This window comes from Pseudoruegeria sp. SHC-113 (assembly GCF_025376885.1).
GTDB lineage: Bacteria > Pseudomonadota > Alphaproteobacteria > Rhodobacterales > Rhodobacteraceae > Pseudoruegeria.
Window position 1 is genome coordinate 2,001,502 of sequence record NZ_JAHUBR010000001.1, and the last position, 225,584, is coordinate 2,227,085.

A 225,584-nucleotide genomic window follows, 5' to 3' on the forward strand; every position below is an offset into this window, starting at 1 on the left:
CGGCCGTGAAGGCAAGGTTTGCATGGGAACCCGTCCGCGCACGGGCCTCGGCCACGAAGCCTTCGGAAGGTTCATAACCCGTGACCTCCGCTTGCGGAAACCGCGCCGCGATCCGACGGGTGACGGCACCAGCCCCCGCGCCGATCTCTATGAGCCGCTCGCCGGGAGCAACAGTGCCGAGGCGGTCCAGATAGGCGGCCACCACGGCCTCCATCACCGGATCGGCCTGCCGCACCTCCATGGAGTCGGCAAAGACGCGGATGAACTCCGGCCCCGCGGCGTCAACGTCTTGAAATGGGTCTGCCATGAAATGCCCTTCCTTCTCAAATGCCGCAAAAGCCTAACACGGCTTGCCCGCAGCACAAAAAAAGGCCGGGTACAAAGACCCGGCCCAGGAAGAGTCTGTCATGCGGACGGGGAGTTACGCACGCCAGAATTCGCGCTTGGCCTCAGTCCAGGCCTGCTCGCGGGTGAGCCCGATGTCTTTGAGTTCATGGGCTGTCAGCCGGGAGAGCGCACGGCGGGTGCGGGCACGGTCCTGCCACTTCGCCAGCACCACGGCCACGGTCAGCGCGATCTGGCTGAGCGGCGGCAGGGGATGACGGGTCTCCAGGAAGTGGATGTTCCGTGCGTGCTGAGAAAGGGGGCGAACCATGATACTCTCCTTTGTGAATTGTGTTGATGCAATGTAGAATGTTCGCTACAAGTGTATGCATACACATCTCGAATGTACCGGTCCAATGAAAGATTGTAATGAATACAATTTGGTTCCCTGATCTCTCAAGCGGCGATGCGCCCAAGTATCAGGCGCTCTGCGATGCCATCGCGGCCGCCATCGCCAGTGGTCAGCTCGCCGAAGGGGAGAAACTGCCACCGGTGCGCGAGTTGGCCTGGCAGCTGAAGGTCACCCCCGGCACCGTGGCGCGCGCGTATAAGGAGCTGGTGGATGCGGGGGATTTACGCGCCGAAGTGGGGCGCGGCACTTTCGTGGGTGGGGTGGTCAAGCCGCAAACGCCCGCGCCACGGCCCATCGAAGCGCCGAAGCCCGGCGCGCTGGACTGGCCGGATGTCGTGGACCTGCGCAGCCCCAAGCTGCCCGATTGCGGCCAGCGCGTTTTGCTGGTCGACGCGATGCGCGGCTTGGCCAACGCGGATCTGCCGGAACGCTATGCCCGCTACCCGAGCGAGCAGTCCGAAGCGCCTGCGCGCGCGGCGGTGCAGGGCTGGCTCTCCACCGCCGACATCGGTGCCTTCACCCCGGACGACATCGTGCTGTGCCATGGCGGCCAGAACGCCATCACCCTGATCTTCCAAACCGTGCTCCGGGGGGACGCGCCGGTCGTCTTCGCCGAGGAGCTTTCCTACGCCGGCTTCCGCCACGCCGCCCGGCTGGCACGCGCCCGCATCGTGAGCGTGGCAAGCGATGAGGCCGGCATCATCCCCGAAGCCTTGCACGAAGCGATCCACACCCACGGCGGGCAGCTGCTCTGCACCTCGCCCGAGGTGCATAACCCGACGCTGGTGCAAACGACGCTGGAGCGCCGCCAGCAACTGGCGCGCGTGATCAGCCACCACAAGCTGCATGTGATCGAAGACGATTGCTACCGGATGGGGCAGGGGCGCTTGCCCGGCTACCGCGCGCTGATCCCGGAATGGGCGTGGTATGTGTCGTCCTTCTCCAAGGAACTCACCCCGGCGCTGCGCTTTGGCTATGCCGTCGCACCCAAGGGCTGGGCGGATCGCCTGCGCCGTGCCCTTCAGCATTCCTCCTTCGGCATGGCGGTGCCGGTGGCCGATCTCGCCTGCGCCATGATCTCGGATCCCCGCGCGCGGGGCGTGGCGCGTGCGGTGGAGGCGCGTGTGGATGATTACGTGCGCCGAGCGGTCAACATTCTCGGCGGCTTCGATCTGAGCTGGCGGCAGGACGTGCCGCTGATCTGGCTGCGCCTGCCGCGCGGCTGGCGCGCCTCGGCCTTCTGCGTCGAGGCCGAACGGGCGGGGGTGCTGGTGCGCTCGGCCGATGATTTTGCGCTGATCGACGGCAAGGCCCCCCACGCGATTCGCATCGCGATCAACGGCCAGATCGCGCCGGAACGCTTCGAGGAGGGGCTCGAAGGGCTCGCCCGGCTGCTGGCAGACCCGCCAGACGCCATCGCGGTGTGAAAATCGCCCTCAAAATTTGGGGTAAAATGATACCATAATTGTAAGCCATTGTTTTGCAATAATTAATCCGCGCTTGTTGCGCTTGACTGCGCGCCGGAAACCTTTAGAACCCCGCCATCAGTTCTGCCGCTGGCCTGAATGCCTTTTTCGGGCCTCGCGGCGCAGTCCCAAACCAGGGTTACGACCATGAAAACCTTTACCGCTACTCCGGCGGATATCGAAAAGAAATGGATCCTGATCGACGCCGAGGGCGTTGTTCTGGGCCGTCTCGCTTCGATCGTCGCCATGCGCCTGCGCGGCAAGCACAAGGCCTCTTTCACTCCGCATATGGACATGGGTGACAACGTCATCGTGATCAACGCGGACAAGATCCAGCTGACCGGCAACAAGCGCGCAGACAAGATCTACTACCGCCACACCGGCCACCCGGGCGGCCTCAAAGAGCGCACCGCCGGCCAGATCCTCGAGGGGGCCTACCCCGAGCGCGTGGTGACCAAAGCCGTTCAGCGCATGCTGCCCGGCAACCGCCTGTCCCGTCAGCTGATGACGAACCTGCGCGTCTACGCCGGTGCTGAGCACCCGCATGAAGCGCAATCCCCCGAAGTTCTGGACGTGAAGTCCATGAACAAGAAAAACACCCGGAGCTGATCATGGCTGACGATATCAACACTCTGGAAGATCTCTCCGCCATCGCAACTGGCGCCGAGACCGTGACCGAAACCGCCATCGTGCGTGAGCCCGTCCGCGACGAGCTGGGCCGCTCCTACGCCACCGGCAAGCGTAAAGATGCGGTTGCCCGCGTCTGGATCAAGCCGGGCTCCGGCAAGGTCACCGTGAACGGCAAGGACCAGTCGGTCTACTTCGCCCGCCCGGTGCTGCAGATGATCCTGCGCCAGCCCTTCACCATCGCCGGTGTAGAAGACCAGTTCGACGTGGTCGCCACCGTCAAGGGCGGTGGTCTCTCCGGTCAGGCCGGTGCCGTGAAGCACGGGATCTCCAAAGCGCTGCAGCTTTACGATCCCTCCCTGCGCGGCGCCCTGAAAGCCGCCGGCTTCCTGACGCGCGACAGCCGCGTGGTGGAACGGAAGAAATACGGTAAGGCCAAAGCCCGCCGCTCCTTCCAGTTCTCCAAGCGTTAAGCTTCAGAGAAACATCTTTCGATCAGGGCCTGCGTTTCGCGGGCCCTTTTCCTTTGCGTAGGGTAGCTCCAAAGAACTTTATGCCTCCGGCGGGGATATTTTTGGCCAGAAGATGCAAGGATTTCTTAACCAAGGCGCGCCAAGGTAGATGAGCGGTACAGGCGGGGCGGATCAACTGTCGGCTGTGATCAACCCGAGGCCGCGCAGGTAGATTCCGATGCCGCTTTCCAGCAGGTCTTCGGGCGGGTAGGGCGATTTGGTGCCTGGGGCGCCGCGGGCAAAGAGCTCGACCACGCCGTGGCTCATGGCCCAGATATGGGCGGCGACCATGGTGGCAGGCGGGCGTTTGGCGGCCGGGATATGGGCGGTAAGCTTTTCGGCGGCGCGTTCCAGCACGCCGAGCGCGCGTTTGGAGGCGCGGGCGAGGTCCGGGTTGGCGTTGATCGAGATGCCGCTTTCAAACATCGCCACGTAATGCCCCGGATGGCGGCGCGCGAAGGCGAGGTAGGCGCGGCCTGTGGCCTCGAAACTGGCCAGATCGGAGGGCTGGCCGGTTTCATAGGCGTATTCCAGCAGGTCGGCAAACATCTCGAACCCCTGCAGCGCGGCTTCGGCGATCAGATCCTCGCGACCCTGATAGTGGCGGTAGACGGCAGCTGGCGTGACACCGGCGTTCTTGGCGGCTTCGGACAGCGTAAAGCCGTTCGGCCCCTTCTCCTCGATCAGGGTGAGCGCTGCATCCATGAGCGCGGCACGCAGGTTGCCGTGATGATAGCCGCGTTTAGGCATCCCAGAGGTCGGGGCCTCCGCAGATCAGGGGATCGGCCTGCCCGAGTGCCTCGGCGTCTTTGCGGGCGTAATCCACGGCGCAGAGCACGCGTTGAATGGCGGCGATGCGGGCGCGTTTCTTGTCGTCGGAGCGGACCACCGTCCAGGGCGCGGCCTCTGTGTGGCTGCGCTCGAAGGTCTCTTGGATGGCATCGGTATAGGCGTCCCAGCGGGCAAGGCCCTCCACGTCGATCCGGCTCAGCTTCCACTGTTTCAGGGGGTCGCTCTCACGATCCAGAAAGCGGCGCAGCTGTTCGGCGCGGCCGACGTTGAGCCAGATCTTGAAGAGGTGGAAGCCTTCGTTCACCAGACCGGCCTCAAAGCCGGGAAGCTGGCTGAAGAAATGGGTGCGCTGCGCGGGCGTGCAGAAGCCGAAGACATGTTCCACCACGCCGCGATTGTACCAGCTGCGATCAAAGAGCGCCACTTCACCTTCGGCGGGCAGGTGATTGATATAGCGCTGGAAATACCATTGTGCCGCTTCGCGATCACTCGGCTTTGGCAACGCCACGGTGCGCGCCTGCCTTGGATTCAGGTTCTGCTTGAAGCGCGCGATGGTGCCGCCCTTGCCGGCCGCATCACGCCCTTCGAAGATCACGATCACACGCTTGCCCGTTTCGCGCACGTCGGTCTGGAACTTCACCAGTTCGAGCTGCAGCTGGTCCATGCGGGCTTCGTAGTCTTTCTTGCCCATCATCTTCGGGTAGGGGTAGCTTTCGGTCACGATGGATTTGCGGCCCGCCCCCTCAAGGCTTGCCCGCACCTCTGCTGGTGCTTCTGTCTCGGCAAAGGCGCTGATCGCGCCATCGAATGGAAGCTCCATGGGCCATCTCCCTGTTTTTGCTTATGTAACCATGACGGCGCGCGGCTTCCAGCGCAAGCTGTTGGGTTTGGTCGCAACAGGCGGGCAAAATCCGCCCCAGCCGCGCGCGGCCCGTTGCCCGCTGGGGGCGGCTTCGTGCTAGGCCTAGAGCCAACCCGAGGCCCAACACATGGGAAATGCCGATGCAGCCGTCCGACAATGCCCTCTTGCTTTCGATCATGAAGAACGAGGGCCCTTACCTGCTGGAGTGGGTCGCCCATCACCGGGCTGTCGGTTTCGGGCGGATTATGGTGTTTACCAATGATTGCGATGATCTGACGGACCGCATCCTCGACAGGCTCGACGCCAAGGGCTGGCTGCGCCATTCGCCCAACCCGCGGTCGATCATGCACAAGAGGGCCTCCATCCAGGTGGCGGCGCTGCGCTATGCGACGCTGTTCAACTATTACCGCGATGCCGAGTGGATCTGCTTTCTGGATGCCGATGAGTTTCTCGACATCACGCCCGGCGCGCACCGCCTGCCGGACATGTTTGACGCGATGGATCCTTTCGACGTGATCAGCTTCACCGTGCTCGGCCATAACTCGGACGGGCAGCGCGAGATCGGCGATGGCAGCGTGCAGGGCCGGTTCACCCGCACCATCGCCCCGCGCGACGTGCTGAACGATCCCGCCAAGAAGCGGCGCGGGGCGGTCAAATCCATGATGCGCAATCCGATGCCGGGGGCAATGTTTCGCAACCACCGGCCTAAGATCGACGGGTTCAGCCAGATGGGCAAACGCTGGAGCGACGGCTCGGGGCGCGACTTTTCCCCGGCGTTCACCGATGTGAAGGTCAATGAGATCGAGGTGGCCGGGACGATGGAGATCGCTCATGTGAACCACTACTCGATCCGTTCCGCCGAGAGCTACCTGGTGAAGGTGGATCGCGGCGACATCATCTACGAAAACCACCTCAACCTTGATGCGGAGAAGATCCAGGGCGCGCTGGCCTATTGGAAGAAGCGCAATGTGGGCCTCGATAATCCGCAGCATGTGCCGCCCAAGCCGGAAGGCTACAGCGAAATCCTTGCCGAGCTACAGGGCGATGCGCTTCTGGCGGAAATGCACGAGGAATCGCTGGCCCGCCACCGCGCAAAGGCGCAGCGGGTGCTGGAAACAGAGGGCGGGCAGATCCTCGCCAAGGAAATGGGCTACCTCTAACGCAAGCCGGCGCGTGTCGCGGCGCGGTCCACGGCATCCACCACGGCCTCAGGCGCCACGTGATGGGGCATATGGCCGATGCCCTCCAGCGTCGTCATGTTTGCGCTCGTCAGTCGCTCGGTAAGCCCTTCGGCGTGCAAGGCGTAGGGCACGATCTCATCGGCGGTGCCATGCACGGCCTCGATCGGGGCGCTGATTTGCGGATAGAAGGGCTGGATGCCCTTGATGTGGCCAAGCAGATCGTTGACCTGTTCGGCATTGGCCACGAGCGAGCCCCGGCGCAGGGTAAGCCCGACACCGACGAACTCCTGATAGCCCTCCGGCGCGTCCTGCGGCGCGAAGATGTTGCCCAGCACCGTGCCGGCGTTCTCCTCGCGGGCGAAGGCAGTGACGACGGGGGCGACAACGGATTTCCCGAGGCCGCTGTCCATCAGACCGTACCAGCCGCCAAGCTCTGTTTCCCACGGGGTGGTGACAGCCGACACCAGCACCACGCCCTGCACGGTTTCGGGCCGCTCCACCGCCCAGGCCAGCGCCACGGCCCCGCCGTAGCTTTGGCCAAGGATCAGCGCCTCGCGGATGCCCAGCTCGCGGGCGGCGCGGTCAAGGAAGATGGCCTGTTCAGAGGGGCTTTCGGCGTCGCCGCCAGTGGCACCGGGCAGGCGTTCGGTGTAGCCGAGGCCGGGGCGGTCAAACACGGTGACGCGGTAGCGGTCTTTCAGCCGGTCCACCAGATCGAAGGTGAAATCGCGCACATTGCCCGAGGCCCCGTGAATCAGGATCAGATCCGTCCCGCGGCCTGTGGTGACGGCGTGTACCTGCGTGCCGTCGACCTCAATCAACCGGCCAACGGGCGGATAGGCAGCCTCGGCGGCGGCTTCACGGGTGGTGGCGCGCTGATCGATATAGGCCCCACAGCCGACAAGGGCCGCGAGGGTGAGGGGAAGCAGGATCTTAAGAGCCGATTTCATTCAGGTCGAAGGGCGTCGTCTGATAAATTTCGTTGATCCAGTTTCCATATAGAAGATGCGCGTGGCTGCGCCAGCGGTTCTGCGGCGGGTTCGCGGGATTGTCATCCGGGTAGTAGTTCATCGGAACGTTGATGGGCGTGCCATTGGCCACGTCGCGATCGTATTCCTGTTTCAGCGTGTCGCTGTCGTATTCGAAATGGTTGAAGATGTAGATCGCGCGGTGGGCGGGATCTTCCACGAGGCAGGGGCCGGTTTCCGGGTTGCCCAGCAGCACGCGCAGGCCCTCCTTGCTCTCGATTTCCGCCTGTTTCATCTCCGTCCAGCGCGAGACGGGGATGACGCAATCGTCGGAAAACCCGCGCAGGAAGGGCGAGGCGGGGGCGAGGTTTTGCTGGCGGAAACAGCCGAAGGCCTTTTCCGGCAGGATATGCTTCTGCACGCCGTGGAAATGGTTGATCATCGCCATCCCGCCCCAGCAGACACCGAAGGTGGAATGCACATTGGTCTGCGTCCAGTCCATCACCTCGCGCAGTTCTTCCCAATAGGTGACCTCCTCGAAGGGCAGGTGTTCGATGGGCGCGCCGGTGATGATGAGACCGTCGAACTTGCGGTCGCGGATCTCCTGGAAGGGGTGGTAGAAGGCCTCCATATGGGCGGGCGCGGTGTGGCGGCTCTGATGCTCCGTCATGCGGATCAGGGTCAGCTCGATCTGCAGCGGCGTTGCGCCGATCAGGCGGGCGAACTGCGTCTCCGTCTGGATCTTCTTGGGCATCAGGTTCAACAGGCCGATCTTGAGCGGGCGGATGTCCTGATGGGAGGCGCGGCCCTCGTCCATCACCATCACGCCTTCCTCCGAGAGAACCTCGTAGGCGGGCAGGGCGGTGGGGATGGTGATGGGCATGGGATTGGCTCCGGGTTGCGTTGGAACGGCTCAGATAATCAGAAACTCAGCGGGCCTCAAGGGTTTCAGCGATGAGGGCCTCAAAAGCCTCGGCGGTGGAGGCCTGCGCCACCTGCTCTGCCGTCACCTTGATGCCCCAGTGCTTGGCCATCGCCGCGTAGCGCGGTTGGCGATGTGCCAAGGCCCGGGCATAGGCGGAACGCACGAAGTGGTTTGGATCAACATCCTCTTCCTGAACGTTGTTTTCGCTCAGGTATTCGCTCCAGACCTGATGCAGGAACTCGGGCTGGTAGTACATCGGCTTAGGTGCGCGGTCGAAGCGGCGGATCAGCTCTTCGGTGTGGGCCTCGCTGCCTTCGATCCAGATCATAAGGGTGTTTTGCTTGAGAGCGGTGAGAACCTCGTCCTCGGGATCTTCCGGGTTCACCACTTCGCAGATCGAGCCGCCGGAATCGCAGATGAAATTATCATAGCCGTAAAGCGCCTTGGCGCGCTCGATGAAATGGCCGGTGTCCAGCAGCGCGTTGATCTCGGCGTGGCGGTGCAGGCTCTGGCGGCGCATGTATTCAAGGAAAGGCAGGCCGCCCTTGTCGGGGTTGCCGGGCTTGCCGAGATAGGTGGAGAGCGGCGCGAGGTTGTTGAAGGTGATGTTGGAGGCGATATAGATCGAATCCGTGCGCAGCAGGTCGGCGAGGAAGGGGTTGCGCATCGCCTCGGCCTTGAAGTTGTCGACGATGTGCTCGCCCATGTAGCGGGTGCCGATGCGGTAATCCACGGAGTAGTGGAACCAATCGCCCGCGCCGCGCAGCATGTTGGAAACATGGGTTTTTCCAAGGCCGGACATGCCAAACAGCAGGATGCGTTTCTGCTTTGCGTTCAGCCAGTCGCGCGCGGTTTCGTAGATCATCTGGTGCCTCATGCCTGCTCGCCTTGTGCCTAGCGGGCTGCGCGGCTTTGGTCAAATGGGCAATAGGGCTGGGGGCAAGCGCCCATGAAAAAGCCCCGCCGAAGCGGGGCTTTTCCGTCGCACAATGATCGTGAGTGGATCAGAAGCGGTAGCCGATGCGGATACCGGCCGCGATGGCGGAGTTGTCGTTGAACTCCAGATCCGGGGCAGCACCACCGGCAACCTGCACGCGCTGATCGCCCGGAACCACGTATTCCAGACCACCGGACAGCACCCAGTTCTCGGGCGAGGTGTAGGTGGCGGCGATACCGATGCTCTTGGAGCCGGTCGTCGGGGCCAGAGCGGTGGTGGAGGGACGGGAGCCCGAGCTTTCGTAGCCAGCGACCAGCGCCACGGACCATTCGTCGGTCAGACGGCGGCCAACGCCGAGACGGTAGGTCACGGTGTCGTCGTCGAAGTTCACCCACTCGATGTCCCCGGCAAGGCCCGGAGTCGTCAGGTTGAAGCCACCCCAGCCGACCCAGCGCACAGAGCCGAACAGAAGCGTGTCTTCGGCGATGCCGGTCTGGAAGTCGAGGTTCACGCTCTCCGGGAACTCGACCTTGAAGCTTGTCGGCATGGCACCGAAGAGCGTGCCGGGCGCGACGAGCTGGTTCATGGAACCGTCGAAATCCACGTCGATGGCGGAGGCGTAGGTCAGGGCCACGCGCAGGGCAATGTCCGGGCGCTCGTAAGCCACACCGATCACGCCACCCCAGTTGTAATCACTGTCGGCATCGAGGATGCCGTCACCGGACTGGATGATGCCGTTAACGGAGAGGCCACGGATACCACCGTGGACGCTGAAACCGTTGCCGAAGTCATACTGGCCAAGGAATGTCAGCGCGCGGCTGTCGATGTCGGCCTCTGCGTCATAGGGCAGGGCACCGCCGGAGCCAATGTTGCTGAACGGGCCATCGGCGTAGAGCACATGCGCGCCGTAGGGCTGATCGGCGATCAGGGCAACGGCCCATTGATCATTGATCTGGTGCTTATAGCCGAAGGACAGCTGGTTGTAGCTTTGGGCCACGTTGTTGGCGTTGCCAAACGCACCCGCAACGGCAGGCTCGCCGTCCACGTCCGGGTTGATCCGGGCGAAGGTGAACTGCGCGTAGTTGCCCTCTTCGAAGAGGATGTTGACGCCCTGGCCGGAGCGGTCAATGCCGCCGGCTTGCGCCAGCGAGGTGGTTGCCAGCAGTGCGGCAGCCGTGAAGGAAACACGTCTCATAAACTCTCATCCCTACCGTGTTTTTATTGGTGTGCGGCAACACTACGCAGGCCGCGAAATTTCCGTCAATTTGTGACGCCACGTCATGCCGAATATTGCGCGGCCGCGTGACATATCGCCCGCAGATTTGCAGCAAAACCTTAAGAATTAACGAGTTTCTTTGAGAATGTTCAGGTAATTCGCCCCGAAAATCAGGGCCGCCCCCGTAATTACCCACACGTCAACTTGTTCGCCGTAGAGCGCCATGCCGATCAGCGCGACGACGGGAAGGCGTGCGAAGTCCACCGGCATGACAACAGCCGCCGGGGCGAGACTCAGGGCTTTCGTCAGGCAGAAGTGCGCGCACAGGCCGGTGGCGCCCACCAGCATGACCCAGGGCAGCATGTCGCCGGTGAGGGGCGCGATGTCGCCGTCAAAGCCGGCGCAGAGCAGGCCGAAGATCGTCTGGGTCAGGGTGAGGTAGAACAGGATGCAGGTGATGCGTTCGGTGCGGGTCAGGATCTTGGTGAAGATCGCGGAGCCGGCAAAGCCGATGGCCGATCCGGCGGCGCAGATCACGCCGATGCTGACCTCGTTCACGCCGGGGCGCGCCACGAGCAGGATGCCCATGAAGCCCACGAGCGCCGCCGTCGCCCGGCTGCGGGTGAGGGCTTCGCCCAGCACCAGCGGGGCCAGCAGGATGACCCAGAGCGGCGTGGTGAACTCCAGTGCCACGACCTGCGCCAGCGGCGCGACGCCGATGGCGTAGAACCAGAGGTTCTGCCCGGTGAAATGGCTGATGTTACGCGCGATCTGCAGGTGCAGCTTGCGGGTGGTGATGTGATGCAGCGTTCCGGCGAAGAAGGCGATTGTCAGCACGGTGACCAGGCCGAAGATGCTGCGGTAGAGCATCAGCTCAAACGTATCGAGATGGCCAACCACTTCGCGCCCGCCGATGGCCATGGTCGAGAACGACAGGATCGCCCCCACCATCCAGAGCGCACCCTTGACGGGCTGGGCCTCTTGCATCACCGCGGTGCTCATTCCGCCACCGTACAGCAGCCTGTTGTCAGCGTTCCGGTGGTGGGGTCAAAAAGCTCCAGCCGCAGCGGGAAGCTGCCGCCGTTGGTCTCGCAGGCGGCTTCGTCCACGCGCGCCACGCGGGTCGCGGCTTCGGAGGCCAATGCCTGATAGGCAGGCCAGCCGTCGGGGCCGGTGGCCAGTTGGGATGTAACGAATTCCGTCAGTTCGGGGCTGCGCAGCTGCGCGACGGGTCCGTAAAGGCCCAGCATCCAACTGCCGTCCGAGGCCTCGCAGGCCAAGGGCGGCAGGGATTTGGCGGTGGCTGGAACGGTGGCCAGCCCGGCCAAGGCGCAAGCGGCGGAAAGCCAGAAGCGACGCATGACGTGCCTTCTCCCTACAGCGGCGGGCTTATTCCCACTCGATCGTGCCCGGAGGCTTGGAGGTGATGTCGTAGGTGCAGCGGTTGATGCCCTTCACCTCGTTGATGATCCGCGTGGCGGTCTCGCCGAGGAACTCATGGCTGAAGGGATAATAATCCGCCGTCATGCCGTCCACCGAGGTGACCGCGCGCAGGGCGCAGGCGTAGTCATAGGTGCGGCCATCGCCCATCACGCCCACGGTGCGCACCGGCAGGATCGCCACGAAGGCTTGCCAGATGTCATCGTAAAGCCCGTGGCGGCGGATCTGGTCGATGTAGATCGCATCGGCCTCGCGCAGGATCGCGAGCTTTTCGCGGGTGATCTCGCCGGGGCAGCGGATCGCAAGGCCGGGGCCGGGGAAGGGGTGGCGGCCGATGAAGCTTTGCGGCAGGCCCAGCTCGTGGCCCAGCGCGCGCACTTCGTCCTTGAACAGCTCGCGCAGCGGCTCAACGAGTTTCAACCCCATCTTCTCAGGCAGCCCGCCCACATTGTGGTGGCTCTTGATCGTCACCGAAGGCCCGCCGGAGAAGGACACGCTTTCGATCACGTCCGGGTAAAGCGTGCCCTGCGCAAGGAATTCCGCACCCTCGATGGTGTCGGCGTGTTTCTGGAACACGTCGATGAAGAGCTTACCGATGATCTTGCGCTTGGTTTCCGGGTCCGACTGGCCTTCCAGCTCGCCAAGGAACAGCTCGCTCTCATCGGCGTGGATCAGGCGGATGTTGTAATTGTCGCGGAACATGGCGACGACTTCTTCCGCCTCATTCTTGCGCAACAGGCCGTGGTCCACGAAGACGCAGGTCAACTGATCGCCGATCGCCTCGTGGATCAGGATCGCGGCCACGGAGGAATCGACGCCGCCGGAGAGGCCGCAGATCACCTGCTTGTCGCCCACCTGCGCGCGGATCGCTTCGATCATCTGCTCGCGATAAGCGCCCATCGTCCAGTCGCCGGAGAAGCCGGCAAGGCGGACGAAGTTCTCATAGAGCGTCTTGCCATTGGGCGTGTGGTGCACTTCGGGGTGGAACTGCACCGCGTAGAAGTTGCGCGAAAGATCCGCCGTGATCGCATAGGGCGCGTTGGGGGAGGTGCCATAGACCTCGAACCCCGGCGCAAGCTGGCTCACGTGATCGCCGTGGCTCATCCAGACCTGCTCCTTGCCTTCAAGGAACCAGCCGTTGAGCAGCGGAATGCGGGCCTCGGACGGCGTGACATAGGCGCGGCCGAACTCGGCGGTGCCATGGCCGCTTTCCACCTTGCCGCCCAGCTGGTGCATCATCACCTGCTGGCCGTAGCAAATGCCGAGGATCGGCACGCCCAGCTCGAAAATCCCTTCCGGCGCGCGGGGGCTTCCCTCGCGGGTGACGCTGTCGGGGCCACCGGAAAAGATCACCGCCTTGGGCGCCAGCGCGCGGACCATCTCCATGGTCACACTCTGGTAGGGGTGGATTTCGCAATAGACATTCAGCTCCCGCAGACGGCGCGCGATCAGCTGCGTCACCTGGGAGCCGAAATCGATGATCAGGAGGGTCTCGTGGGATGTGCTCGTCATGCCTGTGGCAATAGGCTTGGGGGGCGTTTCTTGCAAGCCCGTTTCGCTGCGGCAAGCGGCCTAAAGCGATGGGGCGATGTCGTTTCTTTTTCCCAGAGGACGCAAAACCGAGGGGCAGGGGGCGCGGCAGGCAGTAGATAGGCTGGGAATAGTCCCAAGACAGATGCCCAAGGAGGTATGGAGATGGCCGAAGCAGCAACCCGTCGGCGTGGTGGTGGCGGAGCCGCCCGACGTGCCGAGCGCACGGCGGTGCGGATCGAAACCGCGCGCTTCATCGAGCGCAACATCCCCAACCTTGAGCTGCTGAACGAAGAGGCGCTGCAGATCATCGAGGCCAATGCCGAGACGGTGCTGGAGGAGATCGGCGTCAACTTCCCGGAAAACCCGGAGGCGCTGGAGCTATGGCGCAACGCTGGGGCCATTGTCGAGGGCGAGCGCGTGCGCCTGCCCAAGGGGCTGGCTCGCAAGCTCTGCGCCACCGCGCCCGCGCGTTTCACCCAGCACGCCCGCAACCCGGAGCGCAACGTGGAGATCGGCGGCAAGAGCCTTGTGCTCGCGCCCGTCTACGGCCCGCCCTTCGTGCGCGATGAAGGTGGCCGCCGCTACGCCACGATGGAAGATTTCCGCAAGTTCGTGAAGCTGGGCTACATGTCCAAATGGCTGCATCACTCCGGCGGCACGGTCTGTGAGCCCACCGATGTGCCGGTCAACAAGCGCCACCTTGATATGCTCCACGCCCATATGACTCTCTCGGACAAACCCTTCATGGGTTCCGTCACCGAGCCGAGCCGGGCGCAGGACAGCGTTGAGATGTGCGAGATCCTCTTTGGCAAGGAGTTCGTCGCCGAGAACACGGTGATGACCTCGTTGATCAACATCAACTCGCCGCTCACCTTTGACGACGTGATGATGGGCGCGCTGGAAGTTTACGCCCGCGCCAATCAGGCCTGCATCATCTCCCCCTTCATCGTGGGCGGCGCGATGGCCCCGGTCTCGGTGGCCGGCACGCTCACGCAGGTGCTGGCCGAGGTGCTTGCGGGTGTGGCCTACAGCCAGCTCGTGCGCCCCGGCGCGCCAGTGATCTTCGGCGCCTTTGTGACCTCGATCGACATGAACTCCGGCGCGCCCACCTTCGGCACGCCCGAAGCGAGCCAGATCCTTTACGGCGCGGGCCAGCTGGCCCGGCGGCTTGGCCTGCCGTTCCGTTCCGGCGGCGGGCTTTGTGGCTCCAAACTGCCGGACGCGCAGGCGGCCTATGAAAGTGCCAATACGCTGAACGCGGCGCTGCTGGGCGGGGTGAATTTCATGCTTCACGCCTGCGGCTGGCTGGAAGGCGGGCTCGTGGCCTCGTTTGAGAAATTCGTGCTCGACGCCGACCAGCTCGGCGCGCTGCACAAGATGGCCGCCGGCGTGGCCATCGATGAGAACGGGCAGGCGATGGACGCCCTGCGCGAGGTCGGCCCCGGCGGGCATTTCCTGGGCTGCGCGCACACGCAGGCCAATTTCAAGGATGCCTTCTGGCGCACCGAGGTGCTCGATTACAAACCGTTCGAGACCTGGGACGAAGAAGGCGCGCGCGACAGCCGCACGCTGGCCAGCCTGCGGGTGCAGAAGATGCTCGACACCTACCAGCAGCCCGCGCTGGATCCGGCCATCGCAGAGGCACTCGCGGCTTATATCCGCCAGAAGAAGGAAAGCATGGCCGACGCCTTCATGTAGGCCATCGCGGGCTCAACTGCCCTGCGCTGCATTGGTGAGGCGGACCTCGCTGATCAGCGCCGCCAGAAGCTGGATATGACGGGTGATGCTATAGGTGGCATCGCCCGTTTTTCGTTTGTCTTCCATGGTTTGCTCCGCGCCGATCAACAGCTCCAGCCCCTCGGCCATGGCCAGCGGGGCCAGAAGGCCCAGAAGGCGCGGCAGATCGCGGGTGCGGTTGTAGCTGAGGCATCCGTGCTGCGCGGCCGAGAGCAGCAGGCGCGGGCGGCGGATGGCGGCGGTGAGGGATACAGGCTTGTCCATGGGGAACTCCTTTCACGGCAGAACACACAGTCACGAAAGGAGTGAAGCACAACTGTAGCGGGTGTTGCGTGCCAAGGGCTCGCTGCGACCGCTGCCCTTCGGCCTTGTTCATGTTTTCGCAACAAAACTGTCAAAAGAGGCAGTTTTTAATAAAAGAGTAACCAATCGGAAAAAACACTTAGCGCCGAAAGTCGCGTTAAATTAACGACTTATGAAGCGAAGGGAATGTGGATAACATGAGGACGGGTGATATTAGCCCCCCAAGCCGCGGTCTGCCCGACTGGGTGCCGCTCGATGCCCAGCATTACCTGGCCCACACTGAGGACGGATGCTCCATCCGGTCTCTGGCACGGGATGCGGGCTGCCATGCCTCCACCGTCCTGCGCCAGATCCGCAAGTACGAAGCCCGGCGCGAAGATCCTCTCGTCGACCGCGCGCTTCACCGATTGAGCCACAGGCACCTGACATCGAGACAGTCTCAACCCCCACAGGAGACGATCAAGATGACCCACGCCAATGAAACCCCCGCCGCCCCCTTCCGCTCCGAAGCCCAGCGTGTTCTGTCGCGGCTCACCCAGCCGGGCAGCTTCCTTGCGGTGGCCCCGCAGATGGAAAACGCACTGGTGATGCGGGCCGACGAGGCCGGCGAGCCGCAGCGCATTGCCGTCGTGGGCCGCGACGTGGCCGAAGGGCTGGCACTGAAGGAATGGATCAACGCGGAAGGAGAAGGGCGCGTGCGCCGCTACCGGATCACCCCTGCAGGGCGCAGCTGGCTCAAGGCCCAGCGCAGCCCGGCGCGCGGCGGCGGCATGGAAGAGGCGGCCATGGGCTTTGATTACGAAAGCCCCGTCGGGCCGGGCCGCCCGGTGGTGGCGGAATCGCCGCTGGCCATCCTTGCGCGCCGGAAGGACCGCAACGGAAAGCCCTTCCTCGCCCCCGAGTTGGTGGCCGCGGGCGAGCAACTGCGGGAGGATTTCGAACTGGCCCAAGCCGGGGAGCGCACCTGCCAGAACTGGGATCACTTCCTGACGGGCCGCGCCAGCTTCGGCCCGCAGGTGGGCGATCTGGCGGCGGCAGGCCCGGCAGCGGCGCGGGCGCGCGTCACCTCGGCCCTGCGCGATCTTGGCCCCGGCCTTGGCGATGTGGTGCTGCGCTGCTGTTGTTACCTGGAAGGGATGGAACGGGCGGAGCGGCGCATGGGCTGGTCGGCGCGCTCCGGCAAGATCGTGCTGCGCATCGCCCTGCAACGCCTGCGCCGCCACTATGACGAGATGGTCGGCCCCCACGGCCCGCTGATCGGATAGGGCAGCGCAGCCCGCCTCACAGCGCCACCACAGCCAGCGCAATAGCCAACATCACGCTCGTGATGGGCCCCCAGAGCCTGCGTTCGGGGGCCGATGGTGTGATCCAGTTCAGAAGAGCAACCAGCGCGGCCATGGCAACGGCCACCCAACCCGTCCATACCGGCCAGTGTGGCCAGCGACCGTCAGCGGAGAGGATCGCCAGCGCCATCGCCGCAAGGATCAGGGTTGAAACAGCCGCCGCAATGCGCCCTCGCAGGGGCAGCGGACCCTCAACCTGCCCGCCTTGGGTGATCCTGCCCCACGGCGCGCCGAAGATCAGGGCGATCTGAAACCCGATGACCCCAAGGATCATTCCGCAGTATAGAATGGACATGCAAAAACCCGGTCTGAAAACAGCGCTAGTCTAGAGCGGCAGGCAAGGCGGTAAAGTGCGATATTTGCCTCTGTCCGGGCTGGCACGGCAAAGCAGCAAAGCAAAAGAGCGCCGTGGGGCGCGGCGCTCTTTCATTGGTTCTGATAGGGCGAGGGCTCAGGCGGCCTTGGAGGCGGCTTCTTTCAGCCAGGCGAGAACCGTCTCCGGCGAGGATTCGCCGTAGGGGTCTTCGCCGTGGTTGTCAGCAAGGCCCGGCTCTTCGAACCAGCCTTCGATCACGCCGTCATTCACCACGGCGGCGTAGCGCCAGGAGCGCGCGCCGAAGCCGAGGTTGTCTTTCGCCACGAGCATGCCCATGCGGCGGGAGAACTCGCCGGAGCCATCGGGGATCACGCCGACGTTCTTCAGGCCCTGTGCCTCGGCCCATTTGTTCATCACGAAGCTGTCGTTCACCGAGAGGCAGTAGATCGCGTCGATGCCTTCGGCGGCGAAATCGGCGAAACCGTTTTCAAAGCCGGGCAGCTGGTAGGTGGAGCAGGTGGGCGTGAAAGCGCCGGGCAGGGCGAAGAGCACCACGCGCTTTCCGGCGAAGTAGTCGGCAGTGGTTTTGTCTTCCCATTTGAACGGGTTGGGGCCTTCGATCGAGTCATCACGCACGCGGGTGTGGAAGGTGACATCGGGAAGGCGCAGGCCGGTTTTCATCGCTCGGATCCTCTTCGGTTGAGACAGGTGTCGCGCGGGGGCTAACGCGAATCCGGGGCGGGGGCAAACCGGTTTTTCTGCATGTGCAGCGTGGTTTGCTGCGGCTGCAAGGCAGGGCTGCATGTTCCGAAAGAAGAAGCGCCGGGGCAGGCCCGGCGCTTGAGTTTTTGGCTGGAACTGGTGGGGTCAGGCGTCGTCATCCGCGGCAGTGAGGCCCGAGGCAAAGACGATCCCCGCCAGAGCGCCGCCTGCGAGCGGGGCCACGATGAAGACCCAGAGCTGGCTCAGCGCCGCGCCGCCTGCGAAAAGCGCCGGCCCAATGGAGCGCGCCGGGTTCACCGAAACGCCGGTGACGTTGATCCCGACAAGGTGGATGCCGGTGAGCGTCAGGCCGATGGCCAGCCCCGCCATCGCCGCCGGGGCGGCGGCCTGGGTTGCGCCAAGGATCACCGTGACGAAGAGGAAGGTCGCAATGAACTCGAACAGAAGCGCGGCCATCAGGCTGTATTCGCCGTTGTTGCCCGGCCCGAAGCCGTTCTGGCCAAGGCCGTTGGTCGCGATGCTGTAATCGGCCTTGCCCGACGCGATCACATAGATTGCCAGCGCGCCCAGCGTGGCACCGATCACCTGGCTGACGGCATAGGCGATGAACTCACCCGCGCTCATCTTGCCCGCCATCATCACACCAAGTGAAACAGCCGGGTTCAGATGCGCGCCGGAGATCGCCCCGATCGAATAGGCCGCCGCCACGATCGACAGGCCGAAGGCCACCGCGATGCCGTGAAAGCCGATGAAATCGCCCATCAAAACGGCCGAGCCGCAGCCAAAGAAAACGAGGATGAAGGTGCCCAGCACCTCTGCGATGTTCTTTTTCACAAGTCCCTCCCTGATTGTGCGCCCCTGTAGGGGTCGCAACTCCAAGATACACAATATCTGGTGGTGCGGGGAGAAAAATGCATAGCTGCTATGCGTCGGCATGCCGTATCTGGTTTCCGTTGCGAAACCGCTTATGATGCGCCGCCAAGGAGAGGATGTTTCCATGCGTGATCTCAAGATCCCCGATCAGCGCCACCCCGAGAAGGCGCACCGCCCCGACAACGCCCAGCCGCGCAAGCCGGACTGGATTCGCGTCAAGGCGCCCACCTCCTCGGGCTACAAGGAAACGCGCAACATCATGCGCGAGCACAAGCTCGTGACGGTCTGCGAAGAGGCCGGCTGCCCCAACGTGGGCGAATGCTGGAGCCAGGGCCACGCCACCATGATGATCATGGGCGAGATCTGCACGCGCGGCTGCACCTTCTGCAACGTCGCCACGGGGCGCCCCGATGCGCTGGACGTGTTCGAGCCGGGCCGGGTGGCCGATGCGGTGAAGAAGCTGGGGCTGAACCACGTGGTGATCACCTCGGTGGACCGCGACGACGTGGAAGACGGCGGGGCGGAGCATTTCGCCCAGACGATCCGCGCCGTGCGCCGCCAGTCGCCCACCACCACCATCGAGATTCTCACGCCGGATTTCCTGAAGTGTAAGCCCGAGGTGCTAGAGGTCGTCGTGGCCGCCAAGCCCGATGTGTTCAACCACAACCTCGAAACGGTGCCGGGGCTCTACCCGGAAGTGCGCCCCGGCGCGCGCTACTTCCATTCGCTGCGGCTGTTGCAGCGGGTGAAGGAGCTGGATCCGTCGATGTTCACCAAATCCGGCATCATGGTCGGCCTTGGCGAGGATCGTCAGGCCGTGCTGCAGGTGATGGACGACATGCGCGCGGCGGACATCGATTTCCTGACCATCGGCCAGTATCTGCAGCCCACGCCCAAGCACCACCGCGTGGATCGCTTCGTGACACCGGAGGAGTTTGCCTCCTACGAAAAAGCCGCCTACGGCAAGGGCTTCCTCATGGTCTCGGCCACGCCGCTGACGCGGTCGAGCTACCACGCGGGCGACGATTTCGCGCGTCTGCGGGAAGCACGGCTGAAGAAGCTGGGGCAGGCGTAAAAAGAATATTTCTTCTATCGCCCAACAGGCACTGTTGGGCCGCGCCGACCCGCCCCCACGGGTCGGCGCTCGCGTTGTTTAAGAAACTGGGGCGGGTATAACTTCCTTTCGCCCGGCGGCATGCCGGGCAGCTCCCGACCCGCCCCATGGGCGGGCTTTGCCCTCTGTGTTCAGCTATTCCTTCGCCACCTCCGGCACCGCCTTCACATAGGCCGCAATCGCATCGCGATCCTCCTGCGACAGCTGCGCGGTGTTCTCCACCACCGCCGCCATATGGCCGCCCACGCTGTCAAAATCCGGCGTGAAGCCCGAAGACAGATACTCGGCGATCTCCCCGGCACTCCAGCTCAAGGCCCCCGGCGTGATGTTGGGCGTGCGGCCCTTGCCGTCCGGGTTGGGCGCGCCGCCGAACCAATCCGTCGTCTGCAACCCGCCCAGCGCGTTGCGTGGCGTGTGGCATTCGCCGCAATGGCCCAGCGCTTCGGCCAGATACCGCCCGCGCTCAAGTTGCGGCCCTTCCACATCTTCGATCACCCAGCCGTCTTTCAGGAACAGCAGCTTCCAGCCGCCAAGGCTGCGGCGGATGTTGAAGGGAAAGCCCACGTCGTGGGGTTTGGACGGCGTCGCGTCGCCGGGCAGCGTTTGCAGATAGGCGTGCAGATCCACGATGTCCTGCACCTCGGCACGGATGTAGGAGGTGTAGGGGAAGGCCGGGTAATAGTGCTGCCCCTCCGGCGAGGTGCCGTGGCGCATGGCGTTCACCAGATCCAGCGCGCTCCAGTTGCCGATCCCGGCCTCCGTATTGCTGGAAATGTTGGGCGCGTAGAAGGTGCCGAAGGCCGAAGGAAACCCCATGCCGCCCGCGAGAACCAGCTTCGCCTCGCCACTGGCCCCTTCCGCCGCATGGCAAGAGGCGCAGCCGCCGGCATGGAAGATCACTTCACCCCGCGTAGCATCGCCCGTGAGACCTGTAAGGTCCTCCTCAGGCTCGGTGCCGGGGATCGTCAACACCCAAAAAGCCGCGCCACCAATGAGCGCCAGAAGAACGAGCAAACGAAGAAAGCGGTACATGAAACGGGCCTCGTGATCGAAATATCCAAGCCCAGTCTGCCCGCTGCACGGTGTTCAGACAAGCGCGGCTAGCGCACCACGCGCCCGTTCATCCGGTTCACCGTGGCCCAATCCGGCCAGCCCACCAGCCGTTCCACCGCGAAAAGCGCAAGGCAGACCCCGATGATGCCGAAAACGAAGAGCACCTTTTTCAGGGGCGGCGGGTTGCGCGCCCAGAGGCTCATCTTCATCAGCCAGCGCGGGCCCAGCATGTTTAATCTTCCCCGGTAAACCGCACCTTGCCGATGAAGGGCAGGTTGCGGTTGCGTTGGGCGAAATCGATGCCGTAGCCCACCACGAATTCATCCGGGATCTCGAAACCCGTCCAATCGGCCTTCACATCCACCTCGCGGCGGCTGGGCTTGTCCAGCAGCGCGATGGTGCGCATGGTGCGCGGCTCGCGCGATTGCAGCAGGCGGATCACGTGGGAGAGCGTGAAGCCGGTGTCCACGATGTCTTCCACCACCAGCACGTCGCGGCCCGCGATCTCACCGCGCAGATCCTTCAGGATCCGCACTTCGCGGCTGCTTTCCATGCCGTCGCCGTAGGAAGAGGCCTCAAGAAAATCCACCTCCACCGGCAGATCCAGCTCGCGCACCAGATCGGCGATGAACACGAAGGAGCCGCGCAGCAGGCCGACGACAACCAACTTGTTCGTGCCGTCGAAACAGTCGTGAATCTCGCGCGCAAGATCTTCGATCCGGGCGGCAATCGCCTTGGCCGAGATCATTTCATCGATGACATATGGCCGCGTTGGCACCGGCTCCCCCTTGATTTTTCAGGCTGGGTGATGACATCACCCGCCACGACAGACAGGAATACGATATGCCGAGCCACGCCGAAAAACGCAAGCTGCCCTACAGTGCGGCCCAAATGTACGATCTGGTGGCCGACGTGGCCCAATACCCGAAATTCCTGCCGTGGTGCGCGGCAGCGCGCATCCGCTCGCGCGCTGGCGGGCCGGAGGGCGAGGTGATGCTGGCGGACCTCGTGATTTCCTTCAAGGTCTTCCGGGAACGCTTCGGCTCCCGCGTGACGCTGTTTCCCGGCGAAAGCCGCATCCAGACGGAATATCTGGACGGCCCCTTCCGCTACCTGAAATCCAACTGGCATTTCACCGATCTGCCCGAGGGCGGCTGCGAGATCTATTTCGACGTGGATTTCGAGTTCAAGAACGCGATCCTGCAGCGCGTGATCGGGGTGGTGTTCAACGAGGCGATGCAGCGGATCGTGCGCGCGTTCGAGGATCGCGCGCATGATCTTTATGGGGGCAAGGCCTAAGCCTACTCGGCGGCGTAGATCACCTCGCCATCCTTGATCGTGGCGCGCACGCGGATCTGATCCAGCGTTTCCGGATCCACCGCCGTGGGATCTGAGGAAAGCACCACGAAATCGGCGCGTTTGCCGGGGGCGATGCTGCCTTTCTGATCCTCTTCAAAATGCTGATAAGCGGGCCAGATCGTCATGGCTTTCAATGCGGTGATCACATCCACGCGTTGGGTAGGGCCGATGATGTCGCCCGAGCGGGAGCGCCGCGTGACGGTAGCATCCAGAATCCGCATCGAATCCGGCAGGGCGACGGGCGCGTCGTGGTGGCTGCCGAAGATCATGTCGCGCTGCCGCAACCAGCCGGTGGGGGAGATGTTGTCGGCCAGTTTCGGGCCCACGGTGAAATCGCGGTGCCAATCGCCCCAGTAAAACGTGTGCATGGGAAAGAGCGAGGGGAAGACATCCAGCGCCTTGATCTTGTCCACCTGATCCTCGCGCAGGAACTGGCCGTGCACGAGCACCGTGCGGCGGTCGGCGGGTCCGTGTTTGGCCTCGGCGTTGGCGATGGCTGAAAGCAGCATGTCAGAGGCGCGCTCGCCGTTGGAATGGGTCAGGATCTGGATGTTGTTAGCAAAGGCCCAGTCCATGCTGTCCACCACCTGCTCCATCGTCACCGCCGAATAGCCGATCCAGCCCGGAGGGTAGTCGCCGATCGGATCGTAGTAGGGCTGGTCGCGGTAGGCGGTGAAGCCCTGCGGGGAGCCGTCGATGGTCAGTTTTGCGCCACCCACCCGCAGGTTGTTTTCATATTCGCGCGAGGCGCTTTGCAGGATCGCGTCCTTGTCCAGAAGCACGTCGGGGTAAAGCACCACGTCGTTGAGCAGAAGCCCGCGGGCAGCCGCTTCCTGCGCAATCTGGATGAAGGCCGGGGCCGCGCGGCCCTCTTGTGCGGTGGTGTAGCCAAAGCTCGCCCACATCCGGCTGCCCGCTTCGGCAAAACCGATGAAGCCTTCCGCGTCCACCTTGGAGAGCAAGGCGCCGAGGGCCACGAAATGCGCGTTTTCCTCCAGCACGCCCGTGGGTTCGCCTGTGGCCTGCGCCTTGCGGATGATGCCGCCGGGCGGGTTCTCGCTGTCTGCCGTGATCCCGGCGCGCTCCAAGCCAAGGCTGTTGGCCACGCCGAAATGGCCGGACTGGTGGATGATGTAAACCGGCACCTCGGTGGAGACGGCATCAAGCTCTTCCCGCGTGGGCGGGCGCAATTCGGCAAGGCGGGACTGATCGTAGCCAAAGCCGATGATCACGTCATAGGCCTCGATGAAATCGCCATTCTCTCCTACCCAGCGGGTGAGTTCCGCCTGCAGCGCCGGGATGTCGCCAACCTCGCCGTCTGGCTCTGAGAGCAGGTTCGCCGCCAGCGCCTGCAGCCCGCCCATGACAACATGGCCGTGGCTATCAACAAAACCGGGCAGCAGTGTCTGGCCGGCCAGATCGTAGCGCTCGGTCTCAGGCCCGGCGAAGGCCTCCACCTCGGCAATACTGCCCACCGCCAGGATGCGCCCATCGGCAATGGCCACGGCCTCGGCGCGCATGGCATCATCTTTCATCGTCAGGATCGGACCGCCGGAATAGAGGATCTCGGCGGTGGTCTGAGCTTGCACGGCGAAGGGCAGGGCGCAGGCAAGGGTGAGGGGCAGGGCGCGACTCAGGCGGGGAATAGGCATAACGGATCCAGTTTTGACACTACAACTTTCACGGGAACCTTAGCGCTCGAATCGACCATGCCCAAAAGAAAAACGGGCCCCGAAAGGCCCGCCTTCACATTCAATCTACGCCTGCCTCAGGTCAGGTGGTAAGCGCGCTCGCCGTGGACTTCCAGATCGAGCCCGTTCGTCTCGGTCTCTGCACTCACGCGCAGCGGTGTGATCAGGCCCACGAGCTTGATCAGCACGAAGGTGACAACCAGCGTGTAGACGCCGACGATCACGAGGCCCCCCAGCTGCGCCGCCCAGGCGCCCGCGCCAAAGACGGCGATCATAATGGTGCCGAAGATGCCGCCCACGCCGTGCACGGCGAAAACGTCCAGCGTGTCGTCGATCCCCAGCGTGTTGCGCACGAGGTTCACAGCCTCCTGACACAGCACACCGGCCACCGCGCCGATCACCAGCGCTTCCACCGGGCCGACGAAGCCCGAAGCCGGGGTGATCGAGGCCAGCCCTGCGATGGTGCCGGTGACGATGCCCACGAGCGAGGCCTTGCCGAACTTGATCCGCTCCCACAGCGCCCAGGTGAGCGAGGCGGTGGCGGCGGAGATATGGGTCACCGTCAGCGCCATGGCCGCTCCGCCATCGGCGGCCAGCTGCGAGCCGCCGTTGAAGCCGAACCAGCCGACCCAGAGCATGGCCGCGCCGATCATCACGAAGCCCGGCGAATGCGGCGGCTTGGTGCGATCCCGCCGCGCGCCCAGCATCACCGCGAGCAGCAGCGCGGCAAGGCCAGCCGTTTCATGCACCACGATGCCGCCGGCGAAATCGCGCACGCCCGTTTCACCGAAGATGCCGCCATCTGCCAGCATCCCGCCGCCCCAGATCCAATGCACCACCGGCGCGTAGCACAGCAGCATCCAGAGGCCCGAGAACAGCAGCACGAAGCCGAAGCCGATGCGCTCCACATAAGCGCCCACGATCAGCGCCGGCGTGATGATGGCGAATGTCATCTGGAAGGCGAAGAACAGCACCTCGGGCAGGGTGCCCGACAGGCTCTCTGCCGTCACACCGGCGAGGAACATCTTGCCCAGCCCGCCCCAGATCGCGTTTCCGTCCCCGAAAGCGATGGAATAGCCGAAAGCCAGCCAGAGCACGCTCATCAGGCAGGCGATGGCATAGCAATGCATGAAAACACTCAGCACGTTGCGCGCGCGCACGAGCCCGCCGTAGAAAAGTGCCAGCCCCGGCAATGTCATGAACAGCACCAGTGCTGTTGCCACGATGATCCAGGCGGTATCTGCCCCGTTCATTGTCCCCTCCAAATTTTGGTCGTTTGCATGTTTTTCACGCGATGAAGCGGACGCGGGGCGCGAAGGAAACAGGCAAGTGGGGCGAGAGGTGCTGAAAAATGCGCCAAATGGCGTAACGCCCAATAATTGATCGCTGAGAAGAGCGGTTGATGGAAAAGGGGGCGGTTAGGAAAGAGCTGCGATCAGCAGCGAAAGCGCGTAATCCACGGTGGCACGGCGCACCTCCGCCCGGCCCAAAGCGCCAAACTCAACGGTCTCCACATGGGTCGTGCCACCCGCCTTGGCGAGGCCGAAACAGACGCGCCCTTCGGGTTTGAACTCACTCCCGCCCGGCCCAGCGATGCCGGTGACGGAGACAGCAATCGTCGCGCCCGAGCGCGACAGAGCGCCCTCTGCCATCTCTTGGGCCACCTGTTCGGAGACAGCGCCGAATGCCTCGAGGCTGGCTTTCTTGACGCCAAGCATCTCCTGTTTGGCGGCGTTGGAGTAGGTGATGAAGGCGCGATCAAAGATGGCCGAGGATCCCGCCACATCGGTGATCGCGGCGGAAATCCCGCCCCCGGTGCAGCTTTCCGCCGTAGCGATCACCGCTCCTACCGCCTTGGCGCGGGCGAAGAGATCCTCCTGCAGGCTCACAGCCCAAGCATCCCGTGGGAGGCATAAGCCGCGACGCCCACGCAGAGCGCGGCCAAAACGCCGGCCACGGCATCGTCAAACATCACGGTGAAAGCGCTGTTGCCACGGTCGAAATAGCCCACCGGGCCGGGCTTCCAGATGTCGAACAGGCGGAAGGCCAGAAAAGCGCCGATCCAGCCCGGATAGGGGAAGATCCACGGGTCAACGCCCGCGTGCCAGAGGCCTGCCGACAGCGGCCAGAGCGCGATCCACTGGCCGATCACCTCATCCACCACCACCTCGCTTGGGTCATGCGTCTCCATGCCCCGCGTCATCTGCGCGGTGGCCCACCAGCCGATCAGGAAAACCACAAACGTGGCCGCCACCAGCAGCGGGAAGCCGCCAAGCGCATGCAGCACCCAAGCCATGGGGATCGCCGCGAAGGAGCCCCATGTGCCAGGGGCGGGCTTGAGATAGCCGACGTAGAAAACGGTTGCGATCAAACGGCTCACGGTCTGGGTCATGGTTTCACCAAAGTGGCTGTGGCCAGCGCGGCGATGCCCTCTTCGCGGCCTGTGAAGCCGAGCCGTTCCGAGGTCGTGGCCTTGATGCTGACGCGGGAGGCGTCCATCCCCATGATCGCCGCCATGGCCGCCTGCATTGCAGCTGCATAGGGGCCGATCTTGGGGCGCTCGCAGATCAGCGTGCAATCCACGTTGGAGATCGTGAAGCCTTTCTCGCCGGCAAGTTTCACGGCGTGACGCAAAAAGATGTCGCTCGCCGCGCCCTTCCATTGCGGGTCCGACGGCGGGAAATGACGGCCGATGTCGCCTTCTGCCAGCGCGCCGTAGATCGCATCCGTCACCGCATGCATCCCAACGTCCGCATCCGAATGGCCGAGCAGCGCCCGGCTGTGGGGCACAGATACGCCACAGAGGATCACCGCATCGCCTTCGGTGAAGCGGTGCACGTCAAAGCCGTTGCCGAGGCGAATGTCCATCTGGGGCCTGCTTTCCTTGCTGGTAAGAAACTTTGCGGCGCGGAGGAAATCCGGCGGCGTGGTGAGTTTAAGGTTGCTCTCTTCGCCCTCCACGATCACCACGTCAAGCCCGGCGGCGCGGGCCACTTCCACGTCATCGGCGGCGCTGCCGGCGTGGGCTTCGTGGGCTGCGCGGATCGCCTGCAGGTCAAAGCCCTGCGGGGTCTGGGCGCGGTAGAGCCCCTCGCGGGAGGTCGCGCTGAGCACCTTGCCATCTTCCCCGCGCCAGAGCGCATCGGTGACGGCGAGCGCAGGGGCCGCGCCGGGGGCATCCTCCAGCGCGTCAATGACGCGGGAAATCAGCGAAGCACTCACCAGAGGCCGCGCCGCATCATGGATCAGCACGCGCGTCGTGCCGTCGGCCACCGCCGCCAACCCGGCGCGCACCGAGGCGTCGCGGCTCTCGCCCCCGGCCACCCAGCGCGTGGGCTGCACGGTTTGCGTGCAGGCACGGAAGAGATCGGCATCAGACGGGTTCAGCACCACGAACACATCGTCGATCTGGCTGTGGCCCTGAAAGCGCGCCAGCGTGCGGGCGATCACAGGGATGCCGTCCAAATCCATGAACTGCTTGGGAATCTCGCCCCCCATCCGGCGCCCGCGCCCGGCTGCAACGATGATGGCGGTTGTTGTCATCTGGCCCCCGAAACCTGTTGCCCCTGTTTATGGTTCCGCCCCTCTGATGACAATGGGGCGGCGCGAGCGTGGGGTAACGTGATGAAAAAATGGGCAAAGCCTGTTTTTGAGGATTTTCCGCTTGCGGGGCGTTTGCCTTTTTCCGAAGCACTGGCTACCTAAAAGGCAGTGCACAAGGATTAGGCAATTGACCATCCGTCTGGCAGATAAGACGCTCACACCCCCGGTTTTCCTCGCCCCGCTGGCCGGAATCACGGACCTGCCGTTCCGTGATCTCGTTTCGCGTTTCGGGGCGGGCCTCGTTGTGAGCGAGATGGTCGCGAGTCAGGAGATGGTGCAGGCCAAGCCCGGTGTGCGGGAGCGGGCGGAGCTTGGGTTTGAGGCCGCCAATACGTCTGTGCAGATCGCGGGCCGCGAAGCCCATTGGATGGCCGAAGCCGCGCGGATCGTGGAGGCCAATGGCGCGGCGCTGATCGACATCAACATGGGCTGCCCGGCAAAGAAGGTCACTAATGGCTATTCGGGCTCGGCATTGATGAAGGATCTGGATCACGCGCTGACGCTGATCGAGGCGGTGGTGGAGGCGGTGGACATCCCGGTGACGCTGAAAACGCGGCTTGGCTGGGATGACGATCTGCTCAATGCGCCCGAGCTGGCCCGCCGCGCCGAAGCGGCCGGGATCAGGATGATCACGATCCACGGGCGCACCCGCTGCCAGTTCTACAAGGGCCGCGCCGATTGGGCCGCGATTGCAGCCGTGAAAGAGGCCGTGGCGATCCCGGTGATCGCCAATGGCGACATCACGAGCCCGGAGACGGCCAAACAGGCGCTCGCGCTTTCTGGCGCGGACGGCGTGATGATCGGGCGCGGTGCGCAGGGGCGGCCGTGGATCCTCGCAGAAGTTGCCGCCGCGCTCTACGGCACTGAAGCGCCCACGCGCCCCACCGGGGCGGCGTTTATTTCGATGGTTCAGGAACATTACGACAGCATGATCGCATTCTATGGCCCCGAGCTGGGCAATCGCGTCGCCCGCAAGCATCTGGGTTGGTACATGGACGAGGCCGGCACGCCGCCGGGCCTGCGCAAGGCGGTGCTGACAGAGCGGAAACCTGAACGTGTTCAATCGCTTCTGTCGGATGCTTTAAGTGATCAAGGGGTGCTCGTGGCATGAAGATTCCCGGCACCGAACTCTGGACGTCGCTCCCCATCCCCGGCCTCATTCTGGATGCCAATGACATCATTTCGGCCGTGAACCCCGCTGCCGAAGGCTTCCTGAACCTGTCCGGCCGCAGCCTGATCGGCACGCCGGTGTGGGACAAGGTGATGATCGACGCGCCGCTGGAGGAAAGCTTCGCCCGCGTGCGCCGCGATCAATCCGGCCTGCTGATCAACGATGTGGACGTGGGCTCCGGCGAGCGCAAACCCATGCAATGCAACATCCAGATCGCGCCGCTGGGCGAGAGCGACACCGATGTGCTGATGCTGATTTCGCCGCGTGAACTGGCCGGGCGGCTGGGGCGCTCGCATTCGGTGCATACCTCGGCCAAAAGCGCGATCGGCATGGCCGAAATGCTGGCCCATGAGATCAAGAACCCGCTCGCGGGCATCACCGGCGCGGCGCAGCTTCTGTCGATGAATCTGTCGAGCGAAGATCAGGAGATGACGGATCTGATCGTCGGCGAAGCCCGGCGCATCCTGAAGCTTTTGGAGCAGGTGGAGCAGTTCGGCAATGTGCGCCCGCCCGATCGCAAACCCGTCAACATCCACGACGTGCTAGACCGCGCCCGCAAATCCGCCATGGTCGGCTTTGCCGCGCATATGCAGTTCGTGGAGGATTACGATCCCTCGCTGCCGCCAACCTGGGCGGATGGGGATCAGCTCACCCAGATCTTCCTGAACCTCTTCAAGAACGCCGCGCAAGCAGCTGAACGTGAAGGGAAATCCGGCAAGATCGTGATCCGTACCTTCTACGACACCAGCCTGCGCCTGCGCCGCACAAGCGGCGCGGCCCGCGTGCCGATCCAGATCGAAGTAATCGACGACGGCCCGGGCCTGCCGCCCGAGATTGCCTCTGATATTTTCGAGCCCTTCGTCTCGGGCCGCGAAAACGGCACAGGCCTTGGCCTCGCGCTGGTGAGTAAGATCATTTCCGAACATGAGGGGTGGATTGCCGTGGATTCCGTGCCCGGGCGCACCGTTTTCCGCGTTTCCCTCCCCGTCGCCCCGAAAGAAAGCATGGAGCAGCCCTGATGGATGGCACCGTTCTCGTCGCCGATGACGACCGTACAATTCGCACCGTTCTGACGCAGGCGCTCACGCGCGCCGGCTGCAAAGTCCACGCGACCTCCTCGCTCACCACGCTGATGCGCTGGGTGGAAGAGGGCAAGGGCGATCTGGTGATCTCCGATGTGATGATGCCCGACGGAAACGGGCTGGAGATGCTGCCCAAAATCTCCGAGGAGCGCCCCGGCCTGCCGGTGATCGTGATCTCGGCGCAGAACACGATCATGACGGCGATTCAGGCCGCCGAGGCCGAGGCCTATGATTACCTCCCCAAGCCTTTTGATTTGCCGGATCTGATGAAACGCGCCGGCCGCGCGCTTGAAGTAAAGCGCCGCGCGCCCTCCAAGCGTGTGGTGGATGATGGCCCTTCGGATGATCTGCCGCTGGTGGGGCGCACCACGCAGATGCAGGCGCTCTATCGCCTGGTGGCGCGGGTGATGAACACCGATCTTCCGGTGATGATCACTGGCGAAAGCGGCACCGGTAAATCCCTGATCGCAAAGGCCATTCACGATTTCTCGGATCGCCGCACGCTGCCCTTCGTGGTGGCTGGCGCGGCCGATCTGGCCGGGATGGAAGGGCCTGCGACTGTGCTGTCGCGCGCCCGTGGTGGCTCCATTCTGTTTGACGAGGTGGGCGATCTGGACGACGAGGCGCAGGCGCGCATCGTGCGGATGCTCGACAGTTTCACCGACAACGCGCCCCGCATCATGGCCACGAGCCAGGCCGATCTGGCCGCCAAGATGGAGCGCGGCGCGTTCCGGCAGGATCTGTTCTACCGGCTCTCCGGCGTTACGATCAACGTGCCCTCGCTGCGCGAGCGGGTGGACGACATCCCGCTTCTAGCCGAGCATTTCCTCGCCAAGATGGAGCGCGACGGCGCACCTGCGCGCAAGTTCTCAGGCGATGCGATGGAGCTGATCCGCGCCTACAGCTGGCCCGGCAATGTGCGCCAGCTGGAAAACGCGGTGCGCCGCCTCGTGGTGACAAGCCCGGAAGAAGAAATCACCAAGCCCGAGGTGCAAATGATCCTCGGCAACCAGCCGACGATGGAGCCGCTGGCCGGTGGTGGGGAGGGCGACAAGCTCTCGGCCTCAGTGGCCAAACACCTGCGCCGCTATTTCGATCTGCATGGCGGCGTGCTGCCGCCGCCGGGCCTGTATCAGCGTGTGCTGCGCGAGCTGGAGATGCCCCTGATCGAGATCGCGCTCGATGCCACCGGCGGCAATCAGGCCAAATGCGCCGATTTGCTGGGCATCAACCGCAATACGCTGAGAAAGAAGATCACCGACCTTGATATTCACGTGACACGCCGCCGCAAGTTGATGTAAAACCGCAACAGAAGCGTGGCCCAAAGGTGTCAGTCACCGGGAAGAGCCACGACATATGGCGGTTTGCCGCGATTGCGGCGCAACAGATATGAGGGCGCGTGGCTCGCCTCGGGCAAAAATCGGCTTTGGACCGGCTCAACCGTTTGCGGCTGCAAAAGCGGGTGCAGACCTTTGCGACCTTCGCCCTCGTGGCGTTGGGGCCAGTGCTTGCGTTGGCGACGATCCTTATCCTTGGGCCGATGGGGCAGGGTGGTTCCTCCAACACGCTGCGGCTGATCCTGCTGACCGATCTTGTCTATGTGCTGCTGGTGGCGGCGCTGGTGATTCAGCGCGTGGCGCAGATGATTGCGGCGCGGCGGGCGAAATCGGCCGGCTCGCGGCTGCACCTGCGGCTCACCGGCGTTTTTGGCCTGCTCGCGCTTATTCCCACGGTTCTGGTGGCGGTTTTTGCCGTTCTGACGGTGAATGTCGGCCTTGAAGGGTGGTTTTCGGAGCGCGTGCGCAACGTGGTGGGCAACTCGCTCGCTGCCGCGCAGGCCTATGAAAGCGAACACCGCGAGGATCTGATTGCCGATGCGCGCTCGCTGGCCGGGTTCATCGAACTCAATCGTCAGGCCGATCCGGTGGTCACCGATGGCGAGTTGCGCGAGGTGCTCACGCAGGGGCAGGCGCTGGTGCAGCGGGGGTTGCGCGAGGCGTTCCTTATTGATGGCACCGGGGAAATCCGCGCGCGCGGCGAACGCTCCTACCTGTTTGATTTCGATGCCCCCACGGCGGAGGAAATCGCGCGCGCTTCCCAAGGTGAAGTTGTCGTCATAAGAGATTGGGACAACAACGAATTCCGCGTTCTGATCCGGCTGCCCAGTTTTCTGGACCGCTATCTCTTCGTCTCCCGCGCGGTGGATGGCGACATTCTGAACCTGCTCGATGAAACGCAGGAAACCGTGTTGCTCTACCAGCAGCAGGAGGCCGAGCGCGGCCGCATCCTGTTTGATTTCGGCCTGCTCTACCTCGGCTTCGCGGTGATCCTGATCCTTGCGGCTGTCTGGTTGGGGCTGTGGTTTGCCGAGCGGCTTTCGCGCCCCGTGGGGCGGCTTGCAGGTGCGGCGCAGCGTGTGGGCGCGGGGGATCTGGATGTGCAGGTCGTGGAGGAAAGTGGCGATGACGAGATCGCCATGCTCGGGCGCTACTTCAACCAGATGACGCGGCAGTTGAAGCTGCAGCGCGAGAACCTGCTGGACTCCAACCGCCAGATCGAGCGCCGCCGACGGTTGTTTGACTCGGTGCTGTCCTCCGTCACGGCAGGCGTTGTGGGGCTGGATTCCAAAGGCTGCGTGACGCTGGTCAACCGGGCTGCCATGCGGCTGCTGGATCTGCCCGAGGATGAGGACGCGCCGCGCGAACTGGCGCTGCAGGTGCCGGAGTTTGCCGATCTTTTCAACGCCTTGCGCGATGAGGGCCGCGAGGTGGCGCAGGAGGAAATCAAACTTCTGCGCGACGGCAAGCAGGAGAACCTGCTCGTGCGCATGGCCACGCGCCGCACCGATGCGGGCAAGCTTGAAGGCTACGTGGTGACCTTTGACGACGTGACCGATCTTGTCGCCGCCCAGCGCATGGCCGCCTGGGGGGACGTGGCCCGCCGCATCGCCCATGAGATCAAGAACCCGCTCACCCCGATCCAGCTGTCCGCCGAACGCATCCGGCGCAAGTTCACCCCCAAGGTGGGCGAGGATGCCGAGGCGCTGGAGCAGATGACGGAAGTCATCGTGCGCCAGACCAACGATCTGCGCCGCATCGTGGATGAGTTCTCCAAGTTTGCCCGGATGCCCGAGCCTGAGCGCCGCCTCACCGATGTGGGCGCTTTGGTCAAAGGCGCGGTCCTGTTGCAGGATGAAGCCGTGGAGGGCGTGAGCGTTGCCTTGGAGGCTCCGGACCACCCGATCTGGATGCAGGTCGATGGCACGATGATCTCGCAGGCGCTGACGAACCTCATCAAGAACGCCGCGGAAGCCACGGAATCCTATCAGGAAAAACACGATGAACCGGGCTATGTGGGCGCGGTGCAGGTGATGGCCGCGCTGGAAGGCGACGGGCTGCGGATCGAGATCGCGGACAATGGCGTCGGCCTGCCAGCAGATCGCGCCAAGCTCTTTGAACCCTATGTGACAACCCGCGAGAAGGGCACAGGCCTTGGCCTGCCCATCGTAAAGAAAATCATCGAGGAACATGGCGGCAGCCTTCAACTGCTGGACGCCGATATTTTCGAAGGCTGCAGTCACAGGGGCGCCCGTGCGGTGATCCTGTTGCCGGGGCCGATCGAGCAGAACGACAAGGAAGAAAACGTGAGCATGTATGAGGTGAGCAATGGGTGACATTCTGATTGTCGATGACGAACGGGACATTCGGGAGCTGATCTCCGATATCCTGAAAGACGACGGCTACACGACGCGGCTCGCGGCCAATGCCGATGAGTGCATCGCGCAACTTGGGGCGGAGCTTCCGTCGATGATGATCCTCGATATCTGGCTGAAGGACAGCCACATGGACGGGATCGACATTCTGAAGAAGGTGAAGCGCGAAAACCCGGAGATCCCGATTGTGATCATCTCCGGGCATGGCAACATCGAGATCGCCGTGGCCGCGATCAAGCAGGGGGCTTACGATTTCATCGAAAAGCCTTTCAACATCGATCAGCTCATGGTGGTGATCGGCCGGGCGATGGAAACCGCCCGCCTTCGGCAGGAAAATCAGGCCCTGAAACGGCAGGATGGCACCGTGGCCGAGATGATCGGCACTTCGGCGGCCTTCCGCACGCTGAAAGGCAGCCTTGAGAAGGTCACCAAATCCAACGGGCGGATCATGCTCACCGGGCCGGCGGGCTCGGGCAAGGAAGTGGCCGCGCGCTTCATCCACGCTCATTCCAACCGCGCCGATGCGCCTTTCGTGACAGTCAGCTCCGCCACGATTGAGCCGGACCGGATGGAGGATGTGCTGTTCGGGCGCGAGTCTGCCGAACGCGGCATCGAGCCGGGCTTGCTGGAGCAGGCCAACGGCGGGGTGATCTTCTTTGACGAAGTGGCCGATATGCCCCTTGGCACGCAGTCCAAGATCCTGCGCGTGCTGGTGGATCAACAGTTCCAGCGCGTGGGCGGGGCCGCACCGATCAATGTGGATGTGCGGGTGATTTCCTCCACCACGCGCAATCTTGAGGAAGAGATCGAGCTGGGCCGCTTCCGCCGTGAACTCTATCATCGCCTGAACGTGGTGCCGATTGCCGTGCCCGCGCTGGAGGACCGCCGCGAGGACGTGCCGCTGCTGGTGGAGCATTTCATCGGCCATTTCCACAAGACCCAAGGCCTGCCGTTGCGCCGGTTGAGCGAAGAGGCCGAAGCGCTGCTGCAGACCATGACTTGGCCGGGCAACGTGCGCCAGCTGCGCAACATCATCGAACGCGTGCTGATCTTGGGCTCGGATGCCGAGGAGATCGACGTGCGCGAGCTGCCCAGCCAGGATGCGGTGCCCGAGGAAGAGGGCCGGGTGGTGCTTTCGGGCGGGTTGGCCACGCTGCCCCTGCGCGAGGCGCGCGAGCTGTTTGAGCGCGAATACCTGATGACGCAGATCAACCGCTTCGGCGGCAACATCTCCCGCACGGCGACCTTCGTGGGCATGGAGCGCTCCGCCCTGCACCGCAAGCTGAAATCGCTGGGCGTGGTGACCTCCAACAAATCCGGCGCGCGGATCGCGGAACATGTGGATGAGCCGGAAGAAGAAGCTTCAGAGGCCTGAGGCCTTGCGCCCCGGCGGTGCGATTGACCGCATCGCCGGCTTCTGCGATGGAAAGGGCCTCTGGGCCATGAAGGGTTTCCAATGAAAGTGATCATTTGCGGGGCCGGGCAGGTCGGCTGGCAGATCGCGCGCCACCTCTCCGGGGAGCGCAACGACGTGACGGTGGTGGACAACAACCCCGATCTCGTGCACCGCGCCACCGACACGCTGGACGTGCAGGGCATCGCGGGCTTCGCCTCTTACCCCGATGTGCTGGAGCGCGCCGGCGCGCGGGATGCGGATATGATCATCGCGGCGACCCATTCGGACGAGGTGAACATGGTCACCTGTCAGGTGGCGCATTCGGTGTTCTCGATCCCGCAAAAGATCGCCCGCCTGCGCTCCAACAGCTATCTGGAGGCGATCTACGCCGATCTCTACCGCCGCGATCACTTGCCGATCGACGTGGTGATTAGCCCGGAAAAGGAAGTGGCCGAAGCCGCGTTGCAGCGGCTCTCCGCGCCCTCCGCTTTCGATACCGAGAGCTTCCTGAACGGTAAGACCCAGCTTCTGGGCATCAGCCTTGATCATGATTGCCCGGTGGTGAACACGCCCCTGCGCCAACTCACCGATCTGTTCTCCACGCTCTCGGCCATTGTTGTGGGCGTGCGGCGAGAGGGCGCGTTGTTTGCGCCGGAATCCAACGATCAACTGTTCATCGGCGATCAGGTTTACGTGTTCACCAACACCGAAGATGTGCCGCGCACGCTGGAGGTCTTCGGCAAGGCCACCAAGAAACAGGATCGCGTGGTGATCATCGGCGGCGGCAACGTGGGCCTCGCGGTGGCCAAGGCGCTGGAAGAACGCACCCACCGGGTGCGCGCCAAGGTGATCGAGCGGGACCGCAAGCGCGCCGAGGTGGCCGCCGACAGCCTTGAGCGCACCATCGTGCTCCATGGCGACGGGCTGAACGCCGATCTGCTGGAAGAGGCCAATATCTCTCGCGCGGATGCGGTGCTGGCACTGACCGATGACGACAAGACAAACATCCTCGCCTCGGTGCGGGCCAAATCGCAAGGTTGCGCCATGGCGATCTGCCTTGTGAACGATCCGACGATGGTGCCGCTGATGGATCCGCTGCACATCGACGCCTATATCAACCCGCGCTCCACCACCGTATCTTCGATCCTGCGCCACATCCGCCACGGTCGGGTGAAGGACGTATATTCCATCGGTGATGCCGAGGCCGAGGTGATCGAGGCGCAGGTGCTGTCCACTTCGCCCATCGCCGGGCGCCTGCTGCGGGAGATCGAATTTCCCGAAGGCGTGCTGGTGGGGGCAGTGCAGAAGGCCGGCAAGCTGGCGCGGCCCGCGGGCAGCCTGCGGATCGACGAGGGCGACGTGCTCGTGATCTTTGCCCTAGCGGCGGATGTGCCGGCGGTGGAGCAATTGCTCCAGGTCAGCATCGATTTCTTCTAGGCCATGCTCGCGCGGCTCCTGTCCCTTCCGCTGTTCGTGATCCTGATGGGCGCGGGCGCGCTGGCGATGTTCCTGCCCGCGCTGCACGCCTATATTGAGGCCGACATGGAAACCGCGCGGGTGTTCTTCCTGAGCGGCGGGCTGTTTCTGCTGCTCACGCTGATGGTAGGCATCGCCACGGCCACCTATTCCCCGGCTTCGACCGCCCTGAGCCACATGATCGCGCTGGTGGCGGCCTTCACGGTGCTGCCCGCGATGCTGGCCGTGCCCTTCATGGAGTCCGTGACGGGGGCGGATTTCGGCGATGGCTATTTCGAGATGGTCTCCGCCCTCACCACCACGGGCGCGACGCTTTATGACGATCCCGCCACACTGCCGCGTGCGGTGCATTACTGGCGCGCGCTGGTGGGCTGGCTCGGCGGCTTCCTGATCTGGGTCGCGGCTTTCGCCATCCTCGCCCCTTTGAGCCTTGGCGGTTTCGAGGTGACGACGGCTTCGGAGGCCGGGCAACGGGCGCGCGGGGAATACGGCTTCATCCGCGTGGCGCGCCCCGGTGAGCGGCTGATCAAATACGCAGGCAAGCTGTTTCCCGTTTACACCGGGCTTACGGTGTTGCTGTGGCTCGGGCTCACGATCTCAGGCGAGGAGGCCTTCGTGGCCGTCTGCCATGCGATGTCCACGCTGGCGACAAGCGGGATTTCCCCGGTTGGCGGACTGGCGAACGGGCAGGCGGGGCTGGGCGGTGAGATCCTTGTGTTTCTCTTCATGTTCTTCGCCATCTCGCATCTGACCTTCGCGCCGGATCCCGGGCGGCGGCGGATCATGGCCTTCCTCACAGATCCTGAGTTCCGATTTGCGCTGGTGATCATCACGGTGGTGCCGGCGCTTTTGTTCCTGCGCCACTGGACGGGCGCGCTGGATCAAAGCCCGGAGAACGCCCCGCTCACCGCCCTGCGCGCGGCCTGGGGCAGCTTGTTTACGGTGATGTCTTTCCTCACGACCACGGGGTTTGACTCCGCCGCCTGGGCGGATTCGGCGGCCTGGTCGGGGCTGCAGACGCCGGGGCTGATCCTGATTGGGCTGTGCCTGATCGGCGGCGGCGTGGCCACCACGGCCGGAGGCGTGAAGCTGATGCGCGTCTATGCGCTCTTCATCCACAGCCGCCGGGAAATGGACCGCCTCGTGCACCCCTCTTCCGTGGGCAACCTCGGTGTGCAGGCCCGGCGCATCCGGCGGCAGGGGGCCTATGTGTCATGGATCTTCTTCATGATGTTCACGCTGTCTGTGGCGGCGATCATGTCGGCGTTGGCGCTCACCGGGCTGTCCTTTGAAAGCTCGCTCGTGCTCACCGTCTCCACGCTCTCTACCACCGGGCCGCTGGCGGATCTGGGTGGCGAGTTCGCGGTGAAATTCGCCTTTCTGGACGATTGGGCCCGCGGCATTCTCATCACTTCGATGGTGCTGGGACGGCTTGAGACGCTCGCCTTCATCGCGCTTCTGAACCCGGAGTTCTGGCGGCGCTGAAGAGGGCCATGCTCACGCGCCTGTCAGCCGTTCATTTTTGCACTGGAAACTCCGCTTGGGCCGCATCATAATCAAAGGAATGGAAAAAGAACTGCCAGCGAGGGGCTGGAGGGCAAGAAAAAAGGCTTTGTTTTAAATGGCTGCAGACAAACAGAATTTGCAGGATGCTTTTCTGAACCACGTCCGTAAGACGAAAGTTCCGGTGACTATCTTCCTGATTAACGGTGTGAAGCTTCAGGGCGTGATCACCTGGTTTGATAATTTCTGCGTGCTGCTGCGCCGGGACGGCCAGTCGCAGCTTGTCTACAAGCACGCGATTTCCACCATTATGCCCGCACAGCCGATCAACCTGTACGACGGCGAAGAGTAACAGATGCAAGCGCACGACCGGGGCGCGACCCGCGCCTGGGTCCTGCACCCTGACATCAAATCAGACCGCGAACGCCGCCCCTCCGGCCCGGCGCTCGAAGAGGCCGTTTCGCTGGCCCATGCCTTGCCCGACCTTGAGGTTGTGGGCAGCCTTGTTGTGCCTTTGCCCAAAGCGCAGCCGGGGCAGCTTTTCGGCACCGGCAAGGTCGAGGAGCTTGGCACGCTGTTCAAAGCCAATGAGGTGGAACTGGTGCTGATCGACGGGCCGGTGACGCCTGTCCAGCAGCGCAACCTCGAAAAAGAGTGGAAGGTGAAGATCCTCGATCGCACCGGCCTGATCCTTGAGATCTTCTCCGACCGCGCGCGCACCCGTGAGGGGGTGTTGCAGGTCGAGATGGCGGCGCTCTCCTACCAGCGCACGCGGCTGGTGCGGGCCTGGACCCACCTTGAACGCCAGCGCGGTGGGCTTGGCTTCGTGGGTGGCCCCGGTGAAACCCAGATTGAGGCCGACCGCCGTGCCATCGATGAAGCCCTCACGCGCCTGCGTCGCCAGCTGGCGAAAGTGGTGAAAACCCGCGATCTCCACCGCGCCGCGCGCAAGAAGATCCCCTATCCGATCGTCGCCCTCGTGGGCTATACCAACGCCGGGAAATCGACGCTGTTCAACCGGCTCACCGGGGCCGAGGTCATGGCCAAGGACATGCTCTTCGCCACGCTCGATCCCACCATGCGCGCCGTGCGTCTGCCCTCGGGGCGCGAGGTGATCCTCTCTGATACCGTGGGGTTCATCTCCGATCTGCCAACACAGCTCGTGGCCGCCTTCCGCGCCACGCTGGAAGAGGTGCTCGATGCGGATCTGATCGTCCATGTGCGCGACATTTCCCACCACGAGACCGAGGAACAGGCCCGTGACGTGGAGGCGATTCTCACCACGCTTGGCGTGGATGAGGAGACGCCGAAGCTTGAAGCCTGGAACAAGATCGACCGTTTGGGCACTGAAGCCCGCACGCAGGTGGAAACGCTGGCCGCGCGGCGGGAGGAGGTCTTTGCCGTTTCTGCTCTCACGGGCGACGGGCTTGATTTGCTGCTGGACGAGATCTCTGACAGGCTCACCGATCCGCGCAGCGAGGAAACCCTGATGGTGCCGTTTTCGGAAGGTCGCAAGCGGGCCTGGCTGTTTGAGCAGGGCGTGGTGACGGAAGAGGAACAGCAGGACGACGGCTTTCGGCTGGAGGTCTTCTGGACGGCCCGCCAACGCGCCCGCTACATGGCGCTTTGATCCACTAAAGAATCGAGCGGTAAGCGTACGGGTGCGCGCGAGCCAGTCCAACCGTCGGAACAAAGGGAAACGGTAGCGCCGTCCCGAGGGGTGGCGCAATCGCGCCGCCCCGTGGGGGCGAGACGGCGCGGCCCAACAGTGCCTGTTGGGTAAGAAGACACCTTAGAGCGTCTGCATTAATCCACCGGCCGTAGCACCGTCACCCCTTCGGCAGCCGCGCGGGCCAGCTCTGGATCGAGCGACATCGGGATATACTCCCCCCGCCGCCACAACTCGCCCAGATCATCATAGTGCCGCGACAGCGGGTGGCCGGACTGGCCGGTGGAAATGATGAAGACCGAGGAATCCGGATCGGCGAAATCATAAACCCCGCGATAGCCTGCACCGTGCACGTTCTGGAACGGATCCGGCCCCGTGCCCTTCGTCAGCCCGCGCTGCAGCGTGTTGTCGCCACCGGAAGTGGACTGGCGAATGTTCACGAAGGCCGAGAGCACCGGGATGCTGCCCAGCACCTGATGATCATGGGTCGCCTCATGGGCATCGCCCCAGCGCAAGGAGCCAACGGCAGGGCCATAGCGTTCCTGCGTCCAGAGAAGCGCATCGTCCAGCGCAATGCGGGCGATGTCGGTACAGCTTTCCTCGCGGCTTGATTGCACCACGTTGCACCACGCGCCCGCGCCATCGGTGTTACGGAAGACGCGCTCCACGAAGACGGGATCCACATGGGTGAACTCATTGGCCAGCGGGCCAAGCTCGTCGCGGATCAGCCGGTTCTGCAGCGCACGCGCCCAGGCGGCGTAGATCAGCGGCTCTGGCAGGTGCTCGTTCATCTCGCCGTTCCACTCGGCCAGCAGATCCAACGCTTGCTTGCGCCGCTGCTCCACCGTGCCTTCCGGCGCGGCCTCGCCGGTGTACCAGAGATCTTTGGCCACCAGCGGCAGCAGCGCGCGGGCGGTGAAGCTGACGGTATCAAGCTGCGCCTCGATGAAGCTTTCGCGCGTGTGCACCTCGCGGGTCTGCATCAGGCGCTGCCAGCGGTAGATGCGCTGGCTGTCGCCCCAGACGAAGGAGAGGTGATCGGGGAAGGGACGATCGACCGTCTTGTTGTTGGTGTTGCCGAGGATGCCGCCCTCGGGATCCTTGAACACCGGGTTGCTGGCGTAGGGCATGCGCCCGTTCCAGCGGTTCGTCTGGATCCAGCCGGGCGAGGGGAAGCGGCCCTGCGACTGATGCCGCGCATCGCGGCGCGGGTTGGCGCCGATGGTTTTCATCGCCACGCGCCCCGGCTCCACCAGCGTGAGGTTCTGCGCAGGCGCGATGAAGCGCTCGCCTGCCGTGATCGCGGCCTCGATGCTGCGCGCCTGCATCAGGTCCAAAGCCGCGCCGATGGAGGTGTCGCGCGGGGTGAGGGCCGTCCAGGCCAGCGAGGTGACGTGACCAGCCGGCGTGATCGTGCCGAGGTTGAAGTGATGGCCGGGCAGCACAGGGCCGTTTTCCGTCCAGCGCAATTCGATGCTTTCCGGGGCAGCGTCCTTGATCTGGATGATCGAGGTGCGGGTGCGGAAAGGTTTGAAGCCCTCGGGCGTTTCATATTCGGATGGGTTTTCCGGGTTCAGCCGCTCGATATAGGCGTCCTGATCGTCCACATAGGCCGTCGTCACGCCCCAGCCGAGCGCATCTGAGCGGCCCGAAAGGATCACGGGGATGCCCGGTATGGTGCCGCCGATCACGCCGCCTGCGGAAAGCTCCAGCCGCGCCAGATACCAGATCGCTGGCGCGGAGAAGCCCAGATGCGGATCATTGGCGAGCAGCGCGCCACCCGCTGCCGAGCGGCTGGGCGCGGCGGCCCAGGCGTTGGAAGCGCCGGAAAAGCCGCGCGGCTTGGCCGGGGAGAGCGGATCATAGGCGGTGGTGTTCTCGGCAAAGCGTGGGGCGGAAGGGAAGAGCGCGGCGTATTCCGGCAGGCTGGCGATGGCGTCCCCCGGTACATCGGGCAGGATATCGCGCAGGCGCTCGGGCGGCAGCACCAGCGAAAGCCGGGCGCGCAGCACCTCGGCCTCAAGCTGGCCCGACAGCTGCAGCGCCATTAGCTTCAAAACGGCGATGGAGTCAGCCGGCTGCCAAGGCGCGATCTCGTTTGAGAAGAGAAACAGCTCCGGCGCGCCGCGCCCCAGCGCCTCGGTGTTGACGGTGTTGAGCCAGGCATTCACGCCCGCCGCATAGGCCTCCAGCGCCTCCATCGTGCGCGCGTCCTGCACCGCGACGGATTGCACCGAAAGAGGGTAGAGATCGAGCCGGCGCATCAACTCGTCGATCTTGAGCGTGCGCGCGCCGAACAGCTCCGACAGCCGCCCTTGCGCGGTGCGGCGCAGCATCGTCATCTGCCAGAGCCGATCCTGCGCATGGGCAAAACCAAGCCCGAAGAAGACATCCGCATCGCTTTGCCCGAAGACATGCGGCACCGAATGGGTGTCGCGCACGATTTCGACTTCCCCGTCAATGCCTTGCACGTTGTGGTTCGCGTTATAGTCGATCAGCGAGCGGCTGCCGAGATAGTAGACGGCGAAGACAACGGCTACCGACAGAAGGATCAGCCCGGAGACGATACGCAGGAGCCAGCGAAAGACGGTAGCCATGGAGTTCCCTTGGTTGACGGCGCTGTGATTGCCTTTAGGGTTCCCCTGATAAAGCGGATTTGTGGGCGACACAATCAAAGGAACACGAGGGATAAATCATGGCGAAAACAGCGTTTCTCGGGCTCGGAGTGATGGGCTATCCGATGGCCGGGCATCTGAAGGCCGCAGGCCACGAGGTGACGGTCTACAACCGCACCGCCACGAAGGCGCAAGCCTGGGTGGAGCAGCATGGCGGCGCGATGGCGCGCACCCCGCGCGAGGCTGCGCTGGGGGCGGATTTCGTCTTCTCCTGCGTGGGCAACGATGACGATCTGCGCGGTGTGTGCCTGGGTGAAAACGGTGCTTTTGCAGGCATGGCGGCGGGCAGCGTGTTCGTGGATCACACGACCGTTTCCGCTGCTGTGACCCGCGAGCTCTATGCGGCGGCCAACGAAAGGCAGGTCAGCTTCGTGGATGCGCCGATTTCCGGCGGGCAGGCGGGGGCTGAGAACGGCGCGCTTTCGGTGATGTGCGGTGGCGATGAAGGGGCGTACCTGCGGGCCGAGCCGATCATCGCGGCCTACGCCAAGATCTGCCGCCGCCTTGGCGATTGCGGCGCGGGACAGCTGACCAAGATGTGCAACCAGATCGCCATCGCCGGGCTGGTGCAGGGCCTGAGCGAAGCGCTGCATTTCGCCGAGAAGGCCGGGCTTGATGGCCGCGACGTGGTGGAGGTGATCAGCCAGGGCGCGGCCGGAAGCTGGCAGATGGCCAACCGCTATGAAACCATGCTGGATGATCATTTCGACCACGGTTTCGCGGTGGACTGGATGCGCAAGGATCTGGGGATCTGCCTGAAGACAGCCGATGAGAACGGCGCGAGTCTGCCTGTGACGGCGCTCGTGGATCAGTTCTACAAGGATGTGCAGAAAATGGGTGGTGCGCGCTGGGATACGTCTTCGCTGTTCAAGCGGCTGCGCAAGCTCGGGTAAGGAAGAGGGGGCGCTGCCCCCGCCGCGCCTTGCGGCGCGACTCCCCCGAGGTATTTTTGGCAAGAGGAAAAGGGGCGTGCGGCGGAAAGGCGGCGCGCCCTTTTCTTTGGATCAGGGGATGATGCGGGAGTATTTCGTGCCCTTGATCGAGGCCCCGGCGATGAGGCCAGCCTGACCGAAGACCAGTGCGATCACCGGTTTGCGGGTCGTGGTGGTGTCGATCTTCATGTTGCCGCCCTGATCGATGGCGGCATATTGCACGTCCGCCCCCGCGGCCCAGCCGGGCGAGCGGCGGAATTCGCTGAGCGCATCATCCGTCATGAAGAACAGCGCATGGGCGTATTGCTGTGCGCCGACCTGGAAGCCTACGGAGGCTTGCGTGGCGGAATAGTAATCCACCGTGACACCATCGATCTGCAGCGCGCCCTGGCCGTAGGCCCCGCCGACCCAGAGGCCGGCTTCCGTCATCAGCGGCATCACGAGGATACCGGAGGCCTTGGCGGCGAGATCCTGCGTGTCGGGGTAGGTGGAGAAGAGGTAGTTCATCGTCGCGTTGACGCGCGCGTCGAGTTCCATGGCCCCGGTGCTGCCGACGCCATTGCCGCAGGCGGCTGTCATGGCCATAGCGGATCCGGCTCCGAGAACGAAGCCACGGCGGGAGAAAGTGTTCATGGGTCTGCCCCTTGGTCTTGTTGCCTGACGTTTGCCGGCTTTTTCGGGCGCCGGCTTGGCGCAAAATATAGGGGAGATTCTGACGGGTGTCACCCGCACAAACGCGTGCGGCGGGAATTGGCGAGCCCTTGCCGCTTAGTTAACCGCTGATCAGCCGTCGCGCAGGGCGCGTGCGGCGCGCGGTGCGTAATAGGTGAGCACCCCGTCGCAGCCGGCGCGTTTGAAGGCCAGCAGGCTTTCCAGCATAGCCGCCTCGCCGTTGATCCAGCCATTGGCCGCCGCCGCCTCGATCATCGCGTACTCACCGGAGACCTGATAGGCGAAGGTGGGCGCGCCGAAGGTGTTTTTCACGCGGCGGCAGATGTCGAGGTAGGGCAGGCCGGGCTTGACCATGACCATATCCGCGCCCTCGCTCAGATCGCGTTCGATCAGGCGGATGGCCTCGTCGGAATTGGCTGGGTTCATCTGGTAGGTTTTCTTGTCGCCTTTCAGCGCGCCGGTGGCACCCACGGCATCGCGGAAGGGGCCGTAGAAGCAGGAGGCGTATTTGGCGGCATAGGAGAGGATCGCCACGTCCTTGTGGCCTGCGGCCTCCAGCGCGCCGCGCATCGCGCCGATGCGGCCGTCCATCATGTCTGAGGGGCCAAGGATGTCGGCCCCGGCTTCGGCCTGCGCCAGCGCCATCTTCACCAAGGCCTCGACTGTTTCATCGTTCAGGATCACGCCCTCCTGAACGATGCCATCATGGCCGTTGATGTTATAGGGATCGAGCGCCACATCCGTCATCACCGCGATCTCGGGCACCGCCGCTTTGACCGCGCGGATCGCGCGGTTGGAGAGGTTTTTGGGGTTCCAGGCCTCTTCGCAGGCTTGGGTTTTCAGGGCCGGGTCGGTGTAGGGAAAAATGCAGATCGCCGGAATGCCAAGCGCCGCGGCCTCTGCCGCCGCATCCACCAGGAAATCGATCGACAGCCGCTCCACCCCCGGCAGCGAGGCGATGGGCTGGCGCGTGGCCTCGCCCTCGACCACGAAGACAGGCCAGATCAGATCGGCCGCCGTGAGCCGGTTCTCCTGCACCAGATTGCGCAGAGCTGCGCTGGCGCGGGTGCGGCGCAGGCGGGTGGCCGGGAAGGGGGCAAGGGTAGGGCGCATGGCGGGGGCAACCTTTTAGTGTTTCCTTTTTGCGTGCCACGGATTTATTCCTGCCTCAAGGGTAGGAAAAGCCGCAGCCAGAGGCTATGGCAAACCAAGCCGCTACAGGTTGAAGCAAAATCACAAAAAAAGGGACAGGCTTCGTGGACTGGTATTCTCTTGTCTTCGAGATGATCGACATGCGCTCGTTCTCGAACCTGTGGTACTGGATCGCGCTCGCGGTGATGTGGTCCAGTGTCAGCCATTTCGTGCTGGGGGTGCCTTACGATCTCGTGACGCGCGCCGAGAAGAGCGAAGAGGCCGACGCCGATCTGACGCTGATCGTGGGCGTGAACGTGCGGCGGATCCATTATATCGTGCACAGCGCCGGGCTCTGGGTTCTGGGGTTCACCTTCTTCCTGCTCACCACGCTGGCGATCACAGGCTTCTTTTACGGGGTGGAATTCAGCCAGGCGGTGTTTCTGCTGGCCTTCCCGATGAGCGGTGTCGCGCTTCTTTCGATTTTCACCGCCGACAAGATACTTGCCGGCGAACTTGTGGGCGAAGCTTTGCGCAAGCGGCTGCGGCGGCACCGGCTTTATACCCAGATCATCGGCATGATCTCGATCTTCATCACCTCGGTCTGGGGGATGTATCAGAACCTGATGATCGGCTTGCCCGGTTGACTTTCCGCCCCGCATGGTTACCTCGGCGGCCATGACAAACCACCAGCATCTGACATGGAGCGGCGCTCCGGAAGGCCATGACGCTCAGCTTCTCCTGCGCGAGCTTGGGAGCTCGGCCACGCCCGTGGTGCATGTGGCGCGCGACGACCGCCGCCTTAACGCCATGCGCGATGCACTGCGCTTCTTTGCGCCTGATATGCCGGTGCTGGTGTTCCCGGCCTGGGATTGCCTGCCGTTTGACCGTGTTTCGCCCAACGCCGATGTTTCAGCCGCGCGCATGGCGACGCTGGCCGCGCTGGTGCATGGCGCGCCGCAGCGCTTTGTGCTGCTGACCACGCTCAACGCCGCCAGCCAGCGCATTCCGGCGCGCGAGGTGTTGAAGGATGCCGCCTTCGTGGCCGAGGTGGACAAGCGGCTGGATGAGGCCGAACTGCGCCGGTTTCTCGTGCGGATGGGCTTCACCCAGACGCCCACGGTGATGGAGCCGGGCGATTACGCCGTGCGCGGTGGCATCATCGACATCTACCCGCCGGGGGAAAGCGGGCCCGTGCGGCTCGATCTCTTCGGCGATGTGCTCGATGGCGCGCGGCGCTTTGATCCGGCCACGCAGAAGACGACCGAAAAGCTTTCCCGCGTGGAACTCGCGCCCGTGTCCGAGGTGATTCTGGACGAGGCCGCGATCACGCGTTTCCGGCAGAACTACCGCATCACCTTCGGCGCGGCGGGAACGGATGATCCGCTCTATGAGGCGGTGAGCGCAGGCCGCAAGCATCAGGGCGCGGAGCACTGGCTGCCTTTCTTCCATGAGCGGCTTGAAACGCTCTTTGATTTCCTGCCCGAGGCCTCGATCCTGCTGGATGACCAGCTTTCCGCAGCGCGCCAGAGCCGCTGGGAGGGCATCGCGGATCAATATGAAAGCCGCAAGCTCGCGATGCAGCAGAAGAACCGGATGGACACGGTCTATAAACCCTGCCCGCCGGAGCTTCTGTATCTGGACGAGGACGGCTGGGCCAACGCCGTGGCCGCGCGGCGCGTGTTGCAACTGGTGCAACTGCCGCAAAGCACCGGGGCCAAGGTGTTGGACATGGGCGGGCGCATCGGGCGCAATTTCTCGCCGGAACGCCAGCTTGAAAACGTCAGCCTTTTCGGGGCCTTGTCGGCGCATATTCAAGCCAAGCGCAAAGGCGGTCAGGTGATCGTTGCCAGCTACTCGGAAGGCGCGCGGGAGCGGCTTCAGGGGCTGATGGAAGACGAGGATCTGGCCGACACGCGCCTGATCACCGATTTCAACGATGTGCCGGAGGGCAAGGGCGGTGTGTATCTGGCCGTCTGGGCGCTGGAACATGGGTTCGAGGCCAAGGGGCTCACCGTGATCAGCGAGCAGGACGTGCTGGGGGACCGCCTGATCCGCGCGCCCAAGCGCAAGCGGCGGGCAGAGAACTTCCTGACCGAGGCGCAAAGCCTCTCGCCCGGCGATCTGATCGTCCACGTCGATCACGGCATCGGGCGCTACATGGGGCTGGAGGTCGTCACAGCGGCCGGTGCCGCCCATGAGTGCCTGTCGCTGGAATACGCAGGCGGGGATCGCCTGTTCCTGCCTGTTGAAAACATTGAGCTTCTCAGCCGCTACGGCCATGAGGAAGGGCTGCTCGACAAGCTCGGCGGCGGCGCGTGGCAGGCCAAGAAGGCCAAGCTGAAAGAGCGCATCCGCGAGATGGCGGACCGTTTGATCCGCATCGCGGCGGAGCGTGAGCTGCGCCATGCCCAGATCATGGAGCCGCCCGAGGGCATGTGGGATGCCTTCTGCGCGCGCTTTCCCTATCAGGAAACCGACGATCAGCTCACTGCCATTGCCGATGTGCTGGACGATCTGGCGCGCGGGCGTCCGATGGACAGGCTCGTTTGCGGCGATGTGGGCTTCGGCAAGACCGAAGTCGCCATGCGCGCGGCATTTGTCGCGGCAATGTCGGGCGTGCAGGTGGCGGTGATCGCCCCCACAACGCTTCTGGCCCGCCAGCACTACAAGAGCTTCGCTGAACGTTTCCGGGGTTTTCCGTTAGAAGTCAGGCAGCTATCGCGCTTTGTGACTGCGAAGGATGCCGCCGCCACCCGCGACGGGCTGGCCCGCGGCACCGTCGACATCGTGATCGGCACCCACGCGCTTCTGGCGAAATCCATCCGCTTCAAGAACCTCGGGATGCTGGTGATCGACGAGGAGCAGCATTTCGGCGTCGCCCATAAGGAGCGGCTGAAATCCATGCGCTCCGATGTGCATGTGCTCACGCTCACCGCCACGCCGATCCCGCGTACGCTGCAGATGTCGCTCTCGGGGGTGCGGGATCTTTCGATCATCGGCACGCCGCCGGTGGATCGCCTCGCCATCCGCACCTATGTGAGCGAGTTTGATGCCGTCACCCTGCGCGAAGCGCTGCTGCGTGAGCATTACCGGGGCGGGCAGAGCTTTTTCGTGGTGCCGCGCATCAAGGATCTGGCTGAAATCGAAGCATTTTTGCGCGATCAAGTGCCGGAGGTCAGCTTCATCACCGCCCACGGCCAGATGGCGGCGGGCGAGCTTGATGAGCGCATGAACGCCTTCTACGACGGCAAATACGACGTGCTGCTGGCCACCACCATCGTGGAAAGCGGGCTTGATATTCCGACGGCCAATACGATGATCGTCCATCGCGCCGATATGTTCGGCCTCGCGCAGCTTTACCAGATCCGGGGCCGCGTGGGCCGCTCCAAGACGCGCGCCTATGCCTACCTCACAACAAAGCCGCGCAAGCCGTTGACTCCGAACGCAGAAAAGCGCCTGCGCGTGCTCGGAAGCCTTGACAGCCTCGGCGCAGGCTTCACGCTTGCGAGCCAGGATCTCGACATTCGCGGTGCGGGCAACCTGCTGGGCGAAGAGCAATCCGGCCAAATGCGGGATGTGGGCTATGAGCTGTATCAGTCCATGCTGGAAGAGGCCGTCGCCAAGATCCGCTCGGGCGAGGCGGAAGGCCTGCCGGACTCCGGGGATCAATGGGCGCCGACGATCAACCTCGGCGTGCCGGTGCTGATCCCCGAAAGCTATGTGCCCGATCTCGACGTGCGCCTTGGCCTCTACCGCCGCCTCTCGGGCCTCACCACCAAGGTGGAGCTTGAAGGCTTTGCCGCCGAGATGATTGACCGCTTCGGGAAATTGCCAAAGGAAGTCAACACGCTGCTGCTCGTTGTTCGTATCAAGGCCATGTGCAAACGGGCCGGGATCGCTAAGCTTGACGCCGGGCCGAAAGGCGCGACGATTCAGTTCCACAACGACAAATTCGCCTCGCCCGCCGGGCTGGTGGAGTTCATCACCGCCCAGAAGGGGCTTGCCAAGGTGAAGGACAACAAGATCGTCGTGCGGCGTGACTGGGCGGCCGAAGCCGACAAGATCAAGGGCGCTTTCGCCATCGCACGCGATCTGGCCGAGAAAGTGGTGGCGGAAAAGAAACGGGCCAGCGCCTCCTAGCGCCAGCCCGCTTCCTAGAGAGGCCCGTCCATGCATCCCCCCACATGAACGGGCGGTGGCGAGAGAGGCATCAACGTCCGTGAGCGCCTCAGGCCTCGCCGATAACCGGGGCCGGGTGGGGCAGCCTTTTCGCTGTCTTGCGCACCCGGAGCGTGGTGGGTTCAGAGTGAGTGTACCACGCCATCACTGAGCGCCACATCTTAAACGTGTGGCATGCATCCGCTTTCCCTGGTTTGAGGTCTTGGTTCTTTTCCCCCTTCGTCCCGGCATGAACGGCTGGTGTTTTGTCGGGCCAAACGGCCGCCGCCTTATCGATCCTGCGTCTCCCCGGCCAAGCGTTGCGCAGCCATCCCCGAGCCATTCCACCCGCCTGCGCTTGCTTTTCGTGCCGGGAATGCGCCCCGGTGTCCCCATCGAATTTGACAAGCAACGTATCGGATGGGCAATCTAAGGATGTCCAAAAAATCCGACTGAGGGTCCAGCATGGCGCTTGATCGACTTTCCTCCTTTTTGTCCGGCCTCACGGTTTCGGAAGTTTCGGCCCATACGACTGCAGGGCATAATTTCTTCGTGCATCCGGCAGCCAGAGGCAGCGGGTTTCTGCTGTGCAGCCCGGATCCTTTGGAGGGTGCAGGCCCGCCGGTGGCTTGTGCGAGGCTGTCCTGGGGGGTGAAATCCGATCTGTTTCGGGGCGCGCATGGCGGATTCCAGATGGCGATCCCGCCGGAAGACTCGCTTCATCCCATGATTGTGCTGCTGGAGCAGGAGCTGCGCGCCCCCCGTTGCGGCGCGCCTTTGCTGCTAGCGGGCTACGTGGAGGTGCTTCTGGTGCATTTCCTGCGCAGCGCCCTGCAGCGCGGGCTGGCGGAGTTCGGGCTGATGGCGGGCCTTGCCGATCCGCGCCTCGCGCGCACGCTGGTGGCGATGCACGACATGCCGGAAAAGCCCTGGACAGCAGAAGATCTGGCCGTGCTGGCGGGCATGTCGCGCTCGGGCTACATGGACCGCTTCCAGAAGGTGATGGGCGAGGGGCCGATGGGCTACCTGCGGCGCTGGCGGCTGGCCCGCGCGCGGGAAGCTCTGGAAGCGGGCGAGCGCGTGGCGCTGGTGGCGCGGCGCTTTGGCTACAGTTCGACCGACGCCTTCACCCGTGCCTTCCGCAAGGCCGAGGGTCAGCTGCCGTCGGATTTGCGGCGGGCGCGTTCCAGCGTTTCCTCGACCTCTTCGCCGAACTTGGAGAGCTTCTGAGCCAGCGCCTCTTCCGGGGTCTGGATGTTGAGCCGGTGGTTCACCCGTTTCGTCAGGTTCTGCACGCCAAGAGCGAAAGCCCCGATCCCGAAGATGATCAGGATGGTGACCCCGATCTTGCCCTGCGGCGTTTGGGGGACCATGTCGCCATAGCCGACGGTGGACATGGTGACGATGGTGAAGAAATAGGCGTCAAGCCAGCCCCAGCCCTCCACATAGTGGAAGAACACCGTGCTGGCGGCCACCATGGCCACTAGCGCGCTGAAGAAGGTCTTGGCAAAGAACGACATGTGCGTGGCGGCCCCTCAGGCGGTGCGTTTGATCCGTTTCTCACCCGCTATGCTGCGCATGAGCGCCGTTGAGATCAAGCAGCAGATCAGTACGGTGGCGGCCAGTGGCGTGGCGGTGCCCGCAAAGAGCAGCCCCACGGCCCCGGCCAGAACCGCGCCGCCCACGGTGGAGATCGCCCCCATGACGGAAGCCGCGATGCCCGCGATATGGCCCAGCGGCTCCATCGCAAGCGCGTTGAGGTTTCCGAGCGTGAAGCCGACCATGTAGAAGACGGTCACGATCCAGAACAGGAAGAGCCAAAAATTCAGAAGCCCCGCGAGTGAAAGCCCCAGCGCCAGCGCGGCAAAGCCGATCTGCACCGCGTAGCCCATCGTGGCCAGCGGGCGCATGCCGTAACGCTCCACCAGCCGTGCGTTGATCACGTTGCCTGTGCCCGCCAGCAGCGCGATACAGGCAAACCAGAAGGCAAATTCCGTTTCCCGCCCGTAGGTGATCGCGAAGAGCGGCTGGATCGAGGAGATCACGCCCAGCAACATCCCGAGCGTCAGCGTCTGCACCGCGATCGACACCACCACCATCCGCACCCCCATCATCTCGCGCGTGGCCTGCGCGATGCTGGTGAAAGTGAAGGGGCGGCGGTTTTCCTGTGGCAAGGTTTCCGGCTGGCGCAGGGCGTACCAGCCGCCCGCGAACAGCGCGAAGAGCACGAAGGCCACGAAGATCGCGCGCCAGTCGAACACCGCCATGATCGCCAGCCCCACGGCAGGGGCGGCGGCGGGTACGAGCACGAAGATCATCATCATGAAGGAGACGATCTTGGCCATCTTCTCGCCTGCATAGAGATCGCGGATCATGGCTTGCGTCGCGATGCGCGGCCCGGCGACGCCGATGCCCATCAGGAAGCGCGCGATCAGCAGCACGTCGAGCGATTGCGCCTGCGCGCACAAGAGCGCCATCGCGCAATAGACGGCCGTGCCGCCGATGATGACAGGACGGCGACCGATGCTGTCAGACAGCGGCCCGGCAAAAAGCGTGCCAACACCCATGCCCAGCATGAAGATGGCGATCACGAGGGAGATGTTGCCCGGATCGTCCGGCGTCAGCTCCTCTGCGATGCGCGTCATCGCGGGCAGCATGGCGTCGATGGCGAAGGCGATCATCGCCATCAGCATGGCGCAGAGCGCGATGAACTCACCTTGTTTCAGGGGCTTGGCGTTCATTGCTCACCTTCTTGGGCGGCCTGTTGCGCCTTGATGTCGGCGATCACCTTGAGCCAGAGCTCTGCCGGTTGGGCACCGGGGACCGCATGTTGCTGGGCAACGACGAAACAGGGCACACCCGTGACCCCCATCTTGCGCGAATGGGCATCGCGCTCGCGGATCATTTCGGCATCCGCATCGCCCTGCAGCAGGCGCAACGTCACTTCGCGGTCCATTTCGATGCTTTCGGCGATATCGGCCAGCACCTCCGCATCGCCGATGTCCTTGCCCTGTTCGAAGTAGGCTTTGAACAGCGCCGAGACAGCGGCCGTTTGGCGGGCCTCAAGCCCGGCCCAGTGGATCAGCCGGTGGGCGTCCACCGTGTTGGGCGTGCGCTGGATGGCGGCGAAATCGATGTTGAGGCCGGCTTCCTGCGCGGCCTCGGCGATCTGGCCGTAGACACGCACCGCGCCTTCCTTGCCGCCGAACTTGGCCTCCAGATAGGCGCGGCGATCCATGCCGCCTTTCGGCATCTCCGGGTTCAGCTGGAAGGGGTGCCATTCAATCACGAAAGGATGGTCGGGCACTTGGGCGAGCGCTTCATCAAGGCGCGTCTTGCCGATATAGCACCAAGGGCAGATCGGATCGGAGATAATATCAAGCTTTACCATGGGTTGCCTCAAACTCTTCGCGCAGTTTCCGGCGCAGGATCTTGTTGTTTGCGCCCCGAGGGAGCGCTGCAATGCGCCGGAACAGGCGCGGGGTTTTGTAGCGGGCCAGCCGCGTTTCGCAGAAGGCGGTGAGCGCTTCCGTCTCGATCTCCTGATCGGCCACGTAGAAGGCGGCGATCACGGTGGTGTCCGCCTTTACGTGCACCTCGGCGGCGGCGGAGTCCTGCACCTCCGGGTGGCTGTTGAGCACGCGCTCGACCTCCAGAGGCGAGACGCGGAAGCCACCGGCGTTCATCATGTCATCGGCGCGGCCCAAGTAGTGGATCGCGCCGTCGGGATCCATCGAGACGGTATCCCCGGTCAGGAACCATTCGCCGGCAAAGCGGCTTTCCGTCTCGGCCTCGGCCTCCCAGTAGCCCAGCATCAAGCCCTGATCGCGGCGGGAGACGCCCAGCACACCGGGGGCGCCAAAGGGCACCGCAGCGCCGTCTTCCCCCAGCACCGCCACGCGGCGGCCCTTCTGCGGATAGCCCGAGGCCCCAGCCGGGGCCGGATGGCCGGGCGCGCCGGAGATGAAGGTGGAGCATTCCGACATGCCGTAGGCTTCATAGATTGCGCAGCCCGTGGCCGCCGTGAACGCTTCGCGCACAGCATCTGGAAGCTTTTCACCGGCGGACAACCCGTGGCGCAGTTCGGGCAGGGTGAGCGGCCCGCCTTGCTTGAGCATCTGGCGGTAAACACCCGGCGCTGCGGCGAAAATCGTAACTCTCTCTTTGGCGAGAAGCGCGGGCAACTCCGAAGCCACGACCCCTTGCGCAGGGATTACGGCGGTTGCGCCCGCCGACCACGGATCCATAAGCCCGGTGCCCAAAGTGTAGGTCCAGTTGAAGGCCCCGGCGTGGAGCAGCACATCCTGCGCAGTCAGCCCATACCAGCCCTCCCACATCATCCGCCGCGCCCAGATCGCGCGGTGGGCGTGGCAGACGGCGTGGGGCTGGCCCGAGGTGCCTGAGGTGTAGATGATGTAGCCCAGCCGCTCCGGATCAACCATCACGTAATCCGCCGGGGGCAGCGCGTGAAAGCTTTGTAACGCGGCTTCGCCGATCACCGGGATGTCACAAGGCGCGGGCAGGGCCACGCCGTCGCCCGCAACGATTAGCTTGGGGCGAATCTCGGCGGCGATCTTGCTGCATTCGGGCGCGGTGAGCATCGCGGAGGTTGGCACCGGAATGAAGCCGCCCGCGATGGCGGCAAGGAAAGTGAGCGGGAATTCCAGCGTGTTCCCGAGCCGCATGAGCACCCGGTCGCCCGGTTTGAGCCCCTGTTGCGCCAGCCCGGTGGCGATGCCGCGAACCATGCGTTCCAGTTCGCCATAGGTGTGGGTCTGCCGCGCCTGTAGCCCGGCGATCACGAGCGCGGGTTTTGCAGGGTCCGCGCCGCTGCTTGTCAGCACGTGGCGGGCCATGTTGAACGGGCTGGGGCAGGAGCTGGGCGGCCCCTGATCGAAAATGGAAACCATGCCTGACAGTTACGCGCGCAAATGCCAAGTTGCAAGGCGTGCGGCGCATCCCCTATACGGGCCTAATGAGCGACGACGAGCAAACCAAGATCATCCGCATCGCCCGCGAAAGCGGCGAGGACACCCATGTGGAACCGCTGAACCTCGGCGCGCGCGTGCGCGAGCTGCGCAAGGCGCGCGACTGGACGCTGGAGCAGGCGGCCAAACAGGCAGGGCTTGCGCGCTCTACGCTGTCCAAGATCGAGAACGGCCAGATGTCGCCCACCTATGAGGCGCTCAAGAAGCTGGCCGAGGGGCTGCAGATCTCGGTGCCGCAGCTGTTCACGCCGCCCTCGCGCAACCAGGTGAACGGGCGGATGTCGGTAACGCAGGCCGGCACCGGCACGGCCCATGTCACGACGACCTATGAGCACGAGCTGCTGGCAGGTGCGCTGACCAAGAAGCAGATGTTGCCCTACCGCGCCCGGATCCGGGCCCGCGACGTGGCGGAGTTTGACGGATGGGTGCGCCATGACGGCGAGGAGTTTCTCTACGTGCTCACCGGGATCGTGCGGCTCTACACGGAGTTCTACGAGCCGGTGGACCTGCGCCGGGGCGACAGCGCTTACTATGATGCCACGATGGGACATAACGTCATCTCCGTTTCCGAAGATGACGCGACAATTCTGTGGGTTACGTCGCTGACTTAAACAAGCGAGGCAAGACCAACAGCGCAAGCCCGACGCCAACAATCTGCATCACGATGAACATCGGCACATGGGCCGGGGTGATCCCGGCGAAGGTGTTGGAGAAGCCGCGCGCGATGGTGACGGCGGGGTTGGCGAAGCTCGTGGACGAGGTGAACCAATAAGCGCCGGTGATGTAGAAGCCCACGAGCGCCGGGATGGCCTCGGGCCGGGCGGCGAGTCCGCCGAGGATCACGAAGAGCAGCCCGAAGGTGGCGATCACTTCCGAAGCCCAGAGGTTCACGCCGCTGCGCGCGGTGGTGGAGGCCTGAAGGATCGGCAGATCGAACATGAGGTGCGCGAGCCAAACCCCTGCAATCCCGCCCAGTATCTGGATCACGATATAGGGCAGTGCCTCGGATTTCGCATGGGCCCCGGTGAAGGTGAAATAGAGCGTCACCGCCGGGTTGAAATGCGCGCCGGAGATCGGGCCGAGCGTGGTGATGATCCCATAGAGGATGCAGCCCGTCGCGACGGCATTGGCCAGCAGCGCAAGCCCGGCGTTGCCGCCCGACAGCGCCTCCGCCATGATGCCCGAGCCCACCACGCCGATCAGCAGGAAGGCGGTGCCGATGAATTCGGCCAGCAGCTTGCGGCGCATCTCCGGGGTCATGGCAGGGTTCCGATCCGGTCCAGTTCCGCTTTCAGCGTGGCCGCATCCATCGAAGCGATGTCCTGCGCCAGAAGCGCCTGCGCGCGGCGGTTCAGGATCTCGTAGGCGGTGGTGAAGGCCGTTTCCCAATCGGCTTCCTCGGCTTTGGCGGGATCTTCCACGCCCCAATGAGCGCGCACCGGGGCGCCGGGCCAAATGGGGCAGGTTTCCCCGGCAGCCGAGCCGCAGACTGTGATCACGGCGTCCATCTGCGGGGCGTCGGCTGCGCCGAATTCATCCCAGCTCTTGGAGCGCGCGCCAGAGGTGTCATGGCCTTTTTCGCCCAGCAAAACAAGCGATTGCGGGTGGACCTTGCCAGCCGGCTGGGAGCCTGCGGAATAGGCCGTGACGCGGCCTTGGGAGGCGAGGTTGAGGATGGATTCCAGAAGGATCGAGCGGGCCGAGTTACCGGTACAGAGGACGAGTATGTTCATGAGAGTGGCGCGTAATCAGTTTGTGTAACAGCCCCATGACAGGGCAGCGCAAAGGCCGGCGCTTTGGCCAGCCTTTGGGGTATTTTTTATCGGATGCGTGTCAGAGCGCATCTTCCACGGCGCGGGAGGCAGTGGAGATATCCTGCCCGATCCCGTCCACGGTGGCGCAGGCGCTCAGGGCCAGCACCAGCAGCAGCGCAGCGGCGCGGCTCATTCTTCCACCCACCAGACATCCGGTTGATACATGATCCAATCTCCATACATCGGGATGTGCTCCGGGTACTTCAGCGACGCATCATGCGCAATCCGGCTGGAGGCGAAATACCAGATCGGGATCACGTAGCGCCCGGCGGTCAGCACGCGGTCCAGCCCCTTTACAGCGGCGCGGAAATCCTCCTGGCTTTCGGCGGTGAGCATGGTGTTGATCATGGCTTCAGCTGCCGGGGAGTTCATCCCCATGTAGTTGCGGCTGCCCGGCTCGGTGACGCCTGCGCTGCCCCAATAGCCGAACTGCTCGTTGCCGGGGCTCAAGGAGAGGCCGCGACGGTAGTAGGTCATCCCGAAATCGTAGTCGTTGGTGCGCTCCTTGTATTGCGCGCTTTCAACGGTGGTGACGGTGGGCACGATGCCAGCCTTGGACAGCGCCTCGACATAGATGTCGATGATGGCCTGATGCTGGCTTGAGCCCTGCGACAGCACGATTTCAAAGGTGAAGGGCTCGCCCGCTGCGTTCTTCATCACCCCGTCCTGCACCGTCCAGCCGGCCTCCTCAAAGAGCGCCAGCGCCTTGCGGGTGTTGGTCCGGTTGCGCTCGCTGCCGTCCGAAACAGGCAGGCTGTAGCCTTCGATCGTGCCCGGCGGCAGATCGGCAGCATAAGGGGCGAGCAGCTCCGCCACGCGGCCTTCGGCGGGGCCGTGATCCATGCCCAGCACCGAGTTGGCATAGTAGGAGGAGATCCGGGGCAGGGTGCCGCCGTTGATCGTTTCGTTGATGAACTCGAAGTTGAACAGCGTGATCATCGCCTCGCGCACGCGCCAGTCCTGGAACTGCGGCAGGCGGGTGTTCATCACGAAGCCCTCGATGCCCGTGGGCCGCTGGTGCGGGATCAGCGATTTGACGATCTTGCCCGACTGCACGGCCGGGAAATCATACTGCATGTCCCATTTGGCGGCGTCGGTTTCGCGGTTGGAGGTCAGCACACCGGCCTTGAAGGCTTCAAACATCGCCGTGCCGTCGGTGAAGAACTCCATGCGGATTTCATCGACGTTGGCGCGGCCCTTGTTCACCGGCAGATCCTTGCCCCAGTAATCGGGGTTGCGCTTAAGCGAGAGGTACCGCCCGGCCTGGAAATCGTCGACGACATAGGGCGAGGAGGCGATCGGGATCTCGGTGAGCCCGCTTTCCGTGAAATCCTTGCCGTCCCACTGCGCCTTTTTCAGGATCGGGCGCATGCCGAGGATCAGCGGCAGTTCGCGATCTTCGGTGTTGAAGGTGAATTTCACCGAACGCGGCCCGGTGATCTCGGCGGTTTCCACCTTCTCCCAGGCGCCTAGGTAGCGCGGGTGGCCGATGGTGCCGAGCGTCTCGAAGGACCAGAGCACATCTTCCGCCGTCACCGGCGAGCCGTCAGAAAACCGGGCCTCTTCGCGCAGGGTGAATTCCACCCAAGTGCGGGCGTCATTCGTCTCGACCGATTCGGCCAGCAGCCCGTAAAGCGTGAAAGGTTCGTCATAATTTCGATCCATCAGGCTTTCGTAGCCATAAAATCGCAGCATCCACGGCACGCGGCCTTTCAGGATGTGCGGGTTGAGGGAATCGAAGCTGCCGGTTTCGCCCAGAACGATGCGCCCGCCCTTGGGGGCCTCCGGGTTGGCATAGGGGAAGGACACAAAATCAGGTGGTAGGGCCGGCTCCCCATACATAGCTATGCCATGTTGCGGTTCTGCGGATGCGAATCCCCCACAGGCGAGAATGGCCGTGGCGAGGCTTCCCATACGGAATGCCCGGAAAAACGATGGTCTCATTTTGGCAACAATCCTTCTGCTCCCTTTGTTCTTTGCGCCCAAAGCTACCCGTGCTTCCTTGGCTTTTCAAACTTTTAGCTTGGCGCATGGCGGGAGATTGCGTATAACAACATCACTGCTCGATAGGTTTCTTGCCTGTATGAAACCTGCCTCAATAACTTAACGCCCGCTTCGTGCGGGCGTTTTTTTTGTGCTTGCGCCAGCCAGCGGCAGGGCGCCGAAGCGGGCTTCAAAGCGTATATTTCATGTGCATTTCGCAGTCGCAGCATTTAGCCTGCGGCCAAGATTGAGGCGTTGAGGAGTAACAGGATGTCCATCAAGGGAAAAACCGCTGTCATCACCGGGTCCAACTCGGGAATCGGGCTGGGTGTGGCCACGGAACTGGCCAAGCTCGGGGTGAATGTGGTGCTCAATTCCTTCACCGACCGCGACGAAGATCACGCGCTGGCCGCCGAGATCGCGAAAACGCATGGCGTTGAGGCGCGCTACATCAAGGCCGACATGTCCTCGCCGGAGGAGTGCCGTGCGCTGGTGGAGCAGGCTGGGGCCTGCGATATTCTCGTCAACAACGCCGGGATCCAGCATGTGGAAGGGATCGACAAATTCCCGACCGACAAGTGGAACGCGATCATCGCGATCAACCTGTCTTCGGCCTTCCACACCACGGCCGCCGCGCTGCCAAAGATGCGGGCGGCAGGCTGGGGTCGCGTGGTGAACATCGCCTCCGCCCACGGGCTCACTGCCTCGCCTTATAAATCGGCCTATGTGGCGGCGAAACACGGCGTGGTCGGGCTGACGAAGGTGACGGCGCTGGAAACGGCGGAAGAGCCGATCACGGCCAATGCCGTCTGCCCCGGCTACGTGCTGACGCCGCTGGTGGAAGCACAGATCCCCGATCAGATGGCGGCCCACAACATGGACCGCGAGACGGTGATCAAACAGGTGATGCTGGAGCGTCAGCCCAGCCGCCAATTCGCCACTACTGAACAACTCGGCGGCACTGTGGCCTTCCTCTGCTCCGATGCGGCGGCCCAGATCACCGGCACCACGATCAGCGTGGACGGCGGCTGGACGGCTCTTTGAGGAAGATTCCTGTGAGCAGCAAGACCCGCATCAACCTGGCCCTGCAAGGCGGAGGCGCCCACGGCGCCTTCACCTGGGGTGTGCTGGACCGGCTGCTGCAGGAAGAGGACATCGAGATTGCCGCGATCTCGGGCACCTCGGCGGGCGCCATGAACGGCGCGGCGCTGAAAGCCGGGCTGATTTCAGGCGGGCGTGGGGGCGCGCGCGAAAACCTCGCCTGGCTCTGGCAGCAGATGGGCGCGGTGGAGGACACGCGGTTCTCCAACTGGATGACGGCGCTTTCGCCGTTCCCGTCCATGTTTTCGGCCTTCTTCGAGCATTCGATCCCCTTCCAGGTGGCGGAAGCGGCGACGAATTTCCTGAGCCCCTATGATTACGGCCCGGCCTATTTCAATCCGCTGGAGCGGATCGCGGAGCGGTTTCATTACGATCTGGTCTGTATGGATTGCGAGCCGGAGCTGTTCATTTCGGCCACCAATGTGCGCTCGGGCAAGCTGAAGGTGTTTTCCGGGGAGCAGATCAGCGCGCAGGCCATTCTGGCCTCCACCTGCCTGCCGACGCTGTTTCAGGCGGTGGAGATCGAAGACCCAGACACCGGCACCACCGAGGCCTATTGGGACGGCGGCTACATCGGCAATCCGGCGCTGTTTCCGCTGGTGGAGAAAAACCTGCCGGGCGATGTGGTGATCGTGAACATCAACCCGCTGTTTCGCGAGGAGCTGCCGCGCACGGCGTCGGAAATCCAGAACCGGATCAACGAGATCAGCTTCAACTCCTCGCTTCTGCGCGAATTGCGCGCGCTGACCTTCACCCAGCAGCTGGTCTCCACGGGGCTCTTGCAGAAGAAGAAGATGAAGGATCTGCACATTCACATGATCGCCGACAACGATCTAATGAACGAGCTATCCGTGGCCACGAAGATGATCCCCAATCCGGCCACGCTCACGCGGCTGTTTGAGGCCGGGGTTGCGGCGGCGGAAGGGTTCCTTGCGCGCGACCGCGCCAATCTGGGCGTGCGGGATTCCGTGGATCTGGCTGCGATGTTCAAAGGGTAGGGGCGGGCGGCCGTCTCGACGGTCAGCCCGTGTCACAGGGTTCGCCTCAGGCGATGTTCTCGGGCTTCTCCCGGAGCGGCTGCGTCGGATCCTTCTGGTTCGGATAGACCAGCCCCGCCGAAATCACCAGCTTCGCCGCATCTTCCACGCTCATGTCCAGCTCGATCACATCATGCTTGGGCACGAACAGCAGGAAGCCCGAGGTCGGGTTCGGCGTGGTGGGCAGAAAGACCGACACGATCTCTTCGCCCGCCGGGATCTTCTCGCGGATCTCGCCCTTGGCATTGGTGGAGATGAAGGCAATCGCCCAAAGCCCCTTGCGCGGATATTCCACGAGGCAGGCCTTGTCGAAATTCGTGTCGCGGTCGGCAAAGACGGTTTCGGCAATCTGCTTCAGGCCGGAGTAAACCGAGCGCACGATGGGCATGCGCTCCACCAGCCGTTCGCCCGCGTGCAGCAGCGAGCGCCCGATCAGCCCCTTGGCCAGCATCCCCACGAGCACCGTGAAGACGAAGAAGATGATCACTCCCAGGCCGCGCAGGTTGATGCCGATGTATTCCTCCGGCTGCCAGCGGTCCGGCACAAGCGGCAAGACCCAGCTGTCGATCCAGCCGATCACGGCCCAGAACAGCCAGATCGTCACCGCGATGGGCGCGATCACGACGATGCCGGTCAGGAAGCTGTTGCGCAGCTTGGCAAAGGGATGCAGCTTCTGGCGATCCTTGCCGTGGTCTTCGGTGTCCATAGGGCCCATTTCCGTGTGAGGTCAGCGCTATTTAGGCGCTTGGGGGGCGTTCAACAACGCCCCTGATGGGGTTTCGCCCAAATCTATGGCCTTACGCGGCCAGAGCGCCTGCAATTTGGGCAGCCAGCCGGGCGTTGTTCAGCACAAGCGCGATATTGGCCTCAAGGCTCTCGCCCTCGGTGAGCTCGAAAATGCGCTGCAGCAGGTAGGGCGTGACCTTCTTGGCCGCGATGCCATGGGCGTCCGCATCCGCGATGGCGCGGGCGATCACAGGGGCCAGCACCTCGCGCGAGATCTCGGCATCAGCCGGGATCGGGTTGGCCACGAGCTGGCCGCCCGAAAGCCCCATGGCCGCACGCATCTCCATCGCCGCGGCGATCTGGGCGGGGGTGTCCATACGCAGCGGGGCCGGGAGGCCGGACTCACGCGACCAGAAGGCCGGGAATTGATCCTGCCCGTTCACGATCACCGGCACGCCGAGCGTTTCCAGCACTTCGAGCGTTTTCGGGATGTCGAGGATGGCCTTTGCACCGGCCGCCACGACGGTAACGGGGGTGCGCGCCAGCTCCTGCAGGTCGGCGGAGATGTCAAAGCTCAGCTCCGCACCCTTGTGCACGCCGCCGATGCCGCCGGTGGCGAACACCTTGATGCCCGCCAGATGGGCGCCGATCATCGTGGCGGCCACGGTGGTGGCGCCGGTGCCGCCCTGCGCGATGCAGGCTGCAAAATCGGCGCGCGAAAGCTTGGCGACGTTCTTCGCCTGCCCAAGCGCTTCCAGTTCCTCATCCGAGAGCCCGATGTGCAGGGAGCCGTTGATCACCGCGATCGTGGCCGGCACCGCGCCATGGGCGCGCACTTCGGCCTCCACGCGGCGGGCGGTTTCCACGTTCTGCGGGTAAGGCATGCCGTGGGTTATGATGGTGCTTTCCAGCGCCACCAGCGGCGCGCCGGTTTCGCGGGCCTTGGCAACTTCGGGGGAGAAGATCAGGGGCAGGTTCATAGAGGGGTCTCTCCGGACACATAGGTGGCGGCGGCGCGCAGGGCGGTGGTGAGCGCGGTTTCACGGGATTCACCGCGCGCTTCGGCCACGATATGGGCCGCCATGAAGGTATCGCCCGCGCCGGTGACACGCGTCACCAGCACTTCGGGCGGGGTTTGGGTGATGACAGAGGTGCCATCGCATTCCGAGGCCGACCGGCCGCCGTCCGTGACCAGCGCCCGCGCGGCACCGCGCGCGATGAGCGCTTCGGCGGCGGTGGCGGATTCGGTGAAGGTGGCCTGACAGAGGTAGCCGGCTTCTTCGAGGTTCACGTAGAGCGTGCCACGCGCGTGGTTCAGGAAGGGCGCAAGCCGCTCAGCCTTGCCGGGGCTTGCCGGAGCCACGCGCAGGTCAGCCGCAGCGAAGAGCGGGCTGGCGGCGATGGTTTCCAGAAGCTCGGTTTTCAGATTGCCATCCAGCGCCACGGGCCCTGCGAAAGGCGCAGCCGCGCTTCCCAGCCGGCCATCGGCGAGCGGGGTGAGGATCTTGTCGCCCGCCGCTTCCAGCGAATGGGCATCGGCAATGGCGGCGATCAGCCCGTTTGCACCTTCCACCGCCATGTAGCGATCGGTGGGCAGATCTTCGGAGAGGTAGACGTAGCCCGTCACCATCCCCATGCGCTCGCAGGCGCGCAGCAGCTCGCGCCCCTCATCATCCTTGCCGATGGTTGTCAGCAAGGCGGGCCGCATGCCAAAACGGCGCAGCGTCATGGCGATGTTCATCGCGACACCGCCGGGCAGGCGGCTGATGCGCCCGGGCAGATCGCTGCCCACGCGCATGTGGCTGGCGGAGCGGCCGATCACGTCCCAGAGGACGGAACCGATGCACAGGATATCGGGTGTGGGTTGGGTCATAGGCGCCTTGTGACCGAAAACCCGCGCCACTGGCAAGAGAGCCCGTGCGCTGCTTGGGCGCTGGCAGCGGTTTTCCACCTGAATTCAGGTGGATTTCACCCCAAGGGCCCAAGATGCGGGGCAGGGGGTTGCACTCCGGGCAAGAGCGCTGTAAAGCCCGCCTCACTTCACAGGCGAGGTTTGGGCCTTCGGGGGAGACATCCCCGCATGGTCCGCCGGTTGGGCATCTGCCCTCAATGCTTCGCCTAGGCGCAAACCGGAAAGGAATTTGGACATGGCGCTCCCTGAATTCACCATGCGTCAGCTGCTGGAAGCTGGCGTTCACTTTGGTCACCAAACGCAACGCTGGAACCCGCGCATGGCGCCGTTCATCTACGGCTCCCGCAATGGCATCCACATCTTCGACCTGACCCAGACCGTTCCGGCTCTGGACCAGGCGCTGATCGCCATCCGCGACACCGTTGCCAAAGGCGGCCGCATTCTCTTTGTTGGCACCAAGCGTCAGGCCGCTGGCCCGATCGCCCAAGCCGCTGAGAACTCCGCTCAATACTACATGAACCACCGCTGGCTGGGCGGCACGCTCACCAACTGGAAAACCGTGTCCAACTCCATCAACCGTCTGAAAGAGATCGACGAGAAGATGGCGAACGGCGCTGAAGGCCTCACCAAGAAAGAGCGCCTCGGCATGGAGCGTGACCAGGAGAAGCTGCAAGCCTCCCTCGGCGGTATCCGCGACATGGGCGGCGTGCCGGATCTGCTTTTCGTCATCGACGTGAAGAAAGAAGCCCTTGCCATCGCCGAAGCCAACAAGCTGGGCATCCCGGTCATCGGCGTCGTGGACACCAACTGCTCCCCCGACGGCGTGGACTACGTGATTCCGGGCAACGACGACGCCTCCCGCGCCATCGCGCTCTACTGCGATCTGGCCGCCCGCGCTGCCCTTGACGGCATGTCCGCCCAACTGGGCGCTGCCGGTGTGGACCTCGGCGAGCTGGTGGAAGGCCTGGAAGAAGAAGGCCTCGTTGAAGCGGCTGCCGAAGCTTCCGACGCGTAAGCGTAACAATTCTGACATCGGGCGGGGCTAAGGCTCTGCCCGATCAATCATCCCTGTTTTTGAGGAGAGCCAACATGGCAATCACCGCAGCAATGGTGAAAGACCTGCGCGAGAAAACCGGCGCGGGCATGATGGACGCGAAAAAAGCGCTCACCGAGACCGAAGGCAACATGGACGAAGCCATCGACTGGCTGCGCACCAAAGGCCTGGCGACCGCCGCCAAGAAATCCGGCCGCACCGCCGCTGAAGGCCTCGTGGCCGTGATCGTGGACGGTGGCGAAGGCGTCGCTGTCGAAGTGAACTCCGAGACCGATTTCGTGGGCAAGAACGCCGAGTTCCAGGAAATGGTCGGCAAGATCGCCACGGCCGCCCTGGGCGTGGCCGACGTCGAAGCCCTGAAGTCTGCCGACATCGGTGGCAAGACCGTTGAAAACCTGATCACCGACAAGATCGCCACCATCGGCGAGAACATGTCCCTGCGCCGCATGGCGAAGGTTTCCGGCGATCAGGTCGTGGCCTACGTGCACAACGCCGCCACCCCCTCCATGGGCAAAATCGGCGTTCTCGTGGCCCTGAAAGGCGACAACGAAGCCTTCGGCAAGCAGGTTGCGATGCACATCGCCGCCGCGAACCCGGCCTCCCTCAGCGAAGCGGATCTGGATCAGGCCATCGTCGAGAAAGAGCGTCAGGTGCAGATCGACATCGCACGGGAATCCGGCAAGCCGGAAGCCGTTATCGAGAAGATGATCGAAGGCCGGATGAAGAAATTCCTCGCCGACGTGACGCTGCTGAGCCAAGCGTTCGTGATCAACCCGGACCTGACCGTGGCCGCCGCCGCGAAAGAAGCCGGTGTGGAAGTCGTTGGTTTCGTGCGCCTCGAAGTGGGCGAAGGCATCGAGAAGAAAGAAGAAGATTTCGCTGCAGAAGTGGCCAAAGCCGCCAAGGGCTGATCGCTCTTTCAGCAGAAATTCGGATCAAGGCGCCTTCGGGCGCCTTTTTTCGTGCGCGAGGCTTGGCGGCGGCGGGCAGGGCGCGCCTAAGTTTGGGGGTGAAACTGTCGAGCGGCAAAAAGTAAAGCGGCGTGACCTGTGCAGGGGTCACGCCGCTTGTTCAATGGAGCCCCCCTTGTTGGGGATGAGGAAGGCCCATCTGGCTGCCGATAAGGCGGTCGGACTAATTACCGCCGTCTCGGCTCCGGTAAACCGGATCGCGCGGGGAAGTTTTGCCGTGTGCGAAGCGGCTGTTTCCCGGCGCTTAAGTTCCTTGGTCTGAAGACCACCACTCACGGAACATGGTCAAATTGACATGAGGACGGGATTTCAGAAAGTCAGGAATTCCATACCTTTTGGATATTTTGTTTAAAATCAGATCTCTATGACGAAAATTTGGTTGCTGAAGGAGGCTTTGAGCACCGCTTGAGCCGTTGTTTCCACGTTCAGCGCCTCGCGGGCGAGTCGCAGATGCTTCTCCACGGTGGCCGGGGTGAGCCCCATGATCTGGGCAATATCCTGCATCGTCTTGCCTTCGCCGACCCATTCCAGCGCCTCGCGTTGCCGCTTGGTGAGCGCGGGCCGGTTGCCAGTGTGGGGCAGGGTGATCAGCTTCAGGTGAGCCACGTTGTTCAACACGCTGATTTCCTGCCCTTTTTCCTCCCACAGCTCGTCCACCTCGGCCTGTGTCACGCCGGGGCTTGCCGTAAGGGCAATTGCGCCTTTGGAACGGGAAGAATCAGAGCGGAAACTGATAGTGTATCCAGCGGTGACGCCCATCTTCTGGTTGAAACCGATCACCTGCATCTCGTGATCGGTCAGCCCGCCTTGCATGGCGACCTTTTCCATCCAGCTCCAGGAACAGGGGCCGTTGTTCTCCATCGCCCAACGCACCATCGGCGCGTGGAAATACATGCCGTTGTGCACGAATTCTTCAAGATATTCGGGCCTATGGTTGGAGAGCACCAACAGATCCTGCGGATCGCCAAAGGAATGGGCCGTGCGAAACCGGGTGTAGCCGTAGATCAGCCGGTCGAACCCGTAATTGGCCATATATTCTTGATGCAGAAGCCAGGCGTCCTCAATGGTCGCCGCGTCAAGTATGGCTTCCAGCTTCTCAAGCATCAGCCCTGACTCGCTAATTTCTGGCGCAGCGCCTCGATGGCGAGCACGTAGCCATGCGCGCCGAAGCCGCAGATCACGCCAACGCAGACCTTGGAGATATAGGAGACATGGCGAAAGCTCTCGCGCGCGTGCACGTTGGAGAGATGCATCTCGATCGTGGGCAGCTCGACGGAAGCGATCGCATCCATCAGCGCGATGGAGGTGTGGGTGTAGGCACCGGCGTTCAGGATGATGCCGTCTACGCCATCGTCCTGTGCGGCGTGAATCGCATCCACCAGCGCGCCTTCATGGTTGGACTGGAAAAACCGCAGGCCAAGCGTTTCGCTCTCATGAGCCTCGCGGCACATGGCCTCGATGTCGGCGAGCGTCGTGCGGCCGTAGACCTCGGGCTGGCGGCGGCCCAAACGATTCAGGTTGGGGCCATTCAGAATCAGAAATTCCAGTTTGTTATCCGGCATTTGCTTATCGTCGTTGTTGTGCTTTGGAGCGGAAATGCTCACCCAAGGGTTACAGAAACCTGAACCGAAAGTCACGCCATCGGGTGCCAGATTGGCACTTTAACAACAAGCAACATAATACAGATTATACGCAGGCGACTATGAGAAAGCCAACACGTGCAACGACGCCCTGCCGGATGCGAAAACGGCCCGGAACGCACCGGGCCGCTAGCAGTATCAGCCGAGCGCGTAGCCCGCGCCGCGCACCGTGCGGATCGGATCGGATCCACCATTGGCCGAGAGCGCCTTGCGCAGCCGGCCGATGTGCACATCTACCGTGCGCGTGTCGACATAGATGTCCCGGCCCCAGACACGATCCAGAAGCTGATCGCGGCTCCAGACCCGGCCCGGCTTTTCCATGAAGGTCGAGAGCAGCCGGAATTCGGTTGGCCCGAGCTTCAGGAGATGCTCATTGCGAAACACTTTATGCGTTTCGGAATCCAGTACGATGTCTTCGTATTCCAGCCGCGCGCCAACAGTTGCGGGCCGCGTACGGCGCAGCTGCGTGCGCACGCGCGCCATCAGCTCCACCACGGAATACGGTTTCACAACGTAGTCATCCGCGCCGGTTTCCAGCCCACGCACCCGGTCCACCTCCTCGGAGCGTGCCGAGAGCATGATGATCGGAATGGCGCGCGTTTCGGCGCGGGTTTTCAGACGACGGCAGATCTCGATGCCCGAGACATTGGGCAGCATCCAATCCAGCAGGATCAGATCCGGCACCTCCTCATCGACGAGCAGCAAGGCCTCTTCGCCGTTTTCGGCGCGGCTCACCTGATAGCCCTCGGCTTCCAAGTTATAGGCCAGCACCTCGCGCTGCGCGGGCTCGTCCTCCACCACCAGAACGGCGGGATGATCGACAGACATCGCCCCTTACCCCTCGGTGCGCTCGTAAGAGGTGGAATCGGCCTTCGGGCGGGCCTCTTCCGGCGTGTCGCCGGTGACGAGGTAGATCACCTGATCGGCGATCGACGTGGCGTGGTCGCCTGCCCGCTCGATGTTCTTGGCGATGAAATGCAGGTGCATGCAGGCGGTGATGTTGCGCGGATCTTCCATCATGAAGGTCAGGAATTCGCGGAACAGCGCGTTGTACATCTGGTCCACGTCGTGATCGCGGTTGCGCACGTCCAGCGCCAGATCGGCGTCGCGCTGGATATAGGCATCCAGCACGTCCTTCAGCATCAGCTCCACTTCGCGCGCCATGCGGCGGATCGCGCCGGAGGTGCCCTCGATCGGCGACAGATGCACCAGCACCGAGGTGCGTTTGGCGAGGTTCTTGGCGTAATCGCCGATGCGCTCAAGATTGCCGGCTATTTTCATCACCGTCAGCACCGTGCGCAGATCGCTTGCCGTGGGCTGGCGCAGGGCCAGAATGCTGGCGCATTCGTCCTGGATCTGCTCTTCCAGATCGTCGATCACCTTGTCGTTCCGGCGGACCTCGTCGGCCAGTTCCAGATCGCGGGTTTCCAGTGATTTCGCGGCGTTGGAGATCGCGACCTCCACCAGACCGCCCATCTTCATGATCATCGCCTGGATGGCTTCCAGATCGCGATCAAAGCCTTTTACGATATGTTCTTTCATCATCGTTTCTGCTCTCCGTCAGCCGATCCGGCCGGTGATGTAGCTTTCGGTGCGGGGATCTTTCGGATTGGTGAAAATCTGCCCCGTATCGCCGTATTCCACGAGGTTTCCGAGGTGGAAGAAGGCGGTTTTCTGCGACACGCGCGCGGCCTGCTGCATGGAGTGCGTCACGATCACCACCGAGAAGCGGCTGCGCAGTTCGTCGATCAGCTCTTCCACTTGGGCCGTGGCGATGGGATCGAGCGCCGAACAGGGCTCGTCCATCAGCAGCACTTCCGGCTCCGTGGCCACCGCGCGGGCGATGCAAAGCCGCTGCTGTTGACCGCCCGAAAGCCCGGTGCCCGGCGCATCGAGGCGATCCTTCACCTCGTCCCAGATCGCACCGCGACGCAAGGATTTCTCAACGATTTCATCGAGTTCAGCCTTGTTGCGGGCCAGCCCGTGAATGCGCGGCCCATAGGCGACGTTGTCGTAGATGCTTTTCGGGAAGGGGTTTGGCTTCTGAAACACCATGCCCACTTTCGCGCGCAGTTGCACCGGGTCCACCTTGGGGTGGTAGATGTCTTCGCCATCGAGCTGGATCTCGCCCGTCACGCGGCAGATGTCGATCGTGTCGTTCATCCGGTTCAGCGTGCGCAGGAAGGTGGATTTCCCGCAGCCGGAGGGGCCGATGAAGGCCGTCACCGTCTTGTCGAGGATGTCGATGTTCACATCCTTGATGGCATGGGTGTCACCGTAGTGAACCTGCACGTCCTTGGCGGTGATTTTCAGCTCTTTGTTGTCCACGGCGCGTTCCACCCGTCTCATATCATTCATGTCATTGCCCCCTTACCAGCGGCGTTCGAACCGGCGGCGCAGGATGATCGCCAGCGTGTTCATGGATACCAGGAAAATCAAGAGCACGATGATCGCGCCCGAGGCCCGTTCGACAAAGGCCGGGTCCGCCCGTTGTGTCCAGTTGAAGACCTGCACAGGCAGGGCCGAGGCCGGATCGAAGAAGCCTTCCGGCGGTGCCGCCGGATATTCGCGCACGAAGGCGACCATGCCGATCAGCATGAGCGGCGCGGTTTCGCCAAGCGCCTGTGCAAGGCCGATGATGGTGCCCGTCAAGATCCCCGGAGCGGCCAGCGGCAGCACGTGGTGGAAGACAGATTGCATCTTCGAGGCCCCTACCCCAAGTGCAGCATCACGGATGCTCGGCGGCACCGATTTCAGCGAGGCGCGCGTGGCGATGATGATCGTGGGAAGCGTCATCAGCGTCAGCACCAGCCCGCCCACGATGGGCGCGGATTGCGGCAAGCCCGCGAAGTTGATGAAGATCGCAAGGCCGAGGATGCCGAAGACGATGGAAGGAACAGCCGCGAGGTTGGAGATATTCACCTCGATCAGATCGGTGAACCAGTTCTTCGGCGCAAATTCCTCAAGGTAAATCGAGGCCGCCACGCCGATGGGCAGCGCCAGCACCAGTACGATGATCATCATGTAGAAAGAGCCGATGATCGCCACGCCGATCCCGGCGGCTTCGGGGCGGTTCTCCGAGGCGTCGGCCTTGGTGATGAAGCCCCAGTTGAAGGTGGTGGCCAGCGCCCCGCCTTCTTTCAGCGCATCGGCTAGCATCAGCTGCTGCGGGCTCACGTTGCTGTCGAGCTCCGCACTCTCCATCGTCACGCGGCCCTTGTAGTAGCCATCGATCCTGCCAGAGGCGAGGAACTTGAAATCCACCGTTTCGCCGATCTGGTCGGGGTTGGCGATCACGAAGCGGCGCAGATCGGCCGCCGCTTCCTTGGAGATCAGCGCGCCGGCGTCCTTGGCCGAAAGCCCTTCAATCACGATGCCAAGCCGCTCCATCTCGCCTTCCATCGCCGCCTTGATCAGCGGGTCATAGCCGAAGGTGGAAACCTTCTTGATCTCCTCGATGTCGCGGTTGCCGTTCTTGTCGAGCTTGGCCGGATCCAGATAGACCGGCAGGTCGATGAAGGTCTGCCGGAACGAGGGCAGGCCCTGCCCGAGGATCGACACCAGCAGCATGATCAGCGCCAGAAGGCCGATCAGGATCGCGGTGAGCCCATAGGCGCGGAAGCGCTTCTCGGCGGCGTTGCGTTTGCGGGTGGTGGCGTCGAGCTCGTAGAGCGACTTGCGCGGCGCGGCGGGCACCTGTGCGGTTGCGTCGGTCATTCGTACTGCTCCCGATATTTGCGCACGATATAAAGCGCCAGGACGTTCAGCCCCAGCGTGATCACGAAGAGGGTCAGGCCAAGGGCGAAGGCCACCAGCGTTTCCGGCGAGGCGAAATCGGTGTCCCCGGTGAGCTGGGAGACGATCTTCACCGTCACCGTTGTCATGGCTTCAAAGGGGTTCACCACGGCGCCAAGTCCTTGGTTGAACTGGGCGGCCGCCGCCCCTGCCCCGAGCACCACGATCATGGTTTCGCCAATGGCGCGCGAGGCGGCCAGCAGCACCGCGCCCACTACGCCCGGAAGCGCGGCGGGCAGCACCACCTGCTTGATCGTCTCGCTCTGCGTCGCGCCAAGCCCGTAAGAGCCATCGCGCATCGCCTGCGGCACGGCGTTGATGATGTCGTCCGACAGCGAAGAGACGAAGGGGATCAGCATGATCCCCATCACGAGGCCCGCCGTCATCACCGAGGAGGACGAATTGCCAAGCCCCAGCGGGCTGGCGATGGCGTCGCGCAGCAGCGGGCCGACGGTGATCAGGGCGAAAAGGCCGTAAACAATCGTCGGGATGCCAGCGAGGATCTCGATCATCGGCTTGGCCACGGCGCGCAGTTTCGGCCCGGCGTATTCCGACAGGTAGATGGCGGCGAAAAGCCCGACGGGCACCGCCACGAGCAGCGCCACCAGCGAGATATAGAGCGTGCCCCACAGGAGCGGCAGCATGCCAAGCTCGGAGTTGCCACGGAAATCCGGGGCCCAGTTCACGCCGAAGAAAAACTCGCGCCAGGAGTATTGTTCGAAGAAATTGGCCGTCTCAAAGAGCATCGACAGCACGATGCCCAGCGTCGTAAGGATCGCGATGGAGGAGGCGAGGATCAGCAGGATCTTGATGCCGTTTTCCACCACATTGCGGGCGCGGAAATCCTTGTCCGTCTTGCGCAGGGCGTAGAACAGGCCGGCCACAGCGATCAGCAGCACGATCCCGGTGAGGATCGTGCCGGAGGTTGCGGCCATGGCGCGGTAGGCCTGCGCGGCCTGAAGCACGTCAGGCGTAATGTCGCTCGTCACGATCATGCCGGCGGCTTTCAGGGTGGCGGTGACCTCGGCCGGATCGGCCTCCGGAGAAAGCGCTGTGGCGGCGTCCATCGCGCCGCTGTTCACGGCGGTGGTGATGCCGCTTGCGGTGCGGCGCACCTCGGCCATGACGAGGCTCATGTTGGAGCCCTCGGCAATCGCCGCTTCGTCAAAACTGGCAGCCACGCGGCTTTCGATCAGGTTCGGCGCCACAAGCAACCAGGCCGCCATCACCAGCAAAGCCGGGACAACCGTCATCATGACAGCGTTCCAGCCGTAGTAGTTGGGCAGCGAATGAAGCTTGCGGGTGTCGCCCTCCGCTGAGCCAAGCGCACGCGCGCGCCCGACGATATATCCGATCAGCCCCAGGCCCAGGACGATCAGGACGATCCACAGCAATGGCATCGATTTCCCCTTTGAAACAGTTTGGCACGGGCTTGGCCCTGCCGCGGGTCTGGCGCGGGATGCGCCTCGTCTTCTTTCGCGCGCCCTTTAGCAGACGCGAACGGGGAGGCAAACACTGCCCCCCCGCCTAAGTGATATTGGCAGAGGCTTACATGCCCTCGGCCATGGTTTTCTCTTCGGAGATGGCAGCCTGCGTGGCGGCCAGTTCCGGGTCAGCCACGAGGCCGTAAGCGGCCAGCGGGCCGTCCGGGCCAGCGATCTCGTCAGCCACGAAGAACTCGGCGAATTCTTTCAGGCCGGGGATCACGCCGATGTGGGCTTTCTTGATGTAGAAGAACAGCGGGCGCGACACCGGGTATTCGCCGGTGGAGATCGACTCGGTGGAAGGCACCACGCCGGACATGGTGGCGACCTTCAGCTTGTCGGTGTTGTTTTCGTAGAAAGCGAGGCCGAAGATGCCCACGCCGTTCGGGTTGGCGTCGATGCGGGCCAGCGTCTCGGTGTAGTCGCCGTCGATGTCCACGGATTTGCCGTCGGTGCGCAGGGACATGCAGGCGCTTTCGGCGTCGTCTTCGCTCATGCCACCATCGATCATGGCCTGCAGGGCGCCGGTTTCTTCACAGCCCACGAGGATCACTTTTTCCTCGAAGACTTCACGGGTGCCGTGCTTGGTGCCCGGAGGGAAAGCGATGATGTCAACGGCCGGCAGTTCGGCGTTGAAATCAGCCCACTGCTGGTAGGGGTTGTCCACGATCGCGCCGTCCACGAGCACTTTGTCGGAGAGGGCGTTGAAGATGTCGGCCGGCTCGAAAGCGGTGAACTCGGGGCCAGCGGATTGGGAGGCGAAGACGATGCCATCATAGCCGATGCGGACTTCGATGATGTCGGTCACGCCGGCTTCGGCACAGGCCTTGATCTCTTTTTCGCGGATCGCGCGGGAGGCGTTCGCGATGTCGATGGTGTTTTCGCCCACGCCTTCGCAGAAGCGCTTCAGGCCAGCGGAGGAGCCACCGGATTCAACAACCGGGGTCGGGAAATCGAAGTTCTCGCCAAAGGCTTCGGCCACGATGGAGGCGTAGGGCAGAACGGTGGAGGAACCGGCGACCTGCACGTTGTCACGGGCGGCGGCGGCAGTTGCGGAAACGGCAGCGATCGCCAGCGTGGAGGCGGTCAGTTTCACGAAGGACATATGGTTTGCTCCTGGTTGTCACACAGTGGACCACTGTTGGCGCGGTCTCGGGGCACGATCTATGGGCGTTCGTTAAGCCTTTTGTGACAGGCAGGTAACAGTTTCATGACACCACGCGGTGACGTCGGGGAAAATCGCGAAATCTTCGCAAAACATGAAGAAATTCAGCCCCGCGCGGCGGGAAGAATAACGCTGAATGTGGTGCCCTGCCCCTCTTGCGACGCAATTTTAAGCCGCCCGCGGTGGCGATTCACGATGTGTTTTACAATCGCCAGCCCCAGCCCGGTGCCGCCCATCTCGCGCGAGCGGTGGCTGTCCACCCGGTAAAAGCGCTCCGTCAGGCGCGGGATGTGGATCGGATCGATCCCCTCGCCCTCATCGATCACATCCACCCGCGCCGCCGGGCCACGCAACATCGGCTCCATCTCCTGACGACTGACGCGCACCGTCACGGTGCGATTGCGGCCGCCGTATTTGATCGCGTTTTCAAACAGGTTGGTGAACACCTGCTGCAGTTGATCCGCATCACCGGGCACGATCACCGGGCCGTCAATGCCTTCAATCACTACGGCCACACCCGCATCTTCGGCCTGTGGCCGCAGCGCCTGCCGCGCGCTGGCAAGGCAATTGCCAAGATCCACCGGATCGCCGGGCCGCATCCGCTCCTCGCTCTCCACGCGCGAGAGCGACAAGAGATCCTTCACCAGCCGCGTCATGCGGTGGGTTTCCTTCTCCATGATGCCCAGAAAGCGCTCCCGTGCGGCCTCGTCGTTCTTCGCAGGGCCCCGCAGCGTTTCGATGAATCCGATCAGCGCGGTGAGTGGCGTGCGCAACTCGTGGCTGACGTTGGCCACGAAATCCCGGCGGATCTGGCTGGATTCCTCCACATGGGTGATGTCCTCGAAGCTCAGCAGGATCCCTGGCCCCGCCTCAAGCGCGATTGGCGCACAGGCCACGCGGTAGGTCGTCTGCCGGCTGCCCGCTGCGCCAAGATATTGCGCGGTTTCCGTCTTGCCCGAGCGCCAGGTGCGCTCGATCGTCTCCAGCACTTCGGGCTGGCGCAGCATGGCGTGATAGGGCCTGCCTTCCAGCTTGGTGCCGAAAATCTCGGCCGCGGCGCTGTTGATCGTCAGGATACGTTCGTTTGCCCCGATCAGGACAAGCGGCATGGGCACGCCCGACAGGACGTTGGGAAGATCTTGCGGATGCATGGCTACTTTCGGCGCGCGCGGCGGCTGTTTCGGGTTGCCCCAAGTGTTAGCCGCTGCGCGCCCGTCTTGTAAATTGCCTGCTTTACTGCGCGGCTTCCAGCGCTTCGCGGAACTCCGCAATCAGCAGCTCAATCGGTTCCACACCCACGGAGACACGGAAGAAACCTTCGCTAATTCCGAGACTTGCGCGATCTTCTTCACTCAAGGCGCGGTGTGAAGAGGATGGCGGATGCGAGAGCGTCGTGCCGATGTCGCCCAGAGTGGGGGCAAAGGCGATGTGCTCTGCGGCGGCGACAAAGGCGTTGGTCTGTGCCCGTCCGCCCTTGATCTCGAAAGAGACCATATTGCCCCCGCGCCCGCCCAGAAGGCCGATGGCGCGGTTGTGATCGGGGTGATCGGGGCGCGTCGGATAGAGCACACGGGTGACGCCGGGCATCTCGGCCAAAGCATCCGCCAGCGCGGCGGCATTGGATTCGGCGCGGTCAAAGCGCAGATCAAAAGAATAGAGCCCACGCTCCCCCAGCCAGCAGTCAAAGGGGCTTGCCGTGAAACCAAACGTCACCGCCAGATCGTAGATCTTCTTGCGATCGGCCGGATCTTTCGCGGCCACATAGCCCAGCGTCACGTCCGAGTGGCCGGCGAGAAGCTTGGTTACGGAATGGATCACCACGTCAGCGCCGTGATCAAACGGGCGATAGGCGCGCGGGGTGGTGAAGGTGTTGTCCACGACGACCTTCACCCCGTGCTCCTTGGCCAGAGCAATCAGCCCCGCCATTTCGGCTACGCGCAGCGTGGGGTTGGAGACGACCTCGAGCAGGATCAGTTTGGTGTTCGGGCGCAGCGCGGCGCGGAAGCTTTCCACGTCGGTCGGATCAGCAAAAGTGGTTTGAATGCCGAACCTTGGCAGGTCTTCTTTCAGCATCCGCAGGGAGCGGCCATAGAGCTGGTTGCCCGCCACCACGTGATCGCCAGCGTTCAGCAGCGCCATCATACAGGCGCCCACGGCGCCCATGCCAGAGGAAAGCATGATGCCGCCCTCCGCCCCCTCCAGCGCGTCGATGGCTTGTGCCAACACTTCGGCGTTGGGGTGGCCTTCGCGCGCATAGGAAAACCCCTTGGTGCGGCCTTCGTATTGATCGTCCAGCGCGTCGGGCGTTTCGGCCACGTAGACAACGGATGGCTGCAGAGGCGTGCCAAGCGCGCGGCTGCGGCTTTCAGGCCAGCCCATGCGGCGCACGACGGTGCGAGGATCTTTCATTCGCCTACCTTTTCAAGGGCTTGCCGGAAGCGGCGCATGTTGTTTTGATAGTTCAGAGCGCTTGCGGTGAGCATCTGGATCGTGCGCTCGTCCAACTGGCGCACCACTTTGCCCGGCGCGCCCATCACAAGGCTGCGATCCGGGATCTCTTTTCCTTCGGTGATCAACGCCCCGGCTCCGATCAGGCAATTCGCGCCGATCTTCGCGCCGTTCAGCACCGTCGCCCCCATGCCGATGAGGGAGTTGTCGCCGATCACGCAGCCGTGCAGCATCGCTTTATGGCCGATGGTGCAATTGGTGCCGATGGTGAGCGGAAAGCCCATGTCGGTGTGCAGCACGCAGTTCTCCTGAATGTTGCTGCCCGCACCCACGGTGATGCGCTCATTGTCGCCGCGAAGGGTGCTGCCAAACCAGACAGACGCGCCGCTTTCCAGCGTGATCTTCCCGATCAGATTGGCATCGGGCGAAACCCAGAAATCCCCGTCTTCCGGGAGGGTTGGCGCAATGCCTTCAAGTGCATAGAGGGTCATTTCGTCTCCTCGAACTCGGCCTGAAGCGCGCGCACGCGGGCCTGCAGCGCGGGCTGCTGTTCGCGGCGCATCCGCTCGGCGGTGATGATGGTTTTCAGATCGGCTTCGGTGCGGTCCAGATCGTCGTTGATCAGCACGTAATCGTAGGCACCCCAGTGGCTGATCTCGTCCCAGCTCTTCTGCATACGCTTGGCGATCACCTCTTCGCTGTCCTGCCCCCGGCTCACGAGTCTGCGGTGCAGCTCCTTGATCGAGGGCGGCAGGATGAAGATCGAGAGCGCGTGTTTGCCCAAATCGGAGTTGCGGATCTGCTGCTCGCCCTGCCAGTCGACGTCAAACAGCACATCCTGCCCGCTTTCGATGGTGGCTTTCACCGGGCCGGCGGGCGAGCCGTAGAAATTGCCGAAGACATGGGCGTGCTCCAGCATTTCGCCCTCGGCCACCTGCGCCTTGAAGGCCTCTTCGGTGAGGAAGAAATACTCCCGTCCATGCTCCTCGCCGGGGCGCGGGGCGCGGGTGGTGGCGGAAATCGAGAAGCGCAGCCCTGCGTCCCATTCCATCAGCCGGCGGGCCAGCGTGGATTTACCCGCGCCCGAAGGCGAGGACAGGATGATCAAGAGGCCACGACGATCCGACATTTTCACTCCACGTTCTGTACTTGCTCGCGCATCTGATCAATGACCGCCTTGAGGTCAAGCCCGATGGCGGTGAGCGCGGCGGATTGCGCCTTGGAACAGAGCGTATTGGCCTCGCGGTTGAACTCTTGCATCAGGAAGTCTAGCTTGCGCCCGGAAGGCGCTTCCTGCGCCAGCAGCGCGCGAGCGGTGCCAACATGGGCGTGCAGGCGATCGATCTCCTCCGTCACGTCGCTTTTCACCGCGATCAGGGCCAGTTCCTGCGCGACACGGTCCGGATCCACCTCTTCGGTATTTTCCAGCACTTTCTGCAGGTTGGCGCGCAGAGTTTCAGCGGTTTTCTCGCGCCGGGCCTCAGCTTCGCTGGCAGCTGCGCGGGTCAGGCTTTCCACCTGAGCGATCTGTCCGTCCAGCACCTGCGCCAAGGCCCCACCTTCCTTGCCGCGGGAGTCGAGGAAGCTTTCCAGCACCGGCGTGAAATCTTTCAGCAGCAGCGCTGCGAGGGCCTCGGGGTCGGCCTCCGGCGCGCTGGCCTCGGAGATGCCTTTTACGCTCAAGATGTCGGTGGCCCGGCTCTGGGCCAGAACCAGCCCGAGCGCGGCGGCGCGGGCTTCGACATGGGCAATGGCCTCAAGCGTGCGGCTCAGGATTTCCTCGTTGATCGAAAGGCTTGCCTCACCTTCTTCACGTTGTATGCGCAGCGAAACCGAAATGTTACCGCGCGCGACCCTCTTGGAAATTGCGGCCTTCAACCCCTGTTCCAGCCCGCTGATCCAATCCGGCACCCGGCAGCGCACATCCAGCCCGCGCGCGTTGACGGAGCGGATGTCCCAGCTCCAGCCAAAGCCGAGCCCCTGCCCCGTGCCCGAGGCAAAGCCTGTCATCGAGTTGAGCGTCGAAGCGTTAACCATGTCCCTCTTTCTCATCTCAAATTTGAATGAAAACCGCTGTATTAACACTTCGGTAATCTTGGTGTGCCTATGGTTAACAGTGCGTCACCAAACAGACAATCCGGCCATGGCCTGCCTTTCGCGCTTTAGCGGGGCAGCGGCGTGGAGGGAGCAACCGTTCAAGGAGGCGCAGCACATGGGACCAACCGGCAATCTCATCCGTTTGCCGTTCAGCCAGGGCGGACAGTCGATGCATTTCGCGAGCTGCGCGCATGTGGAAGCGCTCTGGTGGGCGCTGCGGCGCAACGGGGCCCCGCCCACACGGCGCAGCATCACCGCCGCCCGACTGGCCGAGGCGCTGCCCCATGCCTTCATTCTGGAAGCCCAGGGCAACGAGGGGTTGCGGTTCCGGCTGGTGGGATCGAGCTTGCTGGATGCTGCGGGGATCGATCTGACGACGATGCCGTTCACGTCGCTCTTCTGTGACAGCTGGTTTGGCACCGCCAAGGCGCTCTGCCGCACCGCGCTGGCAGAAAGCGCGACGCTGCAGATGAAGGTCTGCACCCAGAGCGGGGCCTGGGGGCAGATCGTGCTTTTGCCGCTGAGCGATCCGCGCCGTCGCCTGCTGTTGGGCTGCCTTGAGATGGCGCATCCCTCGGCACTGCTGCTGAACGCGCTGACGATTGAAGCCAGCGGCTTTACCCGCGATCCGGACGCGCGCCTGCATCAGGCTGCGAAGCCTGCCGCGCCCATCGCGTCCAAACAGGGAGCAATCAGCGGGCTGGCCGAAGCCCCTGCCCCCTTTGCCCCTGCCCCTGCGCTTATGCCGCAGGAAGAAGGGCCAGAAAAAAGGCCGGACGCAGCGCGCCCGGCCCTTAAGCTTATTTCGTCGAACGACTAAGCGATCAGCCTGCAGCAACCTGCCGCTGGCCATCGCCCGCGCCTAGTTCTTCGGCCACGAGGAAGGCCAGTTCCAGCGATTGGCTGGCGTTCAGGCGCGGATCGCAGGCGGTGTGGTAGCGGTCGGAGAGATCCTCGTCCGTCACCGCGCGCACGCCGCCAGTGCATTCGGTCACGTCCTGGCCTGTCATCTCGAAATGCACGCCGCCCGGCACGGTGCCTTCGGCGCGGTGGATCGCGAAGAACTCCTGCACCTCGCGCAGCACGCTCTCGAAGGGGCGCGTCTTGTAGCCGGTGGAGGATTTGATCGTGTTGCCATGCATCGGGTCACAGGACCAGACCACGTTCGCGCCCTCTTCCCGCACCGTCTGGATCAGGCGCGGCAGGTGATCAGCCACGCTGCCAGCTCCGAAGCGCGCGATCAGCGTGAGGCGGCCGGCCTCGTTTTGCGGGTTCAGCTTGGCCATCAGCACCTTGAGATCCTCGCCGGTGGTGGTGGGGCCGCATTTCAGGCCGATGGGGTTCTGCACGCCGGACGCGAACTCCACATGCGCGCCATCGGGCTGACGGGTGCGGTCGCCGATCCAGATCATGTGGCCGGAGCCAGCCACCGGCTTGCCGGAGGTGGAATCGATGCGGCAGAGCGCCTCTTCGTATTCCAGCAGCAGGGCCTCGTGGCTGGTGTAGAAATCCACCGTCTGCAGCGTGTGGGCGCGCTCGCTGTCCACACCGGCGGCCTTCATGAAGTCCAGCGTGTCGGTGATGCGGCGGGCCATATCCGAGTAGCGTTCGGTTTCGGCGCGGTCGGTGAAGCCCAGCGTCCAGGCGTGAACCTGGTGCACATCGGCGTAGCCGCCCTGGCTGAAGGCGCGCAGCAGGTTCAGCGTGGCCGCAGACTGCGTGTAGGCCTGCAGCATCTTGCCCGGGTTCGGAATGCGCGATTCCGGGGTGAAATCCAACTCGTTGATGATGTCGCCACGGTAGCTGGGCAGCTCCACGCCGCCTTTCATTTCCGTCGGGGCAGAGCGCGGCTTGGCGAATTGGCCGGCCATGCGGCCCACTTTCACCACCGGCACTTTCGCGCCGTAGGTCAGCACCATGGCCATCTGCAGCATCACCTTGAAGGTGTCGCGGATGTTGTCGGCGGAAAATTCGGCAAAGCTTTCAGCACAATCGCCGCCCTGCAGCAGGAAGGCTTCCCCGCGCGAGACCTTGGCCAGTTGCGCCTTCAGCTTGCGCGTTTCCCCGGCAAAGACGAGCGGCGGATACTTGGCAAGCTGAGCCTCAACGGCGTTCAGCGCGGCCTCGTCCGTATACTCAGGCATCTGGATCCGCGGTTTGGTCCGCCAGCCAGATTTTACCCAATCAGTCATCGTCTTTGCTCCGATAATGTTAGCGTTAATGCAAGGCGGGGTTATAGGCAGGTTTTTCAGCGGTGCCAACCGCCCAGGGCGCGCAAAAATGCCTCGCGCCGCGTGCCTGAAAATCGGGCGGCACCCTTGATGCAGGTTCCGAATCCTGTTTCGGTGGATCAACACCAATCGAAGGCCTGCCGCATGGATGCTATCCGCCCGCTGATCGATCTGCCGAAAGTCCCCGAGAAGCCGCGGCGCTTCGTCTTTGTTCTGCTTGATAAATTCACGATGCTCTGCTTCGCCTGCGCGATCGAGCCTTTGCGCATTGCCAACCGCGTTTCGGGCCAGAAGCTCTATGACTGGGTGCTCGCCGGAGAGGGTGGCGAGATGATCTATTGCTCCAACGGCGCGGGCTTCAAACTGGACATGGGGCTCGATGAAACCCGGCGCGACGATGTGCTTCTCGTCTGTGGTGGGGTTGAAGTGGCCGAGTCTTCCACCAAGCCCGTGCTGAACTGGCTGCGCCGCGAAGCGCGCCGGGGCGTGGTGATGGGCGGGCTTTGCACCGCCGCCTATACGCTGGCCAAGGCCGGTTTGCTTGACGGCAAGAAAGCCACCATCCACTGGGAGAACGCCGACAGTTTTTCCGAGGAATTCGACGAGGTGGAGCTGACCAAGAGCGTGTTCGTGATGCAGGGCAACCGCTACACCACGGCCGGGGGCACCTCCTCCATCGATCTGCTTCTGAAGATCATCGCCGATGATCACGGCGAGGAACTGGCGAGCGTGGTGGCCGATCAGTTGATCTATTCCGCCATTCGCACCGATCAGGACACGCAGCGGCTGTCGATCCCTTCGCGCATCGGCGTGCGGCACCCAAAGCTTTCGCAGGTGATCCAGATGATGGAGCAAAACCTCGAAGAGCCGATCAGCCCCTCGATCCTTGCCAAGGATGTGGGTATGTCCACCCGGCAGCTGGAGCGGCTGTTCCGCCGTTACCTGAACCGCTCGCCCAAGCGCTATTACATGGAGCTGCGCCTGCAAAAGGCGCGTAACCTGCTGATGCAGACGGATATGAGCGTGATCAACGTGGCGCTGGCCTGCGGCTTCACCAGCCCCTCGCATTTCTCCAAATGCTACCGGACCCATTACAACACCACGCCCTACCGCGAGCGCGGCACCCACGCGACGCGGCTGTCGATCTAGCCGGGCAGCATCCGGTAGGCCGTATCGCGCCCTTCCGACAGGAACCAGATGCTGCCATCCGGCGCTTCACGCACATCGCGCACGCGGCGGGTTTCGCCGGATTTGATTTGCGCCGCTTCCGTGAGATTCGCGCCGGAGAGCCTTGAGATATAATCGAATTTCAGTGATCCGATAAACACCTGCCCGCGCCACTCCGGCCAGAGCTTGCCGGAGTAGATCATCATCCCCGAAGGCGCCATAGAGGGATCCCAGAAGTGCTCGGGCTGCGCCATGCCCTCGCGCGCGGTTCCTTCGCCGATCTTGCGGCCCGAGTAATGCACCCCGTAGGAAATCACCGGCCAGCCGTAGTTGACGCCTTTCTCAATCCGGTTCACCTCATCGCCGCCCTTAGCTCCGTGTTCTACGGCCCAGAGCTGGCCGTCAGGGGCCATCGCCATGCCCTGCGGGTTGCGGTGACCGTAGCTCCAGATCTCCGGCAGTGCTCCGGCACGGTTCAGGAAGGGGTTGCCGGGCGCGGGTTGGCCGTCGCGCGTGAGGCGCAGGATCTTGCCATGGTGGCTGCCCAGATCCTGTGCGCGGGCGTCCTCGCCGCGATCGCCGATGCAGAGAAACAGCGTGCCATCACCGGCCTCCACCACGCGGGAGCCGAAATGACGCGAACCGGACCCGCTTTCGGCCATCTCGAACAGCAGGCGGAACTCGGAGAACTCCGTGCCATCGGGCGAGAGCCTCCCTGCGCCGAGGGCCGTGCCCGTGCCGCCGCCCGCGAGCCGCTTGGAATAGGTCATCCAGACGGTGCGGCTCTGGGCGAAATCGCGCGCCACGACGAGATCCATATAGCCGCCCTGCCCGTTCGTGACGGCCTCGGGCACGCCGGAAAGCGCTGTCTTGCGGCCATCGGTGGCGACATGCAGTACACCGCTGTTGCGCTCGGAGATCAGCAGCGCGCCGTCGGGCAGGAAAGCCAGCGCGAAGGGCGTATCCAGCCCGCGTATCATGGGCGTGAGCGCGAGGGCGGCATGCGCAGGCCGGGCCTTGAAAACGAGAGGCGCGGCTAGGCCGGTGGTGAGGCCTGTGGTGAGAAAGCGGCGGCGGCTCAGGGGCATGGGATCTCCTTTCGTTGCCCTTCCAGATAGGCATTTCGCGCGGCCAAACCAGCCACAGCCCCCCAAGCTGGCGCAGATGTGAGCTTGCCAGGAAGTTTGCCTGCCGCCGCTTGCGCTAACAGCGCGCTTCGCTGTGCAAAACCAAGACGTTTCGCTCTTTTCATTCCCGAAACACCTGCCTAATCTGCGGGCACAACACGGATGGCAAACCATCTGTTCAACTTGGGAGACCCTTATGAAAAAGCTTCTTCTGGCCACCACGGCGGCCGGCCTCGTTGCCGCTGGTGCGGCTTCTGCCGAAGATGTGAAACTCGGCGTTATTCTCGGCTTCACCGGCCCGATTGAATCGCTGACCCCGGCAATGGCCGCAGGCGCCGAACTGGCGATGGCCGAAGTGACCGAGAGCGGCAAGTTCATGGACGGCGGCAAGGTCGAGCCCGTGCGCGCTGACTCCACCTGCGTGGACGCTGGCGCTGCTGCGGCCGCTGCCGAACGTCTGATCACCGCCGATGGCGTGAAGGGCATCATGGGCGCAGACTGCTCCGGCGTGACCGGCGCCGTTCTGGCCAACGTGGCCGTGCCCAACGGCATCGTGATGATTTCGCCCTCCGCCACCTCGCCCGCCCTGTCGGATGCCGAGGACAACGGCCTGTTCTTCCGCACCGCGCCCTCTGATGCGCGTCAGGGCCAGGTGCTGGCCGATGTGCTGAAAGAAAAAGGCATCATGAGCGTTGCGGTGACCTACACCAACAACGACTACGGCAAGGGCCTTGCCGACAGCTTCACCGCGGCCTTCGAGGCCGTGGGTGGCTCTGTGACCGGCACCACGGCGCATGAAGACGGCAAAGCCGACTACTCTGCCGAAGTGGGCGCACTGGCCTCTGCCGGTGGCGACGCGCTCGTCGTGGCGGGCTATGTGGACCAAGGCGGCCCCGGCGTGATCCGCGCCGCGCTCGACTCCGGCGCGTTTGATACCTTCGTGCTGCCCGACGGCATGATCGGCGCTGCGCTGGAAGAGACCTTCGGCGATGAGATCGACGGCTCCATCGGCACCGTGCCGGGCACCGAATCTGAGGGCGCCGGCATCATGATGAAGATGATCGAAGCCGCTGGTATCGAAAACGGCGATGGCCCCTACGTGGGCGAGAGCTACGACGCCGCCGCGCTGATCATGCTCGCCATGCAGGCCGCCGGCTCCACCGATGCCTCCGCCTACAAGGAGAAGATCATGGACGTCGCCAACGCACCGGGCGAGCAGATCTTCCCGGGCGAGCTGGCCAAGGCGCTTGAAATCCTTGCCGCTGGCGGGGAGATCGACTACGTGGGCGCGACGGCCGTTGAGCTGATCGGTGGCGGCGAAGCCGCTGGCGGTTACCGCGAGCTGGAGATGAAGGGTGGCGAGCTGACCACGGTCCAGTACCGCTGATCCGCATCACTTGAGGAAACCGAAAGCAGCCCGGACATGGTTCCGGGCTGTTTTCCATAGAGGGGCTTAGAGGTGAAAACACCCGGGCCGCTGACGGGGGAACGCAAATGATCGTCGTTGAGGACGTTCACAAGCACTTCGGGGGGTTTCACGCCGTGGACGGCGCGACGCTCACCATCGAAAAGGGCTCCATCACCGGGCTGATTGGCCCGAATGGCGCCGGAAAAACCACTCTTTTCAACGTGATCGCCGGGGTTCTTGAACCCACGTCCGGCCGCGTGACGATGGACGGCGAGGACATCACCGGCCTGCCGCCGCATGTGCTGTTTCATAAGGGGCTCCTGCGCACTTTCCAGATCGCCCATGAGTTTTCGTCGATGACGTGTCGGGAAAACCTGATGATGGTGCCCGGCGCGCAATCGGGTGAGACGCTATGGAACACATGGTTTGGCCGCAAACGGATCGCCGATGAAGAACGCGCGCTGCGGGCCAAGGCCGATGAGGTGCTGGAGTTCCTCACCATCAGCCATATCGCCGATCTGAAGGCGGGGCAGATTTCGGGCGGGCAGAAGAAACTTCTGGAACTGGGCCGCACGATGATGGTGGACGCCAAGATCGTGTTTCTGGACGAGGTGGGCGCGGGCGTGAACCGTACCCTGCTTTACACGATTGCCGACGCGATCAAGCGCCTGAACGAGGAGCGCGGCTACACTTTCGTGGTGATCGAACACGATATGGATTTCATCGAACGGCTCTGTGATCCGGTAATCTGCATGGCCGAAGGCAAGGTTCTGGCCGAGGGCACTTTGGCCGAGATCAAGGCCAACGAGCAGGTGATCGAGGCCTATCTGGGCACCGGCCTGAAGAACAAAGACAAGGTGGGCGCGTGATGGCTGTGATCCAGCGGCGCGCGCTGTCGCGCGCACAGGTTTGGTGTGCCGGGGCGCTGCCCCGGACCCCAAGATATTTCACGAACAAAGTTGGGGGGCATCATGGCTGAGCCTTTCCTGATCGGTGACAGCATGACGGGCGGCTATGGCAATGGCCCCGACATTCTGCACGATTGTACCATTGCCGTGGACAAGGGCGAGATCGCGGTGATCGTCGGCCCCAATGGCGCCGGCAAATCCACCGCGATGAAGGCGGTGTTTGGCATGCTGAACATGCGCTCGGGCGCGGTGCGGCTGGATGGGGTGGATATCACCGGCCTCACCCCGCAGGCACGCGTGGCGCAGGGCATGGGCTTTGTGCCCCAGACCCAGAACATCTTCACCTCGATGACGGTGGAAGAGAACCTCGAGATGGGGGCCTTCATCCGCTCGGATGATATTTCGGGGACGATGGCGCAGGTTTACGACCTGTTTCCGATCCTGAAGGAAAAGCGCCACCAGCCGGCGGGCGAGCTTTCGGGCGGGCAGCGCCAGCAGGTGGCCGTGGGTCGCGCGCTTATGACAAAGCCCAAGGTGTTGATGCTCGATGAGCCGACGGCCGGGGTTTCGCCCATCGTTATGGACGAGCTTTTCGACCGCATCATCGAAGTGGCGCGCGCGGGCATCACCATCCTGATGGTGGAGCAGAACGCGCGTCAGGCGCTGGAGATCGCCGACAAAGGCTATGTGCTCGTGCAGGGCGCCAACCGTTTCACCGACACCGGGAAGGCCCTGCTGGCCGATCCGGAAGTCCGCCGTTCGTTCCTGGGGGGCTGAGATGGATATCCTCAATGCAATCGTGGCCCTGGCCAACTTCGTGATCGTGCCGGCCGTGGCCTATGGCAGCCAGCTGGCGCTTGGCGCGCTTGGCGTCACGCTGATCTACGGCATCCTGCGGTTTTCGAACTTCGCCCATGGTGACACCATGGCCTTTGGCACGATGGTGACGATCCTTGTGACCTGGTGGATGCAGTCCATCGGCATCAGCTTTGGCGTATTGCCGACGGCGCTTCTGGCCCTGCCCTTCGGCATTGCCGCCACGGCGCTGCTGCTTCTGGGCACCGATCGGGTGGTGTACCGCTTCTACCGAAAGCAGAAGGCGGCACCGGTGATCCTTGTAATCGTGTCGATGGGTGTGATGTTCATCATGAACGGGCTGGTGCGTTTCATCATCGGGCCGAATGACCAGCGGTTCGCCGATGGCGAGCGGTTCATCATTTCCGCGCGTAATTTCAAGGAGATGACGGGGCTTCAGGAAGGGCTTGCGATCCGCACCACGCAAGGCATTACCGTGGTAACAGCCATCGTGGTGGTGATTGCGCTGTTCTGGTTCCTCAACAAGACGCGCACCGGCAAATCCATGCGCGCCTTTTCCGACAACGAGGACCTGGCCCTTCTGTCGGGCATCAACCCGGAGCGCGTGGTGGCGGTGACATGGATCCTTGTGGCCGCGCTGGCGACCATCGCGGGCGTGCTTTACGGGCTCGACAAGAGCTTCAAGCCCTTCACCTATTTCCAGCTGCTGCTGCCGATCTTTGCCTCCGCCATCGTGGGCGGGCTGGGCAATCCTCTCGGCGCGATTGCGGGCGGCTTCGTGATCGCCTTCTCCGAAGTCACGGTGACTTACGCCTTCAAGAAGGTGCTCGTCTACCTGCTGCCGGAAAGCCTTGAGCCAGAGGGGCTCGTGCAGCTGATGAGCACGGATTACAAATTCGCCGTGAGCTTCGCGATCCTGATCATCGTGCTGCTGTTCAAGCCGACGGGGCTGTTCAAGGGGAAATCGGTATGAGCGAGATGATGAGAAACACGCTGCTGTTTGCCGCCGTTGCCGGGCTGATCGTGCTGACGGGCTTTGTGCAGAGCTGGAACTCCGCCCTGCTGATCCTCAACATGGGGCTGATCAGCGCCATCATGGCGCTGGGGGTGAACCTGCAGTGGGGCTTTGCCGGGCTGTTCAACGTCGGTGTCATGGGCTTCGTGGCGCTTGGCGGGCTGGCGACCGTGCTGGTGGCAATGCCTCCCACGCAGGAGGCCTGGGCCGCCGGTGGCCTGCGCATGATCGTGGCGCTGATCCTTGGCGCCGCGACGGTGACGGGCGCGGTTCAGGTCTATAAGCGGATGCCCAAGGGGCGCAGCCGCACGGTGGCGCTGCTGGCGATCCTCGTGGGCGGCTTCTTCATCTACCGGATGGTGTTTGACCCGGCGGCCATGGCCATCGAAGGCGTGAACCCGGCCGCAACGGGCTATCTGGGCGGGCTGAGTCTGCCGGTGCTGGTGGCCTGGCCCGTGGGTGGCTTGCTGGCGGCGGGCGCGGCCTGGCTGATCGGCAAGACGGCTTTGGGGCTGCGGTCGGACTACCTTGCCATCGCCACGCTGGGCATTGCCGAGATCATCATCGCGGTGATGAAGAACGAGGACTGGCTGGCGCGCGGCGTGAAGAACGTGATCGGGATCCCGCGCCCCGTGCCTTACGAGATCGACCTGCAACAGGATCCGGGCTTCGTGGAAAGCGCTTCGGGGCTTGGGCTCGATCCCGTCATCGCCTCGACGCTTTACGTCAAGCTTCTTTATGCTGGCCTGTTTGCTGCCGTGCTCGTGGTGCTGCTCGTCATGGCGCAACTGGCGCTGAAAAGCCCCTGGGGCCGGATGATGCGCGCGATCCGCGATAATGAAGTGGCGGCGGAGGCCATGGGCAAGGATGTCACCCGCAGGCATCTGCAAATCTTCATCCTCGGCTCCGCGATCTGCGGTATTGCTGGTGCGATGATGACGACGCTCGACGGCCAGCTGACCCCGGGCACCTACCAGCCGCTGCGCTTCACCTTTCTGATCTGGGTGATGGTGATCGTGGGCGGCTCGGGCAATAACTTCGGCGCGGTTCTGGGCGGCTTCCTGATCTGGTTCCTTTGGGTGCAGGTGGAGCCGGTCGGCATCTGGTTCATGGGGGTTCTGACCTCGGGCATGGCCGAAGACAGCGCCTTGCGCGCCCATCTGCTGGACAGTGCCGCCCATATGCGGTTGCTGACGATGGGGGTGATCCTGCTGCTGGTGCTGCGGTTCAGCCCGCGCGGGCTGATCCCTGAGCGGTAAGAGGCTTGCCGGTGAGATAGAAAGGCCCGCGCTGGAAACGGCGCGGGCCTTTTTATTCGGAGCGCTGAGCGTCTGCCCGGGCGGGTGCGGAACGCGCCCGCCGTGGGGCGGGCGGACGCGTGCCCGTCACTGGCGTGACGGGCGATCAGCTCTAAACTTCACTCTCAAAACGACACCATATGTCGCCTTCCGGCTCCCCTGCCCCCACGCCCTGCGGCACTCTGGGCCAAACACCGCCAGCAACAGGGGCCGCGCATCATGAAATCCCACGCCAAGGTTGTCATCATCGGGGGCGGCGTTGTCGGCTGTTCCGTGCTCTATCACCTCACCAAATTCGGCTGGACAGATGTTGTCCTGCTGGAGCGCAGCGAGCTGACCTCGGGCTCCACCTGGCACGCGGCGGGCGGGATGCACACGATCAACGGTGATCCCAACGTGGCGAAGCTGCAGAAATACACCGTCGATCTCTATAAGGAGATCGAGGAGTATTCCGGCCAGAACATCGGCTTGCACATGACAGGCGGCGTGATGCTGGCGGCCACGCCGGAGCGGTTTGACTGGCTCAAGGGCATCATGGCCAAGGGACGCTATCTGGGGCTAGATGCCGAGCTGATCACGCCTTCCGAAGCGCAGGCGCTTTTCCCGCTGATGGACGCCAGCCAGTTCGTTGGCGCGCTCTATGACGAGGTCGAGGGCCATCTGGACCCTTCCGGCACCACCTATGCCTACGCGAAATCGGCGCGCAAGAACGGCGCAGAAATCTACACCCACACCAAGGTCGAGGACATTGTGCAGCGCCCGGACGGGCATTGGCGCGTGATCACCGACAAGGGCGAAGTGATCGCCGAACATGTGGTCAACGCAGGCGGGCTCTGGGCGCGCGAAGTGGGGCGTATGGTGGGGCTGGAGCTGCCGGTACTGGCCATGGAGCATATGTATCTGCTCACCGACGACATGCCCGAAGTCATCGACTTCAATGAGAAAACCGGCAAGGAGATGCTCCATGCCGTGGATTTCGACGGCGAGCTGTACCTGCGGCAGGAACGCAAAGGCATGCTCATGGGCACCTATGAGAAGGCCTGCCGCCCGTGGTCGCCCAAACAAACGCCATGGAGCTTTGGCCACGAACTGCTGGAGCCGGATCTGGACAGGATCGCGCCCTCGCTCGAAGTTGGGTTCGAGCATTTTCCGGCCTTCGCCAATGCCGGGATCAAGCAGATCATCAACGGCCCCTTCACCTTTGCGCCGGACGGCAACCCGCTCGTGGGGCCGATCCGGGGGATGCGCGGCTTCTGGTCGGCCTGCGGGGTGATGGCAGGCTTTTCGCAGGGCGGTGGCGTCGGGCTGGCGCTGGCGAACTGGATGATTCACGGCGATCCGGGCTTTGACGTCTTCGCGATGGACGTGGCGCGCTTCGGCGATTTCGCCACCCTCGCCTATACCAACGCCAAGGTGCAGGAGAACTACTCCCGCCGCTTCTCGATCCGCTTCCCCAACGAGGAACTGCCTGCCGCCCGCCCCCTGCGCACGACGCCGATCTACGATGTGCTGAAAGCGGAAGGCGCGCAGTTCGGGGCCTCTTATGGGCTGGAGCAGCCGCTCTGGTTCGCGCCGGAAGGCGTGCGCGATGCGTTTTCGTGGCGGCGCTCTACCGATTTCGACCACGTGGCGGCGGAAGCGCAGGCGGTGCGGGACAGCCTCGGGATGATGGAGATTTCAGGCTTTGCGAAATACACGGTGTCCGGCGAAGGCGCGGAAGGCTGGCTCGATCGTCTGCTGGCCTGTCGCATCCCCGCGCAGGGGCGCATGGTGCTTGCGCCAATGCTGAAGGAAGACGGCCACCTGATCGGCGATTTCACCCTCGCCAATCTGGGCGGTGGGGAGTTCTTCATCGCGGGCTCCGGCGTGGCCGAGGACTACCATATGCGCTGGTTCCAGCAGCACCTGCCCGAGGATGGCTCGGTGCAGATCACGGCGCATGGGCCGCGCCTCGTGGGGCTCTCCATCGCCGGGCCAAACGCGCGCGCCTGCCTGCAGAAGCTCACTGACCACAATCTCGACGCCGAGGCATTCCGCTTCATGGACATCGCCCGGATGGACATCGGCATGGCTCCGGCGCTTGTCGGGCGCGTCAGCTTCACCGGCGATCTGGGCTATGAAATCTGGATGGAGCCGCACCACCAACGCTACATCTACGAGGCGCTGCGGGAGGCGGGTGCGGAGTTTGGCCTGACACTCTTCGGCCTGCGCGCGCTCAACGCGCTGCGGCTTGAGAAGAATTTCGGCGGCTGGGCGCGGGAATATCGCCCGATCTATTCGCCGTGGGAAGCCGAACTGGGCCGCTTCGTGGCGCTTGGCAAGGAGGCCGATTTCATCGGCAAGGAGGCTGCCAAGGCCCTGAAGGAAGACGGCGGCAAGATGCGCCTGCGTGCTTTCGTGGTTAAGGCGACGGATGCCGATGTGATCGGCGATGAGCCGATTTACCACGACGGCAAGGTCGTAGGCTGGGTCACTTCAGGCGGCTATGCCCATGCCTCGAAAGCCTCCGTGGCGATGGGCTATGTGCCGAAAGATCTGGCGGAGGTGCCCGAGGGCTGGGGCGTGGAGATCCTTGGCGAGATCCACGCGGCCCGCTTGCAGCGCCATCCGCTCTTTGATGCCAATGGGGCGGCGATGCGGGGCTAGCCGAGCACCCGCGCGCCTGCTTATCTGGCCTGATGGAGATGATCACCTTTTTTCCGGCTGCCGGGGCCTCCTCGCGGATGCGCGGGGAGGACAAGCTCACTCGTGAGATCAACGGCGAAGCCCTCTTGCTCCGGCAGGTGCGGCGCGCCATGGCGGCGGGCGGGCCTGTCTGGGTCAGCCTGCCGGCGGCGGATCATCCGCGCGCAGAGGTTCTGGACGGCTTGGATGTGCGCCAGATCATCGTCGCGGACGCACAGGAGGGCATGGCCGCTTCGCTAAGGGCGCTGGCGCGCACGGTGCCGAAGGGAGCCCGTGTCATGGTGGCCCTGCCCGACATGCCCGAGATCGACACGGCGGACTTCACCGCCCTGCGTGTCGCCTCTGATGCGCAGCCAGACATGATCCTGCGGGCCGCGTCCGAGACCGGAACGCCCGGCCATCCGGTGATCTTCCCGGCGGATCTGGTGCCGGGTTTCGCCACGCTGACAGGCGACAGCGGCGCAAAGCCCATCCTCGCGCAGAACAAACCCCGCCTGCGCCTGCACCCCCTGCCCGGCCAGCGCGCGCTGACCGATCTGGACAGCCCCGAAGCCTGGGCAGCTTGGGACGCCACGCGGGACACTTAAGACTCGGAAAGGCCGGCGCTGGGGACGCCGGCCTTCAACGCGCCAGATTACCGTGAGTGGTTTTCGGCGCGTGCCTGAGTTCAGATCCGTGACCCGATCACTAGTTCAGCAGCATCTTCGCTTCCGTCTCCTGCAGCGTCTTGCGTGCGGATTGGTAGGCGACCATGCCTTCGTGGGTCTGAAGTTCAGGGAAAAGTTCAAAGATTTCATTACGCTGGGCGTTGCCCATGCCTTTGAGCGAATGATCGCCCGGCTGGAAGCTTTCCGTCCAGCTCCCGTTGGAGAGCACAACCTCGTGGTGATCGAACATGAAGTGGATATAGGCGGTGCCCGCGCTTTCCACCTGCGTGATCGTCTTGTTGTTCACAAGGTGCTTGGCGGCCACGAGCACTTCGCGCTCATCGAAGTAAAGCGCCGTTTTGTCGTTGGAGACCAGAACCCGGTGGTTGGGCGACAGATACATGTCCTTTTCGGGCAGACCGTTGCCAAGCGCGCCGGCCTTCACGAGGATCGGCTGCAGGTAAGGGCTGGCGGCCAGATCCTGCCAGGAGAGCGGACGCCCCCCGATCCAGCGGATCTCCTGAATGCCGTTGTCGCGGGTGATAATCCGGTCCCCGGCTTTCAGCGTTTCAACGGCGCGCTCCCCGCGCGGCGTGGCGATCATGGTGCCCGGCGTGAAACACACCGTCACGCTTTCCGATTTCTTGGTGTCCATCGTGGCTTTCACCTTTCCCCTGGGATCGCGGTACTGCACCACCGCTTCACCCGAACTGTCTTTACTCATCACTGCGCTAGGGCGCTCGGCCCGGCCCGCAAGCCCACGCGTCGCGTCGCGCTCGGACCCGGGAAACGCTTGGTCTTCGTCCATGCCGACCAGCAGCTCGCGCTTCGGCGTGGCATGAGCGGCCTTCGGCGCTTTCGGCTGGCTGTAACGCACATCCGTGACGGTGGCCCCGCCCGACAGCGTAATTTCCAACCTCTTCACCCCATCAGCGTTCAGCGCCACGCAGCTTTCGGTCCCTTCGGCCTCTCCCAAAACGCTTACCCTGCGCTGCAGTGCGCCGGATTCGGCGAACAGGCGGATCTCCGTACCTGGGCGGCTCACGTTGGCAAGGCAAACCTCTTCCACACGGGCCGCGCGCCCGAAGGACATGATCTGCATTTCTTGCTCTGCGAGCGGGTTCAGCGCGGTCGTTTCCTCAGCCATGGGGCCTCGTCTTTCCTTGCGCCTGCTGCAGGCAGGCACACCTTTCCAATTGCCGCTTGCCGGGGCAAACGGGGCTCACTCGAACTGCGCTCAAACGTTCTGGGGTTCTGGCCTCGAAATCCGGCACATAAGACCGGTACACGGGCTGATTTTTATGTCTTCCGCACCGCCGTGCGCCTGGCTTCGGGCCGGATACGCCGGGCGGTCCTGCACGACCTCATTGCCCGGATTGGCCTTCGAAACCCGCCGCACCCCGGTTCAGGGTCCCAGTAGGCATTTTCTTTGTACCTGCCAAGCCGACGCGGAAAAAGGAAAAAAGTGTTCGAAATGGGGCGCAATGGTGGCTGCAATTCACAAAAGCGTCCAAGCCGGATGCACTTTTAGGTTGCTGGTCGCGCACTTTGTTTCCGCTGCGAGAACAGTCAAATCTTAATCAAACGTTAGGAAAAGTTGAGGTTTCGCGGTCCTGATTGAGGACTTGCCTTGGAAAAGCGTGTTTCTCTTTGGGAACCAATGTCTAGGGCCTGAAAATTGTCCTGCTGCCACGCCTCGCCACATTCTCGCCCTATTTCAACCTGCTCAATTCGTAAACAAAATCGTTCCGTGAAAGGGATTTGTTCCAAAGCACCCATGAAATCTCGAATCATGGGCACTGATTGCAGGGCCAAGGCGTGGCCTGAACTGACATAGCGTCTGCGCGGGGTGCCCGACGCGGCAGCTTAGGCCCGGTTGCGCCTAGCCGAAGAGCCGCTCGCCCTGTTCGTCGATCACCTGCTTGGCCTTGGCGATGCTGACGCTTTCGGCTTGTTCGCGGTTGTCGAACACATCGGCGCGGATCACCGTGGCGCTCTTGCGCTGCCCGTCGATGGTTTTCTCGATGCGGGCTGAGAGGCGATATTTGCCGCCTTCCGCCTTGAGATCGGGGAAGATGTCAAAGCCCTTGTGCTCAACAGGCTTGGCTTCCGGCTTTGCACCTCCGCTGAAGAGTTTGGAGAACAGGGACATGGGCAGCTCCTTTCGCGCGATGTTCGGGCCATAAACTAGCCATGGCGGCAGCGGGGGGAAAGCAGGTTTTGCCGCCCCGCCCCGCCCTTGTCCTGCCCCTGCCCCGGCAACGATTTCGCGCCGCTTAGGCTTGCGGCAAATTCCAGACCGAAACGGTGCTGCCGCCTTGCCGCATCTCATCAAGCGCAGCGGCGCTCGGCATGACCGTAGGCATGTCTGGGGGCGGAGCTATGGCAGAGGTTGGGCGCGCCAGCACCCAGCAGGCGAGCCCCCATGTGCCCGGCGTGAGCGTCGCCGTCAGCTGTGGCACCCAGCTGCGCGGCCAGAGCAGATGCGTGTTGGGCGTCGCGGCGAGCACGCGCGGCTTGCGTGCCACCGGCGTGCCAATGGGGGCCACCGCATCCCTGAGGATGGTGGTATCGCTGGGCGTGACGAACCCCGCCGCGTCGCTTGCGCCGATCCCGCCAAGCGGCGTGTTCTGTGCGGCGATGCGCGGCTGCGTGTCTCGCCGGGCGACGCCAAACCCGCCCTCAACGGTCTGCACATCGCGCGCTGTCACCACCCGGTGCAAGCGCAAATGCCACGGTGGGCGCGCCAGAAGCCATGTTTCGACCTCGACCTCGGGCATCGGCGACCAGCGGGAATACAGCCAGTCCGCCCCGATCCGCGCCGCGCTTTCCCGGCTGCGGATATGGGCTACCTCGCCGTCTTCGGAGAAGGCGAGCATGTTGTCATGGGGGCCTGTCGCGAAGCTGCGGGCATCGGCCTCGACGCTGAACGCATAGCGCGTGGAATAGGCGAATTTGTTGTATTTCTCAGCCGCTCTTCCGAAGTTCATCGGCTGCTGGCCACCGGCCAGAACGGTCACATCCCCTGCGTCTTCCCATTTGATCATCCCCGGCTGCGCCATGGAGACAACCGCTTCGCGGGGGGCAAACGGGCTTTCCTCCGTGGCCCAGAACGGGTGATCCTCGGGCAAGGCCAGCGGCGCGAAGGCTTTCATCGCCCAATAGGGCGAGCCGGGGGAATTGTAGCGCTCCCCCATCGCGGGCTGTGTGTAGCCATAGCCAATGGAGAGCACCCCGCTGCAATCCGTGATGTCCTGCTCTGCCCAATAGCGCAGGTTGCGCGCCCAGAAGCCGCGGATCTCGCCCCAGGGCAAGGCTTCTACGTCAGCGAAGGCCAGCGCGCCCCAGATCCCGGCATGGGCAAAACGATAGGTCAGCGAGCGGCCATAGGGCAGCGCGGCGCCATCGGCGGCAAACCAATGGGCGATCTGCGGCAGGCTTTCGCGGGCGCGCGCAGTGAAACGCTCCCGCCGCGCCGCATCCTCGCTGGGGCCGAGCTTGGCGTAGATCAGCCCGTAGAAATGCATGGCGAAAGGGATATAGTGATCGGCACGGCGATCCATGCCGTCGCGATACCAGCCCTCTCACATGGCGTAGCTTTCCAGCGCGTCCAGATCGGCGGCGATGATCGAGGCGTCATGCGCGATGCCGACGCGGGTCAGCCCAAGCGACACCATCACATGAAAGAAATGCCAGTTGTTGTCTGGCGGGGCGCAGGCGAGCGAGGCCAGCAGCCAGTCTGAAAGGCTCTTGCGCCCTTTCTCCGTCATCCCGTCCCAGAAGACCTCGGGCGCCAGCGCCAGCGCGTAGCCGATGGAGGCGCTTTCCACCATGCGCTGATCGCGATCCGTCACCGGCCCCCAGTATTCGGGGTGGTCCGGATTGGTGCCATTTTCGATGCCTTCCACGAAATGCTCGATGCCCGCGAACTGGCCACCGCCCGCCAGCAGCGGCGCAAGGCCCCAGAGCGGGCGGACGAGCCCTTCCAGATGCGCGGCGGCGCTATCGAACCAGGCTTCCGAACTGCCAAGCTGCACGCGCGCCTTGCCCGGTGAGAAGGCCGACAGCAGGGGTTTTGTCAGATCCACAACCGCCTTCTGCGCATCGGCGCGGGTGCGGAACGGGTTGCCGTTCATCGGGTTAGGAATGGGGAAAAGGCTCATGCCGCGCCACCAGCCGCGATGAGCCGGCGCTTGCGCGGATCCGGCACCGGCACGGCGGAGATAAGCCGTTGCGTGTAAGGCTCCTGCGGGGCGTCGCAGATCTGCAGCGCGGTGCCCGTCTCTACGACGCGCCCCTTGTGCATCACCGCCACCCGATCACAGAAATAGCGCACGACGCCGATGTCATGGGCGATGAAGAGGATCGACAGGCCCAACTCGTCCCGGAGATCCAGTAGCAGATCAAGGATCTGGGCGCGGATCGAGCCATCGAGCGCCGAAGTCGCCTCGTCCGCGATGATGATCTGCGGTTCCAGCGCGATGGCGCGGGCGATGCCGATGCGCTGCCGCTGACCGCCGGAAAAGGCGTGCGGGTAGCGCTCCATGATGCTTGTCGGCAGGCCCACGCGCTCCAGCAGATCGCCAACGCGCTTGCGCAGGGCCTCGCCCTTGGCGATGCCGTTCACCAGAAGCGGCTCGCCGATGATCTGCTCAATCGTCATGCGCGGGTTGAGCGAGCTGTAGGGATCCTGAAAGATCATCCGCATTTCGCGATAGACGGTGCGATCGTTGAAACTGGCCGATTTGGTCAGATCGACTGTCCGGCCGTCGCGCGTTTGATAGGTCGCGCTGCCGGATTGCGGCTGGAACCGGCCCATCAGAACCCGCGCCAGCGTTGTTTTGCCGGAGCCCGATTCCCCAACGATGCCAAGGATTTCGCCGCGATGGAGATCGATCGACACCTCGTCCAGCGCCTTGATGCCGCCGCCCTTGCTGCGCCGCCCCGAGGCGAAGGTGAGGCTCAGATCGCGGGTCTGGATCAGGGCGTCTTGCCCGCCCTGCTGTTCGGGCCGCGCGTCGGCGTGGTTCAGGCCAAGCGCTGCGTTCAGCAGTTTGCGGGTGTAGGCATGCTGGGGCGCGTGGAAGATGCTGTCCACATCGCCGGTTTCCACCACCTGGCCATGCAGCATCACCACCACCTGATCGGCGATCTCGGCAACGACGCCCATGTCGTGGGTGATGAACATCATCGCCATCTGGCGGCTTTCCTGCAGGCTGTGCAGCAGCTTGAGGATCTCGGCCTGCGTCGTCACGTCGAGCGCGGTTGTCGGCTCATCGGCGATAAGGATGTCGGGCTCACAGCCCAGAGCCATGGCGATCATGGCCCGCTGACGCATACCGCCCGAATATTCGAACGGGTATTTGTCGACGGCCAGTTCCGGGTCTGTGATCTGCACCGCGCGCAAGGCGTCGATGGCGATCTCGCGGGCCTGTGCCGCATCCACATCCTGATGCAGCAGGATCGCCTCGATGATCTGCTCGCCGATGGTATGCACCGGGCTCAGGGACGACATCGGCTCCTGAAAAATCATCGCGATCCGCGCCCCGCGCACGGCGCGGATTTCCACGCCGTCCGGGTCGAGGCCGGAGAGCTCCAGCTTTTGCCCGGCCTCCAGATCGACAAGGTTGATCGCACCCGCACGGATCACCGCGGGCTCCACGATGTTCATCACCGCGCGCGCCGTGACGCTTTTACCGGAGCCGGATTCGCCGACGAAACAGGTCGTCTGGCCAAGGCGCAGATCGAAACTCACGTCCTGAATGGCGGGCACCGACCCGTGGCGGCTGGGGAAATCGACACTCAAGCCACGGACTTCCAGAACGGTTGCGCCGGCGCCCGGTTTTTCGGGGGTCACTGTCATTGTCTCTACCTCAGTGCGAATAGGGATCGGCCGCGTCGCGCAGGCCGTCGCCGACGAAATTCATCGCCAGAACCGCGATCACGATGGCAAGGCCGGGCAGCAAGAGCCAAGGCGCGGTGGCGAGGGTGCGGATGTTCTGGGCCTCCTGCAACAGCACGCCCCAGGAAAACACCGGGGCCTGAAGCCCAAGCCCAAGGAAGGAGAGCGCGTTTTCGGCCAGGATCATCGCCGGAACCGCCAGCGAGGCCGCCGTGATGATGTGGCTGGTGAAAGAAGGCACCATGTGGCGCAGGATCACGCGCGTGGGCGAGCAGCCGTCATAGCGCGCGGCCACCACGTAATCCTCCCCCTTGAGCGCAAGGAAGCGCCCCCGCACCACGCGGGCCAGTTCCGTCCAGCCCAGAAGCGACAGGATCACCGTGATCGCGAAATAGACCTGCAGGGGCGACCAGCTGCTCGGCATCGCCGCCGCCAGCCCCATCCAGAGCGGGATCGTCGGCAGGGAGCGCAGGAATTCGATAACCCGCTGCACGGCTGCATCGAAGAGCCCGCCGTAGTAGCCGGCAAAGCCGCCGATGATGACGCCCAGAAACAGGCTCATGATGACACCGACAAGCCCCACCGAAAGCGAGATCCGCGTGCCATGGGCAAGGCGGGAGAAAACATCGCGCCCCAAGCGGTCGGCCCCGAAGAAGAACAGCGGCTTGCGGGGCTTCGCCGTGCCGACAAGATGGATGTCGGTGGGGATCAGACCAAAGAGCTTGTACTCCCAGCTGCGTTTGAAGAACTCCAGATAGATCTTGTCTGTGGTGTCGATCACGAAGACCCGGCGCAGCGCCTCGGGTTCGACCTCCACATCAAAGCCGTAGACGTAGGGCTTGATGCGCCAGCTGCCGTCGTCGGAGCGGTCGATCAGGTGCACAGCCTGCGGCGGCGCATAGGTGTAACGCGCCTGAACATTGTTCGGATCATGGGGGGAGATGAAATCGGCAAATACCGCCACGATCACGAAGAAGGCAAGGATCCAGAGGCTGATCACGGCGAGGCGGTGCTTGGCAAACCGGCGGCGGATGAGCTGCCACTGGCTTTCGGTGCCCGCCGTATGCCCGATGCGGGGATCCGTGCCGATGGCGTCGATGTCGCTTTCGTCGGTGGCGTTGGGGTTTGCGGTCTGGGTGTCGGTCATCACTTCGCTCCCACCATGCCAAGCCGGATGCGCGGATCGATCCAGGCCAGTAAGAGGTCAAAAATCAGGGTGCCAATCAGGGTGAGCAGCCCAATGAACAGGATCACGGCGCCCGCGAGATACATGTCCTGGCTCAGGAGCGAGCGCAGCAGGATGGGCGACAGCGTCGGCAGGTTCAGCACGATGGCCGTCACGAAGGAGGAGGAAATCACCGTCGGCAGCACCCAGCCCACCGTGGACACGAGCGGGTTCATCGCCACGCGCACCGGGTAGCGCCAGATCACCCGGCGCTTGGGCAAGCCCTTGGCCCGCGCGGTGAGCACATAGGGTTTGTTCAGCTCGTCCAGCAGGTTGGCGCGCAGCACCCGGACAAGCTGGGCCGCGCCCGCTGTTGAGATCACGAGGATCGGCGCCCAGACATGGGCCGCGAAATCGAGGAAGCGCGCAACAGACCATCGCTCGTTCATGTATTCGGTGGAAAACAGCCCGGTGATGGTGATGCCGAACCAGTTGTAACAGATGTACATGAGCACCAGAGCGAAGAGGAAATTCGGGATCGCGAGGCCAAGGAAGCCGAGGATCGTGAAGGCGTAATCGCCGAAGGAATATTGGTTCACGGCGGAATAGACTCCGATCGGCACCGCAATCGCCCACATGAAGACAACCGCCGTCAGCTCAACGGCAAGCGAGATGCCGATCCGCTGCGAGAAGATCTCGCTCACGGGTTTCTGCAGTTCGAAACTGTAGCCCAGATTGCCCTGCAGCAGTTGCATCAGCCACGAGGCGTATTGCACCAGCACCGGGCTATCGAGCGCATAGCGCTGGCGCAGGATCTCGATGGCTTCCTGATCCACGGTTTCGCCGGAGGCCGAAAGGCTGGCGACATAGGATGTCACGAAGTCGCCGGGGGGCAGTTGGATCACGATGAAGACGACCACAGACAATGCCAGCAACGTCAGGACCATCGTGACCAGTCGCCGCGCGATATACGTCCACATGTTCGCTCCTTTCCGCGATCAGGTTGGATGTGTTTGAAGGGGAAAACCGGGGCGCGGATCGGGAGGGACGCGCGCCCCGGTGGTGCATCACGGCTTGTAGAACAGCTGCGATGTTTGCATCGGGCCCGGTTGCGGATAGAGCCAGGTGTAGATCTGGCCGTCCGGCACGTTGCCCAGTTTCTTGTTGGCGACCATGTAGCCATCGGCCGGCAGCACGGTGCCCATCACGTAGAAATGGTCGGCCGCGATCTGCAGAACCTGGTCAAACAGCTCTTTCTGCTTGGCGGGATCGCCGGTTTTCGCGATGGAGTTGTACAGATCCATCTGCGCCTGGATGTCGGCCGGAGGGGCTTCTGCAAAGCTGCTGCCGGTGCCCATGTAGTGCTGCGCCCAGGCCTGTGCGAAAGCAGATTCGAGGTTGAAGGGCATGTAGAACCGCGGGTCCAGCATCGCGTCGTTCATGCCGCCATCGCCCCACCAGACATGCATGTCGTGCAGGTTATTCTGGATCTGCTCGTATACGAGGCTGCGCTCGGCGTTGCGGGCGTCCAGATCGATGCCGATCTCTTTCCAGTGCTCCGTGACCAACTGGGCGATGTCGCCGAACTCGGACTGATCTGAGGAGGCCAGAAGCTGGATGCGGATCGGCTCCCCGTCAAAGCCAAGGCGGATGCCGTCAGAGTTCTTTTCCGACAGCCCGATCTGATCCAGCAGCGCGTTGGCGGCCTCGGGATCGTATTCGGTGAACTGCTTGGCCAGCTGCTCGTTGTAGTAAGGCGAGGTCGGGCGCGGCCCGGCCTGATGCGGCTCGCCCTGCCCGGCGTAGACAACGTCGATGATCTCTTCGCGGTCCATGCCCATCGAGAGCGCTTGGCGGAACTCTTTCATGCCGAAGAGCTTGCGCTTGCTCTCATCCGGGTGGGTGAGGTTGAGCTGCAGGATGGCGTTGTTCATCCGGGCGTCGACAGTGGATTTCAGCGTGTAGCCGCCTGCCTCCTGCCCGTCGAAGATCACCGGCTTGTTGGCCACGGTGGCGAAGTGACGGTTGGAGAAATCGATCTCGCCGTTCACCACCTTCAGCACGATATCCTCGACGCTTTCGGTCTGCACCATCTTAACATCGTTGATATAGGGCAGCTGCTGGCCTTCAGGGTCAACCTTGAAGAAATAGGGGTTGCGTTCCCATTCGATCAGCTGGTTCAGCCCATCGTAATTGGTGACCTGGCGCCATGCGAAGAGAAGCGGGCGCTTGGCATCCTGGAAGTTGAAGAAGCAGGTTTGTTCAATTGCCTGGCTCCAGTTATCGAAGCCACGTTCCTGCGCAACGGTATTCGCATCGGGATTGATTTCCGGGAAGAGCGGGCCGCAGTAATGCTCTGCGGCATTAACGATGAAATTCCCTTCAACCGTAGCGATCCGTTGCAGAAACAGCCCGTTGGGCTCGGGGAAGCTGATCTTGAAAGTGGTCGCATCCACCACTTCACCAGTCGCCCCGCCAAGAGGAATGTTTGCTTTGCGGCCCGCGTAGTCGGGGCTGGTCATCACTTTCAGCGCGAAGTCGAGATCCTCGGCGGTGAAGGGTTCCCCGTCGGACCACTTGTGGCCTTCGCGCAGGAAGAAGGTGAACTCCGTGGCGTCTTCATTGACTTCAAAGCGCTCGGCCACGTTGGGCACCACTTCGGTCCAGTCGTAGTTGAAGGCGACAAGCGGCTGGTAGCCGATGGTGCGGCGGATCCAGCCGCCCCGATTTCTCGGTGAACCACATGGTCGAGTTCGATCCTTTCACCGGCGCAAAGATCCGGGTGCGCGGCGGACAGGGGCAATCGCCCACTTCGGCCTGGTCGCGCGGCACCTCATGGGCCCGTGCACGGCATGGCGCTCGCCTATACCCACACGCAGGATCCGCGCTATCTGGAGGTGGCCCGCAACGTCGCGGATTTCTTCCTGCGCGAGCTGCCCGAAGATCACGTGCCCCATTGGGATTTCCGGGTGCCCCGCAACGAAACCACCCCGCGCGACACCTCCGCCGGCATGTGCGCCGCCTGTGGCCTACTGGAGCTCGCCGCCCATCTCGAAGGCGATACGGCCCTTGCCTATCTGGAAGCGGCCAATGCCATCACCAGATCCACCTATGAAACCTACGGAAACTGGGGCAACGACAGCGACGGCCTGCTGCGCGGCGGCACCATCAACCACCCGGCGGGGCTCGGCATCGACGTCTCGCTGATCTACGGCGATTATTACTACGTCGAAGCCCTGACGCGGCTCAGGCAGTGGGGTGAATACACTTTCGTTGTTTTGCTCGTGGTGCTCCATCCTGCTCAGCAGTTGAAGCCTCCGACAAACCCGGCGCGTTTCATGAGATCGCGAGGCTTTTCACGTAGCGGAGCTATCGCCTAGATCAGGAAGTCCTCACCCCCCGAAAGGCCAGTGACCCCTTCGAAGGTCAATGTGCTCGTTCCATCGCTCAGGACGGTGTTGACGCCGTCGTCACTGACAATCCGCCACGCCGTGTGGCTGACCACATCGACTGTATCCGTACCCTGATCATAGTGCCGAACTGTCCCGGTCGTGACCGATCCGAGGAACATAAGCGTATCGGCGTCGGCGTCATTGCCAAGATCAATGATTACCGTTTCGGCATCTGCGCCAACGGTGGCCCGATCTGCGCCGGTGCCTAGGTTGATATTCACTTGCCCGCCGTTCAGGCCCGCGAAAGCGCCGACCGTCACGACGTCGTCGCCATAATGCGCAGTGATGGTCACTGCCCCTGCGTCTTCGCCCGCATGGCTCCCCAACGTGATCGTGTCCGCTCCGCTGTCGCTAAAGAGCCGAAGAGTGCCACCATGACCGGCGTGATCACCCAGGAGGAAGGTGTCGTTATCCCATGCTGAAAACAGATCCATGGTGCCGTCCTGACCGGCGTAATCCCCGAATGTCATCGACGTGGTGCCACCACCGTCGAGGACCGTCATAACCGCGTTCAAACCGGCATGATCCCCGAACCCGAAGGTGTCTGCGCCTTCTCCGCCGTCGATGTAGATCTGCTTGAGTGTGGTCGTGCTCTGCGCGCCTGTGTGATCACCGAAGGTCACCTGGTCGTCACCATCACCAAGATCCAATCTCAGATCGGCGTCCTTGAAGGCGTCATTCCCGAAGGTCAGCAGGTCGTTGCCCCCAAGGGTTGCGAAATGGGCGACGCGGCCTTCATGAGCTGAATTCCCGTAGGTGTAAGTATCGGCAAGGGAGGACCCGTCATAGGCGGTAGACTGGTACGCCTCACCGAAATCGTGATCCATTGCTGTCGCAAAGACGACCTGATGGCTGACGGACGCCCCTAAATCATCCGTTGCGGTAAGAGTCACCACATAATCGCCGGCAAAGCTTGGCAGGTTCAAGTTGGCCATTGGATCGTAGACGATGAGACTGCCGGAGGCGAGTTTCAGATGAGCAGGCAGCCCGGTAACGGCGTAGCTCATGTGCTCGCCTTCCGGGTCGGTGAAGAGGTTTTCGAGGTTGAGGCTGAAACTTGCGTCCACGACCCGGGAACCTGCGGCCCCAAGGGCGTAGACATGCTGATTGGAGGCATTCGTGATGGGGGAGTTGCCGGTGTAGGAGGGGCCTCGGTTCAAGGTAAGGCCAGACACGATTGTATCGTCTTGCCCTGCCGCCCCGATGATTGTGATCTTGCGCCCGAATGCGTCGGTGTAGACCTTGTTGGAATTGATGTCTTCGGCATTCCAGCGCAGGCTGCTGCCCGTGACGGTGATACTGTCACTTAGCGTCCATTCGTTCACAATGATGTTGAGGTCGACGCCTGAACTGGCGGGACGAGAGCCATCGATGACCAGTTGGTCCGCATCCAGGTCAAGTCCGAGATACACGCTGACATTTCCGGCATCATGACCGATGTTGATGACATCCGCGCCAGCGCCCACGCTAAAGTTGTGCAGGCCTGAAGGGGCTCCGCCGGCCCGCAATCCCAGTGTGATCTGGTCGTCCCCGTTACCCGCAAAAAAGTTGATAAGACTGCCGCTGCCAAATTCCGTCCCAAAGGTTGCCGTATCATTGCCGTCGCCCATAAGAATGCCGAGCGTCGCGCTGCTGGCGGCGTAGTCCAGGAAGGTCAGCGTGTCGTCGCCTTCATGGGTGGAAATCCACATATTGGCATCGAAGGCGGAATAATCGTCAAAAACCAAAGTGTCGTCCAATGACGAGGCGTCGATGGGCGTCGTCCGGGTGTTCGTCTCTGCCGTGCCAAAGACGTGATCCATCGCGATGGCGACGGTGACTGTCTGGCTGACCGACGCGCCGAGGGTGTCTGTCGCCGTCAGGGTCAGGGTGTGATCGCGGGCTTCCAGTTCCCTGGCGAACCCTGTGTGTGTCAACACACCGTTCACGAGTGTGAAGGTCAGGGTCGGAGCCGTGATCTGATACGTCAGGCTGTCGCCCTGCGCGATGTCCGCATCGGAAAACAACGTCTTGAGGTCGAGTGTGAAACCACTTGCAACGTTTGAGCCGCCCATCCCGGTGAAGATCGCCGGGATCGGATCGCCCGCGGCGGGGGTGGGGCCGATGTAGGTGGGATCTGCATTGAAATTCAGCCCCGCAATGATGGCCGCGGCATCAAGGCCTGCAGTGCCCAAAACGGTGATCTGATCACCCTCGGTGCTGGTAAACACCTTGTCCGCGTTGACATCGACGGCCCGCCACCGCGCCGTGGAGGACAGAGCAATCGTATCCAACCCTTGGGTCCAATTGGCGACGATCAGCGCCTTGGCCCCTCCCAAAAGCGTCAGGGTATCCGCATCGGTGTCGCTTCCGAAGTGAACAGTAACGCGGCCGACCCCGTCGCCAAGGGTGATCGCATCAGCCCCGTCGCCAGCAAAAATATCCAGCGTGGATTCAGCGCCTGATGCAACATTCTTGCCAATGGTGATGATGTCATCGCCACCATAAGTATGAACTTCAGCGTTTCCGGCGCGCGTGAATTGGTCGTCACGAAATTTCAGAGTATCCGCAAGAATTGACGCCGTAACGTAGTTAAACTCAAACGAAGAACTGAATATATGGTCCATCGCGAGGTTGACCTTCAGGTATTGGGTAACCTGCGCGCCTGAATGATCAGTGGCCGTTACTTTGATGAAATGCGTTCCGGCGTACCAAAAATCGTAAGCGTCCTGATATAAGCCGCCGTTTCGTGTGTCGAAATGGACAGGCAAAGTCCTCGACTCGACGGAAAAGGACAGCTTGTCCCCAAGGCCCAGTTCCGCGTCGCTGAAGAGGGAGTTGAGACCAACCGCGAAGTGATCATGGTGAAGGAGGCCCACTTCCCCGGAAAAATCCGCTGGGTCGGGGCCCACGTAGGTCGGCGCGGTGTTCAGGGTGATGCCGCTGACCATGTCCGCAGGTGTCTCAGCACCTGCGCCCAGCACAGTAAAGGACTGGCCATCCGTGCTGGTGAACACAAGGTCGCCGTCTGGATTGGCTTCTGCTGTCCATAGGGCGGTCGGGTCGACCCCTGCGAAAGTGATCGCGTCGTCACCCGCAACCCAGTTGCGGTTCGTGACGTCGGTCACGCGCCCCTTGAACGTCAGCGTGTCGGCGTCGGTATCCGCGCCAAGGTCAATGGTCAGGCCTTGCACATCCCCATCGAAGGTCACCGTGTCGGCCCCGGTGCCGCCCGCAACGGATTGGCTGGTGGATGCGCCGCTGGCAGCAAAACCGGCGATGGTGATTGCGTCGTTGCCTGTGCCGCCATCCACGCTGAAGACGGAGAAGTCACTCTCCATCGTGACCGCCCCAATCGTCAGCACATCGTGCCGCGCGCCACCATTGAGGTAGAACCCACCCCCCTCGTCCGTGGCGCCGTAGGCCACAGTTCCGACCGTCATCACGTCGCTGAAATCGGAACCGGTGATGATGTCATCAAGATAGAATACCGGCGCATAGTTGCCGTAGTCGTTGTGCAGGCCCAGCTCAAACGTGAAGGTTTCGGTGACGCCCGCGCCAAAGATGTCCTGTCCGGTGAAATTGACAGAATAGAGGCCGACATTGGCGACGTCCGTCAGGTTGGACAGCGCGAACGTGGTTCCGTCAAAGGCCATGAACGAAGGCAAGGGGCCTGAGTTGACGCGCATCGTATCAATGAAACCGTCGGTGATGTCCGGATCGGCAAAAAGCGATCGGATGTCCGTCGAGAAGCCGGACGTCGCGTTTCCGACGCCGATCACGCCAAGATCCTTGTCCGCTTGAACGCCGATAAACGCTGTCGCGCGGTTCAGGTTCACGCCCGCCAGCAGGTCCGACGCGGCCACGCCCGTGGTATCGGTGAACGTGATCAACGGCCCGCCGGTGGCCTGAAGTGTGGTCGTGCCTACGCCGTCGTCGACCATGTTCCAGACCCAATCACCCACCCGTGCGATGGACAGGGCGTCGCGCGTGTGGTCGAAATTCGTAAGCGTCAGCGAGGTAAAGAACCCCATGGTCAGGCGATCGGCATCCGTGTCGGCCCCGAAATCAACCGTGATATCGTTGGCTCCCTCCGCAAAGGTGATCATCTCCGCGCCGGTGCCACCCTGAATGGAGACAGTGCCCGCTCTCGCGCCAAAGGTGATGGTGTCGTCGCCCGCGTCCCCTTGGATCAGGATCTGCGCCAGTGCCGATCCCGCGTCAGCCCCGAAGATCGCGGTATCGCTGCCACTGCCGAGTGTCAGGTCGATGCCCGTTGTCTGACCGAGCGTGCGGGACGTGGCCTGACTGACAGAGGTGCCGAAGTACACGGTGTCGTCGTCCGCACCGGTGTCGATGGTGACGACTGCTGTCCCCACCAATCCCGGCTGGGTGCCCCACTTGGCCGAGTTGTCCCCGAAGGAGAGGCTGTCTTCGCCCGCGCCGGTTGAGATCGAGAACGCGGCCGCGTCATTGGCGGCAAAATCGGCGAAACCGATGACATCATCACCTGCACCAGTCGTGAGGTCGATTGAACCGCCCTCTGCCGCTGCGTTGAGGCCAAATTGAATGCTGGCGCTGTCCGTATTGAGGGCACCTTCATAGGTGATCTCGCCACCCGTGGTGGCCGCGCTGGCACCAAACGACGTGGTGTTATGCCCGAATTGATCCTGTATCCGAATGATGCCGCCGGTCGCCGCCAATCCGCCAAAGGTATAGGTGTCGTCCCCCAAACTGCCGGACAGTGAAACCGAACCGCTCGATCCGGCGTGGAGGCCGAATTGCATTGTGTCGTCGTCAGCGCCGCCGCCGACCGAGATTGACCCCGCATTGCGCGCGGCATGATCGCCGAAGCTGATGAGGTCCTCGCCCGTGCCGCCCGCAATACTGAACTGGCCCGAGTTTGTGCCTGCATAATCACCGAACGCGACGGAGTCGTTGCCCTGCCCCCCGTCTATGAAGATCTGCGCAAAGGTTGTGATCGGCTGGTCACCAAAGTGGACGGTGTCATCGCCCCCCCACAGGTTGAGGTAATGGTTTTCCGTGCCGAAGTCCTGATAGGCGCCAAAGAACAGAAGATCTGCTGCATCGGACAAGTCTAGAACCAGACCGCCTAAAGGTGGCAAACCCACAACGTCAAAATTTTGTTGCAGGCCGACATGAAGCTGAACGAGCTGAGACGTTGAATTCCCGTCGCTGTCAGTGGCCGTTACTGTGCGTGTGAAAATGCCCGCTTGATTGGTCCCTCCTGACGGGGAGGTGAGAACTCCGTCGTTGAACTGAAAACCGGCTGGGACGCCGCTGATGGTGATCGCGAGGTCCTCACCCTGATCGTCGGAAAACAGGCTACCAAGGTCAAAGGAAAGAGGGGCTGCCAGAAGGCCGACCGATCCTATGATTTCGACAGAATTTCCCAAGTAAACCGGGGCGGCGCTATCGTTTTCGCCCTGGAATTCGACCGTCAGAAGAACCGTAGCACCATCATGCGTGGTGACCTGCACACTGTCGGTGATCGTCTCGCCCGCGTTCAGGGTCTGGATGCCGAACTGGTTGTTGATCGCCGTATAGGTCCAGGTGCCGTCATTGTTGACGGTAAAGCTTCCCAAACCGGCAAGCCCGGTGACATTCTGGAACCCGTTGAAGAGTTGCGATCCGCGATAGCCGTCCACAAAGGTAACTGCACCCGCCGCTCTGAGCGTGATGGCGCTGTCCTCAACAACCGTATCGGACTTCGTCCCCTCAAACACGTCTCGGCCCCGGGCGTCGCGTGTGGTGAAACTGCCGTCATCCTCGATCCGGGTGGTGTGCAGAAACGCACCAGCGCTATCGAACTTCGTTTGGATCGTCGTCCAGCCGTGGTTGTCGCTCACGTCTTCTTGCGTGATCGACGTAAGGATGCCGTCGGTGTAGAACTTGATGGTCACCGTGCCATCATCAGCCAGGGTGCCAGAGCCGATGATCCGCTCGTTTGCATCGTAGGCGAAGTCTCGTTCGTTCCAATCATAGGCATCGTTCACATCGGCGTCCAACCGGCGGGTAAGGACGCCATTCGTGTAGATTCGCTGGCTGACATGGCCTTCGTCATAGGTGATCCGAAGCGAGGCCAACCGCCCCGCCGCATCATAGGTGGCACTGCGCGAGTCCCAGTTTTTCGTGTCGTTCACGTCGGTCCAACTGGCGGTTGCCCGTTGACCGGCGATGTAGTCGGTCGTTTGCCTCACACCATCGTCATTGACCCGAACAACTTGGGTCAGCGCGCCACTCACGTCGTAGGTTTCGGTGATGCTGTCCCATCCGTAGAGATCGAGCGTGTCGGTCCGGGCAACTGTGCCGTTCAGTGGCCCAAGGAAGCTTGTCTCGACCTCGACAACACCCGTGTCGTATTCGGTCCGGCGGCTCAGCAACAGGCCGCTTGAGGGATCATAGGTAAAATCCCGCTGGGCCCAGTCGAAAGCATCGTCCACGTCTACAATCGTGCGGGAAGTCAGGACACCAGAGTTGTGGTTGGATGTCGTAATGCGCCCGTCGTCATGGTTGGTCACCATTTGGGTCAGCGCACCGAAAGCGTCATAGGACGACACCTTGGACGTCCAGGTGTAGGCGTCATTCGCATCGGTCACGTTCCGTGTGGCCCGAAACCCGCCAACAAACGTCTCTGTTTGCGATCGACCATCGTCATAGGTGATTGCAATGTGCGACTTCTGTCCTGTCGCCAGATCATAGGTTGTCGTGCGACTGCTCCAGGACATGGTATCGAACGGGTCGGTCTGCGAGACCTCGGTAACGACGCCATCTGTGTATGCCGTCGTCTTGATGCGCCCGTCATCGTAAATGAGCACTTCTTGAACAAGGAACCCATTCTCATCGAAGACACGCTGCCGTTCAGACCATCTGAACCTACCCCCAACATCGACGACGGTCTGAGAACTCATAAATGCAACACCTTTACCCAATGGTTAACGTGATAGCAGATAGTGGCTCTTCAAGGTACTTTTTATCCTCCAGCTCGGCCTCCAAGTGGCCACGGCCAGATTCACCCTCATGGTTGGCATGATCGCGCTGGCAGCGCCCGCCGCCTCCATGTCGATCCCGCCTGTCAACTACGCGCCGCCCGCGCTCGAATATGACTGCCTCACCCTCGATGAAGGCGAGCAGCACAAAGACGAGTGCCAAGACGCGCCCACGAAAGAGAAGGAGCAAGCCCGGTGGCGGATGAAAGGCCGATCTACACGCGAGCATCCCCGGCCACCCTGTATCGCTGGCGCAAGAAGGGGCTGATCCTGATCGATCACAGGCACGGCTCTTCCTTCATCAAGACGAGGGAGGTCATGGGTTTCAACGCAGAAGATGAGGTGGCGGCTTAGGCCGCCACTTTTTTGCTTGGTAGGTAGGCTGGTAGGTCGGTGGGTTGGGCTGAAACAATACCCTTGTAAATCAACTATTTAACACCGGAAATTGGTACCCGAGGTCGGACTCGAACCGACAAGCCCTTGCGGGCGGGGGATTTTGAATCCCCTGTGTCTACCATTCCACCACTCGGGCACGCCTGCTGATTATCTTTCGCCCCCTGCCCCGTCCAGTGCAAAATCACCTGTCCGTGTTTGCCCGCCCCTATCCGTTTGCCCAATCTTGACCTTGGCGTCCTTTGATGGTGGATGAACCCCATCAGAACCGAACGGGCCGCCCGATGATCAGACGCCTTTACGATTGGACGATTTCTCTCGCCGAGAGCCGCAACGCGCTTTGGGCGCTGGCCATCGTCGCCTTTCTGGAAAGCTCGGTGTTTCCGATCCCGCCCGACGTGTTGATGATCCCGATGATCCTTGCGCGCCCCAGCAAAGCCTGGCTGATTGCTGGGATCGCCATGGTCTCTTCCGTGCTGGGCGGGCTGTTCGGCTATTTTATCGGCGCCTACCTGTTTGACAGCGTCGGCCAGCCCGTGCTCGCTTTCTACGGCAAGGATGTGCTGTTTGACGGCTTCGCGCAGCGCTACAACGAGTACGGCCCCTGGGCGGTGCTGGTGGCCGGGGTCACGCCGTTTCCGTTCAAAGTCATCACCATCCTCTCCGGCGCGACCGGGCTTTCGCTGCCTGTCTTCATCATTGCGAGCGTGATCGCGCGGGGCCTGCGCTTCTTCATCGTGGCTGCGCTCCTGTGGAAATTCGGCCCGCCGATCCGCGATTTCATCGAGCGCCGCCTCGGGCTCGTCTTCACGCTCTTCGTCATCGCATTGATCGGCGGCTTCTATCTGGTGAAATACATATGACCCGCAAAACCCTTGGCCTGATCGCCGCCGCCGGTTCCGCTGCGCTCCTTATCGGAGCTTTTGGCTTCCAGTTCCTCGGTTATGCGCCTTGCAAGATGTGCCTTTGGCAGCGCTGGCCCCATGCCGCCGCGATCCTGTTTGGCGCAGCGCTTCTGGCCTTTGGCGGCCGGGTCTGGACGCTGCTGGGTGCGCTGGCCGCCTTCGCCACCGGGGCGATCGGTGTCTATCACACCGGCGTGGAGCGCGGCTTCTGGGAAGGCCCTTCTTCCTGCACGGGTGGCGGCACCGGGCTCTCCGGGCTTTCGGGCGCGGATCTGCTTTCAACAGCGGGCAGCGCCAATATCGTGATGTGTGACGAGGTCGCCTGGGCGATGTTCGGCCTCAGCATGGCGAGCTGGAACGCGCTGGCCTCCTTCGCGCTCTGCGCGCTCTGGATCGCCGCCTTCCGCGCGCCTGAAAGCCGCTAGCGGATCTTCGCGGATTTGCGGGTGGCGAGCAGAAGGTTCGTCTCGCTCGTCACCACGCCGTCAAAACGGCGGATCGCCGAGAGCACCGCATCCAGCGCCTCAAGCGTGCCGGTGCCCAGCTCCAGGATCAGATCCCATTTGCCGTTCGTCGTGTGGATCGCCTGTACCGCGGGCATCCCGTTGAGCTGGCGCACGATGCGGTCCGCCCCGCGCCCCTCGATCCCCAGCATCATCAGCCCGCGCACCGGGTGATCGGCCACGTCATCCTTCAGGACCACGGTGAAGCCGAGGATCTCCCCGCTGGCGCTTAGCCGCTCCATCCGCGCCCGCACCGTGGTGCGCGACAGGCCAAGCTTCTGCGCCAGTTCCGAAAGCGAGGCGCGCGCGTCGCGGCGCAGGGCCGAGATCAACTGCAGATCCTGATTGTCCAAAATGATCACCCCATCTGGCGGTTTGGCTGGATTGGTTCCGATCTAGCCACTTTGCCCGCTGGAATCCACCCCGTTTCGGGCGCAGTTCTGGGGAAACAAGCGGAATCACACTCATATGACCACGACAAACTGCATCCTCATCGGCGCACCGGTGGACAGCGGCAAGCGCCGCAAGGGCTGCCTCATGGGCCCCGACGCCTACCGCACCGCCGGCTTGGCCGAAGCACTTTCCGATCTGGAACACGGCGTGCGCGATCTGGGCAACCTTGCCCCGTCGCCCGCCAGCCCGGCGCCTGCCGCCAACCCGGCCGTGCACGAGTTGGCCACAACCGTGGGCTGGACGCAAAGCCTGATGGACACAGCACAAACGGCGATGGGCGAAGGTTTCCCGATCTTTCTGGGCGGCGATCACAGCCTGTCGCTCGGCAGCGTCGCCGGCGTGGCCGCCCATGCCAAGGCGCAAGGACGCCCGCTCTTCGTGCTCTGGCTCGATGCCCACACCGATTATCACACGCCCGACACTACGGATTCCGGCAATTTGCACGGCACGCCACTGGGCTATGTGACGGGCCGCGAAGGCTTTGCCGCCTTCCCGCCCCTGCCCGCCACCGTGCCGGGCGAGAACATCTGCCTCATGGGCATCCGCTCGGTGGATCGTGCCGAAAACGCCGCTCTTCAGGGCTCCGGCATGACGGTGCACGATATGCGCGACATCGACGAGAACGGCATCGCCCGCCCGCTCGCCGCTTTCCTTGACCGCGTGCGCGCCGCGAACGGGATGCTGCATGTTTCGCTGGATGTGGATTTCCTGGACCCTGCCGTCGCACCCGCCGTCGGCACCACCGTGCCGGGCGGCGCCACCGTGCGCGAGGCGCATCTGGTGATGGAACACCTGCACGACAGCGGCCTTGTCTGCTCGCTCGATCTGGTGGAACTCAACCCCTTCCTCGATGAACGCGGGCGCACCGCGAAACTCATGGTCGATCTCGCCGCCTCCCTGATGGGGCGCACCGTGTTTGACCGCCCGACCCGGAGCTTCTGATGTCTGTCCAAGCCCCCAGATCCGTCGTGATGATCCGCCCCTCCGCCTTCCGTTCCAACCCGGAAACGGCGGGCGACAACGCCTTCCAGACGCTCGCAAGCGAAGCCCCCGCCGACGTGGCCGCCCGCGCCGCGCGTGAGTTCGACACCGCCGTGGCGCAGCTACAGGCGGCTGGGATCACCGTGCATGTCTTTGCCGACAACAGCGATCAGACGCCGGACTCCGTCTTTCCCAACAACTGGTTCTCAACCCACGCGGGCGGGCATATCGCGATCTACCCGATGTTTGCCCCCAACCGCCGCCGCGAACGCCGCTGGGACGTGATCGAGATGCTCAAAGCCCGCTACCGGGTGCAGGACGTGGTTGATTTCTCGGGCCTTGAGCAGGACGGGCTGGCGCTGGAAGGCACCGGGGCGATGGTGCTCGATCACATCGGCCGCGTGGCCTATACGGCGCAATCCAACCGCGCCGACCCTGTGATCCTTGAGCGCTTCTGCACCCAGTTCAACTTCGAGCCCATGGCCTTCCGCGCCGCCGACAGTGCGGGCCGTGCCGTGTACCACACCAATGTGATGATGACGGTCGGCACCCATGTGGCGCTTGTGGCGCTGGAGATGATTTTGGACCCTGCCCGCCGCAGGGCCGTGGCGGAGCGGCTGGAGGAAACCGGCCGTCGGGTGATTGCGCTCTCAGATGCCCAGATCACCGCCTTTGCCGGCAATGCGCTGGAGCTTGAAGGGCGCGACGGCGCGGTGATGGCGATGAGCGCCACGGCGCTGGCCGCGCTTGATCCGCAGCAACGCGCTGCCATCGAGGCCCATACCGCGATCCTGCCGCTTGCCATCCCCACCATCGAAACCGCCGGCGGCTCCGTGCGCTGCATGCTCGCCGGCATCCATCTTTCCCCCCGTTCTATCCCTTCAGAGAAGACAGCCGCATGACCCAGCCTTCCAAACTCGCCCCCTCCGCGCTGGCCTATGTGCCGTTTGTCAGCGTCGACAACATGATGAAGCTCGTCCACCACATCGGCATCGAGCGTTTCCTGCGTGAGCTGGCCGACTACGTGGAGGCCGATTTCCGCCGCTGGGAGTTGTTCGACAAGACGCCCCGCGTCGCCTCCCATTCCGCCGAAGGGGTGATCGAGTTGATGCCCACCTCGGATGGCGAGGTTTACGGCTTCAAATATGTCAACGGCCACCCGAAGAACACCAAAGAGGGCCTGCAGACCGTCACCGCCTTTGGCCTGCTGGCCGATGTGGCCACGGGCTACCCGGTGCTGCTGTCGGAAATGACGATCCTCACCGCCCTGCGCACCGCCGCCACCTCGGCCATGGCTGCGCGCCACCTTGCGCCGAAGGGCGCGGACACGATGGCGATGATCGGCAACGGCGCGCAGTCGGAGTTCCAGACGCTGGCGATGAAGGCCATTATCGGGCTCAAGCACGTGCGGCTCTATGACACCGACCTGGCGGCCACCGCGAAATGCGCGGCCAACCTTCAGGGGCTCGGGATCACCGTCACCGCCTGCAAGACGCCGGAAGAGGCCATGGAGGGCGCGCAGATCATCACCACCTGCACCGCCGACAAGCAATATGCGACGATCCTGACCGACAACATGATCGGCGCGGGCGTGCATATCAACGCCATCGGCGGCGACTGCCCCGGCAAGACGGAGCTGCACAGGGACATCCTCACTCGCTCCGATGTGTTTGTGGAATACCCGCCGCAAACCCGCATCGAAGGCGAGATCCAGCAGATGCCTGCGGATTTCGCGGTGACGGAGCTGTGGGAGGTGATCACCGGCGCGAAACCGGGCCGCCGTTCCGAGAGCCAGATCACGCTTTTTGACAGCGTGGGCTTCGCGATCGAGGATTTCTCCGCCCTGCGCTACGTGCGCGACCGGCTGGAAGGCACGGCCCTGTTTGACCAGCTCGACATGCTCGCCGACCCGGATGATCCGCGGGATCTTTTTGGGATGCTGCAACGCGCGCGGCCCGAGGCAGCGGCCTGAGGCGGCAGCGAAAAACGCGGAAGGATGTCTCTGGCGCTTCGCGCCAGACCGAAGCGGGGGCTCTGCCCCCGTAACCCCGAGGTATTTCGGGCGAGAGGAAGGGTTAGTGAATCGTGAATTCCCCGACGACATTGCGCCATTGGCCGGGGGAGATGAGTTTGCGGTGGGTGAAGCGCACCGAATGGAGCGGGCCGTCGATCTCTTCTTGCCAGAATTCGATGAAGCGGAAGAGTTCAGGGTAGTCCGGCGCGAGATCGTATTTCTGCCAGATGAAGCTGTTCAGCACATGCGGATGATCGGGCATGTGATAGAACATTTCCGCCGTTGTCAGCCCGTAGCCTTCGAGCATCAGGCGGGTTTCGGATTTGTCCATGACGCACCTTTTTCGTGTCTGCTCTGAAGAAATCATGCCAGAGACGCGCTAATTTTCAATGAAAACATATTGTTATCAGGCGGGAGGGCTGAGTGCCACGGGTTTGGCACATCCGCCATTGCACCCCATATCCCGCCCCGTATATACTGCGCACAACTAAATCTGGTAGAACAAGAACAGAGCGGTGCCTTAAGTGAACGACACCCCGCAACCTCCCGAAAACGAGGAAGAAAACACGCCGCAGCGGCCCAGCTACGACGGGCCTATCGTCTCCATCACGGACGAGATGCGCTCTTCTTATCTTGATTACGCGATGAGCGTGATCGTGAGCCGCGCGATCCCGGATCTGCGCGACGGGCTCAAGCCGGTGCACCGGCGCATCCTTTACGCGATGCATGAGACCGGCAACAGCCACGATAAGCCGTACCGCAAATCCGCCCGCCCCGTGGGCGACGTGATGGGGAAATACCACCCCCATGGCGACAGCGCGATCTATGATGCGCTGGTGCGGATGGCGCAGGATTTCTCCATGTCGCTGCCTCTGCTCGATGGGCAGGGCAACTTCGGCTCGATGGACGGCGATAACCCGGCGGCCATGCGCTACACGGAAGTGCGGATGGACAAGCCCGCCGCTGCCCTGCTGGCCGATATCGAGAAAGAGACGGTCGATTTCCAGGACAACTACGACGGCAAGGACCAGGAGCCCAGCGTGCTGCCCGCGCGCTATCCGAACATGCTCGTCAATGGTGCCGGCGGTATCGCCGTGGGCATGGCCACCAACATCCCGCCCCACAATCTGGGCGAAGTGGTGGATGCCACGCTGGCGCTGATCGAAGAGCCGGACCTGACCAGCGAACAGCTGATGGACTATGTGCCCGGGCCCGATTTCCCCACCGGTGGCATCATGCTGGGCCGGTCGGGCGCACGCAAAGCTTACCTCGAAGGGCGCGGTTCGGTGATCATGCGCGCCAAGACGCGGGTGGAGGAGATCCGCAAGGATCGCTACGCCATCGTGCTGGACGAGATCCCCTATCAGGTGAACAAGGCCTCGATGATCGAGAAGATCGCCGAGATGGTGCGCGACAAGAAGCTTGAAGGCATCGCCCACATCCAGGACGAGTCCGACCGCGTCGGCGTACGCGTGGTGATCGAGCTGAAGCGCGATGCGACGCCAGAAGTGGTGCTGAACCAGCTGTTCCGCTTCACCCCGATGCAAACCTCCTTCGGCTGCAACATGCTGGCGCTGAACGGCGGCCGTCCCGAGCAGCTGACCCTGCGCGGCTTCCTCACCGCTTTCGTGGCCTTCCGCGAAGAGGTCGTTGCCCGGCGCACGGCCTTTGATCTGCGCAAGGCGCGCGAGCGCAGCCATATCCTTTGCGGCCTTGCGGTGGCGGTGTCCAACGTGGATGAGATCGTCGCCACGATCCGCTCCTCTGCCGATCCGGCGGAAGCGCGCGAAAAACTGATGACGCGGCGCTGGCCGGCCCATGACATCGCCGAATACATCCGCCTGATCGACGATCCGACTCATACCGTGAACGAGGATGGCACCTATTTCCTGTCGGAAACGCAGGCGCGCGCCATCCTTGAGCTGCGGCTGCAGCGCCTCACCGCCATGGGCGTGAAAGAGGTGACGGATGAGCTGCAGGAACTGGCGGCGAAGATCCGCGAGTATCTTGAGATCCTACGTTCGCGCGAGCGGATCATGGCCATCATCGCCGATGAGCTGCGCGAGGTGCGCGAACAATTCGCCGTGCCGCGCCGCACCGAGATCGTGGAATGGTCCGGCGATATGGACGATGAGGATCTCATCGAGCAGGAGGACATGGTCGTCACCGTGACCTCCGGCGGCTATATCAAACGCACACCTCTAGCCGATTTCCGTGCCCAGCGGCGCGGCGGCAAAGGGCTTTCGGGCATGGCCACCAAGGAAGAGGATGTGGTGACCACGCTCTTCGTGGCCAACACCCACACGCAGCTGCTGTTCTTCACCACCGACGGGATGGTCTACAAGCTCAAGACATGGCGGCTGCCGCAATCCGGGCGCACCGGCAAGGGCAAGGCCATAGTCAACATCCTGCCGATCCCGCCGGGGGTTTCCGTGGCGGCGATCATGCCGGTGGACGTGGACGAGAAGGACTGGGGCGATCTGCAGATCGTCTTTGCCACCTCGGCGGGTACCGTGCGGCGCAACCGGCTTTCGGATTTCACCAACGTCATGCGCAACGGCAAGATCGCGATGAAATTCGAGGAAGACAACGCCGACACGCGCCTGATCAACGCCCGTATCTGCTCCGAAGACGATGACGTTATGCTCGTGACCCGCAAGGGCCGTGCGATCCGCTTCCCCACAACCGATGTGCGCGTGTTCAACTCGCGCAATTCGGTGGGCGTGCGCGGCATCAAGCTTTCGGGCGATGATGAGGTCGTCTCGATGTCGGTGATCCGCCATTTCGAGGCCACCTCGGAAGAGCGCGCCGCCTATCTGAAGATGCGCCGCGCCGTGGCAGGGCTGCCCGAGGATGCGGAAGGCGACGACGAGGAGGCCGTGGCCAGCAATGGTGAGCTGAGCCAGGAGCGCTATGCCGAGATGTCGGCGGCGGAGGATCTGATCCTGACAATCGCGGAGCGCGGCACCGGCAAGATCTCCTCTTCGCACGATTATCCGGTGCGCGGACGTGGCGGCCAGGGTGTCACCGCGATGGAGAAAACCATGCGCGGTGGGCCGCTCGTGGCCTGTTTCCCGGTGGAGCAGAGCGATCAGATCATGCTGGTGACATCGACCGGCCAGTCGATCCGCTGCCCGGTGGACGGGATCTCCTTCCGCTCCCGCAGCGCGGGTGGTGTGAAAGTGTTTGACACCGCCAAGGGCGAACGCGTCGTCTCCGTGGCCTGGATCGCCGACCAGGGCGAGGACGAGCCTGAAGGCAGCGCGCCCGAGTAAGGCTTTTTACATCTGTTAACAGCGCCCTCGCCGCTCTCGCGGCGGGGGCGTTTTTTCGTTGCCCATCCGCCCCTTCACAGGCCGTTTGCCGGCAAGACGCCTAGAATTTAACTAGAATCGGCACTTCAATCTCCGAATTTTGCCCTTCTTTGCGCCACATTCGCTTCTCATAACAAGATCAGGTCAAAGGCTCCTGTGAGCCCTGTTCTTGAGTGGGAAACGTGATGACGGCCCCTGTGGAAAAACGATTTCAGATGGACGAAGCAGGCCACCAGGCGGTGCGCCTGATCATCGCGTCCTACTTCATTGCCATCGCCGTGGGGGTGCTGCCGTCGGAAAACGGTCAGGCCCTTTTTGCAACGGTGCTGCCCGAGAAATACGCGGCCGCCGCGGTCTCCGGCTTTGTCTTCTCAACGGCGCTGCTAGTGTTTCTGGGCCGCCAGATGCGCCTCGCCGCCCTGTTGCTGGCCAACTACGTGTTCTGGTCCAGCCTTGTCGCCAATTTCGTGCTCGAAGGGCCGATCAACATCGTGGAATTCTGGCGCGATCTCGTGATGGTGGGCGCGCTGATGCTCACCTATACGGGGCCGGCCATGTCCCGTCGGCGGGCCTTGCGCTTTGGCCGCCGCGTGACCCCGCGCCGGATCGTGCCCAGCCGCTATGAACAGCGCCGCATCTCTGCCGACGCGCTGCGTGCCCAGATCCGCGCCGAGGCGGCGAATGATCTGCCGCCGCCCATCGCCATCGTCGGCACGCATCAGCCCGGCCGCAATGACACCGCCACCAACGGCGCGAAGAAGAAAGAAGATCGCAACCTCTTCTCCGACATCTTCGAGGGCCGCTAACCAAGGCGCGCAGGAATGCAGAGGGCCCCCACGTGGGGCCTTTTCTTTGCCCGGCACATCCCCTACATCCCCGCCCATGACAGAGACGCTCCATATCATCGGCGGCGGCATGGCCGGATCCGAAGCCGCGTGGCAGGCCGCCGAAGCCGGTGTGCCCGTGGTGCTGCACGAGATGCGCCCCGCCGTGGCCACCTTCGCCCACCAGACCGGCAACCTCGCCGAGATGGTCTGCTCCAACTCCTTCCGGTCTGACGACGACGAGCAGAATGCCGTTGGCCTGCTGCATTGGGAAATGCGCGCGGCCAAGGGGCTGATCATGGAGATGGCCGATCGCCATGCCCTGCCCGCAGGCTCCGCCCTCGCGGTGGACCGCGAGCCCTTCGCCGAGGACGTGACAGCCAAGCTGAAGGCGCACCCCAACGTGCGCGTGGAATACGGCGAAATCAGCGAATTGCCCCGCGACGGCCATTGGATCATCGCCACCGGCCCGCTGACCTCGGGCGCGCTGGCCCAATCCATCCTGGCCGAAACCGGTAAAGAAAGCCTTGCCTTCTTCGATGCCATCGCGCCGATCCTCTACGCCGAGAGCATCGACATGGAGAAAGCCTGGTTCCAATCGCGCTACGACAAGGGCGAGACGGAGGAAGAGCGCAAGGCCTACCTCAACTGTCCGATGACGAAGGCCGATTACGAAAGCTTTATCGACGCGCTTCTGGAGGCCGAGAAGGCCGAGTTCAAACCGGGCGAAACCGCGGGCTATTTCGACGGCTGCCTGCCGATCGAAGTCATGGCTGAACGCGGGCGCGAGACCCTGCGCTTTGGCCCGATGAAGCCCATTGGCCTGACGAACCCGCACCAGCCTGAAAACAAGCCCTACGCTGTCGTGCAGCTGCGCCGCGACAACGCCCTTGGCACGCTGTTCAACATCGTCGGTTTCCAGACCAAGATGAAATACGGTGCCCAGAAAGAGGTGCTGCGCCGCATTCCGGGGCTGGAGAACGCCGAGTTCGCCCGCCTCGGCGGCATCCACCGCAATACCTTCATCAACTCGCCCACGCTGCTTGATGACCAGATGCGCCTGAAATCGCGGCCCAACCTGCGCTTTGCCGGGCAGATCACCGGCGTCGAAGGCTATGTGGAAAGCGCCGCCATGGGGCTGCTGGCGGGCCGTCTGGCCGCCGCCGAGATCCTTGGCAAACCGCTGCCCACCCCGCCCGAAGATACCGCCATGGGGGCGCTCGTGCGCCACATCACCGGGGGTGCAGACGCCAAGACGTTCCAGCCGATGAACGTGAATTTCGGCCTCTTCCGTCCGCTCGATGGCATCCGGGGCGGCCGCCGGGGGCGCAAGGATCGCTACAAGGCCTATACCGACCGCGCGAAGGCCGCGTGGCAGCAATGGCTGGACGCGCCTTAAGCGGCGCGCTAGCGTCAATTCATGGTGTTCAAACGCTTTCTCGATAAGGTCTATGGCCTGCGATCCGACGAAGAAACCCGCGCGCTCTATGACGCGTGGTCGGAAAGCTATGAGCAGGAGGTGGCCGAACAGGGCTACGCCACACCGGGGCGCATCGCCAATGCGCTTGGCACCAAGCTGCCTGACAAGAGCCTGCCGATCCTCGATTTTGGCTGCGGCACCGGGCTGTCCGGTGAAGCGCTGAAGGCTCAGGGGTTCAGCACGATCGACGGCTGTGACATCTCCCCGGAAATGATTGAAAAAGCGCGGGAAAAAGGCGTTTACCGCGATCTCTGGGTGTCCTACGCCGATGCAGAACTGCCCTTTGAAACCGGAGACTACGCTGCCATCGCCGCGATTGGCGTGATCTCTGTCGGCGCGGCCCCGGCCTCGGCCCTGCACCGGCTTTTCAAGAAGCTCGGCCCCGGCGGTTTGATCAGCTTTTCCTTCAACGATCACACCTTGAAGGACAAAAGCTATGAGGGCGCCGTGAATGAGTTGCTGGACACCGGCAGTGCACGGCTTCTGGTGCGCACCTATGGCGATCACCTGCCCGGTATCAACATGAAGTCCATGATCTACGTGCTTGAAAAGCTGTGAGTTTCGCCACACGCTTCGCGCCGTCGCCCACCGGGCCGCTGCACCTTGGCCACGCCTATTCCGCCCTGTTTGCCCATGATCTTGCAGCCGCCGCCGGGGGCCGTTTCTTGCTGCGCATCGAAGACATCGACCAAAGCCGCGCGCGGCCCGAATGGGAAACGCTGATCTACGAGGATCTCACCTGGCTGGGCCTGACGTGGGAGACGCCTGTGTTGCGGCAGTCCGATCAGATGCCCCGCTACTCAGAAGCGCTTGAAACCCTTTGGAACCAAGGGCTTCTCTATCCTTGCTCATGCAACCGGCGGGACATTCTCACCGCCGCAACGGCCCCGCAGGAAGGGGGCGATCCGCTCGTGGGGCCTGATGGCATCATCTACCCCGGCACCTGCCGCGCCACAGCGCCGCGTGGCTGCGGTGTGTTGCCCGAAGGCGCGGCGCTTCGGCTGGACATGGCCGCCGCGCTGGCGCGTTTGGGGTGGGCCGAGGTCGGCGTGCCGGAAAGACTGTACACGCGCGGGAATGCGCTAAAGACAGCCCCGGAGATGATTGAAACCATTGGAGATATCGTCCTCTCGCGGCGTGATATGGGCACCTCCTACCACCTGTCCGTGGTGCTGGATGATGCCCATCAGGGCGTGACGGATGTGGTGCGCGGTGAAGACCTGTTCGAGGCCAGCTTCATCCATGTGCTGCTGCAAGGGCTGCTGGGTCTGCCCACGCCCCGGTATCACCACCACGGGCTGATCCGGGATGAGGCCGGAAAACGGCTGGCCAAGCGCGATGATGCCAAGGCCATCCGCAAGTTCCGCGAAGAAGGGGCTAGCCCGGCGGATATCCGGGCGATGGTAGGGCTGTAGCGCGCGGCTCAGCCTTCCATCGGCTTCATCAACTCCACCTCATCGCCGCCGCGGATCGCGGTGTAAAAGCAACTGCGGCGGTTGGTGTGGCAGGCCGGGCCCGTTTGGTTGACCATGACGAGCAGGCAATCCTGATCGCAATCCACGCGGAAATCGACAAGCTCCTGCACGTGGCCGGAGCTTTCGCCCTTTACCCAGAAACTCTGACGCGAGCGCGACCAATAGGTCACGCGCCCCGTTTCCAGCGTGCGCGCCACGGATTCGGCGTTCATCCACGCCATCATCAGCACCTCACCGCTCTCGGCATCCTGCGCGATGGCCGGAATCAGCCCTTTGGCATCATAGGTCAGGCTGGCGGGATCGAACGGCATGGCAAAACCCTTTGCGTCTGGAAACAGGAAGACTATCTATGACAGAGCACAGCGAAGGGAAAGCCATGTCTGCCGAGGCCGATCTGATCAAACTCTACTCCGGGAAGATCCTGCAACTGGCATCCGACATCCCGCATACCGAGCCGATTGAGGCGCCGATGGCGCAGGCCAAGAAGCGCTCGCCGCTCTGTGGATCGACCGTGACGGTGGCGCTGAACGTGGAGGACGGGAAGATCTCCGCCTTCTCACAGGACGTGAAGGCCTGCGCGCTCGGTCAGGCGGCGGCCTCTGTTGTTGGGGCCAATGCCATCGGACGCACCGCGCAGGAGATCGAGGCGGCGCGGGACGAGTTGAAAGCCATGCTGAAGGACGGCGCCCCTGCCCCGCAGGCCCCGTTTGACGGGCTCGAAGTGCTCCTGCCTGCGCGCGATTACCGCAACCGCCACGCCTCGATCATGCTCGCACTGGAAGCCACGCTGGATGCGATGAACGCCGCCCGCGAATCCGCCTGCGCCTGATCGTTCCATGCAATCGCTGATCGAAGCCTTTGTGACGCTTTGGGTCGTGATCGACCCGATCGGCACCGTGCCCGTTTTCATCGCCGTGACCGCCGGGATGGCCACAGCCGCCCGCAAGAAAACCGCCCTGCAGGCCGCGCTGGTGTCGGCGGGCGTGCTTATGTTCTTCCTTGTTTTCGGGCAAATCCTGATCAACGCGCTAGGGATCGGTTTGAACTCCTTCCAGGTCGCAGGCGGTATCATCCTCTTCCTCTTCGCGCTCACGATGATCTTCGGGGAATCCAAGCCTGAAAGCGATCTGCACGCCGCGGAAGCCGTGCTGGAGCAGAAGAAGAAGGCCAATGTGGCCGTCTACCCGCTCGCGGTGCCCTCGCTGGCCTCGCCCGGCGCGATGCTGTCGATCGTGCTTCTGACCGACAACAACCGCTTTTCCATCGCCGACCAATCCGTCACCGCCGTGGTGATGCTGCTGGTGATCGCCATCGCCTATCTCTTCATGCGACTGGCGGAGCCGATCATTCGGCTCATCGGCGAAGCGGGCTCCGCCATCGTGAGCCGGGTGATGGGCATGATCCTCGCCTCCGTGGCTGCCAATGCCGTGCTCTCCGGCATCCTGACCATCGTCCAGACGGGCGAGCTCTGAACCACGCCCCCTGCAAAAAAACCGCCGCGACCCATGGGGATGGGCGCGGCGGAAGTGAACCTGGTCTGCGGCGTCCGGGGTGGCCCGAACCGGGGGAGAGGCAATCCCCCGAAAGACTCGGCACAGGCAGTGACCGAAGGCATCATCTTGGGGACAGATGCAAGAAGGCGTCCGGCACAGACAACAGGCGGCAAACATGTGCCGGGGGGCAGCCCGGCACGGGGAAATTCAGATCAATCCTTTCAGATCAGCGTGGGCAGATGGAGGCCGACAACCAGCGTGACAGCAAGGGCAGCAACACCAAGGGCATCCTGCAGCATCGTTTCCGACGAACGGCGATAGACGGCTTTGACTTGCTGGATCATGGCGTTCCCTCCTGCGGCTCACATCCTTTGTTTCCACTTTGTTCTCATATGGGCGACGCGAAGTAAAGAACTTTATGAGAACATTTGCGAACAAAGCGGAACGCCGCGCCTAACCCACTGAAATCAAACGGATGGCTTTGTCCTGTTCCATCAGCCAGAGCAGCACGCGCACGGCCTTTCCGCGCTCTGATTCGAGTTTCGGGTCACTTTCCAGCAGCGCACGCGCATCACTTTGGGCGATTTTCATCAGCCCGGCCTGCCGCTCCAGATCGGCAATGCGGAAGCGCGGCAAGCCCGATTGCGCGGTGCCGATCAGATCCCCGGCCCCCCGGATCGCCAGATCTTCTTCCGAAATCCGAAAACCGTCTTCCGTGTCGCGCAGCACCTTGAGCCGCCGCTCGCCGCCTTGTGAGAGCGGCGGCTGATAAACGAGCAGGCAGGTGGAGGCCGCTGAGCCGCGCCCCACCCGGCCCCGGAGTTGGTGCAACTGCGCCAAGCCGAAGCTCTCGGCGCGTTCGATGACCATGATCGTCGCGTTGGGCACGTTCACCCCCACCTCGATCACGGTGGTGGCCACGAGCACGCTGGTTTCACCCGCCACGAAGCGTGTCATGGCGTCGTCCTTCTCGGCCGGAGGCATCTGACCGTGTACCAGCCCCACAACGCCCTCGCCCAGCGTTGCGCGCAGGCGTTTAAAACGCTCCTCGGCGGCCGTCATGTCGGACAGCTCGCTCTCCTCCACCAGCGGACAGACCCAATAGGCCTGCCGCCCCTCCGCCACCGCCTTGCGCAGATGGGCAACGACCTCATCGATCCGTGCGGACGACACCAGCGCCGTCTGAATCGGCTGCCGCCCCGGCGGTTTTTCGTCCAGCACCGAAACATCCATGTCGCCATATTGCGCCAGCGCGAGAGACCGCGGAATGGGCGTGGCCGTCATCACCAGCATGTCCACGCGCGGCCCCTTGGCGCCCAGTTCCAGCCGCTGGTTCACGCCGAAACGGTGCTGCTCGTCCACCACCGCAAGGCGCAGATCGGCAAATTCCACATCCTTCTGAAACACCGCATGAGTGCCGACAAGGATCTGGATGTCCCCCCGCGCCAAAGCGGCCAGTTTGGCGGCCCGCTCGGCCCCCTTGTCGCGCCCGGTGAGGATCTCAAGCACCACGCCCGCATCCTCGGCCATGGGCTGCAGCCCTTCCAGATGCTGGCGCGCAAGGATCTCCGTCGGGGCCATCATCACGCCCTGCCCGCCAGCCTCCACCGCGACCAGAAGCGCCATGAAGGCAACGAGGGTTTTCCCTGCGCCAACATCGCCTTGCAGCAATCTGTTCATGCGGACCGGGGCCGCCATATCCGCCGCGATCTCCGTCATTGCCCGCTCCTGCGCGCCGGTGGGCCGATAGGGCAGCGCGCGCAGCACTTTCGACTGCAACCGGCCCGTGCCTTCCGACACCAGCCCCTTGACCTTGCGGGTCTGCGCGCGGGCGAGCGCGAGGGTGAGTTGATGGGAAAAAAGCTCGTCATAGGCCAGCCGCGCGCGGGCGCGGGCCTCGGGCGAGAGATCCCCCGGCCCCTGCGGCGCATGGGCGGCGTCCAAGGCGGCGTGCCAGCTCGGCCAGCCCTCCCGCTTGATCAGCTCCGGATCGGCCCATTCCGGCAAGGCCGGCGCGCGGGCAAGCGCCCCCTGCGCGGCGCGCTGCATCAGCCGCGCGGTGATCCCGGCGGTGAGCGGATAGACCGGCTCATAGGCGGCGATCGCACCCGCCTCCTCCGGGCGCTCGATGTAGTCGGGGTGCACCATCTGGCCGATGCCGTCGTAAAGCTCCACCCGGCCTGACACCACGCGCCGCTCTCCGGTGGGCAACTGGCGCTTCAGGTAATCGCCGCGCGCGTGGAAAAAGACGAGCTGGAAGGAGGTTTCCGCATCCTGCACGTCGATCCGGTAGGGCCGCCCCTTTTGCGCCGGCTCCATATGGCGGCCCACGAGCACCTCCACCGTCACCACCGCAGGCAGATCGGCCTCGCGGATCGAAGCGCGCGGCTGACGGTCCACCCCGCTTTGGGGCAGCGTGAAGAGCAGATCACGCGGCTTTTCGATCCCCATCTGGGCGAAATGCTCCGCCGTCTTTGGCCCCACGCCTTCGAGCTTGGTGAGGGCGGAGAACAGCGGAAACAGGATCTCGGGCCGGGTGCTCACCTTTTACAGCCCTTCGATCAGGGCGAGCCAGGCGTCTTCGTCGATCGTCTCCACCCCCAAATCGGCGGCTTTCTTGGCCTTGGAGCCCGCCCCCGGCCCGGCCACCAGCAGATCCGTTTTCGCCGAAACAGAACCCGCCACCTTCGCGCCAAGGCTCTCGGCACGCGCCTTGGCTTCCGCGCGGGTCATCTTTTCGAGCGTGCCGGTGAAGACAATCGTCTTTCCCGCCACCGGGCTGTCGGCGGCCGGGGCTTCCGGCGCTTCGATAGTGAGATGGGCGGTGAGCCTGTCAAAGGCGGCGCGTTCCTCGGGGTTGGCGAGCGCGTCTGAGAGCGAAAGCGCGAGCGTCGGCCCGATGCCGTCGGTGCCGATCAGATCGGCCCAAGCTTGCGCGGCCTCAGGCGGCACCGCGCTATCGGCGACGACAGCGCTGCGGGCCTCGCTGATGCGGGCGCGTCGGCCCTCGTCCGCGGCGCTGGCGCGTTCCGCGATCTCTGCTTCATCGGCCTTGCGATGGGCCAAGGCGGCGGGCCGCGCGGTGTCGAGCGCCTCGGTCAGCGCGGGCCAGCTGCCGTAATGCAACGCCAGATCGCGCCCCGCGACCTCGCCCACATGGCGGATGCCAAGCGCGAAAATCATCCGCGCGAGCGCGATTCTGCGCTTCTCGTCGATAGCGTCAAAAAGGTTCTCCGCCGATTTCTGCCCCCAGCCCTCCCGGTTCTTGAGCTGCTGCAGGCCGGAGCCGTATTTCGCTTTTAGATCAAAGACATCCGCCGGTTCCCTGATCCAGCCATCAGCGTGAAATTGCTCCACCTGTTTCGCGCCGAGGCCCTCGATGTCGAAGGCCTTGCGAGAGACGAAGTGCTTGAGCTGCTCCACCGCTTGTGCCGGGCAGATCACGCCGCCGGTGCAGCGGCGCACCGCGTCGCCCTCCTCGCGCACGGCGGGGCTACCGCATTCCGGGCAGACCTCGGGGAAGACGAAGGGCACAGCCTCAGGGGGCCGTTTGGAGAGATCCACATCGGCGAGTTTCGGGATCACATCGCCCGCGCGATAGACCTGCACCCAATCGCCGATGCGGAAATCCTTACCCTCGCGGATCACTTCACCCGAGGCCCCCCGGCCCGCGATGTAATCTTCATTGTGCAGCGTGGCGTTGGACACGACAACGCCGCCAACCGTGACAGGCGCGAGCCGCGCCACGGGGCTGAGCGCGCCGGTGCGGCCCACCTGGATGTCGATCTCCTCAAGCCGCGTCCAGGCCAGTTCGGCCGGGAATTTATGCGCCGTGGCCCAGCGGGGCGTGGTGGCGCGGAAGCCCAGTCGGCGCTGCATTTCCAGATCGTCGACCTTGTAGACAACGCCGTCGATGTCATAGCCCAGCGTCGCGCGTTGCGCCTCGATCTGGCGGTAGTGGTCGATCAGGTCTTGCGCCGTGTCACAGCGCCTTGTGAGCGGGTTCGTCACGAAACCAAGCGCGGCGAGCCGCTGGATCGCGCCCATCTGGGTTTCGGCCAGGGGCTCCGAAAGCGCCCCCCAGGCATAGGCGAAGAACTTCAGCGGCCTTGCGCGGGTGATCTCGGGATCGAGCTGACGCAGGGAGCCGGCGGCTGCATTGCGCGGGTTGGCAAAGAGCTTGGGCTCCTTGCCACTGGCCGCGGCCTGCTCCGCCTGCGCCTTGTTCAGCGCCTCGAAATCAGCATGGGACATATAGACCTCGCCACGCACTTCCAGCACCTCGGGCGCGCCCTCGATGGCCTGTGGAATATCGGCAATGGTGCGGGCGTTTGCGGTGACGTTTTCGCCGGTGGCGCCATCGCCACGCGTCGCGGCCTGCACCAGCAGGCCGCTCTCATAGCGCAGGGCAAGCGACAGCCCGTCGATCTTGGGTTCCGCGGTGAAGGCGAGCGCATCGCTGGGGCGCAGGTTCAGATACTTGCGCACCCGCTGCACAAACTCCTCCACCTCCTCATCGGTGAACGCATTGCCCAGCGAGAGCATCGCCACCTCGTGGCGGATCTTGCCAAAGCCCTCCGCCGGGGCTGCGCCCACCTGCTCGCTCGGGCTGTCAGCCCGTTTCAGATCGGGAAAGCGGGCCTCGATGGCGGCGTTGCGGCGCTTGAGCGCGTCATATTCGGCGTCCGAAATCTTCGGCGCATCTTCGGTGTGATAGGCGCTGTTGGCTTCTGACAGGCGCGCGGCGAGCTGCGCCAGTTCCTGCGCGGCCTGCTCCGGTGTCAGGGTTTCAACGGCTGGGCTGTCTTGCATCCTGTCCTCGCTGCGCGGCTCCTGCTCATGTGATAGGAGCCGCGCGCGGCGAGGTCCAGACCCACGGCGCCGATTGCGCCGGGGCGCTTTGCGTCAGGCGCGGATGGCGAGCGGAACGGCCTGAAGATCGGGCTCGGGATCGCGCAGCACATAGCCCCGGCCCCAGACCGTTTCGATGTGATTGTCCCCGCCCGTGGCTTCCGAAAGCTTCTTGCGCAGCTTGCAAATGAACACGTCGATGATCTTCAACTCCGGCTCATCCATTCCGCCGTAGAGATGATTGAGAAACATCTCCTTGGTGAGGGTGGTGCCCTTGCGCAGCGAGAGCAGCTCCAGCATCTGGTATTCCTTGCCTGTCAGATGCACGGGCTTGTTCTCAACCGAGACGGTTTTCGCATCGAGGTTCACCACGATTTTCCCGGTCCGGATCACCGATTGGGCATGGCCCTTGGAGCGGCGAATGATGGCGTGGATGCGCGCGATCAATTCTTCCCGGTGAAACGGTTTGGTGAGGTAATCATCCGCGCCGAAGCCGAATCCCTTGATCTTGCTATCCGTATCGTCCGCCCCGGAAAGGATGAGAATCGGGGTATCCACGCGCGACATGCGCAGTTTGCGCAGCACATCGTGGCCATTCATATCCGGCAGGTTCAAATCCAGCAGGATCAGATCGTAATCATACAATTTGGCCAGATCGATCCCTTCTTCCCCCAAATCAGTGCAATAGACGTTCAGATTTGCGTGCGTCAGCATCAATTCAATGCTTTTGGACGTTGTGGGATCGTCTTCCACCAACAAAACGCGCATGACCGCTTACTCCTTGAATGCTCCCAGCTAAGGTCAAGATTTCTAAAATTGGTTAACTTCTAGTTACCATTGCAAGGATACAGCAGCCAACAACTTAAAATTGTCGCCAATGCGACAGATCATGCAGACCGTCCGCTTTGCACCATGAAATGCGTGGGAAGGAGTCTTGACCTTACGTCCGGCCTGCTCAACGGAATTGCTGCAGTGTCGTCGTCTTCAGAGCGGCCTCGCCATGCCTGTCCACCGCCTGACACCAGGAACGAAATTCCTCCTCCGAGAGGCCATAGCGCTCCAAAGCGTCGGGCTTGGTGATCAGCCCATGCAACACCCCATGCACAACCGCCGCCTTGCGGCTGGCCACCCAACGCTTGGTTTCGGCGGCAGGAAGATCGCCGCGCGTCATCACACGCCCGTCAGGCAGGGTCACGGCGCGCGGCCCGTCCACTTTCTTAAGATACATTGTTTCACCCTATGCAGCGGCCCCGTGGCCGACTTTGCACAGCGGCGCTTAACCAGATGTGAAAGCCCCCCTTGTTAGTAGTTCGCATTTTCCTATATTCCGCAGCATCCCATCGGAGCACGGACATATGGCACTCGACAGCGACACCCCCCCGCTGAATTCCCTCGGCTTTGCGAAAGCCCCCGCCGACACGCGCGTTGTCGTGGCGATGTCGGGCGGCGTGGATTCCTCCGTGGTGGCGGCGCAACTGGCCGAGGAAGGCTATGACGTGGTGGGCGTCACGCTGCAGCTCTACGATCACGGTGCGGCCCTGGCCAAGAAGGGCGCTTGCTGCGCCGGGCGCGACATCCATGATGCGCGCCGGGTGGCGGAGGAGATGGGCTTTCCGCACTATGTGCTTGATTATGAAAACATCTTTCAGGATGCGGTGATCGATGAGTTCGCCGAGAGCTACCTTGCCGGCGCCACGCCCGTGCCCTGCATCCGCTGCAACGAGCGGGTGAAATTCAAGGACCTGCTCGAAACCGCAAAGGATCTGGACGCCGACTGCATGGCGACGGGCCATTACATCCAGCGCAAGGACGGCGCGTATGGGCCGGAGCTGCACAGCGCTGCGGATGCCAACCGCGATCAGAGCTATTTCCTCTTCTCCACCACGCCCGAGCAGCTCTCCTTCCTGCGCTTCCCGCTCGGCCACTTGAAGAGCAAGGCGGAAACCCGCGCTTTGGCGGCGAAATACGGCCTCGCGGTCGCCGACAAGCCTGACAGTCAGGACATCTGTTTCGTGCCCGACGGCAACTATGCTTCCGTGATCGAGAAGCTGCGCCCGGATGCGGCGAGCCCCGGCGAAATCGTGGATATGGAGGGCAACGTGCTGGCGCAGCACCGGGGCGTGATCCACTACACGATCGGCCAGCGCCGTGGCCTCGGCATCGGCGGGCTGAGCGAGCCGCTCTACGTGGTGAAACTGGATGCGGACAACCGCCGCGTCGTTGTTGGCCCGAAAGAAGCGCTGGCAACCCGCAAGATCCCTGTGCGCGAGATCAACTGGCTGGGCGATGCGCCGCTCACCAGCCGCGCCGAATGGCATGTGGGCGTGAAAGTGCGCTCCACCCGCCCCCCGGCCGAAGCAATCATCCGCCCGATTTCCGCAACCGAGGCCGAAGTGGAATTGCTGACCCCGGAAGAAGGCGTGAGCCCCGGTCAGGCCTGCGTGTTTTACGATATGGACAGCAGCCGCATTTTCGGCGGCGGCTGGATCTGGCGCGGTTACTGACGGCCAATCCGAATGACCTCATGAAAAAGCCCGGCGCTCATTTGAGGCCGGGCTTTTTGTTTTGCGCAGGATCCGAAATCAGATCTCGAGATCTTCCGGCGTTTTGCCAGCTTCAAGCGCTGCGATAAACCATGCCGGTTTACGGCCGCGCCCGCTCCAGTTTTGGGCAGGGTCGGCCGGGTTGGCGTATTTCGGGGCCGTTTTGGAGCCCTTGCCGGTGTGAATCGCGATAGCCTCCTCAAAGGCGACGCCATGTTCCTTGGCGACTTCCAGCATCTGCGCATAGGCCTTGCGCACCGCTTCTTTCGCGACTTCGGCTTTGCGCGCTTCAATATCACGGGCGAGAGTTTCGAGCTCCTTGGCGGAGAGGCCGTTCAGATCAATAGACATTTTCGCATTCCTTGGTTGTGCGCCGGCCTGAAATTGAAGCCAGTCTGGATTTGCACGTCCCTTTTTATGCCACGGCGGCACCAATACAAAATCAAATCGTCCTGAATGGCAAAAGCCCGCCGAATATACATCCCTGAAATTGCATCCAGAGATTCAGGCTCTCCTATTAGAGAAAAAACCGCCCGGCTCACACCTTAATGAATACATTAATGCCATGCTTGAGGCCTCAGTTGATAATTTCAGCTGACGTCCGAGAAGCGAATCAATGCAATTTTGTCACGGCCGTTACTAGGGCTTGACGGCTTTCAGCGCGATTGCGCGTGCCGGCAGGGACACCGGCCCTTCTCCGCCCATTCTTTCCCGCAGAAGATCCTTCAACGCGGATCGCTGTTCCGCCTGAAGGCTCGCACAATATCCCGGCGCCGGACCGGCCCCGAGGGTGAACGGATGCCAGAAGGCCTCAAAGTTCGGGAATACAGTGCTCACTTCAATCACACGGCTTTTGATGTCGTCAAATCCGGCCTCAACGCACAGGCTTTTCAGATCCACCGGCGTGCAGAAAGAAAACCGGCGCGCTTCGTCCAAATCCTTTGCAGCCGGGTCAAGCGCGGCGGCGGCTTTCCAAAAGGCGTCGATAAAGCCGATGCCGCCACTAGGGTAGTCCCAGACGTAAAAACCAAAACAACCGCCCGGTCGCAGAACACGAAAGGCTTCTGCAAGTGCCGCCGCGCGATCCGGCACGAAATTCAGGACGAGGCCCGACACGACCCAGTCATTGCAACCCTTCCCAGCAGGAAGTGAGAGCGCGTCCGCGACTTCAAACCGCCGCCCCTGCCCGGCATTGAGGGCCTCGGTATGCGCCAGAAAATCCGCCGAAGGATCAACCACCAACAGTTCTCGCGGGGCCGCGTGGGCGATCAACGCTTGTGTGAGTGCTCCGGTGCCACAGCCAATTTCGCACCATGCCAACCCCGGCGCCGGGTCAACCCATTCCATGAAGCGGTTTGCAATCCGCCGGCTCCAACGCCCCATGTAGTGCTCGTAGCTTTGCCCGGCAGACCAGGCATCGTGGGATGACAGCGCCATGTTCTCGCTCCCTCTTCCAACTGTGCCTGCCATGCTGCGCCTTTTTTGCGTTTACGCCAAGGTATTTTGATACCCGCGCACGGGCGCATCAGCGCAGGCTCAAGCCATAAGTATAGTCTTTTGGGGAAGAAATGGCGCACCCGAGAGGATTCGAACCTCTGGCCTCTGCCTTCGGAGGGCAGCGCTCTATCCAGCTGAGCTACGGGTGCCTGTGCGCCCGTATAGGCAAAAGCCATGCGGGCTGCAATCGGTAATTGACGTGAAACTGGGCGCGCCAAGCCGCCCTGCAATGGCCTGCAAATGCAGGCGAAACCTTTAGGCGAAAAGCTCGTGGCAGAGCTCCAGAGCCTCCACCAGCACGTCGACCTCTTCACAGGTGTTGTAGAGCCCGAACGAGGCCCGTGCGGTGGCCGGAACGCCCAGATGCGCCATCAGGGGCTGGGCGCAATGGTGGCCTGCGCGCACGGCGACGCCCTTCTTGTCGAGCACGGTGGACAGATCATGCGCATGGGCTGCGCCTTCCAGCGTGAAGGAGAAGATTGCGCCCTTGCTCTCGGAAGTGCCCTGAATGTTGAGCCAGTTTAGACCCGAAAGCTTTGCCTGCGCGTAGTCCCGCAGGGTGCGCTCATGGGCGGCGACATTCGCCATGCCCAGATCCATCAGATACTCCAGCGCTGCGCCAAGGCCGATCGTCTGCACGATGCCCGGCGTGCCGGCCTCGAATTTCATCGGCGGATCATTGTAGCTCACCGCCTCCTTGGCGACCTCGCGGATCATGTCCCCGCCGCCCATGAAGGGGCGCATCTCGGCCATGCGTTCAGGCCGGATGTGGATCGCGCCGGAGCCGGAAGGCCCGTAGAGCTTATGACCCGTGATCGCGTAGAAATCGGCCCCGATCGCCTGCACGTCCACCGGCATGTGGACCGAGGCCTGCGAGCCGTCTACTAGCACGGCGACGCCCTTGGCATGGGCGGCCTCCACGATGGTTTTCACATCCACCACGGTGCCCAGCACGTTGGACATATGGGTGATCGCCACGAGCTTGGTTTTCGGGCCGATAGCGTCGATCACCTTCTGCGGGTCCAGATCGCCGCGCGCGTCCACGTCCACCCATTTCAGCACCGCGCCCTGCCGCTCACGGAGGAAGTGCCACGGCACGATATTTGCGTGGTGTTCCATCACCGAAAGCACGATCTCGTCGCCCGGTTCAAAGCGTGGCATGGCCCAGCCGTAGGCCACGAGGTTGATGCCTTCCGTGGTGCCAGAGGTGAAGACGATCTCCTCTTCGCTTGAGGCGTTCAGGAAACGCGCAACGGTGCCGCGCACGGATTCGTAGCGCTCGGTGGAGAGGTTCGAAAGGAAGTGCAACCCACGGTGAACGTTGGAATATTCCTCCGCATAGCCGCGCGTCACGGCGTCGATCACGGCTTGCGGTTTCTGGGCCGACGCGCCGTTGTCGAGATAGACAAGCGGCTTGCCGTTCACCTGCCGGGACAGGATCGGGAAATCGGCGCGGATCTTGGAAACGTCATACACTGCCTTGGCCTCCGGTTGCGCCGATCAGAACGAGCAGAACGGCCATACCGATGGCCACGCCGAGGATCGTCGCGAGGATCATGAGAAAGACGCGGCCCAGCGAGGTGAAGCCATGCACCTCGGCCACGAAATTGGTCAGCAGCCAGAACATGGCCGCGATGGCGAAAAGGGCGATCATGTCGCCCAAGGGCGGCAGGATCAGGCCCACGAGCGTCTGGGCGACCTGGATCACCAGCATGACGGCCTGCATCCAGATCATCGCCAACAGCACCTGATCAAACCGCCCGGTGCCGCCACAGGCCCGGCCCACGAAATAGGCGGCGAAAACCGTGCCCAGCATGGAGGAGCCAAGGATGATCGCCAGCAGGAAGGGCGACGGGATCGCCGCCACCTCGGCGGACGCCAGATCCACCGGCGACAGTGCGAGGTTGCCATAGGCCAACACCACGCTCAGCGCGATGACAAGCAACAGCAGCTGCCACAGGAAGCCCTGTGGAATGCCCAAGCCCTGCACCGCACGCAGGCCTTCGCGCGGGTCACGCAGGGTGAGAAGCGCGAGATCAAGGAAGGATTTCAGCGTGGCTTGCATGGCGGGTCCGGGGTTTGTCTCTGTAAATCAGGCCGGTTGCGGCGCGGGTTTCTCGGCTTCAAGAAGCCCTGCTATCCATATGATAAGAAAAGCCGCCCCGGCAATGGCAGAGACCAAACTATGGCCCGGGCTATCGCCGATGAACCCCGCGACAAGGCCGCGCAGCAGCACGAGCGGGCTGACCGCCAACAGCGCCCAGAAGAGCGCCAGCCGCGCCTCGACCCAGCGCGCCTGCCCGCCAAAGAGCTTGGCGATCAGATGGCTGACGGCGGCCAGACCGTAGAAAAACAGCGGGGCCACGAAGACGCCGCCCACGAAGGCCTCACTCATGCGCTCGGCCAGATCCGGCCCTGTCGGGTCCAGATGCACGGCACGGGAAAGCTCCGGCCAGCGGGCCACGAAAGAGATGAAGCAGGCGATCATCACGAAGGCCAGCGCGCGCTCTTCCCCGGCACCGCCATCGATCTGGCGCCGCAGAACCTTCCGCGGCGCCCGATAGCTTTGCACGATATCCGTGGTGACGGGCATCCTACCCCCGGTGGCGGCTCAGCCAGCCTTCGAGGCGGGCAAGGATGCAATCGGCGATCTCTTCGCCCTCGATCTCCTCGATGGCTTCGGCGAGGAAGGCCAGCACCAGAAGATCCTGCGCATCGCCCTGCGGCACGCCGCGCGAGCGCAGGTAGAAAAGCGCTTCCTCGTCGATCGCACCGGAGGTGGAGCCGTGGGAGCAGGCCACGTCATCGGCGTAGATCTCAAGCTCGGGCTTGGCGTAGAACTGCGCGTCGTCATCCAGCAGCAGCGATTGGCTGATCTGGTAGCCGTCGGTTTTCTGCGCGCCTTCCTTCACAAGGATCTTGCCCTGAAACACGCCCGTCGCCCCGTTGCGCAGCACCTTCTTGAAGACCTGACGGCTCTCGCAGTTCACCGCGTCATGGGTGATGAACACGGTGGTGTCGCAGTGGAAATCGCCATCGCCCACCGAAGCGCCGGCCACATGGGCCACGCAATCGTCGCCCTGAATGTCCAGCACCACCTCGTTGCGGGTGAGCACGCCATTCACGGTGAGGGTGAAGCTCTTGAAGGTGGCTTCCTTGGCGATGCGGCCAAAGAGATGCGTCGCCGCCTGCCGCTCGTGATCGCGCCCCTGCGCGCGGACGTGATGAAACGCGCCGTTCTCGGCCACGTCCACTTCCATCACCTTGTTAAAGCGCGCTGCGGCGGGGCCGTTTTCCAGCACGGTGATCTCGGCGTCTTCTTCCACCTTCACCACATGGTGCAGCACGGCGTCCGAGGTCTCGGAGCGGTGCAGGTAGATGAAGGAAACAGGCTTGCTCACCTTGCCGGTCGCACGGATCAGCACACCATCGGTTGCGAAAGCCGTGTTCAGCGTGGCGAGCGGGCGCTCCACCGGATCCTGACCGGCCTTCTCAAGCTGGCCATACACATCCTTCGCCCAGTGAATATCAGCCGCTTCGGCCTCGGCGAGGCGGGAGATTTCAAGCCCCTCGCCTTCCAGCGCGTCAGAGGCGGCGGCGTCGAACACGCCATCCACGAAGACGATTTTCAGGCGGTCGATCTCGTCAAACACCGGCGGCTCGCCGTGCTCAAACAGCGCCGCGGGCTTGGGCGCGGGGGCGGTGAGCAGATCGGGGCGGGTGTATTTCCAGTATTCATCGCGGCGGCCCGGCAGGCCAACCGCCAGAAGCCGCGCCAGCGCATCCTCGCGCGCCGCCTTCGCCCAGCCTGCAACGGCGGGCATGGTGAGCCCGGCGAGCCGGGCTTCGGTTGCGTCCAGTTTCGCTTGCGCCAGGGCCATTACGCCACCTCCGCCAGGATGTCGGCGTAGCCGTTCTGCTCCACCTCAAGGGCCAACTCGGGGCCGCCGGTTTTCACGATGCGGCCATCTGCCATGATGTGCACCACGTCCGGTTTGATGTGGTCCAGCAGGCGCTGATAGTGGGTGATCACAAGGAAGCCACGGCCCGCATCGCGCAGGGCGTTGACGCCTTCGGCCACGAGTTTCATCGCGTCCACGTCAAGGCCCGAGTCCGTCTCATCGAGGATGCACATCTTCGGCTCAAGCATCGCCATCTGCAGGATCTCGTTGCGCTTTTTCTCGCCGCCAGAGAAGCCGACGTTGACCGGGCGCTTCAGCATTTCGGGGCTGATCTTCAGGCTCTTGGCCTTCTCGCGCACCACTTTGAGGAAATCGCCTGCAGACAGCTCTTCCTCGCCGCGCGCCTTGCGCTGTGCGTTCACGGCGGTGCGCAGGAAGGTCATGTTGCCCACGCCGGGGATCTCCACCGGGTATTGGAAGGCCAGAAACAGGCCAGCGGCGGCGCGCTCTTCGGGCTCCATGTCCAGCAGTTCCTCGCCTTCCAGCGTGGCAGAGCCTTCGGTGACCTCGTAGCCATCGCGGCCCGACAGCACATAGGAGAGCGTGGATTTGCCGGAGCCGTTCGGCCCCATGATCGCATGCACCTTGCCCGCTTCCACGGTCAGGTCCACACCCTTGAGGATCTGCTTGTCCTCTTCCTCAAGTTTCACGTGCAGGTTCTTGATTTCCAGCATGTTTTTCGTCCTTCTCACCTCGGTCAGGCGTTCTCGCCGTCCCAGTAATCCAATGAATTCTCTACGCGCCCGACGTATTTCAGATGGGCTTGCATGAAGTTCGGCCCCGGCGCGATTGCGAGGGCCGCGAATTTTCCACTGTCGGGATATTCCACGACGTCCGGGTCCACCCGGGTCGACAGCCCGACGTAGCGCAGCGGGCCGGTGCCAGTGTTCACAAGCTGATGCGCCGTCTCCGGCCCACCCTTCGGCGCGGCGCAGAAGCTTCCGGCTTTCACCGGCGTTTCCGTCTCACCGAAGCGGAAGACACCTTCCCCCTCCAGCACGACAAACGCCTCGTCGTTGCCAAGGTGGTTGTGAAACGGAAAGGCGCGCTTGCCCGGCTCTATGCTCACCAGCATCGCGCCAAGCCCGGTCAGGCCGGTGCCTTCGGCCAGCGGCGTCACGGTGCAGCCAAACGTCTCCGAGCCGGCCTCGGGCGCCATCGGAAAACCAGACTGCGCGTTCAGATCGATCACCTTGCTCATGACACTGTCACCGCCGTGCCCGAGGCCGACACCATCAGCATGTTGTTGATGACCTCGTAATCCAGATCCACGCCGACAACGGCCGTGCCACCAAGCTCGCGGGCGCGCTGTTCCAATTCGGCCAGCGCCGTGGCGCGGGCTTCGCCGAGGCTTGCCTCGTAAGCGCCGGAGCGGCCGCCGATGATGTCGGTGATGCCAGCGAAGATATCGCGAAACACATTGGCACCGAGGATGGCCTCGCCCACCACGACACCGTGGTATTCGGTGATGCGCCGCCCTTCGACGGTGGGTGTGGTTGTCACGATCATGCGCTCACGCCTCCATGGCCCATCGCTCATTTCCGGTTCCGCAGCACGGTTTGGGCAAAAAGGCTTCCCAGAAAGCCCGAAAGCCCCGCGCTGCCCAGAAGAAACAACACGCTCATCGTCGGCAGCACCACGTTCAGGAAGATCGCGAAGACCGCGCAAAACCCGCCCGTGAGCAGGGCTGCAACCAGCGATATGCGCGCCTTCTGCGCCATGGATCAGCCCTTCCCGCCCCGGTAGACGCGGCTCAGCAGGCGGATAATGCCCACGGTGAGTGCGCCCCAGAACACGAAGAGCACTGCGCCGATGCCAAGCTCAGCCAGTTCTTCCTGCCCCGGTGCGATCATCCCGCGCAGCACCATGTCCCGCGCGATCTCGTCATGGGCCAAAAGCAGCACGAAGACGATGAACAGCCCCAGCACAAGCACCGTGACGCGCAGCCCGTGCTCGTCGCGCAGGCGGCTGGGGTGGCCCAGCCGGATCTGATGCGTCTGGCTTTCGCTTTTCATCAGCCCACGGAGCCTTCCAGCGAGATGGCCACAAGCTGTTGAGCTTCCATGGCAAATTCCATCGGCAGCGCCTGCAGAACGTCCTTGCAGAACCCGTTCACCACAAGCGCAACGGCCTCTTCCTCGTCCATGCCGCGCTGGCGGCAGTAGAAGAGCTGATCGTCATCCACCTTGGAGGTGGTGGCCTCATGCTCCACGCGCGAAGAATTGTTCTTCACCTCAATGTAGGGCACCGTGTGGGCCCCGCATTTATCGCCGATCAGCAGGGAGTCACACTGCGTGTAGTTGCGCCCGTTCTTCGCTTTCGGGTGCATCGAAACGAGCCCGCGATAGGTGTTCTGGGCGCGGCCCGCGCTGATCCCCTTGGAGACGATGCGCGATTTCGTATCGCGCCCCAGATGCACCATCTTGGTGCCGGTGTCGGCCTGCTGGTAGTTGTTGGCGATGGCGATGGAGTAGAACTCGCCCTGGCTTTCGTTGCCTCGCAGGATGCAGGAGGGGTATTTCCACGTCACCGCAGAGCCGGTTTCCACCTGCGTCCACATCACCTTGGCGCGGTCGCCCCGGCAATCGGCGCGTTTGGTCACGAAGTTGTAGATCCCACCCTTGCCGTTCTCATCGCCCGGGAACCAGTTCTGCACCGTGGAGTATTTCACCTCGGCGTCTTCCTCAATGATGATCTCCACCACGGCGGCATGCAGCTGCGCGGTGTCGCGCTGCGGCGCGGTGCAGCCTTCGAGGTAGCTCACGTAGCTGCCCTTGTCGGCGATGATCAGCGTGCGCTCGAACTGGCCGGTGTTCTCGGCGTTGATGCGGAAATAGGTGGAGAGCTCCATCGGGCAGCGCACGCCCGGCGGCACGTAAACGAAGGAGCCATCGGAGAAGACGGCCGAGTTCAGCGTGGCGTAGAAGTTGTCCGACACCGGCACAACCGAGCCGAGGTATTTCTTCACCAGTTCCGGGTGCTCGCGGATGGCTTCGGAAATCGAGCAGAAGATCACGCCCGCTTTTTTCAGCTCGGCCTGAAAGGTCGTGCCCACGGAGACGGAGTCAAAAACAGCATCCACCGCCACCTTGCGGCCCTCGGCAGGCATGTCTTCCGCGCCTTCGACACCGGCCAAAATCATCTGCTCTTTCAGCGGAATGCCCAGCTTCTGGTAGGTTTCAAGAAGCTTCGGATCCACCTCGTCAAGGGATTTCGGCTTGCTTTCCATGCTCTTGGGGCGGGCATAGTAGTATTGATCCTGAAAATCGATCTCAGGGTAGTTGACCATCGCCCATTTCGGCTCGTCCATCTGCTCCCAGCGCTGTAGGGCAGAGAGACGCCATTCGGTCATCCACTCAGGCTCTTCGTTCTTGGAGGAAATCAGGCGCACGATATCGGCGTTCACGCCCTTGGGCGCGTATTCCATCTCGATCTCGGTTTCCCAGCCGTATTTGTACTTCCCGGCCAGCGACTTCACCGCCTCGACCGTTTCTTCCTCGACCCCGTCCTTGACGGTGACCTGATCCATGGCTGACATCACGTCTTTCCTTCCTGTTGCACCCCGAGGGGCACCCGTTTCAAGCAGCCCGCGCCTTGTGGCGGGCGTAGGCCTTGCTCCAGGCCTCTGCGAAGCCGAGCACCTCGGCCTCCGTTGTCTCCGGCCCCAGCGAAACGCGCACGGCCGAGGCCGCTTGTCGCTCATCAAAGCCCATAGCGCGCAGAACGGGGCTGGCTTTCACCTTGCCCGAAGAGCAAGCAGAGCCGGCCGAAATCGCGTAGCCCGCCAGATCCATCTGCATCACCTGTGTTTCGCCTTTCCAGCCCGGAACGAGAAAACAGCAGGTATTGGGCAACCGGCGCGCGCCTTTCCCGACAAAAATAATCTCCTTCGCGGATTCTGCCAGAGCATTTTCTAGAATGTTTCTAAGTTTTTCCACTCCGTCCCAGATCCCGGCCTCCAGATCGGCCTGCGCAGCCGTTGCCGCCGCGCCGAAACCGGCGATGCCGATCACGTTTTCCGTGCCCGAACGCCGCCCCATTTCCTGCCCGCCGCCCCGGATCTGCGCCGCCACATCCAGTCCCTGTTTCAGCACCAAAGCGCCCACACCCTTGGGCCCACCCAGTTTATGGGCCGAAATCAGCGCCATATCCGCGCCGCACCAGTTGAAGGCAAAAGGCAGCTTGCCGAAAGCCTGCGTCGCATCCGTAACCGCCAGCCCCTGCGGCAGATCCTGCACCATGCCCGTCTCGCTGTTGGCGGCCTGCAGGGTGCTGGCCGCCGGATCCGGCACCGCAACGCGCCCGTCTGCGTCCGCACTCAAGCGCGCGTCACACCAGCTGGCCACCGCATCATGTTCCACGCCCGCGCAAGCCAGCCCGCGTCCGGCCAGCGTCAACCCGGCAGCTTCCGTCGCGCCCGAGGTGAACACTATGTCGGCCCCATCGGCCCCGAAAGCCGCCGCCACCTGCGCGCGCGCCTTCTCGATCAAAGCCTTGGCCGCGCGCCCTTCGCCATGGACAGAAGACGGGTTCCCCGCCACATCCATCGCCGCGATCATCGCCGCCCGCGCCTCTGCCCTCAGCGGCGCCGTCGCATTGTAGTCAAGGTAAACGCGTTGGCGCATCACGAGCCCACTTTGTTCCAGAAATATCCCCGCCGGAGGCATCCCGCCCCCGCCACCAGCGCAAATGCCGGGCCGCTCATCCCTCGTCCACCACTTCAAACAGATGCGGGATCGCCGGGCAGGGCGTCAGCTCGTTCTTCACCACATCCGACAGCCGCGTCTGGTGCAAAAACACATATACATGGGCGGAAAGCCCTTCCCAGAGCCGGTTGGTCAGCGATTGCGCCCGACTGCCCGAAAGCGCGCCCGAGGCCCCTGCCCCCTTGTGCATGGCCGACACCGTCTCATCCACCGCGCCAAGGATCTCGGACACCCGAATGTCGCTCGCGGGCCGCGCCAGCCGGTAGCCGCCGCCGGGGCCGCGCACCGAGTCCACCAGTTCCGCCCGGCGCAGCTTCACGAACAGCTGCTCCAGATAGGGCAGCGAGATGTCCTGCCGCTTGCTGATCTCGGAAAGCGACACCAGCGCGTCGTCGGTCTGCAACGCCAGATCCGCCAGCGCCACCATCGCGTATCGGCCCTTGGTGCTGAGTTTCATTGCCCACATCCTGTAAATACATTGACGCCAGCCGCCTCAGCCCTTACTTCCATCAGGCCTGATCCGCGGCTTCGGCGCGGGATTAGAACCGTTCTAAGGAAGCTGACTCATTTCGTCAAGATTATGAGCGGCCAAAACAAAAGCAGGGACACGAATGCCCGAGGTTATCTTCCCGGGGCCGGAAGGCCGGCTCGAAGGACGCTACCACCCGCAAAAAGCGAAAGACGCACCGATCGCGATCGTGCTCCACCCGCACCCGCAGTTTGGCGGCACGATGAACAACCGGGTTGTCTACAACCTGCATTATGCCTTCTACAACATGGGCTTCACCGTGCTGCGCTTCAATTTCCGCGGTGTGGGCCGGAGCCAGGGCGAATACGATCAGGGCGTGGGCGAGCTTTCCGATGCCGCAAGCGCGCTCGATTACCTGCAGTCGATGAACTCCAACGCCAAGCATTGCTGGGTGGCGGGCTTCTCCTTCGGGGCCTGGATCGGCATGCAGCTTCTGATGCGCCGCCCGGAGATCACCGGTTTTGTCTCCGTGGCCCCGCCGGCCAATATGTATGATTTCAGCTTCCTCGCCCCTTGCCCCTCTTCGGGCCTGATCATCAACGGCAGCGCCGACCGCGTCGCGCCGCCGAAGGACACCGTTTCCTTGGTCGACAAGCTGCACGAGCAGAAGGGCATCACGATCACCCATCAGGAGATCGAGGGCGCGGGCCATTTCTTTGAAGATCCGCATATGGATACGATGATCGGCAATGTGGATGAATACGTCCGCCGCCGCCTGACGGAATCCTCCCGCTAAGGCTCCCGATGACAACGATCAACGAGCAGATCGCCGACGAACTGGCCCGTGAGGTGCTGGAGCTGATCGAGGCCACTGGTGATGACGAGATCGTCAACACCATTGCCAAGACGATCGGCGCCTCCTCCACCACGCTGGAGGAAAGCTTCCTCACCGCCGTGCGTGTGCGCCGCGCAGAAGTGCGCGCGCGGGCGCAGATCAAACAGGCCAAGGCCCTCGTGGCCAAGGCCGCACAGAAAGCCAAACCCGCCCCATGACAGCCACTGGCACGCCCCGCCTCGCAGCCCAATTCGCCTTTTTGGAAGAGGCCGACAGGCTGAAGGGGGTGGAGCGCGCCAATGTGCTGCAGGATCTGTCGCGCCCGGAAAACTCCGCCGAACACAGCTGGCACGCCGCGCTCTTTGCCTTTGTCCTTGCCGAAAGCGCGCCGCAGCCGGTGGACGCTCTGCGCGCCGCCGCCATGCTCCTGCTCCATGATCTGGTAGAGATCGACGCGGGCGATCACCCCATACACATCCCCGTCGATTCCGAGGCTGTGGCCCACGCGGAAGCCGCCGCGGCGCAGCGGCTTTTTGCGTTGCTGCCAGAAGATCTGGCGCAAGAGATGCACGCCCTTCGCGCCGAGTTTGAGGCCGGGCAAAGCACTGATGCCGCCTATGCGCGCCAAATCGACATCATCCAGCCCATCTTTCAGGTGCTGATGGCGCAAGCTCCCCTGCCCGATCACGTTGAGATCGCGCGGGACAACCTGCTTTCGGGCCGCGCCGCGCCTTTGGCGCAAAGCTGGCCCGAGGCCCATGACACAGCGCTTGGCCTGTTGAACGGCGCACCTCTACCGGACAGCGATTTCGCCCGCCGCCTGCGGTTCCTCTCCGAGGCCGACGCCCTGAAAACCGTGTTGCGTGCCACGCCCGTGCTGCAAGGTGCGCGGCCCGAGAACTCCGCCGAGCACAGCTGGCACCTCGCGCTCCACGCGCTGATCCTGCATGATCTCGCCGCGCCCGGCGTCGCGCGCGCGCGCATCATCGCCATGCTCCTTCTGCATGATCTCGTTGAAATCGACGCAGGTGACGCACCTATCCACGCCGCCTATGATGCCGCCGCACAGGACGCAAAGGAACAGGCCGCTGCCAAACGCCTGTTCGGGCTGCTGCCGTCTGCCCAAGGCGCGGAATTTCTGGCGCTCTGGCAGGAGTTCGAAGCGGCCCAAACGCCGGATGCGATCTTCGCGAAATCCATCGACCGGGTACAGCCGCTTTTCCTCAATCTCGCCTCAGGCGGCGGCAGCTGGCGGGAGTATAACGTCACGCTGGCGCAGCTAGAGCAGCGGGTCGGCGGCAAGGTCGCGCGCGGATCAGAGCCACTCTGGGCCTTCGCCCGCGCCCGCGTCGCGCCGTGGTTCGCGCAGGAAGCCGCCTCCTGATTTTTCGGTATACCGTCGCATACAGTCTTTCCCGCCCCCGCCTTTTCCGCTAGAAGGCGTGTAATTTCCAGACTCACACGCGAACGCCGAAAGAGGCCCCCATGACCAAGATCAAGGTTGAGAACCCCATCGTCGAGATGGACGGCGATGAGATGACCCGCATCATGTGGCAGTTCATCAAGGACAAGCTGATCCTGCCCTACCTCGATATCGATCTGCTCTATTACGATCTCGGCATCGAAGAGCGCGACCGCACCGATGATCAGATCACCGTGGACGCTGCCGAGAAGACGAAGGAAGTGGGCGTTGCCGTGAAATGCGCCACGATCACACCGGATGAGGCGCGGGTCGAGGAGTTCGGCCTCAAACGCATGTACCGCTCCCCCAACGGCACGATCCGCAACATCCTCGGCGGTGTGATCTTCCGCCAGCCCATCATCTGCAAGAACGTCCCCCGCCTCGTGCCGGGCTGGACGCAGCCCATCGTCGTGGGCCGCCACGCCTATGGCGATCAGTACCGTGCCACCGATTTCCACTTCCCCGGCGCGGGCAAGCTGACGCTGAAATTCGAAGGCGAAGACGGCTCGGTGATTGAGAAAGAGGTGTTCCAAGCGCCCGACGCGGGCGTGACGATGGCGATGTATAACCTCGACAAATCGATCTACGATTTCGCCCGCGCCTCCTTCAATTACGGGCTCAACCTGGGCTGGCCGGTGTATCTTTCCACCAAGAATACCATCCTCAAGGTATACGATGGCCGCTTCAAGGACATCTTCGCCGAAGTCTACGCCAATGAATTCGAAGAGAAATTCAAAGCCAAGGGCATCTGGTACGAACACCGCCTGATCGACGATATGGTCGCCTCCTGTCTGAAATGGTCCGGCGGCTATGTCTGGGCCTGCAAGAACTACGACGGCGACGTGCAGTCCGACACCGTCGCGCAGGGCTTCGGCTCGCTTGGCCTGATGACAAGCCAGCTGATGACCCCGGACGGCAAGATCGTGGAGGCCGAGGCGGCCCATGGCACCGTCACCCGCCACTACCGCCAGCATCAGGCCGGGCAGCAGACCTCGACGAACTCCATCGCCTCCATCTTCGCCTGGACGGGCGGGCTCAAGCACCGCGCCGCGCTCGACGGCAACGCCCAACTCACCCGTTTCGCCGAAACGCTGGAGAAGGTGATCGTGGACACCGTGGAAAGCGGCTTCATGACGAAAGATCTGGCCCTCCTCGTCGGCCCCGATCAGGGCTGGCTCACCACTATGGGCTTCCTTGAGAAGATCGACGAGAACCTGAACAAGGCTCTCGTGGGCTAAACGCCATACAACGGGCCGCCCCCATCCGGGCGGCCCTTTTTCGCTCCCTGCACCCATCGGGGGCTGGACAAACGTCAATTTTGGGTGTCAGAGGCGGCCATGACATTCCTTCTCGATCCCGCCACGCCCGAACGCCACTCTCTGTTTGAGGACGCTTTCGCGCTGCTCGTCGGCACCGCGCTGATGGCGTTGGCCGTGCAGATCCTGCAGGCCAGCGGGCTGATCACCGGCCAGATCGCGGGGCTTTCGCTGCTCACCTCCTATGCCACGGGCTACAGTTTCGGCGCGGTGTTCTTCGTGCTGAACCTGCCTTTCTACGCACTGGCCTTCCTGCGCATGGGCGCACGGTTCACGGCGAAAACCTTCTGCGCCGTCGCCCTGCTCACGCTGTTCACCGAACTGCTGCCCACTACGCTGCACTTTGAAAGCATCCAACCACTCACCGGCGCGCTGCTGGCGGGGGTTGTTTCGGGCGCGGGGCTGCTTGTGCTGTTCCGCCATGGGGCATCACTCGGCGGCGTCGGCATCGCCGCGCTCTTCCTGCAGGATCGCGTCGGCATCAAGGCGGGCTGGGTGCAGCTTGGCTTTGACGCCTGCGTCTTCCTGCTGGCCTTTTGGCTCTTCCCCGCACCCACGGTGCTCTATTCGCTCATCGGGGCGTTCGTCGTGAACCTCGTGATCGCCATGAACCACCGCCGCGACCGCTACATTGCGAGCTGACCCATGCCCCAGCATTACCTCTTCCTGATCGCCGCCATTCTGGCTGAAACCGTCGGCACCACGGCGCTGCAGGCCAGCCAGCAGTTCACGCGACTCGTGCCGTCCGTGATCGTCGTCGTGGCCTATGCGCTGGCCTTCTACCTGCTCTCGCTCACGCTGAAGGTGATGCCGGTGGGCATCGTCTATGCGATCTGGTCTGGGCTGGGGATCGTTTTCATCGCGCTGATCGGCTTTCTGGCCTTCGGTCAGCGGCTGGATCTCCCGGCCATCATCGGCATCAGCCTCGTGCTGGCCGGGATCCTCGTGATCCACCTGTTTTCCAAAACCGCCGGGCACTGAAGCCCCCCACCTGACAAGCCGCGCGTGAAACGCAACGCTGCGTTGCGGCGTTTTTACTGGCCTTTTCCGCAAAGTCAGGTTAGGGCGCGCGGGAACAGTTATGAGGCAGGCCCAATGGACCTTCGCAATATTGCAATCATCGCGCACGTTGACCACGGCAAGACCACCCTCGTGGACGAGCTGCTGAAACAGTCCGGCGCGTTCCGTGAAAACCAGGCCGTGGCAGAAAGAGCCATGGATTCCAACGATCTGGAGCGTGAGCGCGGCATAACGATCCTTGCCAAGGCCACCTCGGTGGAGTGGAAAGGCACGCGCATCAACATCGTCGACACCCCCGGCCACGCCGATTTCGGCGGCGAGGTGGAGCGCATCCTGAGCATGGTGGACGGCGTTGTCCTGCTGGTGGACGCTGCTGAAGGCCCGATGCCGCAGACGAAATTCGTCACCTCCAAGGCGCTTGCCCTCGGCCTGCGCCCGATCGTCGTGGTCAACAAGGTCGACAAGCCAGACGCCGAGCCCGACCGCGCGCTGGATGAATGCTTTGATCTTTTCGCTGGCCTTGACGCAACCGACGAGCAGCTCGATTTCCCCTCCATGTATGCCTCCGGCCGCGCCGGCTGGGCCGATATGGAGCTTGACGGCCCGCGCAAGGATCTCTCCGCGCTGTTTGACCTCGTCGTCGAGCACGTCCCGGCCCCGCGCCAGGTTGAGAACCGCGACAAACCCTTCCGCATGCTGGCCACGACGCTCGGCAGCGATCCTTTCATCGGCCGCATCCTCACGGGCCGCGTGGAAAGCGGCACGCTGAAAACCGGCGACACGCTGAAAGCGCTGTCGCGCGAAGGCAACCGGATCGAGCAGTTCCGCGCCTCAAAGATCCTCGCCTTCCGCGGCCTCTCCCAGCAGCCGATCGACGTGGCCGAGGCCGGCGACATCGTGACGATTGCCGGCATGACGACGGCCACCGTGGCCGACACGCTCTGCGCGCCGGAAATCGACATCCCGCTGCCTGCCCAGCCGATCGACCCGCCCACCATCACCGTGACCTTCGGCATCAACGACAGTCCGCTGGCGGGCCGCGACGGCAAGAAGGTGCAATCGCGCGTGATCCGCGAGCGCCTGATGAAGGAAGCCGAGCAGAACGTGGCGATCCGCGTCACCGACACCCCCGGCGGCGAAGCCTTCGAGGTCGCTGGCCGCGGCGAACTTCAGATGGGCGTGCTGATCGAGAACATGCGCCGCGAAGGGTTCGAGCTGTCGATCTCCCGCCCGCAGGTGCTTCTGCGCGAGGAAAACGGCCAGCGCCTTGAGCCGATCGAGGAAGTCACCATCGACGTGGACGACGAATACGCCGGAGCCGTGATCGAGAAAGTCACCGGCCCGCGCAAAGGCGACATGATCGAGATGCGCCAGAACGGCGGCAAGACCCGCATCATCGCGCACGTCCCGGCCCGTGGCCTCATCGGCTACCACGGCGAATTCCTCACCGACACCCGCGGCACCGGCGTGATGAACCGCGTGTTCCACGATTGGGCCCCGCACAAGGGCCAGATCCCGGGCCGCCGCGCCGGCGTGCTCATCTCGATGGAGAACGGCACCTCCGTGGCCTATGCGCTCTGGAACCTCGAAGAGCGTGGCAAGATGTTCATCGGCGCACAGGAAGCCGTGTACGAAGGCATGATTATCGGCGAGCACAGCCGCGACAACGATCTGGAAGTGAACCCGCTCAAGGGCAAGAAGCTCACCAACGTGCGCGCCTCCGGCACCGACGATGCCGTGCGCCTCACCACGCCCGTGCGCTACTCACTGGAAGAGGCCATCGCCTATATCGACGACGATGAGCTGGTGGAAGTCACCCCCAACGCGATCCGCCTGCGCAAGCGGTACCTCGACCCGCATGAACGCAAGCGCCAGGCCCGCGCGGCTAACGCTTAAGTTGAAAATGCGGGCATATGCCCAAGAAAGAGAACCCGGCGGCCACCGCCGGGTTTTTTTGTTGCTTAAGGTGTGTTACTTCCCGTTGCGTTAAGTGAGATCCGTGGCCAGGGCAGGCGTACGGTGAGGGAACGGTAAAATTGAGTACGGCTACACAGGACGGCGCGCGCCTAGCGCCCGTTATCCAACGCATTGCGTCTGCGGCTTTCGACCCCCGGCAGTGGCTCTGGGCCTTGGCGGAGCTACAGAAACTCCATGACGGCTGCAACGTGGTGATGTTCAGCCACGATCTGCGCACCGACATGTCGCTCGATCTGCTGCACGCGGGCTACGACCAGGCGATGATCGACAGCTACCTGGCCTATTACGGCGGCATCAACGTCTGGGCCGCGGGGTTTTCAGACATGGTCCCCGGAGAGGTGAAAACTTGCGCCGAAATCGTCTCCGATGAGGCCTTGCTGCGCACCGAGTTCTACAACGATTGGCTGCGCCCGCAGGAGGACATGCGCGGCGGCGCGGGCATGGTGATGCCGCTGGGCGACGGGCGGGTCGTGGCCGTGGCCGGCAGCCTGCGCCACAAGGATCGCGAGAAACGCGAGGCCCTGTTTGCCCGCGATCTGAAAGCGCTCACGCCCTTCCTGCGGCAATCGCTGCAGGCCAACCGCGAATTGTGCCAGACCGCCGAACTCACCTCCTCCGCCGAACTTGGGCTGGAGAGCGCGAACACGGCCCTTCTTGTCCTGCGGGACGATCGCCGCCTTGTCTATTGCAATGGCCGGGGCCAAAAGCTGGTGGAAGACGGGCGGCTTGTCGGGCTCGACATCGTCAACCGGCTGCGTTTCACCGATCCCGCCGCCAATTCGGCGCTCGCGCGCGCGCTCTTTGATCTGCGCCATTGCGAGCCCGGCATCGGCCTGCCGTTCTTCCTTGAAACGCAGGCAAAAGCGCCGCTTATGATGTGCCGCCCGCTGCAGATCCGGGGCAATGACACGGTGAACGCGCCGCTGCCCTTCCTCGATCAGACCCGCGATTACATGGCCCTGATGATCACCCCGGTGCGCGAAAGCCTCGCGGTGGCATGATCTTTGCGCCGGAAAGGAAAACGGGGGCCGCTTGGCCCCCGTTTCTCATTCACTTGTCTCGACGATAAGCAATTCGCGTTCCGACGCCCCACGCGCATGGCTCAGGGCTTCCTGATAGGTATCAGACCGATAACAGGCCTCTGCGGCCTCCACGGAAGGAAACCGCGCCACGACGTTGCGCGGGCGCTCTTTGCCTTCAAGCTGCACGTAACGCCCGCCGCGCGCGATGAATTCCCCGCCGTGCTCGGCAATGGCGACCGTCGCGAGCTTGGCGTATTTGCCATAGGCTTCCTCGTCGGTCACCGTGACATGTGCAATCCAGAGCGCGCCCATATCAGCCTCCGATCACGGCTTCAGCGGCCTTGATGGCGGCTTCAGCATTGGCAGCGTCCTTGCCGCCACCCTGCGCCATATCGGCCCGGCCACCGCCGCCCTTGCCGCCCAGTTCAACCACCGCCGCACGGACCAGATCCACGGCCGAAAGCTGGCCCGTCAGATCCTCCGTCACACCGGCCGCCACGGCCGCCTTGCCACCGGCATCGGCAATCAGCAGCACCGCGCCGGACCCAAGCCGCGCTTTGTGCTCGTCGATCAGCGCCGGAAGATCCTTGCCGGAGACGCCCGTGAGCGCCTGCGCGAGGAATTTCACGCCATTGATCTCCTTGGCCTCGGCACCGCCCGCGCCACCCGAGCCACCGCCCATGGCCAGCTCGCGGCGCAGTTGCGCCACTTCGTTCTGCAGCGCCTTGCGCTCGTCCAGCAGCGCTTTCACGCGCTCCTCGATCTCGGCAGCCTGGCTTTTCAGCAGCCCGGCCACGGCAGACACCTTGCGATCCTGCGCGTTCAGATGCGCCAGCGCCGCCGCCCCGGTGAGCGCTTCGATCCGGCGCACGCCCGCAGAGGAGGCACTGTCGCCCGTCAGCACGAAAGCGCCGATGTCGCCGGTCTGGCGCACATGTGTGCCGCCGCAAAGCTCCAGCGAATAGGTGTCGCCACCAACGCCCTTGCCCGAGCCGGTTTCAGTGCCCATGGAGACCACGCGCACCTCATCGCCGTATTTCTCACCAAACAGCGCCTGCGCGCCCAGCTCACGGGCCTCATCCGGTGTCATGATCCGGGTTTCGACGCGGCTGTTCTGGCGGATGTAGGCGTTCACCTCGGCATCGACCTGCGCGATTTCCTCGGCCGACAGCGCCTTGCCATGGCTGAAGTCAAAGCGCAGACGGTCCGGCGCGTTGAGCGAGCCGCGCTGTGCCACGTGATCGCCCAGCGTGTTGCGCAGCGCCTCATGCAGCAGGTGCGTGGCGGAGTGGTTGGCCCGGATCGTGCCGCGCCGCGCGTGATCGACGCGCAGCTCCAGCGCATCACCCACCGCAAGCCCGCCTTTGCCGGCCACCAGCTTATGGGCAAAAACGCCACCCGCCATTTTCTGCGTATCCGCGATCACCCCTGCGCCGCCCGGTTTCAGATAGGTGCCAGAGTCGCCCACCTGGCCACCGGATTCGGCGTAATACGGCGTCTGATTGATCACCATCCAGCCCTCTTCGCCCTCCGCAAGGCTCGCCTTGGCCGCGCCCTCCTGCACGATGGCCAGCACCTGGCCTTCCGCAATTTCGGTGTCATAGCCAAGGAATTCCGTCGCGCCGTGCGTCTCGGCCAGATCGTACCAGATCGCCGCATCCGCCGTTTCGCCGGAGCCCGACCACGCAGCGCGCGCCTTGGCCTTCTGCTCGGCCATGGCCGCATCAAAGCCATCGGTGTCGACCGTGCGGCCCTTTTCACGCAGAGCGTCCTGCGTCAGGTCGAGCGGGAAGCCGTAGGTATCGTAGAGCTTGAATGCCGCCGCGCCCGGCAGAGCCGCGCCTTCGGCGAGCCCGTCGAGCTCGTCATCCAGCAGCCGCAGGCCACGATCCAGCGTGGTGCGGAAGCGGGTTTCTTCCAGTTTCAGCGTTTCTTCGATCAAGGCCTGTGCCTGACGCAGTTCGGTGAAATGGCCACCCATCTGCTGCACGAGCGCTGGCACGAGGCGATGCATCACCGGATCCTTCGCGCCCAGAAGATGCGCGTGGCGCATGGCGCGGCGCATAATGCGGCGCAGCACGTAACCGCGGCCCTCGTTGGACGGCATCACGCCATCGGCAATCAGGAACGAGACCGAGCGCAGGTGGTCGGCGATCACGCGGTGATGCACATTGCCGGGGCCGTCCGGATCCTGGCTGGTGGCATGTGCCGAGGCCTCGATCAGCGCGCGCATCAGATCGGTGTCGTAGTTGTCGTGCTTGCCCTGCAGCAGCGCGCCGATGCGCTCCAGCCCCATGCCGGTGTCGATCGAGGGCTTGGGCAGGTTCTCGCGGCGGCCGTCTTCGAACTGCTCGAACTGCATGAACACGAGGTTCCAGATCTCGATGAAACGGTCGCCATCCTCTTCCGGGCTGCCCGGAGGGCCACCCCAGATGTGATCGCCGTGATCGTAGAAGATCTCGGTGCAGGGGCCGCAGGGGCCGGTCGGGCCCATGGACCAGAAGTTGTCGTTCGTGGGGATGCGGATGATGCGCTCATCGGGCAGGCCCGCGTATTTCTTCCAGATTGCGGCCGCTTCATCATCGGTGTGGTAGACCGTCACCAGCAGGCGGTTCTTGTCGATCCCGTATTCCTTGGTGATCAGATCCCAGGCGAAGGGGATCGCCTCTTCCTTGAAGTAATCGCCGAAGGAGAAGTTGCCAAGCATCTCGAAGAACGTGTGGTGGCGCGCGGTGTAGCCGACGTTGTCCAGATCGTTGTGCTTGCCGCCGGCGCGCACGCATTTCTGCGAGGTGGCCGCGCGCGAATAATCGCGCTGCTCGACGCCGGTGAAGACGTTCTTGAACTGCACCATGCCCGCGTTGGTGAACATCAGCGTCGGGTCATTGCGCGGGACGAGCGGCGAGGAGTCGATCACGGCGTGATCGTTGCGGCCAAAATAGTCCAGGAAGGTGGAGCGGATATCGTTCAGGCTCGGCATGTGCGGCTGGGTTCCGGAGCTGTTATTTCAAAGGGTCAGCCCCGTTTATCGCCGCACCGCCGCGCTGTCCACCGCGAACGGAAAAAGCCGCCCCACGGAAACACCTTGGGGCGGCTTTCGATGCAGTGCTCTGACTGGATCAATCGTCCAGAACGTCCACCGGATCGCTGTCGTCTGAGTCGAACTCCAACCCATGCGCCGCTCGGATCTTGTCCTCGATCTCGATCGCAATGGGCGCGTTTTCCTTCAGAAAGGTCTTGGCGTTCTCACGCCCCTGCCCGATCCGCTGGTCGCCATAGGAGAACCAGGAGCCGGACTTGTCGACGACGCCGGCTTTCACGCCCAGATCAAGCAATTCGCCCGTCTTGGAGATCCCCTCGCCATACATGATGTCGAACTCGACCTGTTTGAACGGCGGCGCGACCTTGTTCTTCACCACTTTCACGCGGGTCTGGTTGCCCACGACCTCATCACGGTCCTTCACCGAACCGATGCGGCGGATATCGAGCCGGACGGAGGAGTAGAATTTCAGCGCGTTGCCGCCGGTGGTGGTTTCGGGGCTCCCAAACATCACGCCGATTTTCATCCGGATCTGGTTGATGAAAATCACCATGCAGTTGGAACGCGCGATGGAGCCCGTCAGTTTGCGCATCGCCTGGCTCATCAGCCGGGCTTGGACGCCAACGGAGCTGTCGCCCATATCGCCTTCGAGTTCCGATTTCGGCGTCAGCGCAGCCACGGAGTCCACCACGACCATGCTCACCGCACCGGAGCGCACCAGCGTGTCGGTGATCTCAAGCGCCTGCTCGCCGGTGTCGGGCTGCGAAATCAGCAGTTCGTCCAGATCCACGCCCAGCTTCTTGGCGTATTGCGGATCGAGCGCATGCTCGGCGTCCACGAAGGCACAAACGCCGCCTTTTTTCTGCTCTTCCGCCACGCAATGCAGCGTCAGCGTCGTCTTGCCCGAGCTTTCAGGCCCGTAGATCTCGATGATACGGCCCTTGGGCAGGCCGCCGATGCCAAGGGCGATATCCAGCCCGAGGGAGCCGGTGGAGGTCGCCTCGATCTCCTGGACCGCGCCTTCCTGGCCGAGCTTCATGATGGAGCCCTTGCCGAACTGGCGTTCGATCTGGGCCAAGGCCGAATCGAGGGCCTTCTGTTTGTCTGCGCTGCGTTTGTCTGTCATGCTCAAAAGATCTGCCGTCGCCATTGTCTGACCCCTTATTCCACACCCGATCGCGGGCGGCAATTCCTGTTATGTTCGCCTCTTGTTCTCATATCTATGAGCACAAAGTGAGAACATTTCAACTAAAATTTTCATCCCCATTAAGCCGCACGATGGGTTAAAGCTTGGTTTAAATGCAGCCGGTGTCTGCAAAAATCGTGAGGCGGAAGGGTAAGAATGCTTGTTTTTAACAAGGAGAGGCTTGTGATCCTGTCGGTTCCCAAGACAGGCAGCACCGCGCTTCAGGCCGCGCTTGGAGATGCGGCCGATCTCATCGTGCGCGATCCGCCCCTCCTGAAACACGCGCCGCTCTATCGCTACCACCGGTTTTTCAAACCCATGCTGGAAAAATTCTGCGGTCCGATGGAGCTTGTCGCCGTCATCCGTGAGCCGCTGGACTGGATGGGGAGCTGGTATCGCTACCGGGCGCGGCCCTATCTTTCGGGCACGGAGAACAGCACCGAAGAGATCGATTTCGGCACTTTCCTGACGGGTTACATGAGCGATCCGAAACCGCCCTATGCCGAGATCGGCGCGCAAAGCAAATTCGTGGCCCGCAAGGATGGTACGCCCGGCGTCGATCACCTGTTTGCCTATGAGGAGCCGGAGCACTTGCAACGCTTCCTCGAAGAACGTCTGGAGCGCAGTCTCGTGACGGAACGGCTCAACGTGTCCCCGCCGCGCGTATTGGACGCCGAGGCCGAAGTGATCGCGCGGTTTCGCGAGCGCCACAAGGCCGAGTTCGATCTCTGGAACAGCGCGCGACGTGGCAATGGCGTTTCGGATTGAGCTTGAATCGCGTCTTCGCTGCCTCTCCCTTCGGTCGAACGCGAAAAGCGATGCGCGATGTGTGAGGTTAAATCCAAAACGCTCTAATGCAACTGGCGGTGCACTGTCGCCGTCAGATCGTTGAGCGAGAACGGTTTGGGCAGGAACACCGAATTCGGGATCTGTTCATCGACTTCTGACAATTCGGCCTCCGCGTAGCCAGACACGAAAACCACCTTCACACCCGGCCGTTTCACGAGCGCTTCTCGAACCCAGGCAGGGCCGTTCTGCCCGGGCATGATCACATCGGACACGAAAACATCCACCTTAAGCGCCTCATCCGCGAGGATCCGCTTGGCGCTTTCGGCATCTTCCGCCTCCAGCACAGTATAACCGCGCAGACGCAGGGCCCGCGAGGCGAAGGCCCGCACCGGCTCTTCGTCCTCCACAAGCAAAACCACGCCCTGCTCCACCGGGCTGGCCGCTTTTTCACGCACCTCCGCCATGGCCGGCGCGATCTCCGTCTCCAGTTCGGGGTCGACCGACGGCAGGTAGATCGAGAAACAGGCCCCCTGCCCGGGCGCGCTTTCCGCAAAGACAAATCCGCCGCTTTGCTTGATGATCCCGTAGACCGTAGACAAGCCGAGCCCGGTGCCCTCGCCTGTGGCCTTGCTGGTGAAAAACGGCTCAAACACCTTGTCGAGGTTTTCGGCTGGAATCCCAGTGCCGCTGTCGATCACGCGGATAATCGAGTAATTGCCCGGTGGAATTTCAGCGCGGCCCTTTTGCAGTGGTGCGCGGATCGTGCGGCTCGTCGTCTCGATGGCGATTGTGCCGCCGTCTGGCATGGCGTCGCGCGCGTTCACCACGAGGTTCATCATCACCTGTTCGATCTGGCGCACATCGGCCTTCACGAGGCCGACATCGGGATCGTGATTGAAACTCAGGCGCACTTTCTCACCCACCAGCCGGTTCAGCAGATGGGTCAGATCCGACAGGCACGCCCGCAGATCCACTTTTTCCAGCCGCATCTTCTGCTTGCGCGAAAAGGCCAGAAGCTGGCCAACAAGGCTGGCCGCGCGGTTCGCGTTCTGGGCGATCTGTTCGAGGTCGGCGTAATCCGGATCATCCTTGGCGTGTTTGAGCAAAAGCAGATCGCAGTGGCCGGAAATCGCGGTGAGCAAGTTGTTGAAATCATGGGCAACCCCACCTGCCAACTGGCCAATGGCCTGCATCTTCTGGCTCTGGACGAACTGCGCCTCCAGCGTTTTCAGCTCTGTAGCGTCGTTGAGCACGATTAGCCGAAGCCCTTCGCGTTCCGCCGCCGCGATGGTGGCATGAACAAACCGCTCCTCCGGCACATTCGCGATCTTCAGAAGCTCGGCCTTCTGCCGCTCACTGGGGCGGGAGGCCGTGGCCACCCAATCCGCCATCGGGCGAACGACTCCCTTCAACAGATCCTCAAGCGCCGGTTTCGCGCGGAGGCTCTGCGGCAGCAGTGCGCGCGCGCGCCGGTTCATATGGGCAACATTGCCCTGCGCATCCAGAAGCAGGGCCGCCACCGGAAGCAGTTCCACATCCACCGAGCGCAGGGGCTCGCCTTCGGGCGCGGTATCGCCCGGTGGCAGAAAATACACCTCCTGCCGGTTTCCCGCGCCTTCAATACGCAGCACATCCACCCAGAGCGGGCCATCCTGACCGTGGATCCGGCAGCGCCCGGAGGCCTCTGCCGCATCGGCGTCCAGAAGCTCTGAAAGCCCGCGCACACGGCGGCCAACGATGCGCCGCATGGCTTCGTTCATGAACAGGATCGTGCCCTTGCCGCTGGCCATGAGCATTGGAAGCGCGATCCCATCGGTGCCCTGCCCGTTGGCATGAGTTGCAAAAACATCCTCGAACCGCCAGAGGAACCCTTCCTCCGCCAGCCGGTGCACCATGAGCCGCATGTGGCCCTTGCGCGTCACCACATCCTCGCGCGCGCTGCCTTCGGCCTGGGCCTTTTTATGTAAGGCCTGCATCACATGTTCGGGCCGCGCGAAAACGGCGCGGAAGATGCTGGAGAGCGGCTTGCCGAGGGCGAGCGGATAAAGCGCCTGCGCGGCCGCATTGCCATGGCGCACGGCCCCATCCACATCCGTCACGAAGCTGGGGGCCGCGTCATGCTCGATGAAGGCGGCGATGATAGCGAGCTGGCTTTTCTGCTGGCGTGATTGCCGCAAGCTGGAAATCAGAACGACCAAAACCGCCCCAAGCATCGAAAGCCCGATCGCGGCAAGCGGCACGCGCAGTTGACCCGCAGGGGCCTGCCAGGCCGCCACCACGAAGAGCGCGGCCAGAACGAGCAGCACGGAGACCCGCGCGCCCTTGAGGGCCGCAGGCGGGGCGGCGGGCACCGGCTGGTGCGAAACCTGCTGGGGGGGATTGGCCGAATCTGACACGTTTGCTCCGCTTTTCCCGCGCCGTTCGAGGCGCTCGCCCCATATCAGGCAAAAAGCGTTAAGCGTTGCTTAAGCAAGCCGGGGAAAGGGACAATGCGAAGCGTTATTTGCGGCGCAGCACCGCCAGAAAGAAGCCGTCGCCCCCTTCAAGCGGGGTGAGGCTCAGGCTGTTTTCAAGCTGCCAGTCCGGCTGCGCCTTGCAGAATCGCGCCACCTGTTCGGCGTTTTCCTCGGCCAGCAGCGAGCAGGTGGCATAGGCCAGCGTGCCGCCGGGCTTCACGAGTTGCGCGCAGTCCAGCAAGATACCGGCCTGCACTTCAAGAAGCGCCTGTAAGTCATTCTCGAAAAAGCGCCATTTCGCATCGGGCGACCGCCGCCATGCGCCTGTGCCACTGCAGGGCGCATCCGCCAGAACCAGATCGAATGGCGCAGACTCTGAAAGCGCCTGCCGCGTGGCGGTGCCAATCTGAACGCCCGCACGCGCCGCGCGCGCGGGCAGATCCCTCATACGCGCGGTACTCACATCATGCGCCGTGTATTGCGCCTTGCAGCGCGCCGCCATGGCGAGGCTCTTGCCGCCGCCGCCAGCGCAGAAATCCAGCACGCGCCCGCCGTCCGGCAAAGGCAGCGCGTCCACCAGCGCCTGAGAGCCGGCATCCTGCAACTCCACCCCGCCGCTTTGATAGGCTTTGCTCGCCTGCACACGGCGGGCGTTCTCCGTCACCTCAAGCGCCGTCGGGGACAGCGGGTGGCTGCGGGTCTCGACCCCTTCCGAAAGCAAGGCTTCCTGAGCCTTTTCAACGCTCTGCCGCGCGATATTCACGCGCAGAAACACCGGCGCGCGGTGGCGAAGGGCTTCGGCAATCGGCGCGGCCGTCTTCCCGTGGGCGGCCTCAAAGCGGGGCCAAACCCAATCCGGAAGATCGCGTGCTTCGCTTTCGGGCAGATCCGCTCGATCCGGTAGCCGCGCAGCTTCGCCGCCCGTGAGCGGCGCGGGGGCGTGGCCTTCGCCGGTAAACACCTCCTCCAAAGGCTGATCGGCGCTGCGCAACGCCCCGATCAGCAGCCCGCGCCCGCTCATCGCTCCGCCGAGCCAGGCGAAGGAGCGTTTGCAGCGCAGCGCGTCAAAGACGTGATCGCGCACGGCGGCGCGATCCTTGGAGCCGGCAAAGCGGCTGCCACGCGCCCAGCCGGTGAGCGCTTTTTCAGCCGGCACACCATCGAGAACCTGATCGAGGATCCCGATGGCGGCGGCGATGCGGGCGGCGGGCGTCATGCGCGTGCCCTAGCCGATGCGGTAGTTGGGGCTTTCGCGGGTGATCTGCACGTCATGGACGTGGCTTTCTTTCAGCCCTGCGCCGGTGATGCGCACGAACTGGCAGTTGCTGCGCATCTCCTCGACCGTGGCACAGCCCGTGTAGCCCATTGCGGCGCGCAAGCCGCCGACGAGCTGGTGGATCACAGCGCCCGCGCTGCCCTTGTAGGGCACCTGGCCCTCGATGCCTTCCGGCACCAGCTTGTCGCTGGCCGCATCCTTTTGGAAGTAGCGGTCCGCCGAGCCGCGCGCCATCGCGCCGAGCGAGCCCATGCCACGGTAGCTTTTGAAGCTACGGCCTTGATACAGAATGACTTCTCCGGGGCTCTCATCGGTGCCCGCAATCATCGAGCCGACCATGGCGCAGGAAGCGCCCGCCGCGATGGCCTTGGCGAAATCGCCGGAGAACTTGATGCCACCATCTGCGATGATCGGCGTGCCGCTGTCGCGCGCGCCTGCGGCCGAATCCATGATTGCCGTCAGCTGGGGCACGCCCACGCCGGCCACCATGCGCGTGGTGCAGATGGAGCCCGGCCCGATGCCGACCTTCACCGCATCCGCGCCCGCGCCGATCAGTGCGCGGGTGGCTTCTGCCGTGGCCACGTTGCCGGCCACGATCTGCACCTCATTAGAAAGCCCCTTGGCACGTTCCACGGCCTTGGCGACGCCCTCGGAATGGCCATGGGCGGTGTCGATCACCACCATGTCCACGCCCGCATCGATCAGCGCCTGCGTGCGCTCAAAGCCCGCATCGCCCACCGTAGAGGCCGCCGCCACGCGTAGGCGGCCAAGGTGATCCTTCGTGGCAATCGGGTTCAGCACGGCCTGTTCGGTGTCGCGCAGCGTCAGCAGCCCGGTGAGCTTGCCTGCGCCATCGGTCACCAGCAGTTTTTCGATGCGGCGCGCCTTCATCAGGCTTTTGGCCTCATCCAGATCCGCGGGCTCTTGCAGCAGCGCCAGATCCTTGGAAGTCATCATCACCGACACCGGCGTCTTGTCGTCCGAGGCAAAGCGCATGTCGCGGTTCGTCACGATGCCCACAACGCGGCCCGCGCCATCCACCACCGGGAAGCCCGTCACGCGGTAGCGCTCCTGCAGGGCTTTCGCATCGGCGAGCGTCTGATCGGCGGTGAGCGTGATCGGGTTGTAGACAATCCCGCTTTCGAAGCGTTTCACCCGGCGCACTTCTTGCGCCTGCGCCTCAATATCAAGGTTGCGGTGGATCACCCCCATGCCGCCGGCCTGTGCCATGGCGATGGCCATCTTGGCCTCCGTCACGGTGTCCATTGCAGAGGACAGCAGCGGGATGTTCAGGCGGATCGACTTGGTCACATGAGTCGAGGTGTCGGCCGTATTCGGCAGCACGTTGGACGCGGCCGGGACAAGCAGGACATCATCGAAGGTGAGTGCCTCGCGAATCTCCATGAGGGGGCTCCTTGGATGCTTCGTTTGACGCGTCCCTATTGCATGAAGCCCGCAGGAGCGAAACCCCAATTCGTGCAAGCCTCTTGCCAAAGCGGCGCGAAGGCACAAGCATCGCGGCCATGACACAGCATGGCTACGACAGCGGGCGGCTCAACCTGCCCTTCACCGGGATCACCACCTTCGCACGTTCGCCTTACGTGGAGGATTGGGCCAGCATCGACGCCGATGCCGCCATCCTTGGCGCGCCGTTTGATGGCGGCACGCAATACCGCCCCGGCGCGCGCTTCGGCCCGCGCGCGGTACGGGAGGCTTCGACGCTCTTCACCTTCGGCCACGCCGGGGCCTATGACCATGAGGATGACGTCACCTACCTCGGCAAGGACGTGGGGCTGGTGGACATCGGCGATGCCGACATCGTGCACACCGACACGCTCGCAAGCCATCGCAACATCGAGTCCGGCGTGCGCGCGATCCTTGAGGCGGGCGCGTTGCCGGTGGTGATCGGCGGCGATCATTCGGTCAACATCCCGGCGATTAACGCTTTTGATAATGTCAGCGATATCCATATCTTGCAGATCGACGCTCATCTAGATTTCGTCGATGAACGCCACGGGGTGCGCTATGGCCACGGCAATCCGATGCGGCGCGCGGCAGAGAAGCCCTATGTGAGCGGGCTGACGCAGGTGGGTATCCGCAATGTCTCCTCCACCGCGAAGGAAGGCTATGACGCCGCGCGGGGGATCGGCAGCGATATTCTCTCGGTGCGGCAGGCGCGCAAGCTGGGCGCGCGCGGCGTGATCGAGCGCATTCCGGCCGGAGCCCTCGTCTATGTGACTCTCGACATCGACGCCTTCTGTCCCTCCATCGCGCCCGGCACCGGCACGCCGAGCCATGGCGGCTTTCTCTATTACGAGGTGCTGGAAATGCTGCAGGCCCTGAGCCAGCGCAACGAGGTGGTGGGGCTCGATCTGGTGGAGGTCGCCCCGGCCTATGATCCGGCAGGGGTCACGTCGATCCTCGCCGCGCAGGTGCTGATGAACACGTTGGGCTTTATCTTCCACGCCCGCATGGCCGGGGGCTGAGCGATGCGCGAGGCCAAGGCGCACCGAAGCTTGCGCCCGCTTGCCTTCCTGCTGGCCGGGCTTCTGGTGCTGGCGCTTGTCTTCTTTGGCGCGGCGCGGATCCTGAAAGCCAATGAGCAGGCCCGCGCCGCCGCGCGGCTGTCGCTCTATCACACCACGCTCTCGGAGGCGCTGGGGCGCTACAGCCACCTGCCCTTCTTGCTCGCCCGTGATCCTTTCGTGCAGCGCGGCACCGCCGGGATCGGCCTTGCAGCGCTGAACCGGCGGCTGGCAGAATTTGCCGAGCGCACCGATCTGGAGGCGATCTACGTGATGGATCCGAACGGGCTCACCATCGCGGCGTCCAACTACGCCGAACCCGTCACTTTCATCGGCAAAAGCTACGCCTTTCGCCCCTATTTCACCGAGGCCCGCGCGGGCGGCGCAGGCGAGTTCTTCGCCATCGGCGTCACCACGGGGCGGCCCGGTTATTTCCTCACCGAGCCCGTGCGCAACGAGGCGGGCGACATCACCGGCGTGATTGCCATCAAGGTCGACATCGCGCCGCTGGCCCGGCTCTGGGCCGATGGCGGAGAGACGCTCTTTGTCTCCAACCCCGACGGCGTGGTGATCCTCGCCTCCAACCCTGACTGGCAATACCGCACGCTGGCCCCCCTGCCCGAGTCCCGCCGCGCCGAGATCGCCAATGCGCGGCAATTCGCGGGCGAGCCGCTCGCGCCGCTGGGCTGGCAGGCCGTGGGCGCGGATGTGGCGCGGCTCGACGGGGTGCGCTACCTGCAGTCTGCCGCCCCGCTGGGCACGCTCGACTGGCGGCTAAACTACCTCGCGCCGGAGCGCGCGATCTGGGCCGGGGCCTTCGTGGCCTCCGGCGCGGCTGCTGTGCTCCTGCTGATCGTCACCGCGCTGGCGCTTTACTGGCGCGCGCGGCGCATTCGCACCGCGCTTGAGGCCTCGCAAGCCGACCGGCGCATCCTGCGCGCCACCAATGCCGCCTTGGAGCATGAAATCGAGGAACGCCGCGCCGCCGAAGTGCGCGCCGCCAAGGCGCAGGCCGAACTGGCACAAGCCTCCAAGATGGCCGCGCTGGGCCAGCTTTCGGCCTCCGTGACCCATGAGTTGGGCCAGCCGCTCTCCGCGATGCGCAATTTCCTCGTGGCGGCCGAGTTTGGCGCAAGCGAGAAGGAAACCCGCCTGCTGTGCCGGCTCGCTAGCCTCGTGGCGCGAATGGAAGCCATCACCCGCGAGTTGCGCTTCTTCGCCCGCCCCGGCAAGGATGCGCTGGCGGATGTGGCCTTGCGCGACGTGGCACAAGGCGCGCTCGAGATGGTGGAGGCCGATGCCAAGCTCGCCGGCGTGCGGCTTGTGATAGCTGAGGCCCACAAAGGGCTCACCGTGCGCGGCGACAGGCTGCGGCTGGAACAGGTGCTGGTGAACCTCCTGCGCAATGCGCTTGCGGCCAATGGCGAAACCGGCGGCACGCTGATCACGATCACGCTGGATCGCGCGGATGCGCAAGCCAGCGTTGCGGTGGCCGATCAGGGCCCCGGCCTTGGTGGAACGCCGCTTGCGCAGCTGCAGGAGCCCTTCCACACCACCCGCGCTTCCGGCGAGGGCATGGGGCTTGGGCTTGCCATTTCCACCGCGATCCTGAAAGAGCACGACGGCTGGCTGCGCGCCGAGGATGGTGCGCAAGGCGGGGCGGTGTTCAGCTTTGGCATGCCCGTGGCGGATGCGAAAGGATTGGCGGCATGAGTACGGAGCGGCTGAAGGCCCTCGTGGTGGATGATGACCGCAACATGCGGGAATCCCTCGTGGAATTGCTGGAAAGCGCAGGCTGGCAGGCCGAGGGGCTCTCCTCGGCGCGCCATGTGGCCGAGGCGCTTTCGCGCGCCACGCCCGATGCCATCGTTTCGGATGTGCGCATGCCCGGCATGAGCGGGCTGGAGCTTCTGGACAGCGTCACCGCCCAAGGCGGCCCGCCGGTGATCTTGATCTCGGCCCATGGCGATATTCCGATGGCGGTGGAGGCCATTCAGGCCGGGGCCTATACGTTTCTGGAAAAGCCCTTTGACCCGCGTCGTCTGCTCTCGGCCCTATCGCACGCGGCAGAGCAGCGGCGGCTCAAGCTCGGCACCGCGCGGCTGAAGGCCCGGCTCGCGCGGCTCTCGGGGCTGGACCGCATCCTGCTTGGCCAATCCCCCGCCATGATCGCCCTGCGTGACATGGTGCAGGATCTGGCCGAGACGCCCACCACCGTGCTGCTGCATGGCGAGACCGGCACCGGCAAGGATCTGGTGGCCCATGCGCTGCATGATCTTTCGCCGCGCTCGGATGCCCCTTTCATGGCGCTCTCCTGCGCCACGCTGCCGGCGGATCATTTCGAGGCCACGCTCTTTGGCCGCGCCGGCCAGCCCGGCCTTCTGGCGCGGGCCCATGGTGGCACGCTGTTTCTGGACGAGGTGGCCGCCTGCCCGCCGGATGCGCAGTCCAAACTGCTGCGCGTGATCGAGACTCGTGAATTCCGCACTCTGGACGATCCCACGCCGAGCCACGTGGATTTCCGCCTGCTTTCGGCCACCAATGAGGATCTCGATGCGGCCGTTCACGAGGGGCGCTTCCGGGGCGATCTGCTCTATCGCATCAACACGATGGTGCTGCGCCTGCCTGCCCTGCGCGAGCGCGCGGAAGACATCGCACTTCTGTTTGCCCATTTCACTGCGCTCTATGCTGCGCAGTTTGAGGCTGAACCGCCGGAGCTTGCCCCCGCCGACATGGCCGCTCTTCTGGCCCACGGCTGGCCCGGAAATGTGCGCGAGCTGCGCAATGTGGCGGAGCGTTTCGTGCTCGCGCTCAGGCGCGGGCCCGTAAGCCTGTCCGAGGTGATCTCGGCGCAAGGCAGCGCCCTGCCCGCCGCGCCCAGCACCCTGCGCGAAGCAGTGGCGGCCTTTGAGCGAGAACTGATCGCCAAGGCGCTGAAAGCCCATGCCGGGCGAATGGATGACGTTGCCGAAGCGCTGGGGATCGGGCGGCGGACGCTGAACGAGAAGATCGTGAAGCTGGGGCTGAACAAGGACGCAGTGCTGGTGGAGAACGGGTAGGCACTTTGAGCGCAACGGTAGCGCCGTCCCGAGGGGGGCGCAGTCGCGCCGCCCCGTTTTGCCGGAGGCAAACCTATGGTTTGACGGGGCGGGACGGCGCGGCCCGACAGTGCCTGTCGGGCAAGGACTTTGCTTCCCAATCACACCGCTATCAGCCTATGCGCTCACCCGGCGGCACGCTTGGAAGACCCCACCCACGGCCGGGCCCTGCCCTTCGTTCTATGCTCTGCGGATTTCCGCAGGCCCTGCGGACTTCCGCAGGCGATTTTCTTCATTGGCGCAAATTCCCAAGCCTCCTACACTCCTCTCCGGAACGATCAAAGAACCTGTTTCTGGGAGGAAACCAATGAATAAATTCCTTGGCCAAGCTGCCATCGCTGCCCTTGCCGTGTCCTTCGCCGGTGAGGCCATGGCCACCGAGTGGAATGTCTCCGTCTGGGGCAAGCGCCGCGCGTTCACCGAGCACGTGGAGAAACTGGCCGAACTCGTAAGCGAGAAGACCGGTGGCGAGTTCACCATGAACATCTCCTACGGCGGGCTCTCCAAGAACACCGAGAACCTTGACGGCATCTCCATCGGCGCCTTCGAGATGGCTCAGTTCTGCGCCGGCTACCACCGCGACAAGAACCCGTCCATCACCGTGCTGGAACTGCCCTTCCTTGGCGTTTCCAGCCTCGAGGAAGAGCGCAAGATCAGCCAGGCGCTATATGCCCACCCGGCCGCACAGGCCGATCTGGCCCGCTGGAACGCCACGCTGCTGATGCCCTCGCCGCTGCCGCAGTACAACCTCGTGGGTGTGGGCGATGCGCCCGCCACGCTCGCCGACTTCAACGGCATGGCCATGCGCGCCACCGGCGGCATCGGTCAGGCGATGGAAAAGGTCGGCGGTGTTCCGACGTCCATGTCCGCCACCGAAGTGCGTCAGGCACTGGACAGCGGCGTTGTGACGGCCGTCTCCTTCGCTCCGCACGCGCATATGTCCTTCGGCACCATCGAAAGCGGCAAGTGGTGGACGACGAACCTGAACCCCGGCACTGTGAACTGCCCGGTTGTGGTGAACACCGACGCCCTGAACGCGCTGACGGATGCGGAGCGTGAAGCGCTGCTCTCCAGCGTGGACGAGGCTCTGGATCACTACATCACCTATTACAACGAGCAGACCATGGCCAAATGGGGCCCGGCGCTGCAGGAGCGTGGCATCACCGAAGTCACCTTCTCCGATGAAGAACTCGCCGCTTTCCGCGAGGCCGCCGCTGGCCCCGTGGCCATGGCATGGGTTGAGGAAAACAATGCCCGCGGTCTGCCTGCGCAGGAGCTTCTCGACTTCGTCACCGGCATGATCGGCCAATAAGGTGACCACCTGACACCCAAAGCCGCCGCGCCCAGAAATCGCGGCGGCTTCCTTTTTTCTGGCTCACATTTTTGGGGAGAGCACCATGGCCGGAAGCGCCACGGTCCTGCAGGACGGCAGCACGCTCAGCCGTCTTGACGGGCATCTGTACAAACTCGAAACCTTCTTCGCGCTTCTGAGCGGCCTTGCCGTTTTCGCGCTGATGATCCTTGCCGTCGTTTCTGTCGGCGGGCGGAATTTCTTCAACGCGCCCCTGCCCGGTTACGTGGATTGGATCGAACAGGCCATGCCGCTGATCGCTTTCATGGGCGTGGCCTATACCCAGCGCAACGGCGGCCATATCCGCATGGACATCCTCGTGAGCAAGCTCAAGGGCCGTGCGCTCTGGGCGGCAGAGTTTACCACCACATTTCTGATCCTCGTGCTGATGGTGCTGATCGTCTGGGGCAGCTTCGCCCACTTCCAGCGCAGCTTCGATCTCGCCGCGCCGATGTGGAGCCGCGACAGCTCGATGGACATCGCCCTGCCGCTCTGGCCCGCCAAACTGCTCGCGCCGGTGGCCTTCTCGGTGCTCTGCGCGCGGCTGGTGCTCCAGCTTTGGGGCTATGCCAAGGCCTTTGCCCAAAACGCCGAAACGCCTGTGGCCGTGCCGCTGATCCAATCGGCTGCCGAACAAGCCGCGGCGGAAGCCGACCATGTGACCGGGGGGGCAGACTGATGGATCCTATTGAAATTGGTATCGCCGTCTCCGTTGGCTTGCTTGTCATGGTCATCCTTGGCATGCGCGTGGCCTTTGCCGCCGCGCTCGCAGGCCTCGTCGGGCTGATCTGGATCTTCTGGGCCAAGAAGGGCTACGCGCCAGACGAGTTTGGCTGGGCGCTCACCGTGGCGGTGAAAACCGCCGGACAGGTGCCGCACTCCAAAGTGGCGAGCCAGGCGCTTTCGCTGATCCCGACCTTCATCCTGATCGGCTACCTGGCCTATTACGCCGGGCTCACCAAAGCGCTGTTTGATGCGGCCAAGAAATGGGTCGGCTGGCTGCCGGGCGGGCTTGCTGTCTCCACCGTCTTTGCAACGGCGGGTTTCGCGGCCGTCTCCGGCGCCTCCGTGGCGACCTCTGCCGTCTTCGCGCGGATCGCCATCCCGGAGATGCTCAAGATCGGCTACGACAAGCGCTTTGCGGCGGGCGTCGTGGCGGCGGGTGGCACGCTGGCCTCGCTGATCCCGCCCTCCGCCATCCTCGTGATCTACGCGATCATCGTGGAGCAAGACGTGGGCAAGCTGCTGCTGGCAGGCTTCATTCCGGGCGCGGTTTCAGCGCTGATCTACGCGGCGCTGATCGTGGGCATGGCCATGGCGCTGCCGAAGTTCGGCCCGCCGGTGAAGGGATTCTCCTGGGGAGAACGCCTCAAGGCGCTGCCGCCAGCTTTCCCGATCTTCTTCGTGGTGATGATCATCGTCTTCTTCATCTACAACCCCTTCGGCGGCGACGCCTGGGGCACGCCCACCGAGGGCGGCGCGTTGGGGGCTTTCGTTGTCTTCTGCATGGCGGTTTACAAGGGCATGCGCTGGGCGCAACTGAAGGACGCCCTGCTGGAGACGGCAAAACTGGCGGTGATGATCTTCACCATCATCTGGGGCGTGCTGATCTACGTCCGCTTCCTCGGCTTCGCCGATCTGCCGGGCGCGTTTTCCGACTGGATCACCTCGCTGGAACAGTCGCCCATGCTCACGTTGGTGCTGATCCTGCTCGCCTATGCGGTGCTGGGGATGTTCATGGACGCCATCGGCATGCTGCTTCTGACGCTGCCCGTCGTCTACCCGGCGGTGATGGCGCTCAACGGCGGCGAGTTCGTCTCCGCAGCCGACAGCGCCTTCGGCATGAGCGGGCCGATGTGTGCGATCTGGTTCGGGATCCTCGTGGTGAAAATGGCGGAGTTCTGCCTGATCACCCCGCCCATTGGCCTGAACTGCTTCGTGGTGGCCGGGGTGCGCGATGATCTGAGCGTGCAGGATGTGTTCAAGGGCGTGACCCCCTTCTTCATCGCCGATGCCGTGACGATCGCCGTGCTGGTGGCCTTCCCCTCCATCGTGCTCTGGCTGCCAAGCCTCGTTTAAGCCTTCGGCCCTCGCCGGTTTACCCCGGCGGGGGCCTTCGAAAACGTGGCCCTCAGCTCACGTCTTCGCCCAGTTCCAGCGCCCGCAGATGCGCCGCCAGCTTGGCACGATCCACCCGCAGGCCGCCGTTGCCCTCGCTGTGCAAAAGCCCCGCTTCCTTCATCTGGCCAATCTCGCGGTTGATCGTCTGGCGCGAACAGCCCACCAGCGTGGCGAGATAACCCTGGCTGTAGGTCACCCGGCTGGAGAACCGCGACAGGTGCTGAAGGTAATGGCCGATCCGCTGCGGCACCGCCTGATACTGGTCGATGTCCTTGAACAGCAAGCCCCGCAACAGGCGTTCGGCCTGCAGCCGCATCAGGTTGCGCTGGACGTTCGGGTCCGCCGCGAAGCTGCGAAAAAGAACCGCCGGGCTGCGCATCAGGATCGCCCCGGCCTGCGCCTCGCAGGTGGCGATCACCGGCTGATCCCCGACAACCTCCACATCCCCCAACACATCCCCCGGCCCGGCGTGATTGGCGATCACCTTGTGGCCCTGCCGGCTCAGAAAGCTGACCTCCACGATGCCATGGGCAATGAGATAGACGTGTTTCGCCCGCGATTCCTGCGTCAGCAGCGGGCGCGGATCCTGGCAGATGATCTCCTCGCAGCGATCCAGAAAGTCATCCGCCACCGCCGGATCGAGCCCGGCCAGCAGCGGCGAGGGCCGCAGGAAGGCGTATTTCTGACTGTTTCGCATGGAGGAGGCCCCACCACCCCGGGTTGTCAATCTCGATTGCCGTATGCGGATGGCTCTGCACAGTCCGCCCGTGGGAAAAGACGCTACAACAGAGGCCCAGAAAAAGGAAAGGGTTGAGGGGGGAATGCACCCTCAACCCTACCAATCACTCGTAACGTGGTGCTGTCACGATGTAATTCGCTTCCAGCCCGTGGGGATCAGTCACTCACTCTGAATACCCGGAAATTAGTCTAAGCCGACGCAAGGGAAACCAACTGTCGCCCAGGCGACAGATTGACAAAATTCCCTCTTTTTACGCGGGGGAACTTCGCGCCTTGGTTGAGCTACCGCCCCGCCAAAGCACCCTGTAGCACGTCAAGCACGGCCTCGGTGGGTACGTTTGCATCCACGAAAGCCTCGCCGATTCCCCGTGCGAGGACGAATCGCAACTGGCCGTCGATGACTTTCTTGTCCTGCCCCATGAGCGTCAGAAGCGCGGCGGCATCCGGCAGATCGCCGGGGATGTCGGCCAGATCGCGCTTGGCCCCGACCTCGGCGAGATGCGCGCGCACCCGGCTCGGGGTTTCCTGCGCGCAGAGCCCAAGCTTCGCGGAAAGCTCAAAGGCCAGCGTGCAGCCGATGGACACCCCCTCGCCGTGGAGCAGCCTGTCAGAATAGCCGGTGGCAGCCTCCAGCGCGTGGCAGAAGGTGTGGCCGAGGTTCAGCAGCGCGCGGTCGCCCTGCTCTGTTTCGTCCCGCGCAACAATCTCGGCCTTCATCTCGCAGGAGCGTTTCACCGCATGGATCCGCTTGGCCACGTCGCCGTCGATCATGTCCAGCGCGTTTTCCTCAAGCCACACGAAGAAACTCGCATCCCCCAGCAGGCCGTATTTCATCACCTCGCCGTAACCGGCAAGGAAATCGCGGCGCGGCAGTGTTTCCAGTACGGAAACATCCGCCAGCACCAGCGAAGGCTGATGGAACGCGCCGATCAGGTTCTTGCCCGCAGGCGAATTGATCGCCGTCTTGCCGCCCACCGAGCTGTCCACCTGTGCCAGAAGCGTCGTGGGCACCTGCACGAAGCGCACGCCCCGGCGCAGGATGGCGGCGGCAAAACCGACCAGATCCCCGATGACCCCGCCGCCAAGCGCAACCACAACATCGTTGCGCTCCACCTTCTCGGCCAGCAGCCATTCCACCGTGCGGCTCAGCTGCTCCCAGCTTTTCGTCGCCTCGCCGGCCGGAAGCACCAGCGCGGAAGCCTCAACACCGCCGGCAGCCAGCCCGGCCTTCAGAGCGTCCAGATGCAGGGGCGCCACGGAGCTGTCCGTCACGATGGCCACCCGCTTGCGGCGCAGCAGCGGGCCGATCAGATCGCCTGCCCGCCCGATCAGCCCCTCGCCGATCAGGATGTCGTAGGAACGCTCGGCAAGATGCACGCGGACGGTTTCGGTCATTCGGTTGTCTCCAGGATGTCGGGGCGGGTCAGCAGCGCCTGCAGCACGCGATGGGCCATTTCTTCCACGCTATAAGCGGCATCGGCATCCACGATCAGCGGCGCTTTGGAATATTCAGGCACCCGCGCGCGGTACAGCTCGCCCAGCGTGGCGCGCGGATTGGCCGTGCGCAACAAGGGCCGCGTTGTCTTGTGGCGTACCCGGTTCCAGAGCAGATCCAGATCCGCGCGCAGCCAGACAGCCGCGCCCCGCGCATCGATCACCTTGCGGTTTTCCACCGACAGGAAGGCCCCGCCGCCGACCGAGAGCACGCAGCGCTCCTCTTCCATCAGCCGCCCGATCACCTCGGTTTCACGCGCCCGGAAGAATCCCTCGCCATCGCGGCTGAAAATCTCGGCAATGCTCATATTGGCGGCTTTCACGATCTCCTCGTCCGAATCGAGGAACGGCGCGTCCAGCATCTGCGCCAAAGCCTTGCCAACGGCGGTTTTTCCCGCCCCCATCATGCCCACGAGGACGACCGTCTTTTTCAATCGATAGGCCAAACCGGCAGCTACCCGCTCAAAATTCCGTTTTCCGCCCCTGAATGGCGTGATCTCGCCGAAAAGACCATATATAATCCTCGCAAGAACGCAAAAAGCGGCGCTAACACGCGAGGGCAGAGATTTGATCGGGCGGCTTCTGAAACTGTTGGTATTCCTTCTGGTGGTCGGGTTCGTCCTGCTGGTGGGCTTTGCCTACCTCGGGGATCTGACCCCGGTGCAAACCGATGTCAGCACCCCGGTGACACTGGATGTGGACTAAGCCCACGGCCCTGGCGATGGCCGCGGCGCTGGTTGCGGCCGCGCCTGCGGTTGCGCAGCCGCTTTCCGCGATCGACTGGCTGTCGGATTCGATCCGCGATCCCGTCACCCTACCCCCAGATCCCGAAGATGGCATCGCTGACAGCGCCGCCGTGGGCACGATCACCGTCACCCCTCTGGATGCGCCGGGGCTTGATGCGGTGGGGCTGCTGCCGAATTCCGTCACCGGATTTCCGCGCGATCTCTGGGGTGACAGCTCCATTGAGGATCTCGCCCGACTGATCGCCCGCGCCGATGTGCGCTCCAGCCCGGCGCTGCAGGATCTGCTCTACACGCTGCTCTTGGCCGAATTGGATCCACCGCGCGGGGCCGACACCGACAACACGCTCTTTCTCGCCCGCGTCGACAAGCTTCTGGAACTGGGCGCGCTGGATCAATCCAAGGCGCTGCTGGAGCGCGCCGGCCCCGACACCAGCGCGCTGTTTCGGCGCTGGTTCGACGTCAGCCTGCTGACCGGCACGGAAAACGCCGCCTGCGACGCGCTGCGCGCCAAAGCCGATATCGCGCCTACCTTCCAGACGCGCATCTTCTGCCTCGCGCGCAACGGCGATTGGAACGCCGCCGCGCTGACGCTGGAAACGGCGAAGGCGCTTGGCTACCTGACGGAAGAGGAAGACGCGCTTCTGGCCCGTTTCCTTGATCCGCTGCTGTTTGAAGGCCTGCCGCCGCTGGCGCTACCCGCCCACCCCACGCCGCTTGTCTTCAGCATGTATGAGGCCATCGGCCAGCCGATTGCCACCAGCACCCAGCCGCTGGCCTTCGCCCATTCCGATCTGCGCCCGGTTTCGGGCTGGAAAGCCCAGATCGAAGCGGCCGAGCGCCTTGCCCGCTCCGGCGCCATCGCCGAGAACCTCCTGCTGGGGATCTATTCCGAACGCCTGCCCGCGGCCTCCGGCGGCATCTGGGATCGCGTCGCCGCCCTGCAGCGCTTTGACGTCGCCCTGCGCGCCCGCAACCCCAATGCCATCGCCCAGACGCTGCCGCCCGCTTGGAAGATGATGCGTGAGGCCGGGCTCGAAACCGCCTTTGCCCGGCTCTACGGCGCGCAGCTGGCGGATTTCAGCCTCACCGGCGAGCCCGCCCGCATCGCCTTCCGGCTCGGGTTGCTGTCCCCGGATTATGAAACCATCGCCCGCGCCAACAGCCCGACCGCGCCGGGGGATGCCTTCCTCGCGTCCGTCGCAGAAGGCACACCCCTGCCGCCACCGCCCGGCAGCCTGCGGGCAGCCGCCGTGGCCGAAGGGTTTTCCAGCCTGACCCCGCCGGCCCGCTACGCCACGCTGCTGCAGGAAAATCGCATCGGCGAGGCCATCCTCACCGCCAGCCAGGACTTCGCCGGCGCGTTTCAGGGCGATCCCTCCGACGCCGCCGGGGCGATTTCGCTGCTGCGCGCTGTCGGCCTTGAGGACACCGCCCGCCGCGCCGCGCTCGAATTCCTGCTCGCCGACGGGGCCGCCTGATGCGCGCGCGCATCGAAGCCTTCATCGAAGCGCAGGCCGCAGAGCTTGACGCCGCCCGCAACACCCAGCTCGCCTACGCCCGCGATCTGCGTATCTTCGCCGACTGGCTGCAGGCCAAAGGTTACGAGGATCTCGCCGTCACCCAGCAGCAGATCGAGGCTTTCCTCGTGGCCTGCGACGCCGAGGGTCTCTCCCGCGCCACCCGCGCCCGCCGCCTCTCCGCGATCCGCCAGTTCTACCGCTTTGCCTATGAAGAAGGCTGGCGTAGCGACAATCCGGCGATCCAGATCGCCGGCCCCGGCAAGGACAAGCGCCTGCCCAAGACCCTCACCGAAGAAGAGGTCGGCCAACTTCTCACGGCCGCCGCCACCGCCGGGCGCACCCCCGAAGATCAAAGCCGCAACCGCTGCCTGACAGAGCTGCTCTACGCCACCGGCATGCGGGTGAGCGAGCTTGTCAGCCTGCCCGTCGCCGCCGTCCGGGGCGATCCGCGCATGCTGCTGGTGCTGGGCAAGGGCGGCAAGGAACGGCTGGTGCCGCTCACCCCGGATGCGCGCGCCGCCGTGGCCGAGTGGCTCGCCGCGCGCGACGTTATGCAGGAGAAGATCGAAAGCCGTGGCGGCACGCCTTCGCGCTTCCTCTTCCCCTCGCGTGGCAAACAAGGCCATCTCACGCGCCACCGCTTCTACATGCTGATCAAGGAAATCGCCGTCGCTGCGGGAATCGCGCCCGAGAAGGTCACGCCGCACACCCTGCGCCACGCCTTCGCCACCCACCTGCTGGCCAACGGCGCCGACCTGCGCGCCATCCAGACGCTTCTCGGCCACGCGGATGTCGCCACCACCGAAATCTACACCCATGTGCTGGACGAACGCCTGAAAGAGCTCGTCCTCACCCACCACCCGCTGGCCCAGCCCCAAGGCGGCTAGTAGACCTACTTTGTTCTAAAAATATCCTCGGGGGGCGCGGGGGGCAGACAGCCCCCCGCTCTTTCAAACCTGAGGGGCAGACAGCCCCCCGCGCTCTTCCTTTAAAGCCGCCCCCGCCGCAGCTCAGGCGGCAAAACCTCTTCGCTGGGCCAAATTCCTTCCGTCAGTGCCACATGATAGCCCTGCACCAACCCGGCGGCCTCCATCGCCGCGCGCGCCGCATCCGCCGCGTAAGCAAGCCGCTCGATCCGCACGCCCTCTTCTGTCAGCACCGCAAACCGCGTCTGGGCGCGCCCGTCATGGGGTGGCAAGCCGATCACGCCCGCGTTGATCCAGCTTTGCGCTCCGACCCGCCGTTCAAAAGCGATCCCGCAATGGCCTGCGATCACCGCGTCCACCGGGCCGACACGTGCCTCCACTTGCGCGATCTCCGCGGCAAACACGGCCTCCGCATCGCTCGGCCAGAGAAAGCGGTTGCTTGCAGATGCCCCGCCATGCAGCACCGCGTAGCGTTTTTCGCCGAGTTCAAAGGTGATCACCTCCGGCAAGCCCGCCATCCAGCGCCGCGCGTCGCCATCGATGCGCGCATCGGCATAAGGATACCAGCCGCGCGACAGCAGATCGCAGGCCGTGCCATCCTCAAACCCGCAGCCGCAATCCGCAGCGCCTGCCGCCAACTGCTCTTCGCAATTGCCCGCCACAACCGCGCAGCCCCAGCCCCGGATCAGCGCGACCGTTTCCGACGGCTCTGCACAATAGGCCACCAGATCGCCGGTGCAGATCGCGTTTTCCGGCCTGATCCCGCGCCGCGCCGCTTCCGCGATCAGCGCCTCGGTGGCATGGAAATTGGAATACGGCCCACCGAACAGCAGCACCGGGCCCGCAAGCCTGCCTAGCTTCTGCACTTTCACCACGCCGCCTCCCTTGAACGCCTGCCTCCGAGTCCCCATAAGGATGCAAGGCCAAACGATTGCAAGGCAAATGGACCAGACTTCAACCCTTCTTGATTCCGCCTTTTGGGTGTCCGCAGGCGCGATCTTCTTTCTTCTGCTCATGTCCGGCTTCTTCTCGGGCTCCGAGACCGCGCTCACCGCCGCTTCTCGCGGCAAACTGCGCAACCAGGCCGACAAGGGCAACAAGGGCGCCGAACGCGCGCTCAAGATCACCGAGGACAACGAACGCCTGATCGGCTCCGTGCTGCTGGGCAACAACCTCGTCAACATCCTCGCCACCTCGCTGGCCACCGCGCTGTTCACCCGGCTCTTCGGGGAAGGCGGCGTGGCGCTGGCGACGCTCGTCATGACGCTCCTCGTGCTGATCTTCGCCGAGGTGCTGCCCAAGACCTATGCGATCACCAATGCGGAAACCGCCGCGGCTTCCGTCTCACGGCCGATCTCGCTGGTGATCTTCCTCTTTGCGCCCATCGTCGGCGCCGTGCGCCTGCTCGTGCGCGGCATCCTGCGGCTTTTCGGCGTCCAGACGGACCCGGACAGCCACATCCTCGCCGTGCGCGAGGAAATCGCCGGGGCCATTTCGCTGGGCCATTCCGAAGGCGTGGTGGAAAAGGAAGACCGCGACCGCATCCTCGGTGCGCTGGATCTGGGCGAGCGCACGGTGGACGAGATCATGCTCCACCGCTCCAACATCGAGATGATCGACGCCGCCGACACGCCCGATGCGATCCTCAACCAGGCGCTGGCCTCCCGTCACACCCGCCTGCCCGTCTTCAAGGACGACCGCGAGAACGTGGTGGGCGTCGTCCACGCCAAGGATCTGCTGCGCGAGGTGAACCGCCTGCTGCGCGGGGCACCGGCCTCGGAAGCGGGCCTGGCCAATTTCGACATCATGAAAGTGGCCAAGCCGCCCTATTTCGTGCCCGAGATCACCACGCTCGATGAGCAGATGCGCCAGTTCCTGCGGCGCAAGGCGCATTTCGCGCTGGTGGTGGACGAATACGGCACCATCGAAGGGCTGATCACGCTGGAGGACATCCTCGAAGAGATCGTCGGCGAGATCACCGACGAGTTCGATCTGGAGCAGGCCCTGCCCTTCAAGAAGACCGACGACGGCAACTACCTTGTCGATGGCGCCACCACGATCCGCGATCTCAACCGGGCCGCCGAATGGAGCCTGCCCGATGACGAGGCCAATACCGTGGCCGGGCTCGTGATCCACGAGGCGCAGATGATCCCCAACGAGGGGCAGGTCTTCTCCTTCCACGGGTTCCGCTTCGAGGTGATGGCCCGCGAGGACAACCGCCTGACGCAGCTCAAGATCAAGCCGCTGTAACGCCCGTTTAAACCAATTGAAAACACCGCCCGGCGGCAACACCGGGCAGCCCGCCACCGACGAGCGGGGCCTGCCCTCATCTCTTGTTCGATCGCCTAGCGCCCCTTGAACAGGCTCCCGAGGATCCCGCGCACGAGCTTCTTGCCGGTGGTGCCCGTCAACTCATCCATCACCATTTCGCCCATGGCAGAGCCGAAGCTCTGATCGGCCTTGGACCTGCGGGATGACGAGCGCGGCACGCGGCTGCCCGTGTAGCGCCGCGCGGTGCGGTACTCGCGTTCTGCTGCCGGGGCCTCCTCTTCGGCGGCCTCTGCCTCTTCGGCCTCCTGCGCGGCCTTTGCTGCGCGGCGGGCGAGCATCTCGTGGGCGCTGTCGCGATCCACGGTGGTGTCGTATTTTGCGCCCATCGGCCCGGCCTTCATCACCGCAGCGCGTTCCTCATCATCCAGCGGCCCCATGCGCGAAGACGGCGGGCGCACCAGCGTGCGCTCCACGATCCCCGGCACGCCTTTCTTTTGCAAGAAAGACGTCACCGCCTCGCCAGTGCCCACGTCGCGGATGGCGTCGGCGGTGTCAAACCGCGGGTTGTCGCGGTAGGTTTCGGCGGCAAGCTTGAGGTTCTTTCGGTCCTTCGCCGTATAGGCGCGCAGCGCGTGCTGCACGCGGTTGCCGAGCTGGCCGAGAATGTCCTCAGGAATATCGCCCGGATTTTGCGAGACGAAATAGACGCCCACGCCCTTGGAGCGGATCAGCCGCGCCACCTGCTCCACCTTGTCCAGAAGCGCCTTGGGCGCGTCATTGAACAGCAGATGCGCCTCGTCAAAGAAGAAGACGAGCTTGGGCTTATCAGGATCGCCCACCTCGGGCAGCGTCTCAAACAGTTCCGACAGCAGCCAGAGCAGGAAGGTGGCGTAGAGCTTGGGCGCATGCATCAGCTTGTCCGACGCCAGCACGTTGATGCGCCCGCGCCCGTCGGCCTCGGTGGCCATCAGATCCTCGATCTCCAGCGCCGGCTCGCCGAACATGCCGGTGATGCCCTGGTTCTCCAACGTCAGCAGCCCGCGCTGGATCGCGCCCACAGAGGCCGTGGAGACATTGCCATATCGCAAGGAAAGCTGAGCGCGGTTTTCGCCCACCCAGAGCAGCAACGACTGAAGATCCTTCAGATCCAGCAGCGGCAGGCCTTCTTCGTCGGCCACGCGGAACGCGATGTTGAGCACCCCCTCCTGCACTTCCGTCAGCTCCAGCAGTTGGGAAAGCAGCAGCGGCCCCATCTCGGCCACCGTGGTGCGCACCGGATGGCCCGACTGGCCGAACACATCCCAGAAAACCACCGGATAGGCCTGATAGCCAATATCGGTGAGCCCGATTGTCTGCGCGCGCGACTCAAAGGCCTCTTTCAGGCCGCCCTCCGGTGCGCCTGCGACCGCAAGGCCCGAGAGATCGCCCTTCACATCGGCCAGAAACACCGGCACCCCTTCACGGGAGAAGGCCTCGGCCATGATCTGCAGCGTCACCGTCTTGCCGGTGCCCGTGGCCCCGGCGATCATGCCGTGGCGGTTGGCGTATTTCAGGGCCAGCTCCTGCGCCGTGCCGTAGCCATCGCCGCCACCTCCGATGAAAATATGATCTGCCACGGCCCTGCTCCCTGATTTTTTACCGGTCAATTCCCGCCAGTTCAGGCAGGATACGCTCCGAAAATACAGTCTTAACCCTTTTCTGCCACAGTGAATTTGCCCGCAAATGCAAGCGTTTGCATGCGCGGGCCTTCCTCCCTGTTGGACTGGCCGCGCCCAAGCGATTGGCGCGGCCTCTTTTTTAATCATCTTCTTGCTCTTAAAGGATGATTTTGGCTGTTGACCACGCCCGCGCTTCTGAATAACGTTCCGCTCAATGACAAGTCGGCCAGTCCGACGGGGAGTGTGAAATTCACAGGGAAGAAGGGTCGCTCGCGGCCCTTTTTTCTTTTTAGGCCGCCGGGTTAGGCCAGCACGGTACGGCCATTGCGTGGCGCGGCCCGGCGGAATTTCCCCGTTCCGGCGCATTGAATTCGCCCCGCGCTCGGCTATCCTGCCGCCTCACAAAACGCCTCTGGAAGGACCATCCCGCATGAGTGGCCTGCTTGCCCTGCTCGACGACGTTGCCGCCATCGCCAAGGCGGCTGCGGCCCAGATCGATGACATCGCCGCGCAATCGGCCAAGGTGGGCGCGAAGGTCGCCGGAACGGTGCTGGACGACGCTGCCAAGGCCGGGGCGAAATCCGCAGGGGTGGTGATCGACGATGCCGCCGTGACGCCGAAATACGTGCACGGGCTTCCAGCAGCGCGCGAGTTGCCCATCGTGATGCGCATCGCACGCGGCTCCTTCTTCAACAAGCTCGTCATCCTGCTGCCCATCGCGCTGCTGTTGAACGCTTTCGCCCCGTTCCTGCTGCCCCCCTTGCTGATGCTGGGCGGGGCCTACCTGTGTTTTGAAGGGGCGGAGAAGATCCTGCACGCGGTCAAGGGCGGCAGTCACGGCCACAGCGAGGATCACGGGCTCGATGCGGCCTCGCTGGAAGAAAAACGCGTCGCCGGGGCGGTGAAGACGGATTTCATCCTCTCGGCGGAAATCATGACGATCGCGCTTTCGGCCATCGAAGCGGACTCGATCTGGATCGAGGGGCTGGTGCTGGCCATGGTCGCCGTCGGGATCACGGTGCTGATCTACGGCAGCGTGGCGATCCTGGTGAAGGCCGACGACGTGGGCCTGAAACTGGCGGAAGTGGGCCGGCTCTCGGCCACACGTGCCTTCGGACGCGGCATCGTGAAGGCCATGCCCTCGGTGATGACGGCGATCTCGGTGATCGGCACGGCGGCGATGCTCTGGGTTGGCGGCTCGATCATCGTGCACGGGCTCGAAGCCTTCCAGATCGGCATTCCCGGCCACCAGATCCACGACATCGCCCATGCCGCCGGGGCGGCGCTTCCGGCAATGGAAGGCGCGGTGACGTGGTTCGTTACCGCCTTTCTGGACGGGGTTTTCGGCCTAGCCATCGGCCTTGCGCTGATCCCGGTTGTGAGCGGTGTGCTCCTGCCGCTGGCCCGCGCGCTGGGGCTTGGCGGCAAAGGGGAAACCGGCGAAGATGGGCACTAGCAATTCCCCGCTCAGGGGCCGCATTCGCCCCTGACACCGTATTTCAGAAGTGATACATCGACCCAAAGCAATTCGAGGATGACACTGCGATGCAGGACCTGATCAAATCCCTTCTTCTGGCCACGGCTCTGGCTGTTCCGTCCGCCACTTTCGCGCAGGACACAGCAACGAGCGGCGAGGCTGCACAGGCTGAGGCGCCTGCGGAAGCTCCGGCTGAAACCGCCGGAAGCGACACCCCGGCCGGCGCCAACGAGCTTTCGCTGGGCGAAGAGGTCAGGACAGGCCCGCAGGTCGGCGATACCTATATCCGTGACACCTACGGCGATTGGGAGCTGCGCTGCGTCAAGACCGAAGATGGCCGCGATCCCTGCCAGCTCTACCAGCTGCTGGCCGACGAAACCGGCAACGCCGTGGCCGAGATCAATCTCTTCGGCCTGCAGGACGGCGGCCAGGCTGCAGCCGGGGCCACCATCATCACCCCGCTGGAAACGCTGCTGACCCAGAACATCACGCTCTCCGTGGATGGCGGCGCGGCCAAGCGCTACCCCTTCACTTGGTGCTCGCAGATCGGCTGCGTGGCGCGCGTGGGCTTCACCCAAGCCGAGGTGGACAGCTTCAAACGCGGTGCCAAGGGCACGCTGGTGATCGTCCCTGTCGCCGCGCCGGATCAGCAGGTGATCCTGACGGTCTCGCTCACGGGCTTCACCGCCGCCTTTGACGCCGTGAACGCCAGCAACCGCGCCGTGGCGGAAAGCGCTCCGAAAGAGTGATCCACGCCAACTGCGCAATGCGCACACACAAATAAGAAAGCCGCGCTTCACGCGCGGCTTTTTGCATTTCAGGGGTTTCCCAAAACCCTCAAGGCGCTTTGCGAAGGGCCAGCACCGCGTTGAGCCCGCCAAAGGCGAAGGCGTTGGAGAGCACCACGTCCACCTGCGCGTCGCGGGCCTCGTTGGGCACAACGTCCAGCGCGCATTCCGGATCCGGCTCCTCGTAGCCGATCGTGGGCGCGATCACGCCCTCTTTCAGCGCCATGACGCAGGCCAGAAGCTCCACCGCGCCGGTGCCGCCAATCAGGTGGCCGTGCATGGATTTGGTGGAGGAAATCATCAGCCGGTCCGCGTGGTGGCCGAAGACATCGGCCACGGCGGCGCATTCGGTCTTGTCGTTGGCGGCGGTGCCTGTGCCGTGCGCGTTGATGTAGCCCACCTGCTCCGGGTTCACCTTCGCGTCCTTCATCGCGCCCGAAATCGCCCGCGCCGCGCCCTGTTTGGAGGGCATCACGATGTCAGACGCATCCGAGGTCATGGCAAAACCGATCACCTCGGCGAGGATCTCCGCCCCGCGCGCCTTGGCGGCCTCGTATTCCTCAAACACGAAGACGGCAGCGCCCTCGCCCTGCACCATGCCGTTGCGGTTGGCCGAGAACGGCCGGCAGGCATCGCGGCTCATCACCCGCAGGCCTTCCCAGGCCTTCACGCCGCCGAAACAGAGCATGGATTCCGAGCCGCCCGTCACCATGACCTTCGCCATGCCGGAGCGGATCATGTTGAAGGCCTGCCCCATCGCGTGGTTGGACGAGGCACAGGCCGTTGCCACGGTGAAGCTCGGCCCCTTGAGGTTATGCTCCATCGACACATGGCTCGCCGCCGCGTTGTTCATCAGCTTGGGTACGACGAAGGGATGCACGCGGTTTTTGCCGTCCTCATAGACGGTGCGGTAGTTTTCATCCCAGGTGTTTACCCCGCCCCCGGCGGTGCCCAGCACCACGCCCGATTGCGCGGCCAGCTCGCCCGAGAAGCTCAGCCCCGCTTGCGCGATGGCCTCGCGCGCGGCCAGCAGCGTGAACTGGGTGAAGCGATCATAAAGCGCGATCTGCTGGCGGTTGAACTCAGCCTCCGGATCATAGCCGCGCACCTGCCCACCAATGCGGATCGAGAGCCGCTCCACGTCGCGGATGTCCAATTCGCCAATGCCACAGCGCCCCTCGCGCATCGCAGCGAGGTTTTCGGAAGCCGAATGGCCAAGCGCGCTGATCGCGCCCTGACCGGTAATCACGACGCGCTTCATGTTAGGCGGCCTGCTCCGCCACAAGGCTTTCCACGGCCTTCACGATGGATTGAACCGAGGAAATGTCGAAATCGCTCTTACTGGGCTCATTGGCGTTGAAGGGCACCTGAATGTCGAAGGCTTCCTCGATCGCGAAGATACACTCCACCAACCCCATGCTGTCGATCCCCAGATCTTCAAGCGTTGAATCCATGCTCACATCAGAAGGTTCCAGCACGGCCTGCTCGGCGATGATTTCGATGATTTTATCTGTGACGTTCTCTGACATCTGTCCGGGCCCTTTCTGGGGCGTGATTTAGTCCTTCTGGACCAGTTTTGAAACAGATTTCTGAAGCTCGGCAAACTGCTTCATCATCCGAGGAAGGCGACGCATCGCCTTGTTGATCTCGATCTGGGTCTCCATTTTCACCGCCGGGTTGCCCATCAGCACGCGGCCCGCGGGCGCGTTGGTGAAAATCATGGCGCCGCCTCCGGCCACCACGTCGTCGCCGACGAAGATATTGTCATTCACCGCCACGCGGCCACCAATTACCACGCGGTTGCCCACCCGGCTGGAGCCCGCAAGCCCGGCCTGCCCGCAGATCAGCACATCCTCGCCCACCACGCAGTTGTGGCCGATCTGCACAAGGTTGTCGATCTTGGTGCGGCTGCCGATGCGGGTGGCGCGGATGGTGCCGCGGTCGATGGCGGAGTTGCTGCCCACTTCCACGTCATCGCCGATCTCGACCCCGCCGAGCGAATGGATGCGCGTCCAGCTCTGCGCCGCCTGCGCGCCTTCCGTACCAAGGCTTTCGCGCACGCTCTCCACCGCGCCCTTCTCCGGCGTGACGAAGGAGAACCCGTCGCCCCCGATCACGGCGGAAGGCTGCGCGATGAAGCGATCCCCGATGGTCACACGGTGGCAGATGCGCACGCCTGCCCAGAGCAGACACTCCGCGCCAAGCCGCGCGCCTTCGTCAATGGTCACATGGGCGGCGATGCGTGCGTTTTCCCCGATCACCACATCCGCGCCGATCACCGCATAGGGGCCGATGGCGGCCCCCGGCCCGATCTGTGCCGTCTCGTGGATCACGGCTGTGGGATGCACCTCCGGCGCGATGCCGGGGCCCGGATCAAGCAGCCGCGTAATGCCCGACATCGCATAGCGCGGGCGCGGCACGAAGATCGCGGCCTCAAGGCCAAAGGCTGAGTAATCGGCCCCGTCCCACAGGATCGCGGCGCGGGCTTTGCCCTCGGGCAGACCTTCGGCGTATTTCGGCCCCATCGCCATGGCCAGATGGCGCGGCCCAGCCTCGGCCGGTTCGGCCGCGCCCTCGATCAGAAGATCCGTCTTGCCCACGGCCCGTGCGTTCAGGGCCTCGGCGATCTCGGCGATGGTGTAAGGCATCCGCACTCCTCGCTGCGCGCCCCGAAACAGCCGGGGCGCGCGTTGAAGAGGGATTTAGCCACGAACGGCGCGCAAGGAAACCCCGGCATCCGACAGGGCGGCGAAAACTTTCGCATCGCGCCCATAAACGTCACGGCGGTATTGCATCGGCCCCTTCGGCTGCGAGACAGCCGTGCGGTAGACGATATGCACCGGGATCGGCTGTTCGAGATCGATCCGGGTCTCTTTGCCGGAATCCAGCGCGCGCTGGAACATGCCTTCCGGGTTGCTCGTTTGCGCCGCCAGAACCGCATGGGCGAACTCGCGCGGATCGGCGAGGCGGATACAGCCATGGCTGAAGGCGCGCACTTCGCGATCGAACAGGTTCTTGGACGGGGTGTCATGCAGGTAGATGTTGTGACGATTTGGGAACATGAACTTCACGATCCCCAGCGCATTGCCCCGGCTCGGCGGCTGTTTCATCGCGAAGGGAAAGTTGCGCGCGGTGAACTGGTTGAAGTTCACCGACCCCCGGCTCACCGTCTGGCCTTTCGAGTTGATCAGCTTCAGATGGCTCACCGCGTTCGGATTCTTCTTGAGCATCGGCAGATACTCTTTGGTGGCGATCGAGCGCGGCACGTTCCACGTCGGGTTCACCACGACAAACTCCATCACGTCGGAGAACTCCGGCGAACGGCGGTCGGCGGTGTCTTTGCCGATGACGGAGCGGGTCTCGAAGGTGACCTTGCCGTTGTCGACGATCTTGGCGGAGAAATCGGTAAGATTCACCCAGACATGCCGGCTGCCACGATTGCGGTTCATCCAGCGCTCGCGCTCCATGGCGACGATCACCGATTTCAGGCGGTCCTCCACATCGGCGTTGACCTCAGAAAGCGTGCCGGCCCCGGCAATGCCGTCCGGCTCCAATCCGTGGTTCACCTGAAAGGCCTGAACTGCCTTCTGCATCTCAACGTCATAGCTCTGGGAGGCCGTCCGCCCCATGTAATCAAGGGCGATCAGCCGGTTGCGCAGCGCCACGACCTGCCCGCCCGCCATGCCGGGCTCCAGCTTCTTGGCGGTGACCTTCGGGCCATAGCCGCCGCTGGCCAGCTGCTTTTCGAGCGAAAGCTTCTCCTTCATCAGGCGGGTGTATTCGGAGGATTTCGGCGGCAGCTGCCGGATGAAACCGCGCGGGCTCGATTTGGAGAACGCCACCAGCGTCTGGGTGCGGTTGCGGCGCGGGATTTCGCGCACAATGCCGCTGTCCACCCGGCTCGGGGTCAGAACGCCGGATTGGATGTCCTGCGCGTATTGCAGGAACATTCGGCTCATCTCGACCTCCAGCAGCCCCATGTCGCGCGGGGTCTGCGCGCTTTTCATGCCGGATTTCACCAGCTCCGCATCGTAGCGCCGCGTGGGCAGCCCGTGGGCCTCGGCCTGTTCCAGCGCTTCCAGAAACGCCTTGCGGCGCGCCTTGTCCTTGCCGGAGTTGCCGGTCCAGATCGCTTTATAGCCGTTGGATTTGTAGAATTCCGCGATCGCCTTGTCCTTGGCGGCGGCCTCGGCGACGGCCTGCGTGAAGGGCGTCACATCGGCCTGAACCGGCGCGGCGATGAGTGTGAAAAAGGCAAAAACGAATGCCAGCAGCCGTAGCAGGGGGCGGCCTGCGGGTGCCTGTGTCATGATGAACCTCTGTACTGTCTTACCGGCCCGAGGGGAGTGCGGACCCCATCAAGCCTGTATGCTCGTGTTTTTCTTGTCCAATCACTTTATGCCGGGCTGGCCGGAATGCACAACCGATGTGCGCCCCCCGCCACAATCGGCGGGGCTCTGCAGGGGGTTCGCGATTCTGCGGCGGTTTTTTGCCAATTCCCCTTGAATGGCCCAATGCCTCCAAAATCAGCGCTTGGTGACGGAATCATCCTGTGGCATAAAATGGCCACATCTGGGGAATATGATGGCAGGTAAGGCCGCGGGCAAGCGGTCACAGGCAAGCGACGGGACAGGCGCACCAAAATGACAGACGTAAAAGCGACGGGCCTCACGAGGCGTGCCCTACTTGGTGCATTTGCATCAACAGCAGTGGTAGCAGCACCAACATACGCAAATGCACTAGGGTTTCTGCGTGGCGGCGGCGATGTCCGGCGCATCCGCATGTATTCGGGCCGCACCGGCGAAAGCATCGACACGGTGTATTGGGTCGAAGGCAAATACATCAAGGAAGCCCTCAACGAGATCAACCACTTCATGCGCGACTGGCGGCAGAACGAAGCCAAGCCCATCGACACGCGCACGATCGATATCATGGCCGCGAGCCACAACCTGCTGGATGTCGACGAGCCCTACATGCTCCTCTCCGGCTACCGCTCGCCCAAAACCAACGCCATGCTGCGCGCCCGCTCTGGCGGCGTTGCCAAGAACTCCCTCCACATGAAAGCACAAGCCGCCGATCTGCGCCTGCGCTCCCGCTCGGTGAGCCAGATCGCAAAGGCAGCCGCCTCCTGCAAGGGCGGCGGTGTGGGCCGCTACTCCGGCTCCAACTTCGTGCATATGGATTGCGGCGACGTCCGCACCTGGGGCCGCTGAGCCCCGCAAGCGCCATTTCTGCCGGCATCCCCGACACAAGGGGATCCTATCGAGCCTGACCGCAAAGACCCGCCGAGCCACCGGCGGGTCTTTTGGTTTTCGTCTCTTGCTCCGGCAAAGATGTCCGCCTGTCACGACTGTGACAGGCACGCGTCCGCCCGCCCCACGGCGGGCGCGTTCCGCGCCCACCCGGTCGGACGCTCACCGCTTTTTTGCCAAACGATCCGACACCTGTTGGCAGGAGTCGGCCGTTGGAGGAGTCAGCCCCGAAAGCCCGTCGCCACCACGAATTTCTCACTGGAATCCGAGCGGCTCGCCCCCGGCTTGATGTTCACCACCTTCTCGAACTTCTGCTTCAGGAGCTTCTGCAGATCGCCTTCCGCGCCCCCGGCCAGAACCTTGGCCACGAATGTGCCGCCCTCTTCCAGCACGTCGAAGGCGAAATAGGCCGCCGTTTCACAGAGCGCGATGATGCGCAGGTGGTCGGTCTGCTTGTGGCCCGAAGAGGCGGCCGCCATGTCGCTCATCACCACATCGGCCTTGCCGCCAAGCCACTCTTTCACCTTCTCATCAGCCCCGTCGGACATGAAATCCAGCACATGGGCTTCGGCCCCGGCCACAGGCTCTACGTCCTGAAGGTCCACCCCCAGCACGGTGCCCACGGCCTTGCCGCTCTTCTCGCCAAGCGCGTTCACCCGCTGCACGGCCACCTGCAGCCAGCCACCGGGCGCGCAGCCCAGATCCACCACGCGGGCACCGGGTACGAGGAAGCGGAACTTGTCGTCGATCTCGAGGATCTTGAAGGCCGCGCGGCCGCGATAGCCTTCGGCCTTGGCGCGTTTCACGTAAGGGTCGTTCAGCTGACGCTCCAGCCACAGCGTGGAGGAGAGCTTGCGCCCCCGCGCCGTTTTCACCTTTACCCGCAGATCGCGCGCCCCGCGCCCGCTCGTGTTGCCTGTCTTCTTCTTCACCATCTCAGAACGGCCCGTCTTCCAATACGCCATCCGCGCTCATCTGGGCATAGAGCAGCCCTTCCCTCAAACCCCGGTCCGCCACCGACAGCCGGTCGGTGGGCCAGATCCGCAGCAGCGCCTGCAGGATCGCCGCGCCCGACATGATCAGCGCGTGGCGGTCCTTGCCGATCCGCGGATCGGCGCGGCGGCCCAGTGGACCGAGCGAGAGATAATCGCGGATCACCGCATCTATCTGATCTGACGTCATGCGCAACCCGTCGACCTTGTTGCGGTCGTAGCGTTTCAGCCCCAGATGCGAAGCCGCCACGGTGGTGACGGTGCCGCTGGTGCCGATGATCTGGAAGCCCTCGCGTGCCTGCGTGGCGTTGTAGGGGCTGAAATCGGCGAGCTTTTCCTCGAAAGAACAGCTCATCAGTGCAAAGCGCCCGGCATCGTCTTCCACGTCGTCAAACTGATCGCGCAGCGTCGCCACGCCCAGCGGGACGGAAATCCAATCCACGACCTTGGCCGCCGGGAACGGGCTTTCGGCCTGCGAAAACCCCCGGCTCAGGCGCATGATTGCCAGCGGGCGCTCTATCTTGGGCACCTTGGAGATGTCAATCCAGACAAGCTCCGTGCTGCCGCCGCCGATATCCACCACCAGAAGCTGTTCTGTCTTCTTGCTCACCAAGGGCGCGCAGGAGATCACGGCGAGCCGGGCTTCTTCTTCGGCTTCGATGATTTCCAGCGACAGCCCGGTTTCGCGCTTCACCATACGGATGAACTCGCGGCTGTTTTCTGCACGGCGGCAGGCCTCGGTGGCCACCAGCCGCATCCGCGTCACGTTGTGTTTCTGCAGTTTCTTGCGGCAGATGCGCAGCGCCTGCACCGTGCGCCACATGGAGGCACGCGAAAGCTTGCCCGAGGCTTCCAGCCCCGCGCCGAGCTGCACGGATTTCGAGAAACTGTCCACCACATGGAACTGGCTGCCCTTGGGCTGGGCAATCAGCATGCGGCAGCTGTTCGTTCCCAGATCCAACGCCGCATACAAGGCATCGGGATCCGGCTTTCCTGGCGCGGGGGGCTCAACCGCCTTCGGGAACGCGCCCGCACCTTTGGGACGCTTGGGCGCCATGATTCACGCCCTCCATTTTCGAGTTGCTCTCAGGGTAGGCGCGATGCGGAAGCGGCGCAAGGTGGCATTCCGGGCGCGCGGGCATCGCGGGCGGGAGCAAGGTCGCTTCGCGTGGCTTGGGTGTCGAAAACCGGCACAAGGCGGGCGGTTGCGGCGCGTACAAGGGGCTACGGAGTAGAGGAATCAGCAAATGCCTGACGTCACCATCGTTTACTGGCGGGACATCCCGGCGCAGGTCATCGTCGGCAAGGGCCGTCGTGGCGCCAAGGTGCAACTGCCCGAACGCTTCGAGCAGGCCATCGACCGCGCCGCCATGAAGGTTGGCGCTGACGGCACGGATGCTTACCTTGCCGAGTGGCGCAAGGCCGCGCCCTACACGGTGGAGGGCGAACCGCAGGAGGTGGCCGCCTCGGAAGCCGCGCGGCTTGAGGCCACCTATGATCAGGCCCGCATCAAGACGCTGATTGCAAACGACGGATGGGACTAAGCCCGCATTCCTTTCTGGAGGCCGCCATGGCACTGCTGAAATTCAAGAAGAAGCCAGAGTTCACCCTAGACGCCGCGCCCGTGTCGCCCACGGTCGAGGCCTTTCTGGACGGCTATTCCATCGAGGTGATGCCCCGCACCGCCGAGAAGGTGGAGGATTTCCGCAGCCTTCTGCCCGCCGGCACTCGCGTCTACATCGCCCATATCGAAGGCACGCCCATCGAGGATATGGTCGCCACCGCCAAGCGTCTGGCCCATGAAGGCTATCCGGTGATGCCGCATTTCCCGGCGCGCATCATCAAGGACGAAGCCACGCTCACCGATTGGATCGCGCGCTATCAGGGCGAAGCGGGCGTCGATCAGGCCTTGCTGCTGGCCGGTGGCGTCGCCACCCCGCACGGCAAGTTCGATTCTTCCATGCAGCTGATGGAAACCGGTCTCTTCGGCAAGGCGGGCTTCAAGCGCCTGCATGTCGCCGGCCACCCGGAAGGCAACAAGGACATCGACCCAGACGGCTCTGACAAGAACGTAATGGACGCCCTGCGCTGGAAGCAGCGTTTTGCCGAGAGCAGCGACGCGCAGATGGCGCTGGCCACGCAGTTCTGTTTCGAAGCCGCCCCGGTGATCAAATGGGCAGACCGCCTGAAAGCTGAAGGCATCGATATCCCGATCCACATCGGCGTCGCGGGCCCGGCCAAGCTGCAAACGCTGATCAAATTCGCCGTGGCCTGCGGCGTGGGCCCCTCCCTGAAAGTGCTGCAGAAGCGCGCCAAGGACGTGACCAAGCTGCTGCTGCCCTTCGAGCCCACCGAATTCATCGCCGATCTCGCCGCGCACAAGGCCGCCAACCCTGATTTCAACATCGAGCGCGTGCATTTCTTCCCGCTCGGCGGCATCAAGACGAACGCCAATTGGGCCATTGAGCACGCAGGCGCCTCGGGCGTTCCGGCGCAACCCGTCGAAATCGCCTGACGATGCCACCCCGCGCGCTCCTGTTCGATCTTGACGGCACCATGCTGCACAGCGATCCGATCCATGTGGCCGTCTTCGCCGATCTGCTGGCCCCGCGCGGGATCACCGTGGATGAGGCGTTTTACAACGCCCATATCCACGGGCGGCTGAACGCCGACATCTTTGCCGAGTTCATGCCCAAAGCTGGGGACCCGCAGGCGCTTTCGGAGGCCAAGGAAGCCGAGTTCCGCGCCCGTCTGCCCCGCCCCTACCCGGCCATGGCAGGCCTTGAGGCCTTCCTCGTGCAGGCCGAGGCGGAAGGCATCCCCTGCGCCGTCGTCACCAATGCTCCGCGTGTAAACGCTGAGGCCATGCTCGACGCCATCGGGCTGCGCCATCATGTAAAGGCACTGGTCATCGGCGAGGAATGCACCCACGGCAAGCCGCATCCGGAGCCCTACCTTAAAGGCGCGGAAACCCTTGGCGCATCCGCTGCCGATTGCCTCGCCTTTGAAGACAGCCCCTCCGGCCTGCGCGCGGCGCGTGCCGCCGGGGCCTTCGTGATCGGCATCCGCTCCACCATGGAGGACGCCGCCATGCGCGCCGCCGGGGCGCATCTGACGATCGAAGATTTCACCGATCCGGCCCTCGGGCGGATCCTGCACCGCGAAACTGGAGCCCTTGCATGACCCGCACAATCGTCGAGTCCAAAACCAAAACCGCCGTTCTTGGCTTTGATGAGCCCTTCTGCGTGATCGGCGAGCGGATCAACCCCACCGGCCGCAAGAAACTGGCCGCCGAGCTGGAAGCGGGCGATTTCTCCACCGTGGAGAAAGACGCGCTGGCGCAGGTGCTGGCCGGAGCCGATGTGCTCGATATCAACGCGGGCGTTGTCTACAACTCCAACCCCAACCCCAACGAGACCGAACCGCCGCTGATGCGCCAGATCGTGGAACTGGTGCAGGGGCTGGTGGATGTGCCGCTCTGCATCGATTCCTCCGTGCCGGGCGCGCTGGAAGCCGGGCTTGAGGCCGCGCAGGGCCGTCCGCTCTTGAACTCGGTGACGGGCGAGGAAGAGCGGCTCGAACTGGTGCTGCCGCTGGTCAAGAAATACAACGTGCCGGTGGTGGCGATCTCCAACGACGACACCGGCATCTCCGAGGATCCCGACGTGCGCTTCGCCGTCGCCAAGAAAATCGTCGAGCGCGCTGCTGATTTCGGCATCCCCGCCCATGACATCGTGGTGGATCCGCTGGTGATGCCCATCGGCGCCATGGCCACGGCAGGCAAGCAGGTGTTTACGCTGGTGCGCCGGTTGCGCGAGGAGCTGGGGGTGAACACAACCTGCGGCGCGTCCAACATCTCCTTCGGGCTGCCGAACCGCCACGGCATCAACAACGCCTTTCTGCCCATGGCCATGGGTGCCGGGATGACGAGCGCGATCATGAACCCGGTCGCCCTGCCCGTCACGCAGAAGGCGATTGCCGAGAAGAAGGAACAGGTGCTCGCCGCCGGGATCATCCTGCCCGAAGAAATCGACGACGAGACCTTCGTCACGCTCTTTGGCCTAGGCTCTACCAAGCCGCGCCCCGGCAAGGAAATGGAAGCGATCCGCGCCGCCAACCTGCTGACCGACAACGACGCTCACGGCGGGCGCTGGATTTCCTTCAACAAGGACCCCAACGCCGGAGAGCAAGGCGGCCGCGCCAACCGCCGCGCCGGGGGCCGCCGCCGCCGCAGCGCATAACGCCTGGGGCCCTGACAGACGCGCCCGCCGCCCTATGTGGTGGCGGGAAAGGATGGGCCCCATGAACGATCTCTCCCCAAGGCGCGAGGCCGCGCCGCAGGTGTCTGACAGGCTTTCGGCCGTGATCACTGCCGTGGACGCCCACTTCGGCGAAGGCTACGCGCGCGAGAACCCAGCACTTGTGGCGAGCCTCGTGCAATCGGCCAGCATAGATGCCGCCGTCGCCGCCGGGCAAAAGGCCCATGGAGAGGCCATGGGCCTTGCGCGCGAAGTGACGCGCGACGTCTGCGAAACGCTGCTCAAGCTGAAGCCGCGTTTTTTCGGGTAAGCTACATTGTCCAATTTGCAGGCCGGCACCGCCGGCCAGCCCCCGACCCTCCCCAATGGGAGGGGGCTTCACCCCCACCCAGGGTCGGGGGCTGGCCTCGGGTTGTGTGGTTGAGGTGATCTCAAAAACGAAATCAGGCGGTGCTCCCCAGCACCGCCTGACTATCGCAACGACGGACCGCGAAACCAAAAAGCCTCAAGATGCCGTCGGGGCATTTATCTCCTGCCAAAACACATGCGTAAAGAAAAATCTTTCGCTCATCTGCGCTTTCCCGTGACGGTTGTTTTTGACAGCCCCGCGCCGGAGCGCGACACTTAGCGGAGCGCGGCAAGACTTCCCGTTCCAATTCAGAGGCATAGCGCGCCAGCCCCCGCTCAAAGGATTGCTTTCCCTGCCTGAAACGCCGCCATCTCCTGACGCAACGTCACCCGAGCAGGCGACAACCGCCCTGCCCCCGCCCCCTGCCTCGCTGCGCCGGCTGGCCTTGCGTTTCCTCGCCATTCTCGCCTTTGCCGTCCTGATCCACTGGGTGATCGGCTACACGATGGAGAAGGCCAAGGCACTGGAAGGCGAAAGCGCGGATATGGTCGCCCTCGGCCTGCTGGCCCTGCTGCTTCTGGCCTACGCGCTGCTCATCGCCACGCCCTTCGTGCCCGGCATCGAAATCGGCCTCGCGCTTCTGCTGCTGCAGGGCGCCGACATCGTGCTGGCCGTCTATCTGGCCACGGTGCTTGGCCTGAGCCTTGCCTTTCTTGCTGGAAAGCTTCTCGGCGCGGACGCATTGATCACGCTCTTCGCCGATCTTCGCCTCAGGAAGGCCTGCGCCTTTCTGGAAGCCCGCAAAGACAAAAGCCCTGACGAACACCTTGCCGCCTTTACTGCACGCTTTCCCGGCCCATGGGGCGCGCGCCTTGCGGCCTCGCGCTACCTGCTGCTGGGCGCGCTTCTGAACTTGCCCGGCAACGCCATGATGGGCGGCGGTGGCGGCCTGAGCCTGCTGGCGGGGCTGTCAGGCCTGTTTCGCTGGCACTGGGTGCTGCTCACCTACCTGATCGCCGTGGCCCCGGTGCCGCTCATCGTCTGGCTCAACGGCGCGGACGGGCTAGCCCGTTAGGCCGCCGCCGCCCATGCCGCGATTGAGCGCTGGAAAGACGCCCGCGGCCTTTCCTTGTGCCTTCAAACCGCTATCCTCCGGCACAACACACTCCGCGACACAGGCGCAAGGCCCCCCATGAGCTCTGATCCCCTCGTCATCTTCACCCCCTCCGGCAAGCGCGGGCACTTCCCCGTCGGCACCCCGATCCTGACAGCCGCCCGCCAGCTGGGCGTGGATCTGGATTCGGTCTGCGGCGGGCGGGGCATCTGCTCCAAATGCCAGATCACCCCCTCCTATGGCGAATTCTCCAAACACGGCGTCACGGTGCAGGCCGATGCGCTCTCGGAGTGGAACGCGGTGGAGGAGCGCTACAAGAGCAAGCGCGGGCTGATCGACGGTCGTCGTCTGGGCTGCCAAGCACAGGTGCAGGGCGATGTGGTGATCGACGTGCCGCCGGAAAGCCAGGTCCACAAGCAGGTGGTGCGCAAACGCGCCGAGGCGCGCGACATCACGCTCAACCCGTCGGTGCATCTGCACTACGTGGAGGTGCTGGAACCCAACATGCATGACCCTTCCGGCGATCTGGAACGGCTGCGCGATGCGCTGAAAAGCCAGTGGGATCTGGAAGGCTTCGAGGTCAGCCTTTCCGTGCTCTCCCGCCTGCAGAAAGCGCTGCGCAAGGGCGAATGGAAGGTCACTTGCGTGATCCACAAGGCCCCCGGTGCTCCGATGCGGCTTCTGGACGTGCACCCCGGCCTCTACGAGGGCCCGCTTTACGGGCTGGCGGTGGATCTGGGCTCCACCACCATCGCCGCGCATCTCTGCGATCTGGCCACGGGCGAGGTCGTGGCCTCCTCCGGCGTGATGAACCCGCAGATCCGCTTCGGCGAGGATCTGATGAGCCGGGTGAGCTATTCGATGATGAACACCGGCGGCGATGCCGAGATGACGGCCGCCGTGCGTGGCGGCATGAACCAGCTGTTCGCCGACATCGCCGTGGAGGCCGGGATCAGCGAAGCCCAGATCGTGGATGCGGTCTTCGTCTGCAACCCGGTGATGCACCACCTCTTTCTGGGGATCGACCCTTACGAGCTGGGCCAAGCCCCCTTCGCGCTGGCCACGTCTGACTCCTTGCGCCTGGCTGCCTCCGATCTGGGCCTTACCCGCCTGCATCCGGAGGCCCGCGCCTACCTGCTGCCGTGCATCGCGGGCCATGTGGGCGCGGATGCCGCCGCCGTGGCGCTCTCGGAAGCGCCCGACAAATCCGCCGACCTCGTGCTGGTGGTGGACGTCGGCACCAACGCCGAAATCCTGCTCGGAAACAGCGAGAAGGTGCTCGCCTGTTCCTCCCCCACGGGGCCTGCCTTTGAGGGGGCGCAGATCTCCTCGGGCCAGCGCGCTGCGCCCGGCGCGATCGAGCGGGTGCAGATCGATCCCGTCACAAAGGAGCCGCGCTTCCGGGTGATCGGCAGCGATCTCTGGAGCGATGAAGAGGGCTTTGAAGCCGCCATCGCCACCACCGGGATCACTGGGATCTGCGGCTCCGGCATCATCGAGATGGTCGCCGAGATGCGTATGGCCGGGATCCTGGACGCGCCCGGGCTGATCGGCTCGCCCGAGCAAACCGGCACCGACCGCTGTTTCCTTGACGGGCGCACCTATTCCTATCGCGTGTGGGATGGCAGCGCCGACGGCGGCCCGGTGATCACCGTCACCAACCGCGACATCCGCGAAATCCAGATGGCCAAGGCCGCGCTCTACTCCGGCGCGCGGCTCTTGATGGACAAATTCGGCGTGGACACCGTGGACCGCATCGTGCTGGCCGGGGCATTCGGCGCGCATATCAGCCCCAAACACGCGATGGTGCTGGGCATGATCCCCGATTGCGCGCTGGAAAAGGTCACCTCCGCAGGCAACGCCGCCGGCACAGGCGCGCGGATTGCACTTCTGAACACCGAGGCCCGCAGCGAGATCGAAGCGACGGTTCGCGAGATCCACAAGATCGAAACCGCCATCGAGCCGCGCTTTCAGGAGCATTTCGTCAACGCCTCCGCCATCCCGAACGCAGTGGAGCCCTTCCCCATTCTCGGTCAGGTCGTCACCCTGCCAACGGAGACTTTCAACACAGGAGGTGGTGGCGAGGGCGAAGGCGGGCGGCGGCGGCGCAGGCGTGGGTGATTAACAGGAACGTGGCGGCCACTCAGCTTAGCGGCGCAAGGCGCGACAGCGGGATCTGGTATTCGCTTTCCAGTTCGGCAACGGATTTCGAACTGGCCATATCCAAGGTGACGGGCTCTACGTCCGTACCTTGCAGGAAGTTCCACGTCTTGAGCATGCCCTGCCTCGCCGCGTCCTTTTCCTCTTCCGTCATGTCCGATTTGCTGAGTTGCAAACCGAAGATCGCGACGAAATCTTTCCACGCAATGGCGTCGATATCGACGTTGGAGAGCACATAGGCAAATGCCGTGGTCTGTTCCATCCTGGTTTTGATGGAAGCGGCCTGCACGAAACGCCCCCACGCCATTAGATCCACGCGGTAAATCCCCCAATCCGTGGCATAAACGAAATACTCCTCGATGGTTTCAGCGCGGCCTTCTGTCGATCCGAGGAAAATTTCCAGTGTCTTGCTGATAATCTTGAATACGCCAGAGATCACATCAGTGGTGCCGCCTTCCACGAACCCACCAATGGCCTCTTCGAGAACCGCCGGAATGCTTGCGGCGTTGCTGGAGGAGTAGGCGCGCGACATCCCGCTGGATCGCAACACATTTGAGATCGGCACTGTCTTGTTCGTGCCAACACCTGCATCGAGGATCAACAAATTGATTTGCTTCGAGAAAAGCTCCTTCTTTGCGGTTGCCAGCGCCTCCAGTGCATCCAGCGCCTCGCGCTCCGCCTGTGCCAGATCGTCCGATCCATCGATGCTGTCGACAATGTTTTTGAAGATAGCCATGTGTGTTCCTCCCAAACAAACTGTGTTGAATATCAAGTTATGAATGTCGGTCGGTCATAGCATGTTTCCACCAATAGTTGCATGATTCCATTCAATCACCCCTAATGGGTGCAGCCTGAACAACATCTATTGAGCCCTGCCTCAAAGGACTTTACACGCTGCTGGTTCACGACAAGATTGTTGTGGATACCTGTTGACCACTGCCCCGTGGCCCTCTAAATCGGAACTCCGAGGCGGGTATGGTGAAAAGGTATCACACGAGCTTCCCAAGCTCTTGTTACGGGTTCGATTCCCGTTACCCGCTCCAAGCTCTCCCCCCCCAAACAGGCTTCCCATGGAACTGACATTTCTCAGCCCGCTGCCCCGTGACGTGATGGACGCCCACGGCGTGCCGCCCGGCTACACCTACGCGCTGGCCGACCGCGTGCGCTTTCAGGAGGTGGACGCGCTGCTGCACGCCAACAACGTGGCCTATGTGGCGTGGTTCGAGACCCTGCGCACGCGCTACCTGCGGGATATGGGCGTGCTGGACTGTTTTGAAAGCTTCCCCGCCTTCGTGGTCGCCGAACAGACGATCCGCTACCGCGCACCGCTCCTGCTGGATCAGGCCTATGTCGCCGCCGGGCGCACCACGCGCGTGGGGCGGTCGAGCTTTGCGCAGGACTATGTGCTGATGGCCGATGGCAAGCTCTGCGCCGAAGGCACGGCGCAGATGGTCAACGTGGATCCCGACACGGGAAAGGGCCACCCCCTGCCGGAAGCGGCCCGCCGTATTTTCATCGATCAGGACGGGGCGGAGAGCTAGTTCAGCCCGCCAACCCGCGAATGTGGTTCACGAGGCCAAGGGTGGAGCCATCCTTGCCCGCGCCATCGCTTTGGCCCGTCACCACCGGCTGAAGCGCGAGCGCCAGTTCCTTGCCCAGTTCCACGCCCCATTGGTCAAAGGAGTTGAGGCCCAAAATCACGCCTTCCACGAAAACGCGGTGCTCATAGAGCGCGATGATCTGACCGAAGATCTCGGGCGTGAGCTTGGGGTATACAAGCGTGGTCGAAGGGCGGTTGCCCGGGAAGACCCGATGCCGTGCTTGCCGCTCCAGCTCCGCCCCCTCAAGGCCCTTTTTCGCCATGATCTCCGTGGCTTCTTCAAGACTCCTTCCGCGCAGAAGTGCTTCGGATTGCGCCAGACAATTAGCCACCAAAAGCGTGTGCTGATGCGCCAGTTCCGGCTCGTGGCCTTCCGCCGCCACCATGAATTCGCAGGGGATCACCCGCGTGCCCTGGTGGATCAGCTGGTAAAACGCGTGCTGGCCGTTGGTGCCGGGCTCGCCCCAGACAACGGGGCCAGAATTGCGCTCCAGATCCTTGCCGTCCATCGAGACACGCTTGCCGTTGCTCTCCATCTCCAGTTGCTGGAGATAGGCCGGCAAGCGCAGCAGGCGCTGTTCGTAGGGCAGAACGGCGCGCGTGCCATGGCCGCAGATCTGGTTGTGCCAGATGCCCACCAGCGCCAGCAACACGGGAAGGTTCTCCGCCAGCGGCACCTCGCAGAAATGCTTGTCCATCGCGAGGCCACCGGCCAGGAAGGCGCGGAAATCGGCAGCACCAACGGCGATCATCACCGGAAGGCCGATTGGCCCCCACATGGAATAGCGCCCGCCGACCCAATCCTCGAAACCAAAAACCCGTTCCGGATCAATGCCATATGCGCCTGTCTTCTCAAGGTTCGACGACAGCGCGGCGAATTGGCTGGCCGGATCCTTCACCACTTCGCCCATCCAGGCCTTGGCGGTGTCGGCGTTCGTCATCGTCTCGATGGTGGTAAAGGTCTTGGAGGCCACCAGCACCAGCGTCGTTTCCGGATTCAGCGGCCGCAGCACATCGGCGATATGCGCGCCATCGACGTTGGAGACGTAATGCAGGCGCGGGCCGTCGTGGTAGGGCGCAAGCGCCAGCGTCGCCATGACGGGGCCCAGATCAGAGCCGCCGATGCCGATGTTCACCACATCGGTGATCGCGCCACCCTGCCCCTTGAACTGGCCTGAGCGCACGGATTCGGCGAAATGCCCCATGCGCTCCAGCGTTTCCATCACCTTCGGCATGACGTTCTCACCGTCCACGAAGATGGGGCGCTCATCGAGGTTGCGCAGCGCGGTGTGCAGCACGGCGCGGCCCTCGGTTTCGTTGATCTTCTCGCCGGTGAACATGGCAGTGCGGCGGGCTTCCACATCCGCCCCACGTGCCAGTTCCACAAGCGCGTCAAGGGCTTGCGCGTCGATGTTCGTCTTGGAGAAATCAAAGAGCATATCCCCGAACCGGGCGGAAAATGCCTCAGCGCGCTTGGGATCGTCAAACAGTGAAAGGATGCGCCGGCCTTCGGTGGCGGCGTGCAGGTCGTGCAGGGTCTTCCAGGTCATGAAATCACTCGGCCCAATGTACAGTTGCGTCAGAAAGAATTGCGTAAACAGGGGCTTGCATCGGATCCTTCAGGCGGCGCGCCTCTTCCAGAGCAGCGCGTTTCTCGGCCCCCGTGATCACGATGTGCTTGGAGAGCGCAGAGTTCAAGACCCGCGCGGAGAGCGTGATGCGCGGCTCCGGTGCCGTGGGCGCGCGCATCGGCAGCAGCGCGGGCGCTTTCGGCGAAAGCCCCTCGGCCAGCAGATCGGCCCCCGGAAACAGGCTGGCGGTGTGCATATCCGCGCCCATGCCCAGAAGCACGACAGAGAGCGGCAGGATGCTGTCCACCGTCGCCGAAAGCCCGGCGAGCTTGTCTTCGGGGCGCGGCGCATCGGCGTAGAGCGGGATCAGGCGCGCGCCGGCGGCCTTGCCGGTCAGCAGGCGTTCTTTTAGCAGCCGCGTATTGGAACGGTCGGAGCTTTCTGGCACCCAGCGCTCATCGGTGAGCAGCACGTCCACCCGGCTCCAGTCCATCTCCGCCGCGCTCAGATCGTCGAAAATCGGCCCCGGCGTGGTGCCGCCGGGCACGGCGAGGCTCACCCGATCCTGCTGACGCAGCATGGTGGCAAGCTCACTGCCGATCTGATCGGCGATCTTCATCATCATCATTTCGCGGTCGGGATAGTCTACGAAATCCATCACTTGATCTCCCGCCAGCGGCGACCGTCCCGGTGCATCAGCGCCAGCGCGCCTTCGGGGCCAGAACTGCCCGGATCGTAAGGTTCGGGCTGATCGCGGCGCTCTTCCCAGCCCTGGATGATCGGATCGGTCCAGGCCCAGGCGGCCTCCACCTCGTCGCCGCGCATGAAGAGCGTCTGGTTGCCCCGGATCACATCCATGATCAGGCGCTCGTAGGCGTCCGGCACATCGGCCTCGTCGGGGCCAAAGGCATCGGCAAAGCTCATGTCCAGTGGCACTTCCATCAGGCGCATGCCGCCCGGCCCCGGCTCCTTGATAGTGACGCGCAGGTGCATGCCCTCATCGGGCTGCAGCCGGATCACCAGCACGTTGCCGCGCCGCCCCTCCTGCACGCCGAAGATCGAATGCGGCGGATCCTTGAACACCACCGCGATCTCGGATTCCCGCGCCCGCAGGCGCTTGCCGGTGCGCAGGTAGATCGGCGTGCCGGACCAGCGCCAGTTGGCGATCTGCACGCGCATGGCGATGAAGCTTTCGGTGCGGCTCTCCGGGTTTTCGGAATCCTCGATATATGAGGGCCCATTGGCGTCGCCGCGATACTGGCCGCGCACGATATGCTTGGGAAGAACCGGATCCAACGCCCTGATAACCTTGAGCTTCTCGTCCCGCACCGCATCCGGCTCAAACTGGCTCGGCGGCTCCATGGCGATGAGGCAAAGCAGTTGCATCAGGTGGTTTTGCACCATGTCCCGCATCGCGCCGGATTTGTCGTAATAGGCGCCCCGGCCGCCAACGGCCACGGTCTCGGACACGGTGATCTGGATGTGGTCGATGTATTGCGTGTTCCAGAGCGGCTCGAACAGGATATTGCCAAAGCGCACCGCCATGAGGTTCTGGACGGTTTCCTTCCCGAGGTAATGGTCGATCCGGTAGATCTGCCCCTCGTCGAAATGCGCCGCCAGCACGGCGTTCAGCGCCTTGGCGCTGGCCAGATCGCGGCCGAAGGGTTTTTCCACCACAATGCGGGACTCCGCATTGGCGACCTCATGCTTGTGCAGCCGCTCGGCGATGTCGCCAAAGAGCGAGGGCGCCACCGAGAGGTAGAAGGCCCGCACCACGCCATCGCGCATCAGCCCGGCAAGCTCCTCCCAGCCGCCGGTGCCCTTGGCGTCGATGGCCACATACTCAAGCCGCTCGGTGAACTGTGCCACTGTCTCGGCGTCCCATTTGCCGGCGGGCAGAAACTCGGCAATCGCCTCGGCGATCTGCGCCCGGTAGGCGGCGGCATCCTGCTCGGTGCGCGCGGCCCCGATGATGCGGGAGTTTTCCGGCATCTGGCCGGCACAGAAACGATGATACAGCCCCGGCAGAATCTTGCGGCGGGCAAGATCGCCTGTGCCGCCAAAGATGACGAGATCGAACGGTTCAACTGGAATGACGCGCGAAACCATGTGGCCCCCGGTGTATTGTTAGCGCTAACGAGTGCTCTTTAGCCCGTGATTTGGCCGAAGTCTAGCATGGGGTTTGCCCATCACAACTGCGTCAGTCCTCACGGCGCAGGGTTTTCATGGGGTGTTAGGGGAATTAGCACTATGTGTCAGCCAGATACGCCACGAGATCAGCAAGAAAGCGCCGCATGAAAGATACGCTGCCGCCCGCCGCCAATGCCGGAAAATTCCTAGATCCCTACCGGACGGCCAAGGGGGAGGAACGCGCCCATGTGGCCTTGAGCGATCCGCAGACGCTCTGGTTCAACACCGGCACGCTCTGCAACATCGCCTGTGTGAATTGCTATATCGACAGCTCTCCCACCAATGATGCGCTCGTCTACCTGACGGCGGATGAGGTGAGCGGCTATCTTGATCAGCTCGAAACGCGGAACTGGGGCGTCCGCGAGATCGGTTTCACCGGAGGCGAGCCTTTCATGAACCCCGAGATGTGCGAGATGATGGCGCGGTCGCTGGCGCGGGGCTACGAGGTGCTGGTGCTGACAAACGCGATGCGCCCGATGATGCGCAAGAGCGTGCGGGCGGATCTGGCGGATCTGATCGCGCAATATGGCGATAAAATCACCTTCCGCATTTCGCTGGATCACTGGTCCGAGGCCCAGCATGACGAGATTCGCGGCAAGGGCGGCTTTGCGAAAACGCTCGAAGGCATGGGCTGGCTGCGCGATCAGGGTGCAAGGCTCGCCGTTGCCGGGCGGATGCTCTGGCAGGAAAGCGAGGCGGAAGCGCGCGAAGCTTTTGCGGAGCTGTTCAAGGCACATGGCTTTGACATCAGTGCTGCCGATCCGGGGCGCACCGTGCTTTTCCCCGAGATGGACGTGAACGTGGAAGTACCAGAGATCACAACGGCTTGCTGGGGGATCCTCAACAAGAAACCCACCGATGTGATGTGTGCCTCATCGCGCATGGTGGTGAAGCACAAGGGGGCTGTGACGCCTTCGGTGATCGCCTGCACCCTGCTGCCTTACGCGCCCGAGTTCGACATGGGCGCGACGCTGGAAGAGGCCGAAAAACCGGTACAACTGAACCACCCCCACTGCGCGAAGTTCTGCGTGCTGGGCGGGGCGAGCTGCTCGGCCTAGGCGTCCAACTCGGTATCCCAGTAGAGGAAATCCATCCAGCTTTCGTGCAGGAAGTTCGGCGGGAACTTGCGGCCCGCGTTGCGCAGCTCTTCCGCGCCGGGCTGGCGCGGCGGTTTGCGCAAGGCAAGGCCCGATTGGCGCAGCGATTTGCTGCCCTTCTTCAGGTTGCAGCGTGAACAGGCCGCCACCACGTTTTCCCAGCTTGTCACCCCGCCCGCGGCGCGTGGCACCACGTGATCGAACGTCAGATCGCCCTTGCTGCCGCAGTATTGGCAGCAGAATTCGTCCCTCAAGAAAAGATTAAAGCGCGTGAAGGCCACGCGCTTTTGAGGTTTCACAAACTCTTTCAGGACAACAACCGAAGGCACCCGGATCACCGTCGAAGGACTTCGGACGACGTGATCATATTCGGCCACGATGTCCACCCGATCCAGGAAGGCCGCTTTCACCGCCTCCTGCCAGGGCCAGAGCGACAGCGGATAATAGGAAAGCGGCCGGTAATCCGCATTCAGCACCAACGCCGGGTGCTGCTTGAGAGCGTGCGGCTCCCGCACGAACTCGGTTCTGAAATCGCCATCCATGGCCACTACGACTCCGTCCTCGCCTTGCGTTCACGATCGGCCAGCCTTTCAAAGTCGGCCGGCCCGATCCGGACCAAGGCGGGCGCAACCGCCCCGGCTCTAAGATCACTATATATGGCGTCAGCCACCTGACAAGCCCCACGATCTTCGCTAGGCTCACAAGAGCGATAGCAAGCCGGGGTGACAGTAGAATGACACCACAAAAACCCGTCAAAATCCTTGAGACCGCCCTTTACGTGGGCGATCTGGACGCCGCCGAGGCCTTTTACGCTGAAATTCTGGGCCTTGAGCGGATTCAGCGCGTGGGCAACCGCCATGTGTTCTTTCGCGTCGGTGACGGCGTGCTCCTGCTGTTCAACGCAGGCGAAACGGAAATCCCCGCCCCCGGCGCGCGGTTTCCGGTGCCGCCCCATGGCGCGCGCGGTGCGGGCCATATGTGTTTTGCGGCGGATGCGGCGGAGATTGACGCTTGGGTCGCGCAGTTCACCGCGCTTGGGATCGAGATCGAGGCCGATTTCCACTGGCCCAACGGGGCGCGCTCCATTTACATCCGCGATCCTCATGGCAATTCCATCGAATTTGCCGAACCTTTCCTCTGGGACGGGTGAAGGCGTATTTCGCGCTCAATCCCAATGGCTTGGAGGAAGTTCTTATCGTGGGAGACCACGAGAATCGCGCCCTGAAAGGCGCCGAGCGCCGCCTCCACCTCTTCCAGAACCTCCAGATCCAGATGGTTCGTCGGCTCATCAAGGATCAGTAGCTGCGGCGGCGTCGGCCCGGCGATCACAAGGCAAAGCGCCGCGCGCATCCGCTCACCGCCGCTCAGATCCTCCGCCAGCCGCGCGCCCTGTTCGGCGCGAAACCCGAAGCGCGCCAGAGCGGCGTGGCCCGCGTGATCATCCGCCGTGGGATGGAAGCGGCGAAAGGCGGAGAGCAGCGTTTCACCGGGCATGAATCCAGCCGCGTGCTGATCGAGAAAGGCAAAGGGCACAAAGACTTGCGCCACGCCCTTCAAGTGCTGCACGGCCCCGATCAGGCAATTCAGGAGCGTGGTTTTGCCAGCACCATTGGGGCCAGAAAGCGCCACGCGCTCCGGGCCGGTGATCGCAAAATCCACCGCCTGCGCTGTGCCATGGGGCAAGGCCAGCCCCTGCACCTCAAGGACGCGCCGCCCAGCCGGAACGGCTGCGGCATCCGCGTCAAACCGCAAATCCCGCGCGGGCTGAAATTGTGCCCGTGCCTCGGTGAGCTTGCCCTCCAACGCCTCCTGACGCCGCGCCATCTGCCGCGATGTGCCCTTGGCATTGGCCGAGGCCCTCTCCTTGCGCGCATCCATCAGGATCTTGGGCTGGCTGCCAGACGCCCGCTCTGCCCGCCCGGCCCGCGCCGCGCGCGCCTGCCGCGCCTGTGCGGCCACTTGCGCCTGTTTTTGCGCCGCCACGCCCGCTTCGGCCCGTTTCACTTCGGCCTGCGCGCGGGCCTCAGCGGCCTCTTGCGCGGCCCTGAAGGCAGAATAATTCCCGCCAAACACCTGCCCGCGCCCTTCGGAAAGTTCGACGATCGCGCCGGCCTGCTCCAGCAACGCCCGGTCATGGCTGGCCACCACACTGATGCCGGGAAACCCAGCCAGCATGGCAGACACAGCCGCGCGCCCGGCGATGTCCAGATTGTTGGTAGGTTCATCCAGCAGAAGAATCTCAGGATCTGAAAACAAGCAGGCCGCCAGCGCGATGCGCAGCTGCTCCCCGCCGGAAAAGCGAGCAACAGGAGTTGAAGGATCGCCCGCAAGCCCTTGTGTCTTCAAGCTTTCCGCGATCTGCTCTTCCAGATCCCATCGCACCGCACCCATGTCGTCTGGAAGGAGATCTCCCGCCAGAACACCGCGCAACACCTGCAGATCCCGCGCCACCCCGAAGGCCTGCGCGATGGTTTCACCCTCAGAAAAGCTCTGGCGCAGCACGCCGATCCGCCCCTCCCGCAGCACCACGCCCGCGCTTGGCGCATGGCGGCCCGCAAGCAGGGCAAGCAAGGTGGATTTGCCGGAGCCATTGGCCCCGACAAGCCCGGTCAGGCCGGGCGGAAATGTGTGGGTAAACTCAGCGAGGGCCGCGTTCGTCCGTCCGGACCACGACAGGCTGACGTTCCTGCATGCGAGAGGCATGTTGCACCATGTAAAGCAGAGCGGCGGAAGCGGCGGCGGCAACTGCGATGATGAACATGTCTGATCTCCTCAGGATGATGTTGTAAACCAGAGTAAAGCCCGATTTGAGGGAAGTTCAAGGGGTGGCGAGCTTTTCTTTCATGAAAGAGAGCGCCACGCCCAGCCCGTCGGGCGCGATCCCATGCGCCGTGCCTTGCATCACATGGGCATAGACCTCGAACCCGGCAGCATGCAGCGCCTGCCCGGCCTCGTTGAGCGATTGCGGCGGCACCACGTCGTCCTGATCACCGTGCAGCAGCAGTACCGGCGGCTTGCTTACCGCTTCCGTTTCAAGGCGTTCGGGCTCCAGCAGACGGCCGGAGAAGGCCACGATGCTGTTCACGGGGTCTGCCCGGCGCGGGGCCACGTGCAGGCTCATCATCGTGCCTTGCGAGAAGCCGAAAAGCACCAGCTGATCGGGCGTGATCTCCTCGGCCTGCAGCACGATGTCGATGAAAGCGTTCAGATCCTCGCTGGCACGCGCGAGCCCCTCTTTCGCAGCCTCTTCCGAAGAGCCGTCGAGCCAAGGAATCGGGAACCACTGGAAGCCAAAGGGCGCGCCAGGGATGCGCTCGGGCGCGTCGGGAGCGTAGAAGGTGGTGTTGGGCATATGCTCGGCCAGCGGTTGCGCCAGCCCCAGCAGATCCGCGCCATTCGCCCCGTAGCCGTGGATGAAGATCACCACGGATTTCGTTTCGCCGGAGGCGGCGGGCACTTTGTCGAATGTCAGTTCGCGGCTCATCGGATCCCTTCCCGTTCTTTCGCCACCCGGTAGTAGGCCCAAAGCAAGCGCGCTGCAACGCCCTGCCAGGGGGACCAATCCGAAGCCATCTCCCGCATCTGGCGTTCCGTGGGGCGGGCCTCCAGATCAAAAAGGATGCGCGCAGCCTCCTGCAGGGCCAGATCGCCGGGCGCAAAAACATCGGCGCGCCCGAGGGAGAACATGGCGTAGATCTCTGCCGTCCAGCGCCCGATGCCGGGCACCTCGATGAGCGTGGCGATCACCTCGTCATTTGGGGCCTGCCGCAGGGCGGTGTAGTTGATCCGCGCCTCGGCCAGCGCACGGGCATAGCGGATCTTCTGGCGCGACAGCCCACAGGCGCGCAGATCCTCATCGCTCGCCCACATGATCTTGCGCGGGCCTGTGAGCTTTGCGCCCCGCATCCGCCCCCAGATCGCATCCGCCGCCGCCACCGAGACCTGCTGGCTGACGATCGCGCCGAGCAAGGGCTCAAACCCGTCCTTTTTGCGGCGCAGGGGCAAGGGGCCCGTCTGGCGCAGGGCGTCGGCGAAGCGGGGATCGCTTTCGGCGAGGAACTGCGCCCCTTCCGCCACGCAGGCCGGGGTTTCAATGATGCGGCCAATGCTCATGTCATCTGCTCCTGCACCCACGTTAGGGCGTCCTCAACCGTTTCCACTTTGGCCCCATCTGGCTGCGGCGGGCGGGCCAGCATCAGCACGGGCAAGCCAAGATTGCGCGCCGCCACCAGTTTGGTTTTGCTCGCCTCACCGCCTGCATTCTTGACCGCAAGCCAGTCAATCCGAAGCTTGCGGAAGAGCGCTTCTTCATCCTCAATGGAGAACGGCGGGCGGCCGACGCGGAACTCGCCGTTGGGAAAGGGAAAAGGCGCATCCGGTGGATCAATCTGGCGGCAGATCAGGTGGCATTGGGTGAGGCTTTCAAACTCGGTGAGCGTCTGGCGGCCCACAGCCAAGAAGACCCGTGCGCCGGGCGGGATATGCGCGGGCGCGTCCTGACCGCTGGCCACTTGCACCCAAGTGTCGCCCAGTTCCGGTTGCCATGCGGGGCGCAGGAGCTGGACATAGGGGAGGCCCAGCTCGGAACAGAGCGCGGCCGTGCGGGCGCTGATGCGATGCGCGAAAGGGTGTGTTGCATCAACAACAGCCTCTATGCCGTTGCTTTGCATGTAATCTTTCTGTGCCTCCTCCCCGCCAAACCCGCCACTGCGGGTGGGCACTGGTAGCGCCATCGGTGCACGTGTGGCACCGGAGAGGGAGGCCGTCACCTCCAAGCCTGGCACTTGCGCCAGAGCTTGTGCGAGGCGGCGGGCCTCGCCTGTTCCAGCCAGCAGCAGGAGCTTCATGCGCCCGCCCGCGCGATCACGGCTCCGGCCCTGTCGATGATCACCACATCGGCGTGCACATCCGCGCCCCGTAACACGCCACGCACCGTAGCGAGCGCGCGATCCGCAACGGCATACGCCATAAGTTCTCCATGTTTTTCATAAGCCTGCAGGGCCGTGTTCATGTGCTCGATCTCTGGATCCCCCAGCCACTCCGCCAGTTGCGCGAAATCCACCTGCGAGCGGCCCGAGTGCAGATCCACCGCGCCCTGCGCCAGCTTCACCATCTTGCCGATCCCGCCGCCCACGGTGACACGCGGCACCGGGTGCGCGCGGAGGTATTTCAGCAGGCCCCCGGCGAAATCGCCCATGTCCATCATCGCGTGATCGGGCAAGCCATAGAGCGCCTGCACCACCTTCTCTGAGGTCGCCCCGGTGCAGCCCGCCACATGGGGCAGCCCTGCGGCGCGGGCCACGTCCACGCCGCGGTGAATGGAGGCGATCCACGCCGCGCAGGAGAAGGGCCGCACCACGCCGGTGGTGCCCAGAACCGAGAGCCCGCCTTCGATGCCAAGCCTCGGGTTCCATGTTTTCTGCGCAATCTCCGCACCATTCGGAATCGATACTGTGATGCGGATATCCGATGTTTTTCCGTAGGTTGCAGCGCACTCCTCCACCACTCCCACCATCAACGAACGCGGCACCGGGTTGATCGCGGGCTCGCCCACGCCGATGGGCAGACCAGCCCGCGTCACGGTGCCGACGCCCTCGCCAGCGGCGAAGCTCACACCGCCCTCGGCCGCCTCCACACGCGCGATGATCAGCGCGCCGTGGGTGACGTCCGGATCATCGCCTGCGTCCTTGATGATGCCGGCTTCCGCCCAGTCTTCGCCAGACGCCATATGCGCCAGCGTGAAATCCGGGGTTTCGCCCTTGGGCAGCGTGATCGAGACGTGATCCGGGAAGGCCCCGCCCCAAAGCCGCATCAGCGCCGCCTTGGTGGCAGCGGTGGCACAGGCGCCCGTAGTCCAGCCACGGCGCAGGGGGCGATCAGGTATGCGCGTCATCTGCCGCGACTATAGGCAGCGGAAAAAGCGCCGCCAATTCCTCTTCTTGCGTCGCGGCACGGCTTTTCGCATCCGCGCTTTGGGGGCATAAGGGGGCCATGACGGATTCTCTCTCCTTTCCCGGTGGCCACTGGCCCGAGATGCAGCCCGGCTGGGTCTGGCTGTGTGGCGCGGGCCCCGGCGATCCGGGGCTGCTGACGCTCCATGCGCTCAACGCCCTGCGGCAGGCCGATGTGATCGTCTACGATGCGCTGGTGCAGCAGGAGGTGCTGGAGTGGGCGCGGCCCGAGGCCGAAGTGATCTATGCCGGCAAGCGCGGGGGCAAGCCCTCCGCCCTGCAGCGCGATATTTCGCTGCGGCTGGTGGATCTGGCCGAGGCAGGCAAGCGTGTCCTGCGGCTGAAGGGCGGCGATCCCTTCGTCTTCGGGCGGGGCGGTGAAGAGGCGCAGACGCTGATCCAGCACGGCGTGAACGTACGCATCATTCCCGGCATTTCCGCAGGCGTCGGCGGGCTGGCCTACGCAGGCATCCCGGTAACGCATCGCGACGTGAACCAATCGGTGACCTTCGTGACGGGCCACGATCAATCCGGCAACACGCCAAGCTCGCTGAACTGGCGGGCCATCGCGGAAGGCGCGCAGGTTCTGGTGATCTACATGGGGATGAAACATGCCCCCCAGATCGCTGGGGCGCTTCTGGAGGCGGGCCGCCCGGCTGATGAGCCTGTTGCCGTGGTCAGCGAGGCCACGACGGCGCAGCAGAAGGTGCTAGAAACCACTCTGGGCCGCCTTGTGGCCGATCTTGACGCCAGCGATCTGGAGCCGCCCGCCATCATCTGCGTCGGGCGCTCGGTTTTGATGCGTCAGGTGCTGGATTGGCAGGGGCTCGCAGCAGGAAACGCCCCGCGCAACCTTGATCCGCTGGGCCGGGGGCGCCCGGCAGAGGCCTCTTGAGCACCGGCATTCTGATTGCCGCCCCGGCCTCGGGCAGCGGCAAGACGACCCTTACGCTCGGCCTCCTGCGCGCCCTGCGCAACCGGGGGATCCCTGTGCGCGGCGCGAAATCCGGCCCGGATTACATAGACCCCAAATTCCACGAAGCCGCCTGCGGCGCGCCCTGCCTGAACCTTGACGCCTGGGCGATGACGCCCGAAGTGATCCGCGCCCTAGGCGCCGGGCAAACACCGCTGATCGTGGAAGGCGCGATGGGGCTCTTTGACGGTGCCCCGCCAGAAGGCAAAGGCAGCGCCGCCGATCTGGCGCGCATCCTGCAGATCCCGGTGGTGCTGGTGGTCGATGCCGCGCGGATGAGCCAGTCCGTCGCGCCGCTGGTGGCCGGCTTTGCCCATTTCGCGGCGGATGTGCCGGTTGCGGGCGTGATCCTGAACCGTGTCGGCAGCGCGCGCCACGAAACCGCTTTGCGCCGTGCCCTCACGCCCCTTGGCCTGCCTGTGCTCGGCGCCCTGCCCCGTAGCGCGACCATCACGCGCCCCTCGCGCCACCTTGGCCTCGTGCAGGCCGGGGAGATGGCCGATCTGGATGAGTTCCTCCACGCGGCCGGCGCGCTGGTGGCGGGCCATGTGGATCTCGACGCCTTGCGCGCCCTGATGCAGCCCCTGCCCGCTGCGCCCACGGCCACGCTGCCGCCCCCGCCGGGCCAGCGCATCGCCGTGGCGCGGGATGCGGCCTTTGCTTTCAGCTACCCGCACCAGCTTCTGGGCTGGCGCGCTGCCGGGGCCGAGATTGCCTTTTTCTCCCCTCTCGCCAATGAACCCGCGCCAGAAGCCGATGTGATCTACCTGCCCGGCGGCTACCCAGAACTGCACGTTGCCCGGCTCTCGGCGGCCGATACCTTCACCGCCTCGCTGCGCGCTGCGCACGCGGCTGGCACAGTGATCTACGGCGAATGCGGCGGCTACATGGTGATGGGGGACGGGCTGATCGATGCCGATGGCACCCGCCACGAGATGCTCGGCCTCTTGCGGCTGGAAACGAGCTTCGCCGCCCGAAAACTGCATCTGGGCTACCGCGATCTGACACCGCTCGCGCGCCATCTTCCTGCACCGCTCTCCATGCCGCTGAAGGCCCATGAATTCCACTACGCCACAACCTTACGCGCCGACGGAGAAGCGCTTTTTGCCGCGCGGGATGCCGAAGGCACCGATCTGGGCGAGATCGGCCTGCGCAACGGCTCGGCCTGCGGCAGCTTCGCACATGTGATCGCGCTGGCCTGATCCGGGCTTGCAAAAGCGCAGCACCCCGTTACCAGTTGACCAATGAGTCAGATTTCCGCCGATCAATTGCCCGACGAGATGGGCCGCGCCAAGCGCAACGTGGCCGTTCTGGTGGCCGCACAGGCCATTCTGGGCGCGCAGATGCCCATGCTGTTCACCATCGCCGGGCTGGCCGGGCAATCGCTGGCCACAAACGTCTGTTTTGCCACGCTCCCCATTTCGCTGATCGTGCTCGGTTCCATGCTCACGGCGACGCCGCTGTCGTCCTTCATGCAGCGCTATGGCCGCCGGGCAGGTTTCTTTCTGGGCGCTGCCGGGGGCGCGATCGGCGCGGTGATCGGGGCCTACGGACTTTACACCCAGAGCTTCGCGCTCTTCCTGCTGGGCTCGCTTTTCACCGGTGTCTACATGTCGAGCCAGGGCTTCTTCCGCTTTGCCGCCGTCGACACCGCGCCCGAGGCTTTCCGCGCCAAGGCGATCTCCTACGTGATGGCGGGAGGGCTGCTGTCGGCCGTGATCGGCCCGCAGCTTGTGAAGGTCACCTCGCAGAGCATGGTGGTGCCCTTCCTTGGCACCTATATGGCCGTGGTGGCGATCAACGCGCTCGGCTCACTGCTGTTCCTGTTCCTCGACATCCCGGACCCGGTGAAATCCGCAGGCGCAGCCCCTTCCGGCCGCAGCCGGATGGAGCTTCTGCGCACGCCCCGCATCGCCGTGTCCATCATCTGCGCCATGGTGGCTTACGCGCTGATGAACCTCGTGATGACCTCAACCCCGCTCGCCGTTGTGGGCTGCGGCTTTGACGAGGGCAACGCGGCGGATGTGGTGACGGCCCATGTGCTGGCCATGTTCGCGCCCTCCTTCTTCACCGGCCATTTGATCGCGCGCTTCGGCGTGGAGCGGATCGTAGCACTTGGCCTCGTGATCCTTGCAGGCGCCGGTGTGGTGGCGCTCTCGGGCGTGGAGCTTGAGAACTTCTTCCTCGCGCTGATCCTACTGGGCCTTGGCTGGAACTTCGGCTTCATCGGCGCAACGACGATGCTCGCCAGTGCGCATGCACCGGAAGAGCGCGGCAAGATCCAGGGCATGAACGACATGATCGTTTTCGGCTGCGTCACGCTGGCCTCGCTGGCCTCCGGTGGGCTGATGAACTGCTCCGGCGGCTCTGCCGTGCAGGGCTGGACAGCCGTCAACATCGCCATGGCCCCCTTCCTTGCGCTCGCCGGTGGCGCGCTGATCTGGCTGGTGATGCAGCCGAAGGAAGAGGCGTAAGGGCCTGCGGCAGCCCGTGGGGGGCCGCTGCAACGATTGATCTGAGCACTTTATCTCAGACGTCCCGCAATCGCCCTGCACGGCAGGCTGCGCTCTCCAAAGCGGCCACCCGTCGGGACGGGCTGCCGCTGGCCCGGGGCGCTTGCGCGCCGCTTACCGGGCCATGCCAATACCACACACGCACGCATTGCCATACGCCCCGCAGTTGGATTGGGTTGGGCGGAGGGTCGGGGGCTGGCCGGCTTCGCCGACCAAGATAGGGCCTCTACCGCCCTCTCAGACCCATCCACAGCAAGCGCGCCGCCTGTGAGGCCTCCGAGAGCGCCAGATCGCCCTGCTCCACACGCATCGGATCGCGCTGCACCGCTTTCAGAACCGGCACCGCAAGCCATGCCCCGCGCAAGGCGGGTGCGGCCGCGCCAAAGCGGTGGCGGCGTGCCGAGGCAATCGCGGTGAGGCCAGTTTGCGCAAGCGCCTTCACCGCCTCGGGCCGCCCGTCCACCAAGGGAATGCGGCCCTGATGGCTCAGTTCCGGCACGGCGCGCAGGTAGGCGGCAAGCCCCTGCCCGAAGCCCGCCTTGGCCGCAGCCTCCGAGGCCTCACCGGAAAGCAGCCGCGCAGCTGCGCCCATCAGGGTGCCGGCGGTTTGCTCTAAATACCTCTCCTGCGCCGCTGCATCGGCGTGGGGCTCGCGGTAGATATCCCACCGCCGCGCGAGCACCAGATCATCAAGCGGCGCGCAGAGCTCAGGGGCTGCACGCAAGACCTCCGCCAGCGGCGTCGCGACCTCATGGCGGCGCACCTCGCCTCCGGATTCAATCTCCGCGAGCACATCGCGCCACCACTGCAGGCGCATCTCGGCAATCATCGCTTCCTGCGTCACCCAAGGCGCGCGGGCCACTTCCACGTTGAACGCATAGAGCGGAAACAGGATGCGCCGCGCGGGCACCGGGGCAGCCATCGCCAGCCGGAAGCGCTCGGGATCCCCCCGCTGCACAATAGCCGCGCAGGCCTCAACGCTCATCCGGCACAACCACGCAGAGCATATAGCCCGTTTCGCGCTTCACAGCCCGCCATGTGGCCGCTTCGGTGCGACCCTCCGCCAGCGCGGCTGCCAGTTCCGCATCCCCTTCAGCGGTGGGCGCAAGCGATGCGATCCGCGCTTCCATCGGGCCATAGTAGGCCTCCCATGCGGCGTCCGACACCGGGCGATGCCCCAGCACGCGAAAGCCCGCGCTGCGGATCTGGGCGTGCAGCCCGTCCCAGCCGGTGAATTCCATGCCCTCCCAGAACGCCAGCGCCGTCTGCGAGGGGCTGTCCACAAAATGACAGGGATAGCTGAAGGCAATCGCTCCGGTGGCTGACAGCGTGGGCTTCCACGCGGCAAGCCCTTCCGTCACGCCCAGAAAATAGAGCGCGCCTGCGCACCAGATCAGATCAAACGGGTCTGTAAGTGTGCTGAAATCTCCGGCCACGCCCGTGACCCGGTGATCGCTGACAAAGCGCGCGTTGAGCGCGTCGATGAAAGGCGCATGGGCATCGATTGCCACCAGCTGCCCGTCCGGAGCCGCCGCAAGCAGCGCGGCCACATCGCCGCCGGGGCCGCAGCCCGCATCGCAGATCCGGGCATTGCCCGGCGTGCGCGCGAGCCCCATGGCCCAGGCCACATCCTCAGCCGCGCCCGGCCCTTCGCGGGGCAGATCGCTGTGCAAAGTGAAAAAGGCCTCGTTCATGCAGCTCCCTCCGCCCGGCTCTAGCGCCCCTGCGCCCCGTCGCGCACGAGCTTCCAGTTGATCGCATCCAGCAGCGCCTCAAACGAGGCATCCACGATGTTGGGCGACACGCCCACGGTAGACCACCGCCGCCCCTCGCGATCCTCGCTGTCGATGATCACCCGCGTCACGGCCTCGGTGCCGCCGCCGGTGATGCGCACCTTGAAATCCACCAGCTGCAGATCGTCGATATATTGCTGATAGGGCCCCAGATCCTTGGCCAGCGCATTGGAGAGCGCGTTGACCGGGCCACGGTCATTTCCGGCCTCATCCATGGATTCCGAGACCGAAAGCATCTTGTCTTCGCCGATCTTCACCACCACCACGGCTTCGGAGAGGCTGACCATCCGGTCATACTTGTTCTTGCGCCGCTCCACGGTGACCTTGTAGCGCTTCACCTCGAAGAACTTCGGCATCTGGCCCAGCACGCGGCGGGCGACAAGCTCGAAAGAGGCCTGCGCGGTGTCGTAGGAATAGCCCTGCGCCTCGCGTGCCTTGATCTCTTCCAGAATGCGCCCCAGCGCCGGGTCGCCCTTCTCCACCGTGAGACCGGCCTCCGAGAGGCGGCGCAGCAGGTTGCTCTGCCCGGCCTGGTTGGACATCGGGATGATGCGCTCGTTGCCCACTTCCGCCGGATCTATGTGCTCGTAGGTGGTGGGATCCTTCAGGATCGCTGAAGCATGCAGCCCGGCCTTATGGGCAAAGGCGGAAGCGCCCACATAGGCCGCCTGCTTGGTGGGCACGCGGTTCAGGATGTCATCCAGCGTGCGCGAGGCGCGGGTGAGCCCTTTGAGCGCCTCGCGGCTGACACCGATCTCGAAGCGCTCCGCGTAGGCGGGCTTCAGCATCAGCGTCGGGATCAGCGTCACGAGGTTGGCGTTGCCGCAGCGCTCGCCCAGCCCGTTGAGCGTGCCTTGGATCTGTCGCGCACCCGCGTCCACGGCGGCCAGCGAATTGGCCACGGCATTGCCGGTGTCGTTGTGGGTATGGATGCCGAGGTTTTCGCCCGGAATGCCTGCCGCGATCACGGCGCGGGTGATCTCATAGACCTCGCGCGGCAACGCGCCGCCGTTGGTGTCGCACAGCACCACCCAGCGCGCGCCCGCTTGCAAAGCGGCCCGCAAGCAATCCACGGCATAGGCCGGGTTGTCCTTGTAGCCGTCGAAGAAATGCTCGGCGTCAAACAGTGCCTCGCGCCTTTTCGCCACCAGATAGGCCACCGACGCGCGGATGTTTTCTAGGTTTTCCTCCAGCGAAATGCCAAGGGCGGTGTCCACATGGAAATCATGGGTCTTGCCCACGAGGCAAACCGCAGGCGTGCCGGCATTGATCACAGCCGCCAGCACATCGTCGTTCTCCGCCGAGCGCCCGGCGCGCTTGGTCATGCCGAAAGCGGTGAAGGTCGCGCGCAGGCGCGGCGCGGTCTCGAAGAAAGCGCTGTCGGTCGGGTTCGCGCCGGGCCAGCCGCCTTCGATGTAGTCCATCCCCAGATCATCCAGCGTCCGGGCGATGATCAGCTTTTCGTTTTCAGAGAACTGGACGCCCTGCGTCTGCTGGCCATCCCGTAGGGTGGTGTCGAAGAGGTAGAGCCGCTCGCGGGTCATGGCTTGCATCCTTCAAGCAAAGGGCAGCGCCCGGCCCGTCGGGGGTGGCGAGAAGCGCCCGCGCGCCTCGTCCAGTCCTGACGCTTCCACGCCAAAAGCACGCTATCTTTTTTCACCAAATCGCTTGCGATCCGGTTCGCCCCCGACCCGCCCCCCAGGGCGGGGGCGAAATCGCCCCCACCCTCGGGTCTGGGGCGAACCTCTGTTGCGTTTACCATCACAGCCCCTCCAGCTTGGCCGCATCAAAGCCAGCCCCGGGCAGAAGCTCCACCCCCGCCTTGCTCATACGCACCTCGACACCGGCCGCGAGCAACGCGGATTTCAGGTGGTCCACCTCGCTGAAATCCTTGCTCGCCATCGCCGCCTCGCGGGCGGCGGCCAGCTTGGCTTCCAGCGCCGAAAGATCCGCCGCAGGCACAGTCGCCCAGCCACCGATTTCATCGGTCAGCAGGCCGAGCAGCCCCGCCGTGGCTTTCAGCGCGCCCGCCTCGCCAGCACCGGCCAGCCGGTGCAGCTCGGTGATCACGCCGGCGGTGTTCAGATCATCCGCCAGAGCTTCCAGCGCGGCCGGGGAGACCTCGACCGCCTCCACGCCATCAGTCATGGACCGCCATTTGCGCAGTGTCGCCTCGGCCTCGCGCGCCTTCTTCTCCGTCCAGTCCATCGGCTTGCCGTAATGGGTGGAAAGGAACACGAAGCGGATCACCTCGCCCGGCACGCCCTGATCCAGCAGATCGCGCACTGTGAAGAAATTGCCAAGGCTCTTGGACATCTTCTTGCCCTCGACCTGCAGCATCTCGTTGTGCAGCCAGAAGCGCGCGAACTTGCCCTCGGGGTGCGCGCAGCAGCTTTGCGCGATCTCGTTTTCGTGGTGCGGGAACATCAGATCGTTGCCGCCGCCGTGAATGTCGAATTCCGCGCCCAGAAGCTCGAACGACATCGCCGAGCATTCGATGTGCCAGCCCGGACGGCCCCGGCCCCAGGGGCTCTGCCAGCCCGGCACATCCGCGTTCGAGGGCTTCCACAGCACGAAATCCATCGGGTTGCGTTTGTAGGGCGCGACTTCCACGCGGGCGCCGGCGATCATGTCATCCACCGCGCGGCCCGAGAGCCGGCCATAGTCCTTGTAGCTCTCCACCGAGAACAGCACATGGCCTTCCGCCGCATAGGCATGGCCGCGGGCGATCAGATCTTCGATCATGGTGACCATCTGCGCGATATAGGCGGTGGCGCGGGGCATGTGGCTGGGCTCCAAAGCGCCCACCTCGGCCATGTCGTCCAGATACCATTGCGTGGTTTCGGCGGTAATCTCACCGATGCTGCGCCCGCTTTCGGCCGCACGTGCGTTGATCTTGTCGTCCACGTCGGTGAAGTTGCGCACATAGGTCACGTGATCGGCCCCATAGACATGGCGCAGCAAGCGGAAGAGCACGTCGAACACGATCACTGGCCGAGCGTTGCCGATATGGGCGCGGTCATAGACCGTCGGCCCGCAAACATACATTCGCACGTTCTCGGGATCGATCGGTTCAAAAACCTCCTTGCGGCGGCTCTTGGTGTTGTGAAGCTTGATTTCGACCATGGGTCATCCTTGCGCGCAGGGCTTGCGGCGGGCTTACCAAGTTCATTTCGTTAAGGAAACAGAAGAACGACCCGCCAGACGATGTCAGACGGGAATACAGCAGATAATGATGGCGACTGCGGTGTTCATGGCGATGGTTGTGCCGCAGTTTGCCCGCCGGGGCAAGATTTTATGCCTCCGGCGGGGATATTTTGCGGAACAAAGTGGCTCAGTCGTATTGCACCGCCTCGAATTCGATGCCGTCGGGGCCCTTGAAGTAGAAGCGGCGGCCCGGCTCGTAGTCGGCGTGGTTGTGCGGCGTGTAGCCTGCCGCCTTCACGCGGGCTTCGGTGGCGTCGAGATCGGCCACGATGATGCCGATGTGGTTGAGCCCGCGGTGGGAATGGTAGCTGTCTTCGGCGGCGGCCAGAGCCGTTTGCGGGGAGTAGAGCGCGAGGTAGCTTTCGCCGTCGCCGACATGGACGGAGCGGCCGCCGTAGATCGACTCCCCCTCCCAGCGGATCTGCCAGTCAAAGAGGGCGCAGAGCGTGTCGGCGGCGGCGCGGGGGTCGGATACGGTGACGTTCAGATGTTCAAGCGGCATGGGATGCTCCTGTTTTTCGCTTTTGATTTTCAACGGAAAAAAGGCTACTTCTTAAAGCGCACTTTAAGACAAGGGCTAAAAACGCATGGAAAACAGTGGCGTGCAGGCGCGCGGGCTGACGATCGGGGAAATGGCGGCGCGCACAGGCCTCGCCACGAGCGCGATCCGGCATTACGAATCGCAAGGGCTGGTGACCCCCTTTCGCAACGCGAGCGGCCAGCGGCGGTTTGCGCGGGCCGACATTCGGCGGCTGTCTTTCGTGATGATCACGCAAGGTTTGGGCTTCTCGCTGGCCGAGATCCGCGCCGCGCTGGCGACGCTGCCGCCGCATCGCGCGCCCAACAAGGCGGATTGGGCGCGGCTATCGCGCGGGTTTGCCAAGGAGCTGGATGCGCGTATCGCCCAGATGGAAGCCCTGCGCGAAAGGCTCGACGGCTGCATCGGCTGCGGCTGCCTCTCGCTCACCGATTGCGCGCTCTACAACCCGAAGGACCGCATCAAGGCCAAGGGAGCAGGGCCGCGCTACCTGATGGGCAATTCCGCGCGGGATCTGGACGGATAAGGCGGCGGCGGGCAGGATGCGGGGATGGAACGCGATTTCGCCAATCAAATCTGTGCCGCGCTTCCGGGGGCGGAGTTGTCGGACCCCTGGGGCGGCGGCCATGACGCCTGGAAGGTGGGCGGCAAGATGTTTGCCTGCATCGGGGTGGTGAACACCGGGGTGTCGGTGAAGACGCCGGACATCGAAACGGCCAGCCTGCTGATCGAGATGGGCGCGGCAGTGAAGGCGCCGTATTTCCACCGCAGCTGGGTGCATCTGCCCTGGGGCACCGCGGAAGCGGAGATGCAGCATCGGCTGGAGGCCTCCTACGGGATCGTGCGCGGCGGTTTGACGAAAAAATTTCAGGCCACGCTTGCGCCCTGGCCGGTGGAAGGCGCGCGTTGATGCAGGTCTCTGACAGGTTGCTGGGGCTGACGGGCGGCGGCTCGGACGGCTGGGGGCTCTTCATGAAGGCGCGCGCGATGGTGGCCGAGGGCATTGCGGTCACCGAGCTGACCATCGGCGAGCATGACGTGCGCACCGATCCGGCCATACTCGAGGCAATGGCGCAGGCCGCGCGGGCGGGCCACACGGGCTATGCCGCCGTGCCCGGCACGCCGGCTTTGCGCGCTGCGATTGCCGCGCGGGTTCAGGCCCGCACAGTGGTTCCGACAGGCGTGGAGAACGTGCTCGTGACCCCCGGCGGGCAGGCCGGGCTGTTTGCCGCCCATTTGGCCGCCTGCGCACCCGGAGACCCGGCGCTCTTCATCGATCCCTATTACGCAACCTACCCCGGCACCCTGCGCGCCGGGGGCGCCGTGCCGGTGGCCGTGCCTGCCCGCTCACGCGATGCTTTCCAGCCGCGCGCGGAGGCCATCGATGCGCGTGCGGAAGGCGCGAAAAGCCTGCTGATCAACACACCGAACAACCCGACAGGCGTTGTCTACACACCGCAGACGCTGGCAGGTATCGCCGAGGTCTGCCGCGCGCGCGATCTCTGGCTGATCAGCGATGAGGTCTATGACACGCAGGTCTGGGAGGGGGCGCACGTCAGCCCGCGCGCCCTGCCCGGCATGGCGGAACGCACACTGGTGGTGGGCTCGATGTCCAAGAGCCACGCGATGACGGGAAGCCGGATCGGCTGGATCATCGGCCCTGCGCAAGCCATCGCGCCGCTGGAGACGCTCGCCACCCATACGACTTACGGCGTGCCGGGCTACATTCAGGACGCCGCCCTCTTCGCGCTCTCCCAAGGCGCGGCGCTAGAAGCGCGGATCGCCGCGCCCTTCAAACGCCGCCGCGCCATCGCCATGAAGCTTCTGGCGGCGCAGGATGTGGTGCGGCTGATCCCGGCGGGCGGCGCGATGTACCTGATGCTGGATGTGCGCAGCACCGGGCTTTCGGGCAAGGCCTTCGCGGAAGCGCTGCTCGCGCGCCACCGGATCGCTGTGATGCCCGGCGAGAGCTTTGGTGCCTGCGCAGCAGGCCACCTGCGCGTGGCGATGACGGTGGAGGATGACGCCTTCGCCGCCGCGCTTCAAACTCTCATCGATTTTGCCAAGGAGTGCGCCGCATGCCCCGCCACCCAAACCGCCAGTTAGCCAGCGATTTCAAAGCCCTGCATATGCCGGGCCAGCCGTTCATCCTCGCCAACGCCTGGGACGCGGGCTCGGCCCGGATGCTGGCCGCGCTGGGAGCGAAGGCCATCGCCACCTCCTCCGCCGCCCATGCCTTCACGCTGGGGCGGCCCGATCTGGGGCAGCTTACGCGCGATGAGGCGCTCGCCCATGCGCAGGATCTGATGGCGGCGGTGGATCTGCCGGTGAGCGGCGATTTCGAGAACGGCTTCGGCGAGGCGCCCGATGTGGTGGCCGAGACGGTGCGGCTCTCGGGCGAAGTGGGCCTTGCCGGGATCTGCATCGAGGACACCGCCCTGCCCGGCACCGGCTTTTACGAGTTCGATCTGGCGGTTGAACGCATCCGCGCCGCCGCCTCTGCCGCGCGCGCGCTTTCGCAGGATTTCACGCTGGTGGCGCGGGCCGATGGGGTGATGCATGGGCAATACGATCTGACCGAGGCGATCCGGCGCATTCAGGCCTTTGACGACGCCGGGGCCGATGCGCTCTACGTGCCGGTGCCGGGCTCAGTGCAGGAACTGGCAGCGATCTGCAGGGCCACGAATAAACCTGTGAACGCACTGGCCGTGGGGCCGCTCTCGAAGCTTTCCATGCAGGATTTCGCCGCGCTGGGCGTAGCGCGCATTTCACTTGGCTCCGCCCTTGCCCGTCTGACCCACAAGGCCATTTTCGAGGCTGGCACGGCCATGTTCACAGGCGGCGATTTCACCCCGCTATCGGCGATGATGCCCGGAAGCCGGGTGGACGCATTGCTGCTGGCGGGCGCGGCAGAGAGCGGCGAAAAGCGCTGAAAACGACACGCTGACGCAAACAGGCGCGACAGGGGGGCGCAGGCCGGGGCCAACTGGCGGAATGAAACGTTGCGCCAACACCAGACCTCACGATGAAGACTGGAAGATCGCGCTGGTGGTGCGGACCATCGGGGCGGAGCGCGGGCGCGCGGCGCGGGGGCGTCCGCTTGCCGTTTAGGATGAGCTTCACCCTGAACACGCCTGTTTCAAAAGAGTTTTCCAACACATGAACACCCAGACTTCCCGCCGCTCCGGCGGACGTTCCGCCCGTCGCGCCGCGCGCGCCGCCCCCCTTGCCGACACCCTGCGCCCGGTGCGCGCAGGCCTCACCGGAGGGCGTTACAACCCGCTGTCAGACGCCGATGTCGCCCGCATCCACGCCGCCGCGCTGGACGCTCTGGAGCAGATCGGCCTTGCCGATGCGCCGCCCTCTGGCATCGAGATCATGGTGCGCGCCGGGGCGGAACTTGGCAGCGATGGCCGCCTGCACTACCCCCGCGCGCTGGTGGAGGACATGCTCGCCAAGGCGGCGCGCGGGATCACGCTGCACGGGCGCGAACCGGCCCATGATCTGAGCCTCACCGGCACCCGCGTGCACTACGGCACCGCGGGCGCAGCGGTGCATATGGTGGATGTGGCCGGGCGCAATTACCGCGAGTCCACGCTGCAGGATCTCCATGATGCGGCCCGGATCGCAGACCGGCTCGATAACCTCCATTTCCTGCAGCGCCCCATGGTGGCGCGCGACATGCCCGACAACCAGTCGCTCGATCTGAACACGCTTTATGCTTGCTGCTCGGGCACCACGAAACACGTCGGCACCAGCTTCGTGGACCCGACAACGGTGGATCAATGCATCGCCTTCCTGCATGAGGTTGCGGGTGGCGAGGACGCGTTCCGCGCGCGGCCTTTCGTGAGCAATTCCAACTGCTTCGTCGTGCCGCCGATGAAATTCGCCACCGAAAGCTGTCAGGTGATGGAAAAGGTGATCGCCGCCGGAATGCCCGTTTTGCTGCTCTCTGCCGGTCAGGCGGGGGCCACGGCCCCTGCCCCCATTGCGGGCGCGATCGTGCAGGCGGTGGCGGAGTGCCTGGCCGGGATCGTCTATGTGAACGCCATCGCGCCGGGCCATCCGGCGATCTTCGGCACATGGCCTTTCGTGTCGGACCTGCGCACGGGCGCGATGTCGGGCGGCTCCGGCGAGCAGGCGCTGCTCACGGCGGGCTGCGCCCAGATGCACCGCTTCTACGGGTTGCCCGGTGGCGCGGCGGCAGGGATTGCGGACGCGAAACTGCCCGACATGCAGGCCGGCTGGGAACAGGCGACCTCCAACGTCATGGCGGGGCTTTCGGGGCTCAACATGATCTACGAGGCCGCCGGGATGCATGCCTCGCTGCTGGGCTTCTGCCACGAAAGCCTGATCCTGGGCGACGATCTGATCGGACAAGCCCTGCGCTGCGTGCGCGGGATCGAGGTGACGGAAGAAACCTGCGGCATCGAGGTGATCCGCGCCACCTGCCTTGAGGGGCCGGGCCATTATCTTGGTTCCGCCCAGACGTTGGGGCTGATGCAGACGGAATATGTCTATCCCGCGCTGGCGGACCGCACGAGCCCGAAGGAATGGGAGGAACAGGGCAAGCCCGATCTGCTGGCCCGCGCCACCGCGCGGAAAGAGGCCATACTGGCGGAACCTTCCGCGGCGCGGTTTGAGCCTGCGCTTGATGCGCGCCTGCGGGAGCGGTTCGACATCCGCCTGCCGCGCTGAAACTGGCCGCCCGGTCCTTCTAGCCTAGGTGGTACAGGGGCAGGCATTGGCCAAGCCCCTGTTAACGCTTATTTGGTTAGGCTTTCGCCCATGCGGTTTCTGCTGGCTCTCTTCTTTGCACTCGCCTTCCCGGCTCTGGCCGAGGAAGTGGAGGTGGAGCTTGTGTTGCTAGCCGATGCCTCGGGCTCGATCTCAGAGGCCGAGATCGGCTTTCAGCGGCAGGGCTATGCCGAGGCGCTCACCGATCCGCGCGTGCTCGCCGCCATAGAGCGCACGGCCTATCAGTCCATCGCGGTGACCTACGTGGAATGGGCCGCCAACACCGCCGTGGTGGTGGATTGGGCCAAGATCGACGGCCCCGAAAGCGCGCGTGCTTTCGCCGAGGCGCTGCTCACGCCGCCCCGTCAAGCCTATGGGCGCAACGCCATTGGCGGCGCGCTGCTGGATGCCAAGCGGTTGATCGAACAGAATGAATTCAAGGGCTGGCGCAAGGTGATCGATTTCTCCGGCGACAGCCCCAACAGCTTTTCTGGCCCCCCGCTGGAGCAAGCACGGCAGGAGGTCGTGGCGGCCGGGATCACGATCAACGGGCTGCCGATCCTCTGCCGCTTCTGCGACACGCCCACGCGCTACCCGGATCTGGGGAAAGTCTATGAGGAGCGGATCATCGGCGGGCTTGGGGCCTTCGTGGTGACGGCCACGGATGAGGCCGATCTGGCCGAGGCGATCCGGCGCAAGCTGATCCTCGAAATCTCAGGCCAGATGCCTGCTTACGAGGTCGCCGAACGCTAGATCACGCAATCGTGGCCGCTTGGGGCCGGAAATTCCGCCTCGCCCCCACGGCAATGCGCGCCTGAGATGCTATTGTTACCGGAACACCCTCGGAGAGGAGATTTTCGGATGCATCGCACCCCTTTCACCCGCCGCAAGCTGCTCGCCACCACCGGCGCGGCAGTTCTCACCGCCGGCACCGGCCTCATCACTCCGGCCCGCGCCGCTGGGCTCGCCCCCACGCCCACCATGCGCGGCGGAGCCAACAACTACCGCCCCGGCGCGCCCATCGTGGAGCGGATCGGCGGCGGCGGGTTCTGGATGCGCGGCACCGTGCGGCGCGCGGGCGATGGTGCGCCCCTGCCCGGCCAGCGGATCCAGATCTGGGCCCATACCACCGAGGGCCATGAGCGCGACTGGCACAGCCACGGCGCGACGCTGACGGATGCAGACGGCGTGTTCCGGCTGGAAATGCCCCAGATCGTGCCCGCCTTCGGCCAGCCCCACGGGCATCTCGCCTATGACAGCGATGATTTCAAAACCGTCTTCCTGCGCCCGGTGATGGCCAGCGCCTCGAACAAGGAACTTGAGGCCCATTTCGTGCTGGAGCCCGCCTGATCTGATGCGCAGCGCGGCGATCTGGCTCTGGGTGGCCGCGCTGATTGTGGTGCCGGTGGCGCTATCCCTCGCAAGCCCGCTGCTGCAGTGGCGCGATCCCATCTACATCGCCGGAGGGTTTGCAGGCGTTCTCGCCATGGCGCTGATGCCCCTGCAACCGCTGCTCGCCACGCAAGCCCTGCCGGGCCTGAGCGCCTTTCAGGGCCGCAAGCTGCACCGGCTGATCGGGGCCCTGCTGGTTACAAGCGTCGGGTTCCACGTGCTGGGCCTCTGGATCACCAGCCCGCCGGACGTGGTGGACGTGCTGCTCCTGCGCTCCCCCACGCCCTTTGCGCTTTGGGGCCTGCTGGCGATGGGAGCGCTCTTCTTAAGCGCCGGGATCACCGCCCTGCGCGGGCCTTTGCGCTTACGCTGGAAACTCTGGCGCGTGGTGCATCTGTCGCTCGCCGCGCTGGTGATCACGGGCACCGTGGTGCATGCGCTGCGGATTGAGGGCACGATGGAGCCTGTTTCAAAGGCGCTACTGAGCCTCTGGCTGGTGCTGGTGTTCGCAGGCGCGCTCGCGAAGTCCACCCGGAGCCGGGCCATTGCCCGGCCCAAGCTCTAAGTAAATTCAGCCCCCGGCTTCCGCCTTCATCGCCCAGGGCCCCTCTTCCTGAGACCAGTATTTCGCCGCGCAGCCGGCATCGGTGAGCGCTTTCCACTGCACGCGCGCATGAGCGACGGCGTCCGGATCGGTGCCGTCAAAAAGGATGCAGGCGCGCTCACTGGCCTGCACTTCCTCTGCCGAAAGATCGGCCCCGTCGATGGACATCAGGCAGGTGAAGCCTTCCGCCGAAACACCCTCACCCCCCAACAGAACCGGTTGCAGTGCATCATGCGGCCCGCCAGCGAGCCCATGCGGCAGGAAGCCTTCGGGCGCGCCCTGCCAGAGCCGTTCATCCAGCCAGCGCAGGCGGTTTTCATCACGCCCGCGTATCAGGATCCGCCAGCCGGCCTGCCGGGATTTGTCCAGCAGCATCGGCAGGGTTTCCTCCACCGGGCTGCGGGTCAAATGGTAGAAGAAGGCCGCGCCCACGGGTTTAGCCGGCCTCGTAGCCGTTGCGGATCAGCCGATCGAGCGCCATCACGCCCCAGCCCGTCGCGCCCGCCGGGGCGAGCGTGGTTTCGCTCTTCACCGAGGCCGTGCCCGCGATGTCGAGGTGAATCCAGGGCGTGCCCTCCTTCACGAAGCGCTGCAGGAACTGCGCGGCCGTGATCGAGCCGCCCGCCCGCGTGCCGACGTTCTTCATGTCGGCGATGCGGCTTTTGAGCTGATCGTCATAGGCCTGCCCCATCGGCAGACGCCATGCGCCCTCGCCCTCTTGCGCGGCGGCCTTCAGGAAGGCGTTGCAGAGCGCATCGTCGTTGGAGAAGGCGCCGGTGTTCTCGTGACCCAGCCCAATGATGATCGCGCCGGTGAGCGTGGCGAGGTTGATCATGCCGGTGGGCTCGAAACGCTCCTGCGCGTACCAGAGGCAATCGGCCAGCACGAGGCGGCCTTCGGCGTCGGTGTTGATGATCTCGATCGTGTCGCCCTTCATGGATTTCACCACGTCGCCGGGGCGCGTGGCCTTGCCGTCGGGCATGTTCTCCACGAGGCCGACAATGCCCACGACATTGGCCTTGGCCTTGCGCAGCGCCAGCGTGCGCATCACGCCCGCCACGGTGCCCGCGCCGCCCATGTCCATCGTCATGTCTTCCATGCCGGCGGCGGGTTTGATCGAGATACCGCCAGTGTCAAACACCACGCCCTTGCCGACGAAGGCGAAGGGCTTCTCATCGCCGCCACCGTTCCACTGCATCACCACCACTTTGGAAGGGCTTTCGGAACCCTGCCCCACCGAAAGCAACGTGCGGAAGCCGAGCTTTTCCAGCTCGTCCTCTTCAAGGATCTCAACCTCAAGGCCAAGCTCCTGCATGGCGGCAAGGCGCGCGGCGAAATCGGTGGTGGTGAGCACGTTTGCCGGCTCGTTCACCAGATCGCGGGTGAAAAAGACGCCCTCAGCCACAGCCGCCATCGGCGCGGCCTGCGCGGCGATCTCCTCGGGCTTGGCCACCATGAAGTGCACCGCGCCGAGCGGATCGGCGGCTTTGCTTTTGTGATCGGAGAAGTCATAGGCCCGCATGGCAAGGCCGAAGGAGAGCTCCGCCGCCTGCACGAGGTTGCCTGCCAGCACCAGAAGGGCCGCCTTGCCGTGGGTCTTGCCGATGGCGGCCCCGGCCTTGCGCGCCACATCGGCTTTCGCGCGGCGGTCCAGTTTCACGACAACAAGTTTCTCGGCAGCAAGCCCTTGGGGGAAAGCCAGCACCGTGGCCTCACCCTCTTTCATCTTCTCAAAGGATTCGCTTTCGGCCATGCGGGCCAGCGCGCCCTTGGTCACGCGATTTACACGGCGGGCGCATTGATCCATCGCGCCTTCGCTGCCCAGAAACACCGCCACGCTGCCCTCATGGGCGGCAATGGCGTCGAGCTCGATTTCCTTGAATTCAATGGCGGCTGTCGGGGTCATAATCATCTCCTTTGCGCGAAGGGGTGCGCGGTCTGCCGCCATTGGTAGCCGGATCACGCGGCAGAGGCCAGATAGCAGTTTTCCCGCCCTGCCAAATCCGCTAGTTTCGCCCCAAACAAAGGCAAGGCAAGGGGCACCGCAGTGGCGAAATTCGACAGATATTTCCTGTCGCAATTGCTTGCGTTGTTCGGGTTTTTCTCCCTCATTCTCGTGCTTGTTTATTGGGTCAACCGGGCCGTTTCACTGTTTGACACGCTGATCTCCAACGGCCAGTCGGCCGTCGTCTTCCTTGAGTTCACCGCCCTCACTCTGCCCAACGTGATCCGCGTGGTGATGCCGATCGCGGCCTTCGTGGCGACGATCTACGTCACGAACCGGCTGTCGACGGAAAGCGAGCTTGTGGTGGTGCAATCCACCGGCTTCAGCCCCTACCGGCTGGCGCGGCCAGTTTTTGCCTTCGGGGTGATCGTCTTCGTGCTGATGAGCATCCTCACGCACCTGCTGGTGCCAAGCTCCAACCGACAGCTCACCCTGCGCACCGCCGAGATCGCCGAGAACGTCGCCGCCGGGCTTCTGGTGGAAGGCACTTTCATGCACCCGGCCAAGGGCATCACCTTCTACATCCGCGAGATATCGGCCTCCGGCGAGTTGCAGGACATCTTCCTCACCGACGCGCGCAATACCGAGCTGCAAACCACCTACACGGCGAAACTGGCGCTTCTGGTGCGCGAGGACACCGGGCCGAAGCTTTTGATGTTTGACGGCATGGCCCAGACTTTGAACGCCAAGGCCAACACGCTCTCCACCACGCAGTTCGAGGATTTCGTCTTTGACATCGGCGCGCTGGTGCCTTCCGGCGATCCGACCAAACGCAAGCCGCGCGAGCTGAGCACGCCCGAGCTTCTCTCGCTCGCGCCGGAACTGCTGGAGGAAACCGGGCGCAGCGCGGCGGTGTTCCTGCAGGAAGCCCATGAGCGGATCACGCAAGGGCTGGTGGCGCTGGTGGCCGTGATGACGGGCTTTGCCGCGCTTCTTGTGGGGGGCTACTCGCGCTTCGGGATCTGGAAACAGATCGTCGGCGCGGTTGTGCTGCTCGTGGTGATGGAGACGCTGGACAACGCGATGAGCGACATCGCCCAGCGGGATCCTGAGGCCTGGCCGGTGATGTATGTCGCGCCTGCGCTGGGGCTGCTGGCGACTTTCGTGCTCTTGTGGATCTCCACCAAGCCAGGGCTGTTCAAACGGCGGAGGGCGCAAGCGTGATCCTCCACCTCTATTTTGCCCGCCGCTTCCTGCGCTCCGTGCTGATCGTGGGCTTCGCCTTCACCGTGCTGATGCAGATGTTCGACATGGTGGAGCAGCTGCGCAAATTCGGCGGCGAGGAGATCCCCTTCGCCGAGATCTTCGAGCTCTCCCTTTTGAACCTGCCCGCGGGCATCTACCAGATCCTGCCGCTGATCGTGATCCTTGGCACGCTTGCCATGTACCTCGGCCTTGCGCGCTCCTCCGAACTTGTTGTCACGCGGGCGGCGGGGCGGTCGGCTGTCATGAGCCTGATCGCGCCCGTCAGTGCGGCCTTCCTGCTGGGCGTCTTTGCCGTTGCGGTGCTCAACCCGATCGTTGCGGGCACCCAGAAACGCTACGAACTGCTGGAAAACAGCTACAAAAGCGGCGAGCAAAGCGTGCTGTCAATCTCTGACGAGGGGCTCTGGCTGCGGCAGGGCAACAGCGAAGGCCAGACGGTGATCCGCGCCGCCGAAAGCAACCTCGACGGCACCTTGCTGCGCGGGGTGACCTTCATCTCTTTTGACACCGACGGCACGCCGCTGGAACGCGTGGAAGCGCAGGAGGCGGGACTTTCCGCCGGTCGCTGGGCGCTGCAGAATGCGAAGGTCTGGTCACTGGCCACCACCGACAATCCCGAGCGCGACGCGCGCAGCTATGATACGCTCGATCTCGCTTCCAACCTGACCCGCCAGCAGATCCGCGACAGTTTCGGCACCCCAAGCGCGATCCCGATCTGGGATCTGCCGCGCTTCATCACCAACCTGAAAAACGCAGGCTTTTCGCCGCGCCAACACGAAGTCTGGTTCCAGATGGAACTGGCCTCGCCGCTGTTTCTGGTGTCGATGGTGCTGATCGGCGCGGCCTTCACCATGCGCCACACGCGGTTTGGGCGCACCGGCATCATGGTTCTGGGCGCGATCCTCATGGGCTTTGGCCTCTTCTTCATCCGTAATTTCGCGCAGGTTCTGGGCGAGAGCGGGCAGATCCCCATCGGCGTGGCGGCCTGGACGCCACCGATTGCCGGTATCTGCCTCGCGCTTGGCCTGATCCTGCATCTGGAGGACGGCTGATGCGCCGCGCCCTGATCCCCCTCACCGCGCTTGCGCTCAGCTCAGTGCTTCTGGCCGCGCCGCTTCAGGCCCAGGGAACCGAACCTGCGCAGGCCGCCACGCTCATTGCCGACAGCGTCGCGCTCGATGGCAACAACGTGGTGCGCGCGCGGGGCAACGTGGAAGTCTTCTATGATGGCGCCCAACTCAAGGCGACGGCGATCACCTATGACGCCACCACAGAGCAGCTGACCATTGAGGGGCCGATCACCGTCTACTACGGCGAAAACACCACTGTGCTGGCATCGGCGGCCGAAATGGACAGCGAGCTGCGCAACGGCATCCTGCAGAGCGCGCGGCTGGTGCTGGATCAGCAGATCCAGCTTGCCGCGGCCGAGGTGCGCCGGATCGATGGCCGCTACACGCGGCTGTCCAACACCGTGGCCTCAAGCTGCAAGGTCTGCGCCAGCGATCCGGTTCCGCTCTGGCAGATCCGCGCCCGCGAGGTGATCCACGATGAGCTGGAGCGGCAGCTCTATTTCAAGGACGCGCGGCTTGAAGTGGCGGGCCTGCCGATCTTCTACCTGCCGCGCCTGCGCCTGCCCGATCCGACGCTGGAGCGTGCCAACGGCTTCCTGATCCCGACGGTGACATCGGACTCGATCGTCGGGCAAGGGATCGAACTGCCCTATTTCATTGCCATCGGCGACAGCAAGGATCTGACCATTGCACCGCTGATCACCACCAATTCGCGCACCGTGAAACTGCGCTACCGGCAGGCGCTCACCGATGGCGAAATGGAGTTCAACGGCGCGCTCACCCGCGATGACATCCGCCCCGACGAATGGCGCGGCTATCTCTTTGCCGATGGCTCCATCGGGCTGCGCGATGATTTCGTGTTGAACTTCGACATCGAGGCCACCTCCGACAAAGCCTACCTGCTGGAGTATGATTTCTCCGACACCGACCGTCTGGAAAGCTCGATCGAGCTGACCCGCACCCGCAGGGATGCCTATTTCTCCACCGATTTCACCCATTACCGCTCCCTGCGCGACAGCGAGCAGAACCCCGAGATCCCCACCGAAGTGCTGGAACTCACTTACGAGCGGCGCTTCAAACCGCAGGGCATCGGCGGCTTTGCCACCGCCACCTTCAACGGACAGGGCTTCATCCGCCAATCCGATACCGACGGCCCCACGGGGCGCGACATGGGCCGCGCCAGTATGCGGCTGGACTGGTATCGCACGTGGCAGATGCAAAACGGCATGCTGTTCAAGGCCATCGGTGCAGCCTCGGGCGATTACTACGTTGTCCGCCAAGACAGCGCCTATGAGGAAACCCAGTTCCACGTCACCCCCACGGCGGGCGTCGAGCTGCGCTGGCCCTTCCAGAAGACCGAAGCCAACGGCGTCGTGCATACGCTGGAGCCGGTGGCGCAATTCCTCTGGACGGATACCTCCATGGCCGATGTGCCCAACGAGGTCTCCACCCTGCCCGAGTTCGACGAAGGCAACCTTTTTGCGCTCTCCCGCTTTCCCGGCTTTGACCGCTACGAGCGCGGCTTCCGCGCCAACCTCGGCGCCAGCTGGACACGCTATGACCCGGACGGCTGGACGCTTGGCGTGACCATGGGCAAGATCTTCCGCGACACCGATGTGAACAGCTTTTCGACCGGCTCGGGCCTTGATGGCAATGAGTCCGACTGGCTCGCCGCCGCCACGCTCGTGCTGCCCAACAACCTGTCGCTGATCAACCGCACGCTCTTCAATAACGAGTTCGACTTCACCAAGAACGAAACCCGCGTCAGCTGGGTCAACGAAGACGTGCTGCTCTCGTCCAGCTATGTCTGGATGGTCGAGGATGCGAGCCAGTCGCGCTTCTCCGACACCTCGGAATGGACGATGGACGCCGAGTACCGCATCGCCAACAACTGGATCGGTAAAGTAGATTGGCGTTACGATTTCGTGGAAGGCTCCGCGGCCCGCGCCGGGGTGGGGCTTGAGTATGTCAACGAGTGCATCAGCGTCGATCTTTCGGTGTCGCGCCGCTTCACCTCGTCATCTAATGTGGACCCGTCGACGAATGTCGGGCTAAAAGTCACCTTGCTGGGGTTCGGCGAAAAGAACCGCCGCCAGTCCGTCCGCGAGTGCTACTAGGCGATCACAACGAATGAGCAGAGC

The 225,584-nt window shown here is 63.8% G+C and carries 211 protein-coding genes, 3 tRNA genes and 1 pseudogene (1 of these 215 running past the window's edge); 96 read left to right on the forward strand and 119 right to left on the reverse strand.

What is annotated here, in order from left to right:
- Nucleotides 1–307, reverse strand: partial view of a methyltransferase domain-containing protein gene (locus KVX96_RS09945; protein WP_261194250.1) — the start only. 497 nt of this gene lie to the left of the window's left edge; 307 of the gene's 804 nt are visible here — the first part of the coding sequence; its start codon is at nt 305–307; its stop codon lies off the left edge, out of view.
- Nucleotides 308–421: 114 nt separating this feature from the next.
- Entirely contained in the window at nt 422–655 is a 234-nt protein-coding gene (locus KVX96_RS09950; RefSeq protein WP_261194251.1) for a DUF1127 domain-containing protein, read from the reverse strand.
- A 98-nt stretch (nt 656–753) separates the two neighbouring features.
- On the opposite strand from KVX96_RS09950, the gene KVX96_RS09955 reads away from it, so the two are divergent.
- The 3 genes from KVX96_RS09955 to rpsI all read left to right on the forward strand — a co-directional run bounded on the left by KVX96_RS09955 (nt 754) and on the right by rpsI (nt 3,302).
- Nucleotides 754–2,163: a PLP-dependent aminotransferase family protein gene (locus tag KVX96_RS09955; protein ID WP_261194253.1), complete on the forward strand. Its 1,410-nt coding sequence runs from the start codon at nt 754–756 to the stop codon at nt 2,161–2,163.
- 186 nt (nt 2,164–2,349) lie between these two features.
- On the forward strand, nt 2,350–2,811 hold the full coding sequence (gene rplM / locus KVX96_RS09960) for a 50S ribosomal protein L13 (RefSeq protein WP_261194255.1): 462 nt from the start codon (nt 2,350–2,352) through the stop codon (nt 2,809–2,811).
- Nucleotides 2,812–2,813: 2 nt separating this feature from the next.
- Nucleotides 2,814–3,302 carry a 30S ribosomal protein S9 gene (rpsI, locus tag KVX96_RS09965; protein WP_261194256.1) on the forward strand — a complete coding sequence of 163 codons (489 nt, stop codon included), beginning with the start codon at nt 2,814–2,816 and terminating at the stop codon, nt 3,300–3,302.
- A gap of 171 nt (nt 3,303–3,473) precedes the next feature.
- Here the strand turns inward: rpsI and KVX96_RS09970 are convergent, their stop codons facing one another.
- Together KVX96_RS09970 and ppk2 are read right to left on the reverse strand one after the other, a co-directional pair.
- Nucleotides 3,474–4,091, reverse strand: a complete 618-nt coding sequence (locus KVX96_RS09970) for a TetR/AcrR family transcriptional regulator (RefSeq protein ID WP_261194258.1) — start codon at nt 4,089–4,091, stop codon at nt 3,474–3,476.
- Nucleotides 4,084–4,953, reverse strand: a complete 870-nt coding sequence (gene ppk2 / locus KVX96_RS09975; protein ID WP_261194259.1) for a polyphosphate kinase 2 — start codon at nt 4,951–4,953, stop codon at nt 4,084–4,086. The genes KVX96_RS09970 and ppk2 overlap by 8 nt, the downstream gene beginning before the upstream one ends.
- Nucleotides 4,954–5,135: 182 nt before the next feature.
- Here ppk2 and KVX96_RS09980 point away from each other — a divergent pair, with 182 nt between their 5' ends.
- On the forward strand, nt 5,136–6,155 hold the full coding sequence (locus KVX96_RS09980) for a glycosyltransferase family 2 protein (protein ID WP_261194261.1): 1,020 nt from the start codon (nt 5,136–5,138) through the stop codon (nt 6,153–6,155).
- Here the strand turns inward: KVX96_RS09980 and KVX96_RS09985 are convergent.
- From KVX96_RS09985 to guaA, 7 genes are all read right to left on the reverse strand, one after another.
- Complete coding sequence (locus KVX96_RS09985) at nt 6,152–7,126, reverse strand: alpha/beta fold hydrolase (protein WP_261194262.1); 975 nt, start codon at nt 7,124–7,126, stop codon at nt 6,152–6,154. The two genes, KVX96_RS09980 and KVX96_RS09985, sit on opposite strands and share 4 nt — an antisense overlap.
- The gene (gene metA / locus KVX96_RS09990) at nt 7,110–8,027 is read right to left on the reverse strand and encodes a homoserine O-succinyltransferase (protein WP_261194264.1); all 918 of its coding nucleotides are present in this window, start codon (nt 8,025–8,027) and stop codon (nt 7,110–7,112) included. The genes KVX96_RS09985 and metA overlap by 17 nt, the downstream gene beginning before the upstream one ends.
- A 46-nt stretch (nt 8,028–8,073) precedes the next feature.
- On the reverse strand, nt 8,074–8,934 hold the full coding sequence (locus KVX96_RS09995; RefSeq protein ID WP_261194265.1) for an ATPase: 861 nt from the start codon (nt 8,932–8,934) through the stop codon (nt 8,074–8,076).
- A gap of 139 nt (nt 8,935–9,073) precedes the next feature.
- The gene (locus KVX96_RS10000) at nt 9,074–10,201 is read right to left on the reverse strand and encodes an OmpP1/FadL family transporter (RefSeq protein ID WP_261194266.1); all 1,128 of its coding nucleotides are present in this window, start codon (nt 10,199–10,201) and stop codon (nt 9,074–9,076) included.
- A gap of 147 nt (nt 10,202–10,348) precedes the next feature.
- The gene (locus KVX96_RS10005; protein ID WP_261194267.1) at nt 10,349–11,224 is read right to left on the reverse strand and encodes a DMT family transporter; all 876 of its coding nucleotides are present in this window, start codon (nt 11,222–11,224) and stop codon (nt 10,349–10,351) included.
- On the reverse strand, nt 11,221–11,583 hold the full coding sequence (locus KVX96_RS10010) for a hypothetical protein (RefSeq protein ID WP_261194268.1): 363 nt from the start codon (nt 11,581–11,583) through the stop codon (nt 11,221–11,223). Before KVX96_RS10010 ends, KVX96_RS10005 begins: the two co-directional genes overlap by 4 nt.
- A gap of 28 nt (nt 11,584–11,611) precedes the next feature.
- On the reverse strand, nt 11,612–13,174 hold the full coding sequence (gene guaA / locus KVX96_RS10015; RefSeq protein ID WP_261194269.1) for a glutamine-hydrolyzing GMP synthase: 1,563 nt from the start codon (nt 13,172–13,174) through the stop codon (nt 11,612–11,614).
- A 183-nt stretch (nt 13,175–13,357) separates the two neighbouring features.
- Between guaA and KVX96_RS10020 the strand changes: the two genes are divergently transcribed.
- Nucleotides 13,358–14,893 carry a trimethylamine methyltransferase family protein gene (locus KVX96_RS10020; RefSeq protein ID WP_261194270.1) on the forward strand — a complete coding sequence of 512 codons (1,536 nt, stop codon included), beginning with the start codon at nt 13,358–13,360 and terminating at the stop codon, nt 14,891–14,893.
- Nucleotides 14,894–14,905: 12 nt separating this feature from the next.
- Here the strand turns inward: KVX96_RS10020 and KVX96_RS10025 are convergent, their stop codons facing one another.
- Entirely contained in the window at nt 14,906–15,196 is a 291-nt protein-coding gene (locus tag KVX96_RS10025; RefSeq protein ID WP_261194271.1) for a DUF6477 family protein, read from the reverse strand.
- Nucleotides 15,197–15,699: 503 nt separating this feature from the next.
- Between KVX96_RS10025 and KVX96_RS10030 the strand changes: the two genes are divergently transcribed.
- Entirely contained in the window at nt 15,700–16,500 is an 801-nt protein-coding gene (locus KVX96_RS10030) for a DUF6456 domain-containing protein (protein WP_314733109.1), read from the forward strand.
- Nucleotides 16,501–16,516: 16 nt separating this feature from the next.
- On the opposite strand, the gene KVX96_RS10035 is transcribed toward KVX96_RS10030, so the two are convergent.
- The 3 genes from KVX96_RS10035 to KVX96_RS10045 form a co-directional block, all read right to left on the reverse strand.
- Complete coding sequence (locus KVX96_RS10035; RefSeq protein ID WP_261194273.1) at nt 16,517–16,873, reverse strand: hypothetical protein; 357 nt, start codon at nt 16,871–16,873, stop codon at nt 16,517–16,519.
- Nucleotides 16,874–17,029: 156 nt separating this feature from the next.
- Nucleotides 17,030–17,575 carry a peroxiredoxin gene (locus KVX96_RS10040; RefSeq protein ID WP_261194274.1) on the reverse strand — a complete coding sequence of 182 codons (546 nt, stop codon included), beginning with the start codon at nt 17,573–17,575 and terminating at the stop codon, nt 17,030–17,032.
- A 186-nt stretch (nt 17,576–17,761) separates the two neighbouring features.
- Nucleotides 17,762–18,451 (reverse strand): MIP family channel protein, encoded by a 690-nt coding sequence (locus KVX96_RS10045; RefSeq protein WP_261194276.1) that lies wholly within the window; start codon nt 18,449–18,451, stop codon nt 17,762–17,764.
- A 163-nt stretch (nt 18,452–18,614) separates the two neighbouring features.
- Between KVX96_RS10045 and lipA the strand changes: the two genes are divergently transcribed.
- Nucleotides 18,615–19,565 carry a lipoyl synthase gene (lipA, locus tag KVX96_RS10050; protein WP_261194277.1) on the forward strand — a complete coding sequence of 317 codons (951 nt, stop codon included), beginning with the start codon at nt 18,615–18,617 and terminating at the stop codon, nt 19,563–19,565.
- A 174-nt stretch (nt 19,566–19,739) separates the two neighbouring features.
- Here the strand turns inward: lipA and KVX96_RS10055 are convergent, their stop codons facing one another.
- From KVX96_RS10055 to hpt, 3 genes are all read right to left on the reverse strand, one after another.
- Nucleotides 19,740–20,636: a c-type cytochrome gene (locus tag KVX96_RS10055; RefSeq protein ID WP_261194278.1), complete on the reverse strand. Its 897-nt coding sequence runs from the start codon at nt 20,634–20,636 to the stop codon at nt 19,740–19,742.
- 68 nt (nt 20,637–20,704) lie between these two features.
- Complete coding sequence (locus KVX96_RS10060; RefSeq protein WP_261194279.1) at nt 20,705–20,887, reverse strand: hypothetical protein; 183 nt, start codon at nt 20,885–20,887, stop codon at nt 20,705–20,707.
- 2 nt (nt 20,888–20,889) lie between these two features.
- Complete coding sequence (gene hpt / locus KVX96_RS10065) at nt 20,890–21,435, reverse strand: hypoxanthine phosphoribosyltransferase (protein WP_261194280.1); 546 nt, start codon at nt 21,433–21,435, stop codon at nt 20,890–20,892.
- A 65-nt stretch (nt 21,436–21,500) separates the two neighbouring features.
- Here hpt and KVX96_RS10070 point away from each other — a divergent pair, with 65 nt between their 5' ends.
- Entirely contained in the window at nt 21,501–21,956 is a 456-nt protein-coding gene (locus tag KVX96_RS10070; protein WP_261194281.1) for a type II toxin-antitoxin system RatA family toxin, read from the forward strand.
- 2 nt (nt 21,957–21,958) lie between these two features.
- On the opposite strand, the gene KVX96_RS10075 is transcribed toward KVX96_RS10070, so the two are convergent.
- The 5 genes from KVX96_RS10075 to KVX96_RS10095 form a co-directional block, all read right to left on the reverse strand.
- Nucleotides 21,959–23,668 carry an amidohydrolase gene (locus tag KVX96_RS10075; RefSeq protein WP_261194282.1) on the reverse strand — a complete coding sequence of 570 codons (1,710 nt, stop codon included), beginning with the start codon at nt 23,666–23,668 and terminating at the stop codon, nt 21,959–21,961.
- A 116-nt stretch (nt 23,669–23,784) separates the two neighbouring features.
- Nucleotides 23,785–24,960, reverse strand: a complete 1,176-nt coding sequence (locus KVX96_RS10080; RefSeq protein ID WP_261194283.1) for an ammonium transporter — start codon at nt 24,958–24,960, stop codon at nt 23,785–23,787.
- 165 nt (nt 24,961–25,125) lie between these two features.
- Nucleotides 25,126–25,596: a CinA family protein gene (locus KVX96_RS10085; RefSeq protein ID WP_261194284.1), complete on the reverse strand. Its 471-nt coding sequence runs from the start codon at nt 25,594–25,596 to the stop codon at nt 25,126–25,128.
- Nucleotides 25,593–26,099: a phosphatidylglycerophosphatase A gene (locus KVX96_RS10090; protein ID WP_261194285.1), complete on the reverse strand. Its 507-nt coding sequence runs from the start codon at nt 26,097–26,099 to the stop codon at nt 25,593–25,595. The genes KVX96_RS10085 and KVX96_RS10090 overlap by 4 nt, the downstream gene beginning before the upstream one ends.
- On the reverse strand, nt 26,096–27,250 hold the full coding sequence (locus tag KVX96_RS10095; protein WP_261194286.1) for a bifunctional 2-C-methyl-D-erythritol 4-phosphate cytidylyltransferase/2-C-methyl-D-erythritol 2,4-cyclodiphosphate synthase: 1,155 nt from the start codon (nt 27,248–27,250) through the stop codon (nt 26,096–26,098). The genes KVX96_RS10090 and KVX96_RS10095 overlap by 4 nt, the downstream gene beginning before the upstream one ends.
- Before the next feature lie 187 nt (nt 27,251–27,437).
- On the opposite strand from KVX96_RS10095, the gene dusB reads away from it, so the two are divergent.
- The 9 genes from dusB to hflX all read left to right on the forward strand — a co-directional run bounded on the left by dusB (nt 27,438) and on the right by hflX (nt 39,280).
- Nucleotides 27,438–28,421, forward strand: coding sequence for a tRNA dihydrouridine synthase DusB (gene dusB / locus KVX96_RS10100; protein WP_261194287.1), 984 nt, complete (start codon nt 27,438–27,440; stop codon nt 28,419–28,421).
- On the forward strand, nt 28,418–29,500 hold the full coding sequence (locus KVX96_RS10105; RefSeq protein ID WP_261194288.1) for a two-component system sensor histidine kinase NtrB: 1,083 nt from the start codon (nt 28,418–28,420) through the stop codon (nt 29,498–29,500). Before dusB ends, KVX96_RS10105 begins: the two co-directional genes overlap by 4 nt.
- Nucleotides 29,500–30,864: a sigma-54 dependent transcriptional regulator gene (locus KVX96_RS10110; protein ID WP_261194289.1), complete on the forward strand. Its 1,365-nt coding sequence runs from the start codon at nt 29,500–29,502 to the stop codon at nt 30,862–30,864. Before KVX96_RS10105 ends, KVX96_RS10110 begins: the two co-directional genes overlap by 1 nt.
- A gap of 98 nt (nt 30,865–30,962) precedes the next feature.
- On the forward strand, nt 30,963–33,236 hold the full coding sequence (locus KVX96_RS10115) for an ATP-binding protein (RefSeq protein WP_409977101.1): 2,274 nt from the start codon (nt 30,963–30,965) through the stop codon (nt 33,234–33,236).
- Entirely contained in the window at nt 33,229–34,650 is a 1,422-nt protein-coding gene (locus KVX96_RS10120) for a sigma-54-dependent transcriptional regulator (protein WP_261194291.1), read from the forward strand. Before KVX96_RS10115 ends, KVX96_RS10120 begins: the two co-directional genes overlap by 8 nt.
- A gap of 81 nt (nt 34,651–34,731) precedes the next feature.
- Complete coding sequence (gene trkA, locus KVX96_RS10125; protein ID WP_261194292.1) at nt 34,732–36,108, forward strand: Trk system potassium transporter TrkA; 1,377 nt, start codon at nt 34,732–34,734, stop codon at nt 36,106–36,108.
- 3 nt (nt 36,109–36,111) lie between these two features.
- The gene (locus tag KVX96_RS10130) at nt 36,112–37,632 is read left to right on the forward strand and encodes a TrkH family potassium uptake protein (protein ID WP_261194293.1); all 1,521 of its coding nucleotides are present in this window, start codon (nt 36,112–36,114) and stop codon (nt 37,630–37,632) included.
- A gap of 136 nt (nt 37,633–37,768) precedes the next feature.
- Nucleotides 37,769–38,002 (forward strand): RNA chaperone Hfq, encoded by a 234-nt coding sequence (gene hfq / locus KVX96_RS10135; RefSeq protein WP_037206760.1) that lies wholly within the window; start codon nt 37,769–37,771, stop codon nt 38,000–38,002.
- Between the two features lie 3 nt (nt 38,003–38,005).
- On the forward strand, nt 38,006–39,280 hold the full coding sequence (hflX, locus tag KVX96_RS10140; protein WP_261194294.1) for a GTPase HflX: 1,275 nt from the start codon (nt 38,006–38,008) through the stop codon (nt 39,278–39,280).
- 176 nt (nt 39,281–39,456) lie between these two features.
- On the opposite strand, the gene KVX96_RS10145 is transcribed toward hflX, so the two are convergent.
- Complete coding sequence (locus KVX96_RS10145; RefSeq protein WP_261194295.1) at nt 39,457–41,916, reverse strand: penicillin acylase family protein; 2,460 nt, start codon at nt 41,914–41,916, stop codon at nt 39,457–39,459.
- A 98-nt stretch (nt 41,917–42,014) separates the two neighbouring features.
- Between KVX96_RS10145 and KVX96_RS10150 the strand changes: the two genes are divergently transcribed.
- Nucleotides 42,015–42,887, forward strand: a complete 873-nt coding sequence (locus KVX96_RS10150) for an NAD(P)-dependent oxidoreductase (protein ID WP_261194296.1) — start codon at nt 42,015–42,017, stop codon at nt 42,885–42,887.
- A gap of 111 nt (nt 42,888–42,998) precedes the next feature.
- Here KVX96_RS10150 and KVX96_RS10155 read toward each other — a convergent pair whose 3' ends face one another.
- Together KVX96_RS10155 and hemB are read right to left on the reverse strand one after the other, a co-directional pair.
- A complete protein-coding gene (locus tag KVX96_RS10155; RefSeq protein WP_261194297.1) occupies nt 42,999–43,559 on the reverse strand; it encodes a YSC84-related protein in 561 nt (186 codons plus the stop codon).
- A gap of 150 nt (nt 43,560–43,709) precedes the next feature.
- The gene (hemB, locus tag KVX96_RS10160; RefSeq protein ID WP_261194298.1) at nt 43,710–44,711 is read right to left on the reverse strand and encodes a porphobilinogen synthase; all 1,002 of its coding nucleotides are present in this window, start codon (nt 44,709–44,711) and stop codon (nt 43,710–43,712) included.
- A gap of 143 nt (nt 44,712–44,854) precedes the next feature.
- On the opposite strand from hemB, the gene KVX96_RS10165 reads away from it, so the two are divergent.
- The 3 genes from KVX96_RS10165 to KVX96_RS10175 all read left to right on the forward strand — a co-directional run bounded on the left by KVX96_RS10165 (nt 44,855) and on the right by KVX96_RS10175 (nt 50,120).
- Entirely contained in the window at nt 44,855–45,376 is a 522-nt protein-coding gene (locus KVX96_RS10165) for a component of SufBCD complex (RefSeq protein ID WP_261194299.1), read from the forward strand.
- 31 nt (nt 45,377–45,407) lie between these two features.
- Complete coding sequence (gene mfd / locus KVX96_RS10170) at nt 45,408–48,872, forward strand: transcription-repair coupling factor (protein WP_261194300.1); 3,465 nt, start codon at nt 45,408–45,410, stop codon at nt 48,870–48,872.
- A gap of 744 nt (nt 48,873–49,616) precedes the next feature.
- A complete protein-coding gene (locus KVX96_RS10175) occupies nt 49,617–50,120 on the forward strand; it encodes a helix-turn-helix domain-containing protein (RefSeq protein ID WP_261194301.1) in 504 nt (167 codons plus the stop codon).
- Here KVX96_RS10175 and KVX96_RS10180 read toward each other — a convergent pair.
- From KVX96_RS10180 to KVX96_RS10195, 4 genes are read right to left on the reverse strand one after another with little or no spacing between them, the layout of a single operon-like run.
- Nucleotides 50,045–50,410, reverse strand: a complete 366-nt coding sequence (locus tag KVX96_RS10180; RefSeq protein WP_261194302.1) for a potassium channel family protein — start codon at nt 50,408–50,410, stop codon at nt 50,045–50,047. The two genes, KVX96_RS10175 and KVX96_RS10180, sit on opposite strands and share 76 nt — an antisense overlap.
- Before the next feature lie 15 nt (nt 50,411–50,425).
- Nucleotides 50,426–51,631, reverse strand: a complete 1,206-nt coding sequence (locus tag KVX96_RS10185; protein ID WP_261194303.1) for a multidrug effflux MFS transporter — start codon at nt 51,629–51,631, stop codon at nt 50,426–50,428.
- Entirely contained in the window at nt 51,628–52,281 is a 654-nt protein-coding gene (locus KVX96_RS10190) for a DsbA family oxidoreductase (RefSeq protein ID WP_261194304.1), read from the reverse strand. The genes KVX96_RS10185 and KVX96_RS10190 overlap by 4 nt, the downstream gene beginning before the upstream one ends.
- Entirely contained in the window at nt 52,268–53,800 is a 1,533-nt protein-coding gene (locus KVX96_RS10195; protein WP_261194305.1) for a class I adenylate-forming enzyme family protein, read from the reverse strand. Before KVX96_RS10195 ends, KVX96_RS10190 begins: the two co-directional genes overlap by 14 nt.
- A gap of 65 nt (nt 53,801–53,865) precedes the next feature.
- Here KVX96_RS10195 and KVX96_RS10200 point away from each other — a divergent pair, with 65 nt between their 5' ends.
- Nucleotides 53,866–54,489: a helix-turn-helix domain-containing protein gene (locus KVX96_RS10200; RefSeq protein ID WP_261194306.1), complete on the forward strand. Its 624-nt coding sequence runs from the start codon at nt 53,866–53,868 to the stop codon at nt 54,487–54,489.
- Here KVX96_RS10200 and KVX96_RS10205 read toward each other — a convergent pair.
- The 4 genes from KVX96_RS10205 to KVX96_RS10220 all read right to left on the reverse strand — a co-directional run bounded on the left by KVX96_RS10205 (nt 54,473) and on the right by KVX96_RS10220 (nt 57,636).
- On the reverse strand, nt 54,473–55,138 hold the full coding sequence (locus KVX96_RS10205; RefSeq protein WP_261194307.1) for an aquaporin: 666 nt from the start codon (nt 55,136–55,138) through the stop codon (nt 54,473–54,475). The genes KVX96_RS10200 and KVX96_RS10205 overlap by 17 nt on opposite strands.
- Complete coding sequence (locus KVX96_RS10210) at nt 55,135–55,611, reverse strand: arsenate reductase ArsC (protein WP_261194308.1); 477 nt, start codon at nt 55,609–55,611, stop codon at nt 55,135–55,137. The genes KVX96_RS10205 and KVX96_RS10210 overlap by 4 nt, the downstream gene beginning before the upstream one ends.
- Before the next feature lie 100 nt (nt 55,612–55,711).
- Entirely contained in the window at nt 55,712–55,825 is a 114-nt protein-coding gene (locus KVX96_RS10215; RefSeq protein WP_261194309.1) for an entericidin EcnA/B family protein, read from the reverse strand.
- Entirely contained in the window at nt 55,822–57,636 is a 1,815-nt protein-coding gene (locus KVX96_RS10220; RefSeq protein WP_409977102.1) for an extracellular solute-binding protein, read from the reverse strand. The genes KVX96_RS10215 and KVX96_RS10220 overlap by 4 nt, the downstream gene beginning before the upstream one ends.
- A 309-nt stretch (nt 57,637–57,945) precedes the next feature.
- On the opposite strand from KVX96_RS10220, the gene KVX96_RS10225 reads away from it, so the two are divergent.
- Together KVX96_RS10225 and KVX96_RS10230 are read left to right on the forward strand one after the other, a co-directional pair.
- A complete protein-coding gene (locus tag KVX96_RS10225; protein ID WP_261194311.1) occupies nt 57,946–58,719 on the forward strand; it encodes a 3-hydroxybutyrate dehydrogenase in 774 nt (257 codons plus the stop codon).
- An 11-nt stretch (nt 58,720–58,730) separates the two neighbouring features.
- A complete protein-coding gene (locus tag KVX96_RS10230) occupies nt 58,731–59,774 on the forward strand; it encodes a patatin-like phospholipase family protein (protein ID WP_261194312.1) in 1,044 nt (347 codons plus the stop codon).
- Between the two features lie 46 nt (nt 59,775–59,820).
- On the opposite strand, the gene KVX96_RS10235 is transcribed toward KVX96_RS10230, so the two are convergent.
- From KVX96_RS10235 to KVX96_RS10245, 3 genes are all read right to left on the reverse strand, one after another.
- On the reverse strand, nt 59,821–60,519 hold the full coding sequence (locus KVX96_RS10235) for a DUF502 domain-containing protein (RefSeq protein WP_261194313.1): 699 nt from the start codon (nt 60,517–60,519) through the stop codon (nt 59,821–59,823).
- Nucleotides 60,520–60,610: 91 nt separating this feature from the next.
- The gene (locus KVX96_RS10240; protein WP_261194314.1) at nt 60,611–61,519 is read right to left on the reverse strand and encodes a pseudouridine-5'-phosphate glycosidase; all 909 of its coding nucleotides are present in this window, start codon (nt 61,517–61,519) and stop codon (nt 60,611–60,613) included.
- Nucleotides 61,516–62,412: a PfkB family carbohydrate kinase gene (locus KVX96_RS10245; protein ID WP_261194315.1), complete on the reverse strand. Its 897-nt coding sequence runs from the start codon at nt 62,410–62,412 to the stop codon at nt 61,516–61,518. The genes KVX96_RS10240 and KVX96_RS10245 overlap by 4 nt, the downstream gene beginning before the upstream one ends.
- Before the next feature lie 274 nt (nt 62,413–62,686).
- Here KVX96_RS10245 and rpsB point away from each other — a divergent pair, with 274 nt between their 5' ends.
- Both rpsB and tsf read left to right on the forward strand, forming a co-directional pair.
- Nucleotides 62,687–63,466: a 30S ribosomal protein S2 gene (gene rpsB, locus KVX96_RS10250; protein ID WP_261194316.1), complete on the forward strand. Its 780-nt coding sequence runs from the start codon at nt 62,687–62,689 to the stop codon at nt 63,464–63,466.
- Between the two features lie 74 nt (nt 63,467–63,540).
- Nucleotides 63,541–64,416 carry a translation elongation factor Ts gene (gene tsf / locus KVX96_RS10255; protein WP_261194317.1) on the forward strand — a complete coding sequence of 292 codons (876 nt, stop codon included), beginning with the start codon at nt 63,541–63,543 and terminating at the stop codon, nt 64,414–64,416.
- Nucleotides 64,417–64,830: 414 nt separating this feature from the next.
- Here the strand turns inward: tsf and KVX96_RS10260 are convergent, their stop codons facing one another.
- The 13 genes from KVX96_RS10260 to KVX96_RS10320 all read right to left on the reverse strand — a co-directional run bounded on the left by KVX96_RS10260 (nt 64,831) and on the right by KVX96_RS10320 (nt 77,045).
- On the reverse strand, nt 64,831–65,580 hold the full coding sequence (locus KVX96_RS10260) for a LuxR family transcriptional regulator (protein ID WP_261194318.1): 750 nt from the start codon (nt 65,578–65,580) through the stop codon (nt 64,831–64,833).
- Nucleotides 65,580–66,038, reverse strand: coding sequence for a type II 3-dehydroquinate dehydratase (gene aroQ / locus KVX96_RS10265; RefSeq protein WP_261194319.1), 459 nt, complete (start codon nt 66,036–66,038; stop codon nt 65,580–65,582). Before aroQ ends, KVX96_RS10260 begins: the two co-directional genes overlap by 1 nt.
- A 216-nt stretch (nt 66,039–66,254) precedes the next feature.
- Nucleotides 66,255–66,944: a phosphate regulon transcriptional regulator PhoB gene (gene phoB / locus KVX96_RS10270; RefSeq protein ID WP_261194320.1), complete on the reverse strand. Its 690-nt coding sequence runs from the start codon at nt 66,942–66,944 to the stop codon at nt 66,255–66,257.
- A 6-nt stretch (nt 66,945–66,950) separates the two neighbouring features.
- A complete protein-coding gene (phoU, locus tag KVX96_RS10275; RefSeq protein WP_261194321.1) occupies nt 66,951–67,661 on the reverse strand; it encodes a phosphate signaling complex protein PhoU in 711 nt (236 codons plus the stop codon).
- Nucleotides 67,662–67,676: 15 nt separating this feature from the next.
- Entirely contained in the window at nt 67,677–68,474 is a 798-nt protein-coding gene (pstB, locus tag KVX96_RS10280; RefSeq protein WP_261194322.1) for a phosphate ABC transporter ATP-binding protein PstB, read from the reverse strand.
- A gap of 12 nt (nt 68,475–68,486) precedes the next feature.
- A complete protein-coding gene (gene pstA / locus KVX96_RS10285) occupies nt 68,487–69,833 on the reverse strand; it encodes a phosphate ABC transporter permease PstA (protein WP_261194323.1) in 1,347 nt (448 codons plus the stop codon).
- Nucleotides 69,830–71,311 carry a phosphate ABC transporter permease subunit PstC gene (gene pstC / locus KVX96_RS10290; RefSeq protein WP_261194324.1) on the reverse strand — a complete coding sequence of 494 codons (1,482 nt, stop codon included), beginning with the start codon at nt 71,309–71,311 and terminating at the stop codon, nt 69,830–69,832. Before pstC ends, pstA begins: the two co-directional genes overlap by 4 nt.
- Nucleotides 71,312–71,459: 148 nt before the next feature.
- Complete coding sequence (locus tag KVX96_RS10295) at nt 71,460–72,500, reverse strand: substrate-binding domain-containing protein (RefSeq protein ID WP_261194325.1); 1,041 nt, start codon at nt 72,498–72,500, stop codon at nt 71,460–71,462.
- Nucleotides 72,501–72,664: 164 nt separating this feature from the next.
- On the reverse strand, nt 72,665–73,711 hold the full coding sequence (locus tag KVX96_RS10300) for an ATP-binding protein (protein WP_261194326.1): 1,047 nt from the start codon (nt 73,709–73,711) through the stop codon (nt 72,665–72,667).
- An 82-nt stretch (nt 73,712–73,793) separates the two neighbouring features.
- On the reverse strand, nt 73,794–74,969 hold the full coding sequence (locus KVX96_RS10305; protein ID WP_261194327.1) for a trans-sulfuration enzyme family protein: 1,176 nt from the start codon (nt 74,967–74,969) through the stop codon (nt 73,794–73,796).
- Nucleotides 74,966–75,499: a gamma carbonic anhydrase family protein gene (locus tag KVX96_RS10310; RefSeq protein ID WP_261194328.1), complete on the reverse strand. Its 534-nt coding sequence runs from the start codon at nt 75,497–75,499 to the stop codon at nt 74,966–74,968. Before KVX96_RS10310 ends, KVX96_RS10305 begins: the two co-directional genes overlap by 4 nt.
- On the reverse strand, nt 75,496–76,137 hold the full coding sequence (gmk, locus tag KVX96_RS10315) for a guanylate kinase (RefSeq protein ID WP_261194329.1): 642 nt from the start codon (nt 76,135–76,137) through the stop codon (nt 75,496–75,498). Before gmk ends, KVX96_RS10310 begins: the two co-directional genes overlap by 4 nt.
- Nucleotides 76,138–76,139: 2 nt before the next feature.
- Nucleotides 76,140–77,045, reverse strand: a complete 906-nt coding sequence (locus KVX96_RS10320; protein ID WP_261194330.1) for a YicC/YloC family endoribonuclease — start codon at nt 77,043–77,045, stop codon at nt 76,140–76,142.
- Between KVX96_RS10320 and KVX96_RS10325 the strand changes: the two genes are divergently transcribed.
- Entirely contained in the window at nt 77,044–77,925 is an 882-nt protein-coding gene (locus KVX96_RS10325; RefSeq protein ID WP_261194331.1) for a PAS domain-containing protein, read from the forward strand. The two genes, KVX96_RS10320 and KVX96_RS10325, sit on opposite strands and share 2 nt — an antisense overlap.
- 4 nt (nt 77,926–77,929) lie before the next feature.
- On the opposite strand, the gene KVX96_RS10330 is transcribed toward KVX96_RS10325, so the two are convergent.
- Nucleotides 77,930–79,297, reverse strand: coding sequence for a class II 3-deoxy-7-phosphoheptulonate synthase (locus tag KVX96_RS10330; RefSeq protein ID WP_261194332.1), 1,368 nt, complete (start codon nt 79,295–79,297; stop codon nt 77,930–77,932).
- Between the two features lie 183 nt (nt 79,298–79,480).
- Between KVX96_RS10330 and KVX96_RS10335 the strand changes: the two genes are divergently transcribed.
- On the forward strand, nt 79,481–80,485 hold the full coding sequence (locus tag KVX96_RS10335; protein WP_261194333.1) for a GlxA family transcriptional regulator: 1,005 nt from the start codon (nt 79,481–79,483) through the stop codon (nt 80,483–80,485).
- Here the strand turns inward: KVX96_RS10335 and KVX96_RS10340 are convergent.
- The gene (locus KVX96_RS10340) at nt 80,482–81,591 is read right to left on the reverse strand and encodes a PQQ-dependent sugar dehydrogenase (protein WP_261194334.1); all 1,110 of its coding nucleotides are present in this window, start codon (nt 81,589–81,591) and stop codon (nt 80,482–80,484) included. The genes KVX96_RS10335 and KVX96_RS10340 overlap by 4 nt on opposite strands.
- Before the next feature lie 235 nt (nt 81,592–81,826).
- Between KVX96_RS10340 and KVX96_RS10345 the strand changes: the two genes are divergently transcribed.
- The 7 genes from KVX96_RS10345 (at nt 81,827) to KVX96_RS10375 (ending at nt 90,347) form a co-directional block, all read left to right on the forward strand.
- On the forward strand, nt 81,827–83,017 hold the full coding sequence (locus KVX96_RS10345) for an ABC transporter substrate-binding protein (RefSeq protein ID WP_261194336.1): 1,191 nt from the start codon (nt 81,827–81,829) through the stop codon (nt 83,015–83,017).
- 107 nt (nt 83,018–83,124) lie between these two features.
- Nucleotides 83,125–83,907 carry an ABC transporter ATP-binding protein gene (locus tag KVX96_RS10350; RefSeq protein WP_261194337.1) on the forward strand — a complete coding sequence of 261 codons (783 nt, stop codon included), beginning with the start codon at nt 83,125–83,127 and terminating at the stop codon, nt 83,905–83,907.
- Between the two features lie 102 nt (nt 83,908–84,009).
- Complete coding sequence (locus KVX96_RS10355; RefSeq protein WP_261194339.1) at nt 84,010–84,723, forward strand: ABC transporter ATP-binding protein; 714 nt, start codon at nt 84,010–84,012, stop codon at nt 84,721–84,723.
- Nucleotide 84,724: 1 nt separating this feature from the next.
- Nucleotides 84,725–85,735 (forward strand): branched-chain amino acid ABC transporter permease, encoded by a 1,011-nt coding sequence (locus tag KVX96_RS10360; RefSeq protein ID WP_261194340.1) that lies wholly within the window; start codon nt 84,725–84,727, stop codon nt 85,733–85,735.
- On the forward strand, nt 85,732–87,036 hold the full coding sequence (locus tag KVX96_RS10365; protein WP_261194342.1) for a branched-chain amino acid ABC transporter permease: 1,305 nt from the start codon (nt 85,732–85,734) through the stop codon (nt 87,034–87,036). Before KVX96_RS10360 ends, KVX96_RS10365 begins: the two co-directional genes overlap by 4 nt.
- Nucleotides 87,037–87,294: 258 nt before the next feature.
- Nucleotides 87,295–89,721 (forward strand): FAD-dependent oxidoreductase, encoded by a 2,427-nt coding sequence (locus KVX96_RS10370; protein WP_261194343.1) that lies wholly within the window; start codon nt 87,295–87,297, stop codon nt 89,719–89,721.
- 32 nt (nt 89,722–89,753) lie between these two features.
- The gene (locus KVX96_RS10375; protein WP_261194345.1) at nt 89,754–90,347 is read left to right on the forward strand and encodes an NTP transferase domain-containing protein; all 594 of its coding nucleotides are present in this window, start codon (nt 89,754–89,756) and stop codon (nt 90,345–90,347) included.
- Between the two features lie 100 nt (nt 90,348–90,447).
- Here the strand turns inward: KVX96_RS10375 and KVX96_RS19210 are convergent, their stop codons facing one another.
- From KVX96_RS19210 to KVX96_RS10410, 8 genes and pseudogenes are all read right to left on the reverse strand, one after another.
- Nucleotides 90,448–91,554, reverse strand: a complete 1,107-nt coding sequence (locus KVX96_RS19210; RefSeq protein ID WP_409977103.1) for a Hint domain-containing protein — start codon at nt 91,552–91,554, stop codon at nt 90,448–90,450.
- Nucleotides 91,555–92,289: 735 nt separating this feature from the next.
- A complete protein-coding gene (locus KVX96_RS10385) occupies nt 92,290–92,559 on the reverse strand; it encodes an HlyU family transcriptional regulator (RefSeq protein ID WP_261194346.1) in 270 nt (89 codons plus the stop codon).
- 124 nt (nt 92,560–92,683) lie between these two features.
- Nucleotides 92,684–93,469 (reverse strand): hypothetical protein, encoded by a 786-nt coding sequence (locus KVX96_RS19215; protein ID WP_409977122.1) that lies wholly within the window; start codon nt 93,467–93,469, stop codon nt 92,684–92,686.
- A 39-nt stretch (nt 93,470–93,508) separates the two neighbouring features.
- Nucleotides 93,509–94,570, reverse strand: a pseudogene (locus tag KVX96_RS19220) (DUF2264 domain-containing protein); the annotation flags it as partial.
- The gene (locus KVX96_RS10395; protein WP_261194347.1) at nt 94,567–96,270 is read right to left on the reverse strand and encodes a dipeptide ABC transporter ATP-binding protein; all 1,704 of its coding nucleotides are present in this window, start codon (nt 96,268–96,270) and stop codon (nt 94,567–94,569) included. The pseudogene KVX96_RS19220 and the gene KVX96_RS10395, both read right to left, overlap by 4 nt.
- Nucleotides 96,271–96,280: 10 nt before the next feature.
- Entirely contained in the window at nt 96,281–97,456 is a 1,176-nt protein-coding gene (locus KVX96_RS10400) for an ABC transporter permease (protein ID WP_261194348.1), read from the reverse strand.
- Complete coding sequence (locus KVX96_RS10405; protein ID WP_261194349.1) at nt 97,456–98,454, reverse strand: ABC transporter permease; 999 nt, start codon at nt 98,452–98,454, stop codon at nt 97,456–97,458. The genes KVX96_RS10400 and KVX96_RS10405 overlap by 1 nt, the downstream gene beginning before the upstream one ends.
- A gap of 87 nt (nt 98,455–98,541) precedes the next feature.
- Entirely contained in the window at nt 98,542–100,128 is a 1,587-nt protein-coding gene (locus tag KVX96_RS10410) for an ABC transporter substrate-binding protein (protein ID WP_261194351.1), read from the reverse strand.
- A gap of 198 nt (nt 100,129–100,326) precedes the next feature.
- Here KVX96_RS10410 and KVX96_RS10415 point away from each other — a divergent pair, with 198 nt between their 5' ends.
- Nucleotides 100,327–100,854, forward strand: coding sequence for a hypothetical protein (locus KVX96_RS10415; RefSeq protein WP_261194353.1), 528 nt, complete (start codon nt 100,327–100,329; stop codon nt 100,852–100,854).
- On the opposite strand, the gene KVX96_RS10420 is transcribed toward KVX96_RS10415, so the two are convergent.
- Nucleotides 100,851–107,744 (reverse strand): VCBS domain-containing protein, encoded by a 6,894-nt coding sequence (locus KVX96_RS10420; protein ID WP_261194355.1) that lies wholly within the window; start codon nt 107,742–107,744, stop codon nt 100,851–100,853. The two genes, KVX96_RS10415 and KVX96_RS10420, sit on opposite strands and share 4 nt — an antisense overlap.
- Before the next feature lie 366 nt (nt 107,745–108,110).
- Here KVX96_RS10420 and KVX96_RS10425 point away from each other — a divergent pair, with 366 nt between their 5' ends.
- Entirely contained in the window at nt 108,111–108,269 is a 159-nt protein-coding gene (locus tag KVX96_RS10425; protein WP_261194356.1) for a hypothetical protein, read from the forward strand.
- Between the two features lie 92 nt (nt 108,270–108,361).
- Here KVX96_RS10425 and KVX96_RS10430 read toward each other — a convergent pair.
- Nucleotides 108,362–108,447: transfer RNA gene (locus KVX96_RS10430), tRNA-Leu, on the reverse strand.
- Between the two features lie 145 nt (nt 108,448–108,592).
- On the opposite strand from KVX96_RS10430, the gene KVX96_RS10435 reads away from it, so the two are divergent.
- Both KVX96_RS10435 and KVX96_RS10440 read left to right on the forward strand, forming a co-directional pair.
- Nucleotides 108,593–109,171 carry a YqaA family protein gene (locus KVX96_RS10435; RefSeq protein ID WP_261194357.1) on the forward strand — a complete coding sequence of 193 codons (579 nt, stop codon included), beginning with the start codon at nt 108,593–108,595 and terminating at the stop codon, nt 109,169–109,171.
- Nucleotides 109,168–109,638 carry a disulfide bond formation protein B gene (locus KVX96_RS10440; protein WP_261194358.1) on the forward strand — a complete coding sequence of 157 codons (471 nt, stop codon included), beginning with the start codon at nt 109,168–109,170 and terminating at the stop codon, nt 109,636–109,638. Before KVX96_RS10435 ends, KVX96_RS10440 begins: the two co-directional genes overlap by 4 nt.
- Here KVX96_RS10440 and KVX96_RS10445 read toward each other — a convergent pair.
- Complete coding sequence (locus tag KVX96_RS10445) at nt 109,635–110,078, reverse strand: Lrp/AsnC family transcriptional regulator (RefSeq protein ID WP_409977104.1); 444 nt, start codon at nt 110,076–110,078, stop codon at nt 109,635–109,637. The genes KVX96_RS10440 and KVX96_RS10445 overlap by 4 nt on opposite strands.
- Nucleotides 110,079–110,184: 106 nt before the next feature.
- Between KVX96_RS10445 and rocF the strand changes: the two genes are divergently transcribed.
- From rocF to KVX96_RS10460, 3 genes are read left to right on the forward strand one after another with little or no spacing between them, the layout of a single operon-like run.
- A complete protein-coding gene (gene rocF / locus KVX96_RS10450) occupies nt 110,185–111,111 on the forward strand; it encodes an arginase (protein WP_261194359.1) in 927 nt (308 codons plus the stop codon).
- The gene (gene ctlX, locus KVX96_RS10455; protein WP_261195435.1) at nt 111,108–112,052 is read left to right on the forward strand and encodes a citrulline utilization hydrolase CtlX; all 945 of its coding nucleotides are present in this window, start codon (nt 111,108–111,110) and stop codon (nt 112,050–112,052) included. The genes rocF and ctlX overlap by 4 nt, the downstream gene beginning before the upstream one ends.
- Complete coding sequence (locus KVX96_RS10460; RefSeq protein WP_261194360.1) at nt 112,049–113,122, forward strand: ornithine cyclodeaminase; 1,074 nt, start codon at nt 112,049–112,051, stop codon at nt 113,120–113,122. Before ctlX ends, KVX96_RS10460 begins: the two co-directional genes overlap by 4 nt.
- Before the next feature lie 103 nt (nt 113,123–113,225).
- Here the strand turns inward: KVX96_RS10460 and KVX96_RS10465 are convergent, their stop codons facing one another.
- The gene (locus KVX96_RS10465) at nt 113,226–113,495 is read right to left on the reverse strand and encodes an usg protein (protein ID WP_261194361.1); all 270 of its coding nucleotides are present in this window, start codon (nt 113,493–113,495) and stop codon (nt 113,226–113,228) included.
- Nucleotides 113,496–113,688: 193 nt separating this feature from the next.
- Here KVX96_RS10465 and gyrA point away from each other — a divergent pair, with 193 nt between their 5' ends.
- From gyrA to gluQRS, 5 genes are all read left to right on the forward strand, one after another.
- Nucleotides 113,689–116,439 (forward strand): DNA gyrase subunit A, encoded by a 2,751-nt coding sequence (gene gyrA, locus KVX96_RS10470; RefSeq protein ID WP_261194362.1) that lies wholly within the window; start codon nt 113,689–113,691, stop codon nt 116,437–116,439.
- 254 nt (nt 116,440–116,693) lie between these two features.
- Nucleotides 116,694–117,284: a hypothetical protein gene (locus KVX96_RS10475; RefSeq protein ID WP_261194363.1), complete on the forward strand. Its 591-nt coding sequence runs from the start codon at nt 116,694–116,696 to the stop codon at nt 117,282–117,284.
- Nucleotides 117,285–117,360: 76 nt separating this feature from the next.
- Nucleotides 117,361–118,701: a methylenetetrahydrofolate--tRNA-(uracil(54)-C(5))-methyltransferase (FADH(2)-oxidizing) TrmFO gene (gene trmFO, locus KVX96_RS10480; protein WP_261194364.1), complete on the forward strand. Its 1,341-nt coding sequence runs from the start codon at nt 117,361–117,363 to the stop codon at nt 118,699–118,701.
- Nucleotides 118,702–118,722: 21 nt separating this feature from the next.
- On the forward strand, nt 118,723–119,340 hold the full coding sequence (locus KVX96_RS10485; RefSeq protein ID WP_314733110.1) for a class I SAM-dependent DNA methyltransferase: 618 nt from the start codon (nt 118,723–118,725) through the stop codon (nt 119,338–119,340).
- Nucleotides 119,337–120,197: a tRNA glutamyl-Q(34) synthetase GluQRS gene (gene gluQRS / locus KVX96_RS10490; RefSeq protein WP_261194365.1), complete on the forward strand. Its 861-nt coding sequence runs from the start codon at nt 119,337–119,339 to the stop codon at nt 120,195–120,197. The genes KVX96_RS10485 and gluQRS overlap by 4 nt, the downstream gene beginning before the upstream one ends.
- An 8-nt stretch (nt 120,198–120,205) precedes the next feature.
- On the opposite strand, the gene hisI is transcribed toward gluQRS, so the two are convergent.
- Entirely contained in the window at nt 120,206–120,568 is a 363-nt protein-coding gene (gene hisI / locus KVX96_RS10495; RefSeq protein ID WP_261194366.1) for a phosphoribosyl-AMP cyclohydrolase, read from the reverse strand.
- Between the two features lie 65 nt (nt 120,569–120,633).
- Between hisI and KVX96_RS10500 the strand changes: the two genes are divergently transcribed.
- Nucleotides 120,634–121,086, forward strand: coding sequence for an iron-sulfur cluster assembly scaffold protein (locus KVX96_RS10500; protein ID WP_261195438.1), 453 nt, complete (start codon nt 120,634–120,636; stop codon nt 121,084–121,086).
- 7 nt (nt 121,087–121,093) lie between these two features.
- The gene (locus KVX96_RS10505) at nt 121,094–121,729 is read left to right on the forward strand and encodes a MarC family protein (protein WP_261194368.1); all 636 of its coding nucleotides are present in this window, start codon (nt 121,094–121,096) and stop codon (nt 121,727–121,729) included.
- Nucleotides 121,730–121,971: 242 nt separating this feature from the next.
- Here KVX96_RS10505 and KVX96_RS10510 read toward each other — a convergent pair whose 3' ends face one another.
- The 5 genes from KVX96_RS10510 to KVX96_RS10530 all read right to left on the reverse strand — a co-directional run bounded on the left by KVX96_RS10510 (nt 121,972) and on the right by KVX96_RS10530 (nt 127,829).
- On the reverse strand, nt 121,972–122,094 hold the full coding sequence (locus tag KVX96_RS10510) for a hypothetical protein (protein WP_261194370.1): 123 nt from the start codon (nt 122,092–122,094) through the stop codon (nt 121,972–121,974).
- 109 nt (nt 122,095–122,203) lie between these two features.
- A complete protein-coding gene (recG, locus tag KVX96_RS10515; RefSeq protein WP_261194372.1) occupies nt 122,204–124,294 on the reverse strand; it encodes an ATP-dependent DNA helicase RecG in 2,091 nt (696 codons plus the stop codon).
- A gap of 3 nt (nt 124,295–124,297) precedes the next feature.
- Nucleotides 124,298–126,562 carry an NAD-dependent DNA ligase LigA gene (gene ligA, locus KVX96_RS10520; protein ID WP_261194374.1) on the reverse strand — a complete coding sequence of 755 codons (2,265 nt, stop codon included), beginning with the start codon at nt 126,560–126,562 and terminating at the stop codon, nt 124,298–124,300.
- A gap of 93 nt (nt 126,563–126,655) precedes the next feature.
- On the reverse strand, nt 126,656–127,369 hold the full coding sequence (gene ctrA / locus KVX96_RS10525) for a response regulator transcription factor CtrA (RefSeq protein ID WP_261194376.1): 714 nt from the start codon (nt 127,367–127,369) through the stop codon (nt 126,656–126,658).
- A gap of 187 nt (nt 127,370–127,556) precedes the next feature.
- Nucleotides 127,557–127,829 carry a DUF1153 domain-containing protein gene (locus tag KVX96_RS10530; protein ID WP_261194377.1) on the reverse strand — a complete coding sequence of 91 codons (273 nt, stop codon included), beginning with the start codon at nt 127,827–127,829 and terminating at the stop codon, nt 127,557–127,559.
- A 127-nt stretch (nt 127,830–127,956) separates the two neighbouring features.
- Between KVX96_RS10530 and mnmA the strand changes: the two genes are divergently transcribed.
- Nucleotides 127,957–129,105, forward strand: a complete 1,149-nt coding sequence (gene mnmA, locus KVX96_RS10535) for a tRNA 2-thiouridine(34) synthase MnmA (protein WP_261194378.1) — start codon at nt 127,957–127,959, stop codon at nt 129,103–129,105.
- Between the two features lie 78 nt (nt 129,106–129,183).
- Here mnmA and KVX96_RS10540 read toward each other — a convergent pair whose 3' ends face one another.
- The 15 genes from KVX96_RS10540 to KVX96_RS10610 form a co-directional block, all read right to left on the reverse strand.
- Entirely contained in the window at nt 129,184–129,576 is a 393-nt protein-coding gene (locus tag KVX96_RS10540) for an H-NS histone family protein (protein ID WP_261195439.1), read from the reverse strand.
- Nucleotides 129,577–129,783: 207 nt separating this feature from the next.
- Entirely contained in the window at nt 129,784–130,581 is a 798-nt protein-coding gene (locus tag KVX96_RS10545; RefSeq protein WP_261194379.1) for a class I SAM-dependent methyltransferase, read from the reverse strand.
- Between the two features lie 132 nt (nt 130,582–130,713).
- Nucleotides 130,714–130,790, reverse strand: a tRNA-Arg gene (locus tag KVX96_RS10550).
- 106 nt (nt 130,791–130,896) lie between these two features.
- The gene (locus KVX96_RS10555) at nt 130,897–132,117 is read right to left on the reverse strand and encodes a cysteine desulfurase (RefSeq protein WP_261194380.1); all 1,221 of its coding nucleotides are present in this window, start codon (nt 132,115–132,117) and stop codon (nt 130,897–130,899) included.
- Nucleotides 132,110–132,706, reverse strand: a complete 597-nt coding sequence (locus KVX96_RS10560) for a Yip1 family protein (RefSeq protein WP_261194381.1) — start codon at nt 132,704–132,706, stop codon at nt 132,110–132,112. The genes KVX96_RS10555 and KVX96_RS10560 overlap by 8 nt, the downstream gene beginning before the upstream one ends.
- A gap of 27 nt (nt 132,707–132,733) precedes the next feature.
- Nucleotides 132,734–133,234: a YIP1 family protein gene (locus KVX96_RS10565; RefSeq protein WP_261194382.1), complete on the reverse strand. Its 501-nt coding sequence runs from the start codon at nt 133,232–133,234 to the stop codon at nt 132,734–132,736.
- 1 nt (nt 133,235) lies between these two features.
- On the reverse strand, nt 133,236–134,522 hold the full coding sequence (gene sufD, locus KVX96_RS10570; RefSeq protein ID WP_261194383.1) for a Fe-S cluster assembly protein SufD: 1,287 nt from the start codon (nt 134,520–134,522) through the stop codon (nt 133,236–133,238).
- On the reverse strand, nt 134,522–135,277 hold the full coding sequence (gene sufC / locus KVX96_RS10575) for a Fe-S cluster assembly ATPase SufC (protein WP_261194384.1): 756 nt from the start codon (nt 135,275–135,277) through the stop codon (nt 134,522–134,524). Before sufC ends, sufD begins: the two co-directional genes overlap by 1 nt.
- 23 nt (nt 135,278–135,300) lie before the next feature.
- Nucleotides 135,301–135,804 carry a cupin domain-containing protein gene (locus KVX96_RS10580; protein ID WP_261194385.1) on the reverse strand — a complete coding sequence of 168 codons (504 nt, stop codon included), beginning with the start codon at nt 135,802–135,804 and terminating at the stop codon, nt 135,301–135,303.
- Nucleotides 135,801–136,112 carry a heavy metal-binding domain-containing protein gene (locus tag KVX96_RS10585; RefSeq protein WP_261194386.1) on the reverse strand — a complete coding sequence of 104 codons (312 nt, stop codon included), beginning with the start codon at nt 136,110–136,112 and terminating at the stop codon, nt 135,801–135,803. The genes KVX96_RS10580 and KVX96_RS10585 overlap by 4 nt, the downstream gene beginning before the upstream one ends.
- 26 nt (nt 136,113–136,138) lie before the next feature.
- Nucleotides 136,139–136,324: a hypothetical protein gene (locus KVX96_RS10590; RefSeq protein ID WP_261194387.1), complete on the reverse strand. Its 186-nt coding sequence runs from the start codon at nt 136,322–136,324 to the stop codon at nt 136,139–136,141.
- 3 nt (nt 136,325–136,327) lie between these two features.
- Nucleotides 136,328–136,618, reverse strand: a complete 291-nt coding sequence (locus KVX96_RS10595) for a hypothetical protein (RefSeq protein WP_261194389.1) — start codon at nt 136,616–136,618, stop codon at nt 136,328–136,330.
- The gene (gene sufB, locus KVX96_RS10600) at nt 136,618–138,141 is read right to left on the reverse strand and encodes a Fe-S cluster assembly protein SufB (protein WP_261194391.1); all 1,524 of its coding nucleotides are present in this window, start codon (nt 138,139–138,141) and stop codon (nt 136,618–136,620) included. Before sufB ends, KVX96_RS10595 begins: the two co-directional genes overlap by 1 nt.
- A gap of 40 nt (nt 138,142–138,181) precedes the next feature.
- Entirely contained in the window at nt 138,182–139,228 is a 1,047-nt protein-coding gene (locus KVX96_RS10605) for a cysteine desulfurase family protein (RefSeq protein WP_261194392.1), read from the reverse strand.
- 76 nt (nt 139,229–139,304) lie between these two features.
- A complete protein-coding gene (locus tag KVX96_RS10610; protein ID WP_261194394.1) occupies nt 139,305–139,766 on the reverse strand; it encodes an Rrf2 family transcriptional regulator in 462 nt (153 codons plus the stop codon).
- 154 nt (nt 139,767–139,920) lie between these two features.
- Between KVX96_RS10610 and KVX96_RS10615 the strand changes: the two genes are divergently transcribed.
- The 8 genes from KVX96_RS10615 to KVX96_RS10650 all read left to right on the forward strand — a co-directional run bounded on the left by KVX96_RS10615 (nt 139,921) and on the right by KVX96_RS10650 (nt 147,389).
- Nucleotides 139,921–140,574, forward strand: a complete 654-nt coding sequence (locus KVX96_RS10615; RefSeq protein ID WP_261194395.1) for an alpha/beta hydrolase — start codon at nt 139,921–139,923, stop codon at nt 140,572–140,574.
- An 8-nt stretch (nt 140,575–140,582) separates the two neighbouring features.
- On the forward strand, nt 140,583–140,831 hold the full coding sequence (locus KVX96_RS10620) for a hypothetical protein (RefSeq protein WP_261194397.1): 249 nt from the start codon (nt 140,583–140,585) through the stop codon (nt 140,829–140,831).
- On the forward strand, nt 140,828–141,997 hold the full coding sequence (locus KVX96_RS10625; protein ID WP_261194398.1) for an HD domain-containing protein: 1,170 nt from the start codon (nt 140,828–140,830) through the stop codon (nt 141,995–141,997). The genes KVX96_RS10620 and KVX96_RS10625 overlap by 4 nt, the downstream gene beginning before the upstream one ends.
- A 101-nt stretch (nt 141,998–142,098) precedes the next feature.
- Nucleotides 142,099–143,313, forward strand: a complete 1,215-nt coding sequence (locus KVX96_RS10630; protein ID WP_261194399.1) for an NADP-dependent isocitrate dehydrogenase — start codon at nt 142,099–142,101, stop codon at nt 143,311–143,313.
- A 99-nt stretch (nt 143,314–143,412) separates the two neighbouring features.
- Nucleotides 143,413–144,033: a YitT family protein gene (locus KVX96_RS10635; protein ID WP_261194400.1), complete on the forward strand. Its 621-nt coding sequence runs from the start codon at nt 143,413–143,415 to the stop codon at nt 144,031–144,033.
- A 3-nt stretch (nt 144,034–144,036) separates the two neighbouring features.
- The gene (locus KVX96_RS10640; RefSeq protein WP_261194401.1) at nt 144,037–144,372 is read left to right on the forward strand and encodes a DMT family transporter; all 336 of its coding nucleotides are present in this window, start codon (nt 144,037–144,039) and stop codon (nt 144,370–144,372) included.
- Between the two features lie 114 nt (nt 144,373–144,486).
- A complete protein-coding gene (gene typA / locus KVX96_RS10645; protein ID WP_261194402.1) occupies nt 144,487–146,307 on the forward strand; it encodes a translational GTPase TypA in 1,821 nt (606 codons plus the stop codon).
- A 233-nt stretch (nt 146,308–146,540) separates the two neighbouring features.
- The gene (locus KVX96_RS10650) at nt 146,541–147,389 is read left to right on the forward strand and encodes a hypothetical protein (RefSeq protein WP_261194403.1); all 849 of its coding nucleotides are present in this window, start codon (nt 146,541–146,543) and stop codon (nt 147,387–147,389) included.
- A gap of 45 nt (nt 147,390–147,434) precedes the next feature.
- Here KVX96_RS10650 and KVX96_RS10655 read toward each other — a convergent pair whose 3' ends face one another.
- From KVX96_RS10655 to recA, 3 genes are all read right to left on the reverse strand, one after another.
- Nucleotides 147,435–147,722, reverse strand: a complete 288-nt coding sequence (locus tag KVX96_RS10655; protein WP_261194404.1) for a DUF1330 domain-containing protein — start codon at nt 147,720–147,722, stop codon at nt 147,435–147,437.
- A 1-nt stretch (nt 147,723) separates the two neighbouring features.
- On the reverse strand, nt 147,724–150,390 hold the full coding sequence (gene alaS, locus KVX96_RS10660; RefSeq protein WP_261194405.1) for an alanine--tRNA ligase: 2,667 nt from the start codon (nt 150,388–150,390) through the stop codon (nt 147,724–147,726).
- Nucleotides 150,391–150,529: 139 nt separating this feature from the next.
- On the reverse strand, nt 150,530–151,600 hold the full coding sequence (gene recA, locus KVX96_RS10665; RefSeq protein ID WP_314733112.1) for a recombinase RecA: 1,071 nt from the start codon (nt 151,598–151,600) through the stop codon (nt 150,530–150,532).
- Between the two features lie 192 nt (nt 151,601–151,792).
- Here recA and KVX96_RS10670 point away from each other — a divergent pair, with 192 nt between their 5' ends.
- Complete coding sequence (locus tag KVX96_RS10670; RefSeq protein WP_261194408.1) at nt 151,793–152,404, forward strand: gamma-glutamyl kinase; 612 nt, start codon at nt 151,793–151,795, stop codon at nt 152,402–152,404.
- 83 nt (nt 152,405–152,487) lie between these two features.
- On the opposite strand, the gene KVX96_RS10675 is transcribed toward KVX96_RS10670, so the two are convergent.
- The 3 genes from KVX96_RS10675 to guaB all read right to left on the reverse strand — a co-directional run bounded on the left by KVX96_RS10675 (nt 152,488) and on the right by guaB (nt 157,561).
- The gene (locus tag KVX96_RS10675; RefSeq protein ID WP_261194410.1) at nt 152,488–154,821 is read right to left on the reverse strand and encodes an ATP-binding protein; all 2,334 of its coding nucleotides are present in this window, start codon (nt 154,819–154,821) and stop codon (nt 152,488–152,490) included.
- Nucleotides 154,822–154,924: 103 nt separating this feature from the next.
- Nucleotides 154,925–156,097: an RsmB/NOP family class I SAM-dependent RNA methyltransferase gene (locus KVX96_RS10680; RefSeq protein ID WP_261194411.1), complete on the reverse strand. Its 1,173-nt coding sequence runs from the start codon at nt 156,095–156,097 to the stop codon at nt 154,925–154,927.
- 9 nt (nt 156,098–156,106) lie between these two features.
- The gene (gene guaB, locus KVX96_RS10685) at nt 156,107–157,561 is read right to left on the reverse strand and encodes an IMP dehydrogenase (RefSeq protein ID WP_261194413.1); all 1,455 of its coding nucleotides are present in this window, start codon (nt 157,559–157,561) and stop codon (nt 156,107–156,109) included.
- 119 nt (nt 157,562–157,680) lie between these two features.
- On the opposite strand from guaB, the gene speB reads away from it, so the two are divergent.
- The 6 genes from speB (at nt 157,681) to KVX96_RS10715 (ending at nt 165,210) form a co-directional block, all read left to right on the forward strand.
- The gene (gene speB / locus KVX96_RS10690) at nt 157,681–158,643 is read left to right on the forward strand and encodes an agmatinase (RefSeq protein WP_261194414.1); all 963 of its coding nucleotides are present in this window, start codon (nt 157,681–157,683) and stop codon (nt 158,641–158,643) included.
- A gap of 3 nt (nt 158,644–158,646) precedes the next feature.
- Entirely contained in the window at nt 158,647–160,395 is a 1,749-nt protein-coding gene (locus KVX96_RS10695; RefSeq protein ID WP_261194415.1) for a cache domain-containing protein, read from the forward strand.
- Nucleotides 160,392–161,741 (forward strand): sigma-54-dependent transcriptional regulator, encoded by a 1,350-nt coding sequence (locus tag KVX96_RS10700; protein WP_261194416.1) that lies wholly within the window; start codon nt 160,392–160,394, stop codon nt 161,739–161,741. The genes KVX96_RS10695 and KVX96_RS10700 overlap by 4 nt, the downstream gene beginning before the upstream one ends.
- A gap of 346 nt (nt 161,742–162,087) precedes the next feature.
- Nucleotides 162,088–163,092 carry a C4-dicarboxylate TRAP transporter substrate-binding protein gene (locus KVX96_RS10705; protein ID WP_261194417.1) on the forward strand — a complete coding sequence of 335 codons (1,005 nt, stop codon included), beginning with the start codon at nt 162,088–162,090 and terminating at the stop codon, nt 163,090–163,092.
- Between the two features lie 85 nt (nt 163,093–163,177).
- Nucleotides 163,178–163,810, forward strand: coding sequence for a TRAP transporter small permease subunit (locus tag KVX96_RS10710; RefSeq protein ID WP_261194418.1), 633 nt, complete (start codon nt 163,178–163,180; stop codon nt 163,808–163,810).
- Nucleotides 163,810–165,210 carry a TRAP transporter large permease gene (locus KVX96_RS10715; RefSeq protein WP_261194419.1) on the forward strand — a complete coding sequence of 467 codons (1,401 nt, stop codon included), beginning with the start codon at nt 163,810–163,812 and terminating at the stop codon, nt 165,208–165,210. Before KVX96_RS10710 ends, KVX96_RS10715 begins: the two co-directional genes overlap by 1 nt.
- 52 nt (nt 165,211–165,262) lie before the next feature.
- Here KVX96_RS10715 and KVX96_RS10720 read toward each other — a convergent pair whose 3' ends face one another.
- The 3 genes from KVX96_RS10720 to KVX96_RS10730 all read right to left on the reverse strand — a co-directional run bounded on the left by KVX96_RS10720 (nt 165,263) and on the right by KVX96_RS10730 (nt 167,918).
- Nucleotides 165,263–165,949 (reverse strand): Crp/Fnr family transcriptional regulator, encoded by a 687-nt coding sequence (locus KVX96_RS10720; RefSeq protein ID WP_261194420.1) that lies wholly within the window; start codon nt 165,947–165,949, stop codon nt 165,263–165,265.
- A gap of 323 nt (nt 165,950–166,272) precedes the next feature.
- The gene (gene aroB, locus KVX96_RS10725) at nt 166,273–167,385 is read right to left on the reverse strand and encodes a 3-dehydroquinate synthase (protein ID WP_261194421.1); all 1,113 of its coding nucleotides are present in this window, start codon (nt 167,383–167,385) and stop codon (nt 166,273–166,275) included.
- The gene (locus KVX96_RS10730; protein WP_314733113.1) at nt 167,382–167,918 is read right to left on the reverse strand and encodes a shikimate kinase; all 537 of its coding nucleotides are present in this window, start codon (nt 167,916–167,918) and stop codon (nt 167,382–167,384) included. The genes aroB and KVX96_RS10730 overlap by 4 nt, the downstream gene beginning before the upstream one ends.
- 260 nt (nt 167,919–168,178) lie before the next feature.
- Here KVX96_RS10730 and KVX96_RS10735 point away from each other — a divergent pair, with 260 nt between their 5' ends.
- The gene (locus tag KVX96_RS10735) at nt 168,179–169,708 is read left to right on the forward strand and encodes a hypothetical protein (protein WP_261194423.1); all 1,530 of its coding nucleotides are present in this window, start codon (nt 168,179–168,181) and stop codon (nt 169,706–169,708) included.
- On the forward strand, nt 169,708–170,637 hold the full coding sequence (locus KVX96_RS10740; RefSeq protein WP_261194424.1) for a site-specific tyrosine recombinase XerD: 930 nt from the start codon (nt 169,708–169,710) through the stop codon (nt 170,635–170,637). Before KVX96_RS10735 ends, KVX96_RS10740 begins: the two co-directional genes overlap by 1 nt.
- 101 nt (nt 170,638–170,738) lie before the next feature.
- Here KVX96_RS10740 and KVX96_RS10745 read toward each other — a convergent pair whose 3' ends face one another.
- Complete coding sequence (locus KVX96_RS10745; RefSeq protein ID WP_261194425.1) at nt 170,739–171,548, reverse strand: metallophosphoesterase family protein; 810 nt, start codon at nt 171,546–171,548, stop codon at nt 170,739–170,741.
- Nucleotides 171,549–171,618: 70 nt separating this feature from the next.
- Here KVX96_RS10745 and KVX96_RS10750 point away from each other — a divergent pair, with 70 nt between their 5' ends.
- Nucleotides 171,619–172,926 carry an HlyC/CorC family transporter gene (locus KVX96_RS10750; protein ID WP_261194426.1) on the forward strand — a complete coding sequence of 436 codons (1,308 nt, stop codon included), beginning with the start codon at nt 171,619–171,621 and terminating at the stop codon, nt 172,924–172,926.
- A gap of 95 nt (nt 172,927–173,021) precedes the next feature.
- Here the strand turns inward: KVX96_RS10750 and KVX96_RS10755 are convergent, their stop codons facing one another.
- Nucleotides 173,022–174,563 carry a DUF853 domain-containing protein gene (locus KVX96_RS10755; RefSeq protein WP_261194427.1) on the reverse strand — a complete coding sequence of 514 codons (1,542 nt, stop codon included), beginning with the start codon at nt 174,561–174,563 and terminating at the stop codon, nt 173,022–173,024.
- Nucleotides 174,564–175,035: 472 nt separating this feature from the next.
- Here KVX96_RS10755 and KVX96_RS10760 point away from each other — a divergent pair, with 472 nt between their 5' ends.
- Nucleotides 175,036–176,061, forward strand: coding sequence for a DUF808 domain-containing protein (locus KVX96_RS10760; protein WP_261194428.1), 1,026 nt, complete (start codon nt 175,036–175,038; stop codon nt 176,059–176,061).
- An 89-nt stretch (nt 176,062–176,150) separates the two neighbouring features.
- Nucleotides 176,151–176,831 carry an invasion associated locus B family protein gene (locus KVX96_RS10765; RefSeq protein ID WP_261194429.1) on the forward strand — a complete coding sequence of 227 codons (681 nt, stop codon included), beginning with the start codon at nt 176,151–176,153 and terminating at the stop codon, nt 176,829–176,831.
- A gap of 88 nt (nt 176,832–176,919) precedes the next feature.
- Here KVX96_RS10765 and KVX96_RS10770 read toward each other — a convergent pair whose 3' ends face one another.
- From KVX96_RS10770 to KVX96_RS10785, 4 genes are read right to left on the reverse strand one after another with little or no spacing between them, the layout of a single operon-like run.
- A complete protein-coding gene (locus tag KVX96_RS10770; RefSeq protein ID WP_261194430.1) occupies nt 176,920–178,131 on the reverse strand; it encodes a beta-ketoacyl-[acyl-carrier-protein] synthase family protein in 1,212 nt (403 codons plus the stop codon).
- Between the two features lies 1 nt (nt 178,132).
- Nucleotides 178,133–178,399 carry an acyl carrier protein gene (locus KVX96_RS10775; protein WP_261194431.1) on the reverse strand — a complete coding sequence of 89 codons (267 nt, stop codon included), beginning with the start codon at nt 178,397–178,399 and terminating at the stop codon, nt 178,133–178,135.
- A gap of 27 nt (nt 178,400–178,426) precedes the next feature.
- Nucleotides 178,427–179,518 (reverse strand): UDP-3-O-(3-hydroxymyristoyl)glucosamine N-acyltransferase, encoded by a 1,092-nt coding sequence (gene lpxD / locus KVX96_RS10780; RefSeq protein ID WP_261194432.1) that lies wholly within the window; start codon nt 179,516–179,518, stop codon nt 178,427–178,429.
- A 54-nt stretch (nt 179,519–179,572) separates the two neighbouring features.
- Complete coding sequence (locus KVX96_RS10785; RefSeq protein WP_261194434.1) at nt 179,573–181,180, reverse strand: murein L,D-transpeptidase; 1,608 nt, start codon at nt 181,178–181,180, stop codon at nt 179,573–179,575.
- A 333-nt stretch (nt 181,181–181,513) separates the two neighbouring features.
- Between KVX96_RS10785 and KVX96_RS10790 the strand changes: the two genes are divergently transcribed.
- On the forward strand, nt 181,514–182,083 hold the full coding sequence (locus KVX96_RS10790) for a YcbK family protein (RefSeq protein ID WP_261194435.1): 570 nt from the start codon (nt 181,514–181,516) through the stop codon (nt 182,081–182,083).
- Between the two features lie 260 nt (nt 182,084–182,343).
- Here the strand turns inward: KVX96_RS10790 and KVX96_RS10795 are convergent, their stop codons facing one another.
- Together KVX96_RS10795 and KVX96_RS10800 are read right to left on the reverse strand one after the other, a co-directional pair.
- Nucleotides 182,344–183,057 (reverse strand): RlmE family RNA methyltransferase, encoded by a 714-nt coding sequence (locus tag KVX96_RS10795; RefSeq protein WP_261195440.1) that lies wholly within the window; start codon nt 183,055–183,057, stop codon nt 182,344–182,346.
- Nucleotide 183,058: 1 nt separating this feature from the next.
- The gene (locus KVX96_RS10800; protein WP_261194436.1) at nt 183,059–184,171 is read right to left on the reverse strand and encodes a Ppx/GppA phosphatase family protein; all 1,113 of its coding nucleotides are present in this window, start codon (nt 184,169–184,171) and stop codon (nt 183,059–183,061) included.
- A gap of 190 nt (nt 184,172–184,361) precedes the next feature.
- Between KVX96_RS10800 and KVX96_RS10805 the strand changes: the two genes are divergently transcribed.
- The 7 genes from KVX96_RS10805 (at nt 184,362) to KVX96_RS10835 (ending at nt 190,957) form a co-directional block, all read left to right on the forward strand.
- Complete coding sequence (locus KVX96_RS10805) at nt 184,362–184,658, forward strand: virulence factor (protein ID WP_261194437.1); 297 nt, start codon at nt 184,362–184,364, stop codon at nt 184,656–184,658.
- 26 nt (nt 184,659–184,684) lie between these two features.
- Nucleotides 184,685–185,629 carry a methylenetetrahydrofolate reductase gene (locus tag KVX96_RS10810; protein ID WP_261194438.1) on the forward strand — a complete coding sequence of 315 codons (945 nt, stop codon included), beginning with the start codon at nt 184,685–184,687 and terminating at the stop codon, nt 185,627–185,629.
- A gap of 2 nt (nt 185,630–185,631) precedes the next feature.
- A complete protein-coding gene (locus KVX96_RS10815) occupies nt 185,632–186,297 on the forward strand; it encodes an HAD family hydrolase (protein ID WP_261194439.1) in 666 nt (221 codons plus the stop codon).
- Entirely contained in the window at nt 186,294–187,355 is a 1,062-nt protein-coding gene (locus KVX96_RS10820; protein WP_261194440.1) for a methyltetrahydrofolate cobalamin methyltransferase, read from the forward strand. Before KVX96_RS10815 ends, KVX96_RS10820 begins: the two co-directional genes overlap by 4 nt.
- Before the next feature lie 61 nt (nt 187,356–187,416).
- Nucleotides 187,417–187,683: a hypothetical protein gene (locus KVX96_RS10825; RefSeq protein WP_261194441.1), complete on the forward strand. Its 267-nt coding sequence runs from the start codon at nt 187,417–187,419 to the stop codon at nt 187,681–187,683.
- Between the two features lie 484 nt (nt 187,684–188,167).
- Nucleotides 188,168–188,797: a hypothetical protein gene (locus tag KVX96_RS10830; RefSeq protein ID WP_261194442.1), complete on the forward strand. Its 630-nt coding sequence runs from the start codon at nt 188,168–188,170 to the stop codon at nt 188,795–188,797.
- Nucleotides 188,798–188,914: 117 nt separating this feature from the next.
- Nucleotides 188,915–190,957, forward strand: coding sequence for an ASKHA domain-containing protein (locus tag KVX96_RS10835; RefSeq protein WP_261194443.1), 2,043 nt, complete (start codon nt 188,915–188,917; stop codon nt 190,955–190,957).
- A 22-nt stretch (nt 190,958–190,979) separates the two neighbouring features.
- Here KVX96_RS10835 and KVX96_RS10840 read toward each other — a convergent pair whose 3' ends face one another.
- Nucleotides 190,980–191,732 carry a hypothetical protein gene (locus tag KVX96_RS10840; RefSeq protein ID WP_261194444.1) on the reverse strand — a complete coding sequence of 251 codons (753 nt, stop codon included), beginning with the start codon at nt 191,730–191,732 and terminating at the stop codon, nt 190,980–190,982.
- A gap of 233 nt (nt 191,733–191,965) precedes the next feature.
- Here KVX96_RS10840 and KVX96_RS10845 point away from each other — a divergent pair.
- A tRNA-Gly gene (locus KVX96_RS10845) sits at nt 191,966–192,039 on the forward strand.
- 27 nt (nt 192,040–192,066) lie between these two features.
- Nucleotides 192,067–192,537 (forward strand): acyl-CoA thioesterase, encoded by a 471-nt coding sequence (locus KVX96_RS10850; protein ID WP_261194445.1) that lies wholly within the window; start codon nt 192,067–192,069, stop codon nt 192,535–192,537.
- A gap of 1 nt (nt 192,538) precedes the next feature.
- Here the strand turns inward: KVX96_RS10850 and pgi are convergent, their stop codons facing one another.
- Genes pgi through zwf form a run of 3 tightly spaced genes read right to left on the reverse strand, consistent with a single transcriptional unit; the run spans nt 192,539 to nt 196,276 of the window.
- A complete protein-coding gene (pgi, locus tag KVX96_RS10855; RefSeq protein ID WP_261194446.1) occupies nt 192,539–194,146 on the reverse strand; it encodes a glucose-6-phosphate isomerase in 1,608 nt (535 codons plus the stop codon).
- Between the two features lie 4 nt (nt 194,147–194,150).
- Entirely contained in the window at nt 194,151–194,825 is a 675-nt protein-coding gene (gene pgl / locus KVX96_RS10860) for a 6-phosphogluconolactonase (protein ID WP_261194447.1), read from the reverse strand.
- A complete protein-coding gene (zwf, locus tag KVX96_RS10865) occupies nt 194,825–196,276 on the reverse strand; it encodes a glucose-6-phosphate dehydrogenase (RefSeq protein WP_261194448.1) in 1,452 nt (483 codons plus the stop codon). Before zwf ends, pgl begins: the two co-directional genes overlap by 1 nt.
- Nucleotides 196,277–196,461: 185 nt before the next feature.
- Between zwf and KVX96_RS10870 the strand changes: the two genes are divergently transcribed.
- Nucleotides 196,462–197,415 (forward strand): radical SAM protein, encoded by a 954-nt coding sequence (locus KVX96_RS10870; protein ID WP_261194449.1) that lies wholly within the window; start codon nt 196,462–196,464, stop codon nt 197,413–197,415.
- Here the strand turns inward: KVX96_RS10870 and KVX96_RS10875 are convergent.
- The gene (locus tag KVX96_RS10875; protein ID WP_261194450.1) at nt 197,412–197,996 is read right to left on the reverse strand and encodes an HNH endonuclease; all 585 of its coding nucleotides are present in this window, start codon (nt 197,994–197,996) and stop codon (nt 197,412–197,414) included. The genes KVX96_RS10870 and KVX96_RS10875 overlap by 4 nt on opposite strands.
- 191 nt (nt 197,997–198,187) lie before the next feature.
- Here KVX96_RS10875 and KVX96_RS10880 point away from each other — a divergent pair, with 191 nt between their 5' ends.
- Nucleotides 198,188–198,604: a VOC family protein gene (locus tag KVX96_RS10880; protein ID WP_261194451.1), complete on the forward strand. Its 417-nt coding sequence runs from the start codon at nt 198,188–198,190 to the stop codon at nt 198,602–198,604.
- Here KVX96_RS10880 and KVX96_RS10885 read toward each other — a convergent pair.
- The 5 genes from KVX96_RS10885 to KVX96_RS10905 all read right to left on the reverse strand — a co-directional run bounded on the left by KVX96_RS10885 (nt 198,556) and on the right by KVX96_RS10905 (nt 203,347).
- Nucleotides 198,556–200,157 carry an ABC-F family ATP-binding cassette domain-containing protein gene (locus tag KVX96_RS10885; protein ID WP_261194452.1) on the reverse strand — a complete coding sequence of 534 codons (1,602 nt, stop codon included), beginning with the start codon at nt 200,155–200,157 and terminating at the stop codon, nt 198,556–198,558. The genes KVX96_RS10880 and KVX96_RS10885 overlap by 49 nt on opposite strands.
- A 115-nt stretch (nt 200,158–200,272) precedes the next feature.
- Nucleotides 200,273–200,938, reverse strand: a complete 666-nt coding sequence (locus KVX96_RS10890; RefSeq protein WP_261194453.1) for an alpha/beta hydrolase — start codon at nt 200,936–200,938, stop codon at nt 200,273–200,275.
- Nucleotides 200,935–201,567 (reverse strand): DNA-3-methyladenine glycosylase family protein, encoded by a 633-nt coding sequence (locus KVX96_RS10895; RefSeq protein WP_261194454.1) that lies wholly within the window; start codon nt 201,565–201,567, stop codon nt 200,935–200,937. Before KVX96_RS10895 ends, KVX96_RS10890 begins: the two co-directional genes overlap by 4 nt.
- Nucleotides 201,564–202,301, reverse strand: coding sequence for a cobalt-precorrin-6A reductase (locus tag KVX96_RS10900; protein WP_261194455.1), 738 nt, complete (start codon nt 202,299–202,301; stop codon nt 201,564–201,566). Before KVX96_RS10900 ends, KVX96_RS10895 begins: the two co-directional genes overlap by 4 nt.
- Nucleotides 202,298–203,347, reverse strand: a complete 1,050-nt coding sequence (locus KVX96_RS10905; RefSeq protein WP_261194456.1) for a cobalt-precorrin-5B (C(1))-methyltransferase — start codon at nt 203,345–203,347, stop codon at nt 202,298–202,300. Before KVX96_RS10905 ends, KVX96_RS10900 begins: the two co-directional genes overlap by 4 nt.
- 98 nt (nt 203,348–203,445) lie before the next feature.
- Here KVX96_RS10905 and cobA point away from each other — a divergent pair, with 98 nt between their 5' ends.
- The 3 genes from cobA to KVX96_RS10920 are packed head-to-tail and all read left to right on the forward strand — an operon-like array spanning nt 203,446 to nt 206,852.
- Complete coding sequence (gene cobA, locus KVX96_RS10910; protein WP_261194457.1) at nt 203,446–204,300, forward strand: uroporphyrinogen-III C-methyltransferase; 855 nt, start codon at nt 203,446–203,448, stop codon at nt 204,298–204,300.
- A complete protein-coding gene (locus KVX96_RS10915; RefSeq protein ID WP_261194458.1) occupies nt 204,297–205,580 on the forward strand; it encodes a cobyrinate a,c-diamide synthase in 1,284 nt (427 codons plus the stop codon). Before cobA ends, KVX96_RS10915 begins: the two co-directional genes overlap by 4 nt.
- 42 nt (nt 205,581–205,622) lie before the next feature.
- Complete coding sequence (locus tag KVX96_RS10920) at nt 205,623–206,852, forward strand: MFS transporter (protein WP_261194459.1); 1,230 nt, start codon at nt 205,623–205,625, stop codon at nt 206,850–206,852.
- Between the two features lie 265 nt (nt 206,853–207,117).
- On the opposite strand, the gene KVX96_RS10925 is transcribed toward KVX96_RS10920, so the two are convergent.
- The 5 genes from KVX96_RS10925 to KVX96_RS10945 form a co-directional block, all read right to left on the reverse strand.
- Nucleotides 207,118–207,876, reverse strand: a complete 759-nt coding sequence (locus KVX96_RS10925) for a squalene/phytoene synthase family protein (protein WP_261194460.1) — start codon at nt 207,874–207,876, stop codon at nt 207,118–207,120.
- The gene (locus tag KVX96_RS10930; RefSeq protein ID WP_261194461.1) at nt 207,866–208,585 is read right to left on the reverse strand and encodes a class I SAM-dependent methyltransferase; all 720 of its coding nucleotides are present in this window, start codon (nt 208,583–208,585) and stop codon (nt 207,866–207,868) included. The genes KVX96_RS10925 and KVX96_RS10930 overlap by 11 nt, the downstream gene beginning before the upstream one ends.
- 20 nt (nt 208,586–208,605) lie before the next feature.
- Nucleotides 208,606–210,228 carry a citramalate synthase gene (gene cimA / locus KVX96_RS10935; protein ID WP_261194462.1) on the reverse strand — a complete coding sequence of 541 codons (1,623 nt, stop codon included), beginning with the start codon at nt 210,226–210,228 and terminating at the stop codon, nt 208,606–208,608.
- 217 nt (nt 210,229–210,445) lie between these two features.
- A complete protein-coding gene (cysS, locus tag KVX96_RS10940) occupies nt 210,446–211,810 on the reverse strand; it encodes a cysteine--tRNA ligase (protein WP_261194463.1) in 1,365 nt (454 codons plus the stop codon).
- 208 nt (nt 211,811–212,018) lie between these two features.
- Nucleotides 212,019–212,393 carry a VOC family protein gene (locus KVX96_RS10945; protein WP_261194464.1) on the reverse strand — a complete coding sequence of 125 codons (375 nt, stop codon included), beginning with the start codon at nt 212,391–212,393 and terminating at the stop codon, nt 212,019–212,021.
- A gap of 85 nt (nt 212,394–212,478) precedes the next feature.
- On the opposite strand from KVX96_RS10945, the gene soxR reads away from it, so the two are divergent.
- The 8 genes from soxR (at nt 212,479) to KVX96_RS10985 (ending at nt 219,123) form a co-directional block, all read left to right on the forward strand.
- Complete coding sequence (gene soxR, locus KVX96_RS10950; protein ID WP_261194465.1) at nt 212,479–212,955, forward strand: redox-sensitive transcriptional activator SoxR; 477 nt, start codon at nt 212,479–212,481, stop codon at nt 212,953–212,955.
- A gap of 24 nt (nt 212,956–212,979) precedes the next feature.
- Complete coding sequence (locus tag KVX96_RS10955) at nt 212,980–213,339, forward strand: MmcQ/YjbR family DNA-binding protein (protein ID WP_261194466.1); 360 nt, start codon at nt 212,980–212,982, stop codon at nt 213,337–213,339.
- On the forward strand, nt 213,339–214,535 hold the full coding sequence (locus KVX96_RS10960) for a pyridoxal phosphate-dependent aminotransferase (protein ID WP_261194467.1): 1,197 nt from the start codon (nt 213,339–213,341) through the stop codon (nt 214,533–214,535). The genes KVX96_RS10955 and KVX96_RS10960 overlap by 1 nt, the downstream gene beginning before the upstream one ends.
- Nucleotides 214,508–215,362 (forward strand): oxaloacetate decarboxylase, encoded by an 855-nt coding sequence (locus tag KVX96_RS10965; protein WP_261194468.1) that lies wholly within the window; start codon nt 214,508–214,510, stop codon nt 215,360–215,362. Before KVX96_RS10960 ends, KVX96_RS10965 begins: the two co-directional genes overlap by 28 nt.
- A gap of 226 nt (nt 215,363–215,588) precedes the next feature.
- On the forward strand, nt 215,589–217,127 hold the full coding sequence (locus KVX96_RS10970; RefSeq protein ID WP_261194469.1) for a trimethylamine methyltransferase family protein: 1,539 nt from the start codon (nt 215,589–215,591) through the stop codon (nt 217,125–217,127).
- 90 nt (nt 217,128–217,217) lie between these two features.
- Nucleotides 217,218–217,919 carry a DUF1194 domain-containing protein gene (locus KVX96_RS10975; RefSeq protein WP_261194470.1) on the forward strand — a complete coding sequence of 234 codons (702 nt, stop codon included), beginning with the start codon at nt 217,218–217,220 and terminating at the stop codon, nt 217,917–217,919.
- 108 nt (nt 217,920–218,027) lie between these two features.
- Nucleotides 218,028–218,516, forward strand: a complete 489-nt coding sequence (locus KVX96_RS10980) for a twin-arginine translocation pathway signal (RefSeq protein ID WP_261194472.1) — start codon at nt 218,028–218,030, stop codon at nt 218,514–218,516.
- Between the two features lie 4 nt (nt 218,517–218,520).
- On the forward strand, nt 218,521–219,123 hold the full coding sequence (locus tag KVX96_RS10985) for a ferric reductase-like transmembrane domain-containing protein (RefSeq protein WP_261194473.1): 603 nt from the start codon (nt 218,521–218,523) through the stop codon (nt 219,121–219,123).
- A 6-nt stretch (nt 219,124–219,129) separates the two neighbouring features.
- Here the strand turns inward: KVX96_RS10985 and KVX96_RS10990 are convergent, their stop codons facing one another.
- Nucleotides 219,130–219,594 (reverse strand): DNA polymerase III subunit chi, encoded by a 465-nt coding sequence (locus tag KVX96_RS10990; protein ID WP_261194475.1) that lies wholly within the window; start codon nt 219,592–219,594, stop codon nt 219,130–219,132.
- Between the two features lie 4 nt (nt 219,595–219,598).
- A complete protein-coding gene (locus KVX96_RS10995) occupies nt 219,599–221,068 on the reverse strand; it encodes a leucyl aminopeptidase (RefSeq protein WP_261194476.1) in 1,470 nt (489 codons plus the stop codon).
- 141 nt (nt 221,069–221,209) lie between these two features.
- Between KVX96_RS10995 and lptF the strand changes: the two genes are divergently transcribed.
- Genes lptF through KVX96_RS11010 form a run of 3 tightly spaced genes read left to right on the forward strand, consistent with a single transcriptional unit; the run spans nt 221,210 to nt 225,560 of the window.
- The gene (gene lptF, locus KVX96_RS11000; protein ID WP_261194477.1) at nt 221,210–222,331 is read left to right on the forward strand and encodes an LPS export ABC transporter permease LptF; all 1,122 of its coding nucleotides are present in this window, start codon (nt 221,210–221,212) and stop codon (nt 222,329–222,331) included.
- Nucleotides 222,328–223,425, forward strand: coding sequence for an LPS export ABC transporter permease LptG (gene lptG / locus KVX96_RS11005; RefSeq protein WP_261194478.1), 1,098 nt, complete (start codon nt 222,328–222,330; stop codon nt 223,423–223,425). The genes lptF and lptG overlap by 4 nt, the downstream gene beginning before the upstream one ends.
- Nucleotides 223,425–225,560: an LPS-assembly protein LptD gene (locus tag KVX96_RS11010; protein WP_261194479.1), complete on the forward strand. Its 2,136-nt coding sequence runs from the start codon at nt 223,425–223,427 to the stop codon at nt 225,558–225,560. Before lptG ends, KVX96_RS11010 begins: the two co-directional genes overlap by 1 nt.
- Nucleotides 225,561–225,584: the final 24 nt, after the last annotated feature.

Bases quoted from the DNA above. Each gene is read 5' to 3' on its own strand.
- KVX96_RS09950 (WP_261194251.1), bottom strand. From the start codon at position 655: ATGGTTCGCCCCCTTTCTCAGCACGCACGGAACATCCACTTCCTGGAG.
- KVX96_RS09955 (WP_261194253.1), top strand. From the start codon at position 754: ATGAATACAATTTGGTTCCCTGATCTCTCAAGCGGCGATGCGCCCAAG.
- rplM (WP_261194255.1), top strand. From the start codon at position 2,350: ATGAAAACCTTTACCGCTACTCCGGCGGATATCGAAAAGAAATGGATC.
- rpsI (WP_261194256.1), top strand. From the start codon at position 2,814: ATGGCTGACGATATCAACACTCTGGAAGATCTCTCCGCCATCGCAACT.
- KVX96_RS09970 (WP_261194258.1), bottom strand. From the start codon at position 4,091: ATGCCTAAACGCGGCTATCATCACGGCAACCTGCGTGCCGCGCTCATG.
- ppk2 (WP_261194259.1), bottom strand. From the start codon at position 4,953: ATGGAGCTTCCATTCGATGGCGCGATCAGCGCCTTTGCCGAGACAGAA.
- KVX96_RS09980 (WP_261194261.1), top strand. From the start codon at position 5,136: ATGCAGCCGTCCGACAATGCCCTCTTGCTTTCGATCATGAAGAACGAG.
- KVX96_RS09985 (WP_261194262.1), bottom strand. From the start codon at position 7,126: ATGAAATCGGCTCTTAAGATCCTGCTTCCCCTCACCCTCGCGGCCCTT.
- metA (WP_261194264.1), bottom strand. From the start codon at position 8,027: ATGCCCATCACCATCCCCACCGCCCTGCCCGCCTACGAGGTTCTCTCG.
- KVX96_RS09995 (WP_261194265.1), bottom strand. From the start codon at position 8,934: ATGATCTACGAAACCGCGCGCGACTGGCTGAACGCAAAGCAGAAACGC.
- KVX96_RS10000 (WP_261194266.1), bottom strand. From the start codon at position 10,201: ATGAGACGTGTTTCCTTCACGGCTGCCGCACTGCTGGCAACCACCTCG.
- KVX96_RS10005 (WP_261194267.1), bottom strand. From the start codon at position 11,224: ATGAGCACCGCGGTGATGCAAGAGGCCCAGCCCGTCAAGGGTGCGCTC.
- KVX96_RS10010 (WP_261194268.1), bottom strand. From the start codon at position 11,583: ATGCGTCGCTTCTGGCTTTCCGCCGCTTGCGCCTTGGCCGGGCTGGCC.
- guaA (WP_261194269.1), bottom strand. From the start codon at position 13,174: ATGACGAGCACATCCCACGAGACCCTCCTGATCATCGATTTCGGCTCC.
- KVX96_RS10020 (WP_261194270.1), top strand. From the start codon at position 13,358: ATGGCCGAAGCAGCAACCCGTCGGCGTGGTGGTGGCGGAGCCGCCCGA.
- KVX96_RS10025 (WP_261194271.1), bottom strand. From the start codon at position 15,196: ATGGACAAGCCTGTATCCCTCACCGCCGCCATCCGCCGCCCGCGCCTG.
- KVX96_RS10030 (WP_314733109.1), top strand. From the start codon at position 15,700: ATGACCCACGCCAATGAAACCCCCGCCGCCCCCTTCCGCTCCGAAGCC.
- KVX96_RS10035 (WP_261194273.1), bottom strand. From the start codon at position 16,873: ATGTCCATTCTATACTGCGGAATGATCCTTGGGGTCATCGGGTTTCAG.
- KVX96_RS10040 (WP_261194274.1), bottom strand. From the start codon at position 17,575: ATGAAAACCGGCCTGCGCCTTCCCGATGTCACCTTCCACACCCGCGTG.
- lipA (WP_261194277.1), top strand. From the start codon at position 18,615: ATGCGTGATCTCAAGATCCCCGATCAGCGCCACCCCGAGAAGGCGCAC.
- KVX96_RS10055 (WP_261194278.1), bottom strand. From the start codon at position 20,636: ATGTACCGCTTTCTTCGTTTGCTCGTTCTTCTGGCGCTCATTGGTGGC.
- KVX96_RS10060 (WP_261194279.1), bottom strand. From the start codon at position 20,887: ATGCTGGGCCCGCGCTGGCTGATGAAGATGAGCCTCTGGGCGCGCAAC.
- KVX96_RS10070 (WP_261194281.1), top strand. From the start codon at position 21,501: ATGCCGAGCCACGCCGAAAAACGCAAGCTGCCCTACAGTGCGGCCCAA.
- KVX96_RS10075 (WP_261194282.1), bottom strand. From the start codon at position 23,668: ATGCCTATTCCCCGCCTGAGTCGCGCCCTGCCCCTCACCCTTGCCTGC.
- KVX96_RS10080 (WP_261194283.1), bottom strand. From the start codon at position 24,960: ATGAACGGGGCAGATACCGCCTGGATCATCGTGGCAACAGCACTGGTG.
- KVX96_RS10090 (WP_261194285.1), bottom strand. From the start codon at position 26,099: ATGACCCAGACCGTGAGCCGTTTGATCGCAACCGTTTTCTACGTCGGC.
- KVX96_RS10095 (WP_261194286.1), bottom strand. From the start codon at position 27,250: ATGACAACAACCGCCATCATCGTTGCAGCCGGGCGCGGGCGCCGGATG.
- KVX96_RS10105 (WP_261194288.1), top strand. From the start codon at position 28,418: ATGAAGATTCCCGGCACCGAACTCTGGACGTCGCTCCCCATCCCCGGC.
- KVX96_RS10110 (WP_261194289.1), top strand. From the start codon at position 29,500: ATGGATGGCACCGTTCTCGTCGCCGATGACGACCGTACAATTCGCACC.
- KVX96_RS10120 (WP_261194291.1), top strand. From the start codon at position 33,229: ATGGGTGACATTCTGATTGTCGATGACGAACGGGACATTCGGGAGCTG.
- trkA (WP_261194292.1), top strand. From the start codon at position 34,732: ATGAAAGTGATCATTTGCGGGGCCGGGCAGGTCGGCTGGCAGATCGCG.
- KVX96_RS10130 (WP_261194293.1), top strand. From the start codon at position 36,112: ATGCTCGCGCGGCTCCTGTCCCTTCCGCTGTTCGTGATCCTGATGGGC.
- hfq (WP_037206760.1), top strand. From the start codon at position 37,769: ATGGCTGCAGACAAACAGAATTTGCAGGATGCTTTTCTGAACCACGTC.
- hflX (WP_261194294.1), top strand. From the start codon at position 38,006: ATGCAAGCGCACGACCGGGGCGCGACCCGCGCCTGGGTCCTGCACCCT.
- KVX96_RS10145 (WP_261194295.1), bottom strand. From the start codon at position 41,916: ATGGCTACCGTCTTTCGCTGGCTCCTGCGTATCGTCTCCGGGCTGATC.
- KVX96_RS10150 (WP_261194296.1), top strand. From the start codon at position 42,015: ATGGCGAAAACAGCGTTTCTCGGGCTCGGAGTGATGGGCTATCCGATG.
- KVX96_RS10155 (WP_261194297.1), bottom strand. From the start codon at position 43,559: ATGAACACTTTCTCCCGCCGTGGCTTCGTTCTCGGAGCCGGATCCGCT.
- hemB (WP_261194298.1), bottom strand. From the start codon at position 44,711: ATGCGCCCTACCCTTGCCCCCTTCCCGGCCACCCGCCTGCGCCGCACC.
- mfd (WP_261194300.1), top strand. From the start codon at position 45,408: ATGACAAACCACCAGCATCTGACATGGAGCGGCGCTCCGGAAGGCCAT.
- KVX96_RS10175 (WP_261194301.1), top strand. From the start codon at position 49,617: ATGATTGTGCTGCTGGAGCAGGAGCTGCGCGCCCCCCGTTGCGGCGCG.
- KVX96_RS10180 (WP_261194302.1), bottom strand. From the start codon at position 50,410: ATGTCGTTCTTTGCCAAGACCTTCTTCAGCGCGCTAGTGGCCATGGTG.
- KVX96_RS10185 (WP_261194303.1), bottom strand. From the start codon at position 51,631: ATGAACGCCAAGCCCCTGAAACAAGGTGAGTTCATCGCGCTCTGCGCC.
- KVX96_RS10190 (WP_261194304.1), bottom strand. From the start codon at position 52,281: ATGGTAAAGCTTGATATTATCTCCGATCCGATCTGCCCTTGGTGCTAT.
- KVX96_RS10195 (WP_261194305.1), bottom strand. From the start codon at position 53,800: ATGGTTTCCATTTTCGATCAGGGGCCGCCCAGCTCCTGCCCCAGCCCG.
- KVX96_RS10200 (WP_261194306.1), top strand. From the start codon at position 53,866: ATGAGCGACGACGAGCAAACCAAGATCATCCGCATCGCCCGCGAAAGC.
- KVX96_RS10205 (WP_261194307.1), bottom strand. From the start codon at position 55,138: ATGACCCCGGAGATGCGCCGCAAGCTGCTGGCCGAATTCATCGGCACC.
- KVX96_RS10210 (WP_261194308.1), bottom strand. From the start codon at position 55,611: ATGAACATACTCGTCCTCTGTACCGGTAACTCGGCCCGCTCGATCCTT.
- KVX96_RS10215 (WP_261194309.1), bottom strand. From the start codon at position 55,825: ATGAGCCGCGCCGCTGCGCTGCTGCTGGTGCTGGCCCTGAGCGCCTGC.
- KVX96_RS10220 (WP_409977102.1), bottom strand. From the start codon at position 57,636: ATGAGACCATCGTTTTTCCGGGCATTCCGTATGGGAAGCCTCGCCACG.
- KVX96_RS10225 (WP_261194311.1), top strand. From the start codon at position 57,946: ATGTCCATCAAGGGAAAAACCGCTGTCATCACCGGGTCCAACTCGGGA.
- KVX96_RS10235 (WP_261194313.1), bottom strand. From the start codon at position 60,519: ATGGACACCGAAGACCACGGCAAGGATCGCCAGAAGCTGCATCCCTTT.
- KVX96_RS10240 (WP_261194314.1), bottom strand. From the start codon at position 61,519: ATGAACCTGCCCCTGATCTTCTCCCCCGAAGTTGCCAAGGCCCGCGAA.
- KVX96_RS10245 (WP_261194315.1), bottom strand. From the start codon at position 62,412: ATGACCCAACCCACACCCGATATCCTGTGCATCGGTTCCGTCCTCTGG.
- rpsB (WP_261194316.1), top strand. From the start codon at position 62,687: ATGGCGCTCCCTGAATTCACCATGCGTCAGCTGCTGGAAGCTGGCGTT.
- tsf (WP_261194317.1), top strand. From the start codon at position 63,541: ATGGCAATCACCGCAGCAATGGTGAAAGACCTGCGCGAGAAAACCGGC.
- KVX96_RS10260 (WP_261194318.1), bottom strand. From the start codon at position 65,580: ATGCTTGAGAAGCTGGAAGCCATACTTGACGCGGCGACCATTGAGGAC.
- aroQ (WP_261194319.1), bottom strand. From the start codon at position 66,038: ATGCCGGATAACAAACTGGAATTTCTGATTCTGAATGGCCCCAACCTG.
- phoB (WP_261194320.1), bottom strand. From the start codon at position 66,944: ATGTCTGTCGATCATCCCGCCGTTCTGGTGGTGGAGGACGAGCCCGCG.
- phoU (WP_261194321.1), bottom strand. From the start codon at position 67,661: ATGATGAAAGAACATATCGTAAAAGGCTTTGATCGCGATCTGGAAGCC.
- pstB (WP_261194322.1), bottom strand. From the start codon at position 68,474: ATGAATGATATGAGACGGGTGGAACGCGCCGTGGACAACAAAGAGCTG.
- pstA (WP_261194323.1), bottom strand. From the start codon at position 69,833: ATGACCGACGCAACCGCACAGGTGCCCGCCGCGCCGCGCAAGTCGCTC.
- pstC (WP_261194324.1), bottom strand. From the start codon at position 71,311: ATGCCATTGCTGTGGATCGTCCTGATCGTCCTGGGCCTGGGGCTGATC.
- KVX96_RS10295 (WP_261194325.1), bottom strand. From the start codon at position 72,500: ATGTCCTTCGTGAAACTGACCGCCTCCACGCTGGCGATCGCTGCCGTT.
- KVX96_RS10300 (WP_261194326.1), bottom strand. From the start codon at position 73,711: ATGCATCCGCAAGATCTTCCCAACGTCCTGTCGGGCGTGCCCATGCCG.
- KVX96_RS10305 (WP_261194327.1), bottom strand. From the start codon at position 74,969: ATGAAAGATCCTCGCACCGTCGTGCGCCGCATGGGCTGGCCTGAAAGC.
- KVX96_RS10310 (WP_261194328.1), bottom strand. From the start codon at position 75,499: ATGACCCTCTATGCACTTGAAGGCATTGCGCCAACCCTCCCGGAAGAC.
- gmk (WP_261194329.1), bottom strand. From the start codon at position 76,137: ATGTCGGATCGTCGTGGCCTCTTGATCATCCTGTCCTCGCCTTCGGGC.
- KVX96_RS10325 (WP_261194331.1), top strand. From the start codon at position 77,044: ATGTCCCTCTTTCTCATCTCAAATTTGAATGAAAACCGCTGTATTAAC.
- KVX96_RS10320 (WP_261194330.1), bottom strand. From the start codon at position 77,045: ATGGTTAACGCTTCGACGCTCAACTCGATGACAGGCTTTGCCTCGGGC.
- KVX96_RS10330 (WP_261194332.1), bottom strand. From the start codon at position 79,297: ATGACTGATTGGGTAAAATCTGGCTGGCGGACCAAACCGCGGATCCAG.
- KVX96_RS10335 (WP_261194333.1), top strand. From the start codon at position 79,481: ATGGATGCTATCCGCCCGCTGATCGATCTGCCGAAAGTCCCCGAGAAG.
- KVX96_RS10340 (WP_261194334.1), bottom strand. From the start codon at position 81,591: ATGCCCCTGAGCCGCCGCCGCTTTCTCACCACAGGCCTCACCACCGGC.
- KVX96_RS10345 (WP_261194336.1), top strand. From the start codon at position 81,827: ATGAAAAAGCTTCTTCTGGCCACCACGGCGGCCGGCCTCGTTGCCGCT.
- KVX96_RS10350 (WP_261194337.1), top strand. From the start codon at position 83,125: ATGATCGTCGTTGAGGACGTTCACAAGCACTTCGGGGGGTTTCACGCC.
- KVX96_RS10355 (WP_261194339.1), top strand. From the start codon at position 84,010: ATGGCTGAGCCTTTCCTGATCGGTGACAGCATGACGGGCGGCTATGGC.
- KVX96_RS10360 (WP_261194340.1), top strand. From the start codon at position 84,725: ATGGATATCCTCAATGCAATCGTGGCCCTGGCCAACTTCGTGATCGTG.
- KVX96_RS10365 (WP_261194342.1), top strand. From the start codon at position 85,732: ATGAGCGAGATGATGAGAAACACGCTGCTGTTTGCCGCCGTTGCCGGG.
- KVX96_RS10370 (WP_261194343.1), top strand. From the start codon at position 87,295: ATGAAATCCCACGCCAAGGTTGTCATCATCGGGGGCGGCGTTGTCGGC.
- KVX96_RS10375 (WP_261194345.1), top strand. From the start codon at position 89,754: ATGGAGATGATCACCTTTTTTCCGGCTGCCGGGGCCTCCTCGCGGATG.
- KVX96_RS19210 (WP_409977103.1), bottom strand. From the start codon at position 91,554: ATGGCTGAGGAAACGACCGCGCTGAACCCGCTCGCAGAGCAAGAAATG.
- KVX96_RS10385 (WP_261194346.1), bottom strand. From the start codon at position 92,559: ATGTCCCTGTTCTCCAAACTCTTCAGCGGAGGTGCAAAGCCGGAAGCC.
- KVX96_RS19215 (WP_409977122.1), bottom strand. From the start codon at position 93,469: ATGGCGCAGCCGGGGATGATCAAATGGGAAGACGCAGGGGATGTGACC.
- KVX96_RS10395 (WP_261194347.1), bottom strand. From the start codon at position 96,270: ATGACAGTGACCCCCGAAAAACCGGGCGCCGGCGCAACCGTTCTGGAA.
- KVX96_RS10400 (WP_261194348.1), bottom strand. From the start codon at position 97,456: ATGACCGACACCCAGACCGCAAACCCCAACGCCACCGACGAAAGCGAC.
- KVX96_RS10405 (WP_261194349.1), bottom strand. From the start codon at position 98,454: ATGTGGACGTATATCGCGCGGCGACTGGTCACGATGGTCCTGACGTTG.
- KVX96_RS10415 (WP_261194353.1), top strand. From the start codon at position 100,327: ATGGCGCTCGCCTATACCCACACGCAGGATCCGCGCTATCTGGAGGTG.
- KVX96_RS10435 (WP_261194357.1), top strand. From the start codon at position 108,593: ATGATCAGACGCCTTTACGATTGGACGATTTCTCTCGCCGAGAGCCGC.
- KVX96_RS10440 (WP_261194358.1), top strand. From the start codon at position 109,168: ATGACCCGCAAAACCCTTGGCCTGATCGCCGCCGCCGGTTCCGCTGCG.
- rocF (WP_261194359.1), top strand. From the start codon at position 110,185: ATGACCACGACAAACTGCATCCTCATCGGCGCACCGGTGGACAGCGGC.
- KVX96_RS10460 (WP_261194360.1), top strand. From the start codon at position 112,049: ATGACCCAGCCTTCCAAACTCGCCCCCTCCGCGCTGGCCTATGTGCCG.
- KVX96_RS10465 (WP_261194361.1), bottom strand. From the start codon at position 113,495: ATGGACAAATCCGAAACCCGCCTGATGCTCGAAGGCTACGGGCTGACA.
- KVX96_RS10475 (WP_261194363.1), top strand. From the start codon at position 116,694: ATGGACGAAGCAGGCCACCAGGCGGTGCGCCTGATCATCGCGTCCTAC.
- trmFO (WP_261194364.1), top strand. From the start codon at position 117,361: ATGACAGAGACGCTCCATATCATCGGCGGCGGCATGGCCGGATCCGAA.
- KVX96_RS10485 (WP_314733110.1), top strand. From the start codon at position 118,723: ATGGTGTTCAAACGCTTTCTCGATAAGGTCTATGGCCTGCGATCCGAC.
- hisI (WP_261194366.1), bottom strand. From the start codon at position 120,568: ATGCCGTTCGATCCCGCCAGCCTGACCTATGATGCCAAAGGGCTGATT.
- KVX96_RS10500 (WP_261195438.1), top strand. From the start codon at position 120,634: ATGTCTGCCGAGGCCGATCTGATCAAACTCTACTCCGGGAAGATCCTG.
- KVX96_RS10505 (WP_261194368.1), top strand. From the start codon at position 121,094: ATGCAATCGCTGATCGAAGCCTTTGTGACGCTTTGGGTCGTGATCGAC.
- KVX96_RS10510 (WP_261194370.1), bottom strand. From the start codon at position 122,094: ATGATCCAGCAAGTCAAAGCCGTCTATCGCCGTTCGTCGGAAACGATG.
- ligA (WP_261194374.1), bottom strand. From the start codon at position 126,562: ATGCAAGACAGCCCAGCCGTTGAAACCCTGACACCGGAGCAGGCCGCG.
- ctrA (WP_261194376.1), bottom strand. From the start codon at position 127,369: ATGCGCGTTTTGTTGGTGGAAGACGATCCCACAACGTCCAAAAGCATT.
- KVX96_RS10530 (WP_261194377.1), bottom strand. From the start codon at position 127,829: ATGTATCTTAAGAAAGTGGACGGGCCGCGCGCCGTGACCCTGCCTGAC.
- mnmA (WP_261194378.1), top strand. From the start codon at position 127,957: ATGGCACTCGACAGCGACACCCCCCCGCTGAATTCCCTCGGCTTTGCG.
- KVX96_RS10545 (WP_261194379.1), bottom strand. From the start codon at position 130,581: ATGGCGCTGTCATCCCACGATGCCTGGTCTGCCGGGCAAAGCTACGAG.
- KVX96_RS10560 (WP_261194381.1), bottom strand. From the start codon at position 132,706: ATGCAAGCCACGCTGAAATCCTTCCTTGATCTCGCGCTTCTCACCCTG.
- KVX96_RS10565 (WP_261194382.1), bottom strand. From the start codon at position 133,234: ATGCCCGTCACCACGGATATCGTGCAAAGCTATCGGGCGCCGCGGAAG.
- sufD (WP_261194383.1), bottom strand. From the start codon at position 134,522: ATGGCCCTGGCGCAAGCGAAACTGGACGCAACCGAAGCCCGGCTCGCC.
- sufC (WP_261194384.1), bottom strand. From the start codon at position 135,277: ATGCTGGAAATCAAGAACCTGCACGTGAAACTTGAGGAAGAGGACAAG.
- KVX96_RS10580 (WP_261194385.1), bottom strand. From the start codon at position 135,804: ATGAGCAAGGTGATCGATCTGAACGCGCAGTCTGGTTTTCCGATGGCG.
- KVX96_RS10585 (WP_261194386.1), bottom strand. From the start codon at position 136,112: ATGATCGTGACAACCACACCCACCGTCGAAGGGCGGCGCATCACCGAA.
- KVX96_RS10590 (WP_261194387.1), bottom strand. From the start codon at position 136,324: ATGGCGCAGAAGGCGCGCATATCGCTGGTTGCAGCCCTGCTCACGGGC.
- KVX96_RS10595 (WP_261194389.1), bottom strand. From the start codon at position 136,618: ATGAAAAGCGAAAGCCAGACGCATCAGATCCGGCTGGGCCACCCCAGC.
- sufB (WP_261194391.1), bottom strand. From the start codon at position 138,141: ATGTCAGCCATGGATCAGGTCACCGTCAAGGACGGGGTCGAGGAAGAA.
- KVX96_RS10605 (WP_261194392.1), bottom strand. From the start codon at position 139,228: ATGCGCCAACGCGTTTACCTTGACTACAATGCGACGGCGCCGCTGAGG.
- KVX96_RS10610 (WP_261194394.1), bottom strand. From the start codon at position 139,766: ATGAAACTCAGCACCAAGGGCCGATACGCGATGGTGGCGCTGGCGGAT.
- KVX96_RS10615 (WP_261194395.1), top strand. From the start codon at position 139,921: ATGCCCGAGGTTATCTTCCCGGGGCCGGAAGGCCGGCTCGAAGGACGC.
- KVX96_RS10620 (WP_261194397.1), top strand. From the start codon at position 140,583: ATGACAACGATCAACGAGCAGATCGCCGACGAACTGGCCCGTGAGGTG.
- KVX96_RS10625 (WP_261194398.1), top strand. From the start codon at position 140,828: ATGACAGCCACTGGCACGCCCCGCCTCGCAGCCCAATTCGCCTTTTTG.
- KVX96_RS10630 (WP_261194399.1), top strand. From the start codon at position 142,099: ATGACCAAGATCAAGGTTGAGAACCCCATCGTCGAGATGGACGGCGAT.
- KVX96_RS10635 (WP_261194400.1), top strand. From the start codon at position 143,413: ATGACATTCCTTCTCGATCCCGCCACGCCCGAACGCCACTCTCTGTTT.
- KVX96_RS10640 (WP_261194401.1), top strand. From the start codon at position 144,037: ATGCCCCAGCATTACCTCTTCCTGATCGCCGCCATTCTGGCTGAAACC.
- typA (WP_261194402.1), top strand. From the start codon at position 144,487: ATGGACCTTCGCAATATTGCAATCATCGCGCACGTTGACCACGGCAAG.
- KVX96_RS10655 (WP_261194404.1), bottom strand. From the start codon at position 147,722: ATGGGCGCGCTCTGGATTGCACATGTCACGGTGACCGACGAGGAAGCC.
- alaS (WP_261194405.1), bottom strand. From the start codon at position 150,390: ATGCCGAGCCTGAACGATATCCGCTCCACCTTCCTGGACTATTTTGGC.
- recA (WP_314733112.1), bottom strand. From the start codon at position 151,600: ATGGCGACGGCAGATCTTTTGAGCATGACAGACAAACGCAGCGCAGAC.
- KVX96_RS10670 (WP_261194408.1), top strand. From the start codon at position 151,793: ATGCTTGTTTTTAACAAGGAGAGGCTTGTGATCCTGTCGGTTCCCAAG.
- KVX96_RS10680 (WP_261194411.1), bottom strand. From the start codon at position 156,097: ATGACGCCCGCCGCCCGCATCGCCGCCGCCATCGGGATCCTCGATCAG.
- guaB (WP_261194413.1), bottom strand. From the start codon at position 157,561: ATGGAGATTCGCGAGGCACTCACCTTCGATGATGTCCTGCTTGTCCCG.
- speB (WP_261194414.1), top strand. From the start codon at position 157,681: ATGACACAGCATGGCTACGACAGCGGGCGGCTCAACCTGCCCTTCACC.
- KVX96_RS10695 (WP_261194415.1), top strand. From the start codon at position 158,647: ATGCGCGAGGCCAAGGCGCACCGAAGCTTGCGCCCGCTTGCCTTCCTG.
- KVX96_RS10700 (WP_261194416.1), top strand. From the start codon at position 160,392: ATGAGTACGGAGCGGCTGAAGGCCCTCGTGGTGGATGATGACCGCAAC.
- KVX96_RS10705 (WP_261194417.1), top strand. From the start codon at position 162,088: ATGAATAAATTCCTTGGCCAAGCTGCCATCGCTGCCCTTGCCGTGTCC.
- KVX96_RS10710 (WP_261194418.1), top strand. From the start codon at position 163,178: ATGGCCGGAAGCGCCACGGTCCTGCAGGACGGCAGCACGCTCAGCCGT.
- KVX96_RS10715 (WP_261194419.1), top strand. From the start codon at position 163,810: ATGGATCCTATTGAAATTGGTATCGCCGTCTCCGTTGGCTTGCTTGTC.
- KVX96_RS10720 (WP_261194420.1), bottom strand. From the start codon at position 165,949: ATGCGAAACAGTCAGAAATACGCCTTCCTGCGGCCCTCGCCGCTGCTG.
- aroB (WP_261194421.1), bottom strand. From the start codon at position 167,385: ATGACCGAAACCGTCCGCGTGCATCTTGCCGAGCGTTCCTACGACATC.
- KVX96_RS10735 (WP_261194423.1), top strand. From the start codon at position 168,179: ATGTGGACTAAGCCCACGGCCCTGGCGATGGCCGCGGCGCTGGTTGCG.
- KVX96_RS10740 (WP_261194424.1), top strand. From the start codon at position 169,708: ATGCGCGCGCGCATCGAAGCCTTCATCGAAGCGCAGGCCGCAGAGCTT.
- KVX96_RS10750 (WP_261194426.1), top strand. From the start codon at position 171,619: ATGGACCAGACTTCAACCCTTCTTGATTCCGCCTTTTGGGTGTCCGCA.
- KVX96_RS10760 (WP_261194428.1), top strand. From the start codon at position 175,036: ATGAGTGGCCTGCTTGCCCTGCTCGACGACGTTGCCGCCATCGCCAAG.
- KVX96_RS10765 (WP_261194429.1), top strand. From the start codon at position 176,151: ATGCAGGACCTGATCAAATCCCTTCTTCTGGCCACGGCTCTGGCTGTT.
- KVX96_RS10770 (WP_261194430.1), bottom strand. From the start codon at position 178,131: ATGAAGCGCGTCGTGATTACCGGTCAGGGCGCGATCAGCGCGCTTGGC.
- KVX96_RS10775 (WP_261194431.1), bottom strand. From the start codon at position 178,399: ATGTCAGAGAACGTCACAGATAAAATCATCGAAATCATCGCCGAGCAG.
- lpxD (WP_261194432.1), bottom strand. From the start codon at position 179,518: ATGCCTTACACCATCGCCGAGATCGCCGAGGCCCTGAACGCACGGGCC.
- KVX96_RS10785 (WP_261194434.1), bottom strand. From the start codon at position 181,180: ATGACACAGGCACCCGCAGGCCGCCCCCTGCTACGGCTGCTGGCATTC.
- KVX96_RS10790 (WP_261194435.1), top strand. From the start codon at position 181,514: ATGACAGACGTAAAAGCGACGGGCCTCACGAGGCGTGCCCTACTTGGT.
- KVX96_RS10795 (WP_261195440.1), bottom strand. From the start codon at position 183,057: ATGGTGAAGAAGAAGACAGGCAACACGAGCGGGCGCGGGGCGCGCGAT.
- KVX96_RS10800 (WP_261194436.1), bottom strand. From the start codon at position 184,171: ATGGCGCCCAAGCGTCCCAAAGGTGCGGGCGCGTTCCCGAAGGCGGTT.
- KVX96_RS10805 (WP_261194437.1), top strand. From the start codon at position 184,362: ATGCCTGACGTCACCATCGTTTACTGGCGGGACATCCCGGCGCAGGTC.
- KVX96_RS10810 (WP_261194438.1), top strand. From the start codon at position 184,685: ATGGCACTGCTGAAATTCAAGAAGAAGCCAGAGTTCACCCTAGACGCC.
- KVX96_RS10815 (WP_261194439.1), top strand. From the start codon at position 185,632: ATGCCACCCCGCGCGCTCCTGTTCGATCTTGACGGCACCATGCTGCAC.
- KVX96_RS10820 (WP_261194440.1), top strand. From the start codon at position 186,294: ATGACCCGCACAATCGTCGAGTCCAAAACCAAAACCGCCGTTCTTGGC.
- KVX96_RS10825 (WP_261194441.1), top strand. From the start codon at position 187,417: ATGAACGATCTCTCCCCAAGGCGCGAGGCCGCGCCGCAGGTGTCTGAC.
- KVX96_RS10835 (WP_261194443.1), top strand. From the start codon at position 188,915: ATGAGCTCTGATCCCCTCGTCATCTTCACCCCCTCCGGCAAGCGCGGG.
- KVX96_RS10840 (WP_261194444.1), bottom strand. From the start codon at position 191,732: ATGGCTATCTTCAAAAACATTGTCGACAGCATCGATGGATCGGACGAT.
- KVX96_RS10850 (WP_261194445.1), top strand. From the start codon at position 192,067: ATGGAACTGACATTTCTCAGCCCGCTGCCCCGTGACGTGATGGACGCC.
- pgi (WP_261194446.1), bottom strand. From the start codon at position 194,146: ATGACCTGGAAGACCCTGCACGACCTGCACGCCGCCACCGAAGGCCGG.
- pgl (WP_261194447.1), bottom strand. From the start codon at position 194,825: ATGGATTTCGTAGACTATCCCGACCGCGAAATGATGATGATGAAGATC.
- zwf (WP_261194448.1), bottom strand. From the start codon at position 196,276: ATGGTTTCGCGCGTCATTCCAGTTGAACCGTTCGATCTCGTCATCTTT.
- KVX96_RS10870 (WP_261194449.1), top strand. From the start codon at position 196,462: ATGAAAGATACGCTGCCGCCCGCCGCCAATGCCGGAAAATTCCTAGAT.
- KVX96_RS10875 (WP_261194450.1), bottom strand. From the start codon at position 197,996: ATGGATGGCGATTTCAGAACCGAGTTCGTGCGGGAGCCGCACGCTCTC.
- KVX96_RS10880 (WP_261194451.1), top strand. From the start codon at position 198,188: ATGACACCACAAAAACCCGTCAAAATCCTTGAGACCGCCCTTTACGTG.
- KVX96_RS10885 (WP_261194452.1), bottom strand. From the start codon at position 200,157: ATGCCTCTCGCATGCAGGAACGTCAGCCTGTCGTGGTCCGGACGGACG.
- KVX96_RS10890 (WP_261194453.1), bottom strand. From the start codon at position 200,938: ATGAGCCGCGAACTGACATTCGACAAAGTGCCCGCCGCCTCCGGCGAA.
- KVX96_RS10895 (WP_261194454.1), bottom strand. From the start codon at position 201,567: ATGAGCATTGGCCGCATCATTGAAACCCCGGCCTGCGTGGCGGAAGGG.
- KVX96_RS10900 (WP_261194455.1), bottom strand. From the start codon at position 202,301: ATGAAGCTCCTGCTGCTGGCTGGAACAGGCGAGGCCCGCCGCCTCGCA.
- KVX96_RS10905 (WP_261194456.1), bottom strand. From the start codon at position 203,347: ATGACGCGCATACCTGATCGCCCCCTGCGCCGTGGCTGGACTACGGGC.
- cobA (WP_261194457.1), top strand. From the start codon at position 203,446: ATGACGGATTCTCTCTCCTTTCCCGGTGGCCACTGGCCCGAGATGCAG.
- KVX96_RS10920 (WP_261194459.1), top strand. From the start codon at position 205,623: ATGAGTCAGATTTCCGCCGATCAATTGCCCGACGAGATGGGCCGCGCC.
- KVX96_RS10925 (WP_261194460.1), bottom strand. From the start codon at position 207,876: ATGAGCGTTGAGGCCTGCGCGGCTATTGTGCAGCGGGGGGATCCCGAG.
- KVX96_RS10930 (WP_261194461.1), bottom strand. From the start codon at position 208,585: ATGAACGAGGCCTTTTTCACTTTGCACAGCGATCTGCCCCGCGAAGGG.
- cimA (WP_261194462.1), bottom strand. From the start codon at position 210,228: ATGACCCGCGAGCGGCTCTACCTCTTCGACACCACCCTACGGGATGGC.
- cysS (WP_261194463.1), bottom strand. From the start codon at position 211,810: ATGGTCGAAATCAAGCTTCACAACACCAAGAGCCGCCGCAAGGAGGTT.
- KVX96_RS10945 (WP_261194464.1), bottom strand. From the start codon at position 212,393: ATGCCGCTTGAACATCTGAACGTCACCGTATCCGACCCCCGCGCCGCC.
- soxR (WP_261194465.1), top strand. From the start codon at position 212,479: ATGGAAAACAGTGGCGTGCAGGCGCGCGGGCTGACGATCGGGGAAATG.
- KVX96_RS10955 (WP_261194466.1), top strand. From the start codon at position 212,980: ATGGAACGCGATTTCGCCAATCAAATCTGTGCCGCGCTTCCGGGGGCG.
- KVX96_RS10960 (WP_261194467.1), top strand. From the start codon at position 213,339: ATGCAGGTCTCTGACAGGTTGCTGGGGCTGACGGGCGGCGGCTCGGAC.
- KVX96_RS10965 (WP_261194468.1), top strand. From the start codon at position 214,508: ATGCCCCGCCACCCAAACCGCCAGTTAGCCAGCGATTTCAAAGCCCTG.
- KVX96_RS10970 (WP_261194469.1), top strand. From the start codon at position 215,589: ATGAACACCCAGACTTCCCGCCGCTCCGGCGGACGTTCCGCCCGTCGC.
- KVX96_RS10975 (WP_261194470.1), top strand. From the start codon at position 217,218: ATGCGGTTTCTGCTGGCTCTCTTCTTTGCACTCGCCTTCCCGGCTCTG.
- KVX96_RS10980 (WP_261194472.1), top strand. From the start codon at position 218,028: ATGCATCGCACCCCTTTCACCCGCCGCAAGCTGCTCGCCACCACCGGC.
- KVX96_RS10985 (WP_261194473.1), top strand. From the start codon at position 218,521: ATGCGCAGCGCGGCGATCTGGCTCTGGGTGGCCGCGCTGATTGTGGTG.
- KVX96_RS10995 (WP_261194476.1), bottom strand. From the start codon at position 221,068: ATGACCCCGACAGCCGCCATTGAATTCAAGGAAATCGAGCTCGACGCC.
- KVX96_RS11010 (WP_261194479.1), top strand. From the start codon at position 223,425: ATGCGCCGCGCCCTGATCCCCCTCACCGCGCTTGCGCTCAGCTCAGTG.